Below are 225261 nucleotides of genomic sequence, written 5' to 3'. Positions count from 1 at the left end.
GCATGAGTCATACGATAACAAGGAGTTGCCATGGGCACCATCATTCTGATCATCTTGATCCTGGCCCTGGTCGGCGTCCTGCCTACCTGGCCGCATAGCCGCAACTGGGGTTACGGCCCCAGCGGCATCGCCGGCCTGGTCGTAGTGATACTGATCCTGCTATTACTGACGGGCAGGTTGTAAAAAAAGGCGCTGCGGCGCCTTTTTTATTTCAAGGAGGAACTATCATGACTATCCACAACACACTGCTGGCCACCCTGTTCGCCTGCAGCCTGGCGCCAATGGCACTGGCCCAGACGGCCACGCCGCAGCCGGGCGCCCCGCAACGCTGGTACCAGGAAGACAGCACGGCGCAAGCCCAGCTGCGCACCCTGCGCAAGGAAATCGCCGCCGCCCTGGCCGAGGCGAAAAAAGCCTGCCGTTCGGAACCATCCGCCGCGCGCGCCACCTGCCTGAAGGATGCGCAGGACACGTATCGGCAAGACATGGCCAACGCGGAAAAACTGCGCGAAGCGGCCCATCCGCAGTAGTGAAGCGTACTCTTGCGACGTCGCCTGATCAGGCGACTTCGCGCTCGTAAGGGGGTAATTCGTGCACCACGAGTGGCGTATCTTCCGTGACAAAGGCCAGCCAGCCGGCCGCCTTGATCGCGCGCAAGCCATCCTGGTAGCCCTGCTCCCAGCGCCACTCGATGGAGCCCCGGGAAAAATTGATATCCTTGGCCGCCATGTGCCAGTCGCGCCCCGCATACGGCAGGCGCACGATGTGCATGGTGCTGTCGCAACCGAGCGCCACCAGCTCTTCCGTCTGCTGACGGTTGTGCTTGGTATCGGGCAGGCCGGCGTACAGTTCGCGCAATTTGCGCTGCAAGGTATGCGTATTGACGTAATCGGCGATATGCCGCTTCGAGCGCGACGCGAAGGTCACGTCCTTTTGCCGAGTCTGCACTTCGTCGAGGGTGGTCGGTTCCGGTCCTTCCGAGCTCCACAGGTCGACCATGAAGACGAGGGTGTCGACGTGGGGCGTATCGTCGAGCACGGTTTCCAGCGGCGTGTTCGAGTACAGGCCACCGTCCCAATATAAATCGCCATCCACGCGCACGCCGGCAAAGCCGGGCGGCAAGGCGCCGCTGGCGCGGATATGGTCCGCCGTCAGGGGCTGCTGCTGGCTGTCGAAACTGGTGAGGCTGCCGCATTTGACGCGCAGGGCGTTGACCGTCAGGCGCATGCCGCCGGGCTGGTTCAGGTAATCGAAATCGACCAGTTCCTCGAGAGTGCTGGACAGCTCGCTGGTGTCATAAAAACTGGCCTCTTCCGGCTTGACGGCGATTCCGGCGGAAAACAGGCTGAAGGCGCGCGGCTTGAAGAAGCCGGGCACGCCGCGCAGCAGCGTATCGAGCGTGGCCAGCCAGATGTTCGAGCGGCGCTGCTGGTCCGATACCAGGTTCATGTCGATGCTGTCGCGGTGCGCCACGCGCTGCCAGAATTCCTTCAGACGCACGAGCCGGTCTTCGTGCTTGTTACCCGCCAGAATGGCGGCATTGATGGCGCCGATCGAGGTGCCCACCACCCAGTCGGGCGCCAGGCCATGTTCGTGCAGCGCGTGGTAGACGCCGGCCTGGTAGGCGCCCAGTGCGCCGCCGCCTTGCAGCACCAGCACGATGCGCAGGCGCGAAGGATTTAACTGATTGATCGGTGTCTTCGAATTCGTCATCAAGATAGCCCTCTGTCCGCCGCGCGGGTGCGGCGTGAATCATTGTAAGGGATTGCGCCTGCACGTGCCGGACGTTGGGTACGGGCAAAAAAAAACGCCGTCGATGACGGCGTTCAGGGCAATTGCAGCTTCAGCGCTTGCGGCGCAGCCAGCTGGCGGCAACGGCGGCCACGGCCACGAGGACCAGGGCCGGCTTGACCAGCTTCTTGCGTCCGATAAACGATAACGCCGTAAGCACGTAGGGCATGGCGCCTTGCAGGCGCATGCCGCCCGGCGCCAGCAGGGATTCGACACGGTGGCCGGCAAAGCCGACCGCCGTTTCGACCACGCCCTGCAGCATCGATTCCGGGCGCAGCGCATAGCCCACGTTGGCGCGCGCATGCACGATGCCCACGCGGTACATTTCGCCCTGGGCGATCAGCAGGCGCTTGCGGGCGGCTTGCGCCGCCAGTTTGTCGTTGTCCGACATGAATTCTCCTCGTAATGCAGCTTACATCAGCATGTCGCGGTCAGCCTTCAATTCCGCCATGGTGGCCGGCATGGACAGCTTTCCTTGACGCAGCATGGCGCGCGCATACATGACCAGGGCGATGGCCAGCAGTACGAACACGACCGTCATGATCGCCAGGATCTTCCAGCCCAGGCTATCCCAGGCCAGAAAGACGATCAGCACGCTGCCGTAAGCGATGGCAAACAAGCCCGCCACGGTCGCCAGCGCGAAAATGACAATCAGCTGCAGCATGTGATTGCGCACTTCCGACAGTTCGATGGTGGCCAGTTCCAGCCGCGACAACATCAGTCCGACGGCGTTTTTGGCCAGGCCGGCGACCGAGCCGATCAATCCCGGCCCCTGGTGAGACGAAGCAGACTTGTCCATATCGCTCCTGACAGTGGATTACTTGCGGCCCAGGATGAAGCCGACCAGTACGCCGACGCCAGCGGCGACGGCCACCGTGCGCCATGGGTTTTCCTTGACATAGCCGTCAGCCTGGGAGGCGAGCTGCTTGGTGGCAACGATGGCCGACGCTTGCGCTTCATGCGCCTTGGCCAGGGCGGCATCCAGGGTTTTCATGCCCTTGACGCGCACTTCATCGGCTTTTTCGCCGGTCAGGGCGGCAGCGGCGCTGAACAGGGCTTGCGCATCCTTGACCAAGGTTTTGACATCGTTATTGACGGTGGTGATATTGTTTTCCAACATGGTTTAGCTCCTTAGCTGTGGATGAATGTAGTTACTATACCTACTTTACTCAAAAACACTATTCCATTAGATCGCGCATATCATCGGCGTGCTCTTCCTCGACAGCCATGATCTTGATCAACAAATGGCGTGTGGTCGGGTCTTTGTCGCCGATTTTCACGATCATCTGGCGATACGACTCGATCGCTACCCGTTCCGCGATCAGATTGGCACGCACCATGCTCTGCACATCTTCGGAGTCATCATACTCGGCATGGCTACGCGCAAGCAATGTTGCAGGATTAAAATCTGGCTTGCCATTCAATTGCACGATGCGTTCAGCCAGCCAGTCGGCGTGCTCCTGCTCCTGCTGCGCATGTTCAAGGAACTCGGCCTTGATGGTGCCGTTGTCGCGTCCACTCACCGTGTAGTAATGGCGCTTGTAGCGCGCAATACACACCAGTTCGGTGGCCAGCGCCCCATTCAACAGGGTAATCAACTCCTGGCGGTCGGCCTGGTAGCCGGCCGTCACGGCGCCATCGTCCAGGTTTTTGGCGGCAGCGCGGATGGCTGCCGTATCGATGCCAGCTGGAATCTCAACAGATGTTTGGGTCATGATGTTTCCTTTCAAGTCTTGCATGGGTATCCACCGGCCAAGCTTTGGCCGGTGCTGCCTACTAACAAATCAAACACTAGGCAAAACCGTAGCGAGCGGCAGTGAATTGTGGCCGAGAAGCGGAGCTGTGCTAGAGCACAGTGAGCATCGGAGGCCGCAAGTCGCGACGCGCAGCAGGTTTGGCCTGGTGTTTTAGCGGCGGGCGGGAATCGCCGTGTTGTCCTCGGACAAGACGATTTCCACCCGGCGATTCAGCTGGCGGTTCGACGCCGTGTCGTTGCCGGCGGCCGGATAGGCGGCGCCATAGCCTTTCGTGGCGATGCGGTCACGGCTGATGCCTTGCTCCAGCAGCGCATTGCGCACGGATTCCGCGCGGCGTTGCGACAATTCCAGGTTGTGCGCGGAGCCGCCCGTGCTATCCGTAAAGCCTTCGATCAGCACGGTGCGCTGCGGGTTGTTTTTCAGCACATCAGCCAGCTTGCGCGCCGTATTCGCGCCATCGGCCGTCAGGTTCGCCTTGTCCGTGCCAAACAGCACGTCACCCAGGGTGATCACCATGCCGCGTTCCGTTTTCTTGGCGGCCAGGTCGGCCAGCTGCGCTTCGAGTCCGGCGGCGCGCGCTTGCGCATCGCGGGCCGACGCTTCGGCCGCTTGCGCCTGGGCCTTGGCCGCTTCCGCATCCGCCTGCGCCGACTGGGCGCGGGCCGTGGCCTGGTCCGCCTGCTGCGTGCGCGCATCGAGGCGCAACTGGTCGCGCTGCTTGCCGGCGTTGGCGATATCGGCTTCAGCGGCCTTCTGCTTGGCGACTTCTTGCGCCGTGGCTATCTTTTGCTTGGCCAGGTAGGCCAGCTTGTCGACTTTTTCACTATCTTCCTGGCGCGTGGCGGCCGCGTTTGCCGCTTCCAGCGCAGCGCTCGCTTCGCGGAATTCGCGTGGCGCATAGGTCGACACGATCGGGTTCGATTGCGCCGCCATGTAGTCGCCGCGGGTCTGGTCGAGCAGGCTGGTGGTGGTCGGTGCGGAGCTGCAGGCGGCAACCAGAGCGGCCATGGCCAGCAGGCCGGGAATGGTAGTGTAGGTAGCTTTTTTCATGATGGGGTCCTGTTGTCGGTTATTGTTGTTAGTTATTGTTTTGGGGCTTGCTGATTGGCACGGTCGAGCTCTTCGCGCATGACGCGGATGTTCTCGTTGATTTCATCGGCGGCGCTGGTGGCCTTGGCCGAGTTGGCCTTGCTTTGCGCCAGCTTGGCATCGGCTTGCGCCTGGTCCGCCAGGTCGCGCGCCGTCTTGTAGTCGCGGTCTTTCAAGGCCTGGTTAGCCATGCGCATTTTTTCGCGGGCCGAACGCATTTCATCGGGAGCCAGGTCGGCGGCACCGGCGCTGGCAGCGTTATCGACGGCGGCGCGCGACACGGCGACATCGGCCGTGGCAGGCGTTTTCAGGCTGGAGCAGCCCGTCATAAGAACGACGGCGGTGGCGCAGGCGGCCAAGGCGGCCAGTGGGGAAATCTTGAAATCTCGGTTTGTCATTTTTCTTCTCCTGGAGAATGTTAAGCAATAGGGTTTATACGTCGGTGGATCTGGAATCAGGAACTGCGTTTGATGTATGACGTTATAGGCTCCGGCTCCCCGCATATCCGTTCGGTGCCGCACATAGGGTAAGAAATCGACAATACTTGCATGGGCAACGTGCGCCAGCGCACGTGCCCGCCAGCAAAACCTGAAACAGGCCCGGCTTTGAAGCGATTCCTGTAGCATCGCAACTACTTGTCCAGAAAGAATCAGCTTATGCCGCTCTCCCGCCGTCAGAAAATCGCCCTCGCCAGCACCGCCGTGCTCATCGCCCTGCCCGTCACGGCTTCCATCATCGTGTTAAACATGGACTGGAACCGCGCCAAGCCCTGGCTCAATGCGCGCGTCAGCGATGCATTGGGAAGGCCGTTTGCCATCGAGGGCGACCTGGCGCTGACGTGGCAGCAGCCAACGGCTGGCGGGCAAAAAACCTGGCGCGACTATCTGCCCTGGCCGCACCTGCAGGCAAAGGACGTGCGCCTGGGCAACCCGAGCGCCATGACGGACACGGATGGCCAGGCGCAGCTGGCCAGCGTCAGCCAGCTGGCGTTCTCGCTCAATCCGCTGGCCCTGCTCGACAAGAAAATCATCATCCCGCAATTGCGCTTCGACACGCCGCAGGTGCGCTTGCTGCGCAACAAGGATGGCAAGAACAACTGGACCTTCGACAAGCAGGACCAGCCGTCGCCTTGGCAGCTGGAATTGCAAAGCGTGGTCTTCAGCAAGGGCACCGTGTACCTGGACGATGGCGTCAGCAAAACGGCGATGCGCGCCGATGTCGACACCATCGCGGACGATGCGCGCTACGGCATCGCCTGGACCTTGTCCGGCAAATACCATGGAGAAAGCATCAAGGGTGGCGGCAAGGCCGGCGGCGTACTGTCGCTGCAGCAGCAGGGCACGCCCTTCCCCATCCAGGCAGACATGCGCGCGGGCGGCAGCAGCGTGGCCATCGAAGGCACCCTGACGCGCCCGGCCAACCTGGCCGCGCTCGACGTGCGCCTGAAGCTATCCGGACCCAGCATGGCGCGCCTGTATCCATTGACGGGCGTGCTGTTGCCGGAGACGCCGCACTTCAGCACGGAAGGCCATTTGACGGCGATCCTGGCGCCCCGCGGCGGCGAGTGGGTGTACGACAAGTTCAGCGGCAAGGTGGGCTCCAGCGACGTCCAAGGCAAGCTGGCCTTTTCCGCCAGCACGCCGCGCAAGCGCCTGACGGGTGAAGTCCACTCGCGCCTGCTGCAATTTTCCGATTTGGGTCCGCTGGTGGGCGCCGATTCCAGCGCCAGCAAGAAGGAACGGGGCGTGCCATCGACGCAGCCGGCCGGCCGGGTCTTGCCGGTGGAAACCTTCAAGACGGAGCGCTGGACCAGCCTGGACGCCGACGTGCGCTACACGGCCGACAAGATCACGCGCGATGCCGAACTGCCGATCAGCAAGCTCGACACGCATGTGGTGCTGACGGACGGCGTGCTGTCCTTGACGCCGCTCAACTTCAACGTGGCGGGCGGCACCCTGACGTCGCAAATCAAGCTCGACGGCAGCGGCAAGGTCATCGCCAATGGCATCGCGGCAGAGCTCAAGGCCAGCGCCCGCCATCTGCACATCCAGCAGCTGTTTCCCCGCCTGCCGGCCCTGCAAGCGAGCGTGGGCGAAATCAATGGCGACGCCTCGCTGTCGGCGACGGGCAATTCCGTCGCCACCCTGCTGGGCAGCTCGAACGGCGAAGTGCGCGCGCTGATCAACCGTGGCAGCATCAGCAAACTGCTGCTGGAAGAAATGGGCTTGAATATCGGCAGTGTCGTGCTGGCCAAACTGGCGGGCGACAAACAGGTCAGGCTGAACTGCATGGCCGCCGATTTCGCCGTCACCAAGGGATTGATGCGCACGCGCCAGTTCATCGTGGACACAGATGACGCCGTCCTGAATATCGACGGCACGGTGAACCTGGCCGATGAACGGCTGGACCTGACCCTGCGGCCGGACAGCAAGGGCTTGCGCATCTTTTCGCTGCGCTCGCCCCTGTATGTGCACGGCACCTTCAGCAAGCCCGACGTGAGCGTCGACAAGGGCGTGCTGGCCCTGCGCGCCGGCGGCGCCCTGGCGCTGGCCGTGGTGGCGCCCGTGGCGGCGCTGCTGCCGCTGGTCAATACCGGCCCCGTCGAGGACAGCGAATGCGCGGCACTGCTGGCCCAGGCGCGCGTGAAACCGGTGGCGCCGAAACCTGGCAAGGCGCCGCGCAAAAACCGGTAAGTCACACGTAGCCGTGCACGATTACAATTGTTACACCCCTATGTGCGTTGCCGAACAGACCCTGCCTTGCCACAATCCTATTCTGTAATCGTGCCTGAAACACCCAAGACGTGGCGATACGAAGTCTCACCGGCCCATACCATGCCGGCGCCACGAGGTCCGAATTCATAGGAGAACTATCATGCAAATCATTAAAAAAATCGCCGCTACCACTTCCGTTGCCGCCCTGCTGCTGAGCTTGACCGCTTGCGCCAACATGTCCGGCCAGGATAAAAACACGGCCATCGGCGCTGGTGTCGGCGCCGTTGCCGGCTCCGTGCTGACGGGCGGCAGCGCCGTCGGCGCAGTCGGCGGCGCCGCAGTCGGCGGCGTGATCGGCAACCAAGTCAAGCCGAAGTAATTATTGATCGAGAAAGCGGGGTGGGTGCCCAGGCGCCCGCCCCGCTTTTTTGCGTCTGCTGCAGAAGGATGAACGCCAGCAGGAAGAATCAGACGAAGACGTTGGCCATGCCGATGGCGCCGCTATCTTTGACCAGCTCGTAGCAGCGGCAGGACACGGCTTCCAGCCCCGCCGAATCGAGGATCTCGATATTGCCGCGGCTGTAGGTGATGAGTTTTTGCTGTTGCAGCGCGCTGGCCGCCTTGGTCACGCCGACCCGCCGCACGCCCAGGGTGTGGGCAAGAAATTCATGCGTGAGGTGAAATTTTTCCGACTGCAGGCGGTCGCGCGTGATCAGCAGCGAACGGGCCAGGCGCGCCTCGAGCACGTGGAAGCGGCTGCACACGGCAATCTGGATGGCTTGCGCCAGCAGGGTGTCCGTGTAGCGGTACAGCAAACGCTGCAGAGACTCGAGCTGGGCGAACTCGGCGCAGAACTCGGCCCGCCCGATGCGGCTGGCCGTACCGGAACGCTGCACCACGGCACGCACTTGCGCCAGGTCATGACCGAGCGCGACGGACGCGCCCAGGACGCCCTCGCGGCCGACGGAGCCCACTTCCAAGGTCATACGGCCTTCCGCCACGGCCAGCAGCGAGATCAGGCAATCGCCAGGGAAATAGATGTGGCCGATAGGCTGGCCCGGTTCGTACAGCACCTCGCCCACCTCGACCGTGACGGTATCGAACAGCGCCGTCAGGTGCCGCAAGTCGTGCTCGGGCAGGCTGGCCAGCAGGCGGTTGCCGGCGTCAAGCGCGCCCGCGGGCGAACCCAGGCCGGATCGGCCTGTATCGCGGGACAGGGTCATGCTGGCAGTCGTTGGTGGCATTGCTTTTCCTTGGTGTCGTTACAACTCGACATAATTTTTACTTAGCCTACGGTGCAGTACCGGCCCTGTATGTACGGTGACGCACGGAAGCGGAGCAAGCGGCACAGCACACTGGCAATACACGCACAGAACAAGCATCAACAAACAGAACACGCAGCACCCTTTATTTAAAATAACCAAGGAGCCTTCCATGACTACCACCACCAAATCCCTCCATCCGCTGGTGCTTGCCGCCGCCGTCGCCGTCCTGCTGTTTTGCGGCGTCGGCACGGCTGCCCTGATGGGCTGGCTGCCTTCGTCCCAGGGCGATAGCCAGCCACTGGCGGCCAGCACCTCGGCCGAACAAATGGCCAACCTGCAGGCAAACCAGCCGCCAGCAAACTTGCAACCGGCCAGCGCGCAGCCGCTGGCCGCCCTGCCGCCACAGCAGCAGCAGCCAGTGCGCCAGCCGCAACCGCAGCAACCGCAGCAACAATACGCGGCAGCCCCGGCGCCGCAGGTGTGCGCTAATTGCGGCGTGATCGAAGCCATCCATGAAGTCAATACACGCGCCGAAGGCAGCGGCGTGGGCGCGGCTGGCGGCGCCGTCGTCGGCGGCTTGCTGGGCAACCAGGTGGGCGGCGGCCACGGCAAGCAACTGGCCACCGTGCTGGGCGCCGTCGGCGGCGCCGTGGCCGGCAACCAGATCGAAGGCAGCGTGCGCGCCACGCGCAGCTACAACATCGTCGTGCGCCTCGATAACGGCAAGACGCGCACCGTGCACCAGAGCGCCGCGCCAAACTGGCGCCAGGGCGACCGCGTGCGCGTCGTCAACGGCGGCTTGCGCGCCATCGGCTAAGGCATGGACCGCAGCGCTGCCGCCGCTGCAATAAGTTGCAAATTCAACACACGCCCGGCCTGTCCGGGCGTTTTCTTTTTAGCAATGTTCGTTGGCGTACAGATGAGCTTGCCGTCCCGCGAGATGATGCATTCAGGAAAGTTCAACGAAACGTCATCAAGGAGTAGCCATGCAAGACGACAAGGCAGGCAGCAACAGGATCTGGCTGGGCTTTATTGGCGGCGGCTTGCTGGCCACCGCGCTGGGCTTCTGCGCGCTGGACCTGGCGCCCGAAGCGGGCGGCCCCGTGTTCGGCGTCATGCTGCTGCTGACGGGCGGCATGGTCAGCTGCCTGGCCGGCGCCGTCGGCATGGCCGGCATGCTGGCATGGGTGCCGGGCATGGCCGATGAACACGCCGACCGCTCACGATAGTTGAGTCTTGTGTACGACAGCGTACAGAACGCAAGGGAAACAAAGTAGACACTTAGTCATGGCATCAGCGTTCAGCGACCCAGTCGCCGCGCAATGACAAGAACCGATGACGGCGCCACGCGCCAGCGCCTGCAAGGCCAAGGCCGTTGCCGTCATCCACACATTACTCTCGGAGGACACATCATGCTGTATACAATCGCCGTCGTACTCATCATTCTTTGGCTGCTGGGCCTGGTAACTTCCTATACCATTGGCGGCTTCATCCACATACTGCTGGTGGTCGCCGTGATCATGGTGCTGCTGCGCCTGATCAGCGGACGCGGTTTATAGAGGCCAATTTACTGGCCAGACGGGGCGGCGCGCGTGCGAACGGGCGCCGCCCTTTTGCCTGTAGTGCGCGCACACTGGCACGCCGCGCCATTTTGCAGTAACGTGTGCAGGTAATTCCTGGGTATGTCCCAATAACAAAACAAGGAGAAAATCCATGAAAGAAGCATTCAAAAAAGGCCCTGGTGCCAAATCCCTGATCGGCATGCTGGTGATCGCATTGGCCGCCAGCGGCTGCGCGGACATGTCCGCCACGCAACGTGGCACGGCCACGGGCGCCGGCGTCGGCGCGGGCCTGGGCGCCTTGATCGGCGGCACCACCGGTGGCGGCAGCAGCGGCCGCACGGCCGGCGGCGCCCTGATCGGCGCAGCGGCGGGCGCCGTGATCGGCAATATCTGGTCGAACCGCATGGAAAACCAGAAGCGCGCGATGGAACAAGCGACACAGGGTACTGGTGTGCAAGTGACGCAGACGGCCGATAACCGCCTGAAAATGGAAATCCCCAGCGATATTTCCTTCGACACCAACCGCGCCGACATCAAGGGCAATTTCCGCCCCATCCTCGACCGCTTTGCCGCCACCCTGAACGAAAACCCGAACACCACGGTCAGCATCATCGGCCATACGGACAGCACGGGCAGCGCTTCCATCAACGAGCCGCTGTCGGTGGAACGCGCGGCCCACACGCGCGACTACCTGTCCATGCGCGGCGTCTCGCCGACCCGCGTCGTCACGGAAGGCCGCGGCGCCCGCGAGCCGATCGCCTCGAATGCGGATGCATCGGGACGCGCACGCAACCGCCGCGTGGAAATCTACGTAGCAGAGCTCGCTCCCCGCTAAGGTCGGGAAATCGCCATAAAAAAAGCCCGCTGGCAAATAACTTGCCAGCGGGCTTCTTTATTTAAAACAGCTTACTTCGACGTCGTTGCCTTGGCGCCGCTTTCACCCTCTTTCGCCACCTTGGCAAAGTCGCCGGCCACCACCACCGAGACGGCCGATGGCTTCAGGTACTCGCGCAGGCCCTGGTTCACTTGCGCCAGGGTCAAGGCGGCCACTTTCGCTTCCAGGTCCTTGTCGTAAGCCATGGTACGCTCTTCGGCAAGGTAGCCGGCCAGTTCGCGCGCCAGGCCGCTGTCCTGCGTGCGGCCCACTTCCTGCGATTGCAGCCAGCCTTTCTTCGCTTCGGCCAATTCCTCTTGCGTGAAGCCGTCGGCCAGGGCCTTGGCGATTTCCTCGCGCAGGGCCGCTTCCACCTTGACCGTGTTTTGCGGCGCGCTGATGGCATACGCCATCCAGTAGCCGGCCGGTTCGCGCGACGGGATGCTCACTTGCGAACCGACGCCGTACGACAGGCCTTCCTTCTGGCGGATGCGGTCGGCCAGACGGCTGCGCAAGGCGCCGCCACCGAGCATATGATTGGCGATCAGCAAGGCGGGATAGTTGGCGGCGTCATCCCTGAGGGGAATCGGCTGGATGGCGAACAGCACGCTGTTCGCCTTGTCCGGCGTTTCCAGGGTGACTTTTTCGCCGCTGACAGGCTTGACGGCATCCAGTATGCGCGCATACGGCTGCTGCGCCTTCCAGTTGCCGTACAGGCCGGCCACTTGCGCCTTCAGCGCGGCCGGGTCGAAGTCGCCCACGGCAGCGAAAGTCGCGTTTGCCGCGCCATAATAGGCGCCATGGAAGGCTTTCACATCGGCCACCTTGATGGCTTTCCATTGCACCAGTTCGGCCGGCAAGGTGGCCACGTGGCGCACATGGCCTTCCGGCGTGGCGTCGAGCAGGCGGCGGAAGGCGTTCACGGCCAGCGGCTGCGGCTCAGGCAACTCCTGCTCCGCGCGGCCGACGCGCTCGCGCTGCAATTCCAGGAATTCCGTCTCGTTCAAGGCCGGCTTTTGCAGCACTTGCGCCAGCAGGTCCATGGCGGCCGGCAAGTTCTCGCGCTTGCCATTCAGCATGGCGGTGACGCCCTCGGCGCCGCCCGTGATGGCGACCTGCATGCCCAGCTGGTCGAACTTGTCCTTCACTTCCTGGCGCGACAGTTTATCCGTGCCGCGCGACAGCAGATTGGCCGTGTAGACGCCCACTTGCGCCTTGCCGCGCAAGTTTTCTTCGCTGCCGATCTGCAATTTCAACACAACGCTGACCGTGCTGCCCTTGGTTTTCTTCGGCAGCAAGGCTCCCTTCAAGCCATTCGGCAAGGTGAAACGCTGGGTGCGCGCTTCGATATTGTCGGGGCTCGGGTCGAACGCTTCGCCCTGCGCCACCACGGCGCGGCCCGTGTAGCCGGCCAGTTGCGGCGCCACGTCGGCATAGGCCGGCACGACGGTGCGGTCCGGCGCATCGGTAGGAATGAAGCGGCCCAGGGTGCGGTTCGAGCTCTTCAGGTATTTCTCGGCAGCCGCCTGCACCTGCGCCGTCGTCAGCTTGTCGAGCTGGTCGCGCTGCAGGAAGAACAGACGCCAGTCGCCGGCCGCCAGGGACTCCGTCAGGGCGATCGTCATGCGCGCCGTGTTCGAGGTGATCAGTTCCACCTGCTTGTTCAGCTGCTGTTTCACGCGCGCCACTTCCGCATCCGTGATGGGCTGCGATTTCAAGTCTTCCAGCACTTTCAGCATGGCCGTCTGCGCCGCATCGAGGTTGCCATCGAGCGGCACCAGCGCGCCGAACAGGTTGTAGCCCGGCTCCAGGTTGCTCACGGAGTTGTATTCGATCTTGCTGGCCAGCTTGGTTTCCACCAGCGCCTTGTGCAGGCGGCCGGCCGGCGCGTCCGTCAGCACGTGACCGAGCACCTCGATGGCGACGGCGTCCGGGTTGCCGGACGGCGCCACGTGGTAGCCGGCGCCGACGAACTGCGTGCCGCCGCTGCGGCGCACCGTCACGGCGCGCTCGCCATCCTGCACGGGTTCAGCCGTGTAGGTCGGCTCGATCACGCGCGTCGGTTTCGGGATCTTGCCGAACAGTTCATTGATCTGTTTCAAGACCTTGGCTTCGTCGAAGCGGCCCGCCACCATCAGCACGGCATTATCGGGCTGATAATATTTGTGGTAAAACGCGCGCAGACGGGGAATGTTCACCTGCTCGATGTCGGAACGGGCGCCGATGGTCGACTTGCCATAGTTGTGCCAGTCGTAGGCGATGGCCTGGATGCGCTCGCTGGTCACGCCGATCGGGTCGCTCTCGCCCATCTCGAACTCGTTGCGCACGACGGTCATTTCGCCCTTCTGCGTCTTCGGGTTCCACAGGTCGTTCTGGTCGATGGCCGCATTGACCATGCGGTCCGCTTCCATGGCCAGCATCTGGCGCAGGTTATCGTCGTTGGCGGGGAAGGTCGCATAGTAATTGGTGCGGTCGTACCACGTGGTGCCGTTGAAATCAGCGCCCGTCGAGTTCAATATCTCGACGGGGGTCTTGCTGCCCTTCTTGATGCCGAAGTTGGCGCTGGGCTTGAACAGCAAATGCTCGAGCAAGTGGGCCATGCCCGTTTCGCCATAGTTTTCATGGCGCGAACCGACCAGGTAGACGATATTGGTGGTCAGGGTCGGCTTGCTGGCGTCCGGGAACAGCAGCACGCGCAAGCCATTGGCCAGGCGGTATTCGGTGATGCCTTCGACGGACGTGACTTTGACGGCGGCGGCACGGCTGGGTGCAGCCTTGCCGGCTTTCTGGGTCGGCGCCGCTTCCACGGGGGTGGCGGCAAGGATGAACGATGGCGAGAGGATGCCGGCGGCAAGCAGGAGGGCGGTAATGGGTTTCAAGGCAGAGTCCTGGTAACACTACGTTATAGACGTGCGCAAGCAAACGGCGCAGGCGCAATGTGATACGAACGCAAGAATAGTCACGGGGCCCGCGCTGCGTCTTCGCCGCCACGTGAAATTATTGCTATTTCATAATTTACGGCATACGTATCACTATTGCAAGCCTCTGTCATCAAGCTGCCATACAGGCGTGTTATACTCGACCGTTCCAGAACTATCTGCCTGTATATGAGACGAGCTCTCGTCCTGCTCTGCCTTTTTGTTTTCATCGCGTTACCCCAGGCGTTTGCCAGCATGGCTTACGCCAGCCCTTCCCCATTCCAGCATGCAATCGCGGCCGGCGCTAGCGCCACGCCCGCCTTCAGCATCGATTGTGCCGATGCCGGCCTCCATGCGGGCCTGCCTGGCGACAGCTGCGATAGCTGCAGTAGCGAAGAATGCGACAACGACCCCATCACGCTGTACCCGAGCTCGCGCCAGGCCGTGCCGTTTTACGCCATCATTTGGCAAGCGGGACCGGGCGCACTTGCCGAAGCGGACGTGCGGCTGGCCACCCGGCCGCCGCGCGTCCGCCCCTGAAGACATGCATGCAGCACCCACGCGCCCGGGGCTTTAGCCGCCAGGCACGCTTTACACTGATCGACTTTACAAGGTTACACACATGGAATGGTTATTTGACCCGACAATCTGGGTCGGCCTGCTGACGCTGGTCGTACTGGAAATCGTACTGGGTATCGACAACCTGATTTTCATCGCCATCCTGGCCGAGAAACTGCCGCCGCACCAGCGCGACAAGGCTAGAGTGCTGGGCCTGACCCTGGCCCTCGTCATGCGCCTGGGCCTGCTTTCCCTGATTTCCTGGCTGGTCACCCTGACCACGCCATTGTTTTCCATATGGACATTCTCGTTTTCAGGGCGTGACCTGATCCTGCTCCTCGGCGGCCTGTTCCTGCTGTTCAAGGCAACCAGCGAGCTGCACGAGCGCCTCGAAGGCATCACGCACGCCCAGACGGGCCCGAAGGTCTATGCCGGCTTCGGCCTGGTGGTGGCGCAGATCGTCGTGCTCGACGCCGTCTTTTCGCTCGACGCCGTCATCACGGCCGTCGGCATGGTGGAAAACCTGTACGTGATGATGGCCGCCGTCGTCATTTCCATCGTCGTCATGATGCTGGCGTCGAAGGTGCTGACGCGCTTCGTCAACGCCCACCCCACCGTCGTGGTGCTGTGCCTGAGCTTCCTGCTGATGATCGGCCTCTCCCTGGTGGCCGAGGGCCTGGGCTTCCACATTCCGAAAGGATATCTGTACGCCGCTATCGGTTTCTCGATCGTCATCGAATTCTTCAATCAATTGGCGCGCCGTAACTTCCTCAAGCTGCAGTCGAACGCCCCCCTGCGTGACCGCACGGCGCAAGCCGTGCTGAGCCTGCTGGGCGGACGCAAGGGCCGCGAAGCCGTGGAAGAGCACGAAGTCAAGGAAATGCCCGATGTCTCCGCCTTCGGCGTGGAAGAGCGCAACATGGTCAGCGGCGTGCTGACCCTGGCCGAACGCTCGATCCGCTCCGTCATGACGCCGCGCGGCGACGTGTCGTGGGTCAACCTGAACGACAGCAGCGAAAAGATGCTGCAACTGCTGCGCGACACGCCGCACAGCATGATTCCTGTCTGCAATGATGACCTCGACAATGTGGTCGGCATCGCGCGCAGCAAGGACCTCATCGAGGATCTGGTCTCGCGCGGCAAGATCGACCCGGACAGCATGCGCGAAGCCGTCGTCGTGCCGGAAGCGGCCGGCGTGCTGAAAGCCATGGAAACGTTAAAGCGCTCGCGCGGCCAGCTGGTGCTGGTGGTCGACGAGTTCGGCACCGTGCAAGGCGTGCTGACGCCGATCGACATCCTAGAAGCCATCGCCGGCGAATTCCCCGACGAGGACGAGCAGCCCGACGTGGAAGTGCTGGGCCCCGGCCACTGGCGCATCGACGGCGCGACGGACCTGCATTATCTGGAGCAAGTGTTCGAAACGGAAACCCTGGTCAGCGAAGACGGCGAATACAACTCGCTGGCCGGCTTCCTGCTGGCGCATTTCGAAAACATGCCGGCCGTGGGCGAAGTACTGGAGCTCGATGACTTGCGCTATGAAATCATCGAGGCCGACGAGCGCCGCATCGCCTGCGTGGACGTGCGCCGCATCGAGCCCGATCACAGTTTGTAACACAATGGCAAGCGTGCCCCGCTTGCCATGCCGTATGCTGGGGTCTGCCCATACCGGAGACCCCACAATGAAAAAATCCCTGCTACGCCTGACCCTGCTGGCTTGCGCCGCCCTCGGCGCCCACGCCAATGCCATGGCCGCCTCGCAGTCCGCCACCATCAAGCCGGGCCTGTGGCAAGTCGACAGCAAGATGGCGTCGCCGGACGCCGCCACCGACAACGCCATGTCCATGGTGCTGCAGCAACTGGGCAACCTTCCTCCCGATCAACGCAAGCAGCTGGAAAGCATGGCGGCCAGCCGCGGCATGGCCATGCCCACCGTGGGCGCCGATGGCGCCGTGCGCGTGACGGCATGCGTGACGCCGGACATGGCGGCACGCAAGCAGATTCCCACGGGCCAGCCCGGTGACTGCAAATCGAAAAACACGGATATCGCGGGCGGCATGAATGTCTCGTTCACTTGCGCCAATCCGAAATCGAGCGGCGAAGGCAAGGTACTGTTTACGGGCGACCAGGCGTTCAGCATGCAACTGGCGGTGACCACCAGCGCGCGCGGCACGCCGGAACAGGTAAATGTGACGAGCAACGGCAAATGGCTGGGCGCAAGCTGCCCTGCCCCATCGGCGACCGCGGCTCAGAAACCGTGACGGAAGCCGAGATTAAACGCCGCATCGCCATGCCCCGAATCGCTGGCATTGCCCACCGTGTAGCGGGCGCCGTTCTTGTTGTGGATCTTCGCGTAGGACGCATAGAAATCGCTGCGCTTTGACAGCGAGTACGTGAGGCCGACGGCCATCTGGCTGGCGTCGCGGTTGGCCAGGTCGCGGTCATCCTTGCGCACCCAGGACGCCAGCAGCTTGAAGCCGCCTGCGGGCACCGATACGCCCAGCAAGGTGTCGCGGCTGTCAGACGACGACATCGACAGGGCCAGCGAGCTGTAGGCATTGTTCGGGTCCCATGGCGAGCTGCCATAGCCCTTGTTGATGCCCACGGCGGCAAAGGCGGTGGCCACCTTCAGGTCGATATTCGCCGCGATCAGGGTGTTGCGGGCAGACATGTCGATGGCGGGCAAGGTGCCGGAAGCGAGGATGAGGTTATTCTTGCGCTGGTGCGACACGCTGACATTCACGGCGCCGGCCGAATAGCCGAGGGTGGCGCCATACGCGCGGTTGTTGGCGTTGCTGTACGGCGACTCGCCAAAGCTGTAGATGGCGCTGGCAGTCACGCCGCGCAAGGCGGGCGTCACGTATTTGACGGTATTGTCGTAGCGTTTCACGCTGTAGCCGGCCAGGTTGCTGGCGCTGCCGGCCATGCCGCCCTTGAACGGGTCGGCCACATCGGTCAGGGTCAGGTATTGCAGGTTGTACTGGCGCCCCAGGGTCAGCGCGCCCAGGCGGCTGTCGAGGCCCACGTAGGCCTGGCGGCCGAACAGGCGGCCCTCTTCCGACTGGCCCGTGTCGTTCTGGATGCCCGCTTCCAGGGTAAACACGGCCGTGACATCATTACCCAGCGCCTCGCGGCCCTGCACGCCCAGACGCGAACCGGACGCGACACCGCCCGACACCTTGGCGCCGGCGCAATTGGCGGCACAGCCCCGCTCGGCCACGATGCCCGCGTCGAGCACGCCGTACACGGCAACGTTACTGGATGCGGCACTGCCTGCGCCATCGGCAGCCTGGGCCGTCGCGCCCAGCGCGAAAGGCCCCATCCCTATCACAGCAAGCGCAAAATACGAGGTCTTCATGATAAATATCTCGGTAACGTGAATTGAAACTTCCCGGTATTGATCAGGACATGCGCTGTGTGTCTGATCTCAGTGTTACCTTATCCCCGCTTTTTGTCCAGCGTCCGTGCGTTGTACAACAGAAACTTCAGCTTAGCCCAGGAAAAGAGTCGCACACTGACAACACGCAATATTGACCATGATTCAGCTAATTTGCGGCAAAATGGCGTTAAATGCAGGCCCTGCCGTAAAGCAATGTTCGGTGGCGAAAGTTGCGCGATTTGACGCAGGCGGTACACTACTGGTTTTACCGACAGCGGCTCGCCCGTTTTTTCTGCATGCTAGCTATCCTCGAACGCATTGACCCCAACTCCAGCAATATCGACTTGCTGGTGGAATTATTCAACTCACTGCGTCCCAAGCGCTCCCACGACAGCGCTACCGCGATTGCCAACGTGCGCACCCTGCGCCAGCTTCTCAAAGGTAACCCCGCGCAAGCGCGCGCCCTGCACGAATACGTGCTGCGCGTGCTGGCCGCGCGCCGCCACGCCAGCCTGTACACCGACATCGGCGTGCTGTCGAACAGCGGTTTCTTCACGGAATTGAAACGCCGCATCGCCTACCGCATGCTGCCGCCCGCCCTCGGCGACGAATATCTGAATGACGCGCTCGATCAGGTGCTGTACCTGAAGACCGATTATTTGTGGATCAGCAACGTGCCCGCCACGGACTGGCTGGAACTGTTCGACGTCCTGACCAGCGACGAGATCGAACTGGCCGTAGGCGATGGCAATATCATGCTGCCAGGCATGCTCGACGCCATCCGCACCCTGTCCTACCGCGTCTGCGCCATGGGCCTGGAGCCGGAACTGACGCGTTTCCACAGCGAAATCGAAGTGTTCCAGTCGCCGTTCATGGTGCAGAACACGGAAGTGAATGCCTACCTGGACGCCTACACGAATTTGCTGCACGGCGATCTCGAGCACATCGAGGACGCGCGCCACCTGCTGGTGATGCTGGACCAGTGCGATGCCGTCATCGCCAAGATCCGCAAGAAGGCGCTGTACCAGGGCACCAGCATTCCCCTCACCTACCTGCTGGTGGCCTTGGCGCAAAGCATCGACCGCCTGCGCAAGCTGCTGTTCCTCGTCGACACGAGCGGCGAGCTGCCTGCCTCCAACAACGTGGACATCGCCGCCATCACGGTCGACGCCACGCAAGACTTGCTGTACCCGCAGCCCGTCAGCCGCCGCCGCGCGGGCGCCGTCGGGCTGGCGCTGGAACTGATACGCGCGCACAACCACAAGTACAAGGTCAGCGACCTGTTTTCCGACAATATCAACTTGCTGGCGCGCAATGTGACGGAAAACGCCAGCCGCACGGGCGAGCACTACATCGCGGAAAACCGCCGCGAAATGGGCGCCATGTTCCTCTCGTCCGCGGGCGCGGGCGTGATCATCGGCTTCATGGCCCTGTTCAAGATATTGATGTCCTACCTGCGCTCGGCGCCGCTGGTCGAAGCCTTCATGTTCAGCATGAATTACTCGATCGGCTTCATGTTCATCCACTTGCTGCATTTCACGGTGGCCACCAAGCAGCCGGCCATGACGGCGTCGCGCATCGCCGCCGGCCTGCATAGCAAGGATGGCAGGAATATCGACCTCGACAGCATGGCGGAACTGATCAACAAGGTCTTCCGCACGCAAAACATGGCCGTGCTGGGCAACCTGGCGACCGCCATTCCCACGGCTTGGCTGATCGCGCTCGGCTACAAGGCGATTACAGGACACAACCTGGTGACGCCAGAGAAGGCCATGCATTTGCTGCACGATATCGACCCCATCGGCAGCCCCGCCATCTTCTACGCCATGATTGCCGGCGTATGCCTGTTCGTGGCCGGCCTGATTTCCGGCTACTATGACAACCAGGCCCTGTACACGCGCTGGGCGCAGCGCATCGCGCAATTGCGCGGCCTGGGCCGCGTGATCGGCCAGGAACGCCTGCAGCGGCTGGGCATGTACCTGGAAAACAACCTGGGCGGGCTGATGGGTAACTTCTATTTCGGTATCCTGCTGGGCTCCATCGGTACCCTGGGCTTTTTGATCGGCTTGCCCATCGATATCCGCCACATCACCTTCTCGGCCGCCAACTTCGCCACGGCCCTGGTGGGCCTGGACCACAACATGAGCTGGCAACTGGCCGTCAAGTCGCTGTCGGGCATCTTCGCCATCGGCACGGCCAACCTGCTGGTCAGCTTCGGCCTGGCCCTGTGGGTGGCCCTGCGTTCGCGCCAGGTGCGCTTCAAGCACGGCATGCAGTTGTTGAAGATACTGGGCAAGCGCTTCCTCCGGTCGCCCATCGTCTTCTTCTTTGGTTCAAAAAACCCGCCGCCACTGGCACTGGCCGATGATTCGGCAAACCTGTCACCCACCACCAAGGCTCAAAAATGACCGCTCGGCGCATGCAACCCTGCCTCACCGCCCTACTGCTGTGCTGGACCCTGGCTGCATGCGCCTCGCTGCCCAATGTCAAGAACCTCAACACCACCCTGGAGCCGGTGGCCAAGCCCAAGGTGATCACGGGCAAGGGTGCCGTGCTGAACGTCAACAGCCGCGCAGCCCTGCTCAACAAGCGCTGGGCCAAGTCCGGCATGGACTTGAAAACCCAGGCGGCGCTGGAAGAGGCGGCAACGGGCGTGCCTTTGATCAAGGGCAACAAGGTGACCCTGCTGTTTGACGGCCCGCAAACCATGGCCGCCATGTTCCAGGCCATCAGCGAAGCGAAGAACAGCATCAACCTGGAAACATATATCTTCGACCAGGATCCGCTGGGCCTCAAATTTGCCGACATGCTGATCGAAAAGCAGCAATCGGGCGTGACGGTCAACGTCATCTACGACAGCGTGGGCACCCTCGGCGTGCCGCAGGCGTTCTTTGACCGCATGCGCGCGGCCGGCGTGCACCTGGTGGCCTTCAACCCCGTCAATCCCGCCAAGCTCAAGGGCGACGACTGGAAGATCAATAACCGCGACCACCGCAAGGTGCTGATCGTCGACGGCAAGATGGCATTTACAGGCGGCATCAATATCAGCGATACCTATGCGAAAAGCTCGCTGTTCCGCTCGAAATCGAAACCCACCGACAAGAAGGACGTGGGCTGGCGCGATACCCATGTGAAGGTCGAAGGCCCGGCCGTGGCCGCCTTCCAGTGGCTGTTCATCCGCACCTGGGCCCAGCAAGACCAGGCCGACTTGCCGGACGCCAATTATTTCCCAACCTTGTCGGAAGTGGGCGACAAGCTGGTGCGCGTGGTGGCCAGCGAGCCGGAGGGCGGCTTCGAGATCTACAAGGCGTATATCCTGGCCATCCAGGAAGCCAAGAAATCCATCCACATCACGTCCGCCTATTTCGTGCCCGACCAGCAGACGGTCGACGCCCTGATCGCGGCCGCGAAACGGGGCGTGGACGTCACCGTCGTGCTACCGGGCGTGTCCGACAGCGGCCTCGTATTCCATGCGGGACACGCCCTGTACGACCAGCTGCTGGCCGGCGGCATCCGCATCTTCCACTTGAAACTGGCCGTGCTGCACGCCAAGACGGCCGTCATCGACGGCGCCTGGTCGACTGTGGGCTCGACCAACATCGACATGCGCAGCTTCCTGCATAACAGCGAGCTGAACGTGATCGTGCTGGGCGACAGCTTCGGCAGGGAGATGGAAAACGCCTTCCAGGAAGACTTGCGCGACTCGGAAGAAATCACCAGGGCGAAATGGGAAACGCGGCCGATTGCCGACCGCATGAAGGAGTGGGCGGCGCGCTTCATGAACTACTGGCTGTAGCGGAGTAGCCATCAAAAAGTCCAGGGCGTTGTTGCATTGCCTCGCCGTACTATTCGTACTGTCTTCGGCAACGCGCCTAGCCCTGGCCATTTTGCCGGCCACTCCGACGACAGGTGCAGGTCGGTGTAGGTTGGCGTAGGTCGGATTAGCGCAGCGTAATCCGACATCACCACAGCTATTACCAAAGCCAACAATAGCGTCGGATTACGCACGGCCTTGCCCCGCTCATCCGACCTACAGCGGCCGCAAGCTGGCCCACACCCCGCCCTGGCGCTCGAACGCTTCCGTGCTGACCTTTTCAAAGTCGCCGCTGTCCTCATTCCAGCTGTAGCGCTCGACGCGAATACAACTATTTTCCACGCGCAGCACGTTGAAGGAGTTCGACTCGCCCCGGCCCCGCGTGGACGTGGCCGTGCCCGCCTGCACCATCAGGGCAGCGTAGCCGGCGATCTTGTAGCGCTCGGCCGTGCTGCCCGCCACGCTGGCGTGCAAATGCCCGGCCAGCAGCAAATCCACACCGCATTCAGAAAACATTTGCAGCGCCTGCGGGGCGCGGTCCACCAGGTCATCCTCGTCGAAGTGCTCGGGCAAATCAAATGGATGGTGCGTGACGATGATGCGCGTCAAACCGGGCGGCAAACTGCGCAGGCGTTCACGCAGGAAATCGATCTGCTCGTGGCTGATGCGGCCATCCTTGAACGTCATCGAGCGGGCCGTATTGATGCCCAGCACGGCGATTTCCTCATCCACATATTCGGGCGACAAGTCGTCCGTCACATGGCGCCGGTACTTCACCAGCGGCGTCAGGAAGCGGGAAACGACGTTGTAGAGTGGCACGTCATGGTTGCCCGGCACGACGATCTGCGGCCCCGGCAAGCTGTCGAGAAAATGCCGTGCTTCCTGGAACTGGGCGCTGCGGGCGCGCTGCGTGAGGTCGCCCGAGACCACCACCACGTCCGGCTCCAGGCGCTCGACGAGCGCGCGCAGGGGCGCCAGCAGGGCCGCATCGACCCTGCCAAAATGCAAGTCGGACAAATGCACGATGGTACGCATGGCGTTCTCCTAGCTGGCTGCGGGTACGGGCGCCGGCACGATCACATCGAGCGCGGCCGTGCGGATGCGGTAATGCAGCGGCGTATTCATGACGGTCACTTCGCCATCGGTGGCCACGCGCAAACGGCGGTGTTGCGTGGCAATCTCCAGGTCGGTGGCCGTCAACACGTCGAAATCCTTGGCCTGCGACAACTTGCCAAACAGCGCATGCAGAGCCAGCTTCAGCAAGCCCAGGCGGCCCGGACGCTGCGCCACGTACAAGCTCAGCTGGCCGCCGTCGAGCCGCTCGCGCTCGCCGATATTCAAGCCTTCCATCAGGTATTCATTATTGCCGATGAAGACGAAAGGCGTGCGCCGCGCATGCACGGCGTCGTTGAGTTTCAATTGCACGCTGAGGAATGGGTAGCGGCGCAGAGCGGCCACCAGCGCCCAGCTGAAGGCCAGCCACTTGCCCCGTCCCAGCCGGCGCTGCTGCTTTTCGCGGTCGCGCACGATATCGGGATACAGGCCCAGGCTGGAATTGTTCAGGAAGATGCGGCCATTGACTTCGCCCACGTCGACCTGGTGCCGCACGCCCTGCGCTACATTGGCAATGGCCGCATCGAGGTCGAGCGGGATATTCAAATCCTTGGCGAAATGGTTCAGCGTGCCCAGCGGCAAGACACCAAACGGCGTGCCGCTGCCGACAACGACGGATGCGACGGCATTGATGGTGCCGTCGCCGCCGCCGGCCACGACGATGGGCGCGCCATCGCGCAGGGCTTGCTCGGCCGTGGCGATCATGTCGGCGCCGCTTTGCGCCAGGGTGATGGCGGCGTCGAGTCCCACGGCGGCAAAAGCCGCTTCGAGCTGCTGCGCCCAGTCGGGCGCATAGCCGCAACCGGCGCCCGCATTGATGATGACTGCAATCTTGCTCAGGATCGTACCCCTTATTTGGTTTGCCGGATATGCCGGCGGCGGCGCAGGGTCGACACGCCGGCGATGCAGATGGCCAGCCAGCCATAGCTTTCCGCCATGGCCGCCAGGACATCGCTCAGGTAATGCGCGCCCAGGTAAATGCGGCTGAAGCCCACGAGTGACGCCATCAGGAAAGCACCCAACGCGATGGCGATGCGCTTGCCCCACGCGCCCGGCGCCGTCTGGCAAATCAGGTAGGCGGCCAGCAAGCCGTACAGGGCTGTCGAGGTGGCCGTATGGCCACTGGGAAAGCTGTACGTGCTCAGGGCCGTCTGCAAGATGGGTTCGTCAAAGCTGGGCCGCGCGCGGACAAAAATGTACTTTAGCAGCAGGTTCAAAAACATGACGCCCGGCATGGTGATGACCAGGGTAAACAGCCAGTAATCGGCGCCCTTGCGGTGCAGATACCAGCCCAGCAAGACGGCCAGGGTGATGGCGCCGATCACGCCATGCATGTGCGTGACGACCAGCAGGCAGCTGGTGATCCACGGCACGGCATGCTGGTTGAACCACTGCGCCACCTGCAAGTCGATCACCGTGATCCGGGCCATGCCCATGACGGCTTCGGCGATTTCGTGAAACACCACGATGGCCACCAGCATCAGCGCCACGCCCACCGTCATATGCAGGCCCAGCTCGCCTTCCGGCGACAGGCGCGCCTCGACGAAGCGGCGCAGTTTCGTGGTCCAGCCCGTGGTCATGCCCATGTCATTTTTCTCTTGCAAACTCATCTCTCTTTCATGTTCCTGGTACTGATCAAAAAAACCACACCAGTAAAAAAATACTGTTTATTCATACAGTAGCTGTGTATTCATACAGTACTTATGCTATTCTGATGACTCGTTCAACACATCTCCCTCAAAGGAATTGTCATGGCAACATTGAATAGCGGTTTTGGCTCACGGTTCGGCCTGGAATACGCCCCAAGCTCTTTCCTCGTCCGCATGGGCAAGCGCGAAATCCTCGTCTGCCGCGACTTCCGCAAGCGCTACTACACCGTCAATCCCTTGATCGAGTGCGGTACGGGCATCGAGCCGGGCTATGTTGAAGTGCTGCTGATGCGCCGTTGGCTCCTCATTTTATCCAAGGCGCATTAAGAATGACTTTAAAACAAGGTGTTCGCACCCTGTTATCAAGTCAGCTCCGTCCGGCCACGCCGGGAACGCCTCAGTACCGGCCAGCGGCACGCTGACCGACCCCTCACTACTGTGTGCGTTCCGGCGCGGCCGGGCTGGCAGGTGTTGCAGCAGCTGTACCGGCAAGTGCGTCGGCACCTGCGTCGGCAGCTATGCTGGCAGGCATGTTGGCAGGCGGTACGCGGTCAGTCACATTCGCTTCGTACCACAAGGTAACGAACAGCACCATCACGACGGGGCCGATGAACAGGCCCACGAGACCCAGGGTTTCCACGCCGCCCAGGATGCCGAACAGCACGGCCAGGAAGGGCAAGCGGGTGGCGTTGCCGATCATGCCGGGGCGCACGAAGTGGTCGGCCACAAACAGCACCACGGTGCCCCACGCGGCCACGCCGATGGCGGCGCCCACATTGCCCTGGAAGACCAGCAAGGCGGCCGCGCACAGGTAAGCGAGCGGCGCGCCGAACGGGATGATGGCCAGGATGCCCGTGGCAAAGGCCCACAGGGCAGGCGACGGCAAACCGGCAATCGCATAGGCGATGCCGATCAGCACGCCTTCGGCCAGGCCCACCAGTACCAAGCCGTTGACGGTGGCGCGGATGGCCGTGGGGATCTTTTGCGCATACCGGCCCCACCGTTCGGGGCGCAGGAAATGGCTGCCGACGGCCGTGATCTGGCGCGTCAGCGCTTCGCCATCCTTGTAAAAGAAAAACAGGCATAAAAATGCCAGGCCGAAGTCGACCAGGCGATGGAACACGTCCGCCCCCAGCACCTTGAGCATGTCGCGCGCGGAATGAAAGCCGCCCACGGCGCTGCCCGCAAAGAAGTGGCCCAGGCCGTGCGGCTGGCTCAGGGTGGCCAGCCACCAGTCGCCGATGGCGCTGCCGGCCAGCGGAATATGCGCCACCCAGTGCGGCACGGGCAAGCCGTCGGCATTCGCATGCACGATGAAATTGGCCAGCACGGGTACTTCACGCGCCGCCTGCGCCACGCCGAACAGCACGGGAATGATGAAGATGCAGGCGAACGCCAGGGTCAGCGCGGCCGCCGCAATGATGGGACGCTGGCCCAGCGCCGCGCGCACGCGCAGGTACAAGGGCCAGGTGGCCACGCACAGGATGCCGGCCCACACGAGCGGCAAAAAGAAACGCTGCATGACGAAGGCCGTCACGGCGATCAAGGCCAGGGAAAAGCCTGCGCTGACAATATCGCGCTGGGTATCGTTCATGCCACTCCATTCGTGCCCGGCGCCACAAGCCGCCGGTTTTCGCTACGCGCCAGTTGCGCAGGCGTAGCGTAACACGGTGGCATTCCGATTTACACGAGCCCCAGCTCCGCCGGTTTCACGCCGGCAAACACGTGATCGAGCTGCGCCGGGGTCAAGCCAAACGTTCGGCGCAGCAAGCCGCCCAGCACGGCCCGGTATTCATTCAGCACGGGCATGTCGCGGTTCTGAAACAACGTCGCCTGCGCAATCGCCACTTGCTCGCCCGCCACCTGCTTGCCTTTGATGCCGCCGCCCAGCACCCAGAACACGCTGCCGTGGCCATGGTCCGTGCCGCGGTTGCCGTTTTCGCGGAAGGTGCGGCCAAATTCGCTGACCACCACCACCACGGTATGGCGCCAGGCGCCGCCCATTTCCTGCGAAAACGCTGACAGCCCCCGTCCCAGCTCATCGAAGCGTCCCGCCAGGTAGCCGCTGGCGCCGCCCTGCCCCACGTGCGTATCCCAGCCGCCCACATCGACGAAGCCGATGTTGTATTTATCCTTCATCAAACGGGCGATGCGCTGCGCTTCCAGTTCAAAGCCCTTGGTACTGATGGCGTTGCGGTTGGCCGCCTGCATCTCCCCCGTCAACTCCTTCGTCACATCGTCGCGCACGACAAAGCCCGCGCTGACGGGTTGCTGCAGGGGCGTGCCCCGGTACATGGCGGCGATGATCTGGCTTTGACGCGCATCAATGCCGGACTTGCCCACGGAGCGCAGCGCCATGTTCGGCACTTGCACGCCGCCCTGGAAGATCAGCGGCAGCTGGTCCGTGAAGGCGATGGCGGGATAGACCGGATTGGCCTTGCTGCCATTCAAGGTCTGCACCAGGCGGTTCAGGAAACCCGAGCGGAAGTCGCGGCGCGTGTTGATCTCTTGCCCCAGCTCGATCGTGTCCTGCGTTTCGAAATGGCTGCGCGTCAAATCCGTCGTGCCCGCGAACGGGATGAAGGCCGCCTCGCCGCCCGTGAACATGGGGTAGATGGTCTCGCGCAAGGCTGGATGCAAGGCCCAGTCAGCGTTCAAGGCCAGCGCGCCGTTTTCCTCACCGGGTTTCGCAATGGCGATATTCGGCCGCGCCGCATAGTAAAAATCGCTGCCGACCGGCACCAGCAAGTTGTTCGCATCATAGCCGCCGCGCAAAAAGACAAACAGCAGCTTCGCATCCGTGGCGGGCGCCGCCAGCAGACTGCCCGCATGGGTCAGCAAGGGCGCGGCGGCCAGGGCTTTTAACAAGTCACGACGATTCATGGCAATCCTCCGGTTTCAACTTATCGGTGCATCATTTCGGGTGACGAGAGCAGGAAGGTATTCCACTCCTGCGGCGAGGCGGCCTGCTCCAGGGCCAGGCGCGTGGCCGGACTCAAGGCTGGCTGCAGCGACTGGTAATACAGGGCGCTGGCCAGTTGCGGGAACGCCACTTTTTCCTGCGGCTGCGGGCCATCCGTCTTGAACAGGCCGGCGCTGCCCGAGCCGATGGTGCGGGCGATATCGAAACGCGTCGTCATCTGGCCGGGGCTGGCCCAGGAGGCGTCCGCCAGCGGATAGCCGTCCGGCGTCTGGCGTCCGTACAGGGGCTGGCCCATGCGCGAGAGCCAGCTCAGCATGGGGCCCGCGTTCAGGATGGGCTTGTCGTCATAGCTGAGGCGCACGGCCGACACCACATAATGCATGGGGTCCTTGAATTTCTTGCCCAGCGACTGCTTGAACTCCGGGCTGCTGAACATGGTTTGCAACACGTCGGCGATCATGCCATCGCTCTGCTGGAAGGTGGCGGCCATGCGCGCCACCAGCGGCGCGGGAGGATTGTCGCCGACGAAATACTGGGCCAGCTTGCCGCTGATGAAATGCGCGGTGGCCGGACTGCGGCTGAGGCGGTCCAGCGCTTCATCGAGTTCGGCCAATCCCCTGCCCTTCACCGTTTGCCCCAGGAATTGCTTGTCGCCGTAATCGTGGCGGTTCGGATTGAATTCAAACAAGCCCCGGCGCACGTATTGCGATTGCAGCGCCGGTTTCACCTTCGGCGTGTCCGCGCCCAAATTCACGCCCACGCCCGTCAGGATGCGCGCCAGTTCCTGCACATCCGCCTGGCTGTAGCCGCCGTTGACGCCCAGGGTGTGCAGCTCCATCAGCTCGCGCGCATAGTTTTCATTGATGCGCTTGGCGGCATTGGCTTCATTGTCCAGGTAGCGCAGCATGGCCGGATGGTGGACGGTGGCGCCCAGCAAGTCGCGAAATTTCCCCAGCGCGTGCGGCGCGATGGCGTTCGCCTCGTAATCGCCGACCATGGCGCGCAAGTTGTGCTTGCCCTGGTGCACGCTGAAATGGTTGAGCCAAAACCAGCTCAGCTGCTGCTGCAACTGGTTCGGCGAATACACGTCCAGCAACAGGGAGCGCGTGGCCGCTTCGCGCGCCAGGCGGTTCAGTTCCTGCTGGTACTCCTTTTGCGCCTGCTGCTTCGCCATGTCATCCATGACGCCGGCCGACTCCTTGCGCTTTTGCTCGATAGAAAACACCAACTGATCGAGCGGCACCTGGCTGATGGTCATGGCGTCGATTTGCGCGGCGATGGCCAGCGGCAAGGCCGCTTTTCCTGGATGCAACTGCGCCTGCAAGTAGGCATTCCAGCCTTGCACCTGCACCTGGCGCACGCTGCCCCCGCTCACGCCCCAGCTGACCCGTTCCAGCATGGCGATGTCCTGCGCGGAACTGGTTTGCGCGCGATGACCGGCCTGGACGGCAGGTTCGGTTGCGGCGCAGCCGGCCAGCAACAGCAGGGAAATCAAGGTCGTCGGCAACAGTCGGTTCGGAGTCATGGCAGTCCTTCAAGCGGTTTCATGCAGAATGCCTGAGGGTACGCCCAGGTTGACCTGCGCATGATTGCCATTTGCAACGAGTTGTAATCCAGCGCGATAGTTTTCAGGCCAACCTTTCGCCGGCAAGAGTGCCGCGCGTACCATTACGAATGAATAATCTCGGATAAAATATTATCGGGAGAATGGCGTATTGCAATGGCAGCTGCGTATTTTCTCTCGAACCAGACATTATCCATACAAAAGTCATATTAAAAATAGATGAAAATATTATTTATCGCTGCATTCGGAATGTTATCGCTGATTCAAACACCATCCTCCTTCGGGGAAAATCTCAACGGGAAAACGCTGTATGTGCAGAGATGCGCCGTGTGCCATGGAGCGGAGATCAAGGGAACCGGGCCATTGGCGAATAAAAGCAATCCTCCCACGCCGGACCTGACAACCGCCGCTTTCAAAAAACGCCTGAAGGATTATCCGGGCGTGATTGTATCGTCGGTCATACTGCGTCCGAATGGCGATTTGATTCCAAAGACCTTGAAAGAGAATGGCGTCAAGATCGCGCCATATGCCTGGCGGGTGAAGGATTTTCGCGATTTGAATCAATACATGAGTGACGTGATTTTAAAAAATCGATGAAATCAGGCTAAGTGGCGGGAACATCGCAAATAAGCAATCCACCGTCAATCATGCTGTTTCAATAGCTCCGCACATTGGTCGCGCAGGAAATCGCGCAGCTGCAGCACCAGCGGCGTCACCTGCGCCCGGTGCGTGCAGACCAGGTGCAAGGGCGTGGCTTCGCCCGCCACGCCGGGCAACAGCGCTTGCAGGCGGCCGGCGTCCAGGTCTCCCGCCACGTCGAGCCGCGATTTGTAGGCGATGCCCAGCCCCGCCACGGCCCAGCGCCGCACCAAGTCGGCGTCGTCGGCGCTGCGGTTGCCGCTCACGGACACCGTCACTTGCTCGCGCTGGGGCAGGCGGTAAAAGGTCCAGCGGTCGTGCAAGCCGTCTTCCAGCGCGAAGCGCAGACAATTGCGCTGCGACAAATCTTCCAGCGCCAGCAGGGGGCCATGTTCGCGCAGGTAGGCGGGCGACGCCACCAGCACCCGGTCGTTGGCGGGCGCGATCGGCATGGCGACCATGCTCGAATCGTCTTGCTGGCCATAGCGGATGGCCACGTCGACTTGCTGGCGCACCATGTCGGCCACCCGGTCGCTGACGCTGAGCTGATAGTGCAGTTTCGGATGGCGCGACTGGAATTCGTCCAGCCAGCCCAGCATCAGGTTGCGGCCCAAGTCGGAGGGCATGGCAATTTTCAAAGTTCCGCCGAAACTGTCCTTGCCGGCCAGCAGCGCATCGTGGCCTGCGCGCAGCAGGCGCAAGGCTTCCCGCGCGTGTTCCAGGTATTGCGTGCCTTCCGCCGTCAGGCTCAGCGAACGCGTCGTGCGGGCCAGCAAACGCAAGCCCAGCTCCCCTTCCAGGCGCTTGACGGCGGCGCTGGCCAGCGCGGGCGAAATGCCAATCTCGCGCGCGGCCGCCGACAAACTGCCCCGGTCGGCCGTGCGCACAAATACCTGCAAGTCATCGAGTCGCAGCAATTTTCAGCATTCCTTTGAAAGTGTTTCGGTACGTACCCCCTGTTTCCAGGGCGGCATTGCCACCATCATACGGTATCCACCCAACGAGGAAGCACATGAAAGCCATCGCCTACCACCACAGCCTGCCCATCACGGATGCCGACGCCCTGCTCGACATCGAGCTGCCCGTGCCCGTCGCCACGGGGCGCGACCTGCTCGTCGCCGTGCACGCCATTTCCGTCAATCCCGTCGACACCAAGGTGCGCAAGAACCGCGCCCCGAAAGAGGGCCAGCCGGAAGTGCTGGGCTGGGATGCAGCCGGCGTCGTCACCGCCGTCGGCCCCGACGTGACCCTGTTCCAGGTGGGAGATAAAGTCTGGTACGCGGGCGCCATCAACCGCCCCGGCAGCAACAGCGAATTCCAGCTGGTCGACGAGCGCATCGTCGGCCACATGCCCGCCAGCCTGGACTTTGCCCCGGCCGCCGCCCTGCCGCTGACGGCCATTACGGCCTGGGAACTGCTGTTCGACCGCCTGCAGCTCAGCCGCGACAGGAATCTGACAGGCAAGTCGCTGCTGGTAATCGGCGCGGCCGGCGGCGTCGGTTCCGTGCTGGTGCAACTGGCGCGGCAATTGACAGGTGTCACCATCATCGGCACGGCCTCGCGCGCGGAAACGGCCGCCTGGGTGAAGGAACTGGGCGCCCACCACGTGATCGACCACAGCCTGCCGCTGGCAGGGGAAATCACGCGCCTGGGCTTGCCGCCCGTCGATTATGTGATCAGCCTGAACCAGACCGACAAGCACTTCGAGCAGATCGTGGAACTGATCGCGCCGCAGGGCAAGTTCGCCCTGATCGACGACCCCGAGCACATCGACGTGCGCAAGTTCAAGGGCAAGAGCGTGTCCCTGCACTGGGAACTGATGTTTACCCGTTCGCTGTTCCAGACGGCCGACATGGTCAAGCAGCATGATCTACTGGAAGAGCTGGCGCAGCTGGTCGATGCGGGCATCATCAAGACGACCCTGGCCGAACGCTTCGGCACGATCAACGCGGCGAATTTGAAGCGCGCGCATGCCCTGCTGGAAAGCAATACTGCCAGAGGCAAGATCGTACTAGAGGGTTTCTAGACTCAGGTAATCAAAATGGCCCGGAAATCATTGACGTTCGTCAATGTCGGGCCCGTGACTACGGAGTCTCCCAGCGCCTGGAAAAAGCCGTGGCCATCGTTGTCGTCCAGGCTGTCGCGCGGTTTGATACCCTGGGCCCAGGCCCGTTGCAGGGTGTCGGGCGCCAGCACCGCGCCGGCGATGTCTTCCTGGCCGTCGACGCCATCCGTGTCGCCAGCCAGCGCGTGGATACCCTCGTGCCCATCGAGCGCGATGCCCAGCGCCAGCAGGAATTCCACGTTGCGCCCGCCACGGCCGTTGCCGCGCACGGTGACGGTCGTTTCGCCGCCCGACAGCAGCACGCACGGGGCGGGAAACGGCTGGCCCCGCACGGCCGTTTGCAGCGCGATGCCGGCCATCACCTTGCCCACGTCGCGCGCCTCGCCCTCCAGGCTGTCGCCCAATATATACGGCGTGACGCCGGCCGCGCACGCCACGGCGGCGGCCGCTTCGAGCGCCATCTGCGGCGTGGCGATCAGGGTGGTGTGCGTGCGCGCCAGACGGGGATCGTCGGGCTTCACGGATTCGCCGCGCCCGCTTTCCAGCACTTTGCGTATGCTTTCCGGCAAGTCCATGCCATAGCGGCGCACGATGGCCAGCGCGTCCTCGCACGTGGTGGCGTCGCCCACCGTGGGGCCGGACGCGATATCGCCCAGCTTGTCGCCAGGCACGTCGGAAATCGCCAAAGTGATGACTTGCGCCGGATGGCAGGCGGCCGCCAGGCGCCCGCCCTTGATGGCGGACAAATGGCGGCGCACGCAATTCATTTCGCCGATGGTGGCGCCCGACGCCAGCAGCGCGCGGTTCAGCGCCTGCTTGTCTTCCAGGCTGATGCCCTCCAGCGGCAAGGCCAGCAGCGACGAGCCGCCGCCCGAAATCAGGCACAGCACCGTGTCGTCGGCCTGCAAGTTGGCAACCAGGCCGAGCATGCGCCGGGCCGCCTCCATGCCGGCCTGGTCCGGCACCGGGTGCGACGCTTCGACGATCTCGATGCGCTCACACGGCACGGCATAGCCATAGCGCGTGACGACGAGGCCCGACAGCGGCCCCGGCCAGTGCCGTTCCACGGCTTGCGCCATGGCGGCCGACGCCTTGCCGGCGCCAATGACGATCAAACGCCCCTTGGGCGCGGGCGGCAGATGGGGCGGTATGCAGTGCGATGGCTGGGCCGCTTCGATGGCGGCCTGGAACATGGCTTGCAACAAGGCGCGTGGCGCTGGGGTGGTCGTCATTTTGTTTCCTCCGGGATCCGGTCCCGATCATAGCAGGGCCGGCAGCCTGGCAGCTACAATGGCTGCTCGACGGTAAAAACAGGAATGCAATGAACGAGGCAATTGAATGGACTGGACTGACCCGCACCTTCGGGCTGTTTACCGTCACGGCGGTGGCCGAACTGCTGGGCTGCTACCTGCCCATGCTGTGGCTGAGCAACAAGGGCAGCGCCTGGCTGCTGTTGCCGGCCGCCATCAGCCTCTTGATCTTCGTCTGGCTGCTGACCTTGCACCCGGCCGCCAGCGGCAGGGTGTACGCCACGTATGGCGCCATCTATATCGCCACGGCCCTGGGATGGCTGTGGCTGGTGGACGGCGTCACGCCGGCCTGGACGGACATCGCCGGCGTGGGCCTGGCCCTGGCCGGCGCCGCTGTCATTGCGATGGGACACAAGACGGCTTGATGCGCATCAGGCGGCGTGCGCGCGGAAGTTCGTTTCCGCCGACCATGCCGCGCTGGCGCGGGCCAGCAAGACGGCTTCGCCATCGGCCAGCCAGTCGTCCGCATCGGCGATCTTCCACATGGCTTGCAACAGCTTGCGGCGCAAGTCCGGGTCATCGATTTCATCGAGCAAGCTGTCGATCACGCCATTGGCCAGCTGCACGGCGCCATGCACGGTCGACGTCAGCATGTCGTCGCACAAGTCTTGCAGCAGTTGCTGGAAGGCGGCCGGCGCCAGGTCGATATGCTCGAGGATCTTGCTGCGGTGCATGGCTTGCAGCTCGGCGCTGGCCAGGTTACCGTCGACCACCATCATCAGGGCCAGGATACGTCCCGCTGCCTGGGGACTGTTTACTTCATACGTACGCATAATCTCTTTTCCATTGTGAGGTTAAAAAGCGCGCCACCGCCGTGCGGGGCGCGCCGTACTGCTGTTTTACTGTTTGTCGCTGCGGGTGATGAACACGCTGGCCACGCAGCTCGACACGATCAGGACTGCCACCACCAGCAACGATGCTTCCACCGGCACGTGGTACCACGGCATGATCAGCATCTTTGCGCCGATGAACACCAGCACCATCGCCAGGCCATACTTGAGCATGTGGAAGCGGTCAGCCACGTCCACCAGCAGGAAGTACAGGGCCCGCAATCCCATGATGGCGAACAGGTTCGACGTGAAGACGATGAACGGGTCCGTCGTGATGGCGAAAATCGCCGGGATCGAGTCGACCGCGAATACCAGGTCCGTCACCTCGATCAGGATCAGCACCAGGAACAGCGGCGTGACATAACGCAAGCCACCCTTTGCCACGAAGAAACGCTCGCCATGGTCGCCATCGGCCACCCGCAAGTGGCGGCGGGCAAAGCGCAGCACCGGGTTGTTCGCCACGTCCGGTTCCGCATCGGCCGCCACCAGCATGCGCATGCCTGTAATCAACAGGAAGGCGCCGAACAGATATAGCACCCAGCTGAATTCGCTCACCACCCATGCACCGGCCATGATCATCACGGCGCGCATGACGATCGCGCCCAGCACGCCATAGATCAGCACGCGGCGCTGGTACTGGATCGGCACCTGGAAGGCGCTGAATATCAGCAGGAAGACGAACACGTTATCGACCGACAGCGCTTTCTCGATCAGGTAGCCGGAGAAAAATTCCAGCGCCTTCTGGTTGGCGATCTCGGGTCCGGCCGTGCCGTTCAGATACCACCACAGGCCGCCGTTGAACAGCAGGGCCAGGCTGACCCACACGAGCGACCATGTCGCCGCTTCCTTGACACTGACCTTGTGCGCCTTGTTGCCGCCAAAGACGAACAAGTCCAGCGCCAGCATCACCAGGACAAAGGCGATGAAGCCGGCCCACATGGGGGCCGTAGCAATACTTTCCAGGCCGTTCATCGGCGGCCTCCGCAATGCTCTGTTTGTATCCTGAAGTCCATGGCACTCTCCTTGCATGAATTGAGCAGCCATCATAGTCCGAATATAAACATCGAACAAATCGAATATAATTTAAGAATACATCGAAAAATTCGATGTATTAATCTGCCGGGGAATACCATGTCGACACTCAACTTCAAGCACTTGCGCTATTTCTGGATGGTGGCCAAGACGGGCAGTATCGCCCGCGCGGCCGAGCAGCTGCACCTGACGCCGCAATCGATTTCCGGCCAGCTCAGCGAGTTTGCCGACACCCTGGGCGTGGAACTGTTCCGCCGCAGCGGGCGCCAGCTGGAATTGACGGACACGGGCAGGCGCATCCTCAGCCATGCCGAAAGCATTTTCAGCACGGGCGATGAATTGCTGGAAATCGTGCGCGACCAGTCGCGCACCACGACGACGACCTTCCGCGTCGGTTGCGCCGATTCCGTCTCGAAACTGATCGCCTGCCGCCTCGTCGCGCCGGCGCTGGGACTGGCTGAACCGCTGCGCATCATTTGCCGCGAAGGCCGGCTGGCCAGCCTGCTGGCGGACCTGGCCGTGCACCGGCTCGACCTGATCATGGCTGACCGTCCCATGCCGGCCCACTTGAGCGTGCGCGGCTTTAACCATTTGCTGGGCGAAAGCGGCATGACCCTGTTCGGCACGCCAGCGCTGGCCGCCACCCTGACGGGGAGCTTCCCGCAATGCCTCGATGGCGCGCCGCTGCTGCTGCCCGGCGAAGACTTCGCCATCTACGGACGCTTGCTGCAGTGGCTGGGCGACAATAACCTGCACCCGCGCATCGTCGGCGAGTTCGACGACAGCGCCATGATGAAAGCCTTCGGCCAGTCCGGCGCCGGCCTGTTCTTTGCGCCCACCGTCATCGCGCCCCAGGTCTGCGAACAGTACGCCGTGGTGGCGCTGGGCCGGGTCGACAGCCTCGTCGAGCAAGTCTACGCGATCACCACGGAACGGCGCCTGAGCCACCCGGCCACCATCGCCATCAGCCAGAGCGCGCGACACGAGCTGTTCGTGTAAGCCAGATTCAATCGCAGACGACGATCTTGCCCGGCTGCCCGCCCCCCTCCAGCAGCGCATGCGCGCGCAACACGGTGGCGGCATCCATCGGCGACAGGCGCTATCCTCTTGATCTGCAACACCATACTTGCCTGCACTACCGCTTCCGCCACAGCGGCAAGATCGAACAATGGCAGCTACGCCAGGAAGCCGAGGCGCCGGTACCGGACTTGCCTTTGTCGATGGTGTGCAACAACGTGGAAGCACGCCTGCACTTCGCCCGGCAAGGCCTGGGCATCGCCTGGCTGCCCGACTTTCATGTGCGCAGCGCGCTCGCCGACGGCAGCCTGGTCGAGGTGCTGAGGGACTACGCGATCGCCGGCCATCCAGCCCACAGTTGCTGGCTGCTGTGGCCGTCCGGACCACACCTGGCGCCGAAAGTACGGGCCCTCGTCGATTTCCTGGTCGAGGCGAAGCTGTTGTCGCCTCTTGCCCACAAATAAGGCACAGGAAATACATTTGAACAAATACATCTATATAATGGCAAGTCTCCCCGACGCCCTGCGCGCCCCTTCCTGGACTTGCCGCAATGAAGCACTTGCACGATATTCCCTCTGCCTTCAAGCATGAATTTGCCAACCCGCGCCTGTGGTGGTCGCGCGCCGTCGTCGTCGGCATGGCCGCCATCGCGGGCCTCGTCGTCGTCGGCTTTACGTGGCTGGCGGAAGAAGCGCTGGACTTGTTTCTGTTCTTTAACGGCAAGGCCTGGTGGTTCGCCCTGCTGTGGACGCCGGCCTGCGCCGCCGTGCTGGTCTGGCTGACGCGCCGCTACGCGATGGGCGCGGCCGGTTCCGGCATCCCGCAAGTGATGGCCACCCTGGACCCTGCCGTGGCGCCGGAACAGCGCTCCTTGTTTGTCTCGTTGAAACTCAGTGCCGCGAAAATCTGCCTGACGGCCGGCGGCTTGCTGGGGGGATTGTCCCTGGGGCGCGAAGGACCGTCCGTGCAGATCGCCGCTGGCGTGATGCTGGCCGCGCGCCGCTGGCTGCCCCGCCACTCGCAGGTGAGCGCCCATTCCCTGCTGGTGGCCGGTGGCGCGGCCGGCATCGCGGCCGCCTTCAACACGCCGCTGGCCGGCGTCATGTTTGCCATCGAGGAACTGTCACGCTCGCCGGAACAGCGCAACAGCGGCCTGATCGTCGCCGGCATCGTGCTGGCCGGCATGATGGCCGTGTCAATCCACGGCAACGCCACCCACTTCGGCATCATCCACCCCGGCCCCATCGGCCTGGCGCTGGCCTTGCCGGGCTTGCTCGTGACCCTGGTCGCGGGCGTGGCGGGCGGCCTGTTCGCCCGGCTGCTGCTGGCCTCCGCCCGGGGCAATCCGCTGGGAAAATTGTCTGCGTGGAGAAAGGGCCGTCCCGTGCTGTTCGCCGCCGTCTGCGGCGTGCTGGTGGCGGCCATCGGCATCGCCAGCCACGGCGCCACGTTCGGCAGCGGCACCGTGGCCACGCGCGCCATGCTGGAAGGCGCCAGTGACGCCTCCCCCGCCTTTGTTGCCTTCAAGTATGTGGCGACGTGGCTGACCGTCTGGTCGGGCGTGCCTGCCGGCATCTTCGCGCCGTCCCTGGCCATCGGCGCAGGCATTGGCCACGATATCGCCGTGCTGCTGCACTACCCGCACGCGCCGGCCCTGATCGCGCTGGGCATGGTGGGCTTCCTGGCCGCCGCCACGCAGGCGCCGCTGACAGCCTTCATCATTGTCATGGAAATGGTCGACGGCCACGGCATGGTGCTGAGCCTGATGGCCTGCGCCGTCGTCGCCAGCACCGTCTCGCGCGTACTCAGCGAACCGCTGTACGGAGCGCTGGCGCAGCTGCAATTGCAACGCTTGCCAGCGGCGACAAGCTAGAAATTGCGGCAGGCGCGCAGCAAGCGGCCATCCTGCCACTCGCAGATGGTGCGCGTGCCGTCGCCGGCCCAGGCCCGTTCCAGGCCCTGCTTGCGCCCGTGCACGTAATCCACGGCATGGCGGGGCGAGCCGTCCGCATGCCACTCCCGCCACGCGCCATGCGGCACGTCATCATGGTAGGAAGCGAGCCGGGCCAGCTTGCCGTTCGCATGCCATTGCCTGTCCTCGCCCTGCGCGCGGCCCTGCTCATCCTGCTGGCGCTGGCGCAGCGGCGTGCCATCGTCGCGCCAGCTTTGCGTGCTCAGCATGACGCCATCCTCGAACAGGTTTTTCTGGTCCAGCTGGCCATTCGCGAAATACAGCAGCGACCAGCCTTGCGGCTTGCCATGCAGGAAATTGAGGCGCGACATTTCACGGCCGTCCGGCCACCAGGCCTGGTGCAGGCCGTTGCGCTGGCCGTCCAGATACGGTCCCCGCTCGGCCAGCCTGCCATTCGGATGAAACGCCGTCACTTCACCGGTCAGCACGCCATCGACGAAATGCGCGCGGTTGCTGACCTGGTCATGCTCGTCAAAGCTCAGGAATTCGCCATCGGCGGGCTGGCCCGCGTGATACAGCAATGCATGCCTCAGCTGGCCATTCGCATGATAGTGGCTATGCAAGCCTTCGTACTCGCCTGCGCGGTAAGCCTTGCGGCTTTTCACCGTGCCGTCCGCATAGTACGCGACGGTCACGCCATCGAAGTTTCCCTCCCCATTGCGCTCTTCCAGCAAGCCCAGCTGGCCATCGGCGAAATACACGCTGCGCTGGTAGACGTAACCGGGCGACGCCAGGTCCGTGCTGCGCAGCCAGGCATCCATGTGCAGCTTGCCTGGCGGCTGCGCGAAATGCAGCTGCCAATGCCAGGCCTGGCGGGCCGCATCGTGATGCAACGGTGCGCGCTGCTCGTACATGGCCGCAGCGGGCGCAGCGGGCTGGTAATCCGCGTCGAAATAGAGGGAGGCCGGCGATTGCCCGGAAGGCAAGGCCGGGATGGCCAACTCATTGGCCATGCAAATGGTGGAAGAACCGGCCAGGATGGTGGCCAGCAAAACGGAAGTGAATATCTTCAATGCGTGCTTTCATCAACGGTGCGACAGCGCCGATGATAATGGCAAGCGCGGCGGTCCAGCCGCACGCTTGCCAGTGATTACATGGTGAACGGAAATGGTTGCATGCCCGCCTGCCTGTCATCGGGAGCGACGACGGCCAGCAAGGCGCTCAAGCCCTGGTTCAGGTGCGCCAGGCTGTCGGCATCGAGCTGGCTCAGCGCGCTGGGCAGCAAGCCGCGCGCCGGCTGCGGCGCGCCGGCGATCACGGCCTGCCCTTCCGCCGTCAGGGTCAGGGTCACCACGCGCTGGTCGGGCTGGTCGCGCGCCTTGCGCACATAGGCTTTTTTGACCAGCGCCTCAACCAGGTTGCTGGCCGTCGTCTGGTGGATCGACATCTTGCTGGCCAGCTCGCCCATGCGCAAGCCCGGCCGCTCCAGCAATTCCTGCATCACCCACAATTGCGCGCCCGATACGCCGCATTGCTTCTCGATCTGCGCCGAATGGCGCTGCGCCGCGCGCATCACGACGCGCATGTTTTGCAAGGCCATGCCTTGCGCCCTGGCCATCGCCGATACTTCCGCTTCCACCACCATTGCCTCCAGTTATCCCGCCGGCTTCACGCCTGCTGGCGGGCCGGAATCCCTGCATGATACCTGCAAAGGCGGACGACTCCTAGCGCATGGAAACTGGCTCTCCGGCTTGCCATGCCTGTTCCAGCACCAGCTTGCCGGCCTTGTCCCACTGGCGCTCGATGCCGTGCTTCTTGCCGTGTTCGTACGGCACGATCTGGCGCAGGCTGCCGTCGCTGTACCAGGTCTGCAGCAAGCCGTGGCGCTGGCCTTCGACAAACGGGGTCACGCTGGCGCGCGCGCCGTTGGCATGCCAATCCGTCGTGTCGCCGTGGTCGCGCCCCTGCGCGTCTTTTTGCCAGGCAAACACGGGCCGGCCACTCGGGGCCCACGTTTGCAAGCTGAGCACGGCGCCTTTCTGGTACAGCGTCTTGTTCGACACGACGCCATTGCCATGGCTTTCAAACGACCAGCCGTCGGGTTGGCCGTGCACCCAGACGGTCCGGGCCAGCACCTTGCCATTCTGCGCGTACATGACGAACTCGCCCTCGCGCTGGCCATTGACGTACCGCCCCTTCCGGAACAGCTTGCCATCGGCATAAAACGATTCCTCCACACCGTCCATCTGGCCATGGCGTCGATACGAGCGGTTGCTGACGGCCCCGTTCGCGCCATACGACACTTGCTCGCCATCGGCCATCTCGTCGCCGTGATACAGCGTGCGGCTCATCAGCTGGCCATTCTGGTGATACGTTTCCGATATGCTGTCGCGCCCGTTCGGCAAGGCGGTCACCCGCTGCTGGACCTGCCCACTCTCGAAGTACACGGAGCCGCCGAGCAGCTCCTCGCCCTGGGCATTGAAATAGGTTTCACGCAGCAGCTGGCCATTCTCGTGGTAGTACTTGCGAAACTTCACGAACTTGACCTGGCTCAGGTCCAGGTCCGTGGCATAGGTTTCAAAGGCGAGCACGCCCGGCGTGTCGGGAAATTCCAGCCGTACATGCCAGGCGCCCAGCGCCTCGTCGCGCACGGGTGGCGTGCGCAGCGCATACACGGCGCGGCGCTCGTTGCTGGGCATGAAATTTTCATCCAGATACATGGTCCTGTCCTCTTCTTGCGCGTGATGGGAAGCCGTTGCCGGCGACGGCGTATCTTCCTGTGCCGCCAGCGGCAAGGCCGTACTCATACCCAGCGCGGCGGCCAGCAGCCAGCGCATTGTCTGTTGATTCTTCATGTTGCTCCATTGTTCATGTTGCTTTGCGGCTGCCATCATAAAGGCAAGCGCCGGTCGCCACAGGCACGATTGCCGCCCCATGAAAAAAGGCCGGGACGGACCTGCTGGTCCGGCTCCGGCCTGGCGCATGGGCAGGCGCAGGATGGGCCAGGCGTCAGCCCAGGGCATCCTTGACGGGCGACAACTGGCTCGCATGCAGGCGCGCATACGCGCCGCCCTGCTGCAGCAAGTCCGCATGGCTGCCCGATTCCACCAGGCGCCCGCCCTGCATGACGACGATGCGGTCGGCGCTTTCGATGGTCGACAGCCTGTGGGCGATGACGATGGTGGTGCGGTTGCGCATCAGCACTTCCAGCGCGGCCTGCACGGAGCGCTCCGACTCCGTGTCCAGCGCGCTGGTCGCCTCGTCGAGCAGCAAAATCGGCGCATCCTTGTACAAGGCGCGGGCGATGGCCAGGCGCTGGCGTTGTCCGCCCGACAGGCGCGAACCATTCTGCCCCGCCTGGGTGTCGTAGCCTTGCGGCAACTGCATGATGAAGTCGTGGGCGTAGGCGGCGCGCGCCGATGCTTCGATCCTGTCCTGGTCCGGGGCCGGGTCGCCGTAGGCGATATTCGCCGCCATCGTGTCGTTGAACAGGATCACATCCTGGCTGACGAGGGCAAACTGGCGCCGCAGGGCCAGCAAGGCGTAGTCGCGCACGTCGACGCCGTCGAGCAGGATCTGGCCGCCGCTGACGTCATAGAAGCGCGGCAGCAAGCCCAGCAAGGTTGTCTTGCCGCCGCCGGAACCGCCCACCAGGGCCACCGTCTCGCCGGCGCGGATGTCGAGCGTGATATTGCTCAAGGCCGTGGGTGCATCGGAATCGTCGCTGTTGTAGCGGAAATGCACATTCTGCAAAGACAAATTGCCCTGCACCGCGGCCGGGGCCACTGTGCCCAGGTCCGGTTCCAGCGGCGTGTCGATCAAGCCGAAGACGGACTCGGCCGCCGCCAGGCCCCGCTGCAGCGGCTCATTGATCTTCGTCAAATTCTTGATCGGCGACTGCATGGCCATCAGCGCGCCCATGAACGCGACGAAGGCGCCCGGCGTGATGGCGCCGCTTTGCGCGCGCAGCATGGCGAAGTAAATCACGGACGACAGGGTAATACCGACAAGCATCATGATGAAGCCGGAATTCATGGCCGAGGTAGCCGCGTGCTTGACGGCCAGCTGGCGGTTGCGCTTGACCACGTCGACGAAGCGCGCCTGTTCATAATCTTGCCCGCCAAAGATTTTCACGACGCGCTGACCGGCTATGCTTTCGTCCAGCACGGACGTCAGCTCGCCCACGGCTTGCTGCGAACTCTTGCTCAGGTGGCGCATCCGGCGTCCCGCCAGGGTCACGACGATGGCCACGATGGGCATCGACGCCATGCAGAACAGGGCCAGTTTCACGTCGATGCTGAATAGCAGGATCAGGTAGCCGACGGTGGCGACGGAGTCGCGCACCATCACGTTGAGCACGTTCAAGCCCGCCTGCGACACCTGGCTGGCGTCGAACGCCACGCGCGACTGCGTCAGGCTGGTGGTGGTGGTATCGAAAAAGCGGCTGGGCAGACGCATGATGGTGGCGAACATCTTTTCGCGCAGGTCGGCCTGCACCCGGCTCGATAGCCAGACGGAACCATAATCGCCGGCAAAGCTCGACACCATGCGCAGCACAGCCAGGCCCAGGATAGTGGCGGGAATCACCCACAGGTCCACCTGCCCCGCCTGTGCCGGCAAGAAACGGTCGACCCAGCCCTGCAGCATGCCCATCACGCCGGACACGGGCGCGACCTGCGTGCTGGCCGTCGCGCGCATGGCGTCGACGACGTTTTGCAACTGGCGGATTAACAACACATCGGTGGCGGACGCCACGCCCACGGCCAGCAAGGTGGCGGCAACGATGGCGCCATAGCGGCGAAACTGGCCGGCCAGGCGGAAAAACAGGAGGCGACTTTGCTGCATGCAGGTGAGAAAAGTGAGGGTAAAGCGTGATTCTAACCGCTGCAACACTTACTTATGAGAAAGTCGCACCTTGCCGGTGCAGAACCGGCAAGGGAAATGCACGGGCAATCAGCTCTTCGCCACTTTCCACGCGGCCGTGCCGGCCTTGCAGACCTTCAGCTTGAGGGTCTGTTCCTGGCCCTTGGCGTTCAAGGCAACCTGCACCTTGCGGCATGTTTGCGCATCCGTCTTTTCCGTGTCGCTGGCCGTGATCTCGGCGGCGATGCGCACGGAATTGCGCAAGCCTTCATTGCTCCATTGCACGGTTTCGCCATCCTTCTTGTCATTGAGCACGTCGGTGACGGCCTTCACGAAGACGGGCTTGTCGTTCTTGTTCAGGTAAGCCATGGGCGTATCGGCCAGGAAACCCAGGCCGACGGCGGAAGCGGAAGCGCTGAAGACGACGCTGCCGAAGATCAGGGCGGACAGCAATGTGGCGGGACGAATACGCATGGAAAACTCCTTTAAAGTAAAAATAGGGACCGCCGGGACGGCCCTCAGCCGGGATCCGCCGGCGAAATACCCACGGCCAGCAAGGCATCGATGCTGGGCACAAAATAGATCGCCGACGACAGCGCCGTGGAAAAATCCAGCAGCCGGTCCGTCTTGGTGACGCCATCATAGCCTACGCCGTACATTTGCCGCAGCATGCCCATGGTCACCGTGATGTCCTTGCAGAAACCGACAAACATGACGCCCGCCTCGCTGGCATTGGCGTAATTGGCGTTGCGGCGCACGATATCGACTTCCTCGCCATCGCGGATGAACTGGTTACGGCCCACATGGGAATCGACGGGCAGCGGCGACAATTCATGGCTGCCGGCCTTGGTGCGGCCCCACACCTGCTCCGCCGCGTGCACGGGCAAGGCGCGCAGGCGTTCCACATCCATGCGCCATTTTTGCAGCAGCACGGTGGAGCCGCCCGCGCCCGCTTCACCGTCCGGAATGATGGCCACGCCGTTGGCGCGAAACGGATTCGGGTTGGCGACGCCGTCGGCAAAGCCGTCAAACGTCACGTTATTGTGATACGGAAAACACACCTGCTCGCTGGCCAGCTCGGCGAAAGGACTCAGCAAGGTGAGTGTCGTGCGCATGCTGTCGTACAGGGTGGCCGCGTTCGACTGCGTGATCCAGACCCAGAAATCGTGCTGGGTGGCCGGCGCCGTCTTGCCGTTGGCGCCCACCAGGTCTTGCCCGAACGACGCCATATTGTCCGGCACGCAACCCGGGCAAGCGGCGCGCCACAGCTCGGGCTTGAAACCCAGTACCACGTTGGCCGTGCCGCCCGTCAGCTGATGGTGGCGGTTCAGGGTGGGATCCAGAATGCCCGTGACCTCGGACTCCCACAGCTTGCCCAGCACCCTGAACAGCTGCCGCATGTCAACGCCGGCCTTCACATTGAACTGCAAATGCACTTCGTCGCGCGCGACGACGGACAGCATGCTTTGTGGAATTGCCATGACCAATATTCCTTTTTTCGTTTTCTATGTGGATGGTAAACCAGAAGTGCCGGATGGCAGTTTCATTTTGGCAACATGCGATAACTGTAACTATAGGTAGTCATGAATTGGACGATAATGCAATGACGTAGAGCAAGAATCAAAGAATGGATACCATTGCATGAAATTGTATGAAAAGCTCGTCAGCGACATCGAGCAACTGGTGGCCAAGGGCGTGCTCTTGCCCGGCGAACGCATTCCCTCCGTGCGCCAGACCAGCCAGCAGCACAAGCTGAGCATCACCACGGTGCTGCGCGCCTACGTCAAGCTGGAAAGCATGGGCGTGATAGAAAGCCGGCCCCAGTCCGGCTACTTCGTGCGCCCGCGCGCCAGCGACACGGCCGCGCCCGCCATGTGCATGCAGGCGTCGCATCCCAGCCCCGTGCCGGCGGAAGTGCACGTCAGCCGCCTGGTGCTGTCGACCCTGCGCTCGATCGGCTTGCACGACGCCATCCCGCTGGGCTCGCCCTACCCCGACCCGTCGCTGTTTCCCTGGGAACGCATCAACCAGTATGCGGGCGCCGTGGCGCGCCGCAACCGCGCGTGGAACGTGACGGACGACCTGCCGCCGGGTAACCCACAGCTGATCCGTGAAATCGCCCGCCGCTACATGGAGAACGGCCTGGCCGTCGATCCCGACGAAATCATCGTCACCGTGGGCGCCACGGAAGCGATCAACCTGTGCCTGCAAGCAGTGGCCAAGCCGGGCGACACCATCGCCGTCGAGTCGCCCACCTTCTATGCCATGCTGATGGCCGTCGAACGGCTGGGCATGAAGGTGGTGGAAGTATCCACCGATCCGTACGACGGCATCAGCATCGAGGCGCTGGCCGACATCATGGCCCGCCAGCCGATCGCCGCCGTCATGGTGATGCCGAACTTCCAGAATCCGCTGGGCTTTCAGATGTCCGACCAGCGCAAGCGGGCCTTGTACCAGCTGCTGGAGCAGCACGACGTGCCCGCCATCGAAAACGGCGTCTACAACGAACTGTATTACGGCGATGCCCATCCGTCCTCGCTCAAATCGTACGACCGCAAGGGCCTGGTGCTGCACTGCTCCTCGTTTTCCAAGAGCCTCAGTTCGGCGCAGCGCGTGGGCTGGGCTCTGGCCGGACGCTACCGGGGCAAGGTGGAAGAGCTCAAATTCCTCAATACCCTGGCCACGTCCTCGTTTCCGCAGCTGGCCATTGCCGAATACCTGCAAAACGACGGCTACGAACAGCATCTGCGCCGCACCCGCAAGGCTTATGCCCAGCAAGCGCGCATCATGGCCGCCGCCGTGCTGCGCTTCTTTCCTGCCGGCACGAAAATCTCGCACCCGCAGGGCGGCTACGTGCTGTGGGTGGAGCTGCCCGGCAATATAGATTCCATGCAGTTGTACCGGCGCGCGCTGGAATGCAAGATCACCGTGGGTCCGGGCCGCATGTTTTCCGTCAGCCAGGCCTACAAGCATTGCATCCGCCTCAACTACAGTTATCCGTGGAGCGTGGGCGTCGAGCAAGCCATTATTCTGCTCGGTAAGCTCATCACCGAATTCCTGTAGGCATTTCACGCAGTCCCGTCACCCTCCCACCAGCGACATGCGCACGGTGGGATACTGCTTGCGCCCGCCAACCTGGGCCAGCGCGCCGCGCACTTCCGAATAGCGGTCGCCACGTCGCTGCCAGTGCTGGCGCAGCAGGGCTTCCAGTCCTTGCACCGAGTCAAGCCGGGGCCGCAGGTCGAGGCCGTCGTGGGCAAACAGGCAGGTAAACAGTTTGCCGTCCGACGACACGCGCACGCGGCTGCAGTCGCCGCAGAACGGTTGCGACACGCTGGAAATGAAACCCACTTCGCCGCCGCCATCAAGGTAGCGGTAGCGGCTGGCCGTTTCGTGCAAGACAGGCTTGCCTTCGCCCAGCGGCACGAGGGGAAATTCGGCGGCGATCAGCGCGCGCGCCGCCTCGGACGTGACGACATGCGTGCGCGACCAGGCGCCGATGCCGCCCACGTCCATGAATTCGATCAAGCGCAGGATCACGCCCGTGTGGCGGAAATGGCGCGCCAGCGGCACGATCTGGCTATCGTTGACGCCTTTCTGCACGACCATGTTGACCTTCACTGGGTTCAAGCCCACGGCTTGCGCCACCTCGATACCGTGCAGCACTTTCTCGACGGGAAAATCGACGCCATTCATGCGCTGGAAAATACCGTTGTCGAGACTGTCGAGGCTGACGGTGACCCGCTCCAGGCCCGCATCCTTGAGCGAATGCGCCTTGGCCGCCAGCAAGCTGCCATTCGTCGTCAGCGCGATGCTCACGGCGCGCCCGTCCGGCGTGGTGAGACGCGCCAGCATTTCGATCAGCCGTTCGAGGTTCTTGCGCAGCAGCGGCTCGCCGCCAGTGATGCGGATTTTATCGACGCCGAGGCGCACGAAGGCGCGCGCCATGGTTTCGATCTGCGCGAAGGACAGGCGCTCGCTGGAGGGAAGAAACGGGTAATCGCTGGGGTACAGTTCGGCCGGCATGCAATAGGTACAGCGGAAATTGCACTGGTCGATGACGGAAATGCGCAAGTCCGTCAGGGGGCGGCCCAGCATATCCACGCATGGCTCACTATAGTCTGGCTGCCGGAGCGCTGGCTGCGGATACAGGATGGTGTTCATTGTGCTTCCCCTTGATGTGCATTCGTCTGTGTCCAGCATAGGACGAATGGAAGCAGGCAAAGAGGTACAGTCCGGCGCCAGCCGATAGAGTACAGACGCGATCTATTCCGCTGGCGGTGCAGTAAAGACGCTGGCGCACAGTTCCGCGCCCGCCGCGCTGAGTAGCGCGCTGCCGCCGCCGCTCTCCGCCGTGGCGACCACCACCAGTCCCGCGCTGGACAGCGCATTGAGCTGGCGCAGCAAAGTGCTCATCTGTACTCCCGCCCGCTTGGCCAGCTTGGCCAGCGACCATGGTCTCACCGGCGCCTCCTGGCGCGCTTGCCACAGCAGCGCCAGCAGCGCGATCAGCGCCGCATCGATTCCTTCTTCCTTTTGCATATTTTTTCTCCTTGTCCACATCATAGATCACGGCCGGCGCCGGCGCGACCGGCATCGTCGTCTTGCCATCTGTACTCTGTTTTTTTGTCCGGAACTGTGCGCCTACGGGGCAGGCCGCCGCCCCTACCATGTGATTGTCCCATCGCACATCACCAGGAGAGTCATCATGAGCAAGCCAAAGTCCGACGCGCGCATCGCGCCCTACACCCATGCCGCGGCCGGTTGGGGTGCCCTCAAGTATGTGGCCATCAATCTGTTCAAGGAAAAAGTCAGCGCAGGCAATTACCGCTCCCTGTTCGAGCAAAACCAGCCCGACGGTTTCGACTGTCCCGGCTGCGCCTGGCCCGACCGCGAACACGCGTCGACGTTCGAATTCTGCGAAAACGGCGTCAAGGCCGTGGCCGCCGAATCGACGAGCAAGCGCGTGCGCCCCGAGTTTTTCCAGGAACACACTGTCACCGAACTGATGGAGCAGTCGGACTATGATCTGGAGCAACATGGCCGCTTGACGGACCCCATGGTGTACGACGCCGCAAGCGACAAATACCAGGCCATTTCCTGGGACGACGCCTTCGCCCTCGTGGCGCACCACCTGCATGCGCTGGACGACCCGAACCAGGCCGCCTTCTATACGTCGGGCCGCGCCAGCAACGAAGCGGCTTTCCTGTACCAACTGTTCGTGCGCGCCTACGGCACCAATAACTTCCCCGATTGCTCCAACCTGTGCCACGAAGCCACCAGCCGCGGCTTGCCGGAAACCGTGGGCATCGGCAAGGGCACGGTGCTGCTGGACGACTTCGAGCATGCGGACACCCTGCTGCTGTTCGGCCAGAATCCGGCTACCAACCACCCGCGCATGCTGGGCGAATTGCGCGAAGCGTCGCGCCGCGGCGCCACCATCGTTTCCATCAACCCATTGCACGAACGGGGCCTGGAACGCTTCACCAGCCCGCAGCATCCGCTGGAAATGCTGACGGGCGGCAGCACGAACATCTGTTCGCTGTTCATCTGCCCGACATTGGGCGGCGACTTCGCACTGATCAAGGCCATGGCCAAGCGCGTCGTCGAACTCGATGACGAGGCCAGCGCCCACGGCCAGGAGCGCGTGCTCGACTGCGATTTCATCGCCGAACACACGACGGGCTTCGACGCCTTCGCGGCCGACCTGCGCGCGGAAAGCTGGGACTTGCTGCTGGCCGAATCGGGCGTGGCGCGCGACAAGATCGAAGAGCTCACGCAAATCTATGTGAAGGGCAAGGCCGTCATCTCTACCTGGGGCATGGGCGTGACGCAGCACAAGAATTCGCTGGCCACCGTGCAAATCCTGTCGAACTTGATGATGATGCGCGGCAATATCGGCAAGCGCGGCGCGGGACTGTGCCCCGTGCGCGGCCACTCGAACGTGCAGGGCGACCGCACCATGGGCATCGAGGAACAGCCGACCAAAGAATTCCTCGACCGCCTGGGCCTGGTCTTCAACTTCGAGCCGCCGCGCCACCACGGCTACGATGCCGTCGGCACCATAGCAGCGATGCTGGAGAAAAAGGTCAAAGTGTTTGTCGCGCTCGGCGGCAATTTCTCGATGGCCACGCCGGACACGCCGCGCACCTGGGACGCGCTGCGTTCGTGCGACCTGACCGTGCACATCGCCACCAAGCTCAACCGCAGCCACCTCGTGCACGGCAAGGATGCGCTGATCCTGCCCACCCTGGGACGCACGGAAATCGACGTGCAGGCGGGCGTGGCGCAAGGCGTGACGGTGGAGGATTCCATGAGCATGGTGCACATCTCGTTCGGCATGAACCAGCCCGCCTCACCCAATCTGCGTTCGGAAATCGCCATCGTGGCCGGCATGGCGCAGGCGACCCTGGGCAGCGAAAAGATCGACTGGCTGCGCTATGCCGGCAACTATGCGCTGTTGCGCGATTCCATCGAGCAAGTGTTCGATGATTTTTTCGACTACAACTTGCGCGTGGCCAAGCCCGGCGGTTTCCATCTGGAAATTGCCTCGCGCGAACGCGTGTGGAAGACGCAAAGCGGCAAGGCGCAATTCCTCGTCAATGCCATCGAACTCGATACGCCGATCCACCGTGCGCGCCAGCAATATGGCGAGCGCCTGATGGTGCTGATGACCACGCGTTCGCACGACCAGTACAACACGACGATCTACGCCATGGACGACCGCTACCGTGGCGTGTTCGGCCAGCGCCGGGTCGTCTTCATCAACAAGGACGACCTGGCCATGCTGGGCTTTGCGGCCGGCGACTGGGTCGACCTGATCGGCGTGTGGGATGACGGCATAGCCCGCCGCGCCGACCGTTTCCTGCTGGTCGAGTACGACATCCCGCGCGGCTGCATCGGCGCCTACTACCCGGAAACCAATCCGCTGGTGCCGCTCGACAGCGTGGGCGAAGGCTCGCGCACACCGACCTTCAAATCCATTCCCGTGCTGCTGTCGCCTTCGGCCGCAGTCAGCTGAACAGGAGAACGCCATGTTCGGTTTCGATACCCTGGACCTGTCGCGCGCGCAATTTGCGATGACGGCCATCTTCCACATCCTGTGGCCCATATTGACGATCAGCCTGTCGCTGTTCCTGTTTGTTGTCGAGGCGCTGTGGCTGCGCACCAGCGACCCCGTCTACTACCGTCACGCGCGCTTCTGGAGCAAGCTGCTGGTGCTGAACTTTGCCGTCGGCGTCGTCAGCGGGATTCCCCTGGAATTCCAGTTCGGCACCAACTGGGCGCCGTTTTCGCACCATTCCGGCCAGTTCATCGGCAACATCCTCGGCTTCGAGGGCGCCATGGCCTTCATGCTGGAAGCGGGCTTCATCGGCATCATGATGTTCGGCTGGGGCCGCGTACCGAAGGGCGTGCACCTGTTTGCCACCGGCATGGTGGCGCTCGGGTCGAGCATTTCCTCGTTCTGGATCATGGTCGCCAATTCCTGGATGCAGACGCCGGCCGGCGTGCGCGTGGTCGACGGCAAGATCATCGTCACCGATTACGTGGCTGCCATCTTCAATCCCGACATGGCCTGGGCCGTGGGCCACATGTGGGTGGCCGCCGTGGAAACGGGCTTGTTCGTCATCGCCGGCATTTCCGCCTGGTATATGTTCAAGCGCCGCGAACCGGCCTTCTTCGCCCGCTCGTTCAAGCTGGCGCTGATGTTGCTGCTGGTCATCGCACCCTTGCAAGTCTGGCTCGGCGATTCGAGCGGCGTCGACGTCTTCAAGACCCAGCCAGCCAAGGGCGCGGCCATCGAAGGCCACTGGCACACGAATCCTGATGGCGAGGGTGCGGCCTGGTCCCTGCTGGCCTGGCCTAACCAGGCGGAGCAAAAGAATGACTGGTCCATCGAAGTGCCCGGCATGCTCAGCGTGATTGCCACGCATAGCGCCACGGGCAAGATCACGGGCCTGGCCGACATCGCCCGCGAAGACCAGCCGCCCATGCTGCCGTTGCTGTACTACGCCTTCCGCACCATGGCCGGCATCGGCATGTGGTTCGTGCTGCTGTCGTTCTGGACCTTCATGGCCTGGCGCAAGGTAGGCGGGCGCGTGGAAGAGTTCGTGCGCAAGCGCACACTGCTGCTGGCCTGGGTGCTGACGATACCGCTGCCGTATATCGCCGTCGAGTGCGGCTGGATCGTGCGCGAAGTGGGACGCCAGCCGTGGGTCGTGTATGGCTTGCTGCGCACGCGCGACGCCGTCTCCGACGTGGCGGCACACGCTGTGGCCGGCAGCATGCTGATGTTCTTCGTGTTTTACATCGTGCTGTTCGTCACCTTCTTTGTGTTTGCCAAGAAATGGCTGCAACAAGGCCCGGACGTGGCGCTGCCGCTGCCGGACGCCGCCCATGCCGCGGGGGTATTGAAATGCGCCGCTATCTGACGAGGAGTGTGTAATGGATATGAATTCGCATGCCATGCTGGGCAATGCCTGGTTCGGCTTGATCGGCCTGATGCTGATCTTTTACGTGGTCACGGACGGCTTCGACCTGGGCGTGGGCATCCTCAGCCTGCTCACCCGCCGCGAGCAGGAACGCAACCTGATCTTCCAGTCCATCGCCCACGTGTGGGACGCCAACGAAACCTGGCTGGTAGTGGTGGGCGGCGCCCTGTTCGGCGCCTTTCCCAGCGCCTATGCCACCTTGCTGGAACAGCTGTATATTCCCATCATGCTGCTGATCGCCAGCCTGATCATGCGCGGCGCCTCGATCGAGTTCCGCCATGCGGCCGGCAACAAGCGCCTGTGGGACGTGGTCTTCGGCGTGGGCAGCCTGCTGGCCGCCGTGGCGCAAGGCGTGGTGCTGGGCGAGGTCATCACGGGCTTGCAGCCGGGCTGGCTAAGCGGTATTTTCACGGCCTGCACGGCGCTGGGCGTGGTGGCCGGTTATTGCCTCCTGGGTAGCACTTACCTGATCAAGAAGACGGGCGGCCAGCTGGAAGCGGCGGCGCGCCGCTATGCCACGGCCAGCGTGCTGGCAACTGTCGCGGCCGCCATCGTGCTGTCGGCCGGCACCATGGTCTTCAGCGCCATCGGCCACGACCGCTGGGCGCAGCCGGGCGTGTTCGGCGTGCTGCTGGCCCTGGCCGCCATCGCCGCCAGCGCCTTCATCTACATCCTGTGGGCCGTGCATGTGAACGGCGTGCGCGGACCGTTCCGCGGCGCCATCGTGCTGTTCCTGGCCTCGTTCGCGGGCCTGGCCATCAGCTTTTTCCCCGACCTCGTGCCGGGCAAGCTGAGCATCGCGGCGGCCGCATCCGATGAGCCGACCTTGATCTTCATGCTGATCGGCATGGGTTCCATGCTGCCAATCATGATCGGCTACAACCTGTTCCAATACTACGTCTTCGAGGGCAAAGTCGTGCCCCGGAAACATTAACCGGCATCACGGCATGCGCATTCCATCATGATTATCCGCCCCACCACCAACTGGTTTCGCATGCTGTTCGTCTGGGATGGCTCGGTGCTGCAAGCCATCATCCCGCAATTGCTGCTGATGCTGGTCGTCAGTTCCCTGGCCCTGCTGACGGATGGCCGTATCTTCGGCGTCAAGATTCCGCTCGATACGGCGCCGTTTCCCATGGTCGGCATCAGCCTGGCGATCTTTCTCGGCTTTCGCAATAACGCCAGCTATGCGCGCTTTGTCGAGGCGCGGCATATCTGGGGGCAATTGCTGATCGCCGCGCGCGCCCTGGCTTCGCAAGCGATCACGTATCTGCCACGGGAGACGAGCGGGCTCGACCATGAGTTGCTGATGAACCGGCTGATCGCCTTCGTCTACGCGCTCAAGCACCAGCTGCGCCAGACGGACCCGCAGGAAGACCTGGCGCGCTACCTGCCGGCCGAGGAAGTGCAGCGCTTGCAGGGCATCGCCTTCAAGCCCGTCGCCGTGCTGCACACGGTGCGCGCCATGCTGCATGACGCCGTGCAGCGCCAGCCGGGCCAGGCGCAGCTGCTGTGGATGCTAGACACCCAGCTCAACGACCTGGCCGCCACCGTGGCCGGTTGCGAGCGCATCAAGAACACGCCGATTCCATATCCGTACGGCGTGCTGGTGCACCGCACCGTCTACATGTACTGTTTTTTACTGCCGCTGGGCCTGGTGGACGCCATCGGCGTGGCCACGCCCCTCATTTCCGTCTTTGTCGCCTACACCCTGTTTGCGCTGGAAGCCATCGCGCAGCAGATCGCCGAACCGTTCGGCCTGGCGCCCAACTGCCTGGCCCTGAACGCTATGACGCGGGAAACGGAACGCTCGCTGCTGGAATTGCATGGCGACCCGCTGCCACCGTCGATACGGCCCTGCCCGCGCTATCAGATCAATTAACCGGAGGAAAAAATCATGGAATGCGATATCGGCATCACCACCATCGAACGCGACGGTTACCTGGACGTCCCCATGGTGCGCCACCAGGGGGACGTGGCCACGGCGGGCCGCGACATGGTGGCCGAGGAGTATCCCGTGGCCCTCGTCTACAACGGCATCGCCCACGCGGTGATGATGGCCACGCCGCGCGACCTGGAGGAATTCGCCGTCGGCTTTACCTTGACCGAAGGTATCGTCGGCAGCGTGCGCGACATCTACGACCTCGATGTGTGTTGCGGCGAGGATAGCGCGGAAGTGCGGCTGACCATCGCGCAGCCGGATTTGATCAAGCTCAAGGCCCGCCGCCGCGCGCTGACCGGGCGCACCGGTTGCGGCGTGTGCGGCATCGAAAGTCTGGCCCTGCTGGACCTGGTGCCGGAAAAGATCACGCGTCCGCTGCCGCCGCTGGTCGCCAGCAGCGCCATCCTCGGCCGCGCCGCGCGCGAACTGCTGCCCTACCAGGAATTGATGCACAAGACGGGCGGCGTGCACGCGGCCGCCTGGTGCACGGCCGAAGGCGCCATCGTGAAAGTGTTCGAGGATGTGGGCCGGCATAACGGCCTGGACAAGCTGATCGGCTACCTGGCCCTGCACCGCATCGCCATGCACGACGGCTTCGTCTTCCTCTCCAGCCGCGCCAGCTATGAACTGGTGCGCAAGTCGGCGCGCATGCATATCGGGCTCGTCGCCACCATCTCGGCACCCACCTCGCTGGCCATCCGCATCGCGCGCCAGGCCGGCATGCAGCTGGCCAGCTTTTGCCGCCGCGACGGCTTTGTCGACTACACGGCCGGTGACGGGGAAGATAGCGGCCAGCATGCACCTTAGCATGTACCTTTAACGGCAGATGCTGCATTCTTTGCTGTAAAGCAAGTGCACGCTTGACTTGCCGACGCTGCGGGTTTTCAATGGTCATTGTTTCCATTAATTAACTTTGTCCGCTTGCCAGCACACGGCGCGGCAACGATGAAAGGATGGCGTCGATGGCCCAGGCACAAGAGCAGCATCTGATGGATACATGGCAAACGGGCGGCTTGAAGCCGCGCGCCTGCGATTGCGGCGGCACCGTCTTCACCATCCTGCACCAGCGGGTGATGGCGGACATGCGGCGCCGGCAGTTTCTCGGCGGCGCGGCCGCCATGCTGGCGCCCTTCGTCGGCCTCGGCCTGTCCACCGGCAACGCCATCGCCCAGCAGCCGCAAACGCCCCAGCGCCCCCTGCTGCTGACCAATCTGCGCCTGTTCGACGGCACGGGCAAGGCGCCCCGTTCCGGCATCCACGTGCTGGTGACAGGCCCGACCATTACGGCCCTGCTGCCGGCCGGCGAAAAGGTGGACGGCGCGCAAGTGATCGATTGCCAGGGCAAGCTGGTGATGCCGGGCCTGATCGACGCCCACTGGCACACCATGCTCGCCGCCATCAACCAGGTGACGGCCATGACGTCCGACGTCGGCTATCTGTACCTGGTGGCGGCGCAGGAAGCGCAGCGCACCCTGCTGCGGGGCTTTACATCCGTGCGCGATCCTGGCGGCCCCGCCTTTGCATTGAAACGCGCCATCGATGAAGGCATCGTCGACGGCCCCCGCATCTTTCCTTCGGGCGCCATGATTTCGCAAACCTCGGGCCATGGCGACTTCCGTTTGCGTTCCGACATCCCGCGTGCGGCGAATGCCCCGCTGGGCATGGCGGAAACGGCGGGCATGGCCATGATCGCCGATGGCGAGGCGGAAGTGCTGCGCCGCGTGCGCGAACAATTGATGCTGGGCGCGACGCAAATCAAGATGATGGCTGGCGGCGGCGTCGCTTCGATGTACGACCCGCTCGACAGCACGCAATATTCGGAACGCGAACTGCGCGCCGGCGTGGAAGCGGCCGCCGACTGGGGCACGTATGTGATGACCCACGTCTACACGCCGAAAGGCATACAGCGGGCCATCCGCGCAGGCGTGCGCAGCATCGAGCATGGCCAGCTGGCGGACGACGACTCCGTGCGCATGATGCGCGACACGGGCACATGGTGGAGCCTGCAGCCTTTCCTGCAAGACGCGGATGCGAATGTGTATCCCGATGCGGCGCGCAAGGCCAGCCAGGCCATTGTCTCGGAGGGCACGGTGAAGGCATATGCGCTGGCGCAAAAGTACGGCATCAGGACGGGCTGGGGCACGGATATCCTGTTCAACGCGAAAAACACGCCCACGCAAGGCCGCCAGCTGGCGAAACTCACGCGCTTTTACGATCCCCTGACCTTGCTGGCGCAGGCGACGGGGCAAAATGGCGAACTGCTGGCCCTGTCCGGCCAGCGCTCGCCCTACCCGGGCACTTTGGGCCGCCTGGCCGCGGGCGCGCTGGCCGACTTGCTGGTGGCCGATGGCGACCCTGCGAAAAATCTCGATTTCCTCGCCCGGCCGGAAGAAAGCCTGCTGCTGATCATGAAGAACGGCCGCATCTACAAGGACAAATTGCGCGCGCCATTGGCAGGCTGAAGGCGGGCGCGTTGGCAACGGCGGTGGCTTGCCGCATAATGCGCCCATGTTCAAACTGACTTTTCTCGGCACGTCTTCCGGCGTGCCCACGCGCCACCGCAACGTCACGTCGCTGGCCCTGCAAACCACGCACAACCGCGACTGGTGGATGATCGATTGCGGCGAAGCCACGCAGCACCGGCTGCAGCGCCTGCCCCTGTCCGTGCACGACCTGGTGGGCATCTGCATCACCCACGTGCATGGCGACCACAGCTACGGGCTGCCGGGCTTGCTGGCCAGCGCCTCGATGACGGGGCGCAAGAAGCCCTTGCTGCTGATCGCCCCGGCCGCCATCAAGGCCTGGATCGACGCCACCCTGCTACACACGGAACTGTTCCTGACATATCCGCTGATCCACATCGACGTGGACAGCGCGCCAGTGGTCTACGAGGAAGCGGGCTTGACCGTTTCGCGCCATGCGCTGTCGCACCGCGCACCGAGCGTCGGTTATCGTTTCGCGCTGGAAACGAGCAGGTGGAAGCTGGACAAGGCGGCCCTGCAGGCAGCGGGCGTGCCGCCCGGCCCCGCGTGGGGACTCTTGCAAGCTGGCCAGGATGCGCTGCTCGACGATGGCACGGTACTGAACGCCGCCGCTTTCCGCCAGGTGGAAACGCAGCGCGCCACGGTGGTGATCGGCGGCGACAACGACACGCCGGCCTTGCTGGCCGACGCTTGCGCGGATGCGCAACTGCTCGTGCATGAAGCCACCTATACGGAAGCGATGCTGCAGAAAGTGGGGCCCGGCCCCACGCACAGTTCCGTGCAGCGCGTGGCGCAGTTCGCCGAAACGGTGCGCCTGCCGAACCTGATCCTCACCCACTTCAGCGCCCGCTACCACAATGCGGACGGCATGGCCGAGCTGGAAGCGGAAGCCCGGCTGCATTATTCAGGTGAACTGTTCCTGGCGCGCGATTTCGACAGCTATGAACTCGACGCGGCCGGCGTGCTGAGCAAACTACCTGGGAAATCCCAATAACAACGCCTAACAAAACCGTAGCGAGCGGAAGTAAGTTGTGGTTGAGAAGCGCAACTGTACGAAGGTACAGTGAGCATCGCAGACCGCAAATTACGACGCGCAGTAGGTTTTGTTAGGTGTTACTTTAGTGGGGATTGACGCCATACTGCGCCGCATACTCGGCAGCCAGCGCGCGCGCCGCCTGCTGCTGTGACGGCGTGAGGATTTCCAGCAACTGGTCGCGGTTCTTGATCGATTGCACGCTGCCTGCCTCGGCCGGCATGGCGATCCACGCATACGCCTGCACGTAGTCGAGCTCCACGCCCTGCCCTTGCGCGTACAGCAAGCCATATTCATTCTGCGCCGACAGGGAACCGGCTTCGGCCGCCTGCTTGTACCAGAACGCCGCTTCGGCATAGTCTTGCGGTACGCCATCGCCCTTGCGGTAAGCCTGCGCCAGGTTGAATTGCGACTGGCCATCGCCCGCCTCGGCTGCCTGGCGGCCATACGCGAGCGATTGCGCCATGTCTTGCGCGACGCCATCGCCGCTCGCATACATCAGGGCCAGATTGGCCAGCGACGGCGGAAAACCCGCCTGCGCTGCCGCAGTAAACAATTCCACCGCTTTCGGCAAATCTTGCGTCACGCCATGGCCCTGGTAATACAGGCTGGCCAATAAATGCTGGCCGGCCGGATCGCCGGTGCGCGCGGCCGCATCGAATTGCTTGAATGCCTCGGCGTAATTGACGTCGTTATAAGCGAGGATGCCTGCTTCATTCAAAGATTCGGGAGAGGATGTCATAAGAATTCCTTGTTCATGGATTTTTTGGCATTGTACACAGCACTGTTCCGCGCAGAATGCACGATAGGGAATGGTGTGGCGCACTGCCCAAATCCTGCAGTATGATCACTCTCCGCCTGATGCAATCGGGGTATTGTGCCCCAACGCCCGTCCACGAATATCGCCATGAAATTGATTGCTCTGCTTTTATCCCTGATTTCCACCTCGGCTTATTGCGGCACCTTGCACCTGGACAAAGCAGTAACAGGCAAAGTGTGGCAAGCGGCCGATATCCGTTATGCGAATCACGATGAAAAACAGACGTATCAGCTGAAAGTCGGGAAACAGTGGCTCAATGGCAGTTGCAGCAGCAGCGGCACGGGCAATTTGCACGCGCTGCTGCTGGACATGAATTTCGACGGCCATGCCGACCTGTGGGTCACCGGCTATACGGATAGCCAGGGGCGCATCCGCTGTTCCGATGTATGGCTATGGGATGCGCCGTCGAAGCAATACAGTTTCAACAAGCCATTATCAGCCATTCCAAATCTGGATATCGGCATGAACGATCAAAGAATCGAAGGCGGCATCGCCAATTGCGGCTGCGCGGCGCAATGCTTTTATGAAGACAGCTATGCGTGGCGGGCTGACACATTAATCGCCACCGCGCGGCGCGAACAGGATTGCGAGCGTTATCGGGAATATCGTCTGAATGACAAAAACGACTTGATCATCGTCAAGGATGAAATCATCGATAGCAGCAACCCCGGCCAGCAGGCCATCGAAAATACAAAAGTAGTTGACTGGCAGCGTCACGCGAAAATCATGCGCAAACCCTGGGAATGATTTTTATCCTGCCCTGCCCGCCATTCATCCCACACCATCGAGCAAATACATGACGACACACCCAACATCGATTACTTTCCATTCCGCCAAGGCGGAAGACACCCCCGCCTTCATCGACTTGCGCGGCAAGACGCGGCAAAATGCCATTCCCGCGGAACGCCTGGCGGAAGTGGGCATCACGGCCGACTCCTGGGCCGAAATGATGCGCTCGGGCAGCCTGCCTGGCCAGGTCTGCCATCACGACGGCCAGCTGGTCGGCTACTGCTTTGGCGAGCGCGACACAGGCGAAATCATCGTCCTGGCCCTGCTGCCGGAATTCGAAGGCTTAGGTATCGGCAAGACCTTGCTGGAATTGGTGATGACGGAACTGCGCGCGCAAGGCCACCAACGGCTGTTCCTCGGCTGCTCCAACGACCCCGCCTCGCGCTCCTACGGTTTTTACCGCTACCTGGGCTGGACCGCGACGGGCGAGACGGACAAGTATGGCGACGATGTGCTGGAGTTCCGCTTTACGGCCTAGGCTGCCAAGCGGTTGGCATCCCACACGCGCATGATTTGCGTGATGGCAGAGTCAAACACGGCGTAGCCCACGCCATCGCGGGCCTGGATAGCCACGCCCGACAGAAAGCTGTCGAAGACGGACGCCAGCGCCACGGCATCCATATCACCAGGCAGGTCGCCGCTGGCCATGCCCCGCTCGACGCAGCGCACGAAGCCGGCGCGCGTGCGGGCGCGCGATTGCGTGAGGGGCGCGGCCACGGCCGCGTGTTCGGCCGTCGGCGCGCTCATGCAGCCGAGCGCCACCATGCAGCCGGGCGGATGTCCCGGCTCGGACTGCATGCTGGCCGACTGGCGCAAGGCCAGCTCGATGGCGGCGCGCGGCGCCAGGCTATCATCCCACAGGCACTCCGTCACGCGGGCAAACGTGTCCAGATAGCATTGTGCCGCTTCGCGGAACAGCGCTTCCTTCGAACCGAACGCCGCATAAAAACTGGGCGCGGAAATGCCGCCGCCCAGGCTCGCCTTGAGCTGGCTCAAGGACGTCGATTCATACCCCTGCTGCCAGAATAAAAACATGGCCTGCTCGACCGCTGCCTGCCGGTCGAACGTGCGCGGCCGTCCCATTTGCGCCATCCTTCGCTCCTCCTCATTTACTTACATACTACTCGATACAGAAGTCGTTGACAACGCGGCACGTCATCACCTATATTTATACCGATCGATACATATGTACCGCAACGACGGTCAGGGGCGCTCCTGCGCCTGATCTCTTTACAATGATGTTTGCCGTGAATCTCGCCACTATCACCACCGGAACCAGCCCCGCGCTGGCCGACCGCCTCCCCGTCGCCGGCCTGCTGGCCCTGGCCATGACGGGTTTTATCTGCATCGTCACGGAAACCTTGCCCGCCGGCTTGCTGCCGCAGATCAGCTCTGGACTCGGCATCAGCGCCGCGCTGGCCGGGCAAATGGTCACGGCCTATGCCCTCGGCTCCCTGCTGGCAGCCATTCCGCTCACCATCGCCACGCGCGGCTGGCGCCGCCGCAACGTGCTGTTGCTGACCATCATCGGCTTTCTCGTGTTCAATACCGTCACGGCCCTGTCGTCGCACTACTGGCTGACCCTGGCGGCCCGCTTCTTTGCCGGCATGGCGGCCGGACTGGCGTGGAGCTTGCTGGCCGGCTATGCGCGGCGCATGGTGGCGCCACACCAGCAAGGCCGCGCCTTGGCGCTGGCCATGGTGGGCGCACCGGTCGCCCTGTCCCTGGGCGTGCCGCTGGGCACATTGCTCGGTTCGCTCGTCGGCTGGCGTGCCGCGTTCTGGATCATTTCCACACTGACATTGATCCTCATCGCCTGGGTGCTGGCGAAGGTGCCGGACTACCCGGGCCAGTCCGTCCATGAGCGCCTGCCCTTGCGCCGCGTCTTCACGACGCCGGGCGTGCGCCCCGTGCTGGCTGTCGTCATCGCCTGGATGCTGGCACACAATATTCTCTACACCTACATCGCCCCATTCGTGGCGCCGGCCGGATTGACGGAGCGGGTCGACCTGGTGCTGCTCGTCTTCGGCGCCGCCGCCATGGCTGGCATCTGGATCACGGGCAAGCTGGTCGAGCGCCACTTGCGCGCCACCGTGCTGGCCAGCCTGGCCGTGTTCGCCGCGACGTCCCTCGTGCTGGGCGTCGCATCGCACATTCCCGCTGTCATCTACCTGGGCATGGCTGTCTGGGGCTTGTCCTTTGGCGGCGCGGCAACGCTGTTGCAGACGGCGCTGGCCGACACGGCAGGCAGTGGCGCCGACGTGGCCTTGTCGATGAACGTCGTGGCGTGGAATGGCGCGATTGCGGCCGCGGGCGTGGTCGGCGGCGCCCTTCTGGAAACGTGGGGCGCGGACGCCTTCCCGTGGGCCATGGTCAGCTTGCTGGTACTGGCGCTCCTCGCCGCCTGGTCGGCCCGCGCGCACGGTTTCCGGCCGGGACGGCGCAGCGGCGGCGCGTCCGTGGCCGGGCATTGATACAACGCGTTTAATCAGCTGCCGGCACGCTCAGAATGCGGGGTACGTGTCCAGTATGGGCGAGGAAATCGACCAGGGTGGCATGCGACAGCGCCACCGTGGCCGTATTGCGCAAGGGATGGGCTTGCACAGAACCGGCTTCCCATACGGCCTGGTCCAGCACCAGTTCCACCGCCTGCGCACTGTCATGCAGCAAGGCAAACAGGCTGACGGAGCCGGGCGTGATGCCCAGATGCTGGAGCAGGCGTTCAGGCGAGGCCATGCTCAGCTTACTGGCCGGCAACAGCCGCCCCAGCGCCGCCAGGTCGATGCGCTTGTCGAAAGGCACGATGACGAGAAAATGCCGCCGGCCCTTTTCATCGCGCAAGAACAGATTCTTCACCATCAGGCCGGGCATGGCTGGCACGTGGATCAGCGCCTCGTCGATGGTGTGTACGGCCAGGTGTTCGGCCAGGGTGTAATCGCCGGCGCTGCTTGCCAGCCAGCGGGACAGGGTTTCTTGCATGGAGACTCCTCAGCTCGGACGCGATGAAGAGATTGTAGCGGCGCGCCGCGTGCTGCGCTGCCGTCAGGGCGGGTTCTCGTCCTTGTCGGCCTTGTCGGCCGCCGCCAACCCCCAGTCATTCCAGCCCTCGCCAAACAGCTCGATCGGATGCTGCGTGCGCTCGGAACCATTGCCGCAGCGCATGGCGTCCGGCGGACAATACTTGTCGCAGCCCCAGCAGATGCGTTCGGGATTCTTGGGGTTCAAGGGAAAAGGCTTGGCCATGGTGTGGGCGCCGGGGTCGGTTGGGTCTTGTTGATGACTCTAGACCTGGCGCGGTGGGCGGTCAAACCAATTTCAGCTAAAAACTTGTCCAATATCAACCTTATGCAGATAGTGGAGCATCTGCATGGCGCCGTCCCCTACTCTTTATCTTTTCTGACGGAGATGGCCACTTCCAGCACGATACGCGCCGCATTGACACCGCCGTCGGCGGCTGGCTGTGCCTTGAGCTCATCGAGCACGTAGACCATCGTCACCATGGCGCCAGGCACGAACAGCTTGATGTCCTGTTTGTCGTTCATGTAGATGCTCTCGTCCACTGCCGAGCCATCCGCCAGGCGCAAGGTGAAGCTGTTAACCTGATCGCCACGGCGGCTGTCCTGGCCCGCGAAATAGGTGTGTTCGATGCTGCCCGTCAAGGTTTGCGTCGGGAGGCGTTGGGCCTCGATGCTTTCCCACCAGGCTTCGGAAGCGAACAGGCCGTGCCTGCCTTTCAGGCCCATGTGGGGCCTGGCACTGTCGAGGGTGAGGGCCTGGGTTTTGGCGACGCGGCCGGGATCTTTTGCCAGGGCTTCGGCGAGGGTATAGACGGGTTTCATCAGGTGCGGGAATTGTTAAAAACGGTCGCTCAATGTTTGCGCCGAATGACGTAGGCATTGCCGGCAGGCTCAAAACCGAGCGTCGGATAATAGGACATCGCATCCGGCGCGGAGAGCAGTATCAACGACACTTCCTCGCCGATGATGGCCTGGGTGCGCTTGACAAGTTCCTTGCCGATTCCCAGGCCCTGGTAATCCTTGTTGACGGCCAGGTCCGACAGATAGCAGCAATAGGCATAGTCGGTCAACGACCGGGCCAATCCTACCAGCTCCCCATCCACCCACGCCGACAGCAAGAGACAAGGCGTGGCGAACATGCGCGCGATTCTCGGGAGATTGGCGGTGGGGCGCTTGATTCCGGACTGATCGAAAACACGGACGACATCGACCGGATCAAGGGGAAAATTGTGACGATATTCTACGGTAATGTTTTTCATGGTTTCAGAGGTGGAGGTAAGCGCGCTTGGGCGTGCCGTAGCCATGATATGGCCGCAGCCTGTTTCGACAAGTATCGCTCATGTCGGCGTATTCATAGTATGGCAGTTGCGGGAGATGAAGGCTGTTCCCGTCCCCGCCACGCACCTGTATTTCAGTCAATTGCCCGGAACTTTAAAAAACATTGTCCTTCATACTCCACTTCGCAATCCAATGCGAAGCCGATTCTTGCAAGCCCCCTGACGCGAGTGCGGCTGGGCGGCAGCAGGATACTGACCGGGCCAATACCCAGTTCCAGCCGGAGGTGCATGAACCGGCGAACCAGTGCAGGACCATGTCCCCAGAACGCGGGGAGCAATACCAGTGCCAAGTCAGCTTCGCTCCCTTCCTTCTGAAAACCGCCCCAGCCGGCAAACGCGCCATCAATCCGGATAGCCCACGGCCCATAGCCATTTGCTTGCCACTGCGCGTCCTTGCCTTTCGCCCATTCCATCACAGCGTGCTCATCCCAGCTTTTGGTGGCGAGCGGCATGTGGCGGATGACGTCCGGGTGATTCAACAGAACGAGCCATTCTTCATTGGCAATATCGGAGAGCGGGTGAAAAGTAAAAGCCATGTGCGTCTTGTCAGTTTAATGAGAACCCGATGAACTTCTCATCGTGCCACGAAAACTACGCACTCACCAGTGGAGAACAAAAACGCTGGAGCCGGGATTGTTGACTGTAGACGGGGCAGTTCCATCCTTCCTGCATTCGCAAGGGTGTGAAGGCAGAGTCAACATGCGTGAGGCAATCCTGCCAGCAAACGAACAAGCTGTCGGCAGCTTGTGTGACAATGCACGCACTGGAAATATGGAAGCTTCCATATCTCTATCTAATATCGAACAGACTTGGCAAGGATTGTAAATATGTTGGCACCGTTACGTTTGAATAGACGCATGTACGCTTCCTTTGTCGCCGCCGTTTTTCTTGTTGCTGGCGTCTCATCGGCGCGCGCGACCACGCTTGACGAGGACAGGACACGCGGTGACATACATGGCTTGTTTGAGATCAGGGATGCTGCAGTAAAGTTCATGGCAGCAGAGAATTCCAAAAACGGAACACGGTGGCGGGTCTTGGAGCCGAACCGGAAGATTCTGGTGACGAAATGCGCGATATCGTTGCGTGTGGAATGGGTTCCGAAGAGCCGTGGTCTGTCTGGATCAAATGTTGCGGTGAGCTGCGCCAAGACTGTAAAGCCCACGATACAACATAAATGGGAAGTGTTTGTGCCAATCGCCAAGGGTCCACAACACGTCACAGTTATTCCAGGAAACTCCTGAGTGACACCGCTTATTTTGAGCCGCGGATGCAAAAAATGGCCAAAGAATAATAATTGACACAAATATTTCATTTGGGCAGTATCGATTTGCATTTCTGAAAAGTCATACACTTATCAGGACTTCGTTTCACACTAGAACATTGACCGCATCAATTTAAAAGGGTTTACAATGCCATTTAAAAAGTCGATTTTTGCAACGTTTTCCGTAGGATTATTAGCTTTTTCAGCCTATGCTTATGCGGCAGCTGCGTACTCCATTTCATACGCATACTATTCCGATGCCAGCTACAGCGAGCAAGTGGGCGAAGGACAATTCAATTGCAATGGAAGAACCATTGTCCTCTGGGGGCAGTCGACCTCTTACAAATTGGAGCAAACACGCGAATCTTGCCGTTCAGGCGATCCGTATACTGATCCGTGGGGAAACTAAATCAATTCCTTGCATAGCCAAGAAACTGCATCTTCTTAATTCATTGCCCAACATTTTGTGCGATAAAAAAGCCAGTCAAATGACTGGCTTTTTTATTATGCAGGACTTTCCTGAAACTGTTTTGCACTATCACAAATTTCATACCATGCGGGCTTGGATCCTACATAAACATGAAATTGCATGCTGACCTCAGGGTCATCATCCAGGCAGTTAACTGATATCGGAAACGAATCATTTTCTGAGCCAATTTCCCCCAAAGAAGTCCCGCAGTTTTTACAAAAAGTTCTTGCATATTTAAAGGGGGCCTCTGGCTCATATCGCTGAATAAATTCTCGCCCCTCCAGCAAGGTAAATGAATTTTTATCAACGAAGGCCAAGGCACTCGCGCCGGCCTTCCGACAACGAGAACAGTGACACATGCCCATCATGCCCGGGGGCGACGCCAATTCAAACTTTACTGAGCCACAGCAGCAACTGCCTCTGATCATGAGATGTCCTTTTTGAAAGTTGACACTGTATTTTTACACAGTACTTTTGGACAGGCAAGTTACATATGGTGGAATTTTTCAGGACCGAAGCGAGGAAGGGGCAGCTCTGCCATTCAGGCACAGACTGATGCGTTGATTGCTGTGAAAGCTTGTTCAATCGAAAACTGATTAGAAGTTTGCGAACGGTAGCAGTGGATCTCTCCTGCTGTTGGAACAGGCCGGGAGATCGTGCTGGTGTTGATGATGAGCGTGCACTGGAGTCAAAAAAGCAAGGGGAGGATTCTGAGCGGGCTGGCCCCATAAGCCCAGCCTGTAGCCCAAGCTTTATTCTTCACCAGTGTACACGGAGTTCAACTGGAATATTTATCAATGGTTTCACTGAATAATCTGGCTTGCGATCCAGGAAACAAGCAACGTCGGGAATGGGAAGGATCTGTGCAAATATTCCTAGCTTTGTCTTGTATTCGATTTTATTGAGCAACACGGCATTCGCATGGGATAGAGCATGGATGTCCTCGCAAGCAAGATCGAGTGTCTCGTATCGCGCATAGTGATCGCCCGGCTGATTGGCCCAGTAGATGCACAGCGCTGTAGCAAATTCACACTTTGCTTGCGCTATGACCTGCGTTATAAACCATATGCCACTATCATAATTATGATGCTGGACGATGGCATGAAGCTGACATCCAGACAGAGTCGAGAGATCGTTTTCTACTTCTTTTTTGAACGCTTGAATACCTATCGTTCTCTGCCGAACATAGAAGTGATAAAAATCTTCCTCCTCGTTACCTTCCATAGCGCTGTCAAAAACCGACTGATCCATGTTGTGGTAATAAGTGTCGCCGGCACATTTTCCTTTCAGGGCCAGGATTAGGATATCTTGCTCGGCATCCGAGCCGTTCGGCTGTGTAAGTCCCAGCGCTTTTTTCAGTTTTGTTAAAATTTGCATTCCTTGGAGTAGACGGTTTGACAAAACTTCAGGATGAGTGAATGCGACAAATGGAAAAGAAATGTCGTTCCTCATGCAGCCTGCACAATATTGTCGTATCTATTTAGCTGGCGCGACTCGCACCACAGCGTACCAGCAATATGAAAGAGTTAATGGAAAACATCAATTGTAAAGGCATGCCACACATCCGCGTACTGGCAGACGAAGACACCGACGGCCCCACGTACGAAACTCTGCCGGCGCGCCAGATTGACGAGCACGTCTTCGAACTGCTGGCGTCACCCGGCTTGGCCCTGAACCTGGCGCGCGGCGACATCGTAAACATCGCCGACCCGCTCTCCCCTGCACTAGTATTAAAGCGCGGCGGCAACTTCTGCATCCAGATCTACGATGCCGACGCCGTGAGCCAGTCCGCAGTCGACCAGCTCGAGTACGACGTGCAAAAGCAGCTTGGCGGCACAATGGACGGCCAAATCTGACCTTCAGCGTGTCAGGCCACCACGGCATTTACAACGTCAACAGTCCCTTCGACGCCTTCCGCGAAGCAACGGGCGTGGAATGGTACTTCGCCAATATCTACGCCAACCTCGATGACGACAATGATGAAACCCTACTCAACTGGTGGGTGGATATGTAAGTTTACTGACTGCCTTAACGAGGCGCCGCAAGCCTTGGTCCAGCACGTCATCAAAGGCTACCTCATACCAACACCAAAACCGTAGAAAAGGTTTATAGCGCCTGGGCCACTTGGCGAGGCAAGTTCGGTCCCAGACGGCTCCACCACTGAATTTTAGAATCAACTAGGCAGCTAGAAGAAGGCTGTCATTCTTTGGGGTGTTTTTGCGGTTTTTAGCCTGGGAATGACAACAAAATGACAGCTTTTTTTCGTACGTTAGCGACTCAGCAACAACAGCCATCCCCTCATGTCGTAGCCTTGCGATGGGTTTGCGTCAAGACCCGGAGCGCTATGTGCATAGGAACGTTGTTTTTCGCCAAGTAGGCGGCCGCAGTCGCTGTGCCTAGCATTTCTTGAAAAATGACTCCGACATCGACTTTTTGCGCTGTTAGACCGTCATGCCTTAAACAGTCATAATTTTGGTTGGCTGCAATAGCAAATATGGGTTCATCAAGGTTGTTAACGTGCATTTTTGCCTCATCAATAAAAGAGAAAAATGTCTCCTTTTTTGTCTTAAAGATAACTTAAATTTCCATTTTTGAGTAAATATTTTCTTTAATCAAGTTATTGAAAAAGTAAAAAATTAACTATTAACAAGCAAAAATCATGCTGACAAGAACGTAAGGAAGCATGGGGGCAAAACACCTGTTATTGTAAGGGAGACTCTCCCACTTCCCCTGCAAATCCCTTGGCCAGGACACACCACGCGCACTGACGCGAGGGTCAGGTTTGGCGTTCAGACACGGACTGAGGCGTGGGGTTCTGTAACAGTTGGCTCAGTCGAACAACTGATTGGAAGCACGAGCGCGCGCCCACGGCGCGCGGGGCTGCCGCGCAGCGGCAGCGTCCACCTACGCACAAACATCGATATAAAAAAGCCTTTGCGTACCAGAAGCGCAATGACACCAAGCTGGCACACGCATGGATGCGTGCCACTGGCTTGGATGGTACTGCGCATGAAACGTAGCGACTGGGGGAGCCATTACGGAATCACCTAGGCGTTAACACTATGAAGCAGGCCGGATCACTTCCAGACTCCAGCCTTCCCCATCGCAGAAACAAAAGTGGAAAAATCGCGCGCCGGCTTGCCAAGCACAGCCTCGACGTCACCCGAGACTTGCGCCAGCTTATTGTTAGCGATGTCCTGATAGAGAACGCTGAAAGAGTAGGCCCACTCCTCCGGCACCTGTTGCGCGATTTGCTCGGCGACGTAGGTAGCAGGATCGACCGGCACATACGAGAGAGGGTGTTGCGCCCCCGAGGTAATTTCCTGCGCCACCTCTGCAAAGCTCAGCAGGCCAGGGCCAGTCAGATCATACTTGCAGCCGTTGTGGCGATCATCCGTCAAAGCGGCGACCGCCACTTCAGCGATGTCATCCGCATCGACAAACGCTTCCTTTCCGGACCCTGCTGGCAAACGCAGCTCGCCCGAGCGTACGGACTGGAGCAGAAAATCCTCGCTGAAATTCTGGAAAAACCAGCGCAGACGCAGACTGGTCAGGTTTAAGCCGGCGCTGACGATATGATGCTCTGCAGCGCGCATGGCCTGTGAAAACTCGCTACCGTCGTCCGGAGTCGAAGCCAGCACAGTCTTTTTCACGCCGGCAGCAGCGGCGGCACGGGCGAAATCTCCCACTTGCTCAGTCGCGCCGTCAAAGCCCAAACCGGGGTGCACGATGTACACAGCGCGTACGCCCTGCAGCGCCGGTTGCCAGGTCGAGGCATCGTCCCAGTCGAAGCGCACGGCCGATTTGCGCGAAACGGCGCGGACGGCGAACCCTCGTTGCCTGAGATTGGCGGCGACGCGGCTGCCGGTCTTACCGGTGGCGCCGATGACGAGAATTGGACTGTCAGACATGATGCTCTCCTGATGGTGTTGCGGTGGTTAAAAAAGTCATGGCTATCAAACGCGCTCTGATCGCTGGCAGGTCCAGAACCCTTGCCGAAGCGCCAACGCTCAGCGAAGTAAACCAAGCGCCATCGGCCGCCAGTCTGACGACCTCTAGAAGTTCTCCGGCGTCGGTGTCAGCATGGCGGCGCAATCGTTGCGCCAGCCAGGCGTGCCATTGGGCTGCCATCAACGTCTCCGCAGTCAGCGAACTAAAAAGAGCAGACCAAATGCGCGTGGTGTCGTCATCCATAGAGAGTGCGGCGTGAACATAGGCGCGGGTAAAGCTGCCGCGCGGCACCTGATCGGCGGCGATCAAGTCGTCAAGCGCCGCGTCCAACTCCTGCATCAGCTCATTGACCATCGCATCGACCATCGCCTGTTTATTAGCGAAATGGTGGAAGAGCGCGCCCTTGGTCACGCCTGCAGCTGCCGACACACCTGCAACTGTCACGGCAGCGAGACCCTCGCTACCAGCGATCAACGCTGCACAATTGAGCAAGGCACGACGCACCGCTTCGGGATCCTTTCGACGTTCGTAAGCAGATGCCATGTCAATGCCCGCTTGCTTTAGAGAAGCCGTTGACGATAATCACCCCGACCACGATGAAGCCGATGCCGACCATGGCAATCCAGTCGAGCCGTTGCTTAAACACCACGATGCTGACAATCGCGGTGAGAACGATGCCCAGGCCGCCCCATATCGCATATGCCACTCCAATTGGCAAAGTCCTAAGTGCCTGGGCCAGTAAATAGAATGAGACGCCATACAGCCCGAGGGAGATCAAGGTCGGCGCCAATTTGCTGAATTGCTCGGACTTGTTGAGAAACGCGGTGCCGGCCACCTCGCATGCAATGGCGCCGCCCAAAGCCGCCCACGATAATAAATTTGGATTCATTTGAAGAAAACTTTTCACAATTGAAGATGGGTGCAAAGATAACATACCGCTTGGTATCTTTCAATTGAAAGTGTGTACTATCACCATTATCAAAGTCCTTCACTACAACCTCTATCCGGCTGCGATACAGCCTCTTCAGCACACAAACATCATCCGTTTCACGTCATCACATCACCTGTACGAAAAACCGCTCACAGTGCGTCAAAATGCGTCAAATCGCATGCCCCCTCTTCGCCCCGCCGCGCCAGTCCTCATGCGCCTTCGGCCATGGCGCACATTTGAGTCAAAAGACCCCTACATAGCGGGCAGGTGTGGAAGGGGGCAACTGCGCGCGCCGGGCCGAAATGGGCTTTTTTCTTACATCCGATGCAACATCATTCGCTGGGGCGTGAAAAAGCCGCCTCGTGGGCGGCTTGCACGGTGTCTAGGGATCTCCAGCGTGCAGGGAACGTCCGGAACTCTGCCCTGCCGACTATAGCGGTGTGGCGGTCATCCTGTGCGTAAGCGCCCAGCCATCCCGTTTAAGAATTCCTGATCGTTATCTCCAAACTATTCCTCGACCAATACGGGAGGCAACGGTGTCAAACGTGGAGTGGCAGAAGGTGCGGAAGGAACGGGTAGCGGAGTGGCGGGCCAGCGTACAATCGGAGGCCAACAATGATAACCTCTCGATAACACCTCCTCGCTGACAGCGATATACCCTGAGACACCTTATGAAAAAGATGACGGCGACTGAAAAGAAGGCGATTACTCAAGACTGGAAAGAAGCGATTGGTGCGTATGAAATATATAAGCCACTTCACTTATTGAAGCGTAACGGCCCTCTGCTGACTGGCATTTATCTACAACCTATGTATGGCGAGGAACATTATGTTCCCGTGTTCCACACGCACTCACTGATGACGCCGTTTCCTGTGGTTTCGCTGGCCACACCGAGTCCTTTATTGAATGGTAAAGGCGTAGATGAGTCAATAAGTCCCTTGCGCCACTCAAGCAAGTTCGATGAGCTAGTTGAACGGTTTCGATTGCAGTGCCCTACTGCATTTCTCGACACACTGTCCTGCTCCACGCTGGACAGGCTGTATCAAAATGCTGTAGCAAGTACGCATAACTTCCCGATACAAGCCATGACCGACAATGTCTTGTTGCTGGCTTGGTGCAAAAAGGAGGCAAGGGTCGCCGAACGTATTGAGTATTACAAACTCATCTTGCAGGGATGGCCGGAAGGTGTAACCCATCACGTAGGGGGAGCTATAGGCTGGGAGCGTGAAATCAAGACGTTATTAGAGCCTCAACGTCTTGTAGAGTCCGTCACACAAGAATTGAAAAAATTCAAGTTGAGTCATTTCCCAGATCATTCACTGGCATGTGATTAATCCTGTGTGGCCGGCGCGCGCCTTTGCAAGCCAGTTCCTTGTCGTAGTCGTCCCGGCACTCCACGCTACAGAACAGCAACGCAGGTGCCTGCGCCTCGTCGCAGTAGTGGCAGCAGCCATGTGCCACGCACGGCGGCCAAGCCGCGCGCCACTTCCGCGAAAATGATCTTGCCGTTGTTGTCGATATGGTCGCTCATTGCGCTGTCTCTTGCCCAGGCCCACGACGCGAGGGTCAGGTGCGGCGTTCAGACACGGACTGAGGCGTTGCCGGCTGTGACAGCTGGGTCAGTTGAAAAGCTGATTGGAACCACGAACGCGCGCCCACGGCGCGCGGGGCTGCCGCGCAGCGGCAGCGGTTGGAGGATTCGGGGAGGGCTGGGCCGGTAGGCCCAGCCCTTCGAATCTCACACGCAGGGCGCCGCCCTGCTCGCTTCCGCCAAGAAAAAAAAGCCGCCCAAAGGGGGGGCTCTTCTTTTTATTTCTTGGCGGAAGCGGTGTAATGCGAATAGATAATCCTGATGCGGCTCACAGACCGACCACAACAACCGTACCTACTAAACTACCTACTAGCGGATATCGGTGCAAAAATACTTTGCGAAAATTATTGCCCCATTGGACTTGAATCAGCTCGTAGTCGTGCGCATTAAGCGTATGCGCTATGAACTCATGCCGCCAGTTACCTAAACTGTAGCCGTACTGGTGACTTCAGACACCCCTTCTCTACCCGAACTTCCCTGCCCCCTGCAACCGCCAAAATAATCCAGAAAAAACAAAAGCCACGCTTAGCATGGCTTTTGAGCAATCTGAGCAGTTTAGCTCTACTTCTTCGACTTAACTTGCTTTCCCGCAGGTACCGTCAACACGACCGTAGTCTTGGGGTGCGTCTTTGCGTATTGCGCTGTAACGATGCGGCCGGTGCCAGCGTCTATAGGCATTTGCTTGGTTCGGGTAGGCTTGGTTGCCATTGAATGACTCCTAACATTTCAAATTAACAATGCAACACTTAACAAATAAAGAAATAAATTAGATGAAAAATGTCGAATTTTTGCTTAGAATAGAGTCATGGTCGCTTCACAAGCGCCATGACTCGGTGTCAACCCGATCTCCTGATCATATGGGTTTTTGCCATATACGATCCCTGCCTTATTAGCTCTACATTGCTAATTATGTTCCGCGTGTCAGCGGCTGGGTTCAATTCCGGGGTGGCTAGCGTTCGACGCGCTAGCCCCCTACCTACACGGCCATCCATTGATGAATAACTACCACTACATCTAGTGGATGTGCGCATGAACAGATCTAATTGTAGTGACGCTAGGATACAGAAGCAATACTTTTCCCACGTTTAGCCCCGTAATTTTTTGTCATTTCTCGTACGATTTCGGTTGACTTTTCACAGTGCGCATAGACTGCCCAATGCCTGCGGAGTAAGCGCTAACGCACGCCAGTAACCAGTTGTGGTCTTAATCTTCCCGAATACCAAAATTTTCGAATATCCATCTAGCCATCATCGACAAATTTGTATTTTTCATATCCAACTTGTGATTTTTAAAATTTTTTAGCTCTAAGTACAGATTAACGTAGCAATCAGCTCTGTCCTTGGCCGTTATAGGTTCTTATCGCCCCTCGGGCACGGCTGGTGCATCGACTCCAACAAAACATAACCATGACTGTGCAAAATCGCAAAACTGCTGGTCGCTATTCTTGTGACGCTCAAAGCCAGAAAGCACCATCCGGCCGTCCCGAAACCAAAGCAGTTCGCCCCCAAACAGAGTGTCCATAACTTGATCACTACTCCCGTGAGTGAATCGAGCAAGTTTCACCATCCGGTGCAAGCCTTGATCGGTAGTATCAACGACCTCAAGTCGCCCTGGACGCGCCATATTGAAGCGATCATTTAAGCGGCGCTTGGGTATCTCAACTCCATTCAGGCGCATCTTCAGCATTTTCACCATCATACTCCCCTCCAAAAAATAACTGTATATACATACAGCATATCAAAACTAGAAACCAGCTATCATCTGCCCCATGTGTGGACGCGTCGACATGAGTGAAAATTCCCGGCTCTACCTGAATGCCATCGGGTGGACAGATGCGGCCATCGACAGCCAGGAGCAGATACGCTTCAACGTCATGCCCGGCACCTACGTGCCAGTGCTCCACCTCAAGGATGATCAACCGCGCCTGGATGACACCTTCTGGAGCTACCGACCAGCCTGGGCCGCCGCCGCTACACCCGCCACTGGCAAGCAGAAAATCCCCATCGCCATCAATGCCCGCGTGGAAAAGCTCGCGGGTGCCTACTGGAAACCGCTGCTGCGCGCCGGTCGCGGTATCGTCTGCGCGTCGGGCTGGTACGAATGGACGGGAGAAAAGGGACACAAGCAACCCTGGCACATTCATCGCAAAGATCGGGAGCCGCTGTTCTTGCTCGCGCTGGCCAACTTCGGGCCGTTCAAGGAAAACCGCGAGGAAGCGGGCTTCGTCCTGGTCACCGCGGATTCAGTCGGGGGCATGGTCGACATTCACGACCGCCGGCCCGTCACCGTCAGCGCCGACGACGCGCGCCGCTGGCTCGATCCCAGGCTGACAACCGACGAGGCCATGCACATCGCGCGCACGGCCATGCTCGACGCCGACCTGTTCGAATGGCATGCCGTAAGTACGGAATTGAACCGTGGCACGGACGGGCCGCAGGTTGCCGCGCCGCTGGCCAGCACCGAGTAAGCACGGGCTGTGCGGCTGTGATACAGCCCCACCAGCGCATGAAAGCCGCCCTTCCCAAGCCATCGCACCACCCAGCCGAAAAACCGCTAAAAGTGCGTCAAAATGCGTCAAATCGCATGTCCTCTCTTCACCCCGCCGCGCCAGTCCTCATGCGCCTTCAGCCATGGCGCAAATTTGAGTCAAAAGAGCCCTATATAGCGGGCAGGTGTGGAGGGGGGACAACTGCGCGCGCCGGGCCGAAATGGGGTTTTTTCTTGCTTCTGGTGCAACATCAATCGTCGGGACGTGAAAAAGCCGCCTCGTGGGCGGCTTGTGCGGTGGCTGCGGCGTGCTGGCGCGGCGAGTCGGTCGCGGCCCTGCCCTGCCGGCTATCGCGGCGTGACGCTCATCCTGTGCGGCCGGCGCGGGCCTTGGCCGCCTGCTCCTTGTCGTAGTCGTCGCGGCAGTCCACATCGCAGAAAAGCTGCGCGGGCGCCAGCGCCTCGTTGCAGTAGTGGCAGCAGCCATGCGCCACCAGGGCGGGCCGGCCACGCACGGCGGCAAGGCCGCGCGCCACATCCGCAAAGATGATCTTGTCGGTGTAGTCTACGTGGTCGCTCATTGCACGCCCTCCCCACCTGTGGCCAGGTCATACGGGGCGAACGTCACCACTTCCACGCCGGCCCACTCATTGATCGCTTCGAACTGCGCCTGCAGCGGCACCAGCTCGTTACGCGCGAAGACGCGCGCGGCCGGCTCGACGGCGCCGAAGCCGCCGGCATTGTTCGGCAGGATGCCCATCAGCTGCGGCGGCACGCGGTGCGCGGCCAGCTGGTCGTCGCGCGTCACGCTCTTGATGTTGAAAAACTCGTCCTTGGCGGCCACGTCCGATACCGGCAGAATCTGGATACCGTCCTTCTTGCCGTTTGGCGCGTACATGAACAGGTTGCGGAAGTTGCCCGGCCCCTTGCTGTCGCGCATGGCCTGACGCAGGTTATCCACGTCCTGGGTGTTGGCGGCGGCATCCGTCATGTAGAAGACGAAACCGGCGTGCGAACCGTTCTTGTAGTACTTGCGGCGGAACAGGGTCGCCGCTTCGTTGAGCCAGGCCGATTGCAAAGCACTCAAATACTGCGGCACGCCGTACAGCTCCTGGTTGACGTCCGGTTCCATCAGGTGAAACACGCGGCCCTTGTCGAATTCATGCACGGCCTGGTAGCCGTTCACGAAGAAATACGTGTCCAGATCGACGCCGCGCCGCATGTACTTGGCCAGGGCATGCTGATACGCCAGCGCCTTGCCGCTGCGGCTGGGGCGGTCCTCCAGGTAGGCATTGCCGAACGTCAAATAGTCCAGGGCCATGCGCTTGAAGCCATCGCGCGACAGGTATTTCGTCGGCATCAAGGTGGACGTCAGCACGTTGGCCTTGAAGTGGATGGCGCTGCTGTGGTGCACGCCGGCATTGAAGGACTTGGCCAGGCCGGCCAGGTTGACGGGCGGCTCATACCAGTGGCCATTTTTCCAGCATTCGAAGCAGTCGAGGATATCGGCGTGCTCGAGCACGGGCGTGGGGTCGCCGAACGAAAACGCCTCGATGCCGGCGGCGGCCGGCGCCGTGGCCGCTGGTGGTGCGCTCTCGGCCTGCCGGCCGCGCAAGTGTCGTGCTTTGCTCAAGAATAAATCTCCATGAAAGAATGGTGGTTGTCAGTCGTGCCTTCGAATGGCTCGTGATCGAGGGCATGCATGCAGGCCCACGCCAGATCAGCGTGGCCGGTTTCATCGCTGCGGCCGGCGATGTAGGTCACGTGCCGGCCGCTGGGGGTGAGGGTCTTGTGGATGGCCATGAAGGATTGCGCGATGTCCGTCCAGCCGGCGTCGAATTCCAGCCGGCCCTTGCTGATGATGTTTTTGGCCTTCAAGACCATGCGGGTTTTGACTTCGGGCGAGTAATTCAGCGCCGTGACAGCCGGGAAGAAGCCGCGCACGATGGGCAGTACGCCGATGCCCATGCCCGTGGTATCGATGCCGATGTATTCGACGTTGTAGCGCTGCGTCATCTGGCGGATGGCGTCGGCGTGGTCTTCGAAACTCTGCCCGCGCCACTGGTGGCGCTCCAGGATGCGGAACTTGCCGCCGGCCGTCATGGGCGGCGCCAGCACCACGCAGCCGGCGCTGTCGCCGTTCAAGGCCGGGTCGTAGCCGATCCACACGGGCCGGTTGCCGAACGGACGCAGGCCCAGCAACGGCTTATAGTCGTCCCACTCCACCCAGGAATCGACCATGCAGCGCTGCAGCTCGGCCAAGGGGAAGACCGAGGCCGAGTCGTCGATAAAGTTGCACATCAGCAGGTTGTCGAACTGGTCCGGGCTGTATTCGAAGTTACGCAGCTCGTCGATATCGAACAGGTTGCAGCCGCCGCGCTCGGCGTCCAGGATGGTGACGATCTGGCGCCAGATCTTGTCCTCGCCCGTGAAGCCCGACGAAAGGCGGCCATGGCTCACATCGATATTCACCTGGTCAGCCTTGGCGCGGCGTTTGTTGAACATCTCGCCCGTCCAGAACGGGTAAGCCTGGTGCGTGGTCGAGGATGGGGTTGAAAAGTAGGTCTTGCGCCACTTCTTATGGATGGCCATGCCCGAGGCCACCTTGTTCAACTCCTGGAAATTCTGCGTCCAAAAGAATTCATCGAAGTAGAAATTGCCGTGGTAGCCCTGCGCCGTGCGCGCGTTGGTGCCCAGAAAGTACAGATGCGCGCCGTTCGGCAGCACGATGGGGTCGCCCGTCAGCTCGATGCCGGCCGCCTCGCGCGCGAATTGCACGATGTATTGCTTGAAGACGTGGGCCTGGCTTTTTGACGCGGACAGGAAGATCTGATTGCGGCCCGTTGCCATGGCGTCGGCCAGCGCTTCGCGCGCGAAGTACCAGGTGGCGCCAATCTGGCGGCTCTTGAGGATGGCGCGCGTGCGCTGGTCGCCGTTGCGATACCAGACCTTTTGATAATCGAACAGCGAATCCTGGAAGGCGTCGAGCAGCTGGATTTTCTGCTCTTCGCTGAAATCGTTGCGCGTCGGCTTCTTCTTCGGGCCGGCATTCCGGTTCGCCAGCTTGGGATTGAGATCGACCTCGTTGCCGCCCGGCTGCTCGTAGCGGCGCACGCGCGCCATCTGCACGATGGTGCGCGCCAGCAGATCAATTTCCTTGTAGTCGCTGCCGCTCTTGACCTCTTTTTCAATCAATTTCACCAGGCGCAGCTCGGCCGACGCCTCGACGTGCTCGATGGCCTGTGCCTTGTCCCATTCGTCGCGCTCTTTCCAGCTATTGATGGTGCTGCGCTTGATTCCCAGGTGGCGGGCGATGGATGAAATGCGCCAGCCCTTCCAGTACAGGGCGCGCGCGGCACGGCGCGGCTCGGATTCGGGCACGGCCAGTTCGCCGATGATTCCATCGACGGTTTGTTCGCTTGTTTTCTCGATTGTCAGCATGCCGCCAGCGTAGGCCGCGCGCGCGCGGAGCGGGGGAAGGCAGAAGTCGCTATGGCCCATAGCAACCCGCACCGCATTGAATCGCGGCGCCAAGACGTTGACCATGGCGTTATCCGATCAACCGAGAACGCCCATCATGTCCAAATCGAAATTTTTCCGCGTCGCCACCGAAGGCGCCACCACGGACGGTCGCAACATCGACCGCGCCACCATCGAGCAGATCGCCGCCACCTACAACCCGAAAACCTACGGCGCACGCATCTGGCTGGAGCACATTCGCGGCATCCTCCCCGACAGCCAGTTCAAAGCCTACGGCGACGTGATCGCCGTGAAAGCCGAAGAAGTGGACACCGACAGCGGCAAGAAACTGGCCCTGTTCGCGCAGATCGAACCCACGCCGGAACTGATGGCCATCAACAAGGCGAAACAGAAGCTGTACACCAGTCTCGAAATTCAACCGGACTTTGCCGACTCGGCACAGCCCTACCTGGTCGGCCTGGGTGTGACCGACAGCCCGGCCAGCCTGGGCACCGAAGCGCTGAAATTCTCCGCCGGCCGCAAGCAGCAAAGCGCCAACCTGTTCACCTCCGCCATCGAGGTGACGCTGGAATTTGAGGAGCCGCAAGGCACCAAGCTGGCCGACGCCGTGAAAAACCTGTTGTCGCGCTTTTCGAATAAATCCGACGCCGACGCCGCGCAATTCGCCGACATCAGCGAAGCCGTGCAGGAACTGGCCGGCCACGTCGTCACCGCCAACGACAACTACACGGGCACCCTGGCGCGCCTGGAAAAGACCGAAACGGCATTGAAGGCCACGCAGGACGAGCTGGCCGCCTTCAAGGCGCAAATGGACGAAGCACCCGGCAACGGCCCGCGCCGCCCGGCCGCCACCGGCAACGACGGCGCCGTGCAGACCGAGTTTTAAGCGCCCGCGCCATCCACCAACACCCCATTCAACAACGGAGCACCAATACATGAAAAAGCAAACGCGCCAGGTCTTTGGCCAGTATGAAACCCGCCTGGGCCAACTGAACGACACGGACAACGTGGCCAAGACCTTCAGCGTCACGCCCAGCGTGCAGCAAAAGCTGGAAACGAAGATGCAGGAATCGAGCGAATTCCTGTCGAAAGTGAACATCATTGGCGTGACCGAGCAGGAAGGCGAAAAACTGGGCCTGGGCGTATCCGGCCCGATTGCCGGCCGCACCAATACCAAGGACAAGGAACGCAAGACGCGCGACCTGTCCACCCTGGACGGCACCAAGTACCGCTGCGAGCAAACCAACTTCGACACGCATCTGAACTATGCCAAGCTGGACGCCTGGGCCAAGTTCGCCGATTTTCAGTCGCGCGTGGCCAATGCCATCCTGACGCGCCAGGCGCTGGACCGCATCGTCATCGGCTTCAATGGCGTGAAAGCCATGGCCGACACCGATCTGGATGCCAATCCGCTGCTGCAGGACGTGAACAAAGGCTGGCTGCAGCACCTGCGCGAGCTGGCGCCCGAGCGCGTGCTGGGCCTGGTGGCCGCCGGCATGCCGGGCAAGGTCATCATCGGCGACGCGGCCGATGCGGATTACGCTAATCTGGACGCGGCCGTCACCGATGCCGTCAACCTGCTGGATCCGTGGTATCAGGAAGACACCAATCTGGTGGCCATCGTCGGGCGCAAGCTGTTGAACGACAAGTATTTCCCATTGGTCAACACCAAGCAGGCGCCCACGGAAACCCTGGCGGCCGACATCATCATCAGCCAGAAACGCATCGGCGGCTTGCCGGCCGCGCGCGTGCCCTACTTCCCGGATAACGCCATCCTCATCACCCGCTTCGACAATCTGTCGGTCTACTTCCAGGAAGGCGCGCGCCGCCGCCGCGTCGAGGACGTCCCGAAGCGCGACCGCATCGAGAACTACGAGTCGTCCAACGACGCCTACGTGATCGAAGACCTGGGCCTGGCCGCGCTGGTGGAAAACATCGAGCTGAAAGACAAATGATGGCGAACCAATCCCCCGCCCTGCGCCACCGCGCTCGCATGCTGGCCGAGCGCACGGCCGGCGCCGCCGCGCCGCAGGGCGTGACCACCGGCACGGCCTACGAAATGATGCTCTACAAGCTGACCGACGACCGGCGGCGCCTGAAATCCATCCAGTCGGTCGAACGCAAGATCGAGGTCAAGGCCACCTTGCTGCCCGACTATGCGCAATGGATCGACGGCGTGCTGGCCGGCGGCAAGGGTGCGCAGGATGACGTCTTCGCCACCCTGCTGGTGTGGCACATCGACACGGGCGAGTATGCGCGCGCCCTGGTCATGGCCGAATACGCGCTGGCGCACAAGTTCACCCTGCCCGACACCTACAGCCGCGACATCGCCACCCTGATGCTGGACGAGTTCGCCGAAGGCTATTTACACGGCAAGCTGGCCGCCGATCCGCAGCACGCCGCGCAGGTGCTGGGCCAAGTGGAACAGTTGACGGCCGCCAGCGACGCACCCGACCAGGCGCGCGCCAAGCTGCACAAGGCGATTGGCCTGGCCATGATCGCCGTGCTGGATCAGGCCGACGACACGGACATCGCCCCGGCGCTGGTGGCGCAGGCGGAAACGGCCATGGGCCAGTTGAGGCGCGCGCGCGCCCTGTCGGAGTCGTGCGGCGTCAAGAAAGATATGGAACGGCTGGAACGGCGCCTCAAGCGCGCGGCCGGTTCCACGTAAAGAGCATCCCCCGCAGCACGGCGGCACGGGGGGATTCTGGCCAACGCATTGGCAACAATCTCGGCCTGATGAACCCCGTCCACCGCCCCCTTTTGAAAGCGTCCCGTATGTCCTTCATGGCCCTGCCCCCGTCCATCCCACCCGGCGCCACCCCGGCGCCGCCAGCACCGGCCGCCGGCATCATCGAGAACGACGGCTGGTTTCCCGACATCCTTCTCACCGATATGCGCGACGCCATGCGTCTGGACGGCACCGTCACCGACGCGCGCCTGGTGCAAGCCGTGGTCGATGCCATCCTGCAGGTCAACCGCGAGCTGGCCGACTGGCAGGGCAAGCAGGCCGCTGCCGGCATCGCCACCCTGGTGGACGTGCCGGCCGCCCGCATCAACCGCGAATCCCGCCTGCTGGCGCAGTACCTGCGCGCCGTCTACAGCACGGCGAAAGCCGACCTGATCGAGCGATACCGCGACTACGACAGCACGGCCACCTCCGTCAGCGACAAGAAAAGCATGGAGTGGCTGGACGAAGCTCCCGGCGCGCAGCGGCGCAACGCGCAATGGGCCATCGCCGATATGGTCGGCCGTACGCACCTGACCGTGGAATTGATCTGATGCAGGTGCGCACGCGGCAGCACGACACGGTAGACGCCCTGGTGTGGCGCTACCTGGGCGATGGCGCGGGATACGTCGAGCAAACCCTGGAAATGAATCCCGCGCTGGCGCGCCACGGCGCCGTGCTGCCGGCCGGCCTGGTCGTCACGCTGCCCGAGCTGGCGCCCAGCACGGGCCAGGTGGCCGCAGCCGATCTTGTGCAGCTATGGGACTGATCCTGGCATTCACCCTTTTATTCATCATGAAAAATCTATCACCCCTCATCCCGGAGACTCAAGCAATGTCCGCAGAATCGTTTGGTGGTTTCGCCACCCTGGTCAAACTGTACGGCTTCAAGGCGGCGCTGGGCATGGTCGGCGCGGCCATGCTGTACATCGTGCTGCCGCCGTTGAATAGCGACGGCACCTTCAACAAGGGCGAATTCGTCGCCCGCCTGGCCTGCGCGGGCGTGTTCTCATGCCTGTTGGGCGGCACCGCGTACCAGTTGCTGTGCGCCCAGCTCCCCGCCATCGGCGCCATGGTCAACGCCTCCGCCATCGACTTGATCGTCGGCGCGCCCGGCTGGTGGGTATCGCGCGCCGTGGCCCTGTGGTTTCAGCGCCGCAGCGACAAGGACATCGCCGAGCTGGTCAAAGACGCGAAGGAGCATTGATGGCCACCATGGAAAACCCGCTGATCGCGCGCGTCATCGACGCCATCCTGCGCGCCGAAGGCGGCTACGTGAACGACCCGCAAGACAAGGGCGGCGAAACCAACTTCGGCATCACCGTGGCCGTGGCGCGCGCCAATGGCTACGCGGGGCCAATGCGCGATATGCCCGTGGCAGTAGCGCGCACCATCTACACGGCGCGCTACATCACGGAACCGAAGTTCGATCAGGTGCTGGCCCTGCATGCCGGCATCGGCGCCGAAGTCATCGACACGGGCGTCAACATGGGGCCGCACCGCGCGGCCGAGTTCCTGCAGCGCTGGCTGAACGGCTTCAATGACACGGGCGCCCGCTACCCCGCCCTGTTCGTCGATGACCGCCTGGGGGCGCAGTCGCTGGGCGCGCTAGCATCCTTCCTGACATGGCGCGGCCAGGATGGCGCAGCCGTGCTGCTGCGCGCCTTGAACGGCTTGCAGGCAGCGCGCTACCTGGAAATCACCGAGGCCAACAAGACCCAGCGCCGTTTTCTGTTCGGCTGGATCAAGGAACGGGTGACCATGTGACCACAACCACCTGGCGCCCGCTGACCGCTGTTCTCGTGTGCGGCGCCATCGCGGGCTGGACGACGCAGGGCTGGCGCAAGGATGCCGACATCGCCGAACTGCAACGGCGGACGGCCACCAGCAAGACCACCGCCGCCACCGCACTGGCTAAAGCCACCGCCCGCGTGCTCACCCTGGAGCGCGCGGCCGGCGCCGCCCTGGCGCAGCGCGCCGACCACCTCACCCAGGAGCAAACCCATGCGAAAACTGAACGTGACCGTTTTAACGATGACGTGCGCAGCGGCGCTGTGCGCCTGTCAATCCCCGTCGCCAGCGGCCAGTGCGCCGCAACTGCAAATACCACCACTGCCGCAGGCTATCGGATTGAAGCGCGCGCCGAACTTGACCCGGCGACTGCGGCAGCTCTTGACGCCATTGCCGGCGACGGAGACGACGCCACCCGCCAGCTAAACGCCTGCATTGACGCCTACAACCTAGTGCGAGACACCTACCATGTACAAACCGAATAGCTTGCGCCAGCACTTAGCCGCAGCCATCCCCGACCTGCAGCGCGACCCCGACCGCCTGCTGGTCTTCGCCGACGAAGGCAACGTAGTGGCCACCTCCACGGCCTCGCTGTCCTTCGAATACCGCTTCAAGCTCAACCTGATCGTGACCGATTACGCGGGCGACGCCGACGCCATCATGGTGGCCCTGATCGCCTGGCTGAAAGTCCACCAGCTCGATCTGCTGGCCAATGAAGAGCGGCGCAAGCACGGCATTGCCTTCGAGGTGGATTTTAATAACCATGAAACGGTCGACATTTCCATCAAGCTGGAGCTGACCGAGCGCGTGGCCGTGAAGGCCGGCGAGGCGGGCCGCCTGGACATCAAGCACCTGGCCGAGATACAGCACATGCCGGCCTACGCGGACGAATTCTGGAAACTGTATGACGGCGAGACGCTGCTGGCCGAATGGCGCACGCCGGAGGCGACAGCATGAGCGACGACCTGCACGCGCTGGAAACTTGGGTCGGCGCACTGCTGGGCAAGCTGCAGCCGGCCCAGCGCCGCGCCATCAATCACAAGGTGGCCATCGACCTGCGCCGCAGCCAGGCGCAGCGCATCAAGGCGCAGCAGGGGCCGGATGGTGCGGCGTATCCACCGCGCAAGAAACGCAAGGAATTGAAGGGGAAGAAGGGGCGGATCAAGCGGCAGAAGGCTGCGATGTTTGCGAAGCTTCGCACCACCAAGCACATGAAAGTGAAGGCAACCGGCGACCAGATCGAGGTCGGCTTCTTTGGCTGGGTAGTGCGAGTGGTGCACGTACACCAGTTTGGGCAACAAGACCGTGTCACCCAAAAAGGGCCCATCTACAAGTACCCGGAGCGGCCACTGCTTGGCATAAGTGAACTGGATCGGACGGTGATACGCGAATCGCTGTTGCGTCACGTAGGAAAAGACTAAGATACTTCAAAGCAATCTAAAACTGACAATGGTTATCAAATGCGTTACAGTCACATGATACTTAGCGATACTGGCCAAGAACAGCCGCTCAAGCCGAACTCATAGGGCAACTATTTTGTGAAAAAAGCACTGTGCCAGGTTCCATTCCCCAATTCGACCATACTCTCTATACATCTAGACGATGACGGCGAATACAATCCGGTAGGACAACTAAAATATTATCTATGACAGCTCCTAAACGTCCCAATGAGCCAATTACAAAAGCAGACCTTGAAAAATTTATTGCGACTCAGCATGATTTCGCTCTGGAATTATATGTCTACAATTTGACCAGAAAGCTCGGATTTGAAACAGCCCACGCTGGTTCATATACCGACCAAATTACAGGAAAGACGCGACAGTTCGACGTTCGTGCAAATCGATCTTGCGGTAGAGAATTTCACGTGCATTTTGCGATTGAATGCAAATCCCTACAACCATCATTTCCATTGCTCATTAGTCAGATTCCTCGTCTTCCTGCTGAAAGCTATATAAGTATTCTTCATTCATCATATATTAGCTTTGGTCCTCCACGAGTCGCGTCGTCGCCGAGAATTGAGCGTCTTGACGGATTTAAATCACTATACCCTCCTAATGATTATGTAGGGAAAGCGTCAACACAGGTAGGAATAAATGGCAAGGCTTTTATTTCAAACGACAGCGAGATTTTTGAAAAGTGGGGACAAGCTATTTCTTCGGCCAGCGACCTGATCGCTAACGCGATTTGGCTTGAACATAGAAAATCAATTATCATACCCGTATTAGTAGTTCCAGACGATACGCTTTGGGCTGCAAACTACGCCGAAGATGGCTCACCTGATGGAGGACCAACCCAAGTCAATGAAGTAAAGTTCTTTATTGGCGATGTAAAAAAATTTGACAATCCGGTTTTTTCTTACCCTATCTCGCATCTACATATTGTAACGAAGTTAGGCCTGAGTAAACTCTTAGAACGTTTTATAAATGATGGGCAAGACTCAACCCACTTGAATCCTCCATTGTTTGAATATGAATATGATTCGTTTGATTTACTCTGACCTGCAAGAAAAAATGGAAAAATTCTTTTTTTGATATTCCGACCGTCAGAAGCTTATTTAATTGTTCCGAGTTAAATAGCAAGTAGCCAAAGATGAAGGTCCACTTCAGCGCCAGACTGTGAAAACTCCAAATCTTGAAATATTCGCAGGTAGCATCGCCATTCCCGCGACAGAGAAAACGGCGTAGTGCGCGTTTTGAAAGGCCGACTTTTTGAACGCTCAGAATTTTTCTGCGTTTTCACACAGCCTGGGGAGAAAGCAGACACCCTCCATATCGCCAACTACAGCCAAAGTATAAGTTTATGTCCAACGGGCCGCCGTAGTCACTAAGCCACTTAACAACCCGCCCCCGCGTGCATCCGCACGCGGTCTTCGGCAACATGCACTGCATGAACGCCGACCTGTCCGACATCCTCCGATTGCTGCAAAACCTGATCCGCCTGGGCACCATTGCCCAGGTCGACGGCGCCATGGCGCGCGTACAGCTCGGGCCGCAACTGACCACTGAATGGCTAAACTGGATCACCCCGCGCGGCGGCACCACCCGAGCCTGGTCTGCGCCCACTGAAGGCGAGCAGGTCATGGTGCTGTCACCAGGCGGCGACCTGACGCGCGGCGTCATCGTGCCGGCGCTGTTCTCCAAGGCGTTTGACGCACCCGAGTCCAGCCACACCATCCACGCCACGCACTACCCTGACGGCGCCGTGGTGCAGTACGACCACGCAGCCCACGCCCTGACCGCCACGCTGCCGGGCGGCACCGCCACCATTACAGCCGATAAAGTCACCTCCAACGCGCCCAGCACCATCTGCATGGGTGATGTGACTATCATGGGTAACTTGGTCGTCAAGAAAAACGCGACCGTAGAAGGCGCCACCGCCCTGAATGGCGGCGTAAACGCCAAGGCCGGCGCTGCCGGTGGCGTGGCCATGTCCGTACAGGGCACCGTCAAAGCCAGCGAGGATGTACAGGCCGGCACGATCAGCCTGGCCAAGCATACGCATGGCGGCGTCAGGGCCGGCAGCGACCAGTCGGGCGGCCCACAATGAGCGGCTTGAACCTGACCACCGGCCGGGCCCTGTCCGGGCTGGCGCATATCCGCCAGTCCATCGCCGATATCCTGACCACGCCTATCGGTTCGCGCCTGATGCGCCGCCGCTATGGATCGGAAGTGCCCGAGCTGATGGATCAGCCCTTGAACAGCGCCACGGTGCTGCGCATCTATGCCGCCACCGCCTACGCCGTGCGGCTGTGGGAACCGCGCATTACCCTGACCGGCCTGCAGTTTGAAGCTGGCCAGCCCGGCGCCGCCGAACTGGTTCTGGACGGCATGGCCGATGGCCAGGCTGTGCAGCTGGCCGTCAATATCGGCCAGGACGGTGCGCCATGAGCAGCGCTATCGACCTGTCCATGCTGCCACCACCGTCCATTATCGAAGAGCTCGATTTTGAAACGCTGCTGGCCGCGCGCCGCGCCGACCTAGTCGAGCGCTATCCGGCTGCCGCTGATGTGATCGTGTTGGAATCGGAACCGCTGAACAAGTTGCTGGAAGAGTCGGCCTATCGTGAGCTGATCCTGCGCCAGCGTATCAACGAGGCCGCGCGCGGCGTCATGCTGGCATTTGCCGGTGGCGCCGACCTGCAGCACCTCGCCGCGCTGTTCGGCGTGCAGCAGCAAGAAGGCGAAGCCGACGAGGCGCTGCGCCTGCGCACGCAGCAATCGCTCTATCGCCTGTCCGTGGCCGGCCCGACTGAGGCATACGCAAGCCATGCCCGCGCTGCCGCGTCCTATATCAAGGACGTTGCCGTCACCAGCCCCACGCCGGGCACCGTGCTGCTGACGCTGTTAAGCGCCATCGGCAACGGCACGGCCAGCAGCGACCAGATTGCCGCTGTTAATGCCGCTCTGTCGGCCGATACCGTGCGCCCGATCTGCGACACCGTGCTGGTACAAAGCGCTGCCATCATCGACTATGGCGTCGAGACCGTGCTGGAAACGCTGGGCGGCCCATCGGGCGAGGCTGTGCGCGCCGCCGCCCAGGCAGCGGCTGAACGCTATGTACGCGACGCGCACCAGATCGGCAATGCCGTCACGCGCAGCGGCCTGTATGCCGCTCTGCGCCAGCCTGGCGTCACGCGCGTCACCCTGATAACGCCGGCCCAGCCGACAGACGACAGCGATATCCTGGTGCAGCCTGCTGCGCTGGGCGCCGCCTGGTGCGCCAGCGTCATCGTGCGCCTGGCCGACAAGCGAGTAGCGCCATGATTCACTTGCTACCGCCAAACGCCAGCCCGCTGGAGCGTGCCCTTGCCGCCACCGGCGCCGGCATCGATACCCTGCCGGTGGCCCTGCGCGATCTGTGGAACCCGGCGACCTGCCCTGTCCCCCTGCTGCCTTGGCTGGCCTGGTCGCTGGCAGTGGACGAATGGGACGAAGCCTGGACTGAAAGCGTCCAGCGCGCCGTGGTGGCCGACGCCATCGAAGTGCACCGCCATCGCGGCACCGTCTGGTCGCTCAAGCGCTCGCTGGCGCCGTTGGGCATGGCCATCGACGTGATCGACCAGGCCACCCAGCGCGCCAACTATGCGCAGCTCGATGCGGCGCAGCTGGACGGCTCGTGGCAGCTCGACAGCACACACACAATCAGGCCCATCGAGCTGTACGCCAACCTGCCGCAAATCCAGCATTGGGCGCAATTTATCGTGCGCGCCAACCTGGCCGATGCGATCCGCGCCGAGAACTTCGCCATGCTGCGCCACTTGGTGCAGAAATGGAAGCCGGCGCGCAGCTGGCCGATCTTCATGTTCTGGCTGTCGTTCATGCTCGACGTGCGCGCCCAGGCCAGCGCAGCTCTGCAGCTGCAAACGCAGGCCGACGCACGCTATCCGTGGGCGGGCCGCACCATCGGCAACGCGGCCCGCTGGTCGCTGGGCCGCGATGGCGTGCTGGTCACGCTGCCGCAGCCCATACGCAGCTTCCGGCTGGGTGAGCAGCGCGGCGCGCGCAGCAGCTGGCGCCTGCAGGGTGGCCGGGTGGCCAGCACAGTGCTGCTGCAAAGCTCTGCAGCGGCCAGTGCCTATCGCCTGCCGGCGCTGGCCGAACGCAGGCGCCGCCTGGATGGCGCATGGGGCATTGGCCGCGCGCGCATCAGCACCATGAGCGAGGCCAGTGTCCAGGCCCATGGCGTGATCGCGGCGCCGTCGCAGCTGACCACCACGCACCACATCGCGCTGCGCCTGGACTATCCGGCCACGCCGGCCAGGCTTGGCGCGCGCGCCAGGCTGGCGCCGTGGCGCCGCCTGGATGGCCGCTGGGCGGTCGGCTCAAGCAGCACGCCCTGCAAGTTCGGCTTTGCGCTGCGGCGCGATAGCGCTATCCAGGTACAGGCATCCGTGGGCCTGGCATGCGCGGCCGATGCTTACGCCAGTCCTGAGCGGCTGGCCAGGCGCGCGCCGGTCAGCCTGGGCGCCACCGCCAGGCGGCTCGATGGCAGCTGGCGCCCCGGTGCTGAAAACCGGCTGGGACAGTTCCAGCTCGACGGCCGCCGGCTCCGGGCGCAGCGGCTCGTCACGCGACCGCGCATCGGCCAGTTTTCGATCCTGCGGGAAGCTGCCGGCGGAACAGGTTCACACCGGCGCCTGGTCCTCAATGGCCAGTGGCGTATCGGCACCAGCACGGCGCCGCAATTCAATCTCAACATCATCAGGGAGGTACAACATGGCTGAGGCCATCACGGTCGATGCATACCGCAAGCGGCTGGCAAAACACATGGCAGACAACACGGCGCTGCCGCCGATTGCCTATATGGCATTTGGCGATGGCGGCCACAACGCCGACCTGACACCCAAGCCGCCATCTGCCGGCGCCGTGGCACTGGTTCACGAAGTGCTGCGCAAGCCGCTGGCCATGATCGTCCAGGAAGACGCATTCAGCACCACCGGCAAGGGCGTGATCGAGGCGGCCGAACTGGTCGGCGCCCGTATTTCCGAAGCGGCTTTGCTGGACGCTAATGGCCAGCTGATCGGCCTGAAAAACTTCGCGCCCAAGCTCAAGGAAGCCGACGAACGCTATGAAATCAGCATCAAGCTGCGATTCTAAAGGATAGAAAAATGGCACTGCCAAACATTACCCCCATCCCCAACAACGAGCCGGACGCCGTGCCGGCGCTGTGGAACACGCGCTACGAGGAAATCGACCGTAATTTCGCGGCTGTCAATGGCGGCGTAGAAGCGGCCGCCGTTGAAATTGCGCGCGCACGCGGTGGCGCCGCCAGCCTGGGCGACCGTATGGACACCATAGCGGCCAATGTCTCGACGGTATCCGTCGAGATGCAGAACGCCATCACTGCAGGGCTGAAATACGCACTCGACCAGTCGGCGCTGGCGAACTACAGCATCCGCGCGCTCAAGAAACAGCTGCAGCAGGAAGGCGAAATCACCATCCAGAACAGAGGTATCGTTTCTGGCTGCGCCGCCACGAAGTCAAGCACTGCTGCGCGCAACCTCTCGCTGTCCCGCGGCGTGTGCTTCGCCAATGGCCGAGCATACTCGGTAGCGGGCGGCGTGAATACGGCCAGCGTGCCGAGCAACACCACTACAGGTAGCGTCACTGTGTCCGCCTATCTGTATCAAGATGCCACGGGCGCCTGGCGCGTGGCCGTGACGCCAATCGGCCAAACCGTCCCTGCAGCGGGCATTCGCATCTACATCATTACGGTGCCAGCCGGTAATACCGATGTGACCGATCCCAATCTGACAGCCGTGACCTTGACCGATATCCGCCGTATCGAAGCGGCGTTTCCGGCGCGCTTCAATGCGCCGGCCATGGCGTCGGCTGTCCTTAATGACCTGTCGGCCAACGACTATCACCTGACCATCGACGTGATTGCAACCACGGGCGCGCCGTGTGATGCCGCCGCCATTGTGGTTTACAGCCGCGCAACCAACGGCTTCACCCTGGCGCTGGCCAGCGCTGCCGATAACGTCGTCCTGCGCTGGCGCGCAAGCAAACTCAACAACTAAACGAACGGAGCTTTACATGCCACAAATTGTCTTGAAACAGCCTGGCCAGCCTGTCGCTGAATTTGCCTTCACCGGCGCCATTGTCACCGTGGCCGGGGTCGTGATCGATTGCGCCGCACGCCAGCTCGATACGGATGTCGCCATTGAAATTCGCAACAACCGCGGCGATCCAGGCGAAGGCGGCAATGGCGCCTATCTGGCGCAGATCAGCATTCCGGCCCGCCGCTTCATGGCGATGGCCCGGCCAGCGCTGCGCCCGATGCCGGTGTCGAGCTGCCACCGACCCGGGCCGCGCTGCCGCTGGACCCCAATGCCGTGCAAGTGACCTTATGGCCAGCTGCCTGACTTGAACCCCAATCCACCATTACAAAGATCAAACCATGACCACAATTTTCAGCAAAGACAGCCTGCGCGCCAGCGTTGAGGCGGCCAGCGGCGGCCGTCAAACCGTGCTCTACACCTCGCTTGGCCAGCCCACCTACATGACCGTGATCCCGCAGTTTGACGCTCAATCGCTGGACCCCGGCCTGCCGGCAGGCCCGCATGATATGTTCCTGGTCAACGGCGTTGCCAAGAGCGAATACTTTGTCGGCACCTACCAGGGGCAGGTCGTCAACGGCGAACTGCTGAGTTTGCCAGGCGTCGCGCCCAATGCATCGCTCAGTGCGGATCAGGCGGTGGCCTATGCCCGCGCCTGTGGCGCCGGCCACCATGTCATGACCAACGCGGCATTTGCCGGCCTGGCGCTGTGGTGCCGTGCCAACGGCTTCCAGCCGCGTGGCAACACCAACTATGGCCAGTCCAATGACGCGCCATGGGAAACCGGTCGCCGCATTGACGGCCTGAGTATCGGCAACACTGCCGGCGAGCCGCGCACGCTCACGGGGTCCGGGCCAGTCGCCTGGCGCCACGACAACACCCATGCAGGCATCGCTGATCTGAACGGCAACGTGTGGGAGTAGACGCCCGGCATGCGTTTGCTGGCCGGCGAAATTCAGATCATTGCGGGCAATAACGCGGCATCGCCGACCAGTGACCTTTCCGCCACGTCGACAGAATGGCGGGCGATCAACGGCGCTACCGGTGCGCTGGTGGTGCCGACCTTTACCGGCTCGATTGCAGGCGGCGATTATGTCGCCACCACGGAAAACTCGGTCCGCCTCGCTGGCACGGGCACGGCAAATTACACGCTGGTGCGCACCAGCAGCCAAAGCTTTGAAGGCATGACCAATCCTGGTGCGAAACCGGTCGCGGCGGCGGCACTGGCGTTGTTGAAGTCGCTGGGCCTGTTCCCGGTATCGCTGCAGTTGGGTGGCACGATTGCCATGCCTGCAGAAAATGGCGACGGCATCTGGGCCACCTTGACCGGCGAGCGCCTGCCTATCCGTGGCGGCAGCTGGGGTAATGCTGGCATGGCCGGGGTATTCGCGGTCATCCTGGACTATGCCCGTGGCTACTCCGGCGCCAACTTCGGCGCGCGTCCCGCATTCGTCCTCTAATCCACGCCAGAATCAAGGGAAACACTATGCCTACCGATTACCACCATGGCGTACGCGTCATTGAAATCAACGAGGGTTCGCGCCCCATCCGCACCGTCTCCACGGCCGTACTGGGCCTGATCGCCACGGCCGACGACGCCGACCCGGCGGCCTTCCCGCTCGACACGCCCGTGCTTGTCACCAATGTGCTGGCCGCCATGGGCAAGGCCGGCAAGACCGGCACCTTGTACCGCAGCCTGCAGGCCATCGCCGCGCAGACCAAGCCCCTGACCATTGTGGTGCGCGTGGCCCAGGGCGAAACCGAAGCGGAAGCCACCAGCAACGCCGTGGGCGGCGTCTCGCCGGACGGCAAGTACCTGGGCGCCCAGGCGCTGCTGGCCGCGCAAAGCAAACTGGGCGTGAAACCGCGCATCCTGGGCGCGCCGGGACTGGACACCCAGGCCGTCACCAATGCCCTGGCCAGCGTGGCACAGCGCCTGCGCGGCTTCGTGTACGCGTCGGCCTATGGCTGCGCCACGGTCACGGCGGCCACTACCTATCGCGGCCAGTTCGGCCAGCGCGAGGTAATGATGATCTGGCCGGATTTTGTGAACTGGGATACCGCCACCAACGAAGAGGCCAACATTTCGGCTGTCGCCTACGCCATGGGGCTACGCGCCAAGATCGACGAGGAAACGGGCTGGCACAAAACGCTGTCCAACGTGGTCGTGAATGGCCCGACCGGCATTAGCAAGGATGTGTTTTTCGACTTACAAGACCCGGCCACCGATGCCGGCGTGCTCAACGCCAAGGAAGTCACGACCCTGATTAACATGAGCGGCTACCGCTTCTGGGGTTCGCGTACCTGCGAGGAACCGGGCGGCTTCTTCTATTTCGAGAGCTACACACGCACGGCCCAAGTGCTGGCCGACACCATCGCCGAAGCGCATTTCGCCTTTGTCGATCTACCCTTGCATCCGTCCCTGGTGCGCGACCTGCTTGAAAGCATTAATGCCAAGTTCCGCGACTTGAAACTGCAGGGCTACATCATCGACGGCCATGCCTGGTATGACGAGCAGTACAACGACAAGACAGGGCTGAAAGACGGCAAGCTGGCCATCGATTACGACTACACGCCCGTGCCGCCGCTGGAAAACCTGAAATTCCAGCAGCGTATTACCGACCGTTACCTAGCCGACTTCGCCTCGCGCATCGCGGCCTAACCATTCCCGTGCCCGCCGCGAGCGGGCGCAACTGACTACTGGAGAACACTATGGGCCTGCCCCGCAAACTGAAAAACTTCAACCTGTTCCAGAACGGCGTGTCCTTCATGGGCATGGTGCCCGAAGTCACCTTGCCGAAACTCAGCCGCAAGATGGAAGAATACCGCGCCGGCGGCATGAGCGGCCCCGTGTCCGTGGACTTCGGCAACGAGGCGCTGTCGCTGGAATGGAGCGGCGGCGGCCTGATCGCCGAAGCCCTGAAACAGTACGGCGCGCACACGCATGGCGCCGTGCAACTGCGCTTTGCCGGCGCCTACCAGGAAGACGATGACGGCACGGTCGCCGCCGTCGAGGTCGTCGTGCGCGGCCGTTACAAGGAAATCGACATGGGCGGCGCCAAGATGGGCGACGACACCACGCATAAATACACGACGGCCTGCAGCTACTACAAGCTGATGATCGACGGCGCCACCGTCATCGAACTGGACTTCATGAGCGGCACCGAGAACTTCGGCGGCGGCGACACGAATGCTGACATCCGCAAGGCCATCGGCCTGTAACCCCTTTTCTATTCACCACCACCCTACAAGGACAACACCATGCACAACGATACCCAAAACAGCGCCGTCATCGAACTGGACGAGCCGATCAAACGCGGCGACACCTTCATCACCTCGCTGACGGTGCGCAAGCCCAAGGCAGGCGCCCTGCGCGGCATTTCCCTGATCGAACTGGCCAACCTGAACGTGTCGGCCCTGCAGATCGTGCTGCCGCGCATCACCGAGCCGACCTTGACCGCGCACGACATCGCCAACATGGACCCGGCCGACCTGCTGGCCGTGGGCGCCGAGGTTGCCGGTTTTTTGGCGAGCAAAGCCGATCGCCTTTCGGTATCCCCGGCGAAGTAGAAGACGCCATGGCCGACATTGCCGGCGTCTTCCACTGGACGCCGGCAGCGATGGACGGCTTTACGATTGATGAACTGATGGCCTGGCGCGAACGCGCCCGGCAGCGAAGCGGAGCGAAATAGATGGCTGGTCGGGATTTGAGGTTACAGGTAGTGTTTGCAGCGCTGGACAAAATCACTGGCCCGCTGAAAAAAATCATGGGCGGGTCCAGCGAGACGGCGAAGGCGCTGAAAGCGACCAGCGACCGCTTGCGCGACCTGAATGCCCAGCAAAAGAACATCAGCAAGTTCCGCGAGTTGCACGGCGGCCTGGACGCCACCCGCAGCAAGCTGGAAGCGGCCCAGCAGAAGGTCGCCAGCCTGGCCACCAAAATGAAACAGACGGAGGCACCCACGCGCGCCATGACGCGCGAATTTAATGCCGCCGTCAAAGCGGCTGGCGCCTTGAAGACGGCCGGCCAGCAGCAAGCCCAGCAACTGCAGGTCATGCGCGAGCGCCTGGCCGGCGCCGGCATCGGCACCAAAGACCTGGCCAACCACGAGCGCACCTTGCGCCGCGAGATCGAGGCCACCAACAAAACCATGACGCTGCAGCAGCAGAAACTGGCCAACGCGGCCGCCAAGCAACAGCGCGTCGCCAATGCCACCCAGCATGCGGACAAGCTGCGCAGCAAGGCGGGCAACCTGGCCATGGCCGGCGCAGGCGCCACCGCCACGGGCGCCGTCATCGGCGCGCCCGTGGTCAAGGGGCTGAACGAGGCCAAGCACTATCAAACGGAAGTGGGCCGCGTCAACGCGCTGGGCCTGGGCGACAAGGTGTCAGCCGAGGCCGTCGCCTTCGCGCGCAATATGAAGACCTACGGCACCAGCCAGCTCGACAACCTGCAACTCATGCGCGACGGCATGAGCGCCTTTGCCGACGTGCACCACGCGGAAATGGTCGCCCCTACCCTGGCCAAAATGAAGTTTGCCAATCACGCCTTCTTTGGTGAGGAAGAAGGCGCCGACAACGAACGCAAGTTCATGGATATGCTCAAGGTGATCGAGCTGCGCGGCGGCCTGGAGAGCAAGGAAAAGTTCGAAGCCCAGGCAAATATCGTGCAGCAGGTCATCACCGCCACGGGCGGGCGCGTCGGCCCGAATGAATGGCTGAACATGATCAAAACGGGCGGCATCGCCGCCAAGGGCTTGAAGGATGACGCCTTCTACTACCAGATGGAACCGCTGGTGCAGGAAATGAGCGGCAACCGAGTCGGCACGTCCCTCATGAGCGCCTATCAGAACTTGTACCAGGGCCGCACGACGAAGCGCTCTGCCAGGAAGCTGGAAGAGTTCGGCCTGATCGGCGACAAGAGCAAGGTCAAGCACGACAAGGCCGGGCAAGTCTCGTTCCTCGATCCCGGCGCGCTGCTGGGCGCGGAACTGTTCCGCGAGAACCAGTTCGAATGGCTGGAAAAGGTGCTGTTGCCGCAACTCGCCAAGAAGGGCATCACGGAAAAGAAACAGGTGCTCGACGCCATCGGCAGCATCTTTTCGAACCGCACCGCGTCGAACCTGTATTCACAGATGTACTTGCAGCGCGTGCAGATCCACAAGAACGAAAAGCTCAACCGTGGCGCCGCCGATATCGGCAAGCTGGAAAAGCTGGGCCGCGACTCGGCCGCCGGCAAGGAACTGGAAGCACAATCCAAGCTGGCCAACCTCAAGCTCACCATGGGCGAGAAAATCCTGCCGCTGTATGCGCAGGGGCTGGAGCTGGCCATCAGTGCCGTGCAGCGCCTGAACGGCTTCATGGAACGCAACCCGACCGTGGCCAAGATCATGATTACCGCCTTTGCCGTGCTGGCCGGCCTGCTGCTGGTGCTTGGGCCGCTGATGCTGGGCATTGCCGCCATGATCGGCCCGTATGCCATGCTGCACGTCATGTTCGCCAAGATGGGCGTGACGGGCGGCGTGCTCACGCCCATCTTGCGCAACCTGGGCGGCGCCTTCATGTGGGCGGGCCGCGCCGTGTTGTGGTTGGGCCGCGCTCTTCTGATGAACCCGATTGGCATCGCCATCACGGTCATCGCCGGCGCCGCCTTCCTGATCTACAAATACTGGGAACCGATCAAGGGTTTCTTTGGCGGTCTGTGGTCGGATGTCAAGACAGCGTTTGCCGGCGGCTTTACCGGCATCAACAGCCTGATCGCCAACTGGTCGCCGCTGGGCCTCTTCTATCGCGCCTTCGCGGGCGTGCTGGGCTGGTTCGGTATCGCACTGCCGGCCCAGTTCACCGACTTCGGCGCCAGCATCCTGCAGCGCATCACCGCATCTTGGGCGCCTATTTCCGCCTTCTTTGCCGACATCTGGTCGCGCCTGCGCACGGTCTGTGCCGGCGGCATGGGCAGTATCACGGCCCTGATTATCAACTGGTCGCCCGTGGGCGTGTTTTACCAAGCGTTCGCGGGTGTCATGAGCTGGTTCGGCATCGAACTGCCGGCCCAGTTCACCGAATTCGGCGCCAACATCCTGCGCGGGCTGGTCAACGGCATCACCGGTTCCATGGGCGCCGTCAAGGACGCCATCAGCAATGCCGGTTCCAGCACCATTGCCTGGTTCAAGGAAAAGCTGGGCATCCACAGCCCGAGCCGCGTCTTCGCCCAGCTCGGCGACTACACCATGCAGGGCCTGGCCGTGGGCCTGGACCGCAGCGAGGGCGCGCCCATTGCCAAGGTTTCCGGACTAGCGCAGCGCCTGACGCAACTGGGCGCCGGTATTGCCATCGGCACGGCCACCGCACTGCCCGCCAGCGCCTTCGACACGCGCGCGCCGCTGGCCCAGGGCGGGTTCGGCGCCGGCATGACGATTCAGGGCGACAAGATCGAAATCACCTTCCACGTGCAGGCCGGCACCGATCCCCAGGCCATCGCGCGCGCGGTGAGCGTGGCGTTAGAACAGCGCGACCGTGAAAAGGCGGCACGCATCCGCTCTTCCCTGCGCGACCACGATTAAGAAAGAAGCACCACCATGATGATGATTTTAGGAATGTTCGTCTTCAGCCTGCCCACCCTGGCCTATCACGAGCTGCAGCGGCAAACGGAATGGAAGCACGCCAGCACGGCCCGCGTGGGCCTGCGCGATGCGCACCAGTACGTGGGGCCAGGCGACGACACCATCACCCTGTCTGGTTGGGTGGCGCCGGAACTGACCGGCTCCCTGTATTCGCTCGATGCGCTGCGCATGATGGCCGATACCGGTAAATCGTGGATACTGATCCAGGGCACGGGCCGCATTCTCGGCTCCTACCGCATCACCAGCATGACCGAGGGCCGCACCATCCTCGACGGCAGCGGCGGCGCGCGCCGTGTCGAGTTTTCGATTGCGCTCAAACGCGACGACGACGGCGTGCTGGCCATGCTTGGCCTGGGCGACATCGGCGACCTGAAAAACATGCTCAGCATCGACGGCATGACCAGCAGCATTGCCGGCGCGGCCAAGAATGCCGTGGGCAGCGTGGTGGGCAATGTGGTCGGCGGCATCACGTCGAAATATGGCGGCGTGGTCAGCGAGATGAAAGACAAGATCGGCGGCGGCATCAGCGGCGCCATCGGCAGCGCGGCGGACAAGTTCAAATGAGCGAGCATATCCCCGCCTTCAAGGTCAGCATCGAGGACAAGGATTTGACGGCCATCGTGTCGCCGCGGCTGATCAATCTGACCTTGACCCTGTGCCGTGGCGACGAGAGCGACCAGCTCGATATTTCCCTGGACGACAGCGACGGCAAGCTGGCCCTGCCGCCGCGTGGCGCGCAGATCGCCCTGGCGCTGGGCTGGCAAGCCACCGGTCTGGTGGACATGGGCAAGTTCACCGTCGACGAGGTGGAGCACAGCGGCGCGCCCGACACCATCACCCTGCGTGCCAGGTCGGCCAACCTGATCGACACCTTCAAGCAGCAGCAGGAACACAGCTTTCACAAGACCACCCTGGGCGCCATCATCGAAGCCATCGCCTTTCGCAACGAGCTGGCGTCGGGCGTATCGGCGCGCCTGCGCGATACCGCCATCGAGCACATCGACCAGACCCACGAAAGCGATGCGGCCTTCCTGCGCCGGCTGGGCAGGAAATACGATGCGGTGGCCACCGTCAAGAATGACACATTGCTCTTCATCCCCATCAACCAGAGCCGCACCGCCAGCGGCAAGGCGCTGCCCGTCATCCCCATCACGCGCGCCTTGGGCGACGGCCACCGCTACCACAGCGCAGAGAGCGACGCCTACACGGGCGTGCGCGCCTTCTGGCACGACGAACGCTACGCGCGCCGCCGCAGCGTCGTGGCCGGCGTACCCGGCAACAGCAAGCGCCTGCGCACCACCTTCGCCAACGAGACGGACGCGCGCGCGGCGGCCGTGGCCGAATGGCAACGCATCCTGCGCGGCCTGGCCACCTTTGAAATGAACCTGGCCTTGGGCAACCCGGCCGTATTCCCGCAATCGCCCGTGACGGTGAAAGGTTTCAAGCCCGAGATCGACGCCACCGAGTGGCTATCGGTCAAGGTCACGCACAGCCTGGGCGGCAACGGCTTTACCACGCGGGTGGAGTTTGAGACGAAAACGGAAGCGGTCGAGGCCGAACGCGAGGACGAGAAAGACCCGGATGAAGGCATCACGGGCGTGGTGGCGAAGTGGAAGGATGTGGCGGCGAAGAAGAAAAAGGCAGGCCAGGAACAGGCCGGGGTCAAGAGTACGCTTAAGACGCTGGAGCATCTTTACAAGAGCAAGCAGGCCGCCAAGCGGGCGGCAAAACTGGAGTGGGAGCACATCAAGGAGGTGCGCGAAATCATTCGGGAGAACAGCGAGGAGCCATGGAAGCCGGCGGAAACGGATTCCAAAGCGCAGACGTAACGAACTACGGGAGGGTCACAGACTTTATCAGGACGCTCAATACTTCATTTGTTACACCCTTGAGTGTCTCCATAGTTCCGGCCTTCACTGATTGCACCAACCTCTCGCCCAAGGTAGCGCGGCTAACCAGACTATCGGGGACAGCTTTGAGGGCAGTCAAACCTTTTTCGGAAAGTACCGCATCCGAGAAGCCTGTGCCTGTCTTGCTATTGGGGCGTACGGAAATGTATCCCTCTTGCACCAACCATGTGGCGGTGTTGATAAATGCATCTGCCGGAGGAGTCACTTCGGCACCTGTGAAGCTGTCAGCATTGAAGCATGCAGCTTCGCCACCTTCAACAAATTTTCTCGCGTCCAGGAAGATTGGTTTCGGGAAATTTTCATACAGTTTTGCAAAAATTCGGCCAGTTAATTCATCAAAAGCATCAATATTGGAGAGTGTCATGATCACCAGAAATTTGGAAGAAGTAGAACGCCAGGAAAACGAAATTCGGCACCATATCCATCGGCAGATACTGGGGCTATCTGATCAAGTACGCTCCAAAGAAATATGGCTTAGGATTCTGGCGACAGCAAATCACGAAACCATTGCAACTGCTCTGAGCACACAGCTCACACATTTCAATTACCATCAGGTGATGCCATATAAAGACTGCAGTTGCTGTCGCTGACATCTTTGATTTCAGACAAAAATCGAAGATGCCAGCAGGAAAATCGTCTAGTTAGAAATTCAGAAACATACGTCAGCTATACTGGACCAGTGTTTTGCGAATCGGGAGAATCTTCTCTGTTTGCACTGGCCTTAAAGAGTTGAAACCAATATTCGAGCGAGTTTAGTTTGATCAGGTGCTGGCTTACAGCGATAGGTAATTGCCGCTCAATCTCGGGCACAAGCACACTGAAGTACGAGCGTCGCTGTTCGCCGCCATCGCGAAGTAGCCCCATATATGAGGGCAAAATCTCTGGATTTTTGCGCCTTTCGATGCGGTGCGCACGAAACAAACCCGTCATAAGAGAGGCTCGAACGCTGAGATAGGCCATCGGCATACTGGCATCGCCTCTATTCTCAATGTTCTTGCTCGCCACAAGAAAATCGGCAACCCAATTGTTACCCAGCAAGTGGCTGGACTCGTCGCGAATTACAGGATGAGGATGACGCCCAGAAGAAATATCCAGATTGTCCGGGTAGTGGGAATAGAAGCGCTGAAACATACATCCAATGGAACAGACCAACAGGTACAATACTTTGAAATTGAGCCTACGGTCTTTTACGAGATATTTCAATGTGAGATCCATCGCCTCAGCATCGGCCATCAATTCCCGTGCCTGTGCAGGAAGATCGGGCGGCACCGACTTAGCCGCATCTTGGGGAACAGAGCTCATGTTAGCAGAGTTGTTCAGATCCACGGCGACCTCGTCAATTTCCAAGAAACTATAATCATGGACTTTTGACTTGCCACCCGAGTGCATCAGATGATGTCCCTGCGCGACATGGCCTAGCTCGTGAAAAAATGTCCACACAAGCATCAGCTCAAACATTATGAACCGGCACCGAACGTCATTAGCTTGAATTTGATGATCGCGCTCTCTCTGCTCTCCGAGAACCTCGATCATGGTACTACATTGGAGTCTAAATATCTCCGCCACATACGACTCATTTAGCTGCGGTATTGGATCGGTAAACCGAACCTGGCAATCGAGAAACCCTTCTATGTCATTGAAATTTTTTAACGTATCGGTCTCCATCCCGATACGTCGACACACAAGAGGAAATGAGAACGCATCTGCATAGATTTCTGAGATGAGAGAGGTGCGGAACTCCACGCGGGGGAAAAGAGGGCGGCTCGGGCTGATGGCGACGCCGGCGTTGGGTGGTCCCAGTGTCATTTCGAAGCTTAGTTTACCGCCCTTAGGCTCGAAAATTTCTTCGTTGGACCATTTAACGAGGCTGTCGATTAGCTGTTGTGCTAGCGCTTCAATGAACTCATTGTTGATAAACCTCTTTTCTTCCTGTAGCCGCAACTGTTTAAGATCGTCAATCTCGTTCATGGTACCCCTTACTTGAAAACTTCCGTGGTCTATACGGTCTCACGCGAAAATCGCCCTCCACCGCCTTGGTCTGCTGATATTGTATTCGTATCCATGCAACCTACTGGAAAACCGTCAACGGCAATCCGATCACTGGGGCACATTCGGACAAAGACGCCATTTTAGGCGAATCAATTCGCTCTTCAACAACGAATACTTTCTAACTTTACTATAAGATCTCCATCGTTAAATGTGATGCCGCGACGAAAACCATACGATTCGCCTGTTTCAAGTGCTCACTGCCGATGATTCAAACAACTAAAAATTATGCAGAGCAAAGAAGTAACAATTACAATAAGCATAAGAAGGTGAATCACTTGCAGACTATTTTTCCTTTTTTCGTCCGCTGCCGGCCACATTAAAAGTCTGCGGCCCAATGATATTTCCCACGAAATTTTGCCCAATCTTGCCGTGGGTTTCAACGTGTGGGGCATTCCCTGCTTGGGATGCTGGGGGCGTTGGCGAGCGCATGCCGCCAATCATCCCAAGTACGCCTGCTTTCCCTCGAACGTCCATACTTCTATAGCCATCCAACAATTCTCGCTCATCCGAGGTAACGGCTGATTGCAATCTCTCACCCGTAAGTATGTAGTGGACATCGACCCCGATGCCAGCCAGCGCTCGTAAGTAAAGCGCATCCGGGGCACGCTCGTCTTGTTCATACAGCGTTTGTGCGCGTCGCTTCAGCCCGGCGACGGCAGCAAAATCTTCCTGGTTCATGCCCAGCCGTTGACGCTCTTCTTTTAGTATTTCACCAATTGATCTCATTTGTGCGCAAATTCTTCTTTACAATGCTCTCATTTGAGAGCTATAGTTATGCCATACCATAGCGATTACAGATCATAACATTATGAAAAACGTATCCATAGCGAGGCGCACTGCCAAGGGCGTCACGACTAAGCCTCTTGGCGTTCGTCTGACGTCTGATGAGGTAGACGAAGTCGAAGGCTACGCAGAGAAACTTGAGCGCTCCCGTGCCTGGTTTCTACGTTTCCTGATCCTGCGCGGCCTCGCCGACTACAAGCGTGAACTCGCTTCCAAATCCATTCACTAAGGACAACGTCATGTACCCCGATGCAAAACGTATCCGCAGCCACCGCGTCATGCTGCGCCTGGACGATTACGAGCACCAGCTCGTTTCCTCGATCGCCAACTACCAGGGCGAAGAGCTTGCGGTGCTGGTGCGCCAGATCGTGATGCGTGAAGCCTTGGCCGTGATCGCCTTGGATGACGCCACCATCGACAGCGTACAGCGTCGCAGCGTTTAAACCGAGTCACTTTTGAGCAACTCTAAAGTTACAGAAAATGCCAGACCATCAAATTCACCTCAATGACGAAGAGCGCGCGGTGCTGGAACTCGTGCGCCAACGCCAGGGGCTGGCAAGTATCGACCAGGCGGCTGAATGGCTCGTCAAGTCGCGCTTACGCATACAGTCGAAAAACATGACAGGTCGCGGTCGCGCCCTGTACCAAGTGGAAAGAAAGCTGAAATGAGAGTCATCGGCCTGCCCTGCCCGCATTGCGAAAACACCGTCCGCGCCGTCAAAAGCCGCACGATGTCCGCCATGTTCAAGGAAATCACCTACATGTGCCAAAACCCCGAATGCGGGCACTCCTTCGTGGCAGGCCTGGAAGTGCTGCGCACCCTCTCGCTGTCCGCCATGCCCAAGCCGGATATCCGCATCCCGATGTCCCAGCATGCGCGCGCGGCAGCCACCAGCCAGCTGGCCCTGGACCTGACGGCGGGCTGCTGATGACTATCGCTATCCTCGCGCCGCCGTAACCCGGCCGCCGTAACTCCCCTCTTTTGCTGTGCCCTGCAGCGCTCCCTTTTGAGCGTGCGGGATTCGTTCAACCTGAAATAAGGAAAACCGATGGAAACCACGCTGCACGTCACCAGTCATGCCCGCCATAGCCCGGCACCAGGTACACCCCGCCCGGCACTACAGCAATGCGTCGTGCCAGTGGCGCCGACGTGCTTCCTGCTGCATGCCGGCGCTGGCGCCGACATCGGCGCGCTGTCCGCCTACATTCATGAAATTGCCAAGACCTACCAAGCCTATGGCGCGGCCAATCTCACCTTCATCATCAGCGATGCGCAAGCGCTGCAGCTTGGCGGTTTTTTCACATCGGAAAATCAACGCGCAGTAGTCGGCAGCCTGCCCTTGGAAATGCGTTATCTGTTTGCCAGCGAAGAGGGAACAACTGCGCTTTCGTACTGGGGCGAAGGTATGGCCAAGGCAGGCGCACGCTGATGCAGCGCCTGGCCAAAGCCTGCGGCATCTGGCTGCTGTCGCTCCTGATCGTCATCGCCCCTGACGTGCTGCGGGCCATCGGCGTCATCAAGGACTGAACCATGCCGGCGTCCCTTATCGACAATCACCTGTCCTTCCAGCCTGCCGCCGAGATTCTGGCCGCGCGCGACAAGGACATGCCGACGCCACCAGGCGCCGGGCATGCGCTGGCCGCCATCGCCGAAGCCAAGGCCCAGCTGCGCAGCATCAAGCCGCGCAACCTGGCGCCCTTCATGGCCCAGGCCTGGGGATTGTCGCCGCGTGGCGCGCGCCGTTCCGTGCTGATCGCCGCCGGCCTGGACGCCGACCGCTGGGAATCGCCGATTCACTCCTTTACCGAGGAAGAGCGCATCGAGCTACGCGCCGCCACTTCCGCCGCTATCCGTGTGTACGAAAGACTGTTGAATGCAATCTAAACAAATCCTGCTGCCTGACGCGCAGCGTCACGAAGCTTTCTTGCGCTCCGCCCAGTTCGCGCCCGAGCTGGCCCGCATCCCCTACAAATGGCGCAACCGCGTCATCACGGCCGCCCTGGCCAAGATGGCCTGGTCGTCCTGGCACAAAGTCTATGAATCCGTCGCCACCGGCTTTGTGCGCGAGTTCGCCGAACAGTACGTGCCAGCCGGCGTCGACCTGTCGCAAAGCGACGCCGACATCGTGGCCACCGCCGAACGCGCGGCGGCCGGCGTCACCAAAATGCTGTGGATGGCCGTGTCCGACACGCACGCCCTGCAGATCATGGAAGACGAATGCGCCTCCTATGGCATCGATCTGCCCGAATTCGACGCGCTGACCGACACCATCGCCCGTCTGGTGGACGCCCGCTGGTGGCGCCGCCAACTGCGCAAGCGCGTCAAGCGCGCCTTCGAGGCCGGCAATATCCGCCTGGGCTACGTGAACTATCGCGGCGAACCTTACGCCAGCAACGACGCCGTGCTGTCGCGCCTGGCGCAAAACCGCCGCAACGCGGCGGCGCTGGCCGCCACGCTGGTGCAAAACGAGAGCGGCCAGCAATTCAGCATCGCCGAGCTGGCCGAGAAAACTACCGCCAACAAGGCCATCCGCCGGGGCGAACTGATGTTGCGCATCAACGGCTTTGAGCAGATCGCCCGCGAGTGCGGCGATCAAGGCATTTTCATCACCTGGACGTGCCCATCGCGCTTTCACGCCATGCAGCACAGCGGCAAGCCAAACGACAAGTTTGACGGCTCCACGCCGCGCGAGGCGAACGCATACCTGGGAAAAATGACGTCGCTGTGCCGCTCCGCGCTGGCACGCCGGGGCATCGGCCTGTACGGCTTTCGCATCGCCGAGCCGCACCACGATGGCTGCCCGCATTGGCATCTACTGCTGTTCGTCCGCCCCACCGCGAAATACAAGACGACCCACCTGCAGGACGTGGCCGGCCGCGCCATCCGCATCATGAAGCGCTACGCCTGGCGCGTGGACCGTGGCGAACCGGGCGCCTTCGCGCGCCGCCTGGACGTCAAACGCATCGACTGGGCGAAGGGCAGCGCCGCCGGCTACATCGCCAAGTACGTGGCCAAGAACATCGACGGCGTGGCCGAGCACAAGACGAAAGAAGGCTATGTCGTCACGGCCGACACCGAAGGCGATGTCGAGCTGACGCCATCGGCGCGCGTCGAGTCCTGGGCCGCGTGCTGGGGCATCCGCCAATTCCAGCAATGGGGCGGCGCACCGGTCACCGTGTGGCGCGAACTGCGCCGCATCGAGGAAAGCATGCTCAACGAGGCGCCGGCCGCCATGCGCCGCGCCTGGGACGCCGTGCAAAAGATCGACGGCGAAAAGCGCGCCTGCTGGGCCGAATACCTGCGCGCCCAGGGCGGCGCCCTGGTGCCGCGCAAGGAGCTGGTCGTCACCCTGGCCAAGGACGAAAAAACCGTCATCGGCCGCTACGGCGAAACGCTGCGCACCACGCCCTACGGCGTGCGCTGCAGCGACCTCATCGGCGTGGTCTTCAAGTCCGTACGCCATACGTGGACGCCAGTACAGGCCACAGGCGGGCGCGCGGTGGCTGTTGGGGTCGCCGTTCCTCGGACTCGTGTAAATAACTGTACGCACCCCGACCGCCCTTCCCCGGCCACGCCGCCAGCGGCGCCCATGCCTGACCTGCCTGACGAGGCAAAAACCGCATTGATTGCAGCCTGGGCGGCCGTCAACGCCTGCCCGTATCCCCGGCTGATCGTCCCCGACAACCCACCCAATGAAGGAAATGGCACATGAGCACATATGCCGTGATCGTTCGCACGCAAACCGAACGCTTTGAATACGCCGCGATTGCCGCTTCCAGCGGCGACGCGATCCAGGCCGCCCTCGACCACTTCGGCGTGTGCGGCGTTACAGCCAAACTGAAAGGAGCACCGCAATGCTGAACACTTCGACCAATTCGCCGCGGCAAATCGCCCTGGGCGACCGCGTGACCTTCGATACCGACGAAGGCTACCAGGCCGGCACCGTCAACGACCTGCGCCGCGACGTGGGCAATGGCGAGCTGCATGCGTGGGTGGAGCTAGACCACCAGTGGCCCGGCATGTTCCGCGCGGTGCCGCTGGCCGCCATCGAAGCGATCAAGAAGGCTGTCGCGCCTGTCGGGTACCCAGCATGACGGCGGAACGCTCATTACCTGCCGTGGCGGCCTTGATCGAGGACGCCGACTATAAAGAATTTTGCAGGCTAAGAGACTTCCGCAAGATCGGCGCCGAAGTTCCCCAATATACCGAGGCCGAAGCGTTCGCCTTGGCAACGAGCAAAAGCAAGGCATGCAACCCCGCAATAACGAGAGCGGCATCCAATGAATAACCTTTTTGACAATTCCATCCAGTCCGAAACCCTGACTGCGGAAGAGCTGGAAACCATTTCAGGCTGCTGCCGGAAAGTGGATCAGATCAAATGGCTGCAGCAAAACGGCTGGACCTTCATCAAGAACCGCGCCGGCGCGCCCATCATCGGGCGACTGTACGCCAGGCTGCGCTTGAGCGGCATCAATCCCGCCAGCCTGGTGAGCACGCCGGCCTGGGCGCCGGACCTGTCCAAAGTACGTTAAAAGAAAGAAAACTATGCGACCTAAGAGCACTGGCTACAAACTCCCCCCGCGCATGCTGCGGCGCGTGCGCAAGCTCAAGTCCGGCGATACATGGACCGGCTACTACTACAACGGCCGGGACGATGCCGGGAACAGGAAGGAATACCCGCTGGGCACGGATCTGGTCGAGGCCAAGCGCCTGTGGGCAGAATACGAGTGCAAGCCTGTCCCGACCGACGCCACGCTGATGGAGTATGTGTTTGCGCAATACGTCCGGGACATACTGCCCGGCAAAGCGCCAAGCACGCAACGCGAGAACTCAAGCTCGTTGAGCCAGCTGCGCCCGGTCTTCGACAGCGCGCCCATCGATGCCATCACGCCGCAGGACATTGCCCGCTACCGCGACGCGCGCAGCGCCAAGGTGCGCGCCAACCGCGAAATCGCGTTGCTGTCGCATGTGTTCAATATGGCACGGGAATGGGGCTACACCAAGCGCGAGAACCCATGCCGGGGCGTGCGCAAAAATAAGGAGGTGCCGCGCGACTTCTATGCCGACAAAGCCGTGTGGGATGCGGTGCGAAACGCTGGCTGTGAAGAGCTGCAGGACGCCATGGACCTGAACTACCTGACCGGCCAGCGGCCTGCGGACGTGCTCAAGATGCGCGACGGCGATTTGAAGAATGGGGCATTGCAGGTGCGCCAGGGCAAGAGCAACAAGCTGCTGCGCATCGTGCTCGAGCACGACGGCATCAAGTCCGAACTGGCGAAGGTCATCGAGCGCATCCACGCGCGCCCGCACCGGCCGCGCACTACCTTCATCGTCGCGCTGCCGAATGGTTGCCAAGTCAAGAAGTGGCATTTGCGCCTGCGCTTCGATGGCGCCCGGAAAGCTGCGGCGGAACTGGCGCTAAAGGCTGGCGACGAAGAGCTGGCCAGCCGCATCAAGGCCTTCCAGTTCCGCGATATCCGAGCACGCTCTGCCAGCGACATTGCCGACCTTGGCGCCGCCAGCTCCCTGCTGGGACATAGCGAAAAAGTCATCACGGAAAAGGTATATCGACGAATTGGCCAAGCAGTTCGGCCGACACGCTAAGGACCGAATTCGATCCAGCCAATCATGGCTGGATCGTAATTATGCTAAGTAACCAATAGCTTTGCCATAGTTAAAAAGCTTCGTAAGGACATAGTTAGATATATCGGCACGACCAGTTTTTTTGCGCCACATAAGCTCAAGTCGAACCATTGAACCAGCTACCTTTACGACGATATCAGTCCGTCTCGTTAAGCCGAGTCCAAAATCTTGCTCCACTTCGTAACTTTCAATAACGCCCATATTTTTAAGCGCCTCTGCAATCGCCCTGTTTAACGCAATATCATTTGCTGCGGCAATCGCGGTAAGCTTTTCAAATGCAGTTATCGAGTTTGACCCAGTCTTACCGCCTACCTTCCGCACACCAATTGGTTGATTTTTAAACGAGGATACTAAATTGGTGCCTCCAAGACGTTCATGAACTTTTTTATCAGAAGCTACTGTCATGCCATTCGCCTTCATGGTTGCCTTAAGTTCAGGGGACGCGTACGTCCTTACGGCCGCTAGCGCCGCCAATACCGGAATATGCAAAACACGAGCATCAAAAAAAGTTCCCAACAAACCAAGTTTTTCTGGAAACTGTTTTAGTTCCTCAACAATATTGGCTTGTGTAACAGAGAGCATTCGATCAATATCTGCCGAATACATCGTACCCCTTGTTATTCCATCAATATCACTATCTGGTTCGTTTCCTGCCAGAACTACAATCCAAATACGGCACACATCCTTTTGAGCGAGTACAGTAAGTGCACCTCTATTAGCAATGAGGTCCCTCCTGATCATTCCCAGATATGTCCCTATTGTTGATGTTAATTCAATCAGCTCTTCTGCACGAGTGGTCGATATACCAAGATCATGTATAGTTTCACCTTGATTCAAGAGTGCAATAGTTTTATTCGCAATATTTATAAAATCGGACTTATCCGGCCCAGGAAACCTGTATATAGGATCACCAAGCCCTACAAGCGCTTCGGCTCCAATTTCGCTCGCCAACCTCGCCAGCTGGTTAGCTAAGTCATCTCTATTAACGGGCCAAGCGATCAAAGTTCGTTCACCTTCGGCCGTTCTGACGAAGGAATTAATCGCATGTATTGATTTTTCGAGCAATTCTTTCGAAACATCTGTCAGCGCTTCTCTGCCTTCAAAAACTACGATTCGAAGATCCCCAGTTGCCAAAGGCAATTTTGAAAGCGTGTCACTTATATCCTCATTTTTTCCAACCGTTAGCGTCTCAACATTATTTCTAAATAAACCTACGGTATGGATAAAAGTTGACTTACCTGTCCCAGAATCACCCCTTAAAATCAGAAACGCTCCTCTAGACGAGGCTCTCATATCAGAATGAACCGCGTCGACGTGGTCAAGTGCTGTTTTCACTGGGGAAATAATTTGGGCAAGCTGCCCAGGTACTTTGCGTTGCAAAACATCGTAGCGATCTGGAACACTTATATCAAACTGGGCACTCATACGCTTCTCCTAAGAACCGCTACTTCATTGAAAAGTGACTAGTTGCGGAAATCACTTCCGTAACTAGTCACTTTAAGAAAAGAAAAGAAATATTGTCTTTTTGATAAAAAATAGATCGAAAAAAATAAGTCCTTTAAAAACAAGGACTTATTCTGCAATTCTGGCGGAAGCGGTGAGATTCGAACTCACGAACAGTTTAACCCGTCGCTAGTTTTCAAGACTAGTGCCTTCAACCACTCGGCCACGCTTCCAGATGGCAGCATTATACATAAAGGTCCGTGGCTTACCAATGACTAGAACTGTCGCGGCTCTTTTCCCTCATAGCAAGGAGGCGGCACGCCTGGGCTACACGCCCCAGTTCTCGCGCAGCGCCTTCTCGAACTCCCCCGCCGGCAACGGCCGCGAGAACAGGTAGCCCTGTACTTCGTCGCAGCCAGAACTCTTCAGGAAGGCCAGCTGCTCCGCCGTTTCCACGCCTTCCGCGATGACTTTATGGTGCAGCTGCTGGGCGATGCTGATGATGGTGCTGGCGATGGCGCAGTCACTGGCATCTGTCGGAATGCCGGTGGTGAACGAGCGGTCGATCTTTAATGTGTCGATGGGGAAACGCTTGAGGTAGGACAAGCTTGAGTAACCAGTGCCGAAATCGTCCAGCGACAGGGCCACGCCCAGCGCCGTGATGCGGTCCATGATGCCGATGACCCTCTCGATGTTGTGCATCAGGGTGCTTTCCGTGATTTCCAGCTCCAGCCAGGCCGCTTCCAGGCCGTAGCGGGCCAGGGTCGCGGCCACCCTGGCGGGCAGGGCTGCCGTGAATTCGCGCGCGGACACGTTGACGGCCAGGCGGATCGGCGGCAGGCCGGCCAGTTTCCACGCTTGCGCCTGGGCGCAGGCCGCTTCCAGCACCCATTCGCCCACTTGCACCACCAGCCCCGTCGATTCGGCCAAAGGAATAAACTCGGCGGGCGGGATCATGCCGTGCTGCGGGTGGTGCCAGCGCACCAGGGCTTCGGCGCCGATGATGCGCCCGCTGGCCAAGGCATACTTTGGCTGGTAATGCAGCAACAGTTGCTGCTCAGACAGGGCCTGGCGCAAGCCTGTTTCCAGCCGCATGCGCGCCTGCATGCCCAGGTTCATGTCCTGGCTGTAGAAGGCCACGCTTTCCGCTTCGCCGCCGCTGTCCTGCTTGGCCCGGTACATGGCGATATCGGCCAGGCGCAGCAGGGTTTCCGCGTCCTGCCCGTCTTGCGGATACACGCTGATGCCGATGCTGGCGCCCACGCGCAAGTCGTGGCCTTCGATCAAAAACGGTTCCACCAGCGAGGCCAGCAGCTTTTGCGCCACCATGCTGGCCTCGAAATGCTGGCCGATGTCGAACAGGCCGACGGCGAACTCGTCGCCACCCAGGCGCGCCACCAGGTCCTGGTCGCGCAAGGCGTGGCGGAAACGCAGCGAGACTTGCCGCAGCAATTCGTCGCCGATGCGCCGGCCCAGGGTGTCGTTGATCAGTTTAAAACGGTTCAAGTCGATGAACAGCACGCAGCCGAGCATCTTGCTGCGCTGCGCCACGCTGAGGGCCTGGTCGACCAGCTTGGCCAGCAAGGTACGGTTAGGCAGGCTGGTCAGGGGGTCGTAATAGGCCAGGTGGTGCAGGCGCTCTTCGGCCAGCTTGCGCTCCGTGATGTCCGTCAGGTAGGCGATGAGTCCGATGGGCTTGTCGTCCAGGTCTTGCAGCGGCGACAAGGACAGGCTGGCCCAGAAGATCTCGCCCGACTTCTTTCGGCGGCGCACCTCCATCAGGCGCCCTCCCTGCTCCAGGAAGGCGTCGTGGAAACCCGTGTCTTCGTCGTCGTACAGGAACAGGATGTTGCGCCCCACGGCTTCCACCGAGGTGTAGCCGAACAGGCGCTCGGCGCCCTTGTTCCAGCTGGTGATGTAGCCGGTCAAGTCCATCGTCAGCACGGATTCGTGCAACTGGTCGAGGATTTGCGTCTGCTGCGCCAGCAAGGCTTCGACTTGCGCGTAGGCATGGGTCGAGCGTTGCGCCAGCGAATGCACTTGCAAGACGCCGGCCGTCAACGATGCCAGGCTGGCCAGGTGGCGGCGGTCAGCGTCGTTATACAGCGGGCGCCCCGCCACGCTGTAATGGCCGAAGCAGTGGCCGTCGAAACTGATTTCCTGCAGCAAGGCGGGCGTATCGTCGGGAAACAGCGCGGCCGGCGCAGCGGCGTCCATGCTGGCCGCAGGCAGGAAGCGGCCATGCGGGCTGACCATCACGGCGCTGGCGATACGGCCCAGCTCGGCCACCAGCGCAGGGCCGCGCAAACGCACGACGGCGTCGCACAGGGCGGCGCTGTCACCGAGGAAATCCGACACCGGAAACAGGGTCATGCTAGAGGTTCCGGCTGACCTGGATGGCCCATTGGTAGGCCTGCAGCAGGCTGCGCCAATAGGTTTCTCCATCGATGCCGGCGCGGCGCAGGCCCTCGGGCGGCGGCGCGGCGCTTTCGACCAGCGCCAGCAAGGTGCCCAGTTCGCCATTGCGTTCGAGCAAGGCGGCGCTCACTTCCGGCGCCAGATTCAGGGTGGCGATGATTTCCTGCATCGGCATGCCCAGCAGGACGTCGAGCAGCGAAAACACGCCCGCCATGAAGGCCAGGTCCTGCGCGTCGCGGTCGCCGCCGCGCAGCTGGCACAGCGCTTCCATCTGCGCCGCGCGCACGGCCGCCAGCGGCAGCAGCGCGTGAATCTTGCCATCGTCCTGTTGCCGCGCATACAACAGCAGTTGCAGCCAGCGCTGCAGCTGGCGCCGGCCCAGCAGGGTGATGGCCTGGCTGAAGCTGGTAATCGGCGCCGTGAAGCCGAAGGCGGCTGAGTTGACCAGTTTCAATAAATGATAGCTGAGCGACGGATCTTGCTTGAGCGGCACTTCCAGCTCGTGCGCGTCGGCATCGCGGGCCAGTAAACCCAGCAGCGCCAGCAGGCGGCGCCGCGACGTGGCGTCTTCCGGCTCGCTTTGCTGACGCGCATGGTGCAGGGCGTAGTCGCCAGCAAACCAGCTCACGCCGAGTTCTTGCAAGACAGCAAGCTGCTCCGCGTCGGCGATGTTGTAGGCCAAGTGCGGCCCAGCCAAGGGCAGCAACTGGTGCAGGGCCGGGCGCGCGCCGGACGCGTCAAAGCTCAGCGCGCGCGCGTCGACTTGCGCCGCCGCCACGGGACCGGCATCGGCGCCATCGAGGATGAGGCGGTAGCCGGCGTCGCGCCATTGCTGGCATTTTTTCTGGATCTGCTTGTCGCCGGCAAGATGGGCCGGCAAACGGAAGATGGTGCGTTGCGGCGCCAGTTGCGCCAGCACGGCCTCGTCCACGCCATGCGGATCGGCCAGGGGAATGATGCAGTCGAGCGGCGCCAGGAAGGCATACGCATCGGCAGCGGCCAGCGCTGCCAGCAGCGGCGCCGTCGAGGCCTGCGGTACATGCAGGGTGACAGCGACCCACTCGTTATGAGCATTGGCCACTGCTTGTAATCCCACCAACGGAAACAGGTTTGATTCAGACGCTGACATCGGTATCTCAGTGTGGGTAGGGCGCCATAGTAAATAAACTGACCAGCATTGGCAACCCTGGCCCGACAGGGATGCCATTTCGACAGCGAGAATCATTCTATCCGAATCTCACCCATGAAACAGTTTAATTTTGGCAATAAATATTCAAAAAGAACATTCCCCCGCGAGACCCGCCTGCCATGCGGGTTTGACAAAAACACGGCACGGCGCGCGCATTCTCAGGCGCTGCCGCCATGCGCGTGCTCGACCGCATATTTGATCAATTCGGCCTGCCCTTCGATGCCCAGCTTGCGCTTGATGTTCAGCCGGTGCGTCTCCACCGTGCGCACGCTCAGGTCCAGGTCGCGGGCGATCTGCTTGTTCGACTGGCCCGCCGCGATGTGCTGCAGCACTTGCTGTTCGCGCGTGGTGAGGAAGGAATCGTGCACCTGCGGCCGGGATAGCTGCCGCGCCAGGGCCGCGCTGTAATAAATACCGCCGGACATCACCGTCTCGATGGCGAACACAATATCTTTCCCTGGTGCATCTTTAAGCACATAGCCGCGCGCGCCGGCGGCGATGGCTTGCGACACATACTCGAGCTTGTCGTGCATGGACAGGATCAGCACGGCAATCTGCGGAAACGCCTGCTTGAACAGCGCCGTCGCTTCGATGCCGTTGATGCCGCGCATATTGATATCCATCAACACGAGATCCACCTGGTGCGCGCGCGCCTGAAGCAACGCCTCGTCGGCGCCGCCCGCCTCGGCCACCACGTCGAAATGCGCCACCGCTTCCAGGCGCGCGCGCAAGCCGTCGCGTACGAGGGGATGGTCGTCCACCAGCAGGATGTTGATCTTCTCGGTCATGTGTATCTATCAGTGTGAGGGTGGAAGGGCGAGCCGCGCCAGCACCAGGGTACCGGCCGCAGACGAGGTGATGTGCAGGCTGCCGCCGATGGCTTCCATGCGTTCCGTCATGTTGCGCAGACCGATGCCGCGCTGCGGATGCAGGGCGATGCCATCGAAATCGAAGCCGCCGCCATTATCCTGGATGCGCAATTCCACGGCCTTGCCCGCCTCGTGCAAGCTCACTTCCACGCCGCGGGCGTGGGCATGGCGCTCGCAATTGGTCAGCGCTTCCTGGGCGATGCGGAACAATACGGTATTGACCATGTCGGGCAAGCCCTCGCCCGCCGCCGCCGGGCTGGCCGTGAAACTGGCTTGCGCGCTGCTGCTGTCGTTAAATTCATGCACGAGGTGGTCGAGCGCGGCGGCCAGGCCCAGGTCGTCGAGGATGGCCGGGCGCAGGTTGTGCGAAATGCGCCGCACCTCGCCCAGCACCTTGTTCAACTGCTCGGCGGCCCGCTCGAAGGTGGCGGGCGCCTTGTCTTTCTGTTCTGCATTGCCGGCCAGGCGCGCGATGCCCGCCTCGATCTGCAGCTTGATGGACACCAGCCACTGGCTGATGCCGTCATGCAAGTCGCGCGACAGCCGCGCCCGCTCTTCTTCCTGCGATTCCACCACGCGCTGCGCCAGCACTTTCAGCTTGGCGTCGGCCACCCGCAATTCGCGCAGGTTCAGCACGAGGCCGCAGGCGGCCACCAGCAGGGAGCCGAGGATGGCGATGGCGGCGATCAGTTCCATGGTCGAGCGGATATTGCGCGACTGCTGGGCGTCAACCTTGGCCAGCGCCTGGTCCACGTCATCCATATAAATGCCGGTGCCCATCATCCAGCCCCATTCCGGCATCAAGATCACATAGCCGAGCTTGGGGGCGGACTTGTTCGTCGACGGCTTGATCCAGTTGTAGCGCTCGAAGCCGCCGCCGCTCTTCGCCCGCTGCATCAGGCGCTGGATGGTCAGATTGCCCTCGGCGTCGCGCAATTGCCACAGATTCTGCCCCACCAGTTCGGGCTGGCGCGGATGCATCAGCGACTTGCCCTGCAAATCATAGATGAAGAAATAGCCGTCGTCGCCATAGCTGAGGGCGGACAGGATGCGCTTGGCCTCCTCTTGCGTAGCGGCATCCTTGCGCCCCGACTGGTACAGGGAAGCGATGGAATGGCTGGCCAGGGTCACGTAATGCTTGAGTTCAGCTTCCTTGCTGGCCAAATACGCCTGCTGGATGGTGGCGCGCTGCTGCTCGGCCAGGGTGATGGCCTGGTGCCGCACGGCAAATGCGATGGCGCACAGGGCGAGGATCAGCGGCGTGATGGCCAGGAAGATGACTTTCTGTCTGAGTTTCATGGCCTGGCGCTCCGGCGGCGTCGATGCTGGTGGGAATGCGTGATTTTACGTCGCGGCACGGCGATCGGTCTGCGTAGTAATACTGAGCGTTACTGCGTAGTCGTGCGCTTGCGGCAATTATACGATTCCTGAATACTCGCCATAAGCTGCAAACAACCAATTCACACCCAAACTGGCGACGACCAGGCTCGGCAGCACACATCATCGCACGGCACAGCGCCCGTCAATCTCTGGAGGAAGCATGAACCGCATTTTCAAACAACTGGGCTGGGCAGCGCTTGCGCTGGCAGGCGCCGGGTCTCTGGGCGTCGTCGCCCTGCAACGTGGCGAACCGATCAGCGCGATCTGGATCGTCATCGCCGCCGTCTGCGTGTATCTGATCGCCTACCGTTTCTACAGCCTGTTCATCGCCGACAAGGTGCTGGGCCTGGACGCGCGCCGCATGACGCCGGCTTTCAAGCACAACGATGGCCTCGATCACGTGCCGACGAATAAATATGTGTTGTTCGGCCACCATTTCGCGGCGATCGCCGGCGCCGGCCCCCTGGTCGGCCCCGTGCTGGCCGCGCAGATGGGCTATCTGCCCGGCATGCTGTGGATCTTGGCGGGCGTGGTGTTTGCGGGCGCCGTGCAGGATTTCATCGTGCTGTTCATTTCCATGCGCCGCGATGGCCGCTCGCTGGGCGACCTGATCAAGGCTGAACTGGGCGAAATTCCCGGCATGATTGCGCTTCTGGGCTGCTTCATGATCATGGTCATCATCCTGGCCGTACTGGCATTGATCGTCGTCAAGGCGCTGACCGGTTCCCCATGGGGCAGCTTCACCGTGATGGCAACGATCCCCATCGCGCTGTTCATGGGCGTGTATTCGCGCTTCATCCGCGTGGGCCGCATCGGCGAAATTTCCATCATCGGTTTTGTCTTGCTGATGCTGGCCATCATCGGCGGCCAGTACGTGCAGGAACACGCCGTGCTGGGCCCGATGTTCACGTTCACGGGCACGGAACTGACGTGGATGCTGATCGGCTACGGCTTCATCGCTTCCGTGCTGCCCGTGTGGCTGCTGCTGGCACCGCGCGACTACCTGTCTACTTTTCTCAAAATCGGCACCATCCTGGGCCTGGCCATCGGCATCATCGTCGTTGCGCCGTACCTGAAAATGCCGGCCATGACCAAGTTCATCGACGGCTCCGGCCCCGTCTGGTCGGGCAATCTGTTCCCCTTCCTGTTCATCACGATCGCCTGCGGCGCCGTCTCCGGCTTCCACGCCTTGATTTCCTCGGGCACCACGCCGAAGATGATTGAGAACGAAAGCCACGCCCGCTTCATCGGCTATGGCGCCATGCTGATGGAATCGTTTGTGGCCATCATGGCCCTGGTGGCCGCCTCGACCATCGAGCCGGGCATCTATTTCGCCATGAACAGCCCGGCCGCCCTGATCGGCACGACAGCCGAGTCCGCCGCACAGGCGATCTCGCAGTGGGGCTTCTATGTGACGCCGGACATGCTGACGCAAACGGCCAAGGACGTGGGCGAGCACAGCATCATCTCGCGCGCCGGCGGCGCACCGACCCTGGCCGTCGGCATGGCGCAGATTCTGTCCGGCGCCATCGGCGGCAAGGCCATGATGGCCTTCTGGTACCACTTCGCCATCCTGTTCGAAGCGCTGTTCATCCTGACGGCCGTCGATGCGGGTACGCGTGCCGGCCGCTTCATGCTGCAAGATTTGCTGGGCAGCTTCGTGCCAGCTTTGAAACAGACGGAAAACGTCATCGCCAACCTGCTGGCCACGGGCCTGTGCGTGGCGGCCTGGGGCTACTTCCTGTACCAGGGCGTGGTCGATCCATTGGGCGGCATCAACACCCTGTGGCCGCTGTTCGGCATCGCCAACCAGATGCTGGCGGCCATCGCGCTGATCCTCGGCACCTGCGTGCTGTTCAAGATGAAGCGTGGCCAGTATGCGTGGGTGACCATCACGCCGACGATCTGGCTGCTGCTGTGTACCCTGACGGCCGGCTGGCAAAAGATTTTCGACGCCAACCCGCGCGTCGGCTTCCTCGCGCACGCCAAGAAATATTCGGCGGCACTCGATGAAGGCACCCTGCTGGCGCCGGCCAAGTCGGTGGCACAGATGCAACAGATCATCTTCAACGATTACCTGGACGCCGGCCTGGCCGCCTTCTTCGTCATCGTCGTGATCAGCGTGCTGTTCTTCGGCATCCGCACCATCATGAAGGCGCGCGCCGACAGCCGTCCGAGCACCAAGGAAACGCCGTTCCAGGCCATGCCCACGGTGCAATGATGATAGACGAAATCATCAAGGCGGGTCGGTATCTGGGGCAAAGCATGCGGCTGATGTGCGGCTTGCCCGAGTACGACACCTACGTGGCCCACCGGGAAGTCACCCATCCCGGCGAGCCGATGATGACGTATGAAGAGTTCTTCCGCGAACGGCAGGAAGCCCGCTATGGTGGCGCCGGCAAGCGTGGCGGTTGCTGTTAGCGGACACCTGACCCAGCCTACTGCGCGTCGGTATAGGCGGCTTGCGATGCTCACCGTACTAAAGTACGGTTGCGCTTCTCGGCCACCTCTCCCTTCCGCTCGCTACGGCTGAGTCAGGTGTTGTTGCTCAGCAATAATTTGAGGGCGGTCTTGTGAGACCGCCCCATTCATTTCCTCTCGTATAAGTTCCCCTCCCCTCTCTTCCCTTAGACCCACATCAACATCTGGGTGTGTCTTCGCGTCTATATTTTTCCAATAGGAATTAAATAACAGTCAACGGGCGACCGGGGAAGCAGCGACGCATGTTCAATTTCCAACGCTCCAGCATCAGCCAGAAGCTGACCATGATTTCGGTACTGTCATCGGGCTGCGCGCTGCTGCTGGTGTTCGTGGCGTTTGCGCTGACGTCCGTGCTCAGCCACAAGAACGATGAAGGCAAGCAATTGCTGTCGCTGGCGGGCGTGATCGGTGCGGCCGGCGCGGTGCCTTTGCTGGCGGGTAAATCGGCGCAGGGGCAGGCGGAACAGGTGCTGGCGGCCTTGTCCGCGCGCGACGAGGTGGCCCAGGCGGCCCTGTTCGACAAGGGCGGGCGTTTGTTCGCCCTGTACCGCGCGCCGCAGCATGCGGACGGCCTGCCGGCGCCGGAAGACATGGACCCGGCCTTGCTGGCCGACATGGCCGTGCAGCCCGTCACGCAAGGCTCGGGCACGACCCTGGCGCCCGGCATGCGCCTGTACCGTCCCGTCTACCGGCCAGGCGAGCCGCAACAGATCATCGGTGCCGTGCTGATCGAGGCGGACCTGAACCACATGTGGCGCGACATCGGCCGCAACGTAGGCGCCATTGGCGGCGCCACCGTGCTGTCCTTCCTGATCGCCGTGTTCCTCGCGCGGCGCTTCAAGAGCGTGATCGCCGAACCGATCACCAAGCTGATCGATACCGCGCAAAAAGTGTCGAGCAGCCAGACCTACAGCCACCGCATCGCGCACCAGCGCAGCGACGAGCTGGGCGTGCTGATCGACAGTTTCAACGACATGCTGGCGCAGATCGACAGCCGCGACAGCACCCTGGCCAATTACCGCGACCAGCTCGAACGCCAGGTGGGCGTGCGCACGGCGCAGCTGGAAAAGGCCAAGGATGCGGCCGAGGCGGCCAGTCACGCGAAAAGCGCCTTCCTCGCCACCATGAGCCATGAAATCCGCACGCCGATGAATGGCGTGCTGGGCATGACGGAACTGCTGCTGGCCAGCCCTTTGAGCCCGCAGCAGCGCCACTACACGAGCATGGTGCAGCGCTCGGGACAGAATCTGCTGGTGATCATCAACGACATCCTCGACTTTTCCAAGATCGAGGCGGGCAAGCTGAGCGTGGAATACATCCGCTTCAATTTCCGCGAATTGCTCGACGACATAGAACACGTGTTCGCGCCGCAGGCGGAAGCGAAAAACATCAGCCTGGAATTCGATATCGCCTACGACATCCCGATCGCCATCTGCGGCGACCCTAACCGTTTGCGCCAGATCATCGTCAATCTGCTGGGCAACGCCATCAAGTTCACGGAAACGGGCAAGGTCACGGTGAAAGTGACCGTGTGCAGCGAAGACGCGCCCAGCGTGGGCCTGCGTTTCGAGGTGCACGACACGGGCATCGGCGTGTCGAACGAGGCGCAGACGCGCATCTTCGAATCGTTCTCGCAGGCGGACGGTTCGACCACGCGCAAGCACGGCGGCACGGGCCTGGGGCTGACGATCTCGAAACAGCTGGTGGAGCTGATGGGCGGCACTATCGGCGTTGATAATGCTTTAACGCAAGGCTCGATCTTCTGGTTCGAAGTAAATTTCGATAAGCGGCGGGTCGACAGCGACGACCCGTCCTTCAACCTGAAAACCACGCGAGGGTTACGCGCCTTGATCGTCGACCACACACCCGCCACGCGCGCCGTGCTGGAGCGGCAACTGGCCAGCTGGCACATCGTCAGCGACAGCGCCGGCACGGCCAGCGACTGCCTGGGCAAGCTGCGCGCGGCGGCCCAGGCGGGCACGCCGTATGCCGTAGCCCTGCTGGACATGGAATTGCCGCGCACCAGCGGCCTGGCCCTGGCCGCCAACATCAAGAGCGATCCGCTGCTGGCCGACCTCAAATTACTGCTGCTGAGCACGGAACAGGCGGCGGCCGATCCCGTGCAGCGGCGCGAGGCGGGCGTGGCCTTCCAGCTGATCAAGCCGGCCCGCGAATGCGACCTGTTCGACTGCATCGTCACGCCGCCACGCGCCAGCGACAGCCTGCGCATCCATCCGCCGCACACGGCGCGCCAGGTGGGCCGGCGCCAGCGCCGCCGCGTACTGCTGGCCGAGGACAATGCCGTCAACGTGGAAGTGGCGCTGGCCATGCTCGACAGCCTGGGCCTGGACGTCGTCTGCGCGCGCAACGGCGAAGAAGCCTTGCAGGCGGCGCAGGCCGAGGATTTCGATTTGATCTTGATGGATTGCCAGATGCCGGTGATGGATGGCTTTGCCGCCACGGCGGAAATCCGCCGCCACGAACAGCAGTGCGGCCACGCGCGCGTGCTGCCCATCGTCGCCATCACGGCCAATGCGCTGCAGGGCGACCGCGAAGCATGCCTGGCGGCCGGCATGGACGATTACCTGAGCAAACCGTTCACGCAGCAAGACCTGGGCCACACGATCGCCCGCTGGATCACCCTGCCGCGCGCGGCCACCGTGCACCACAGCGAAGCGCTTCAGTCACACACGCCGCAGGAGGCGCCGCCCGCAGTGCCGCCGCCTGCGCCTGCCTCCGCGACATCGGCCCAGCCGCTGAACCGGCAGGCGCTGGAAAACATCCGCGCCCTGTCCGGCACGGATGGCGATGCGCTGCTCGAACGGGTCATCCTCGCCTTTACCGGCGAGACGCCGCGCCAATTGAGCGCCATGCGCGAAGCGATTGCCGGCGCGGATGCGGAAGCGCTGCGCAAGGTGGCGCACAGCCTCAAGTCGGGCAGCGCCAACGTGGGCGCCGACGGCCTGGCGCAGCTGTGCAAGGAGATGGAAAAACTGGGCCGCGCCGGCAGAACCGAGGGCGCAGCTCCCCTGCTGCAAGAAATGCAGCAGGCCTTCCTGGCCGTACGCGAATCGCTGAACGCCATCCTCGTGAAGGAACACTGACATGACAGCGCCCCTCTCCCCTCCCCGCGGCCTGGTGCTGGTGGCCGACGACGATCCCGTGATGCGCTTGCTGATGCGGCAAATGCTCACGCAGGTGGGCCTGGACGTGATCGAGGCCGAAGACGGCGTGCAGGCCCTGGCCAGCTACAAGCACAGCGGGCCGGACCTGGTCATGCTCGACGTCGACATGCCGGCCATGGACGGCTTTGCCGTATGCCGCGAAATCCGCCACCAGGAAGTGGGCGGCACGGTGCCCATCATCATGGTCACGGGCGGCGACGAACTGGAAGCCGTCACGCGCGCCTACGAGGTGGGCGCCACGGATTTCATTTCCAAGCCCATCAACTGGCCCATCCTCGGCCACCGCGTGCTGTACGTGCTGCGCGCCAGCGACGCCATCGCCCGCCTGCGCATCGCCGACGCGCACAACCGCGCCGTGCTGGCCGCCATCCCCGACACCTTCTTCCGCCTGAACCGCGAAGGCTTTTATCTCGACTACGAACAGGGGCACGACGCCAGCGCCGGCTTTTCCCTCAGCGACTGCGTGGGCAGCCATATCCGCGACGTGCTGCCGCCCGAAATCGCCGCGCGCCTGCTGGACCAGGCGCACGCCGTGCTGGCCACGCAGCATATCGGCTCGGTCGACTACACGCTCACGCACGAAGACAGCACGCGCCATTTCGAGGCGCGCCTGGTGGCGACGGGGGCCGATGAAGTGCTGGGCCTGGTGCGCGACATCAGCGAGCGCAAGCGCACGGAGGAGCAGATCCGCCGCCTCGCCTATTGCGACAGCCTGACGGGCATCCCCAACCGCCAAGCGTTCCTGGAAACGCTGGAGCGCGAACTGGTGCGCTCGAAGGAACACGACAAGAAATTCGCCGTGCTGTTCATGGACCTCGACGCTTTCAAGCGCATCAACGACACCCTGGGACACGACGTGGGCGACCATTTGCTCAAGGTGGTGTCCGAACGCCTGCGCGAAACCATCCGCCCCAGCGACCTGGTGCTGCGCGCAGAGTATGAACTCGACGGCATCTCCGGCGGCAGCAACCTGGCGCGCCTGGGCGGCGACGAATTCACGATCCTGATTCCCGACCTGGAGCGGGTGGAGGACGCGCTCAACGTGGCGCATCGCGTGAAAGAAGCCATGCGCCGGCCCTTCATGATCGAAGGACACGAGATTTTCGTCACGGCCAGCATCGGCATCTCGCTGTATCCGGAAGATGGCGAGGACTGCAACTCGCTGCTCAAATATGCGGACACGGCCATGTACCACGCGAAGAACTGCGGCAAGAACAACGCCAAGCTGTACAGCTCTTCGCTGACGATGGAAATCATGAGCCACGTCAAGATGGAAGTGGGCCTGCGCAAAGCCTTGCAGAACAACGAGCTGTATCTGCTGTACCAGCCGCAGATCGACGTGCCGAGCACGCAGATCGTCGGCGTGGAAGCGCTGGTGCGCTGGCGCCATCCCGAACGGGGCATCATCTCGCCCACGGAATTCATCCCGCTGGCCGAAGAGACGGGGTTGATCGTGCCGATCGGCGAATGGGTGCTGCGCACGGCGTGCAACCAGGCCAAGGCGTGGCAAAGCGACGGCGGACGCGCCATCCGCATGGCCGTGAACCTGTCGGCCAAGCAATTCAAGGATGAAAACCTGATGCAGATCGTGCTCTCGGCCCTGGCCGACACGGGCCTCGACGCGCGCCTGCTGGAACTGGAATTGACGGAAGGGACGTTGATGGACGATGCGCGCGCCACCATGGTAACCCTGGAGCAATTGCGCGGCATCGGCGTGTACCTGTCGATCGACGACTTCGGCACGGGATATTCTTCAATGAATTACCTGAAACGCTTCGACGTGCGGGCCTTGAAGATCGACAAGAGTTTTATTGCCGGCTTGCCGCAGGATACGGAAAACGCGGCCATCACGCGCGCCATCATCGCCATGGCGCATGGCTTGAAGATGGTGGTGGTGGCCGAGGGCGTGGAAACGGACGAGCAACTGCTGATGCTGGAAGAATACGGCTGCGACATGGCGCAGGGATACTTCCTGGGCCACCCGTCGCCGCACGACACGATCACGGCCATGCTGGCCAGGCAGAGAGGCCAGTTGGCCAGCGTGGAAACTAGAGCACTTCGAAGGCAAGGATTTGCGTGACTTGCTGGGCGTTGAAATTGTCGTCGGAAATCATCACCAGGCTGCGGCGGCCGTTTTCCAGACGCGGCCCCCAGCTGATGCCTTCGATATTGTCGACTCTTTCAAGGCCGGTCTTTTCCAGGTCCAGCAGCAATCGCTTGCGCGCCGGCACATAGCTGGCGCCCGCCAGCGCCGGAATGGCCTGGATATCGGTGGCGCCCTGCGTTTCCATCTCGTAGATGCGCACGTGGTTCGTGTAGAGGCCATCGGCGTGTTCCACGCCGGCCCGCTCCACCACCAGCAGCTGGTGATCGTTGACGGCGAGGATTTCCGACACGCCATTGTCCGCTTCCTTCCCCGGCGCGGGCCGCGACGCCACGGGCTCAATCGGATACGCGTACTGGCCCAGCACGGTGCCGGCGCGGTCCAGGCGCGTGATGCGCACGACGGAGCCGTGGTCCGGCGTGGCCAGCGGAGCATCCTGGTACAGGGCCGCTTCCATGCCCAGCCACAGGCTCTTGCCATCCGACGAAAACGACAGCGCTTCAAAGCTCATGTTATTGCGCGAACCGATTTCATCCTTCGCAACCTTGAACATGGCCGGCGTGGGCAAGGTGGCCAGGTAGTGGCCGCCACTATCGGCATGGCGCACGAACGGGTCCAAGCCCACCTTGCGGTTGCCTTCGCTGCCGTACCACAGGCTGCCGTCCTGGGGATCGACGCGGATGGTTTCGATGTCGGGTACCTGGTCGCCCTGCTCCAGCTTTGCATGCGCCAGGTTCGGATAGCGGCTGCCGTCGAGCTGCGTGAAGAAATGCACGCTGGCCAGGGTCACGCCCGTAAACGCCTTGCTGTCGTAGGCCAAGGTGGCGCGGTAGAAGCGAGCCGGATTGATTGCCGAGCGATCATCGCTTTCCATCACCCAGCTCTTGTTGGCCGCATCGTAATCGATGCCGGACAAGCCGCCCACCGTGGTGCCCTCGAACGGGTATTTCAAGGCGATGCGCTGCTCGCCGATCAGGCGCAAGCCCGTGACCGGTGCGTCGTGGGGGAAGCTGGCGCAGGCGGAAAGGAGGATGGAGATGGCCAGCGCGGGGATCAGACGCGCACGGGGGGCGCGGAGGGACGACTGCTTCACGATATTCCTTAATAAAACCCAAAGGACAGAATCCGGGGTCGGACCCTGAGGGTCCGACCCCAGCCCTTGCCTGGGGTCAAGATGATTTACCAAGCTAAACCTACACCACCCCATCGGCCTTCAGCCGCGCGATGGCGGCCGCGTCAAACCCCAGCGACGCCAGCACCTCGTCGTTGTGCTGACCCAGGGTCGGCCCCAGCCACTGCGTCTTGCCCGGCGTGGCGGACAGTTTCGGGCTGATCGCCGGCAATTTCACGGGCGTGCCGTCGGCGAAATGGTGTTGTTCAAACATGTCGCGGGCGAGGAATTGCGGGTCGCTCAGCATGTCGCGCACCGAGTAGATTTTACCGGCCGGTACGTCGGCTGCCTTCAGCACGGCCAGCGCGCTGTCTATCGTGTGCGTGGCGCACCAGGCGCCGATGGCGTCGTCGATTTCCTGCGTGCGCGCCACCCGGCCGTCGTTGCGCGCCAGTTGCGGGTCGCCCGCCATGTCGATGCGGCCCATGGCCAGCATCAAGCGCTTGAAGATGGCGTCGCCATTGCCCGCGATGACGATGTTTTCGCCGTCGCCCGTCGTGTAGGTATTCGAGGGTACGATGCCGGGCAGCGAGCCGCCCGTGCGCTCGCGCACCACGCCCGCCTGGTCGTATTCGGGCACCAGGGACTCCATCAGGTTGAACACGGATTCGTACAGTGCCACGTCGACCATCTGTCCTTCGCCGCCATCCCGGCCACCCGTCACGTCGCGGTGGCGCAGGGCCATCATGGCGCCGATCACGCCGTGCAGGGCCGCCACGGAGTCGCCGATGGACACGCCCACGCGCACGGGCGGGCGGTCGGCAAAGCCGGACACGTAGCGCAAGCCGCCCATGGATTCGCCGATGGCGCCGAAACCGGGCAAGTCCTTCATCGGCCCCGTCTGGCCAAAACCGGACAGGCGCACCATGATGAGCGACGGTTTCTCTTTCCTGAGCTGCTCGTAGCCGAGATCCCACTTTTCCAGCACGCCGGGGCGGTAATTCTCGATGATGATGTCCGCTTCCAGGGCCAGCTGGCGCGCGATGGCGCGGCCCTCGGGCGACTTCAGGTTCAAGGTGATGCTTTTCTTGTTGCGTGCCTGCACCGACCACCACAGCGAGGTGCCGTCTTTCAGCACGCGCCAGGTACGGATGGGGTCGCCGCCATCGGGCGACTCGATCTTGATCACGTCGGCGCCGAATTCGGCCAGCATGCGGGCGCAGAACGGCCCCGCGATCAGGGTGCCCAGTTCCAGCACTTTAATGCCTTGCAATGGACCAGTGGTCGCGGAGGATGTTGTCATGTTGTGCTCAGGTTGCCCTGCGGTCGAGCATCGCGCGGGCAATCGTGCCCGCGTCGACGTATTCCAGTTCGCCGCCCACGGGCACGCCGCGGGCCAGGCGGCTCACGCGCAAGCCCCGCGCCTTCAGCATTTCGCTGATGTAGTGGGCGGTGGCTTCGCCTTCATTCGTGAAATTGGTGGCCAGCACCACTTCGCCGACCACGCCATCGTTGGCGCGGTTCAGCAATTTTTCGAGGTGGATATCTTTCGGGCCGATGCCGTCCAGCGGAGAGAGTCGCCCCATGAGGACGAAATACAAGCCCTTGTAGGTGAGCGTCTGCTCGATCATCAGCTGGTCGGCGGGCGTTTCCACCACGCACAGCAAGCGCTTGTCGCGCTCTTCGTCGAGACAGGTCTCGCATACTTCGTGTTCGGTAAACGTATTGCACAGGCCGCAGTGATGCACGGCATCGACGGCCTGGAACAGGGCGCGCGACAGCATGGCCGCGCCTTCCCTATCGTGCTGCAACAAATGAAACGCCATCCGCTGCGCCGACTTGGGGCCGACGCCGGGCAGGCGCCGCAGCGCCTCGGTCAGGAATTCAAGCGACTTGGACATGGATCAACCTTGTCCCGTGCCATAGATCGAGCGCATGCGGTCTTGCATCAGAATGGCATTTTGAAGCCGGCTGGCAAATTCATGCCGCCAGTCAAGCCCGCCATTTTTTCAGCGGACGTCGCTTCCGCCTTGCGCACGGCGTCGTTGAAGGCGGCAGCTACCAGGTCTTCCAGCATGTCCTTGTCGTCGGCCAGCAGCGACGGGTCGATGGAGACGCGCTTGACGTCGTTCTTGCACGTCATGACGATTTTGACGAGGCCGGCACCGGACTGGCCTTCCACTTCCACCAGCGCCAGTTGTTCCTGGGCCTTTTTCATGTTGTCTTGCATTGCTTGCGCCTGCTTCATCAGGCCAGCCAGTTGATTTTTCATCATGAGAATGCTCCGTTCAATTCAGTTTGTGAGTGTGTTAATCATCAATGCAGGGTCGGCGCGGCGGAGCCGGCCGGTGCAGGGGTAATCGTTCCCGGCACGACAAAAGCGTCGAATGCACGCTTCATGTCGAGCACGAAGGGATCGCTGGCGATGGTTTCTTCCGCTTGCAGCTGGCACGCCTCGCGGTGGGCCTGCGCTTCCGCGCTGGCCGTATACCAGACAGCGCCCAGTTCCGTATCGACATTGACCTTGCGGCCGAAGCGCTCGCTCAGCACGGCAGCCAGTTTTTCCACGTTGGCCGGACTGCGCCACGTGTCGATCGGCACGCGCAGGCGGAACGTGGTGCTGTGACCGTCGTGCAGGCACTCGATCAGCTCGGCCTGCACGGCCAATTGCTGGGCTATGCCGCGCAGGGGCAGCACGGCGGCGACGGCCGGCCAGTTGCCATCCCAGTCCAGGCCAGGCACGGGCGTGATCACATACGGTCCGCTGGGGGCGGCTTGCTTGGCGGCACGCTGCGGCATGATGACGGCCGGCTGCTCGCTGCTCTGCGCGGCGGGCGCCGACACGGCCGCGGAGGCGCTGTCGTCGGAAAATTCGGTGACCCACGGCGGCAAGTCGTCGGCGGCGGGCGCCTGCTGCTGTGGCGGCGCCTGGCGTACCGGTGCCGCCGCCGGTACGGATACCGGTGCTTCCATCACGGCCACGGGTGGCGCGTCGTCCCACGGCGCCGGCGCTTTCGCGGCGGCGGGCGGTGGCGGCGGAGCTGCCTGGACTGGCGCGGCCGGGGCAGCGGCGACAGGCGCCACTGCTGGTACCGGTGCGGCTGGCTTGGGCGCCGACGATGGCGCCGACGGCGCGCTGCCCGGACGGCCTTTCGAGGCGGCGCGGGCCGCTTCCAGCGCCGCATTGATGGCGGCGCGCGCGGAACTGATCGGGGCGCCCGATGCGGCCGGGGCAGCCGCAGCAGGAGCAGCCGCTGGCGGCGTAGCGAGCGGCGGCGCCATTGGTGCCGGCGCCGGTGCAGCGGCTGGCGCCGGCGCAGCCGCGCGCGGCGGCGACGCTTCGCTGCGCGCCATGCTGGCGGCAGCGGCGGCGACCACGGCGGGCGGTGTCACGGCGGCGTGGCTGGCCACGCTGTTCGTGGCGGCGCGGGCGGCGGGAGCCGAAGCCCCAGCCGCGGCGCGCGCGGCGGCCACGGCGGCCGGACGGTTGCCCGTGGCAGCGGCCGGTGCAGCCGGCACGCCATCGGCGCCGCCTATGCCGGGCCGAAAGGCCAGCATGCGCAGCAGGGTCATGGTAAAGCCCGCGTATTCATCGGGCGCCAGGCCCAGTTCATTACGGCCATGCACGGCGATCTGGTAAAACAGCTGCACTTCTTCCGCGTCAAACGCGGAAGCCAGGCGCACGATGTCCGCGTATTCGGGCAAATCCTGCGGCAAGGCGGCGGGCACGGTTTGCGCCAGCGCAATGCGGTGCAACAAGGTGCCCAGGTCCTGCAGGGCGCCGTTGTAGGACAGGCTGCGCGAAGCCATCTCGTCGGCCACGGCCAGGAGATCGGCGCCATCCTGCTGCGCCAGTGCATCGAGCAGGCGCACCAGATACGACTGGTCGAGCGCGCCCAGCATGCCTTGCACGGCATCCAGCGTGACTTCGCCGGCCGCATAGGCGATGGCCTGGTCCGTCAAGGACAGCGCGTCGCGCATGGAACCGTGGGCGCCCTGGGCCAGCAGGCGCAAGGCTGGCTGTTCGAAGGCGATGCCTTCCTGTCCCAGGATATTGTCCAGGTGGCTGATGATGTGGCCGGGCGGCATCTGCTTGAGGTTGAACTGCAGGCAGCGCGACAGCACGGTCACGGGAATCTTTTGCGGGTCCGTCGTGGCCAGGATGAACTTCACGTGCTCGGGCGGCTCTTCCAGCGTCTTCAGCATGGAGTTGAACGCGTGGTTCGTCAGCATGTGCACCTCATCGATCATATAGACCTTGAAGCGCGCATTGCTTGGCGCATACACGGCTTGCTCGAGCAGCTGCGCCATTTCATCGACGCCACGGTTCGATGCCGCATCCATCTCTATATAGTCGACAAAGCGCCCCGCATCGATCGCCGTGCACGCTTCGCACACGCCGCAAGGCTGGGCCGTGATGCCGCCCGTGCCATCGGGGCCGATGCAATTGAGCGACTTGGCCAGGATGCGCGACAGGGTCGTCTTGCCGACGCCGCGCGTGCCCGTGAACAGGTAGGCGTGATGCAATCGGCCGCTGTGCAAGGCATGCGTGAGCGCGCGCACGACGTGCTCCTGGCCGACGAGCGTCTCGAAATTCTTGGGGCGGTATTTACGGGCGAGGACTTGATAGGACATGCTGAGATTTTACCATGCGATTTTGCGGGTGATCCTGCGCGGCGGGCGCAAGCCTCATGGCCGGGCCATTCAAAATGGCAAACGCGGCAAAGCAGCAATTGTATAACATGGCCAGCTGGAAATATGGAAAACACGGCAAGCCTGGCAATGCTGCGGGCCGGCAAGAAAATATGGCCGTAAAAGCAAAAAAGCTGCCCATGGCAGCTTGATTGTCGATCCTGATAAAACATTCCCGAAGGAGGCGAGCCTGATCTGCGGCACTCATGGTTAATAGCCGTGGCTGCTTCGTTCCCGACCTGACCAGGTTAGCCATGCCACGATGCGCAGGGGCCCGCCAGGGACAATTATAACCGACCTGCGCAAGATTGGGAAATTGCCGTACTGCACGCGATCATTTTATGCGTAGGTCGGCTTAGGCCGCAGGCCGTAAGCCGACACTGCTGACTACGCAGGCCCTGAACATGCAAGCGCCGCAACGTCGGGTTACGCGCAAGCGCTAACCCGACCTACTTAGCGCCTACAAACCCAGCTCTTGCCAGATGCCATCCACCCTCGCCTTCACTTCCGGCGTCATGGCGATCACCGTGCCCCACTCGCGCGTCGTTTCGCCCGGCCATTTATTCGTCGCGTCGATCCCCATCTTGCTGCCCAGGCCGCTGACCGGCGAGGCGAAGTCCAGGTAATCGATGGGCGTGTTGTCGACCAGCGTGGTGTCGCGGATGGGGTCGACCCGCGTCGTGATGGCCCAGATGACTTCTTTCCAGTCGCGGATATTCACGTCTTCGTCGACCACCACGATGAACTTGGTATACATGAACTGGCGCAGGAAACTCCACACGCCGAACATCACGCGCTTGGCGTGGCCCGCGTACTGCTTCTTGATCTGCACCACGGCCATGCGGTAGCTGCAGCCTTCGGGCGGCAGATAGAAGTCCGTGATTTCACTGAACTGCTTTTGCAGCAGCGGCACGAACACTTCGTTCAGCGCCAGGCCCAGCACGGCCGGCTCGTCCGGCGGCTTGCCTGTATACGTGGAGTGGTAGATCGGGTCGCGGCGCATGGTGATGCGGTCGATGGTAAACACGGGGAAACTGTCCTGCTCATTATAGTAGCCCGTGTGATCGCCATACGGCCCTTCCAGCGCGTGCTCGTAGCCGCTCGGATGGTTTTCATCCGGGTAGATATGGCCTTCGAGCACGATTTCGGCGGAAGCGGGCACGCGCAGCTCGCTGCCGATGGCTTTCACCAGCTCCGAGCGGCTGCCGCGCAGCAAGCCGGCGAACTGGTATTCGGACAGGCTGTCCGGCACCGGCGTGACGGCCCCTAATATAGTAGCGGGATCGGCGCCAAGCGCGACGGCGATCGGGTACGGCTTGCCCTTGCTCTGGATCGCGTGCTCGCGGAAGTCCAGCGCCCCGCCCCGGTGCGCCAGCCAGCGCATGATGACCTTGTTACGCCCCAGCACTTGCTGGCGGTAGATGCCCAGGTTTTGCCGCTTCTTGTTCGGGCCCTTGGTGATCACCAGGCCCCAGGTGATCAGGGGAGCGACGTCGCCAGGCCAGCAATGCTGGATCGGCAGGCGCGCCAGGTCGACGTCGTTGCCTTCCCAGACGATTTCCTGGCACTTCGCGCCGCGCAACTCCTTCGGCGACATGTCCCACACGGATTTCACCAGTGAACCGAGTCCCAGCAAGTCCTTGAAATCCTTCGGCGGCTCCGGCTCCTTCAGGCGCGCCAGCACATGGCCGATCTTGCGCAACTCGCTGACGTCTTCCGCGCCCATGCCCAGCGCCACGCGGCGCGTGGTGCCGAACAGATTGCCCAGCACCGGCATGTCGTATCCCGTCGGATGATTGAACAGCAAGGCCGGCCCGCCCGCGCGCAAGGTGCGGTCGCACACTTCCGTCATCTCCAAAATCGGTGAAATGGGGGTCGAAATGGGCTTAAGTTCACCCATTTGTTGCAGTTGAGAAATAAAATCTCGCAAATCTGAATATTTCATGTGTTTTTAATTTTTTTTGACGTCGGACGCCGTTGCTGAAGGATCTATGCCAAGTAATTGATTTTATTGGCTTTTGGCACAATGCAAGACAAAAAGTAAGACATAAAAGTAATAAAGAAACGATTCGTTAGTATTGACTTGATATAAAACGGCTTCTACAATTCGCCCAACTTGAAAGAGCACGCCGGCCCAGAGCTTGATTTTAGCGTTTCTCTTTCATTCACGGAGTCGGGGCTCCACATGACATTTTAAGGAGTGTTTTCAAAAGGCGTCTGCCTTACCCCCGGTAAAAGTTGTATTGCGACTGATCCAATACCAAAAACGGGACCGATCAGCTCAAGCAAGCAATGACGGCGTTTCTCGCACGCATCCATACGCGGCGGAAACGATGATATTTCTGATGCACGGCATTGGCAGTACCCACAACACCGCGAGACCGCGGAGGGACTGCCTGTTGACGCGACATTTCGGGGAACTCTATGACTCATCGTAGCACTGAAGCAGCTTTGCCTGCTTCAACCGTGGCTGGCCAGCCAGCGTTGGCGCGTTTGCGCGCCCGCGCACAAGCCATTTCGGCACGTGGCGTATTGACCACGGCACAACACACACTGACAGTCTTCGGCATTTCCGCCCTGGCACTGATCGCCCTGCTGATGTTCCGCCCTGACCTGGGCAAGCAACTGACGCACAGCCTGTTCCCGCTGCCGATGGCAGAGGCGCAAGCCGTTGAAGCACCGGCCCTGTCGGCACTGATGGATGCGCCTGCTTCCGTGCAAACGGCCGCCAGCGACGCACCGCTGAGCAAGGAAGAAAAAGCCTTGCTGGGCACGCAAAAGCAGCAGCAATGGGTCACCAACTGGCTTTCCAAGCGCTACCGCGTAGCCAACGATGCGACCAATATGCTCGTCTCGACGGCCTACCTGACAGCCCGTGAAATCAAGCTGGACCCGCTGCTGATCCTGGCCGTGATGGCCATCGAATCGGGCTTGAACCCGTTCGCGGAAAGCCCCGTCGGCGCGCAAGGCTTGATGCAGGTCATGTCGAAAGTGCACCATGAGCGCTTCCAGGAAATGGGCGGCGTGCAGGCAGCGCTGAATCCCGTCGCCAACATCCGTGTCGGCTCGCTGATCCTGAAAGACTACGTCACGCGTGGCGGTTCCGTCGAAGCGGGCCTCAAAACCTACGTCGGCGCCGCCAACTTCGCCACCGACTCGGGCTATGGCTCGCGCGTGCTGGCCGAATACCGCCGCCTGAAACAAGTGTCGGCCGGCCAGCGCGTGCCGACCACGACGCCGGTGATGGCATCGAACACGCCAGCGCCAGCCAAGGCCCCGGCAGCGGAAAGCGGCATCACCATCAAAGTATTGCCCCATAACGAGATCGCCGGCCTGTGACCCTTTAAAAGCCCTCACAGGGGCATCCAAAAAGCGGCACCCAGTAAAAAAGCCACCGCACGCAAGTGCCGGTGGCTTTTTTATTGCCCTGAAGCATCAGCCGCAGGAACTGCTGTATATATTACTTGCGCTTGTTGGCGCCCACTTCTTCCTCTCGGAATTTCACTGCCAGCTTGTCCAGCACGCCGTTCACATACTTGTGGCCGTCGATACCGCCAAACGACTTGGCCAGCTCGACCGCTTCGTTGATGACGACGCGGTACGGGATTTCCATGTTGTTCTTCAGCTCGAAAGCGCCGATCAGCAGGATGCCGTGTTCGATCGGCGACAGCTCCGCGATATTGCGGTCGATCAAAGGTGCCATGCTTTCGCGCAGCGCCAGCGAATCCTTGATGGCGCCGTACAGCAGCACCGTGAAATGATCGCCATCGGCCTTGTCGAAACCATGCGCGGCGCGAATATTGTTCACGACGGTGGTCGCGTCTTCATTGTTCAGCAGCCACTGGTACAAGCCTTGCAGCGCAAACTCGCGCGCGCGGTGACGCGGCGTGCGGTTTTTGCTGGGATTGGCGAGCAAATTTTTCTCAGTCATGATTGTTACCTGTTCTTAAATACGTGTTCACTACAAATTCCGGCGAGACACTGCGGCGCGCTTTTAGGTAGCGCAGCCGCAATTCAAGCGTGCGTGAGAAGGATGTCAGGGCAAGGCGCGGGGCCGAAGGCAGTACGATAGTACGGCGAGGCCTTGCAACGCAGCCATGGCATTCTTATCACACGCGCTTAGTCTTCGTCGGTGTCTTGCAACTCTTCTAGCGCTTGCGCCAGATTGGCCATTTCCACTGCCACGCGTGCCGCTTCGGCTCCCTTGACCAGCATGCGCACTTCCGCTTGCTCGTCGTTTTCGGTCGTCAACACTGCGTTGGCGATGGGGATGCCGTAATCGAGACCGACGCGCGTGATGCCCGCGCCCGATTCGTTCGATACCAGCTCGAAGTGGTAGGTTTCACCGCGAATCACGGCGCCCAGTGCGATCAGGGCATCGAATTGCTCGGTTTCCGCCATTTTTTGCAGAATCAGTGGGATTTCCAGGGCGCCCGGCACGGTCACGTGCAGGATATCTTCATCGGCCACGCCCAGCTTGCTCAACTCTTCCAGGCATGCCGACAGCAAGCCACCACCGACGATTTCATTGAATCGTGCCTGGACGATACCGACGCGCAAACCTTCGCCGGCAAAATTGGTTTCATATGTTCCTACGCTCATCATAAGCCTCTTTAATCTGGTGGTTCAGGGCGACATGCACATGTCGCCATCATTTACTCTACATCGACGCCTGACAAAATCGTAGCGAGCGGCAGCGAGTTGTGGTCGAGAAGCGCAACTGTACGAAGGTACAGTGAGCATCACAGGCCGCAAATCGCGACGCGCAGTAGATTTAGTTAGGCGTCCTGGCCTGGATGGCACTGAAAACCCGTTACTTCCAGGTCGAACCCGGCCATCGACGGCATCTTGCGGGGGCTGGCCAGCAATTGCATCTTGCTCACGCCCAGATCGCGCAGGATTTGCGCGCCGATGCCGTAACTGCGCAAGTCCATGCTGGCGGCGCGGCCTTTCGGCTTCGCTTGCGGCGTATCGAGCGCGGCGAACTGGGCAAACAGCTCGCCCGACGTCTCGCCGCAGTTCAGCAAGACCATCACGCCCCGCTCGGCCTGCTTGATGGCGGCCATCGAAGCGGCTACCGTCCACGAGTGGGTAGTCGCTTCGCTTTCCAGCACGTCCAGCAAGGAAACGGGCTGGTGCACGCGCACCAGGGCTTCCAGACCGGGCGCCAGGTCGCCATGCACGAGGGCCAAATGGGCCGATGCGCTGGGCTTGTCGCGGAAGGCGATCAGGCGGAATTCGCCGTGCGCCGTGTGCAAGGTGCGCTCGGCAACGCGCTCGACCAGCGATTCCGTCTGGCTGCGGTAATGGATCAGGTCGGCAATCGTGCCGATTTTCAAGCCATGCTGCTCAGCAAAGACCAGCAAGTCCGGCAGGCGTGCCATGGTGCCGTCGTCCTTCATGATTTCGCAAATCACGGAGGCGGGCGTCAGGCCGGCCATGGCCGTCAGGTCGCAACCGGCTTCCGTATGGCCTGCGCGCATCAGCACGCCGCCTTTTTGCGCTTTCAGCGGGAAGATATGGCCAGGCTGGACGATATCGCTGGGCTGCGTGCCCTTGGCTACGGCCACCTGGATGGTCTTGGCGCGGTCGGCGGCGGAAATGCCCGTCGTCACGCCTTCGGCCGCTTCGATGGACACGGTAAAATTGGTGCCGTAGGCGGTGCCGTTGCGCGACGTCATCATCGACAAGTTCAGCTCGTCGCAACGCTCTTCCGTCAGGGTCAGGCAGACCAGGCCACGCGCATGCGTGATCATGAAATTGATGGCTTCAGGCGTCACGAAATCGGCGGCAAGCACCAGATCGCCTTCATTTTCCCGGTCTTCTTCATCGACCAGTATCACCATGCGGCCGGCGCGCAATTCAGCGACGATCTCTTCGGTGCTGGATATTGACATTATTCATCCTCTGAAGACACCTGGCAAAACCTGCTGCGCGTCGGTTTTGCCTGGCGTTGTTAATGAAACTAAAAACTGAAATATCGAGCGCGAAAATTCCGCGAATTTCCGGGAATTTTCTTATAACCTGCTATTTTAAAGGATTTAGCGCTTGCAGACCTGAAATAAGACAGCTTTGCGGCACGGATGCCACCGCCTGCCCCGCAAAGCGCCCATTCCCTGATCCAGCGCATACGGCGACGGCAAGGCGCGCGCCGCCGGCCTTGCAAAGAGCATAAGATCAGCCAGTCACCGCCACGGCGCTGACGCCCCACTCGCAGCTACACCCCACACAGGAGCGGCACTATGAAAACCAATGGATCGGCCATCTGGTCAGGCGGCATCAAGGATGGCAAGGGCGCCATCAGCACGCGCAGCGGCGCCTTGCAGGAATATCCCTACGGCTTTGCCAGCCGCTTCGAAGGCAAGCCCGGCACGAATCCCGAGGAATTGATCGGCGCCGCGCACGCGGGCTGCTTCACCATGGCCCTGTCGCTGATCCTTGGCGAAGCGGGCCTGACGGCGGAAAAGATGGAGACGACGGCCGAAGTCACCCTCGACAAGGTCGACGACGGTTTTGCCATCACGGCCGTCCATTTGATCCTGAAGGCAAAGATCCCCGGCGCCAGCCAGGCTCAATTCGAGGAATTGACGGGCAAGGCCAAGGCCGGCTGCCCCGTGTCGAAGCTGCTTAAAGCCAACATTACCCTGGACGCTACCCTGCAGCCCTAGATTTTCGTCACGGGCTTGACGGGTTCCACAGGGGCCACCGGCGCCACCAGCGGCAGGCGCGAGTCGCTGGCCGGCAATGGCCGGTTCATCAAACCGGGATTCAGGGCTGCATTGTTCAGGTTATAGGCGGCGATGGCCGCCGCCACGGACGGGTCTTGCGATGAAGGCGGCGGCACGGCCTGGCCCGCGTTTTGCGCGGCCAGCTCTTGCGCCTGCGCATTTTGCTGGGCCAGCCGGGCTTGCGCCGTCGCGAGGCCGGCATCGGCCTGCCCCTGCGCCGCGCGCGCCAGCGACTGCGCCCGGTCGGATGCCGCCTGGGCCGCCATCTGCGCGTCGCTGGCGGCCAGCTGCGCCCGCGCCGCATCGTCCGCCGCTGCTTGCGCCTGCTGCTGCAATCCCTGCTGCTGCACTTGCCCCTGCCGCAGCTCATCCACCCGCGCCGCTTCCTGCTGCTGCGCCTGCTGATCGGTATTGATGCGTTCGCTCTCCAGGCGTTCGGCGTCCAGGCGCTGGGCATCGACGCGCTGGTTGTCGGTGCGCTGCGTCTGCAGCAATTGCGCCGCATCAGCCGCTGCTTGCGCCTGCGGCTGGGGCCGCAGTTCCTGCAAGTCCAGGTTCAGCTCCTCCGCTTCCAGTTGCTGCTGCAGTTCCAGCTGCCGCTGCGCAATAGCGGCCGTCTGCGACGGCGCTTCGTCGACGGCCTGCATCTGCTCGGCCTGCGGAGCCTGCGCGGCGCTGGACGGCAGTGCTTCGCCCGTCAAATCCGCTTCGACCACGACAGCCAGCGGCGCGCCCTGCTGCTGGGCTAGCACGGCGCCCACCTGCGCCAGCACGTCCGTTCCCTGTTGCAAGGCATCCAGGGTGGCATTGCTGTCGGCCGCATACGCGGCCTGCAAAATGACCGCATCGACATCTTCATTGCGCAAGTCGATGCCGATGCGGGCCAGTTGCGCTTGCGTGAGCAAGCTGCCGTCCTGCGCCAGCGCGGCGGCCGCATCCGTCGTGCCGTCGCCCGACAGCAAATCGTAGCGCTGCGCCAGGCTGCCCGGCGCATCGCCGGCCGTCGCCAGCTGGCTAGCATCGATGCCGCTCGTTTGCAGCTGGGCGAACGATTCCGTCAACTGCCGCGCCAGCACCAGCAAGTCGTCATTGACATTCACTGGGGTATTTGCCGCCCTGGCCTCTTCCGTGGCGCCCTGCAAGGCCAGCAATTGCCGGCGCGACAAGGCCACGCCGGACAGGAACTGGCCCAGCGGGGAGATGTCGACCTGGGTCGATGACAGGATGGCAAGAGCAGCCGCCGCGCTGGAAGGCGGCACGGGCAGTGCAGGCGGCAGCGGCGCCGTTGCGCCCACGCGGGACGTGGCCGGGATGGTGTTGGGCACGGTTGCGCGCGAAATCGGGTCCATGGCTAGCCTCCACTGCGGAAAGCTTCATAGTATGCGCGTCTGAAAGAAAAGCAACACACGCTTGGCAAGGCAGCAAGTGTGTTGCTTCAAGCTGTGGTGTTAAGCGGCAGCCTTGTCCAGCGACAACATGCGCTCGACATAGCGGGCGATCAGGTCGATTTCCAGGTTGACCTTGCCATCGACCGTCAAGTGTTTCAGGGTCGTCATGGCGATCGTGTGCGGGATCAGGTTGATCGAGAAGCGGCAGCCGTTGACGGCGCCCGCGCCCAGGTCTTCCACGCGGTTGACGGTCAGGGACACGCCATTGACAACGACGGAACCCTTGAAGGCCAGGTATTTCGCCAGCTCGTGCGGCGCCTCGATCACCAGTTCCCACGATTCGCCCACGGCTTCGAACTTGCGCACGATACCCAGGCCGTCGACATGGCCGGACACCAAGTGGCCGCCCAGGCGCTCGGCCAGGGTCAGGGCTTTTTCCAGGTTCACTTCCGTGGTGGTATCGAGGCCCACGGTGCAATTGAGGCTTTCGCGCGAGACATCGACTGCAAAACCCGTGTCCGACTTTTCCACCACCGTCATGCAGGCGCCATTGATGGCGATCGAGTCGCCCAGGGCCACGTCAGCCAGCGGCAAGCCGCCCGCGTGGATGTTCAGGCGCACGCCTGCATCGAGGCCGCCGTCGAGCGGTTGCACGGTTTCAATCTTGCCGATGGCGGCAACAATTCCTGTAAACATGAACTAACCCTATAAAAGTATGAAAGTATTAATTGCGCTGGGCGAATCTTGCAAGGATACGCAAATCTTCGCCCACTTGCTGAACCTGGTGAAATTGCAAAGTGTGCTGCTGCTTGATATCCGTCAAAGGGGGCAAGGTAAACATGCCTTGCGCATCGCCCAGCAAAGTGGGCGCCAGATAGACCAGCAGCTCGTCGACGCAGCCTTCGCGGATCAGCGAGCCGTTCAGTTTGGAACCGGCCTCGACGTGGACTTCATTGCATTGCCGGCGTCCCAGTTCCAGCATCAGCGCGGCCAGGTCGACCTTGCCGGCCGCGTTCGGCAGCATGATGACTTCCGCGCCGAGCGCCTGCAACTGCGCTTCCTTTTCCGGGTTGGCCACGGCCGCCACGATCCACGTGCCGCCCCCTTGCAGGATGCGCGCGTCGGGGCTGATGTCGAGCCGGCTGTCGACGACGATGCGGCGGGGCTGGCGCGGCGTCTCGACGGCGCGCACGTTCAATTGCGGGTCGTCCGCCTTGACGGTGCCGATGCCCGTCAGGATGGCGCAGGCGCGCGCGCGCCAGGCGTGGCCGTCGGCGCGCGCTTGCGGCCCGGTGATCCACTGGCTTTGCCCGTTGTGCAAGGCTGTCATGCCGTCCAGGCTGGCCGCCGTTTTCATGCGCACCCACGGCTTGCCGCGCTGCATGCGTGAGAAAAAGCCGATATTCATTTCATATGCCTCGTCGGCCAGCACGCCCGTGGTGACGGCGATGCCGGCCGCCTCCAGCTTGGCCAGTCCCTGCCCCGCCACCAGCGGGTTCGGGTCCGTCATGGCGGCCACGACGCGCCCCAGCCCTGCGCGCACGAGCGCATCGGAGCATGGCGGCGTGCGGCCGTGGTGGTTGCATGGTTCCAGGGTGACATAGGCGGTGGCGCCGCGCACATCGTTGCCACGCGCCGCCGCATTGGCCAGCGCTTGCACTTCGGCATGATCCTGCCCGGCCGCCTGCGTCACGCCGGCGCCGATCACCTGGCCATCCCTGACGATCACGCAGCCGATGCGGGGATTGGGCGAGGTCGTGTACAAACCGCGCGCCGCCCATTCCAGCGCCAGGCGCATGCCATCGATATCGTTGAGTATTTCCACGGGCTTCTTTGATAGTGAGTGATAGGTGAGTCGGGTTACGAACTGTCGGCCACGCCGCTGCAATTGGCCGCCTGCTGCTGCGGGTCGCACACGCGCACCCTGCCCAGCATATTGATTTTAATATGCCGTACCTGCTTTCCCAAAGCCAGGGACAAGGTACCCCAGCGCGCCGCCAGGCTATTGGTCGCGCTGCAACTGCGTCCTGCGCCATTGTAGGCGATATAAAACGGCGCCGTGGCCGACGAAAACGCGAACTGGGCCGTGATGCCCGCCGGCAGCGGCCCCTGGCGGAACAGCAATTCGTCATCGCCATCGAACGCCAGGTTGGCATTGCGGTCGATGAATATCAGCCAGCCCGTACGCCAGTCCACGCCACCGGCTCCGGCCGGCATCAGCAGCACGCGCTGTCCCCGCGCCATCGCCTGTGCCCGCGTCAATTCGATGGCCGAAAACAAGTCCGTGGCCGCCGCACGCACCTGCTGGTGTGCCAGCACCTGCTGCAGGCTGGGCATGGCAGCGGCAGCCAGCAACGCGGCAATCGCCAACACGGCCAGCAATTCGGGCAGGGTATGCCCGACGGTGTGCCCAATCCGCGGTGAGCGATTGTGCATGGCCATGGCCTAGGGCCAGCAATGGCTGGACGGGCCGCTGCTGCCGCGCTGACCCGTGCTGCTCAAGGACAACACGCCGCAATCGGCATCCTGGAAGTGCGCATCGACCTTGGACGTGCCCGGCATCGCGCGCAACAGCACGCATTGCCCGATCGCCAGGCCGGGACAAGCCAGCGCCTCGATTTCATACGCGCTGCCGGCCGCGCCCCCGTCGCCAGACCACCATGGAAACAGCTGTACTTGCGACGACGGCGACGCGGAGGAAAATGCCAGATAGCGGTTGTTTTGCGAATAATAGCGCTCCTGCTGCTGCATCAGCCGCAGCAGGGCCGCCTGCCCCTGCACCCGCTTGGCGCGCACGACATGACCGTGATAAGCGGGCACGGCCAGCGCCAGCAGCAGGCTCAGGATCGCCAGCGCGGACAGCAGTTCGATCAGGCTGAAGCCCCGTGTGGCAGCAGGAGCACCACCGTTTGCAGCGGGACCGTGCCGGCTTGCCACCACGCCCATATAAGCTCCCGTCGTTCCTGAAATCGCCGCCGATGCTATGTGCCAGCCTCACTGGGCCTTATTTTTTCTTGGCCGCCTCGTGCAATTCGCGCCAGTTCGCCACTTCGCGCCAACTGAGGCGCCGGGCCGGCAGCGGTGCGCTGACGACCTTGAGTCCCGTTCCGCTGGCCGCGCCAGGCAAGCCAGGCTGCAACACCGCCAGTTCCTTGCGCCCCTCGGCCCGCCCCGCCGCCGTCGCGGCACCCACCGTGCTGTTCAATTCCAGCGCCAGCGGCGGTGCGCGCGCCAGGCCGTCGAACAAGCGCCCCGTCTGCGCACCCGCCTGCACGACCCCGGCGCCATCGGCGGCAAAGCCGCTCAGCACATCAAGCACGTACAGGCGCGTGGCCGGCTTGGCGCAAGAATCGCGCCCGGGCAGCACGGTGTTGAACAGCACCTTGCCGGCGGCCAGTACGGGACTGCCGATGCTGCGTTCGCCCGTTTGCGCGGTATTGAGGAAATCGAGGTACCAGCCGCGCATGGCGTCGCCGCCTGTATAGCGCAGCTCGGCGCCATCGACGCGCACGCCGCCCACCGCCTCGCCCAGGCTGCGCTGTTCCAAATCAGCCCGGCTGCGCGTGGGAGACGACTCCCGCAAATCGTCGTGCACGGCATAAAACGATTGCGACAAAAAGGCGGAAGGCCAGGTATCGGCCGCTTCGACCAGTTTGCCCGTGCCGAACAGCAGCAGATAGCCGCCACCGGGTGCGTAGGCCACGTTCAGCTGTTGCGTCACGGGCTGGCGCCTGCCCTGCGCATCGCGCGCGACAAAGACGAGCTTGCGTCCCGCCCCCTCTTTCCACGGCGGCCCGCCAGCCATGTCGAGGCGCCAGATATTGCCCTGCAAATCGCCCGCATATAGATAAGCCAGCGCGCCGTCGCCGCCCGGCACCACGACGGGCGGACCGAGCGCGTGGCGCATGGCGTCAGCGCCCGTGTTCGCGCCCGCATCAGTGTCATGGCCGCCATCGCCGCCACCACCACCGCTGGCCACAGGCACCTTGAGGCGGAAGTAATTACTTCCCAACACCCAGGACGTGCCGGGCGCCTTGTCCAGCGCCAGCAGGAAAATGGCGGCGGCCGATGCGGGCGCCGTCGTGTCCTTGCCATCATCCACATGGTTGTTGTAGCCGCTGGCGACGATGGCAAAATCGCGGTAGGCTGGCGCGCCCTCCTTGCCGCCCATGTTGATGCGGGCAAAGCTGGGCGGCCCGCGCACGTTGCCCATCAGCCTGTCATCACGGTCCGTAAACTCCCACAGCGCTCCGTCTTGCGCGAAGCGGGCCGGATCTGTGATGTCGAGCGCAAACATGCCTTGCGCCCCGCCGCCCATGCCCGATACCAGTACCGTCTTCCAATGCCCCAGCGCTAGCACTTCCGCCGTGGCCGCCGCGCCATCGAGCAGCGGGCCGGGGCTGTAGTGAGTACTCGCAGCGGCTGGCGCAAGGTGCAGCAGCGCTTGCGGCAGATAGGCAAACAATTCGCTGCCCGTGCGCGCATCGAAGGCATGCAGCAAGCCATCGTTGGCGCCCAGGTACAGCATTTTGCGCCGCTGCAGCAGCGCCTTGCGGTGCAAGCCATAGCCTGCCCCCGGCATGCCCAGCCCCGGCGCGCCCACGTACAGCAAATTGCCATGCGGCGCGGCGCCCAGGCTGCCTGTGCGGCGGCGCAGGAAGCCGCCCGGCTGGCCCACCTCATGCGTGCGCTGGCCCAGCAGATACGCCAGGCGCGCTTCCCCTCGTCCATCGCCGCCGTCGAATGCGCCGCGCTGCTCCGTATCGAGCCGCTTCCAGGCCAGCGGCATCAGGGTGCCCTTGGCATCGAGCGTGTAGACGGGACGCAAAACCGCTGGCGTTCCATCTGGCGCGACCTGCTCCTGCCCGCCCGTGCTCCACCATGGCTTGCCGGAAAGCAGTACGCCATCGGCCCCCAAGGCAAATGCGGTGCGCGACAAGGTCATGCTGCCATCGACCAGGCGCATCTGCGTCTGGAACCAGTATGCCTCTTCCGTGCCGCTGGCCAGCGCCATCAGGGCAGGCCCGGCGAGCGTCGCCGGCAAGCTGCCCTTGTCGGCAGCCGCAAAGGCTGCGCGCAGTCCCCCGATCAGGGCGGCCGGGTCGCTGCCGGGCAGGTAATGGGCGGGCCAGCGGCCATCCAGGCTCCACTCGCTCAGCGCGCTGCCAGTCGCGCTTTTGAAGGGATTGGCATCGCCATTGGCATCGAGAAAACCGCCATACTTGGCCGCCAATAACAAGGGCGTAGCGACGGGAGTGGCGGCCGATTCGCCGGCCGGGTCGCCCTGGCGCAAGTCGCCCGCATAGTGCTCGACCTTCGCCATGCCGTCGCTCTTGCCGCCGGGACGCAGGGCCTGCACATGCGACCAGTAGGCCAGTCCTGCCGCATGGTAGCTGGCGCCGCCCGCCCCCTCGGCCAGCAATTCCAGTGCCGCCAGTTCGGGCCGTGGCGCGGGATTGCCTTGCACGCCACCGCTTTCCAGGCTGCCCACCGCATGCGTCCAGGCCATGGCATCGAACGGGGGCGGCGCAAAACTGTCCGGCGCGCGGGCGCGGTCGCCGTTTGATGCGGGAGTCGCCGGAACGTTGCCGGGCACGTAGCGGTCGCCCGCCATGCCCGCATCGCCGAAACTGACAACGATGTGACGCTGGCAACTGGCCGTTTGCGGGTCGCTCCATTGCGTCACGACCGGCAAGCCGTCGTCGATGGCAGGCGGTGCCGTAGCGGGTGGCACGACGGCGCTCGCTTGCCGCCCCTGCAGATAGCGCAGCGATTCGTACAGCAATTCAGCCAGCGGCGCCGCGCTGGCGTACGCGCCGGGATGCCCGGCGTTGCCGCGGCCCAGGCCATTGATGTAAGCGGTCACCCCGCCGCCAGGGCTCGCGCCTTGGGCCCCAGCTTGAGCCGCATAGACGCCAGTGGCGGGATGCCACTCGGCGCCGGTATTGTCTTGCGGCATAAAGTCGGGCGCCATCCAGCGCTGCTGTCCCACGTGGGCCAGCGGCGCGCGCAGCACACCGCCATACACGGCGCCAGCGCTTGCAGGCAGGCCATTCAAATGGCCAAACACGCCCACGCGCACCCTGCCGCCATGGCGCTGCATGGCGCCCACCGGCTTGTAGTTCTTGCCATACGCCAGGCACAAGTCGTCGCGCAGCGGCCCCTCATCAGCGTCGCACACGCGCACGCGCGCGAGGAACACGCCGTGCGTGGCGGCGGCCCCAGGCGCGTCGCAATTGCCGCCCGGAGGCAAACTGGCGTCGCCGAACAACAGGCGATTACGGCAAGAAACGATGGCCAGTTGCGCCAACGCAAACGGCGTCGCCGCCGCCACGCCAGTCTGCAAGACCTTGCGCGGGAAAAAAACGGGGTGGGCAAAAAAGTCGATGGGGCTGTCGGCATCGGGCAAATAGGTGCGCTGCAGCACCGTCTTGCGCACCTCGTCGATGACGCGGTCGCCGCCCGTCAGCGCATAGCGCACGATGTCGAGCATGCTGGCACTGGCCCAGTTGAGAAAGTTGCCGCTGAAACTGTCTCCGCCGCAGCCGTGCAGCGCATCGGCCGGTTTCAGCACGGAGAAGTAAGCGGTCGCTACGCGCAAGTCCGGCAGCATGACGCCGTCCTTGCTGCGATACGGATAGCTGTAGCACATGCGGGCATGGAAGTAACCGAGGTACTCGCGCTGCGGCGCATAGTCGCCGCCATGTGCGGCAGCGGCAGCAGCGTGGGTGAGGGACAGGTTGAGCAGCAGATTCGGCGGCACCCTGGCGCCGTGCAAGCCCGCGTCGGCCCGCGCCAAGGTCACCGGGGGAGCGGCGGCAAGGACACTACTGCAAATCAGGCCAGCCCCCAGCAGCCAGGCCCAGCCGGAGCAGCGCAGCGCGGACGAGAAAGCGGACGGCAAAGCCCTCATGGCCCCGCTCCAGCCGCCTGCTTGCGGTAATAGCTTTGCAGCACGACTTGCGTGCTTTCCTGCGCGCCAAAACCGATGGCCGTGATGCGGTACACATAGCTTTCCGTGGCCAGACCACTGGCCACTGCAGTGGCCTGCGCGCCGGGCGGGTGAAACGGCAGCAGTTCGATAAGGTAGCGGGGCCGGCGCGACGGCAGGAAACCCTGCCCTGTCTGCATGACGGCGCCCGTAAACTGGCCGTACGGCACGGTGCGGCTGCCCCCTGCGTCACCATCGAGGTCCGTGCTCAGCCAGAGTGCCGGCGCACCCGGGGCTGCCGGCAGGCACAGGCCCAGTGCTCCCCCTTCGCCGCAGCCGTCCGCAAACCCTGCCGCACTGCATGGTGCGAAGAGGCTGCTGCGCCCCGGTGCGCCGGGCAAGCCTTCGATATCGTTCTGCGCATCCACCAATGCCTCCTCCGCCGCCTGAAACGCGATCTGCCTGTCGCGCTCGCCCCGTGCCGCCTTTTCGCCCTGCAAGGCCATCTGCGCCGCCGATATGCCCAGCAACAAGATGATCACCAGCAGGCACAGCACATACACGAGGGTGGCGCCGCCGCAGCGCTCACGAAGTGCACGACAAGATAAGCAACAGCGGACGCCCGCGCCAGCCATCGCGCCGCCCGCCTAGGCCGGCCCGTTGCGCAGCATGATGCTCGTCTGCACCAGTTGCCGCAGCCGAGAGCGCGTCGCGGCGGGCAAGGACGCGCGCGCGATGCGCACGCCTGTGTCGCCGGCGCCGTGCGCCTCGGCATACGCCTTGCCGAACAGATCGAACTGCGCCGGTCCCAGTTCCGCCATCTTGTCCGCCTGGCCCGCCTCGCCATGCAACAGTAAGGCCACGCGCACGCTGGCCACGCGCTTCCAGTGCGTGCGCCGGTGAAAATCGCGCTGGCGCGCGGCCGCGTCCGCGCCAACCAGCACCAGCGCCGCATCGTAGGCGTCGAGCGCGCTGGCGTTGACATAGCGGTTCGCCACGCCGTCGGCAGGCGTATCCGTGTCGAGGCCATACAGCACCTGGAAGCCGTCGACGCGGCGGATGATGGCGTCCGCGCCCCAGCCGTTCGCGCCACGGTATTTGCAGCGCAGCTCGCCCTCACCATCGGCGCCCTGCGCTACATAGAAAATGCTCCAGCCCCGCTGCGCCTCCGTTTGCGCGGCGCCCACGCCAAAACCGGCGCAATTGAGCACGGAACCGTCGCCGCCCTCTTCCTTGCCGGCGCCGTAATAGCGTAAGGCCAGCACATCGCTGCCATGCAAGGCGCCGGGCAGCGCGCCGCTGATGCCTTCGCTGTTCTTGCCCAGGCTGCGCGCGTCGAGCCCGGCCACATTGGCGCTGTCGTCATCGGCATGGGCGACGGGCGCGGCGCTGCTATCCCAGTTCACGTACGCCGTCTGGCGCACGGCGCGGGCGATGGTATCGAGCGCATAGCGGCCGTTGTCATCCAGCCGCGCGCTGGAGGACTGGTCGCCATAGCTGCCGCTGGCCGCCAGCAACACGCTACTGGCCGCCAACATCAACAGCGAACCGAGCGACAGGGCCACCAGCAATTCCACCAGGCTCATGCCACGATGCCGGCGGTTCATGCGCCGCCTCCGCCCAGCTGGAATGCCAGCCTGGGCAGCGACTCGCCTGCCGCATTCTCTGCGGACGAGCCATCGGGCAGGCGGGCGCGCCAGCCCAGCTTGATGACGATGGGCGCCCCCTTGCCGCCGCTGCAAGCCCAATGCAAACCCTGGGCGGCGGCGTCCCACGCGGCGAGGTCGCGGCAAATGTGCAGACGCGCGCCTGGCAAGGCCGCATGCAGCCCTTGCTTCCATTCGGCGATATCGAATTGCGCCAGTTCAGCCGCACCGCAGGCGGCGGCACCGAAGCAGTCCGGCGCACCGCCGCCAGCGTCGGCGCCGTCCGCCGCCGCGTACGCCACGTTCAGGTAGGGATTGCCCGCATCGGGTCCATTCATGAGCACGCTGTTTGCGCGCATGCGCTCGGCCATGCCGGCGGCCAGTTGCACGCCCGCCGACAACAACGCCGACTCATGGCGCGCGCGCAGGGAGTTCAGTTGCAGGATACTGGCACCGAGCAGGCCCAGCGCCAACAGCAGCAGCGACACGAGCACCTCGACGAGGCTGCTGCCACCCGCAGGAAACATAGTGCGACCGCCATTGCGCATGCGCTACTCCCTTCCGCAGAAAGAGTCGCAAGAACAGGCGGCCCAGCTACAAGATAGGCGCGCGCAAAAAACCGGATCTGCGCTAGCGCAAACAGGACGGCGATAAGGTGAGAAGAACAGCGTTGAATTGATCAGGCCGCTTGCCAGGCGAACGCTTGTGTGGTGAAAACGGGGCGCATGAGCAGCCCCGTTGTCGGCGAAGTGAACGTCAGGGCTTGCGTGCCTGTCCCACTTCGGCAATCGCATCCTGGAACTCGGCCAGGTCTTCGAAGTTCTTGTAGACGGAGGCGAAGCGGATGTAGGCGATCTTGTCCAGGCGCTTCAATTCTTGCATGACGAGTTCGCCGATATAGCCGGAATCGACTTCGCGCAAGCCGCTGGTCAAGAGTTTTTCCTGGATGGACACGATGGCCGTATCCACGGAGGCGGCCGCGACGGGACGCTTGCGCAAGGCCAGCATCAAACTGCCGCGCAACTTATCCGCAGCGAACTCCGTCCGGCTGCCATTCTTTTTGACGACGGCCGGCATGATAAGTTCAATGCGCTCGTACGTGGTAAAACGCTTGTCGCATTTGCCGCAGCGGCGGCGGCGCCGAATGGCATCCCCTTCCTCCGATACGCGCGTATCGAGAACCTGGGTGTCGCCGTGCTGGCAAAATGGACATTTCATGGGCTGGCTACAACTTTATAGTAATAATTACGGGAAATCGCCGCCCTTGTACAAAGGGCGCCCGAATCACTCCGGGCGCCCTTGGGCACGACTGGAATGTGTCATACAGAATCTTACTCCGTATGACACATTCTGGACAAATAATTAGCGACTATTCCGGTAAGGAGCGTCTGCAGCAGATTGCTCATCGGTCGCGCGGACAAGGCGCGAGGAGGACGCATGGCTAGCCATGCTACGACGAGCAACGCAGTACCCGCTTCCGAGGGGCTGTCTGCTGTAGATGTATTCCTTCACCGGAACAGGCTCTTAAGCTGCGTACACCGGGTGCGCGTCGGCCAGCACTTTCACGGCCGCTTTCACGCGCTCGATGGTGGCGGCGTCATGCGGATTGTCCAGCACGTCGGCGATCAGGTTGCCCACTTCTTCCGCTTGCGCTTCCTTGAAACCGCGCGTCGTCATCGCCGGGCTGCCCAGGCGGATGCCCGAGGTGACGAATGGCTTTTGCGGGTCGTTCGGGATGCCGTTCTTGTTGCAGGTGATGTGCGCGGAACCGAGGATGGCTTCGGCTTCCTTGCCCGTCAGGTTCTTGGCGCGCAGGTCGACCAGCATGACGTGCGATTCGGTGCCGCCGGACACGATGCGCAGGCCGCGCTTGATCAGGGTTTTCGCCAGCACGTCGGCGTTCTTGATCACTTGCTTCTGGTATTCGACGAATTCAGGGCTCAGCGCTTCCTTGAAGGCGACGGCCTTGCCGGCGATCACGTGCATCAGCGGGCCGCCCTGGATGCCAGGGAAGATGGCCGAGTTGATGGCTTTTTCGTGTTCGGCCTTCATCAGGATGATGCCGCCGCGCGGGCCGCGCAGGGATTTGTGCGTAGTCGAGGTGACGAAGTCGGCGAACGGCACCGGGTTCGGGTACAGGCCGGCGGCGATCAGGCCGGCGTAGTGGGCCATGTCGACCATGAAATACGCGCCAACTTCCTTGGCGATCTTGCTGAAGCGTTCGAAGTCGATCTTTTTCGAGAACGCGGACGCGCCAGCGATGATCAGTTTCGGTTTGCGTTCGCGAGCCAGGCGCTCCATTGCCTCGTAGTCGATGTCTTCTTCCGCCGTCAAGCCGTAGGAGACGACGTCAAACCATTTGCCGGACATGTTCAGCGGCATGCCGTGGGTCAGGTGGCCGCCTTCGGCCAGCGACATACCCATGATCAGGTCGCCTGGTTTCAGCATGGCGAAGAACACGCCCTGGTTCGCCTGCGAGCCGGAATTCGGCTGCACGTTCGCGCATTCGGCGCCGAACAGCTGTTTCACGCGGTCGATGGCCAGTTGCTCGGCCACGTCGACGTATTCGCAGCCACCGTAGTAGCGCTTGCCTGGGTAGCCTTCGGCATATTTATTCGTCAGCTGCGAGCCTTGCGCTTCCATTACGGCTGGCGACGTGTAGTTCTCCGACGCGATCAGTTCGATGTGGTCGTGCTGGCGCGTGTTCTCTTTTTGGATGACGGCGAACAATTCAGGATCGACGTTGGCGAGGTTGTGATCTTTTGCAAACATGTAAAAACTCCAAGTATGAGGGTGCTTGTACTGGCAGGTTGGATCGAATGAGGGGAGCCGGCGTTAAGTGAATAACAACATTGGACAGGCAGCCTCTTCGTGCTTTTCCATAGTGGCTACCCAGGCGAACGGCTGATGAAAAATCTCACGTTTCCCGGTGGATGCCCACCTTTCGCCGGTTTGCCGATCGCCATTCATGGAGATCGCCCGACTTTTCGCCAGTCACGTGAGACGTAATGGAAGCCAAATTGTAAGTTAAGTGCCCAAATTGAGCAAGGAATGCAACCGTGAGGCTATAATCGCCGCGCGCCACCCCAGCCAGGGTGTGGCCACAAGCTGCCCCGGGGCATGACTGCGGCTTTTAAGCTGGACTTAAACCTGGCCATGGCATGTAAGCGTATGTTACGAAGCTTGCCATTGCACACGCCGGATTTACAATGCTGCGGTGCAACTTATATGCAGCTTTTGCATGGCTTTCCAGCAAGCGCCCACAGTCACAAGAAGAAAAATCGCGTAAAATGTTGCTCAATCTCACTACTGGCGCAATAAACATGCCTTCAGTCTTTACCTGGAACGTACGTGTCTACTATGAAGACACCGACGCCGGCGGCATCGTCTATTACGCAAATTACCTGAAATTCTTCGAACGCGCGCGTACCGAATGGCTGCGCGCCATCGACGTGGGCCAGCAGGCATTGCTGGAGCAGCACGATGCAATGTTCGTTGTCAAAAGCGTCAACGCCGACTATCATGCGCCAGCCAGGCTCGATGACACGGTAAGATTAACCTTAAGCATAGAAAAAATGGGGCGCGCCTCCATCGTTTTCCTGCAACAAGCCTGGTGCGGCGACCGCCTGCTCAATACGGCCCGCGTCAAGATCGGCTGCGTCGATTCGGCACTGCGCCCGCGCGCCGTGCCTGATGCAGTCGCGGCCCGCATGCGCGCCGCCTGAGCCCTACCCGCCACTCCCGGACAATTCACCCAACAGACTGCCAGCCAATGAACGTTACACAAGATCTTTCTTTCCTCGCGCTCATCTCCAATGCCCATTTGATCGTGCAACTGATCATGGCCCTGCTGCTGCTGATTTCCCTGACCAGCTGGACCTATATTTTCCGCAAGATGTTTGCCGTGCGCCAGGCGCGCAAGCAAACCATCGAATTCGAACGCAGCTTCTGGGCCGGCGGCAACCTGCATGCGCTGCACCAGAACGCCAGCGGCAACCGCGACCAGAGCGGCGCGCTGGCCCGCATCTTCGATGCCGGCATGGGCGAATTCATCAAGGGCAAGGCTTCCTACGGTTCGCGCGAAGCCCTGGACGTGGGCGCCGTGCTCGACGGCGCCCGCCGCGCCATGCGCGCCGCGTTTCAGCGTGAAATGGACGTGCTCGAATCGCACCTGGCCTTCCTCGCTTCCGTCGGCTCCGTCTCGCCGTACATCGGCCTGCTCGGCACCGTCTGGGGCATCATGAACGCCTTCCGCGGCCTGGCGAACGTGCAGCAAGCCACCCTGGCCGCCGTCGCGCCCGGCATTGCCGAAGCGCTGATCGCCACCGCCATCGGCCTGTTCGCGGCCATTCCCGCCGTCGTCGCCTACAACCGTTTTTCGCATGACATCGACCGTCTGGCGATCCGCTTCGAAAGCTTCGTCGAGGAATTCTCCAACATCCTGCAGCGCCAGTCGCGCTAAGAGGGAGCAGCGTCCATGGGTTCCTCATTCAATAGCGGCGGCATGCGCGGTGGCCGTGGCCGCAAGTTCAAGTCCGAGATCAACGTCGTGCCGTATATCGACGTGATGCTGGTACTGCTGATCATTTTCATGGTGATGCCGTCGTCGAACAATCCCAGCGTGGTGAACTTGCCCAACGCGGAAAAGTCGGCCAAACCGCCCGATGACTATATTCAGATCGTGCTGAAACCGAATGGTTCGCTGTCGATCGGCGTCATCGGCAAGGAACAACTGTCGCCGGAAACGGAACCGAACCGCGACGCCCTGCTGCGCAAGCTGCGCGGTTTGCATGAAAGTAATCCCGACTATCCCGTGATGATCGCGGGCGACAAGGAAAGCAAGTACGACGATGTGATCCAGCTCATTTCGGAAGCGAAAAAGATGGGCATTACCCGCGTCGGCCTGGCCACCAAGTAAGCGCAGCACCCTGTTTCCAGACTTGACCGTTTTTAGATAGACTAGACTTTGCAGAACAAACAAATCGACCATGTACTCGGCAAGCCCTACAGCGTGCCGCGCGAACGCAGCCGCTGGCCCTCGCTGGGCCTGGCGCTGGCGATGCACCTTGGGCTGCTGTTTTTCCTGTGGGTGGGCGTACACTGGCAAAATACGGAACCTGTCGCCGTCGAAGCGGAAGTGTGGGATATGAAAGTGCAGACGGCCGCGCCGCCGCCTGAAGTGGCGACGGAACCGGAGCCGACACCGGCGCCGCCGCCGGAACCGCAAGTGGAACAGCCGGCTCCGCCGCCACCGCCGCCCGTGGCAGCGCCCGAGCCGAAGGTCGATCTGCGCGAGGCGGAGATCGCCCTCGAGCGCAAGAAGGCCAAGCTGAAGGAAGAAAAAGACAAAGCGGCAGCGGAAGAACGCCGCAAGCAGGAATTGAAGGAACGCGAGGAAGAAAAGCGCGAACTGGAAAAACAGAAGCAGAAAGAAAAAGACAAGGCTGAAAAGCTGGAAAAAGAAAAGGCCGACAAGCTGGAGAAAGCCAAGGAAGCCAAAGAGAAAGAAAAAGCGGCGGAAGAAAAAGCCGAGAAAGAACTGTCCGAGAAAAAAGCGGCGGCGGAAAAGGCCGCCAAGGCGAAAAAAGCGGCGGAAGAGAAAAAAGCCGCCGACAAGGCGCGCGCCGCGGAAATGAGCCGCATCACGGGTGCGGCGGGCGCCGGCACGACGGGCACGGCCGCGAAAGCGACCGCGCCACGCAAGGACAGCGGCTATGTCGCTGCCCTGACGAGCAAGATCAAGAGCAATATCGCGTACAGCGGTAGCACGGACGTGCCGGGCAACCCGCGCGCCGTGTTCAAGATCGAGCAACTGCCAACTGGGGAAATTATTTCGGTCCGAAAGATTAAAAGTAGCGGCCTGCCGGCGTATGACAGCTCGGTGGAAAACGCCATTAATAAATCGTCGCCACTGCCGAAGAAAAAAGACGGCACCGTGGAACGCGAGATTGAACTCATATTCGAGATGAAGGATTTGCCTAAATGATGACCATGAAAAAAATGAGCTATGTCGTGCTCTGCGCCAGCCTGGTGCTGGGAGCGTCAAGCGCCCAGGCGCAGCTGCGCGTGGAGATTACGGGGATCGGCAGCAACCAGATCCCGGTGGCTGTCGCCAGCTTCGTCAATGAATCGGCGGCGCCGCAATCGCTGTCGGGCATTATCAAGGCCGACCTGGCGCGCAGCGGCGTGTTCAAGCTGATCGACGCCGATGCGCCCGTATCGGAAACGGCGCCCGTCAGCTACGAGCAGTGGAAATCGCGCGGCGCCGACGCGCTGGCGGCCGGCACCGTGCAAAGCATGGCCGATGGCCGCCTGGACGTGCGCTACAAGCTGTTCGACACCATCAAGGGCGCCCAGATCTCCAGCATGAACAATGCGGCCGCGCCGCAGTTCAACCGCTTGCTGGCGCACAAGATCGCCGACGACATCTATGAAAAACTGACAGGCGTCAAGGGCGCGTTCGCCACGCGCATCGCCTACGTCACGCAATCGGGCCGCGAATACCGCCTGGAAGTGGCCGACGCCGATGGCGAAGGCATCCAGGTCGCCCTGCGCTCGAACGAACCGATCATTTCGCCGTCGTGGTCGCCGGATGGCACCAAGGTCGCGTATGTGTCGTTTGAAAAGAAAAAGCCGATTGTCTACGTGCAAAATCTGGTGACGCGCCAGCGCACCATCGTGTCGAATGAAAAAGGCAGCAATTCGGCGCCGAGCTGGAGCCCGGACGGCTCGCGCCTGGCCGTGGCCCTGTCGCGCGATGGCCATACCCAGGTCTACACCGTCAATGCCGACGGCAGCGGCTTGCGCCGCGTCAGCAGCAGCAGCGGCATCGATACGGAACCTCAATTCTCGGCCGATGGCCAAAGCATTTACTTCACCAGCGATCGCAGCGGCGGACCACAAATCTACCGCATGTCGGTCAGCGGCGGCGAAGCCAAGCGCGTGACGTTTGGCGGCTCCTACAACATCAGCCCGCGGATTTCATCCGACGGGAAGACACTCGCTTATATTTCCCGTCGCGACGGCAATTTCCAGCTCTACGCGCTCGACCTGGCTAGTGGCCAGGAACTGCGCCTGTCGGACACCGCCAACGACGAATCACCGAGCTTTTCGCCCAACGGGAAATATATCATGTACGCGACCGAATCCGGACGACGCAAGTCGCTGGCAGTGGTATCGGTGGATGGCCGCGTCAAACAGCGTTTGACTACGCAAGCTGGCAATATCAAGGAGCCCACCTGGGGTCCTTTTATGAAGTAAATGCTGTACAGTTTCACCTTTAACCATGACCCGGAGAATAAAAATGAGTAACTTTAAAAGTTTGGCTTTCATCGCCGCTACCGCAGCCCTGCTGTCCGCCTGCAGCACCCCAGTCAAAGTCGCAGAAACCCCAGTGGTTGAGCGCGCTCCTGAAAAAGTCGTTGCTCCAGTTGACACCCGTCAAGTTCAGCCAGTGACGACCGCATCGGTCGATCCACTGGACGATCCAAAAGGCGTGCTGGCTAACCGCAGCATCTACTTCGACTTCGACAAATACGTCGTGCGCGAAGCGGACACCCCAGTCGTGCAAAACCACGCTGGCTACCTGGTGAAAACGCCTAGCCGCAAGATCCTGATCCAAGGTAACACCGATGAACGCGGTGGCGCTGAGTACAATCTGGCCCTGGGCCAGAAACGTGCTGAAGCCGTGCGCAAGTCGATGGCCGCCCTGGGCGTGCCAGAAGGCCAAATGGAAGCCGTGTCGCTGGGCAAAGAAAAGCCTAAAGCTCAAGGCAGCAACGAAGCAGCATGGGCAGAAAACCGCCGCGCTGACATCGTTTATTGATGTTCAGGGGTGAGCGCCGCAGCATTGACGCTTACCTAACTGGCCAGTCATAGGCATAATAATGGGGCGCAGCGCGGTGATTCACCGCCCGGCGCCCCGTTTGCATGTTTTGCGTAACCTTTGAAAGCCCGACCCATGATGACATTCTCGAAAGCCGGCGTCGCCGCCGCCTTGATGGCCGCGTTTGCCTACCTGCCCCTGCACGCCAACGCCGCCCTGTTCGACGACGACGAAGCACGCAAGGCCATCCTCGAGCTGCGCGCCAAGGTCGACGCCATGGCGCGCGACCTGAACAGCCGCATCGACACCAAGGCGGACAAGACCAGCACCTTGAGCCTGATCAACCAGCACGACCAGACCATGCAAGAGATCGCTCGCCTGCGCGGCCAGATCGAAGTGCTGGGCAACGACCTGGCGAATGTGCAAAAGCGCCAGAAGGATTTCTACACCGACATCGACGCGCGCCTGCGCAAGCTCGAGCCGCGCCAGGTCACCATCGACGGCCAGGAAGCGGCCGTGGGCGTATCCGAGCAAAGCGCGTACGAATCCGCGTTCGGCCTGTTCAAGTCGGGCGACTACAAGGGCGCCGTCACGGCGCTGGACGGCTTCGTGAAACGCTATCCGGAATCGGCCTACGCGGCCAACGCGCAATACTGGCTGGGCAACGCCTATTACGCCCAGCGCGACTGCAAGAGCGCCATCACGGCCCAGCAGGCAGTGCTGAAGAACTACCCGGACAGCCCGAAGGCGGCCGATGCCATGCTCAACATCGCCAGCTGCTACACGGAGCTGAAAGACAAGCCGAACGCGACCAAGACGCTGAACGCGCTGATCTCGCGCTACCCGGACTCCAGCGCGGCCCAGGCGGCCAAGGAACGGGGCGGCAAAAAGTAAAAGCGGGGAAAAAGTTGCCCGTTAGGTTTGACAGAATCCCGGGCACCCCCTATAATCTTTCTTCTTCGGGTCGTTAGCTCAGCTGGTAGAGCAGCGGACTTTTAATCCGTTGGTCGCAGGTTCGAATCCCGCACGGCCTACCACGAATACGCAGTACTGATCTGCTTGCGAGTTGTTATAGCAAGCATTTTTTTACGGCACAGTGTTACCGAAGTTGTTGTAAAAAGTTTTTGGGTCGTTAGCTCAGCTGGTAGAGCAGCGGACTTTTAATCCGTTGGTCGCAGGTTCGAATCCCGCACGGCCTACCAAATACTACAGAGAAGCCAACCGTTCGCGGTTGGCTTTTTTTGTTTTCTAGGCTTGCCTGGATCGCAGCCACTCCTTCAGCACATCATTCATGCGCGTTTGCCACCCATCTCCGGTGGCCTTGAAGGCGTCGAGAATCTCTGCATCGAAGCGTATGGTCGTGCTGACCTTGCCGCCAGTGCCAGCGGGTCTGCCGCGGCGGCGTGCCGCCTCCTGCCGCGCGTCGGGACGGGAAACGGGCTTGTCGCCCACTTGCCAGACACCCTTCTCCAAAAAACCGTCCGTCAATTCAGGCGCATCGTCGGGATCAACCCAGGCTTTGCTTGTATTTGTCGATTTCGCGTTCATTTGCCTTCCTCATGCTGATGATTCTGCGCGCCCGGCCACGTGGCGTCCAGACCAGTACAACTAGGCGCTCGTCGAGCCAGCCTGCAGTGATGAAGCGGGGTTCGCCGTAATCCTGGCGCTGGTCCGGCAGCGTAATGGTGAGCCCGCCAAACACTATACGCGCACGCGCAAAGTCGAGACCACGCCCCCTGAGCGTCTTTTCACGCTTGACAGCATCAAAAGTGATTCTCATTATTTATTGTAGTAACAAATAATAGAAACAGCCAGCCCTGTTTCGCGAGCAAGGGCGCCATCGGGACTGCTACATCGCCACCCTTAACGTGACGCCAACGCCGGCCTCCCCGCCAGATGCGCCAGCACACTACCCATCACCCGCCCCAGCGGCACCTCCACCCAGCGGTAAAACGCGGCGCCGGCCGCCAGGCTGGCGCCCCAGGCTGTCAGCATACCCAGCGCTTGCCATTCCGGCTCGAGCGGCACATACGTGATGAACAAGGCATTCACCAGCAGGCTGACGGGGAAGTGGACGAGAAACACGGCATACGAGATCCGGCCCAGCGCATTGATGATGTTCCAGGCGCCGCCTTGGGATGGCGTGCGGGCGCGGCCGAACAGGAACAGGGCGCAGGCGACGATCAGGGCCAGGGCGATGCGGCTGCGGTAGTCGACAGCCAGGGCCAGCAGCACGGGCACGGCGGCCATGGCCATGAGCGCGGTCATGGCGCCGGGTTTGCGGGCCGGATCGCTGGCCCACCAGGCCAGCATGCCAAGGCCATAGCTGCCGAAGAAATACGGCGCCCAATTGTCCCAGTCCGCGTCGAGATTGAAATACAGCAGGGAAAAGGTAATACCCACGGTGACGGCCAGCGGCATCAGCCAGTGCCCGCGCCGCTGGCCCGCCAGGCGGCCGCCCAGCCACAGCAGCGACACCGTCAGCAGGTACAGCTGGAAATCGATGGCCACATACCAGGCGCCGGCGGACAGCGACTCATAACCGAGCACGCCATGCAGCAGCAAGGCATGAGCGCTCAGCTGGCCCAGGGTGACGGCGGCCGACATGGAGTCGTGCTGCATCCAGATGCCGGCAACCGGCGTAATCACGGCAGCGAGCAAGGTGGCAGCCAGGAAAGGCGGCGCCAGCTTGGCATAACGGCGCCAGATCGCCTGTAGCGGGGTGGCGATGCCGGGACGGCCGGCAGGTGACAGGGATTTGGCGACGAGAAAGCCGCCGATGACGAGGAACACTTGCACGGCGATGCGCGCACTGCCGCCCAGCCAGTCCAGCAATGCGGGCCACAGGGGTTGCACGTAATCGGACATGGGGCCGTAAAACGCCAGGTGATGCAACACGATCAACTGCGCCGCGCCTGCCTTCAAACCATTGATCCAGCCAAACTGCGGACGATTTGCCAGGTCCGCCTGTGATACCACTGCTGCTGCCGTCATTCCCATCCCTTGCCGTGCCAGGTAGCGTCGCCAGCCCATCGCGCAACAGGCGCGCGGCCGGGGACTTACCGAAAGGCCGATATCATAGCCGAGCCTGGAAGATGGCGGGGCACGGCAGGCCGCTACGCGCCCTGCCCGCCCGCGTCCGGCGCCTCGGGCGCCAATGGCTGTTGCGCCAGGATGGCGTCCAGCAAGCCGGGGAAGCGGCTTTCGATATCGGCGCGGCGCAAGGTATTCATGTGCGTCGTGCCCGCGTTTTCCGTATAGACGAGGCCCGCTTCGCGCAAGACCTTGAAATGATGGGAAACGGTCGACTTCGGCCGTCCGCCGTCGAGGTCGCCGCAAGCGGCCGCGTCGACTCTGGCCAGATGGCGCACGATGTCGAGGCGAATGGAGTCGCTCAAGGCGTAGAGCACGCGTTCGAGCACGAATTCGCTGGCGGGAGGATGTTTGTGTGGGCGCATGAGCAGAATCATACAGCATGCGCTATACTAATTCCATTCTTCGAATATTTACGAACTACCGAATCAGCATTCCCCAATACTTCCACCAACAAACACAAAGGCCACCATGTCCGCCCTCTTCCAGCCCTACACCCTCAAAGACATCACCCTGCGCAACCGCATCGCCGTGCCGCCGATGTGCCAGTACATGGCCGTCGATGGCCAGGCCAACGACTGGCATCTGTCGCACTATGCTGGCATGGCGCGTGGCGGCGCCGGCCTGGTGATCGTCGAAGCGACGGCCGTGGCGCCCGAAGGCCGCATCACGCCAGGCTGCACGGGCATCTGGAACGATGACCTGGCGCAAGCCTTCGTGCCTGTCGTGAAGGCCATCAAGGCGGCCGGTTCCGTGCCCGGCATCCAGATCGCCCACGCGGGCCGCAAGGCCAGCGCCAACCGCCCATGGGAAGGCGACGACCATATCGCTGAGGGCGACGCGCGCGGCTGGCAAACCATCGCCCCATCCGCCATCGCCTTTGGCGGCGGCCTGCCGAAAGTGCCGCGCGCCATGGACCTCGACGATATCGCCCGCGTGAAGCAGAACTTCGTCGACGCGGCCGTGCGCGCCCGCGAAGTTGGCTTCGAATGGCTGGAACTGCACTTCGCCCACGGCTACCTGGCACAAAGCTTCTTTTCCGCCCACTCGAATCAGCGCAACGACATCTATGGCGGCAGCGTGGAAAACCGCAGCCGCTTCCTGCTGGAAACCTTGAAAGCCGTACGCGAAGTGTGGCCCGAGCACCTGCCGCTGACGATCCGCTTCGGCGTGCTGGAATTCGATGGCCGCGACGAGCAAACCCTGCTCGAATCGATAGCCCTCGTGCGCCAGTTCAAGGATGCCGGCATGGATATGCTCAGTGTCAGCATGGGCTTCACCATTCCCGACGTGGCGATTCCGTGGGGTCCGGCCTTCATGGGTCCGATTGCCGAGCGAGTCCGCCGCGAAGCGGGCGTACCCGTCTCGTCCGCCTGGGGCTTCGGCACGCCAGCCATCGCCGAGCGCGTCGTCAAGGATGAACAGCTGGACGTGGTGATGGTCGGCAAGGCGCACCTGGCCAACCCGCACTGGGCATATTTTGCCGCCAAGGAGCTCGGCGTCGAGCGCGCCTCGTGGACCCTACCGGCGCCCTACGCGCACTGGCTGGAACGCTACTGATCGTCCTTCGTCTGCGCTGCCGGATGCCCTTCCAGGGGCAATTCCGGCAGGAATAACAGCCCCAATAGCAGCAGTGGCATGCAGCAGACGCCTGGACGCCGTGCACAATTCGTCGGACAGCGCCAGCGCTCGCTCGGGGATGGGAAGGTCTTCGTTGCAGGCATGGGATCCGATATAGGCAGGCTATCTACCAATATGAGACCGCGCATGAGGGCTACACGAGGCTTTTTTCCGCCCATATCCCGCACGGCCCTTCCCAAAACCGCTGTTGGCCGTCATAATAGCCGCCCTTGGGTCGTTAGCTCAGCTGGTAGAGCAGCGGACTTTTAATCCGTTGGTCGCAGGTTCGAATCCCGCACGGCCTACCAAGAATATGCAGTTCGATTGCATGCCGCCATGGCAAGCATCACCGCACAGCGTTACCGCAGCAAGTAGTCAAAGTTTTTGGGTCGTTAGCTCAGCTGGTAGAGCAGCGGACTTTTAATCCGTTGGTCGCAGGTTCGAATCCCGCACGGCCTACCAAATACTTCAGAGAAGCCAACCGTTCGCGGTTGGCTTTTTTGTTTTGCTCCATTTCGGGTCCTGAACATCAAGAAATGCCTAAATCCACACTCAAACAAGCGGATGGTTGCTCTTTTTGTCGCAAGTTCGAGCGCCGCATAGTCTGCCAATGTTCGCAGAAAGCCAGTCTCGGACTGGCTTTTTTTTGGGGGTACCCCTATCATGGCGCCACTTTGATCGTGCGCACGTTGGGTGCGCTTCGCGGCTTATTCGCCTGCGCCATGTACTAGACGCTAAGGGAAATATGAAAGTGCTTCTATCAATAAAGCCCGAGTTTGCTGAAAAAATACTCTCGGGGGAAAAGAAGTATGAATTTCGAAAGATTCTCCCCAAAGCACAGAACATCAAAACTATCGTCATTTACGCCTCTCGACCAACTGGCAAGGTTGTTGGTGAATTCGAAATTGCCCAAATTATTTCCGATACCCCAAAAAAAATTTGGAGCCAAACCAAAGAAAGTGCAGGGATTAGCCGACGCTATTTTGATGAGTATTTTTCCGGAAAAGCACTCGCACATGCCATCCAGATAAAGGCCGTGAAACGGTATGCTCGACCTCGCGCGCTCGATACCATACTACCAAGTGGGATCGCTCCGCAATCTTTTTGCTACATAAAAAAATAGCAAATCATTGTCACTATACTCACCAGAATTTCCAATAATCAACGGTAGTGCACTATAATTATCATGGATCAACTTCCAGGATAAAGCTGTGAGCAACGACCTGTCTTTCCATATCTTAACTTCCTATTCGGAAGTATCCACGCATCTTCCTGCGGTCGTGGCGGCAGCCGACAATAATAAGCATGCTTTAGGCTTTTTCCCAAAAAGCGTCTTTACGGATTTCGCTCGTCGCGAACTGTTATTCGTAATTGCGACAAGGGATGGACAATCAGATGAGTACGCGGGTCACTTGCTCTTCGATGTGACATTTCCCAAGGCGCATGTCAGACAGATTTATGTCAGAAACATATACCGAGGCCATGGACTTGGGCGACTCATATTGGACGCTCTCAAAGCTCAGCTAACGTCACTGCAATACATTTCCATCCAAGCCCGGGTAGCTGAGGATCTACAAGATGCTAACGCGTTTTGGGAGGCACAAGGATTCTACCCTCAACGTGTATCGACTGGAGGGCAGACCAAGAAGCGAATGATTGTGGTCAGAGCCCATGAACTGGAAACGCCTCAACTCTTCCAGCCGAGTGGCATTTCAGTAACCAATCCATTAGGGTTTGAAAATAAGCTAGAGGACATTCGACCATTGCTGCTTCTTGATTTGAACGTACTGTTCGATCTTGGCCCACGCCGCACACGGCATGAGCAGGCGATAGCTGTATTCAGGGCTGAGAGAGGTCAAACCTGCAGTCTTGCAATTAGTTCAGAAATAGATGCCGAGCTTAAGCGCACAGCTCATAAGGGAAAAACTGATCCAATGCAAGCCCTTGCACGTGCATTACCAAGATTTCCAATTCCCCCTGTTGAATACACTGATGTGTTGTGCCCGCAATTGGCGAAAATTGTATTTCCCGAACGAGCGACGGCAAACTCACTAACAGCTAATGATATATCGGATCTCCGCCATTTAGCCACTTCCATCTTCCATGGTTTACATGGTCTCATAACATCGGACTCATCCATACTTAATTGTTCTGCGCAACTTCGTAAGGAATTTTCTATTGAGGTAATTTCCCCGGAGTCCTTTCAAAATGACACTGCCGAACGCAGGCCTGTCGAAAGCCAACCTTCTACTGCAGAGGATACCCTTACCCTTTTGACGGCCCAACCTGACGATGAGCCAAGCATCCGTGCCATTCTAAATGCACTCGATGTGACACCTGCGGCAATGGCTAGCCAATGGGCGGCCTTCGATGGTGGAGGACATCCTTCACAGCGAGTGGTCGTACGCGCGGGAACCGATGTAACCGGATATTTGGTTCTCGCAAAGACTCTTTTGAAGAATACGCTGATCGGCAGCATCGCGGTTTCAGAGAGCAGTGCGGCGGCGTCTGACACCGCTCGCCTCTTGCTTAATTTTGTAGACGAACAGAATGATTTTTCAGCAGTCAATCGAATAAGATTGCACTCACCCTCCAAGCAAGCGTTAGTACGAGAAATTGCCGCAGGCTATGGTTACAGTCGTCAGTTGGCCAATAACGAGCTGCAGAAAGTACGCATCGGCGACGTAATTACAGTAAAAAATTGGAGCATCGTTCGAAGAAAACTCATTGAATGTTGTGATATCACGCTGCCGTCATCACCAGTACAATTTAGCCATATTGACCAGCAAATCTCCGTAGGACGCGCAGATGGTGAGCTTGCACTTCTAAGCATCTTTCGGCTCGAAAGCTTATTCAGTCCCGGACTATTTGGCCTGCAAGGTCGTAAAGGTGTCTTGGTACCCGTGCAACCTCAATATGCGGAGCCACTTCTAAATCATTCGCCTCAATTATCATTGCTTCCGAGGTCTCGTGCTCAACTATCTCGTCAGCGTCATTATATTGGTGGGCCAGCCACAATTCGATCATTCACTCGTGGCGACATAATCTTCTTCTATGAGTCAGGACGGCATTCCGCTCAAGTTGTGGCGCTAGCTCGCGTAGCGGGTGCATATCAACGGGATATGAACCTAATCGACCACGAAGACTTAGCCCCATCCGTTCTCGAGGAAAAACTTCTGACGGAAATAGGAAAGGCAAAATTTAAAACGATCGTAATTTTTGAAAATATAATCAGATTTCGGCGTCCAGTGCCAATGGAAACTTTGCAAAAGCTAAAATGTGGGGAACCCCATCAACTCTTGACCGCCCAACGTTTATCAGCAGAGCAAGTACAAGGCATTCTCCAACTCGGATTCAACGTCTAACAAGTCTTCATGTAGAACCAGCAAAGAAAATGATCGTTCACGGTTATCCCTCAGCAGAGATCGCTGATCGTTTAAGTGTATATTGACGGCATTCGGCGAACCGATTAAACATCTGGCTGTAATAGATCCGGGCTTTCTTCTGGTCGCCGGGCGCGGATTTTTAATCCGTTGGTCGCAGGTTCGAATCCCGCACGGCCTACCAAATACTTCAGAGAAGCCAACCGTTCGCGGTTGGCTTTTTTGTTTTCCGCGCCAGCTATTCCCCTTCCCCATACCTGCCCGGCGTCACCCCCATCACCCGCTTGAACATGGCGATGAAGGCGCTGACGGTCTCGTAGCCCAGGTCGAGCGCAATCGTCGTGACGGGCTGGCCGGTGGCCAGCAGCTCCAGGGCGCGCAGGATGCGGGCGCGCTGGCGCCAGGCCGAGGGCGTAAAGCCGGTCTCGATCGTGAAACGGCGCGCCAGCGTGCGCGGCGATACGCCGGCCCAGGCGGCCAGCGCTTCCACGCCCCGCTGGTCGGCCAGGTCATCGAGCACGGCGCGCGCCACGCGCAGCAGGCGCGGGTCCGTGGGCAGAGGCAATCCGAAGGACTCGTGCGGCGCGGCGGCGATCTCGTCGAGGATCACGCCCGCCACCCGGGCCTGCCGCGCATCGAGCGCACCCTCGTCCCAGGCGCTGGCGCGGCCCACCGCCTCGCGCAGCAAGCCCGAGACGCGCATCACGCAAGGCACGGCGGGCAAGTTGCCGCAACTGGCCTCGTCCACATACACGCTCCAGCCCGCAAACGGACCATGCGAACGCAGCCCATGGACATGATGGGGCGGCATCCACACGCAGTGGCTGGCCGGCACCACCCATTGCCCGCTGTCGGCGACAACGGAAAGCAAGCCCCGCATGGCTCCAAACAGCTGGCCGCTGGCATGACGGTGCGGCGGCGTCACCCGTTCCCGCGACTGGGACATGCGCATGGCGCGCAGCGGTGACGGCGGCGACGCTGGAAAAATTGGCGGATTTGACGTATCGAATGACATAAACAACGCAGGCAAGACAATCCCGTCATCATACAGTGGAGTCTTTCCATCGTTCAGGAGTGCATCATGCGTGCAGAAGACGTATTACCCGATCAACAAAACCAGGGCCAGTTCAATGGCGTCACCGTGCGCAAGGGAACGGTGGGGGCCTTCCTGGCCAACGCCCGGCTATGGCTGGACGAGACCAGCAGCGACGCCGACCGGAGCATGGCCGAGCGCGACATTATTGAAGCGCTGCCCGCCCTGCACGCGCTGGGACTGTTCGACATCGTGCAAGTGCGCGATGCGGCGCTGCGCGAACTGGTATCGCCATCGGGCGCCTAGGCGGCACCGGCTCGTCGCGGGCGCGCATTTCCTCTATCATGCTGCTTTGCCCGCCTTCGCACCCGCCATGCCGTTTACCATTGCCACCCCCGTCCACAGCGAACTGATCATCAAGAAAAGCCGTTTCATCGGTTGCGTGCAGCCGATGACGGACCGTGCCAGCGCGCAGCAGGTGGTCAACGATTTGAAGGCGCAGCATCCGGGCGCCTGCCATGTGTGCTGGGCCCTGCTGGCGGGCGGGCAGTCGGCGGCCGTCGATGATGGCGAACCGAGCGGCACGGCCGGGCGGCCCATGCTCGACGTGCTGCGCCACCAGGACCTGGAAGGCGTGCTGGCGACGGTCGTGCGCTACTTTGGCGGGATCAAGCTGGGCGCGGGCGGTCTCGTGCGGGCCTACACGGATAGCGTGGCGCAAGCGTTGTTGCAAGCGGAAAAGACGGCCATCGTACGCCAGCGTACCCTGCGTTGCACGGTGCCGTATGCGATGGAAGGCATGCTGCGCCGCGAACTCGACGGCGCCGGCGCCACCTTGCTCAACGTGGAACACGGCGCAGACGTACTGTTCGACTTCAGCCTGGCGGAGGCGGCGGCCACCGCCCTGCTGGCCCATCTGGATGAGGCAGGCAATGGACGGATAGCCTGGCTGAAAGCAGAAGCCGAAGAGGAAGAATAAAACTTACAAGTTGCCCGGTCGCTTGATCTGCAACAAGATGAAATGCGTCCACGCCAGCGCCGGCAGCACCATCAACAGCAGCATCAGTCCGGCCGGCATGTCCGGCACGAAACGCACGAAGCAACCGAGAAAACCGGCGATGGCCAGCCAGAAGCGCCAGTTGAACGCATACGCCTTGCGCGCCACGGTTGCCAGGGCGATGCGCCAGAATTCCAGCAAGGCCCACAAGCCGCCCGTCAGCAGCAACGCGGCCAGCGCATTGGCGCCGGGTGCGTCGGCCCAGGTGCGCACCAGGTTGTACAACAGCACGGGATAGCCGGCCGTGATGGCCAGGGTGGCCGGGCCGGCGGCGATGACAGCTTCCAACAGCTGCCCTTTGGAACGATGATCCACTAACTCTTGCTCCTCAAGCCACGACGCCGGAATGGGCGGCGATCACTTGCAGCGCGCCGGCCGCATCCTGCGCCCAGACGCGCGTAAAACGGAAGTCGCCATGCGTTTCCACGTCGTGATAGCTGCCTGTCAAGTGCATGCGCACGGAGACGACGGCCACGTTCCCAGTGACACGCACATGGCGCTCGGACGCGCGCAAGTCCGTGATGGTCAGCAGCCGCTGCTCGTGCGCTGCCAGGTCCGCATGTTTGCTCAGCAGATGACCCAGGTGATTGGTAAACAACAAGTCATCGGCCAGCAACACATTCAGTACAGCCACATCGGAGGCCATCATGGCCAGGCGCAAGCGTTCTTCCGCATCGAGTACCTGTACTTCCGTTAAAGCATTCATCTTTTTCCTTGAAATAATTGGGACGACATTAATAAATAAGCAAAACATGCTTGCATGAAATCTTCTTTTTCACAATCCACCGGAAGACTTATGCCTGTGGAGCATATTTATATAGCGTAATATTCGCAGCGGTATTGCGCAAAACGCCACCATAGTACTGTACAGTGCTTGCCCTTCCGCCCCGGGCTGGGGCAGCTGTCAGTTGCAGTACTGTTTTATGTGCTCCGTGCAGTCTCGAATAAAACCAAGATAAGGCCCCTTCATGGCAATTAACATCATCCTGAACCTGCTCGTTGCGTTGCTCGTCTTCGCTTTCATGTTCCACCAGCAACGCAAACACGCGACATTTACCGTGCGCGTCTTTACAGGCCTGGGCCTGGGCGTGCTGCTCGGTGCGGCCGTGCAGTGGCTGTACGGCGCCGGCTCGCCCATCATCGCCGGCACCAATGAATACATCGACATCGTCGGCAGCGGCTACGTCAAACTGCTGCAGATGATCATCATGCCGCTGATCATGGTCTCGATTATTTCCGCCATTCTAAAGCTCAAGGATGCGAGTTCCCTGGGCAAGATCAGTGCGCTGACCATCGGCACCCTGCTCATCACCACGACCATCGCCGCCGCGCTGGGCATCCTGATGGCCAAGCTGTTCGGCCTGACGGCTGTCGGCCTGACGTCAAGCGCCGCCGAAGTGGCGCGCGGCGTGCAGCTGCAAGGCTCGCTGGAAACGGCGAAGGCCCTGTCGCTGCCGAAACTGCTGGTCAGCTTCGTGCCGACCAACCCCTTCCTCGACATGACGGGCGCGCGCAAGACGTCGACCATCGCCGTGGTCGTGTTCTCCATCTTCATCGGCATCTCGGCCACGGGCATCGCGGCGAAAAAGCCGGAAATCTTCGCGTCCTTCGAAAACTTCATGAAAGTGGCGCACGCCATCGTCATGCGCATGGTCACCCTGGTGCTGCGCCTGACGCCGTACGGCGTATTCGCGCTGATGTTTGAAGTGGTGGCGTCGTCGAGCTACACGGACATCTTGAAACTGATCAACTTCGTCGTCGCCTCATACAGCGCGCTGATATTGATGTTCCTCGTGCACCTGGCCATCATCGCCGGTGTGGGTCTCAATCCGCTGCGCTTCGTGAAAAAAGTCTTCCCCGTGCTGGCCTTCGCGTTTACCTCGCGCACCAGCGCCGGTTCGATCCCGATGAGCGTGCAGACGCAGACGCAGCGCCTGGGCACGCCGGAAGGCATCGCCAACTTCGCCGCCTCGTTCGGTTCGACCATCGGCCAGAACGGCTGCGCCGGCATCTATCCCGCCATGCTGGCCGTCATGATCGCCCCCACCGTCGGCGTCGACCCGTTCACGATCAGCTTCCTGCTGCCCTTGCTGGCCATCATCACCATCGGTTCCGTCGGCGTGGCCGGCGTGGGCGGCGGCGCCACGTTTGCCGCCCTGATCGTGCTGTCGGCGATGGACTTGCCCGTCGCGCTGGCCGGCTTGCTGATCTCCGTCGAACCGCTGATCGACATGGGCCGCACGGCCCTGAACGTGAGCGGCTCGATCACGGCCGGCACCGTCACCAGCCGGGTCATGGGACAAACCGACCTGGCCGTCTACAACAGCGACGACGCGCCCGACTTGGACGAAGCGGAACATACCGCCTAGAACGCATAACCAAACCTACTGCGCGTCGCGGGTCGCGGTTTCCGATGCTCACTGGCTCGGCGCCCCCGTACATTCGCACAGTTCCGCTTCTCAAGCCAACGGGGGCGCCGAGCCTCGCTTCCGCTCGCTACGGTTTTGTTAGGCGTTCTTAAGCGCGTCCAGCCACACCACCGGCGCGCCGCGCCTTGCCGCTTTCGTCTATATTTATTAACAATAAATACAGAGGAAGGCGCAAGGCGATGGAACAGAAATGGCCGCAACAAATCTGGATCGTGCGTCACGGCCAAAGTGCCGGCAACGTGGCGCGCGATGCCGCAGAAGCGGAAAAACAGTTATTGATCGCCATCGCCGAGCGCGATGTCGACGTTCCCCTCTCCGAGCTGGGCGCGCGCCAGGCGCAAGCCCTGGGCGACTGGTTCGCCACCCTCCCCCCTGAACAACAACCGACCGTGGTGCTCTACTCGCCGTATGTGCGGGCCCAGCAGACGGCACAAGCCGTGCTGGCGCGCATCGATGCGGACAGCCTCGCCTCCGTGGTGGCCGACGAGCGTCTGCGCGAAAAGGAATTCGGCATCCTCGACCGCCTGACCGTGCACGGCATCGCCAGCAAGTACCCGGAACTGCACGAACAGCGCCAGCACGTCGGTAAATTTTACTTCCGTCCGCCGGGCGGCGAAAGCTGGTGCGACGTCATCCTGCGCCTGCGCAGCGTGCTCGACACCATCACCCGCGAATACCGGGGAGAACGGGTGCTGATCGTCGGCCACCAGGTGATCGTCAACTGCTTCCGCTACCTGCTGGAACGCTGCGACGAGCACGCCATCCTGGCCATCGACAAGGCCGCCGACGTGCCCAACTGCGGCGTCACTTCCTACGCCTTCAACCCCGCCCTGGGCAAGCACGGCAAGCTGCAGCTGGACCTGTGCAACTTCGTCGCGCCGCTGGAAGCGGCCGGCACACCCGTTACGGCCCAGCCCGACATGCCGGCCGCGCCCAAGTCCTAGTTTTTTCGGAGTCACGCATGGACATCACCGACATCACCCCATCCCTGCTGCGCTCCTGGCCCCTGCCCATGCCGCAGCCCGACGGCGACAAGGAAGTGCGCGGCCACCTGCTGATCGTTGCCGGCTCGGCGGAAATGCCGGGCGCCATCCTGCTGGCGGCCACGGCAGCGCTGCGCGCGGGCGCCGGCAAGCTGACCCTGGCGACGGGCGCATCGGTGGCGGCGTAGGTAGCCATCGCCATGCCCGAGGCGCGGGTCATTGGCCTGGACGAGACGGCGCTGGGCGGCTTCCGGCATGAGGCGCAACACCAGCTGGCGCCGCTGGCCGGCAAGGTGGATGCCGTCCTCGTCGGGCCAGGCATGTGCGACACGGCCGCCAGCTGCGAGCTGATGCGCCACCTGCTGCCCCTGTTTGCCGGCAGCCGCCTCATTCTCGACGCCTGCGCCATGCAGGTCGTGCGCAAGCCCGCGCACTTCCGTTTTGAGCAAGCCGTGCTGCTGACGCCGCACGCGGGCGAACTGGCCCAGTTGCTGGGCCTGTCGAAAGACGCCGTGCTGGCCGACCCGCATGCCTGTGCCGTGGACGCGGCGCGGCGCTGGAACGCCATCGTCGCCCTGAAAGGTGCACTGACCGTCATCGCCATGCCCGACGGCACCAGCTGGACGCATGCAGGCGGCAATATCGGCCTGGCCATTTCCGGTTCCGGCGACACCCTGGCCGGCATCATCACGGGCCTGGCCGCGCGCGGGGCGCCGTTGGAGCAAGCGTGCGCCTGGGGCATCGCCCTGCATGCGCTGGCAGGCGAACAGCTGGCCCTGCGCTTCGGCAGCCTCGGCTACCTGGCGCGCGAAATCCCGGCCGAGATTCCCGCCCTGCTACGCCATCTGGCCGCATGAACGGCGCGGCGTGGAAACAACAGCATAAGCATATCCAGAAAGAATCGTTAGCGCCGGCGGGCGCCTCCCTTAAGCTCATTGCAACTGTTTCCATACGAACACCAATCGAGCCCAAAGGACACCGCCTTGCATCCGCACCACTCATCCACCCCTGCCTCCCGTCCCGCCACGCCCCTGCGCGCCATCGTGCTGGCCTGCGCCATGCTGGGCACCGTGCCCGCCTGGGCCCAGGACGCGCAAGCCACCGCCAGCACAGGCACCACCGCTGAAACGGCCGGCGCCAGCATCGACCAGGTCACCGTCGTCGGCTCGCGCGCGCGCAACCGCACAGTGTTCGACAGCAGCGTGCCCATCGACCGTTTCGGCGCGCGCGAAGTGAGCAATGCGCTGGCGACGGGCGACGTGGGCGCGGCCCTGCAAAACCTGTCGCCGTCGATCAACTTCCCCCGCATCGAGTCGAGCGGCGCGTCGGACTCCGTGCGCGGCATCCAGTTGCGCGGGCTGGCGCCCGACCAGGTGCTGGTGCTGATCAACGGCAAGCGCCGCCACACGAGCGCCGTGCTCGACACGGAAAGCAGCTTTGCCGGCACCGTGCCAGTGGACATCAACGCCATTCCACCGAATGCCATCGACCACATCGAAATCCTGCGCGATGGCGCCGGCGCCCAGTACGGCAGCGATGCCGTGGCGGGCGTCATCAACATCGTGCTGAAAAAAGCGCGCACGGGTGGCGCCGCTTCCGTCAGCTATGGCGCCAACCACACGCATTTCGACCCGACCGACCAAACCCTGACGGATGGCCAGACCGTCATCGTCAACGCCGACTATGGCGTGCCGCTGGGCGAGGCGGGCTTCTTCCGCTTCGGCGCAGAAACGCGGCGCCGCTCGCCCACGGAACGGGCCGGCCCCAGCGACGCGGGCTGGACTTCCTACAACTTCACGCCGGCCGACCAGGCGCTCGACGGCAAGGTGGTGTTCAAGTCGGGCGACTCGCGCCAGCGCAACAACTATTTGTTCTACAACACCCAGCTCACCCTGGACAGCGGCCTGGACCTGTACTCGTTTGCCACCCTCAACGAACGCACATCGGACGGCAGCGCCTACTTCCGCTATCCGGGCGACCCGTCGAACGTAGCGACCCTGTATCCGAACGGCTACCGCCCCGTCACCAACGGCGACAAGCGCGACCTCAGCATCGTGGCCGGCGTGCGCGGCAGCGCTGGCGAATGGAACTGGGATGCCAGCGCGCGCCACGGCAGCGACCGCTTTGACTATGGCGTGAGCCACTCCGTCAACGCTTCGCTGGGTGCGGCCAGTCCCACGCGTTTTAATCTGGCCGGATTCGACTTCCGCCAGAATGCCTTGAATATCGATGCCACGCGCAGCATCGACATCGGCTTGCCCGCCCCTTTGAGCCTGGCAGTGGGCGCCGAATGGATGCGCGAAACCTACACCAGCTCGGCCGGCGATCCTGCCTCGTATGCGGCCGGCAGCTTCACGGACGCTCCGCCGGGCGCGCAGGCGGGGCCGGGCTTGCGCCCCTCGGACGCCTACGACGGCAGCCGCCAGATCCGCTCCGTGTATGCGGACGTGGAAAGCGACCTCACGCCGCGCCTGCTGGTGGGCGCCGCCGCCCGCTATTCCCACTACAGCGACTTCGGCAGCGCCAGCACGGGCAAGCTGTCCACGCGCTATAAAGTGACGGATAACTTCCTCGTGCGCGGCTCGCTGTCGAACAGCTTCCGCGCGCCGGCCCTCGTGCAGACGGGTTTCCGCTTCGCCACACTGAACTTCAACGCCGATGGCACGGCACTGCAAACGGCGGCCCTGCTGCCGGCCAGCGATCCGCTGGCGCGCAGCTTCGGCGCGCAACAGCTGAAACCGGAAAAATCGACCAACGTATCGCTGGGCCTGGCCTGGAAACCGGCCACCGCCACCAGCGTGACGGTGGACGCCTACGTGATCCGCATCCGTGACCGCATCACGCGCTCGAGCGACCTGCAAAGCGACGCCGTCACGGCCTACCTGGCCGCCAATGGCCGCAACGATATCCAGTCCGTGGCCTATCTGGCCAACCTGCTCGACACGCGCACAAAAGGCCTGGACGTGGTGCTGAACCATGACCTGGCGTTCACCTCAGGCAAGCTGAACCTGAATGCGGCGCTGAACCTGAACAAGACCAGCCTCGACAAGGTGCATCAGAGTTCCGCCGCGCTGGCCAACATCGATCCGAGTCTGACCCTGCTGACGGAAACGAGTTTGTTCCGCATCAAACATGCGTCACCCTCCAGCAAATTAATCCTCGGCGCCGACTGGCAGGCAGCCGGCTGGGGCGTGCAGGCGCGCGCCACGCGCTTTGGCGAGCTGAAAGATTTTTCCTACGACAGCGATGCACCCTTGATCGACGGCATCCCGGCCCAGCGCTTCGGCGCCGTCTGGTCGCTGGACCTGGAAGGCCAATTGAAACTGAGCAAGCAACTGACTTTGAGCGTGGGCGGCAACAACATCCTCGACCGCTATCCGCAGCGCGTACGGGAAACGAATAACGCCACGTATGGCGGTGCCCTGCCCTACAATTTCATCAACCCCATCGGCGTCAATGGCGCGTACTTCTACGCCAAGCTGAACTACATCTTCTAACGCCACGGAAAGAACCCATGATCATCAAGAAAATCTCCCACCTCGTCGCCGGCGCCTGCCTGAGCGCCCTCCTGCTGTCGTCCGCCCAGGCCGCCGCGCCGCTGGTACTGATGACGGACTTCGGCACGGCCGATGGCGCCGTATCGGCCATGCATGGCGTGGCCTATGGCGTCGATCCCCAGCTGACCATTTCGGACCTGACGCACCAGATTCCCGACTACGACATCTGGCTGGGCGCCTATCGTTTGTACCAGACGGCCAATTACTGGCCGCAAGGCACGGTGTTCGTGTCCGTCATCGACCCGGGCGTGGGCACGGCGCGCAAGTCGGTGGTGCTGAAAACCAAGGGTGGACGCTATTTCGTGGGGCCGGACAATGGCCTGTTCACCCTGATCGCCGAGCGCGACGGCGTGGCCGAACTGCGTGAAATCGATGAAAAGGTCAATCGCCTGGCGGGTTCCGCCGAATCGTACACCTTCCATGGCCGCGACGTGTACGCGTATGTCGGTGCGCGCCTGGCGTCGGGCGCCATCACGTATGAACAGGTGGGTCCGCAATTGCCGAGCGAATCCGTGGTGAAGATCGCGTATCAAAAACCTGTACGCGACGGCAACACCATCCGCGGCATCGTGCCCGTGCTGGACGTCAAGTATGGCAATGTGTGGACGAATATCCCGAAATCCCTGCTCGACGAGTTGCAGGTAAAGCTGCACGATCCACTGCAAGTGCGCATCTTGCACAAGGGCAAGCAAGTGGCCAAGGTCACGGCGCCATTCGAACACACGTTTGGCGGCGTCGCCAAAGGCAAGCCGCTCGTCTACCTGAACAGCCTGCTCGACGTGGCCGTCGCCATCAGCCAGGGCGACTTTGCCGCCAAGCATCACGTCGAATCGGGCGTGGATTGGGAAGTGGAAGTGAGCAAGGCCCCTGCCGCCAAATAAACGCTCCTTACGCGGCCGGGACAACCTGTCCTGGCCCAACTGATCATATCCCTTGCAGGTTTGCGCTGCGTCAAACGCAGCGCGCTCCCCTCCCCCGCCAGCACGGTGCCTGCGCAAGTCCGGTGAACCTGTGCCGGCCCGCCTACTCTAAACCTTGCAAGCGATGCCAGCCTTGTTCCAGATACGCAATCTGGCGAGGCATGCGTTTCCATGACAGTCTTACACTGAAAAGGAACAATCATGACGGCTCCACTCCTGACCACCAGCAAGCTCGTCCTCGGCAGCGCCATCGTCTGTGCGCTGCTGGGCGGTTGCAACAAGCGCAACGATACCAGCACCACCGCCACGCCCGCCGCCACCGCGCCGGCAACGCCGCCCGCCACCAGCGGCACGTCCGGCACCACGGGCACGACCAACCCGGACGCCACCACGCCAGCCACGCCTGGCATGGCACCGGGCGCCACCACCAACCCCGATGGCACGACCACGCCGCCATCCACCACGCCGCCCCCCAACGGCACGACACCGGGAACAGGCACGGGCACAGGGACCACGCCGCCGCCACGCAACAGTTAGCCCTCTGGCCAGACGGACGGGCAAAAAAAAGAGCCTTCCGCGGAAGGCTCTTGAAATACCACGGCGCAGCGCAAGCTGGCCTTGGCCCGGTATTACTTTTGCAGGCCGACCGATGTCGCCTTCGGCGTGCGGCGTCCCATCAGGAACAGCACGGCCTTTTTCAGCATGCGGTAGATGAAGCGCACCAGCAGCAAGGTCAGCACGCATTCGAGCAAGGTCAATATCATGGCCACGGCTACGGGCATGCGCGCGGCGCGGCGGTGGAACTTGGCCACGGCGCCATCGCGGGCGATCTCGATGCTGTCATAGAAGGTCGGCACGACCAGCAGGGTCAAAATCGTCGAGGTGATGGTGCCGCCGATGATGGCGATCGCCAATGGACGGTAGAACTCGCCACCCTCGCCCAGGCCCAGCGCCACGGGGAACATGCCGGCGATCAGCGCGAACGTCGTCATCAGGATGGGACGCAGACGCATGCGGCCCGCATACATCAGCGCGTCTTCGCGGCCATGGCCCTCTTCCTCGCGCTTGCGCGCCGCGTCCAGCAGCAGGATGGCGTTCTTGGCGACCAGGCCCATCAGCATGATGATGCCGATAAAGCTCATCAGGTTGAGGGTATTGTTCGTGATCACCAGCGCCACCACCACGCCGATCAGACTCAGCGGCAAGGACATCATCACGGCCACTGGCGCCGTAAATGAACCAAACTGCATCACCAGGATCAAATACATCAGGCCGATACCCATCACCAGCGCGATCAGCATTTCCGTGAACAGCTCTTGCTGATCCTGGCCAGCGCCACCGAGCGCCAGGCCGTAGCCGGGCGGGAAGTCGATGGAGTTGGCCAGCTTCATGGCATCGCTCGTCACTTCACCGTTCGAGCGGCCTTGCGCATTGGCCGACACGGTGATCGTGCGCTTGCCATTCTTGTGCTCGATGCCGGACGGGCCCTTGCCCATGGTAATGGTGGCGATCTGGTCGAGCGGCACCATTTGCGACGTGCCCGTCACGCTGATCGGCAGGCGCTCGATGTTTTCCGATGCCACGCGGTCATCGGGATGCAGGCGCACGGCCACGTCGCGCGTCTCGCCCGTCGGATCGACCCAGTCGCCCACTTCCACGCCGGCGAATGCCACGCGCAACGATTGCGCCGCGTCATTGACGGAAATGCCCATCGAGTTGGCCAGGCCGCGATTGAGCTCGATCTGCAGCTCGTTCTTCGGATCTTGCTCGGACAGGCCCACGTCGACGGCGCCGGGAATCGCACGCAGCTTGTCCATGTAGGCGTTCGTGATCTCCATGAGTTTACGCGAATCCGGACCCGTGAATTCCACCTGGATCGGCTTTTGCGAACCATTGCTCAAGTCATCCTGCACCACGTACTCGGCGCCCACCAGGCGCGACATCTTCTCGCGCAGCTCGACGGCGATTTCCTTGGCCGAACGCTTGCGGGTGTTGCGCTTGCCGATGTCGACATATACCCGTCCGCCGCCGGCATTGATGGAGCTGTTGGTATCCTTGGTCTCAGGCAGGGTACGCGCCAGCACGGCAGCCGCTTCCAGTTTCAAGCGCGAATACTCGATGCTGCTCGACGATGGCGTGCGCACATTGATCATCAGGTTGCCTGAATCGGATGCTGGCAAGAAACTCGTGCCACCATGCGTGGAGTGCAGGACGATGGCGCCCACCAGGCTGCCGAAGGCGATGACAGCCATCCAGCGGCGGTGATGCAGTGCCCAGGCGATCACGCGGCCATAGCGGTCGGCCTGATGGTCGAACCAGTGGTTGAATTTTTCCAGCACGCGGCCGATGCCCTTTTTCGGTGCCGAGTGTTCCTCGACCGGGTCGCCCCAGTAGGCCGACAGCATCGGGTCGAGCGTAAACGAGATGCCCAGGCTGACGAGCACCGAGCACGTCACCGTCAAGGCAAACGGGCGGAACCATTCGCCAGAGATGCCTGGCATGAAGGCCACGGGAATGAAGACGGCGATGATGGAGAAGGTCGTGGCAGCCACGGCCATGCCGATCTCGGCCGTGCCTTCCAGCGCGGCCGTGCGGCGGTCCTTGCCCATCTGCATGTGGCGCACGATGTTTTCACGCACGACGATGGCGTCATCGATCAGCACGCCGATGGCCAGCGACAGACCCAGCAAGGTCATGAAGTTCAGGGTAAAGCCGCACAGCCACACGGCAATGAAGGCGGCAATCACGGACGTCGGCAGGCTCAGCGCCGTGATCAGGGTCGAACGCCACGAGTTCAGGAAGGCGTAGACGACGAAAATCGTCAGCACGGCGCCCAGCACCAGCGATTCGATCACGTTGTTCAGGCTATGCTGGGCGTTTTCGCCGCCGTCCCGCGTCACTTGCAGGATCGTGCCTTTCGGCAAGGTTTTGTTGATTTCCGCCACCATGTCGCGGATCTTGTTGGCCACGCTGACGGTGGACGCGTCGCGCACGCGGGTGATCGAAATGCCCACGTTCGGCTTGCCGCTGCGCATGCTCAGGCTGTTAACTTCGGCAAAGCCATCTTCGATGGTGGCCACTTGCGCCAGGCGCACGATTTCCTCGCCGCGCCGCTTGATCACCACTTTCTCGAAGTCGCTTGGCGATTCGATGCGGCCCACCAGACGGATGCTTTTCTCGTCCAGGGTGCCGCGCACCTTGCCCACGGGCGCATTCGTGTTCTGGTTACGCAAGGCGGTGACGACATCGCTGACGGACACATTGTATTCACGCAATTTTTCCGCCCGCAGCAGCACGGACAGCTCGCGTTTCAGCGAACCGCCCACGTTGACCAGCGCCACGCCATCGACAGTGCGGAAGCGGTCCGACAGCACGTCTTCGGCCAGGCGCGAAATTTCCGCATGGCTTTGCGTATTCGACGACAGCGCCAGTTGCATGATCGGTTCGGCAGCCGGGTCGATGCGCTGCAAGATAGGCTCGCGCATTTCTGTCGGCAACTTGTAGCGCACGGCGGCAATCGCATTGCGGATATTGTCGGACGCTTCGATCAGGTTGGTATTGAAGGAAAACTTCAGGAAGATGCTGGCCGAACCTTCATTCGAATCGCTATTGACTTCGGTCACGCCGGAAATACTTTGCAAGGACTTTTCCAGGCGGTTCACCACTTCGCGCTCGACCGTGTCGGGCGACGCGCCAGGGTAAGGAATGCTGACGACGATGAAGGGTACTTCGACGTCCGGGTTCTGGTTGACGCGCAGTTTCTTGAGCGCCAGCAAGCCGACGCACATCATGGCCAGGATCAGGACGATGGTGGCGGTGGGCCGCTTGATACTGAAATCGGAAAGGAACATGGCTTAGTTTCCTTTACCAGCAACGGCGGTGCTGCTGCTGGCCACGGCGGCGGCAGGCACGGCCTTGGCGGCCGTCAATTCCACTTTCTGACCATCCTTGAAGGTCGAGCCCGGCGTGCGCAGCACGGTGTCGCCGCTGGCCAGGCCGCTTTGTACTTCCCACTGGCCCGTGCGCACGTCGCGCGCGCCGATGCGCAAGTTGACTTTATGCAAAGCCTTGTCCTTGACCTTCCACGTGTAGGTCACGTCGCCCGCCTTCACCAGGGCCGAATCGGGGATCATCAGCGCGCTGACGGTTTCCGTCTCGATGCGCCCTTCCGCGTACAGGCCGGCCACGCGCGGTTGTTCCTTGTCATTGAAATCGACCAGCACGGCCACCTGGCGCGTGACGGCATTGGCCGCAGGATCGACGCGGCGCACCTTGCCCGCGAAATCCTGGCCCGGATACCCATTGATGCGGAACAGCACGGGCTGGCCCACCTTGACGACGCCAATCTTGTCGGCCGACACCAAGCCTTCGAGGCGCATGCTGGTTGGATCGATGACCTTGATCAATTCCTTGCCGATTTGCGCCGTATCGCCATTCGAGACCTTGCGCTCGCTCACGATGCCGTCGAACGGCGCGCGCACGAGAGTGCGCTGCAGCTGCTGGCGGGCTTGCACGGCGCGGCTTTTCGCGGCGGACAGGTCGCTTTGCGCATTGTTGCGGCGGATTTCCGCGTCTTCCAGCGCCTGCGTCGACGTCATGCCCGAGGCGCGCAGGGTTTTCATGCGCTGGAACATGCGTTCGGACTGCTCCAGCACCTGGCTGGCGGCGCGGCTGGCTTCCTCGGCCGAATTGAGGCCGTCGCGGATGGACGTTTCGTCCAGGCGCACCAGCACGTCGCCCCGTTTGACGACTTCGCCATTTTCCTTCATGACCTGGATCACCACGGCCGACACTTCGGCGCGCAAGTCCGCATTGCGCTCAGGCTGCACGGAACCGGTGATGACAGGCCCCGATGCCAGCGCATTGCTCTGGATGGTCAGCAGGTCTTCCGGGGATACCAGCAGATTGACGGCAGCGCCCGCCTGTTCCTTGCCATTCTTGCCGCCCTTGCCGGGATCTTTGGACTCTTTGCCGCAGGCGGCCAGGGCGGAAGCGATTGCCAGAACAAACAGGGTTTTGCGCAACATGGGTAATTCTCCGGATAGATAGCACCACTACCGTTGCTGCGGCCCGGATAGGGCTGCAAGCGATAGCAAGCATAATATTTTTATTAAAACCACAAGCGCCAAAGTATCCATGAGCGTGTCCGGGCATGTCAATCAGCGGCTTCCTGTAATGCTTTAATGAATGGATGAAACGTAGTTTTTACGCCCTGAAACGCAAAACCCCGCCTTCAGGCGGGGTTTTGCGTTTCAGGGAAAGCGAACTTAGCGGGCAAAAACGGTGTTGATCAGGAAACCGATCGCCACGCCTGTGCACAGGCCGCCGGCGATTTCCACCAGGGTATGCCCCATGCGCTCGCGCAACCAGGTGTGCGCCGGGCTGGCCGCTTCCTTGGCCAGGCGGTTGATGGCCGCCGCCTGCTTGCCCACGTGCTGGCGCAGGCTGTTGGCGTCGATGATGACGATGAAGGCCAAGGTCACTGCCACGCCGAAGGCGGGATGGCCGATGCCTTCGCGCAAGGCGATCAGGGTGGCCATGCTGGAAACGACGGCGCTATGGTTGCTGGGAAAGCCGCCATTGCCGACCAGACCGAACGCCCATTGCCGCGTGCGGACACTGTTGATCAGGAATTTGATCGGTCCGACCAGGATCCAGGTGATCAGGGGCGTGACGAGGTAAGCGATATCCACGGGGTATTCCTTCTTATATATATATGTCTGTCAAGTGTGTGAGGGGCTGCGGCAGCCCGATGGGCGCGCCGCAATTATCGCAGATCATCCGCGCCAGCAGAACTGTCCATCGTCAGCCTATAAAACGCCGCCCCCGGCGGCAACTAATATAAAATCATGGCATATACAACAATTGACGTATATCAACACTGAGTGCGGCGCGCACAGCGGCGCGGATAATCAAACGTCTTTCACACTTGCAACGGGGTCCTCATGCGGCATTTCAGAATTTCCTTTTTAGTCACTTTTATCCTGATGGCAGTGTCAGGCTGGTGGGGGTACAGCCATGGCGGCATGTCTGGCATGATCCAGGCGCTGTGGATCACGGGCGTGCTGGGCATCATGGAAGTGTCGCTGTCGTTCGACAATGCCGTGGTGAATGCCTCGGTCTTGCGTCACTGGAATGAGTTCTGGCAAAAACTGTTCTTGACGGTCGGTATCCTCGTGGCCGTCTTCGGCATGCGGCTGCTGTTTCCGTTGGTCATCGTTTCCGTCGCCACGGGCCTGGGCCTGGTCGACGTGTGGACCATGGCCACCACGACGCCGGACGTGTATGCCAAGCACCTGACGGACAACCATGCGCAAGTGGCGGCCTTCGGCGGCGCCTTCCTGCTGCTGGTGTTCCTGAACTTCCTGTTCGACGATGAGAAGGAGTTGCACTGGCTGGGCTGGGCCGAGGAAAAAGTCAACGCGCTGGGCACCGAAAGCCTGGCCGTGCTGATCACCATGGGCGCCGTGGCCGCCTGCGTGGCGATGGGCCCTGTGGATGAAAAATACAGCGTGCTCGCTTCGGGCATCGTCGGTATCGCCGTCTACATCGGCGTAAACTGGATCAGCGGCTTGCTGGAAGAAGGCGAACCGGACTTGCAGGATGACGCAGAAGAAGGCGCCGCGCCAGCCAGGAACGGCAATGGCGACCTGGTAAAAACGGTGGCGCGCGGCAGTATCGGCGGCTTCCTGTACCTGGAAGTGCTGGACGCCTCGTTCAGCTTTGATGGCGTGATCGGCGCGTTCGCCATCACCAACGACGTTGTCATCATCATGCTGGGCCTGGCCATCGGCGCCATGTTCGTGCGCTCGATGACGGTGTACCTGGTGCACAAGGGTACCCTGGACGAATTCGTCTATCTGGAGCACGGCGCCCATTATGCGATCGGCATCCTGGCCTTGATCATGCTGGCGTCCGTCAAGTACCATATTCCGGAGTGGTTCACGGGCCTGTCGGGCGTGGCCTTCATCCTGGTCTCGCTGTGGTCATCCTTGCGCTATCGCAAACGGCACGCGGCACAAGCTTGAAATCGGGGGTTCCGCCCCCAATTGAGAGAGTAATGGCACGAGCGCTTTGCGCTCATCCCATGAAGGCATGACAACCGGCCAGCAGGCAAAACACGCCACCGGCCGGTTATTTAAGCTAAATTACTAAACAAGGAGCACCACATGGCAATCAGTTTGCAAAAAGGCGGCAACGTCAACCTGAGCAAGGAAGCACCGAACCTGAAGAAGATCATCGTCGGCCTCGGCTGGGATCCTCGTTCGACGGACGGCGCCACCTTCGACCTTGACGGCAGCGCTTTCCTCCTGAAAAGCGACGGCAAAGTCCGTGGCGACTCTGACTTCATCTTCTACAACAACCTGAAGTCGACCGACGGTTCCGTCGTCCACACGGGCGACAACACCACGGGCGAAGGCGAAGGCGACGATGAGCGCATCGAAATCGACCTGTCGCGCGTGCCGGCCGACATCGACCGCATCAGCATCACCGTCACCATTCACGATGCCGACGCGCGCCGCCAGAACTTCGGCATGGTCTCGAAAGCCTTCATCCGCTGCCTGAACGCGGAAGGCGAAAAAGAAATCGCCCGCTACGATCTGTCCGAAGACAGCTCGACGGAAACGGCGATGATCTTTGGCGAAATCTACCGCTACAACGGCGAATGGAAGTTCAAGGCTATCGGCCAGGGCTTCAACGGCGGCCTGGGCCCACTGGCCCGCTCGTTCGGCGTCAATGCCTAAAATTCACACGCAGAAAGCCTGCCTGGCTTTCTGCGGTGAATTGGACTAGTGTCGTATCATCACTGCCGCCTGCACAGTTCAGGCGGCTTTTTTTTGGAGATTTATCATGCCAGTATTTAGTGTCACGGGCGACGTCGATCCTTTCCTCCACGTCAGCATGAAACAGGGCGAAACCATCTATTGCGAATCCGACGCGATGGTGATGATGGAAACGGCGCTGGACTTGAAAGGCAAGATGACGGGCGGCCTGGGCAGCGCCATCATGCGCCGCTTCGCGAATGGCGAATCGTTCTTCCAGCAGCATATCGAAGCGGTGCGCGGCAGCGGCGATTGCCTGCTCTCGCCCACCCTGCCGGGCGCCATCGAAGTGGTCGACGTGGGCGCGCGCCAGTACCTGCTCAACGACGGCGCCTTTGTCGCCGCCACCTCGGGCACGGAAATGAAGGTACGCACGCAAAGCATCGGCAACGCGCTGTTCGCCCAGTCGGGCGGCTTCTTCGTCATGGAGACGGCCGGCACGGGGCAAGTGGTGGTATCGGGCTTCGGCTCCATGTTCCAGCTCGACGTCGAGCCGGGCAAGGATGTCGTGATCGACAATTCCCACGTCGTGTGCTGGGACAACAGCCTGAAATACGAGATTTCCGTGACCACGGGCGGCGGTGCCAGCGGCGGCGGCATCGGCGGCTTCCTCGGCAATATCGTCAATAGCGTCACCAGCGGCGAAGGCATCGTGCTGCGCTTTTCCGGCTCGGGCAAGGTGTTCATCTGCTCGCGCAACCGCGACGCCTTCCTCAAATGGACAGCCAGCGGCAAAGCTGGCTGACCCTCAAACGCCCGCCAAAACCGTTGCGAGCGGAAGGGGACGTGGCCGAGAAGCGCAGCTGTGCGTATGCACAGTGAGCATCGCAGGCCGCGTCCACGACGCGCAGCAGGTTTGGGCGGGCGTTTTTCTAAGGCCAGGTTAAGTCTGGCTGGTTAGACTCCCCGCGCGCGCACCTGCGCGCGGCTTTCCCTTTCTTTACCCGGTCCCCGTACATGCAAAGAGTCTGGTTCAACAAAACATTTTCCTCGGTCGGCACGGCCATGCGCCTGATCCGCGAGGCCGATATGGCCGCGACAAGCGGTGCGCCCCGCTATCACATCGTGTGCAGCAATACGAATGCGCACGCGGCCGCCTTCCTGTCGGCCCACGAATACGCGGTCGAACCGTCGGGCCTGACGGGCCTCAATTATGTCGAGTGGTGCCTGGAATTCTGCCGCGACCGGGGCATCACGATTTTCTGGCCGGGCAAGGAAGCGGGCCTGATCGGCAGCGCCAGCGCGCGCTTCGCCGCCATCGGCACGCGCGTGCTCAGCGTAGCCAGCGAAGACACCCTGAATTTAATGCACGACAAGGCGCGCTTCTGCGACGGACTCGATCTGCCCATGGCGCGCCCGGCCGACTACCGCGCCGTCACCACGATCGCAGAATACGACGCCGCCTACGCCGAACTACGCCCGCTGCATCGCAAGCTGTGCATCAAGCCGTCCGAATCCGTGTATGCCCTGGGCTTTGCCATTCTCGATGAAGAGCGCACCAGCGCCCAGCTGCTGCTGGCCGGCGCCGCCTACCAGATCAATGCGCAAGAGCTGCGCAGCGGCCTGGCGCAGATGGCATCGTTCAAGACCCTGCTGCTGATGGAATACCTCGATGGCCACGAATACAGCGCCGACTGCGTCGCCGACCAGGGCAAGCTCGTTTGCGCCGTGCCGCGCAAGAAGCTGCAAGGGGGCGGCAGCGGCCAGCTGATCGAACTGCGCGACGACTTGCTGGCCGCCTGCGACAAACTCGCGCGCGACTACCGCCTGAATGGCGTCTTCAACATCCAGTTCCGCGAAGGCGCGAATGGCCTGGCGCTGCTGGAAATCAACCCGCGCATGTCGGGCGGCATCGGCATGGCGTGCGCTGCCGGCCCGAACCTGCCCTACCTGGCGCTGGCCGGTTTCGACCAGGGCTTTGACAAGCTCACCGTGCCCGCCATCCACGAAGGCATGCGCGTGGGCGAAGCCGCCTACGCCGTGGAGCTGCCATGAACATCGTCAAGCAGCAGATGCCCACGGGCGAGCTGACCCTGAAGGTGGACGAGGCGCGCTTTCCGCTGGACTGGCTGATCGGCTTTGCCGCGCGCGCCAACGCCAAGCGGGGCTTTTTGTTTCTGTCCAAGGTGCTGGGCAAGCACTGGCCCGTCACGCCGCGCGCCATGCAAGCCATCCACGACGACCTGGCCGCGCAGATCCCCCCCAGCCTGCCCGGCCCCGTGGTCTTCATCGCCATGGCGGAAACGGCCGTCGGCCTGGGCCAGGGCGTGTTCGAGGCATGGCTGCGCGCCAACCCGCATGGAAAAGCCCTGTTTTTGCACAGCTCGCGCTACCGCGTGGGCACGGTGCCCTTCTTCGAATTCGAGGAGTCGCACAGCCACGCGCCGCGCCAGTTCCTGCATTTATCGGACGCCGCCAGCGCGCTGTTTTCCACGGCCCGCAGCCTGGTGCTGATCGACGATGAAGCGTCGACCGGCAACACCTTCGCCAACCTGGTGCAAGTGTGCCGCGCGCGCTATCCGCAGCTGGAAAAGCTGCACCTGGGCGTGATCACCAATTTCATGGGCCAGGCCGCCAATGCGGGCTTGAGTGAGCGTTTCGGCCTGCCCACCAGCATCGGCGCGGCGCTCTCCGGCCAGTACGCCTTCCAGGCAGGCGATGCGCCTGCTCCGGTAGCGGCCAGCGCGCAGCGCTTCGAGGCGAATGCGGAACGGGGCGCCAGCCCCGCGTTTGGCCGCATCGGCGTAGGCCGCGCCCTGGCGCCGCCGCAAGGCCTGGCGGTGCAGCTGGCGCAGGAAATCGGCGCCGGCGACTCCGTACTGGTGCTGGGCACGGGCGAATTCATGCACCCGTCGTTCTTGCTGGCGCGCGAACTGGAAGCGCTGGGCAAGAACGTGGTGGTGCAATCGACCACGCGCTCGCCCATCCTGTCGTGGGGCTCCGTCGGCCACATCGTCAACTGCGACGACAACTACGGCGAAGGCATCGCCAATTACCTGTACAACGTGGCGCCTGGCCAGTACCAGCACGTTTTCATCTGCCATGAAACCCCGGCCAGCCCGGCCCTCATGCAACTCGCCGGCCAGTTGAATGGCCGCCTGTTCCACTTTCAGTCAGAGACCAAAATTGAAGAAATTCCTGTTTGTTGATCTGGACGACACACTGTTCCAGACCCCGAAAAAATGCCCGGGCGAGACCGACCTGCAGCCGGCCGCCTATCTGAAAAATGGCGACGCCTGTTCGTTTACGACGGCGCGCCAGCGCGCCTTCTTTGAATTCGCGCACAGCGGCATGACCCTGATTCCCGCCACGGCGAGAAATGGCGACGCCTTCCGCCGGGTCGACCTGCCGTTTACCAGCTACAGCGTGCTCGATTACGGCGGCATCGTGCTGCAGCCGGGCGGCGCGCTCGACGCGGGCTGGCTGGCACTGATGCAGGACGACATGCAGACGGCCTTGCCCGGCCTGCGGGAAGCCATGCGCATCATCGACGATTTCCAGGCCAAGACGGGCATGCCTTCGCGCGCGCGCCTGATCGAGGACTACAACACGCCGTTCTACATCGTCGTCAAGGACCACGAAGCGCGCGGCGAACGCCTGGCCGATATCGAAGAGCAGGTGCTGCAGCAGTGGATCGCCACCGAAGGCAGCGACTACTTCATCCACCGCAACGGCAACAACCTGGCCGTGCTGCCAAAAACCCTGAACAAGGCACGCGCCGTCGCTTACCTGCGCGCGGAGCTGGAAGCCGAACATGGCCCCATCGTCAGCTTCGGCATGGGCGACAGCCGTTCGGACGCCCGCTTCATGGCCGCCTGCGACTACGCCATCATCCCCAACGGCACCCAGCTGGCGGCACTCACGGTGGCGGCGCTATGACCGACGGCACGCAGCATTTCAGCGGCAGCTACCGCCAGGAAGACGTGGAGTTTCTGCTCACGCCGATGGCGCTCGAACCCATCCTCGACCTGGCCGAAAAAGAGCGCTTGATCCAGTCCGGCCAACGCCACTACAGCGAAATGCTGTCGCCCGAATCCCTGCCCTCGCCCGCCTACCTGGCCCTGTTCCGGAGCGCGTTTGCGGCCAACCGCCTGCAGATGGCGCGCGACTGCCTGCGCCTGGCCGCCCTGATCGCCGCGCGGCGCACGGGCCCCATCACGCTGGTCTCGCTGGCGCGCGCCGGCACGCCCGTGGGCGTCATCCTGGGCCACTTGCTGCGCCAGGTGTTCCAGCGCGAATGCAGCCACTATTCCGTCTCCATCATCCGCGACCGCGGCATCGACGCCAATGCCCTGCAGCACATCCTGGCGCACGGCCATGCGGCCGAATCCCTCGTCTTCATCGACGGCTGGACGGGCAAGGGCGTGATTTCGCGCGAACTGCGCCAGACGGTGAACGACTTCAACGCGGCGCATGGCACGGCCATCGACGGCGGCCTGTTCGTGCTGTCCGACCTGGCCGGCACGGCCGCCTGCGCCGCATCGGCCAGCGACTACCTGATCCCGTCGAGCATTCTGAATGCCACGGTCTCGGGCCTGGTCAGCCGCTCCGTGTTGAATGATGCCATCGGCCCGGACGACTTCCATGGCTGCGTGTACTACGCGCAGTTCGAAGCGCACGACCAGTCGCGCGATTTCGCCGACGGCCTGGTGGCCGACGCCATGGCGATTGCCGCCAGCAGCGGTATCCCGCTGGCCGAAGCGAGCGACGCGCCAGCCATGGCGGCCCGCTCGCAAGCCTACATGGCCGCGGCGCAGCAGGAATACGGCATCAGCGACATCAACCTGATCAAGCCAGGCATCGGCGAAGCGACGCGCGTGCTGCTGCGCCGCGTGCCCGAGCGCCTGATCGTGCGCGACACGAATGCGCCGGACGTGGCACATTTGCTGCTTCTGGCGCAGGAAAAAGCCATACCCGTCACAGTAGAACCGGCGCTGCCCTACCAGGCGGTTGCCCTTATCAGGAGCGCAGTCGATGGATAACAACTCCCTACACCCGCAAAGCGAGCATAAAGCGGCGCTGGGCGCCTCCATGTATGTACCGACCACGCACAAGGACTTGCTGGCGATCGCCAATGGCGACAAATTCAGCCATTTGCGTTCGGTCATACTTTGCACCGAAGACGCCATCGCGGAACGCGATCTCAGTTACGCGATGTTCAACCTGTCGCTGGCGCTGCAAAACATGTGCGACGAATCGGATACCCTGCGCTTCGTGCGCGTGCGCAATCTCGACGTGCTGGCGCGCGTGCTGGCCATGCCCGGCGCCGACAAATTGAGCGGCTTCGTGCTGCCGAAATCCACGCGCCACAACTTTGCCGCGTATTTCGAACTGGTGCGCCACACGCACCATCTGCTGATGCCGACCCTGGAAACGGCGGAAGTGTTCGACGACGAGGAAATGAAGCAGTTCCGCATCATCCTGTCGGCGCCGGAAGTGCGGCGCCGCATCCTGGCCCTGCGCATCGGCGGCAACGATCTGCTGGCATTACTCGGCTTGCGCCGCCCCACCAGCGGCACCATCTATTCAACGCCGCTGGGCCAGGTCATCGGCCGCCTGGTCACCATCTTCAAGCCGCACGGCTTCCAGCTGACGGCGCCCGTCTTCGAGCACCTGTCGCAGGGCAGCTGGCTCGATGCCGAAGTGGCGCAGGACATGGCGCACGGTATGATCGCCAAGACGGCCATCCACCCGGACCAGGTGCCGCAGATCGAACGCCACTACCAGGTGGCACAGTCGGACATCGAACTGGCGCTGCGCATCATCGATCCGGACAGCCCGGCCGTGTTCCGCATGCAGGAATCGATGTGCGAAGTGGCCACGCACAGCAGCTGGGCACTGCGCATCATCGAGCAGGCGCGCCTGTTCGGCATCCGCCATGCGGCCGACGGCGCCGCGGCGCCCGCCCCCCATTTGCACCACTCCTTGAATACTCAACTCTCCAGCGACGAAGGGACTGCACGACCATGACCAATTTCACACGCGGACAAAAAGGCAAACTGGCTGACCTGGGCTTAAATGGCCCGTTTGCCGTCACGCTCGATATCGTTTCGGGCTCGATGGAAGTGGACGTCAGCTGCTTCGGCGTCGATGCGGCCGGCAAGCTGTCGGACGACCGCTACATGGTGTTCTTCAACCAGAAAAGCGCGCCGGACAACGCCATCACTGTGGACTTGAACGGCCCCCGCTCCACCTTCCAGGTCGACCTTTCCCGCCTGCCCGCCTCGATCGACAAGCTGGTGTTCACGGCGGCGACGGAACAGGGCAGCATGCGCGCGCTGGGCAATTCCAGCATGGCGCTGGGCCAGGCGGCCACGTTTGCCTTCACGGGCAATGACTTCCAGGATGAAAAAGCCGTCATCATCGGCGAACTGTATCGCCGCGACGGCAGTTGGCGCTTCGGCGCCGTGGGCCAGGGTTTCGCCGGCGGCCTGGCGGCCCTGCTGAAGCACTTTGGCGGCAGCGAAGCGGGGGCATCCTCCCCGGCGCCAGCGCCGGCTTCCGTGCCCACGCCGGCGGCCCCGCCGCCGGCGAATAAAATCTCGCTGTCGAAAATCCGCCTGGAAAAACGCGGCGACAAGATTTCGCTCGACAAGCGCGACAGCGGCGGCTATGGCCGCATCCGGGTCAACCTGAACTGGAACCAGAACGCGTCGCAAGGCCAGGCGCCCGCTTCGAAGCTGGACACGGGCTTCCTGGGCAAGCTGTTCAACAAACCGGCCGGCCGTTCGGGCGGCATCGACCTCGACATCGGCTGCCTGTTCGAAATGAGCAATGGCAGCAAAAGCGCCGTGCAGGCGCTGGGCAACAGCTGGGGCGCCTACGACCGTCCGCCGTACATCCACCTGGAAGGCGACGACCGCACGGGCAGCATCAGCAGCGGCGAAAACATCTTCATCAACGGCACCCATTTCGACCAGATCAAGCGCGTGCTCGTGTACGCCTTCATCTACGAAGGCGTGCCGAACTGGGCCGCCACCGATGGCGTCGTGACGATCGAGATTCCCGGCCAGCCGACGGTGGAAGTGCGCCTCGACAGCGACAGCCAGCACGCCATGTGCGCCATCGCCATGCTGGAAAACCACGGCGGCAACCTGCAGGTGACAAAGTTGGTGGAATACTTCGGCGGCCAAGGTAAAATCACGGCGCACCAGGCCATGGACGAGCGATACAATTTCGGACTGAACTGGAAAGCCGGCCGCAAGGACTGATCCTTTTACCTAAACAACCCTACCATGACCCCTACGACCAAAAAAGTCACCTTCGCCTTCGCCATCTTCCTCGTGACCGGCTTCCTGCTGCTGGCCGCCTACACGTGGATGGCCCTCAGCTTCTCGTACTCGGAAGGCGAACGGGCGGGCTACCTGCAAAAGTTCTCCAAGCGGGGCTGGATCTGCAAGACATGGGAAGGTGAATTGCTGTTGACGGCACTGCCCGGCACCATCCCGGAAAAATTCCAGTTCAGCGTGCGCGATGAAGACGTGGCGAAGCAATTGTCGGCGGCCGCCGGCAAGCGCATCCTCGTCACCTACAGCCAGCACAAGGGTGTGCCCACGCAATGCTTCGGCGAGACGGAATATTTTGCCGATAAAGTCGTATTGAGCCAGTAATAAGACAGCAATACGACCGCAAGTCCAGCAGTCCCGCGCCGGCCATCCCCTTCAGGCCGGCGCCTCCCCTCCCGCCAGCACATTCAATAACTCATTAGCAACAAATTACCGGTGCGCTTCGCGCATTCCCATCTTCTGCAATCGTGACGAGTTCCGGCTGAAAACGCCGGCATGCGCAAGCCCAGGTCAACCGCCGCTGGGTGGCGCAAGCGGCGTGGAACCGGGAGGTGACGGATTACCACCGCGATGCGGATGTGCTGCTGGTGGGGGTGGGACGGAAGTTTTGAGCGAGATGCAGACGTAACCCAAACCTAGGACTGGGGTCGGTCGCTGCGCGATTGGAACGCAGTCCATTGGACTGCGTTTCCCCATTAAGGTCCGACCCCGGGTGTTATCGGGTTTTCAGGCCTTCAACGTGAGCGCCAGACAGCGCCTGCGGATTCATTCGGCTGCGTCAGGCGCTCGATCACCTCACGCGTCAAACTGGCCGAGCTGACCTGTTCCGCTTTCGCGCGGGCGGCGGTCAGGGAACTGGAAAACGCGCTTTGCGGCTGCTCCAGGCTGGCGCGCAAGGCGGCCAGTTCGCGCTCTTGCTGCTGCGCGCGCGCCGTTTCCAGGTCCAGCAATTGCTGCTTGGCGGCGGCCATCGCGCGTGTCGTCTCGGCCGCCTTGCGCTGCAGGGCGGCGTGGGCCTGGGCACTGGCCAGCAAGGCTTGCTGCGCGGCGAGCTTCTCGCTGGCCGCCTGCTGCGCGGCCAGTTCCAGCTGCTCGCGCTGGCGCATGGCTTCCAGCGCCTGCTGTTCCATGGCAGCGCGCGCTTCGGCAGCCGCCGTCGCCTGCTTTTCCGCTTCCAGGCGGCCGGCAATGGCTTGCGAGGCGCGCTCTTCGGCACTGCTGGTCTGGCGCTGCTGCACCAGCTTCTGCGCGATCAGGGCCAGCGACTCGCGTTCGGCCGCGACGAAATCGCGCTCGGACGCCAGCAGCGCATCGGCCGCTTGCGCCTTGGATTCTTCCACGCGGGCGCGCTCGGCATGCACTTGTCCCAGTTCCACGGCCAGGCGCGCCTGTGCCTGTACGGCTTGCGCGGCAGCGGCTTTCTGTTCGCCTTCGACCAGGGCCTGATCCATCAAAATACGGATGGCGTCCGCTTCTTTTTGCGCCGCTTCCGTCAAGGCCTGTTCGGCCGCATGCTGGCCGCGCAGCAGTTCCGCTTGCGCGCCTTCGGCGGCGATGCGTTCCTGTGCCGCGTTGAACGCCAGCGCTTCCGCTTCCAGTTTCTCTTTCAAGGCGGCGATGGCGGCTTGTTCGGCGGCCAGGCGCTCCTGCTCCGCCTGCAGCAGCTGCTCTGCCTGCTGCGCTTTTTCCTGTGCCAGTTGCGACGCCTGTTCCTGCGCGGCCAATGTCGCCCGGCCGGCATCGACCTCGGCCTGCTCGGCTTCGTTCTGGCTGGCGGCCAGTTCCGCGGCCTGGCGCGCCAGTTCGGCCCGTTCGTGCGCCAGGCTGGCGGCGCGCTGCTGCTCTTCCAGTTCGTGGGCTGCCGCCACGGCGGCGGCCTGCTCGGCCGCTTCGCGTGCCTTGGTTTCTTCGAGGGCCGCCGTTTCCGCTTCCAGCTTGGCGTGGCCGGCGATTTCCGCATCCTGTTCGGCGGCGACGCGGGCCAGCGCCACGGCGCGCAGCTGGCGGTCCACCTCGATGCGCGCTTCGGTGGCGGCCAGGATGCGCACGTCCGCATCACGGCGCGCCTGCGCGCTGGCCACGGCGACCATTTCCAGACGCTCGCGGTGGATGGCCGCGTCGCGCAATTCCTTTTCCGTCTGCAGGCGCAAACGCAGCGATTGCGCCGCATGGCGTTCCGATTCCGCCTGCGCCAGGGCGATGGCTTCGCGTTCCTGTTCCAGGTGCGCCAGCGCGCGCGCTTCTTCCAGGGCGCGCACTTCGGCGGCGGCCCGGTTGAAGGCCGATTCCAGCGCGATCTGGTCGGCGCGCTCGCGCTGCACCGTCAAGTCCAGCGCTTCGCTTTCCGCTTCGGCCAGCATCTGCGCCGTCTGGCGCGCACCGTGCGCATGGCGCTCGCGTTCACGCGCCAGCACGGCGACTCTTGCATCGGCCGAGGCGATGCCCACCATTTCTTCCTTGGCCGCCTGCACGGCGGCGACGCGCTCGACGGCCTGCAGGCGCGCCTGCTCCGTCTGCACCTGCAATTCTTCGGCGGCGCGGGCGGCCTGTTCGGCCAGTTCCGACTGCACGGCCACCTGCTCGCTGGCGCGCAAGCGGCTTTCCTGTTCCGCGCGCGAACGCTGTTCGGCGGCCAGGCGGATTTCATTGTCCGACTCCACGCGGGCGCGCAGTTCCGCCGTCTCCTGCTTGACGGCTTCCAGGCGGGCCACGCTGGCTTGCGCGGCAGCGCGCATGGTGTCGAGACGTTCGCGGTTGGCGGCAATCGCTTCTTCGGCTGCCTGTGCATTTTGCTGTGCGGCGGCGGCGGCGGCGGCGTCGATGGCGGCGCGGTCCTCGGCCAGCGAGCGCACGCGCGCCTCGGCCAGCGCGCGGCTTTCGGCGGCGCAGGTGGCCTTCGCTTCCGCTTCCACGCGGGCGATCGCCTCGTGGATGGCTTTCAATTCCATTTTCTGGCGTTCGGCGGCCGGTGCCTTGCCATCAACTTCGGCTGCCGGCTCGGCTTGCGGCTCGGGCATCGCGGCGACAGGAGCGGCAGGGACAGGCGCTGGCGCATCGGCCTTGCGCTCCAGGTCCTTGAAATCATGCAGCGAGACCATGCTGTCCTGGTCGAACTCGTCGTCGGCGGAATACGCGACGGTGAGGGAGGCGGCCTGGCGCTGATTTTGCTGTGCTTGCATGATTTCTCGCTTATTCGGGTGAATTCCGTTGCTTATGGGAATTTATTACCACCATTATCGAACAGGCATGCGCAAATCAGCGCGGCAAGAAGAGGGGCGTTTACCGCCCTTTTCCCGCGTTTAGGTCAAATGGGCCAGAGCGGCGCCTCATCCATCAGGGCCACCTGCTCCCTGAGTTCCAGGATGCGGTCCTGCCAGTAGCGCTGCGTGTTAAACCACGGGAAGGCGACGGGGAAGGCGGGATCGTCCCAGCGGCGCGCCAGCCAGGCCGAATAATGGATCAGGCGCAGGGTGCGCAGCGCTTCGACCAGGTACAGCTGGCGCGGGTCGAAGTCGCAAAAGTCTTCGTAGCCGGCCAGGATGTCGCTCATCTGGCGCACCATGTCGCCCCGCTCGCCCGACAGCATCATCCACAGGTCCTGGATGGCCGGACCCATGCGGCTATCGTCGAAATCGACGAAATGGGGGCCGGCATCCGTCCACAGCACGTTGCCGCCATGGCAATCGCCATGCGTGCGCAGCATGGCCACGTCGCCCGCGCGGTCATAGCAGCGCTTGACGCCATCGAGCGCCTGCTGCGCCACGCTGGAATAGGCGGCCAGCAGTTCGGGCGGCAGGAAATTGCCCTCCAGCAGGAACTCGCGCGGCTCGACGCCGAACGTCTGGTGGTCGAGCGCCGGACGCTCCTTGTACGTGGACAGCGCACCGACGGCGTGGATGCGGCCGATGAAGCGCCCTATCCATTCCAGCGTCGCCGGGTCGTCCAGCTCGGGCGCGCGGCCGCCGTGGCGGGGAAAGACGGCAAAGCGGAAGCCCTGGTACTGGTGCAGGGTGCTGCCATGGATTTCCAGCGCCGGCACCACCTGGATTTCGCGCTCGACCAGCTCGGACACGAACGCGTGCTCTTCCAGGATGGCCGTATCGCTCCAGCGCTCGGGACGGTAGAACTTGGCCACCAGGGGCGCGCTGTCTTCGATGCCCACCTGGTAGACGCGGTTTTCATAGCTGTTCAGGGCCAGCAGACGGCCATCGCCGCGCAGCCCCACGCTGTCGAGGGCGTCGAGCACGCAATCGGGGCTCAGGGCGGAAAAGGGATGGACGGGCCGGTCGTCCTCGTGCGGCTGGTTTTCATTGTGCATAAGCGACATTGTAAGGCGCGCGCGGGCCGCCGGTGCAAACACTTAGGTGAGGAAGCGCCGCTAGGCGTATACTGTCTGCTTACATTCAATAAAGAGCAAGCCATGCAACTCGAACAGCCATTATCAGAAAAAGAATTCGACGAATTAGACCAATTCCTGTTGTCGGAGCGCTGCTCCGAAGACGCGATGACCATGGATATGCTGCACGGCTATCTGACGGCCGTCGCCATCGGCCCGGAACCGATCATGCCGGCCGAGTGGTTGCCGCGCGTGTGGGGCGAAGATGCCGAAGATGCGCCGAAATTCAAGAACAGCAAGGAAGAAGAGCGCATCGTCAACCTGATCATGCGCTTCATGAACGAAGTGCTGGTGACGTTTGAAGTGGCGCCGAAGGAATTCGAAGCCCTGTTCGTCGAACACGACTACGAAGGCCAGACCCTGATCGACGCCGAAGCCTGGTGCTGGGGCTTTTGGGACGGCATGGAGCTGCGTCCTGGCTCGTGGAACGAAATCTGGGATTCCGAAGTGGCCGAGCTGATGCAGCCGATCTACCTGCTGGGCGCCGACGAAATCAAGGAAGAAGAGCTGAAACTGGTGGAAGACCCGGTCAAGGCGCACAAACTGGCGCAGGAACTGGAAGCGAACCTGCCGGCCATCCACCGTTTCTGGGTCCCGCGCCGCAAGGCTCCCGTGCAGACCATGAAACGCGAAGAGCCGAAAGTGGGCCGCAACGACGACTGCCCATGCGGCAGCGGCAAGAAGTTCAAGAAATGTTGCGGCGCCGAGCCGGCAGCCGAGTAATCCCGCAGTAGCATCACTGTCTGCGCCGGCGTCCTGCCGGCGCAACGCTGGCGCTGGCCCCCGGGCTATAATCGCCGCATGAAACTCCCTGACCTGAACCTGCTCGTCGCCCTCGACATCCTGCTCGAGGAAGGCAGCGCCGTGGCCGCCGCGCGGCGCATGCATTTGAGCGCGCCGGCCATGAGCCGCACCCTGGCGCGCATCCGCGACGCCATCGGCGACCCCGTCTTCGTGCGCTCCGGGCGCGGCCTGGCGCCCACCCCGCGCGCGCTGGAATTGCGCGAGCAGGTACGCGGCGTGGTGGAACAGGCGCACGCCATCTTCACGTCGGGCCGCGAAGTGGACTTGCGCACGCTGGAACGCACGTTCAGCCTGTGCGCCAACGACGTGTTTGTCGGTTCCTACGGCGGCAAGCTGCGCGACCTGCTGGCCCGCCATGCGCCGCACACGGTGCTGCGCTTCGTGCCAGAGGGCGACGGCGCCACGGAAAACGACGCCCTGCACGCGGGCCGCATCGACCTGTACATCAGCGCGCGGCGCGCCTTCGCGCCCGACATCAAGCTGCAGCAGCTGTTTACCACCGGCTTTGTCGGCATCGCCCGCAGCGACCACCCGATCTTCGACGGCCCCATCAACCTCGACAGCTTTACCGAATACGAACATATCAGCGTCTCGCGGCGCGGCCTGGCGCGCGGTCCCTTCGACACCATCCTGGCCGAGCGTGGCTACACGCGCCGGGTCTCGCTGATCAGCCCCAACTTCCAGTCCGCCATCTTCGCCGTGGCCGATTCGCGCCTGCTGCTGCCGCTGATGCCCACGCCCCTGCTGGCCATCGTCGAGCGCCTGGGCTTGAAGCTGCGCACCTTCCAGCTGCCCATCCCCGTCGACAGCGTGGAAGTCTTCCAGGCCTGGCACCCGCGCCTCGACCACGACCATGCGCACCGCTGGCTGCGCCGCATGATCAAGGAGCTGTGCGACGGCACGCCACCCGACGCTTAGGGTCTGAGCCCACAATCATTGCACCAGACGCAATTCAGAATTCATTAATTATCAATTTTCACAAGATTAACGGCTACCTATACTGCGTGGACTGATCCTCATCCACGGAGTTCCCTGTGCCTGCTGTACCCCTTCCTGGCGCCGCCCCCGCGGCCGCGCCGCCCGCGCCTCCCATCTTCGGACTGCGCCTGGCCACGGGCCTGGCTGGCGTGCTGCTGGCCGTGCTGGTATCCGGCCTGAATGAAAACATCACCAAGGTCGCGCTGGCCGACATCCGCGGCGCCATGGGCATCGCGCGCGACGACGCCAGCTGGCTCGTCGCCCTGTATGCGGCCGCCTCGGTCTCGGCCATGGCGTTCGCGCCGTGGTGCTCCGTCACCTTTTCACTGCGCCGGCTGACGGCCACCGCCATCATCGTCTGCATGGCCGCCGGTGTGCTGTGCCCGTTCGCGCCGAACCTGTCCGTGCTGATGCTCCTGCGCGTGGTGCAGGGCGCGGCCGGCGGCGCCCTGCCGCCCATGCTGATGACGGTGGCGCTGCGCTTCCTGCCGCCGAACATCAAGCTGTATGGCCTGGGCGGCTATGCGCTGAGCGCCACCTTCGGTCCCAGCCTGGGCACGCCGCTGGCCGCCTTCTGGACCGAGTACCTGGGCTGGCAATGGGCCTTCTGGCAAGTCGTCCCTGGCAGCATCGTCGCCCTGCTGATGGTGTCCTGGGGCTTGCCGCAAGACCCGCTGCGCCTGGAGCGCTTGCGCCAGTTCGACTGGCGCGGCCTGCTGCTTGGCCTGCCCGCCATCAGCATGCTGGTGGTGGGATTGCTGCAGGGCGAGCGCCTGGCGTGGTTTGCCTCGCCGCTGATCTGCGTGCTGCTGGGCGGCGGTCTGTTGCTGCTGGTGCTGTTCTTCATCAACGAGTGGTCGCATCCGCTGCCGTTCTTCAAGCTGCAGCTGCTGTCGCGGCGCAATCTCAGCCATGCCCTGCTGACCCTGGGCGGCGTGCTGTTCGTGCTGCTGGCCGTGATCCTGATTCCCTCGTCCTACCTGGCGCAGGTGCACGCTTACCGCCCGCTGCAAACGGCGCCCGTGATGCTGATGGTGGCGCTGCCGCAGTTGATCGCCCTGCCGCTGGTGGCCGCCCTGTGCAACATCCGCGCCGTCGACTGCCGCTGGGTGCTGGCTATCGGCCTGGCCCTGCTGGCCCTGTCCTGCGTGCTGGGCGCGCGCATGTCGCCGGACTGGATCCGCACGCATTTCTACCTGCTGCAAGCGGTGCAGATCTTCGCGCAACCGATGGCCGTGATTCCCTTGCTGCTGCTGGCCACCACGGGCCTGGCGCCGCAGGATGGCCCGTTCGCCTCGGCCTGGTTCAACACCATCAAGGGCATGTCGGCCGTCGTCGCCACCGGCGTGCTCGATGCGCTGATCACGCGCCGCAACCATTTTCATTCGACGGTGCTCAGCGAACGCCTGGGCAACCTGCCGGCCGGCGTGGACATGGCGGGAATTGCGCAGCGCATGCATGCGCAAGTCGTCACCCTGACCTCGTCCGACCTGTACCTCACCGTGGCCGCCATCGCGCTGGCCATGATTGTGATCATTCCCATCCTGCCGACGCGCGTATTCCCTCCGCGCGCCGCCTGATTTCTATTGTTACGAAAGAGCTTCACCATGCAAACACCCATACTGCGCTCGCGCGCATTTCTTCTCGGCCTGGCCCTGCTGGCCTGCGCCCTCGCCTTTTGCGCCTGGCAACTGCTGTTCGCCCGTGGCGACGAACAAGCCACCGACGACGCCTTTGTCAGCGCCGACTACACCGTGCTTTCCCCCAAGGTGGGCGGCATCGTGCGGGAAGTGCTGGTGGAAGACAACCAGACTGTCAAGGCGGGTCAGCTGCTGGCGCGCATCGACGACCGCGACTACCAGGCCGCCGCCGCCTCGGCCCGTGCCGAGGTAGCCGGCGCCGAAGCGCAACTGGCGAATGCCCGCGCCACCTTGCAGCGCCAGCAATCGGTGATCGAACAAGCCAGCACCCTGGTCGACGCCAACCAGGCGGAAGACAAACTGGCGCAGCAGGAACTGGCCCGCTCGCAGCACCTGGCTGGCCAGGGCGCGGGCAGCGTGCAGAACGCGCAGCAGGCGCAATCGCGCTTCGACGTGAGCCGCGCGCGCCTGGCGCAAAACCGCGCCGCCCTCGTCGCCACCCGCAAGCAGACGGAAATTTTGCAAGCGCAGCAAGGCGCGGCCGAAGCGGCCTTGCTGCGCGCCAGCGCCAGCCTGCAACGGGCCGAACTGGATCTGTCGCATACGCAGCTGCGCGCCCCCATCGACGGCATCGTCGGACGCCGCATCGTGCGCGTCGGCGCCCTGGTGGCTCCCGGCGCCAGCCTGATGGCCGTGGTGCCCCTGAACCGCAGCTTTGTCGTCGCCAACCTGCAGGAAACCCAGCTGACCCACGTGCGCCAGGGCCAGCGCGCCAGCATCGCCGTCGACGCCTATCCGGGCGTGCTCCTGCACGGCACGGTACACAGTATCGCGCCGGCCACGGGCGTGACGTTCGCCGCCATCGCGCCGGAAAACGCCACCGGCAACTTCACCAAGGTGGTGCAGCGCATCCCCGTCAGGATCGCGCTCGATCCGGGCCAGGATGGCGACGCCCGCCTGCGCGTGGGCATGTCGGCCGAAGTGCGCATCGATACGGCCATGCGCCGTCAACATCTGCAACAGGTGAGCGCGCGATGAAAGCATGGATACTCTTCACGGCCCTGGGCCTGGCCGGCTGCGGCAGCGTCGGCAGCGATTTCCAGCGCCCGCACCATGATCTGGGACAGCAATGGCGCCAGGTGCAGGATGCCCGTTTCGCCGCACAGCAGGATGGCGCGATCGAGCAGCGCTGGTGGGACAGCTTTGGCGATACCACCCTGTCGTCACTGCTGCAGCGCGCCGCCGGCGCCAACCTCGACGTGCTGGCGGCCGCCAGCCGGCTGGAGCAAAGCCGCGCCGCGCGCGGAGTCATCGGCGCCGCGCAAGGCCCGTCGCTGGGTGCGAATGGCGGCTACAGCCGCGCGCGCAACAGCGAACAGGGCTTGAGCGACCCGTCGCGCAACAATGGCCAGTCCGCCTACAACCTGTGGCAAAGCAACCTTGACGCAGCCTGGGAACTGGACCTGTGGGGCCGCGTGCGGCGCGAAGTGGAAGCGGCCGATGCGCGCGTCGACGTGGCAGTGGAAACGCAGCGTGGCGTGCTGCTGGCCGTGCTGGCAGAAACGGCGCGCGACTACATCGAGCTGCGCGGCGCGCAGCAGACGCTGGCCATCACGCAGCAGCTGCTCGATATCGCCCGCCATACCTTGAACCTGACCCGCATCCGCCTGCGCGAAGGCGCGGCGACGCAGCTCGACGAAGCCGAGGCGGCGGCCCATGTCGCCACCATCGAAGCGCGCCTGCCGCCGCTGCAGCAGCGCGAAGCGCGCCTGGGCAATGCCCTCGCCCTCCTGCTGGCGCTACCGCCGCAAGGCTTGCGGGCGGAGCTGGCGGCGGCCAAGGACATTCCCGCCATGACCATGCAGGTGCAGCTGGGCGTGCCGAGCAGCCTGGCCGAACGGCGGCCCGACATCCGCCGCTCGGAAGCGCAGCTGCACGCGGCGACGGCCGCCATCGGCGTGGCGCAGGGCGATTTTTATCCACGCATTACGCTCTCGGGCAGCATCGGCCTGCAAGCGATGCAGCTGTCCGACATCGGCTGGGACGCCAGGCGCTTCGCTTTCGGCCCCGGTTTCAGCATGCCCCTGTTCGATGGCGGCCGCCTGCGCGGCAACCTGCAATTGCGCGAGGCGCAGCAGCAGGAAGCGGCCATCGCCTACCGCCAGACGGTGCTGGCCGCCTGGCACGAGGTGGAAGATGCACTCTCGGGCTACCAGGCCAACGCCCGCCGCCAGGCCAGCCTCGATGAAGCCGTCAAGCAGGGACGGCGGGCGCTGGGCAGCGCGGAACTGCAGTACCGCCAGGGCGGCACGGACCTGATCAACGTGCTGCATGTGCAAAACACCTTATTGAACAACGAAGCGGCGCTGGTCGACAGCCGTGCCACCGCGTCGCTGTCGCTGGTCCAGGTCTACAAGGCGCTGGGCGGCGGCTGGCAAGCATTTTCAACCACCTCGCAAGGAGGCACGCCATGAAACCGAATCCCGCACATTTCTCCATCCACGACGTCAGCGACTTTCCCGTCGTGCGCTTTCGCCCTGAAACGGCCGTTACCGGCTATGCCCCGCTGTGGGAAAACGACATGGACGCTCTGCTGCGCCATGGCGAACCGTTCGTCATGCTGTTCGAAGAGGAACGCAGCGATGAAGCGCACATCGACCGCAAGCGGCGCGGCCTTTGGCTCAAGCACAACAAGGTAGCGCTGGCCGCCATTTGCCGGGGCCTCGTATCGGTCGAGGCGGACGCGGAACAGCGCGCGCGCCTGCAGGCGATGGCGGCCGGCGCCACGAAAGCCTTCGGTATCCTGCAGGAGGTGGCGGCCACGCGCGAACAGGCCGAGGCCCTGATGGTATGGCTGCTGGGCAGCGGCCAGATGGCGCGGCCGCGCACGGCGGACGTGTGGTGAGTGAATGAGTCAGGCGACCCTGCGGACGGCGCTTCTGGCAGGGATGACGCACACGTCGCCATCGCTGCTGGTCGCCGTCGTCAGGGCGATGCCGTACAGCGCGGCCAGGGCCGGCACGGCGCCGGCATCGCTGGCGATATCGGCCACCAGCTGGCCCGAACGCACCAGCAGCAATCGCTCGAAGCCCAGCAAGGCGTGATTGATGTCGTGCAGGATGGCGATGACGGCGTGGCCGCGCGCGGCGCAAAACTGCTGCAGGCTATCGAGCAAATCGAACTGCAGGCCGGGATCGAGCGCCGCCAGCGGTTCGTCGACCAGTATCAAGCCATCCTGTACGTCCCACATCTGCGCGAAGATGCGCGCCAGCTGCACCCTGGCCTGCTCGCCGCCGGACAGGGTATCCAGGCGGCGGCCCAGCAAATGCCCGGCGTGCGCCAGGGTAGCCGCGTCCTGCACGATCCGCCCCAGCTGCGGGTCGACCAGGCGCGCCACCCGTCCCAGGCCGATCACCAGCTCGCACTGCAGTCCGAAGGCCACGTTCGAGCCCTGCGGCAGGACGGCGCGGCGCCGCGCCAGGTCGGCCAGCGGCCACTGCGCCAGCGGCCTGCCCGCGAACGCCACCTGGCCCGCCTGCGGGTGCAGTTCGCGCGCCATCAATTTGAGCAGGGTCGACTTGCCCGCGCCGCTGGGGCCCAGGATGGCGACGCGCTCGCCGGCCGCGATCCGCAGATTGAACGGGCCGAAATACTGCTGGCCCAGTTGTGTGGTGGCGAAGGAGAGTTCCAGCAGGGGCGTCATGTTCACCTCTAGGCTGTGCCGTGGCGGAAGCGCCGCAACAGCATCAGGAAAAATGGCCCGCCCAGCAAGGCCGTGAAAATGCCGACGGGGACTTCCGCCGGAATGGCGACCGTGCGCGCCAGCGTGTCGGCCAACAGCAGCAGCAAGCCGCCGGCCAGCATCGCCAGGGGCAGGACGCGGCGCTGGTCGGCGCCCAGCCAGGTGCGCACCAGGTGCGGCGCGATCAGGCCGATGAAGCCGATGCCGCCGCACCAGGCGACGGCAAAGCCCGTCAGCACGGCCACCAGCACGATGACCTGCGTGCGCAGCCGGCCCACATCGATACCCACGTGCAGCGCCTGCGCCTCGCCCAGCGCCAGCGCATTCAATGAGCGCATCAGGAAGCGCGTGGCCCACAGCGCGCCAGCCAGCACAATCAGCAAAGCCGCCACCTGGCGCCAGCTGCCGGCCGACAGCGAGCCGAGGGTCCAGAAAGTCAGGGTGCGCAACTGGTCGTCGCTGGCCAGGTAGATGCACAAGCCCATGACGGCCACCGTGATGGCGTTCAGCGCCACGCCCGTCAGCAGCAAGCCGACGATGGAGCCGGGGGTGGCCCAGCGCGCGACCCGGTCGAGCAGCACGCAGATCAGCATGGCGCCGGCAAACGCGGCGGCCGGCAGCAGCCACACGCGCAGCTCGGGCGCCACGTGCAGGCTGGCCGCGAAGACGATGGTGGCCACGCCCGCGCAGGCGGCGCCGCTGCTCACGCCCAGCAGCCCCGGATCGGCCAGCGGATTGCGGAACAGGCCTTGCGTCAGGCCGCCGGCCAGCGCCAGCGCGGCGCCGATCAGGATGGCAAACAGGGCACGCGGCAAACGGATATGCCACAGCACATACGCGCCGCCGGACAGCGTCTCCTCGCCAGATTGAAACGGTGCCAGCCAGTCGGCCAAGGTCACCGGCACGGCGCCCGCCTGCACGGCGATAACCATGCCGACAAACAGCGCCACGGCCATCAGCCCGCCAGCGCCCCAGCGTGGCCAGCGCCACGGGGCGACAGACGCCAGGGAAGCCACGTTCATGCTGTCATGGCTTTGGCGAAGGCGGCGTCGAGTTCGCCCAGCGCCTGCGGCATGCGCGGGCCAAAGCCCAGCAGCAGCATGGTTTCCAGCGACACGATGCGGTGCTTGCGCCCGGCCGGCGTCTGCGCCAGGCCTGGCAGTTTCAAGATGCCGTCCACGCCGCCCGAGGCCTTCAGCCCCTGGTCCGTGACGAGCACGATGTCGGGGCGCGCGGCGATCACGGCTTCCGGCGTGAGCGGCTTGTAGCCGGCAAAACCGGCCGGTCCCCCCATCACGTTGACGGCGCCCGCATACGCGAGCATGGCGTCGGCGCCCGTCTCGCGCCCGCCCACCATCACCTGGTTGGGCGCATGGGCGAGGATGAACAGCACGCGCACAGGCGCGTGGCTGCGCTGGCGCACTTTGCCCAGGGCGCCGTCCCACTGCTGCTGCAAGGCTTGCGCCAGGCGCGCGGCGGGGTCGGCACGTCCCGTGATCTGGCCCACCTGTTTCACCCGTTCGAGCAAGCCTTCGAATTTGTTATTCGCGTTCAGCACCGCCACCGGCACGCCCGCGTCGCGCACCTGGCGCAGCACCGTTTGCGGCCCCGCTTCCTCGGTGGCGATCAGCTGCGTGGGCGCCAGCGACAGCACGCCCTCGGCCGACAAGGTGCGCGCATAACCCACCTGCGGCAGCTGTTGCGCCACGGCCGGATACAGCGAGGTGGTATCGACGCCCACCAGTTCCCCCTGCGCTTCCAGCGCATAGACGATTTCCGTCAACGCGCCGCCCACGCTGACGATGCGCCGCGCCTTGACCATCGGCTTGGCCGCGTCGCTGACGGCGGCCAGCACCTGCATCGGCGCGGCCAGCGCCAGCGCTCCCGCCCCCATTTTTTTCAGCGCGATGCGGCGCGCCACGCTGGCGGCGATCATGCGGCGCATAGTTCGCCCTCCTGCAGCACGCGCTCGACGACATTGCGCCATTCGCACAATTCGTGCACGCCCGGCTTGCGTTCGCCAAAGAACATGACGATGGTGTCGCCCTTGGCGTCGAACAGCTCCACCGATGTCACCAGGCCATCGACGGTCGGTTTTTTGACCACCCAGGCGCTGGCGATATGGTCTTCGCGCAAATGCAGGTTGAAGCGCTGGTCCAGGACATTGATCCACGGCCCCATCACGGCGATCTTGTGCACGGGTCCCGAATGGATCTGGATCATGCCGGCATTGCCGACGAAGGCCATGATGGCCACCTTTTCGAGGGCGGCATTATTGAGCAGGTCGAGCACGCAGGATTTGTCGAGCTGCTGCACGAAACGCGCCTCGGCCAGGCGCAGGCCTTGCAGGCGCGAGACCGAATATTTTTTCAGCACGGTGAAAAATTCATGCGTATCGCGCAAGTCGGCCCAGGCGGCGCGAAAGCCGGCCACGTCGATCTGCGCGTCGGGCAGTTCCGCCGGCGGCGGCGCCGGCGCCGTCACGGCAATGCCGGCCGCCTGATCCGCATCGGTGAAGCGCGCCACCAGCGCGTCGTAGGCGGCCAGGTCGCTTTGCGGCTTGAGGAAAATCTTGTGCACGGCATGGCCGGCGGCATCGAAAAATTGCAGGCTGCGCTGCACTTCCTTCTCGCCCATCTCGCGAACGGCAAAACCATGCGCCCACTGGCGGTAAAACACGCGCAGGTCGATATCGCCACCGAGCACCAGGCCCACGTGGTGGTTGTGGCTGGCTTTTCGATACACGCCCGTCTTTTCATGCACGCACGAGGCGTTGCGCGTCAGCGCCATGACTTCGCCCAGCGGTTCCAGGGCGGCAATGATGGCGGGCCAGTCGGCCTGCAGGCGCTCGGCGCCCAGCAAGGCGCCATCGGCCAGCGACAGGCCGGCGTGTGCGGCGATCAGCTCGCCTTCGGAAATGGCCAGTTCCTCGGCGATATCGCGGTGGCGGGCTTTCTTTTCGCGACGCAGGCGGGCAAATTCGCCGGCGACCAGCTCGGTATTGCAAATAGGGGGCATGCTCGTCACGGTGTCTCCTTTCAAGGCGAACACTGGCTGGCATGGGCTGGCTGGTGGTGGGGGAATCTTGAAATCAATTATAAATGAGAATCATTCGCAATCAAGTGTTATTTGCGCGCGGCCAAAAAAAAGCGCCGCGGCAGGAAACCCGTCGCGGCGCAAAGGAGACCGATCGGTATTGCCGATCAGTTCAGGAAAAAAGTTCAGGCGCTGGCTTGCACGCCTGGCATGGAAACCGGCTTGGCACTGGGCCGCTGTGCCAGCAAGACCACGGCGGCCAGCACCATGGCACCGCCCAGCAATTGCGTGCCGCTGACGGATTCCTTCAGCAAGGTCACGCCGAACGCCATCGTGATGACGGGTTCAAACGTGGAAATGATGGATGCCTTGGCCGCGCCGATCTGCGCCACGCCGGCAAAGAAGGCGGCAATCGCGATGGCCGTCGAGAACAGGGCGATGGCGCTGACGGCCAGCCAGCCCGTCGCCGTGCCCGGCAAGGACACGCCTTGCCACAAGGCAATCGCGCTGTTCGACAGGCCGGCCGTGCCCAGGATCACCACACAGGCGGCCAATGGGTGAATATTCTCGCGGCTTTTCGACAGGCTGTTGCCAAACAGGATGTACACGGCATACACGCCGGCGGCCATCAATGCCAGCGCGATGCCGATGGGCTGGCCCTGCAGCTTGCCACCCAGGGTGATGGCCATGCCGGCAATGGCCAGCGCCATCAGCACCAGCATGCGCCGGTCCAGCTTTTCCCAGCCCAGCGCCAGCGCGAGGATGGTGACCAGCACGGGATACACGTACAGCAGCATGCCGCACAGGCCGCTGCTGGCATACATGAGCGCATTGAAATAGCCTTGCGACTGGGCCGTGTACATCAGGCCCATCAGCATGTAGCCGGCCAGCAGGCGGCCGCGCGGCAAGCGCCAGCCGCCAAGCCACACGAGCGGTAGCAACAGCATGGCGGCGATGACGAAACGCAAGGCCAGCATGGTCGACGGGTTGACCCCGGACGCATATGCCGCCTTGGCAAACACTGCGGAACTGCCGAATCCGGCGGCCGACAGCAACACCAGCGCAACAGCGCGGCGATCAGACATGACTAACCTCTTTGAGTACACCCGGGCAAACCTGCTGCGCATCGCGACGGTTTTCCCAGGCGTTGTAAATATAAATGCCAAGCAAGGCTGGTAGATGATTCATGCGTGAATCCTATTGCGGGTCACTTCACGCATAGCCGGCATCATATTCGCTTGCGCAAAATGAAACAAACCAATATTCTTCACGGATAGGCCAAATAATACTGAGGCTCAATTCTCTTGAGAATGCCATGTCACGTCCCCTGCCCCCACTTGCCGCCCTGCACGCCTTCGAGGCGGCCGCCCGCCACGAAGGCTTCCAGCGCGCGGGCGAGGAATTGCACGTCTCGGCCGGCGCCATCGGCCATCATGTGAAACAGCTGGAAGCGTGGCTCGGCATCGTGCTGTTCCAGCGCCTGCCGCGCGGCGTGGTGCTCACCAGCGCCGGCCAGCGCTATGCGGCCTCGCTGGGGCCGATACTCAACCAGCTGGCCGATGTATCCGAGCAGGCGCGGCGCCAAGGCGATGACAAGGTGGTGACGGTGACGGCCACCAGCTCGCTCGTCTCGCGCTGGCTGATGCCGCGCCTGGGACGCTTGCGCGACCGCTATCCGCAGATTGAACTGCGCGTGCTGGCCTCGATGCACCCGGTCGACCTGGCGCGCGATGGCGTGGACGTGGCCATCCGCCTGGGACCGGGCCGCTATCCTGGCCTGAAAGTGGATTTATTGATGGAAGAATGGTTTTCCGCCGTCTGCAGCCCCGATTTCCGCGCCAACGCGGCCAGCCTGCGCCAGCCCGCCGACCTGCTGCGCTACCCGCTGCTGCACGACGAGCCGGAAGTGCACCTGCCCGGCGAAATCGACTGGACGCGCTGGTTGCACAGCTGCGGTGTGCATTACAGCGGCAATAGCGGCAACAGCGGCGCGCGCTTTTCGCACACGTATCTGTGCCTGGACGCGGCCGCCAGCGGCCAGGGCGTGGCCATCGCCGCCAGCCCCCTGATCGGCGACGACCTGCGCTCGGGCCGCCTGGTGCGCGTGTTCGAACATGCCGTGCGCGGCCCCCACTGCTATTATCTGCTGCGTTCGCCCCAGGCGGAAACGCGCCCCCTCGTGCACGCCTTCTGCGAATGGCTGATCGCCGAGGCGCGCGCCGACCAGGAAACCGTCTGGCCCACCGTGGAGACAGCATGACGAGCAGGGAACTGGCGCGCAGCGCCCAATATATTGTCCAGCATGAATATGAACACGCCAAGGTGACGGCGGCCGATGGCCGGCAAGCCAGCCTGGGCGAGTTCTATGGCGACCCGGCCGTGGGCTTGATCGATGTCCATGAGCAATGGTGCGCCGTGGCGGGCGAGGGATTGGTACTGTGCCGGCTGGAGCGACCGTTCGGGCAGTGCGTAGCGTATTTTCGCGAACCTGGCGAGACAGTGTGGATCACGGGCTTGCGGCAAACGGGACAGTTTGCGCTGGAGTGGCAGGATGAAGACGGCGTTTGGCACACCCTCGATTTTGACTTTGATACGATGTAACAGAACCTTCGCGACGCCTCACAAAACCGTCGCGAGCGGAAGGGAGAGGTGGCTAAGAAGCGCAACCGTACTCTAGTACGGTGAGCATCGCAGGCCGCCTATACCGACGCGCAGTAGGTTTTGTGAGGCGTTTTCAACTTACAATTTGATGAAGTGCTCGCGGTAGTACTTCAGCTCTTCGATCGACTCGAGGATATCGGCCAGCGCAGTGTGCTTCTGGTGCTTCTTGAAACCGGTGGCGATTTCCGGCTTCCAGCGCTTGCACAGCTCTTTCAGTGTCGACACGTCAACATTGCGGTAATGGAAGAATGCTTCCAGCTTCGGCATGCCGCGTACCATGAAGCGGCGGTCCTGGCCGATGGTGTTGCCGCACATGGGCGACTTGCCTGCCGGTACGTATTTCTTCAGGAAGGCGATCAGCTCCGCTTCCGCCTGGGCTTCCGTCACGGTCGACGCCTTGACCTTGTCGATCAGGCCCGAGCGGCCGTGCGTGCCCTTGTTCCAGGCATCCATCTTGTTCAGGGTTTCATCCGACTGGTGAATCACGAACACGGGGCCTTCGGCCAGCAGGTTCAAGTGCATGTCCGTCACCACTACCGCCACCTCGATGATGCGGTCGGTATCGGGCTCCAGACCCGTCATTTCCATGTCGACCCAGACCAGGTTCATCTCATTTGGACGTGCGGGCACCGCGGGTGCGGGGGTGGATGCAGTTAAGTCGGTCGCTTGTGACATAATTCTCTCTTGGCCTAATCAAACTAAATAATCAGCCATTTTCTCACAGGCACAGAATGTATTCACTCGCGTTTTCGATTTTGTTTGTATCCGTCCTCGTTTTGACCCTCGCCGTGCGCTTCTGGCTCGCTTCGCGGCAGATTCGCCACGTGCTGGCCCACCGCGCCGTTGTCCCGCCCGAATTCGCGGAAAAAATCCCGCTGGCCGCGCACCAGAAGGCGGCCGACTACACGGTGGCCAAGACCAAGTTCGGCTTGCTGACCCTGCTGATCAACTATGCCGTGCTGATCGGTTTTACCTTGCTGGGCGGCCTGCAATGGCTGGCGCTGCACCTGAATGAATGGATGGGTCCCGGCTCGCCCATGTTGTATCAGATCGGCCTGATCGCCGCCTTTGCCGCCATTTCCGGCCTGATCGACCTGCCCTTCGACTATTACCGCCAGTTCGTGCTGGAGCAGCGCTTCGGCTTCAACACCATGGCGCGCAAGCTGTTTTTCACGGACATGCTCAAGGGCGTGGGCCTGGGCGCCGTCATCGGCTTGCCGCTGATCTGGGTCGTGCTGACCCTGATGGCCAAGTCGGGCGACCTGTGGTGGCTGTACGCGTGGTTCGTCTGGAGCGGCTTCCAGCTGCTGATGATGGTGCTGTTCCCAACCGTCATTGCCCCGCTGTTCAACAAATTCACGCCGCTGGCCGACGAAGCGCTGAAAAGCCGCATCGAAGGCTTGATGCAGCGCGTCGGCTTCGCCTCGAAAGGCTTGTTCGTCATGGATGGCTCGAAGCGCAGCGCCCACGGCAATGCGTATTTCTCGGGCTTTGGCGCCAACAAGCGCATCGTCTTCTTCGACACCCTGCTGTCGCGCCTGGCGCCGCAGGAAATCGAAGCCGTGCTGGCGCATGAACTGGGCCACTTCAAGCTCAAGCACATCGTCAAGCGCATCGCCATGATGTTCATCATCTCGCTGGGTTTCCTCGCGCTGCTGGGCTTCCTGAAGACGCAGCCGTGGTTTTACGCGGGCCTGGGCGTCGACCCGGTCGCGCTGGCGCTGACGGGCCAGCCGACGGACGCGCTGGCCCTGCTGCTGTTCATGCTGGCCTTGCCCGTCTTCACTTTCCTGCTGGGGCCGTTGACGTCGCTCAGCTCGCGCAAGCACGAATTCGAAGCCGACGCCTTTGCCGCCACGCACACGCAGGCGGACGACCTGGTGTCGGCGCTCGTCAAAATGTATGAAGACAATGCGTCGACCCTGACGCCCGACCCGCTGCACTCGGCCTTCTATGACTCGCATCCGCCGGCCAGCGTGCGCATCCGCCACCTGAAAGGGGCTTCCGCATGAATACGCCATCAACTTCGCAAGACCTCGCCCAACTGAGCTGCACGCCGCGCCAGCAGGCGCTGGGCGACACGGATATCGCCACCCTGCACGCCCTGCTGCCCCTGTGGACCGTGCAAAACGGCAAGCTATGCCGCGACTTCGGCTTCAAGAATTACTACCAGACCCTGGCGTTCGTGAACGCCCTGGCCTATATGACCCATACGCAAGACCACCATCCGGAGCTCATCATTACTTACAAAACCTGCGCCGTGCGCTACGACACGCACTCGGTCAACCAGGGTGCCGGCGGCCTGTCCGAAAACGACTTCATCTGCGCCGCCAAGGCCGACCTTATCTACCAGAGCAGCCAGGTGGCCCCATGAGCGAAGGCAAGTTGACGGGCATCATCATCGCCGCCCACGGCCGCCATTACCTGGCCGACGTGGACGGCGCCAAGCTGCAATGCGTAACGCGCGGCAAGAAAACCAATGTGGCCGTGGGCGACATCGTGCACCTGACGCGCACTTCCAACGACCAGGCCGTCATCGACCGCATCGAGGAACGCAAGACCTTGCTGTACCGCTCGGACCAATACAAGTCGAAATTGCTGGCCGCCAACCTGACGCAGCTGTTCATCGTCGTGGCGACGGAACCGGGCTTTGCCGACGACCTGATCTCGCGCTCGCTGGTGGCGGCCGACGCGGCCGGCATCGAAGCGCGCATCATCCTCAACAAGACTGATGTGACCGCTTCGCTGGAGCGTGCCCGGGAACGCCTGCTGCCGTATTCCTCGATGGGCTATCCCGTCGATGAAGTGTCGGCGCGCGCCGAACCGGAGCACGCCGTGGCCACCCTGGCGCCCCTGCTGGCGGGCCAGTCGTCGATCCTCATCGGCCAGTCGGGCATGGGCAAGTCGTCATTGATCAACCTGCTGGTGCCGGACGCGGACATCGCCGTGCGCGAAATCTCGGCCGCGCTCGACACGGGCAAGCACACGACCACCTTTACGCGCCTGTACAAGCTCGACGAACTGGGCGCGAACAGCTCCATCATCGATTCGCCCGGCTTCCAGGAGTTCGGTCTGTACCACTTATCCGAGGGCATGCTGGAACGGGCCTTCCGCGAATTCCAGCCCTACCTGGGCGGCTGCAAGTTCTATAACTGCCGCCACCTGATCGAGCCGCAGTGCGCCATCCTGCAAGCCTTGTCCGAAGGTAAGATCGCCAAGATGCGCCACACACTGTATGGCCAGCTGCTGCACGAGTCGGCGCAAACGCTGTATTGAGAAATATTTCTCTCATTCAAATATAGCGCCGCAAAACACCCGGCAGGCGAAATTTAATTTCGCCTCCGAAGCCGCCTTCCGACTTTAATCCCAAAACCATTCATCCGCCGTTTTATGCGCTTCATCGCGTAAAACCTGCCTTCCATCGCCTGCCGCTGGCGCTGGCCAGGCACGTTTGCTAACTTGACACCAGTCCCTGCCGGAAACCTGCCAGCGACCACACGATCTAACTCTAACCAATCCCGTCATCCTGATCGAAGGTGAATGTCATGCATACCAAACGCTTCCTCCCTCTTGTCGCCGCCCTGTTCGCACTTGTCGCCGGCGCCTCTCACGCGCAAACTGTTGCGGCTCCACAAACGACTGGCAGCGTTAGAGTCAGCAGCAACGCTTACTACCATGTCACTGCGCAGGAAGCGTCCGAGATCGAACGGCAATACCGCCTGTCGAACGGGCAACGCCTGGAAGTGCTCCAGCAGGGCAGCCACTTCTATGGCCGTCTGATCGACGACCGCGAAATGCAGCCAAAACCCAGTGTCAGAATCACTCCCGTCGGATCTGGCCAGTTTGCCACCCAGAAAGGTGCAATGTTCGCCTTCAGCAATGCGGGCGAACATGTGACCATCGACAACGCCCAGCTGCTGTCGGGCCTGCGTCTGCCGGCCGACGTGCGCAGCATCAGCGGCGTCAGCGTCAACAGCGTTCGCCTGGTTTCACGCTAAGCGCACGGCAGAGCGTACGCGGCGCGGGGCAAATCGCCCCCGCCGGTGGCACCATGCCGGATGAATAATCCTGACTGGCGTACTGAACAATTCCCCTGAATGCAGCTTACAATGCGATGACGCATGGCCTGTGCGGTCGCAGGCTGGCGCCACCGTTTGCAGGGAGAATGCTTGAATGGAAATGTTCGCGCTCGAACACGACGTAGCGCAGTGGGAAAGCGCATTGCTGCCGTTGCACGGCGCCGGGCGCGTACCGCTGCTGTTGTTGCTGTCCTGGCATTTGCGCCAGCGTGATTGCAACAGAGCAATTGAGCTGAGCAAGGAAGCGCATCGGCTGCTGCCGCTGGCCGGCCTGGAAGCGGCCGCACTGGAACAGGCGCAGGCGCGCCTGCAACTGGTGCAGGCGGAAGTGGCCTGGCTGCAAGGCGCGCTCGATGCGGCCGAAAGCCTGGCCATGGCGGCGCACGCCATCCTGTGCGCGCATGGCGATGGCGCCGCTTGCGCCGACGCACACTGGCTGCTGTCCTCGATTGCCGTCGACCGGGGCGACCATGCCCGCTGCGATGCCGAACTGCTGGCCGCTGCCGAACAGGCGCGCAGCGCCGGCGATGCGATGCGCGCCAGCCTGGCCGACGCGGCCACGGCGCGCTGGGCCGTGCTGCGCGATGCGCCGGCAGCCCAGGCCCGCTGGAGCGGCCACTTCCAGGCCGATGGCGCCAGCGGCAAGCTGCCCGCGCCGCTGGCTGCCTGGGTGCATGATTTCCGCGGCTTGCTGGCGCACACTTCGCGCGACCTGGGCACGGCCGCCGGCCACTACATGCAAAGCTACGAAGCGGCGCTGGAAAGCGGCCAGCTGCGCGGCGCCATCACGGCCGCCATCAATATCGGCGACTGCTTCGCCAGTCTCAACGACAACGAATCGGCCCTCGAATGGATGCAGTGCGCGCTGGACCTGGCGCGCCCCACCGGCTGGCCGCGCAGCATCGGCGCCTGCCAGACGCATACGGCCGAAACCATGCGCAAGCTGGGGCGGCTGGCCGCGGCCGAAGACTTGCTGCGCCAGGCGCTGCTCATCCTGGCCCCCGTGGCAGGCGCGCGCACCTATGCCAACGCCCTATTCCACCTGGGTGAACTGAGCCTGGACAAGGGCGACTACGACACGGCGCTCGACGCTTTCAGCCGGCTGGCGCAGCGCGCCGAAGCGCTGGGCCAGGCCGATTTCCGCAGCATGGCGCAGCGCGGCAGCGCGCACGCGCTGTCCTATCTGGATCGCCCCGATGAAGCGCTGCAGGCGGCCGAACGGGCTTGCCAGCTGGCCACCGCGCAAGGCGACGCCATGCACCAGGTGGCGGCGCTGCGCGTCTTGTCCATGCTGCATGCGCGCCACGAGCTGCCGCCGCCCGCAGGCATGCTGGAACGCAATCCCGCCCTGCATTTCCTGCACCAGGCGCTGCAGGTGGCCGCCTCCATCGAAGGCTATTCGCCGCCCGGCGAACTGCTCGATGCGCTGGCGCGCGAATACGCGCATGCGGGCGACTATGCGCGCGCCTACGATATCGCCCTCGATGCGGGCATGGCGCGTGAAAAAAGCCACACCCAGCAGGCGAGCAACCGCGCCACGGCCATGCAGGTCTACCACCAGACGGAACATGCGCGTTCGGAAGGCTATCACCACCGCGAACTGGCCGCCTCCGAAGCGCGCCGCGCCGAAGTGCTGCAACAGACCAGCGACACCCTGGAACGGCTGTCGGCCATCGGCCAGGAAATCACCACCCACCTCGATGCCAGCGCCGTATTCCAGGTGCTGGACCGCCATGTGCACGCCTTGCTGCCAGTCAACACCTTCGCCGTCTACATGCTCGATCCGGCTGGCACGGCGCTACGCCGCGCGCACGGCATGGAAGCGGGCCGTCCCCTGCCCGACAACGCCATTCCACTGAGCAATCCACGCGCCTACTCCGTGCGCTGCCTGCTGGGCCGGCGCGAAGTGTATATCGACCAGGTACCGCCGCGCCGCCATGCCTACACGGTGCCCGGCACCCTGCATAACCAGAGCGTGCTGTACGTGCCGCTGATGGTGGGCGAACGCGTGCTGGGCGTGATGACGGTGCAAGCTTGCCATGCCAACGCGTATGGCGAACGGGAGCGGCTGATCTTCCGTACCCTGTGCGCGTATGGCGCCATCGCGCTCGACAACGCCAGCGCCTACCGGCAATTGCAAGATGCCCAGGCGCAACTGGTATCGCAGGAAAAACTGGCTGCCCTCGGTTCGCTGATGGCCGGCGTGGCGCATGAACTGAATACCCCGATCGGCAACAGTTTATTGATCGCCAGTACCATGCAGCAAAAGACGGAAGACGTGGAACGCCTGATGAACGGCCCCGGCCTGCGCCGCTCGGACCTGGCCGCCTTCATCGACGATGCGAACAAGGCGTCGGCGCTGGTGATGCGCGGCCTGCGCAGCGCGGCCGACCTGGTCAACAGTTTCAAGCAGGTGGCCGTCGACCGCACCACCGAGCAACGGCGCCGGTTTGACTTGCAACAAGTAAGCAATGAAATCATCGCCACCGTCATGAACCGCATCCGCAGTTCGGGCCACCGCATCGAAGTGGAGATAGCCTTCGGCATCGCCATGGACAGCTATCCTGGCCCGTTCGGCCAGGTGATCACCAACCTGATCAACAATGCCCTGCTGCACGCCTTCCCCCCCGCGCCCAACGATGGCGGCGCCGGCGCGGGCTGCATGCGTTTGTCCGCCACGATGGAGGCGGCGCGCGTGCAGATCGTCTTCGAGGACAATGGCGGCGGCATCGCCGAACAGCACTTGTCGCGCATCTTCGACCCCTTCTTTACCACCAAGCTGGGCCAGGGTGGCAGCGGCCTGGGTTTGTCGATCAGCTACAACATCGTCACGGCCCTACTGGGCGGCACCATCCAGGTGGCCAGCAGCCCTGCCGGCACCCGCTTCACCCTGGACTTGCCCCTGGTGGCGCCCCAGCTGGACGGCGCTGCGCCCGCCAGCATCTATTAATCCACCGCCCCGTTGCCCGGGCGCAGGCTTGCCTATACAAGTACGCGCCCGGCCAGTCTTTCCAATCTAAAAGCAAAACCCTTATAATTGAACGGCTGAAGTACTTGCCATTGCATTATTTTCAACTTGGCAAACCGCATCGTACCGCGCGACAGGCGTCGCGCTGGCACCGATCAACACAGCAGCGCGCCGGGCGAGGCAGTCATCAGACGAGATGTTTTACGCTGATGCAACCCGGCGGGAAAGGCACGCCGCCGGCGGCCTGCGCATCTTCAAGTGGTCATTATGTCGACAAAAAAACCGATCAAGCACTACCTCCAGTTCTCCGATTTCACGTTGGAAGAGTACGAATATGTGATCGAACGCGCCCATCTGATCAAGCGCAAGTTCAAGAACTACGAAATCTACCATCCCCTGATCGACCGCACCCTGGTGATGGTCTTTGAAAAGAACTCGACCCGCACGCGATTGTCGTTCGAAGCCGGCATGCACCAGCTGGGCGGCGCCGCCATCTACCTGAACACGCGCGACTCCCAATTGGGCCGCGGCGAGCCGGTGGAAGACGCGGGCCAGGTCATGTCGCGCATGTGCGACATCATCATGGTGCGCACCTTCGGCCAGGAAATCATCGAGCGTTTCGCCGCCAATTCGCGCGTGCCGGTGATCAATGGCCTGACCAATGAACACCACCCGTGCCAGGTCTTTGCCGACATCTTCACCTACATCGAACACCGCGGCTCGATCGCCGGCAAGGTCGTCGCCTGGATCGGCGACGCCAACAACATGCTGTACTCGTGGCTGCAGGCGGCCGAAGTGTTCGGCTTCCACGTCAACGTGTCGACGCCGAAGGGCTACGACATCGACCTGTCGCAAGTCAAGACCGAGCGCTACACCTTCTTTGCCAACCCATCCGACGCCTGCGAAGGCGCGCACCTGGTCAACACGGACGTGTGGACCAGCATGGGCTACGAAGCGGAAAACGCGGCCCGCATCGCCGCCTTCGACGGCTGGATCGTCGATGGCGCGAAGATGGCCCGCGCGGCGCCCGACGCGCTGTTCATGCACTGCCTGCCCGCCCACCGCGGCGAGGAAGTAGCCGCCGAAGTGATCGACGGCCCGCAATCGGTGGTGTGGGATGAAGCGGAAAACCGTTTGCACGTGCAAAAAGCGCTGATCGAATACCTGTTACTGGGTAAAATCCAATAATTCGCCTGGAACTGCAGAACTCCCGGCAGCATCGCAACACATATATCGACAACGACAACTGGAAGCAATATGAGCGACATTAAAAAAGTAGTCCTGGCCTATTCCGGCGGACTCGACACCTCCGTCATCCTGAAATGGCTGCAAGATAACTACCAGTGCGAAATCGTCACCTTCACGGCCGACCTGGGCCAGGGCGAAGAACTGGAACCGGCGCGCGCCAAGGCCATCAAGTTCGGCATCAAGCCGGAAAACATCCATATCGAAGACGTACGCGAAGAATTCGTGCGCGATTTCGTCTTCCCGATGTTCCGCGCCAATACCGTCTATGAAGGCGAATACCTGCTGGGCACCTCGATCGCCCGTCCTTTGATCGCCAAGCGCCTGATCGAAATCGCCAACGCCACCGGCGCCGACGCCATCTCGCACGGCGCGACCGGCAAGGGCAACGATCAGGTGCGTTTCGAACTGGGCGCCTACGCGCTGAAGCCAGGCGTGAAAATCATCGCTCCATGGCGCGAGTGGGATCTGCTGTCGCGCGAAAAACTGCTGAAGTACGCGGAAGACGCCGGCATCGAAATCGACATGAAGCACAAGAACGGCGGCGCGCCGTACTCGATGGACGCCAACTTGCTGCACATCAGCTTTGAAGGCCGCCACCTGGAAAACCCGAGCGCCGAAGCGGAAGAAACGATGTGGCGCTGGACCGTCAGCCCTGAAAAGGCCCCGGACGAAGCGGAATACCTGGACATCGAATACGAAAAAGGCGACATCGTCGCCATCAACGGCGTGCGCATGTCGCCTGCCACCGTGCTGGCCGAACTGAACAAGGTTGGCGGCAAGCATGGCGTGGGTCGCCTGGACCTGGTGGAAAACCGCTACGTCGGCATGAAATCGCGCGGCTGCTATGAAACCCCGGGCGGCACTATCATGCTGAAAGCCCACCGCGCCATCGAATCGATCACCCTGGACCGCGAAGTGGCCCACCTGAAAGATGACCTGATGCCGCGCTACGCATCGATGATCTACAACGGCTACTGGTGGGCGCCTGAGCGCGTTGCCCTGCAAACCCTGATCGACCACACGCAGGAAACCGTGAACGGCTGGGTACGCATCAAGCTGTACAAAGGCAATGTCATCGTCGTCTCGCGCGATTCGAAGACGGATTCGCTGTTCGACATGAACATCGCCACCTTCGACGAAGACGGCGGCGCCTACAACCAGGCCGACGCAGGCGGCTTCATCAAGCTGAATGCCTTGCGCATGCGCATCGCCGCCATCGCCCGCGAAAAGCGCGGCCAGAAGTAATTAGTTGCCGGGAGGCACTGCCTCCCGCAGCTGCCTGAGCCGCCCACGGGCGGCTTTTTTGCGTCTGGAGCGCACTCTGCCGCAAATTACGCCCCGCCACGTCCCGAGATCGCCCCCATTTTGCTGTCCGCATGGCAAAATGCTACAGTGCAATTGTGCTGACCTTCCCGCTTCCGGAGCCCTCCCATGTTCAAAGACCTGAGTATCAAGAATAAACTGTACCTGGGCTTCGGCTCCATCGTGGCCATCATCCTGATCCTGCTGGGCGTGGCCTACAACAGCTTTTCGCGCCTGTCGGAAGCTAATGCATGGGACCGCCACACGATGGAAGTGCTGGTCGAGATCGACAGGATTCACAATTCCATCCTGCAAATCCAGGTGGAAGCACGCGGTTTCATCCTCACAGGCAACGAAGCCTCGCTGAACCCTGGAACGGACGAGATGGCGGTGCTGAGCCAGCACACGCAAAAAGCCATCGCCATGACGGTCGACAACAAGGTACAGTCGGAACGCTTCCGCAAGATCGACCAGCTGACCACCACCTGGGTGAAGGAGTGGATCAATCCCCTGATCGAGAAGCGCCGCGCGCTGGGCAACGCGCCGGGCGCCACGGAAGCGGTGGCGCGCACCATGCCGCCGACCGGCTACCCGGCCGTCGCGCAAGCGAACAAGCTGCTTGACGAAGTCGCCGCCGAAGAATCCCGCTTGCTGGTCGAACGCACGGCCACCACGACAAAATTGCAGGAAACCATGATGCTGACCCTGGCGCTGGGCGGCCTGCTGTGCGTGGTGCTGGCGCTGGGCATTTCCTACCTGCTGGGCCGTTCCATCCTCGGCCCGCTGAACAGCCTGACGGACGCCGTCGGACGCATCGCCGGCGGCGAGCAAAACGCGCGCGCCGCCATCCTCTCGCGCGACGAGCTGGGCAAGGTCACGGAGGAGTTCAACCGCATGGCGCAAACCATCCAGGACAACCAGGCCAACGAACTGGCCGCGACGAACAGCTTGCGGGCCAAGGTCGATTCCCTGCTGGAAGTGGTGTCGAAGGCGGCCTCGGGCGACCTGACGGGCAAGGTCGGCATCACGGGCAGCGATGCCATCGGCCAGCTGGGCAACGGCCTGGCGAAGATGTTCGAAAACCTGCGCAGCCTGCTCAACAACGTGCAAAAGGCCGGCATCCAGGTGACGACCTCGGCTACGGAAATCGCCGCCTCGGCACGCCAGCAGGAAGCCACGGGCATCGAACAGGCACAAACCAGCGTGGAAATTCTCAGCACCACCAAGGAAATCTCGGCCAACACGAGCCAGTTGCTGAAAACCATGGAAGACGCCACCGCCGTAGCCGACTACACGACGAATGCCACGGCCGAAGCACAAAACAACCTCAAGCGCATGGACTCGACCATGCAGCACATGGTCTCGGCCACCGATTCCATCAACGCCAAGCTGGCCGCCCTGTCGGAAAAAGCCAGCAATATCAATAGCGTGCTGATCACCATCACCAAGGTGGCCGACCAGACCAACATCCTGTCGCTGAACGCCGCCATCGAGGCGGAAAAAGCGGGCGAGGCGGGCCGCGGCTTCTCCGTGGTGGCGACGGAAATCCGCCGCCTGGCCGACCAGACGTCCGTCTCCACGTGGGATATCGAGCAAATGCTCAAGGAAATGCAGTCGGCCGTGTCCGCCAGCGTGATGGGCATGGATAAATTCTCGGAAGAAATTCGCCGCAGCGTGGGCGAGGTGCGGCAAGTGGCGGAACAATTGTCGTCCGTGATGGATCAAGTGCAAAAACTCACGCCGCAATTCGATGCCGTGCTGCAAGGCATGCAGTCGCAGGCCATCGGCGCCTCGCAAATTTCCGACACCATGATGCAGCTCAACGATGCCACGCAGCAGACGGTGGAATCGCTGAAAGCCACCAGCGAAGCGGTGCACCAGCTGCAATATGCGGCGGGCGACCTGCAGTCGAGCGTGTCGACCTTCGCCGTCACCATCTGATCCCATGAAAGTACTGCTCTTTCACATCGGACGCGACCGCTATGGCCTGCCCCTGGCCGGCATCGTGCGCGTTCTGCCGCTGCTGGAGCTGAAACAGTTGCCGCTCACGCCAGACTACGTGGCCGGCCTGATGGACTTGCACGGCACGCCCGTGCCCGTGATCGACCTGTCGCGCCTGGCCGGGCTGCCTGCCGCCGCCGCGCAGTTCGACACGCGCATCGTCATCGTCGACTACCGCGCGCCTGGCGGCGCCACGCATACGCTGGGCTTGCTGGCCTCGCAGGTGCGCGGCATCGCCGACATTGATGCGGAAAAGCTCGACGACAGCGGCGTGACGACGGCGCCCTTCCTGGGCCAGGTGGCCAGCGACGCCGACGGCATCGTGCAGCTGGTGGAACTGGAGCACCTGCTGCCGCCCGACGTGCGCGCGCTGCTGTTTCAAGACGCGGGCGCGGCATGACGGCACAAGCCCTGCTGCGCCGCGCGACCGGCCTGTCCGTCTCCAAAGCCGTGGCCGAACGGGCCGTCGGCCAGCGCATGGAGCAAACGGGCTTCAGCGATAGCGAAGCCTACCTGCAAGCGCTCACGCCGGCCGAAATGACGCAATTGATCGAACTGGTGGTGGTGCCGGAATCGTGGCTGTTCCGCGACCCGCAGGCGTTCTACGCCACCGTCGAACTGGTACAGGAACGCTGGGCACGGGGGCGCGCCACGCGCATCCTGTCGATTCCCTGCGCGGGCGGCGAGGAACCGTATTCGATGGCCATGGCGCTGCGCGACGGCGGCGTGCCGAAACAGGCGTTCAGCATCGACGCGTATGACCTGAGTCCCGGCTGCATCGAGCGTGCGCAGGCCGGCGTATATGGCCGCAATGCCTTCCGCGCGCAGGATGTGGCCTTCCGCGAGCGCTATTTCACGCACGTGGCCGACGACGCCTACCGCATCATCGACTCCTTGCGCGAGCAAGTCACCTTCAGGCAGGGCAATCTGCTGCAGTTCGATACCGCCACCTACAGCCGCCATTACGACGTCATCTTTTGCCGCAACCTCTTGATTTACTTCGACAAGCCGACCACGCGCGCGGCCATCCACAACCTGTCCGCCCTGCTGGCCGACGACGGCATGCTGCTGGCCGGCTATGCGGAAGTGCCATCGTTCTGCCAGAACGGCTTTGCGCCGCTGCAGTTCCGCCAGGCCTTCGCCCTGAAGAAGGAGACGGCGGCGCCGGCCAGCCCCGTGCAAGTGGCGCCGCTGCCGGCCTTGCGCACTTTGCGCAGCGTGCCGCCCGCGCCAAGGCGCGCCGCCGCAGCCGCCCCTGCCGCCGCGACAGCGCCGCGCACGCGCCCCGTGTCCGTGCCATCGCCGGCGCCGGCCGCGCAAGCCGCGCAGGCCGATTTGCTGGCCGAGGCGCGTCTGCTGGCCGACCGTGGCCAGCTGCGCGAAGCGGGCGAAAAATGCCACGCCCACCTGGCCAGAGTGCCCGAGGCGGCGGAAGCGTATTTCATGCTGGGCATTATCAATGAACTGGCCGGCAAGATGGACCTGGCCGACGATTACTGGCGCCGCTGCATCTACCTGCAGCCGGACCACTACGAAGCGCTGTGCCACCTGTCCCTGCTGGCCGAACGCAATGGCAACCACACGGCCGCCGCCACCCTGAAGGCGCGTGCGGCGCGCATCTACCAGCGCCGCCAGGCGTCCAACTAAGGGGCAAGCATGACCAACCTCATCGCCACCGAGTCCCCCGCCGCCATCGACGACTGCTGGAACCATATCGGCGTGGTCGGCGACCAGAGCTGCCCCAAGCTGCCGGCCAATGTGCATTGCCGCAACTGCGACGTGTATGCGGGCGCCGCCCAGCGCAACCTGCAGCGGCCCGTGGATGAACACTACCAGCGCGACTGGGCCAGCCACTTCCGCCAGATCGATGCGGGCGGCGAAGTGCGCGACAGCTCGGTGCTGGTGTTTCGCATCGGCCGCGAATGGCTGGCGCTGCCCACGCGCGTGTTCGACTCCGTGGCACCGCAGGCCAAGCCGCACGTGCTGCCGCACCGCGGCGGGCGCGGCCTGGCGGGCATCGTCAATATCGGCGGCAAGCTGTATCCATGCATGTCGCTGGCCAGTTTGCTGGGTATCGACGAACAGGGCGCGCCACCGGCCAAGGGCCGCCACACGTTCGCGCGCCTGCTGCTGATGCGCTGGGAAGAGCAGGCCTACGCCCTGCCCGTGGCCGACCTGCACGGCATCGTGCGCTATGCATCAAGCACCGTGCAGGCGCCGGCGGCCACCATCAACAAGGGCCTGTCGCGCTATCTGTCCTGTGTCATCACCGAAGGCGACATGCGCATCGGCTGCCTCGACACGGCGCTGATCGGCTTTCAACTTGCGAGACTATTACGATGAGCCAGGACCAGCACGGCGACCTGAGTGCCTTCTCCATGCTGGACCTGTTCCGCATGGAGGCGGACAGCCAGACCCAGATTCTCACCGACGGCTTGCTGGCGATGGAGCGCCATGCGGGCGACGCGGCCGCCGTCGAAGCGATGATGCGCGCGGCGCACTCGATCAAGGGCGCGGCCGCCATCGTCGGCCTGCAGGTGGTGGTGCAGCTGGCGCACGGGATGGAGGACAGCTTTGTCGCCGCCCAGCATGGCCGACTGAAGCTCACGCCGGAACGGGTCGACGTGCTGCTGTCGGGCGTCGACCTGATCGTGCAGCTGTCGCGCCTGGACGACGCGGGCGCCGAAGCATGGCTGGCCGCGAATGCGGCGCAGATCGACCAGACCCTGAACGCCATCGCAGGCATCGCCGAGCTGCCCGAATTGCCGGCCCTGCCCTCGGCGCCTGCGCCCATGCCGGCGCCGGCAGCGGCCACACCACAGCTTCCCGTGGCCAGCGGCCTGGCGATAGAGGAGCCGGAAGCGGCCGCGCCTGCGCCACGCACGGGAGCCGCACCAGCCAAGGCCCCGGCGCAAAACTTCGACAAATTGCTGTCGCTGGCCAGCGAGTCGCGCATCAACGCGCACCAGATGCACCCGTTCATCGGCGCGCTGCAGCGCTTCAAGCGCAACCAAAGCAGCCTGTTTTCCGCCATCGAGCACCTGCACGAAGCCATTGCCCGCGCGGGCGACGCGGGCCTGATGGAAAAGTCGCTGCTGGCGCTGCAAAAGACGCAGCCCCTGAAGCAGTTCATGCTCGAGCACATCGCCGACATCGAAACCTATGAACGGCGCCTGCTGGCCGTCTCGCAAGGCATGGTCGACGAAGTGCTGGCCCTGCGCATGCGCCCCTTCCGCGACGGCATCCATGCATTTCCCCGCATGGTGCGCGACCTGGCGCGCAGCCTGGGCAAGGAAGTGCAGCTGGAGATCGAGGGCGAAGACACCCTGGTCGACCGCGACATCCTGGCGAAGATCGAAAGCCCGCTGAACCACATGCTGAGGAATGCCATCGACCATGGCATGGAAGGCCCGTACGAACGCATCGACGCGGGCAAGGAAGCGCTGGGCACGATACGCATGGAGGCGCGCCACCGCGCCGGCATGCTGAGCATCGAAATCAGCGACGACGGCCGTGGCGTCGACCTGGAAAGAATCCGCCAGTCCGTCATCGAGCGCAAGATGGCCAGCCCCGTCATGGCCGCCGCGCTGTCGCCGGGCGAGCTGCTGGAATTCTTGTTCCTGCCCGCCTTCAGCCTGAAGGAAAAGGCGAACCAATTGTCCGGGCGCGGCGTGGGCCTGGACATCGTGCACGAGACGATACGCCAGCAAAACGGCACGGTGCGCCTGGAATCGGAACCCGGCCGGGGCTTTCGTGCCCTGATCACCCTGCCGCTGACGCAATCGATCGTACGCGCGCTGGTGATCGACATCCAGGGCGAAGCCTACGCCATCCCCATCGTCAAGGTGGAAAGCGTGGTGCGCGTGCCACAGGCGGCCATCCATACCCTGGAAAACAAGCAGTTCTTTGAACTCAAAGGCGAGCATCTGGGCCTGGTCTCAGCGGCGCAGGTGCTGGAACTGGGCGAGGCGGCCAACCAGGCAGAGGACTTGCCGGTGGTGGTGATCGGGCGCGGCAAGCAAAGCTATGCCCTGGTGGTCGACGCCATCCGCGGCGAGCAAAGCCTGGCGGTGCAGGCCATCGATCCGATTTTCGGCAAGATGCGCGACATTTCCGCCGCTGCCCTGCTGGACGACGGCGAGCCGGTGCTGATCCTCGACGTGCCCGATTTGCTGCTGTCGATCGATAAGCTGCTGCACGAGGGCGGCCTGCACCAGCTGGCGCAGGCGGGCCACACGCAGCAGCGCCGCGCCAAGCGCATCCTCGTCGTCGACGATTCGCTGACGGTGCGCGAAATGGAGCGCAAGCTGCTGCTGGCGCGCGGCTTCGAAGTCGACGTGGCCATCGACGGCATCGACGGCTGGAACGTGGTGCGCAGCGGCGAGTACGACCTGGTGATCACCGACGTCGACATGCCGCGCATGGATGGCATCGAACTGGTATCGCTGATCAAGAAGGACCTGCACCTGCACAAGCTGCCGGTGATGATCGTCTCGTACAAGGACCGTCCGGAAGACCGCGCGCGCGGCCTGTCCGCCGGAGCCGACTATTATCTGACCAAAGGCAGCTTCCACGACGAGACCTTGCTCGACGCGGTGGCCGACCTGATAGGAGATGCCCGCTTATGAGTTGTACTTCATGAAAATTGCCATTGCCAACGATGTCCCCATGGCCGCCGAGGCCCTGCGCCGCGTGGTGGCCAGCACGCAGGAGCACCAGGTGCTGTGGATCGCCCGCACGGGACTCGAAGCCGTGCGCATGTGCGAAGGCAACCGCCCCGACCTGATCCTGATGGACCTGAACATGCCGGAGATGGATGGCGTCGAGGCGACGCGCCTGATCATGGAGCAAAGCCCGTGCGCCATCCTGGTGGTCACGGGCCGCCCGCAAGACAATGTCAACCAGGTCTTCCGCGCGCTGGGCGCGGGCGCGCTCGACGTCACCGCCACCCCCGTGCTCCAGGGACAAGTGGGCGGCGACAGCGAACTGCTGGCCAAGATCAAGACCATCGGCAAGCTGATACGCCACAGCGCCGAAACGCCGCCGCCGCGCCAGGCGAACGGCAATGGCGGCGAACGGGGCGATGGCCAAGTATCGACCCTGGTGGCCATCGGCGCCTCGACGGGTGGCCCTTCGGCCGTGGCCAGGGTGCTGTCCGGCTGGACGGCGCCGCCCGGCTGCGCCATCGTGGTGGTGCAGCACATCGATGAAACCTTTGCCTCGCACTTCGCGAAATGGCTCGATGACCAGCTCAGCATGCCTGTGCGCGTGATTGCCGAAGGCGACGAACTGGTGTCCGGCACGGTACTGATCGCCAAGACCAATGATCACCTGCTGCTAGATCAAAATTATCGTTTGGGTTACGATGCAGCACCACGCGAGTATGTTTACCGTCCTTCCGTCGATGTCTTCTTCAACTGCGTGGCGGAGCACTGGCGCGGCGACGCCATCGGTGTATTGCTCACAGGCATGGGGCGCGACGGCGGCGATGGCTTGCTGGCCATGCGTCGCGCCGGCAAGACGACCATCGCGCAAGACCAGGCCAGCAGCGCCGTGTACGGCATGCCGCGCGCGGCGGCCGAACTCGATGCGGCGCAGCACATCCTGCCATTGGATAGAATTGGTGCCAGCCTGCGCAGCCGCCTGGGCGCCAAACTCAACAATGGGTGGGAGCCCTCCCCTAACATCTGAAAAGAATGCAATGCCAGAATTTTCCTCCAGCTTCATCCAGCAAGAACCCGCATTGACCGAATTCAAGGTCAGCGTCCTGCTGGTGGACGACCAGTTGATTATTGCTGAGGCAATCCGGCGCATGCTGAGCGATCAGCAGGATATCGAGTTTCACTATATGACCGACGCCACCCAGGCGCTGGACACGGCGCTGCGTTTGCAACCGACCGTCATCCTGCAGGATCTGGTGATGCCGGGCATCGACGGCTTCGCCTTGATCAAGCTGTACCGCGAAAACGAGGCGCTGGCGCATGTGCCGGTGATCGTGATGTCGGCCAAGGATGACCCGAAACTGAAGGCGCACAGCTTTGCCGTCGGCGCCAACGATTACGTGGTGAAACTGCCAGACCGACTGGAGTTGCTGGCGCGCATACGCTATCACTCGGCGGCCCACATCAGCCGCTTGCAGCGCGACCAGGCTTTTCGTTTCCTGCGAGAAAGTCAAAAAAACCTGGCCGACGCGAATATCGAGCTGCAAAAACTGGCCGCCCTCGATGGCTTGACGGGCATCGCCAACCGCCGCCGCTTCGATGAAACCCTGCAATTCGAATGGCAGCGTGGCCAGCGCGACAAAACACCGCTGAGCTTGCTGTTCTGCGATATCGACCATTTTAAAAGCTATAACGATCACTTTGGCCACCTGGCGGGCGACCTGGGCCTGAAAAAAGTCGCCGCCGTGCTGACGGAACATTTGAAACGCCCGGCCGACCTGGCCGCCCGTTACGGCGGCGAAGAATTCGCCTTGATCCTGCCGGAAACGAATCCGGCCGGCGCGCTGCTGATCGCCGAAGCGTGCCGGCGCCACCTGGAAGGCTTGCAGATCGAGAATCCGGCGGCAAGCACGGGCATCGTCACCATCTCGATCGGCGTGGCCACCATCGTGCCGTCACCGGACTCGACGGTGGAGCAACTGATCAACCGCGCCGACCAGGCCCTGTACGCGGCCAAGCGCGGCGGACGCAACAGCGTGCTGAGCGCCGATGACGTCCAGGACTGATTTTTAACAGCAAGGAAAGTGAAGCATGAGCACACAACTGGACAATGTCAGCGTCGTCAAGAAGTCGAATATCTACTTTGACGGCAAATGCGTCTCGCATAACGTCATCCTGGCCGATGGCACGAAGAAAAGCGTGGGCGTGATTTTCGCGTCATCGCTGCGCTTCAATACGGGTGCGCCGGAAATCATGGAAATCGTCAGCGGCCTGTGCAAGGTGCGCCTGGCCGACGCGACAGAATGGAACAGCTATGCCGCGGGCACGCAATTCAAGGTGCCGGGCAATAGCTATTTTGATATTGAAACGGTCGAGACCGTCGACTACGTCTGCCACTTCGGCTAATCCACGCAGAAAAAACGTCCATGGCTGCGTTGCACTGCCTTGCCCTGAGCATTTTTTCAAGCGCGGATTGACTATTTAGACAAACACAGGCTCGGGCGACAGGCGCACGCCATATTTCGCCTCTACATCATCCTGTATCGCTGCCGCCAACCGGGTAATGTCCGCGCCACGAGCGCCGCCATTATTCACCAGAACCAGTGCCTGCTTGGGATACACTCCCGCGGGCCCCAGGTTTTTCCCCTTCCAGCCGCACTGATCGATCAGCCAGCCGGCCGCCAGCTTTTCCGTGCCATCGGGCTGCGCATGGTGCACGAGGTTCGGGAAACGTTCCAGCAAGGCAAGACATTGCTCTCGCGACACCACGGGATTCTTGAAGAAGCTGCCCGCATTGCCGATCACGGCCGGATCGGGCAATTTTCTCCGGCGGATCGCCATCACCGTCTCGGCTACCTGTTGTGCTGTCGGCTCGACAAGATTGCGCTCGGCCACGGCCTGCGCCAGTTCCGCATAGCGCAAGTTCGGCTGCCACACGGCCGGCAAGGCAAACGTAACCTCCAGCACGATCAGCTCGCGCCCGTCCGCCTGCTTGAAGATGCTGTCGCGGTAAGCGAAGCGGCAAGCATCGCGGTCCATGTCGAAGACGATGCCGCTGGCGCTGTGCATGACGCTCACGCTATGCAGATAATCCTTGATTTCAACGCCATACGCGCCAATATTCTGGATAGGCGCCGCGCCCACCGTACCGGGGATCAAGGACAGGTTTTCCAGCCCGCCCACGCCTTGCGCCAGGGTCCACTGCACGAAATCGTGCCAGTTTTCGCCGGCCGCGGCCGTGACGAGTACCGTCTCGAAATCCGCCTGTGCCAGACGCATGCCGCGCGTGGCCATGTGCAGCACGGCGCCGGGAAAGTCGCCCGTCAGCACGATGTTGCTGCCGCCGCCCAGTATCAGGCGCGGCATGGCGGACAGGGCGGGATCTTGCAGCGCGGCGTGCAATTCGGCCTGCGAAGTAATGCGTACGTAGGCGGCCGCGTTGGCCGTGATGCCGAAGGTATTCAGGCGCTGGAGGGGGTAATTGTGTTCGATGGTGAGCTCTGCAGACATGGGATAGGGAAATTTTGCTCGATTATAGAGCGAAAGCGACAAAAAACCACCTCAGGACAAGGGCGACTTGCCCGTTGTCCGTTAAAATGTCGCATCTTTAACAGGGCCGTCCCATGGCGCAGAATCAGCCGCCAAGGCCCAGCGCGCCGAGCGTGCGCTCGCTTTAACAAGAAAAGGAACAGACCATGCCGTCATTTGATGTAGTCTCCGAAGCCGATATGATCGAAGTCAAGAATGCAGTCGAGCAATCCAACAAGGAAATCACGACCCGCTTCGACTTCAAGGGCAGCGACGCCCGCGTCGAGCACAAGGAAAACGAATTGACCGCGTTTGCGGACTCGGAATTCCAGCTCAGCCAGGTGCGCGACGTGCTGACCAACAAATTGACCAAACGCAAGGTCGATGTGCGCTTCCTCGACGAAGGTGACATCAAGAAGATCGGCGGCGACAAGGTCAAGCAGATCATCAAGATCAAGAATGGCATCGAATCGGATGATGCGAAGAAAATCGTGCGTGTCATCAAGGACAGCAAGATGAAGGTGCAAGCGAGCATCCAGGGCGAAGCCGTGCGCGTCACGGGCGCCAAGCGCGACGACCTGCAGGCGGCCATGGCCATGCTGCGCAAGGACGTGCCCGACATGCCGCTGGAATTTAACAATTTCCGCGATTAATTTCGATGATGCGCACGCTCCGGCCTGCGCTTGCACCGGCATGGCGGCAAGCTGCCTCGGAGCGCCTGCCCGCTTGGGGTAGAATTGAAGCTGCGCGCAGCTACATGCGCCCGCGCGCCTGACCGGCGGCGGGCTTGACCGTACATCTGGCTCAGTGATAACCACGGTAGTCTAAGGATAGCAATGAAACGTGTTGATGATTTCCGCCTGCGATTTGGCAAAAAAGAATATGTGCCCATCATGATAGGCGGAATGGGTGTGGATATTTCCACGTCGGAGCTGGCCCTGGAAGCGGCCCGGCTGAACGGTATCGGGCATATCTCCGATGCCATGGTGGAAGACGTGTCGGATCGCCGTTTCGACACCACCTTCGTCAAAGACAAGACGAAACTGTACAAGTTCAACATCAATAACAGCGACAAGGCCGTGGTGCAATTCGACCTGGGCCGTCTGGCGGAAGCGCAGCGCCTGCATATCGGCCGCACCATGGAAGCAAAAAAAGGCGATGGTTTGATCTTCGTCAATTGCATGGAAAAGCTGACCATGAATGGCCCGCGTGAAACCTTGCGTGTGCGTCTGAATGCGGCGCTGGACGCCGGCATCGACGGCATCACCCTGTCCGCCGGTTTGCACTTCGGCTCGTTCGCCCTGATGGCCGACCATCCGCGTTTCCGTGATGCCAAGCTGGGGATCATCGTCTCGTCCGTACGCGCCCTGCAGATTTTCCTGCGCAAGAACGCCAAGCTCGACCGTTTGCCCGACTTCATCATCGTCGAGGGGCCATTGGCCGGCGGCCACCTGGGTTTCGGCATGGACTGGGCCAATTACGACCTGCACACGATCACGGCGGAACTGCTGGCCTACCTGAAGGCCGAACAGCTGGATATCCCGCTGATCGCCGCTGGCGGCATTTTCACGGGCAGCGACGCCGTTTCCTTCCTGGAAGCGGGCGCGGCTGGCGTGCAAGTGGCGACGCGCTTTACCGTCACCAAGGAATGCGGCTTGCCAAACAAGGTCAAGCAGGAATACTACAAGGCCTCGGAAGAAGACATCATCGTCAATGGCGTCTCGCCGACGGGCTACCCGATGCGCATGCTGAAGAACACGCCCGCCATCGGCGCCGGCATCCGCCCAGGCTGCGAATCGTATGGCTACCTGCTTGATGCGACGGGCAACTGCGCGTACATCAACTCGTACAACCGCGAAGTGGCGGCCCATCCGGAGCAAAAAACCGTCGTCGTGATGGACAAGACGTGCCTGTGTACCCACATGCGCAACTTCAACTGCTGGACCTGCGGCCATTACACGTATCGCCTGAAGGACACCACGCATAAGCTCGACAACGGCGAATACCAGATCCTGACGGCCGAACACGTCTTCAAGGATTACCAGTTCAGTGTCGACAACCAGATCGCCCTGCCGGAAAAAGAAATCTTGGTGGCAAGCTGAATCTTGCCACCCTGAAGTAGAAATGGCGCAGCCCGCGAAGGCTGCGCCATTTTTTTATGCGGGGAGCATGTCCCGCAAGGCCAGTTCGATCGCCTCGAACCTTGGCCGCCGTAATACTTCTTCCTGCAGGCAAGTTTCTTGCAAGGTATGCAAGGCGGGCACAGGCGCCGCACAATGCGCGATCAACTCGCCCAGCAGCACGCCAAAGGCGCGTGCCTCCAGGCCCTGCAACAAGTCCCCTTGCGGCGAGCCCGGCGCAAACATGGACGCCGCACCAAAGTCGCCCAGCAGAGAGGTACCAGCGTCCGCATGCAGGATATTGTGTGCATACAAGTCGCCATGCACGATGCCGCGCGCGTGCAGCTGGCACACGGCCGAGGCGATGCCATGGGCAATCGCCAGCGCTTGCGGAATATCAAAGCGCGCGTCATCGGCATACACGTCGCGCGTGCACGATTCCAGGCTCGGTGGTCCCGCCAGGTTGCGAAAGGCCGCGTCGATGAGCGGCATGACGAGTCCCATTGCCCCTTGCGGATGCGCATCGAGCGTCCCGAGGATGGGAATCAGGCCCGGGTGCGCACCGGCGCCGATGCAGGCGGCCATTTCACTGCGCGGCAAGCCATCGCTGGTCATGGCTCCCTTGAACACTTTGACGGCGACATCATCCACGCCATCCAGACAGGCACGGTAAATCACCCCCGATGCGCCCTCGCCCAGCTGCTGCGCCAGTTCCAGGCGCTGCCATGCCACGCCTGCCGCAGCCGTACCGGCCAAGGCCGCCAGTTCCCGCGCTTCCGTGCAGGGATTGCCCGCATACGCGAGCCAGCTCAGGCGTGGCAGGGACAGCAGGCAGTCGGGCAGCGCCGTAAAACGGTTGGCGGCGATACGTACCAGTTCCAGACGGCGGCAGTTCGTCAACGAAGCGGGCAAACTGTCCAGGCAATTTCCCGCCAACATGAGTTTCTGCAGCTCACTGCACTTGCCCAGTTCGTCCGGCAAGGCTTCGATGGCATTGTCGGTCAGGGTCAGCCAGCGCAGCCTGGCTGGCAAGGCGGCAGCAGGTACCTGGCGGATCCGGTTCGCCTTGAAACCGATCATTTCCAACGCAGGACAGGAACCAAGCACAGCCGGCAAGGTGGTGAACAGGTTATCCGAGCAAAAAATGATGCGCAGCTTGTGCAGGCGCGGCAAGTCGTCGGGTAAAGTGGACAGCGCGTTGCCCGAGAGGTCGAGGATTTCCAGGCTGTCGGCCAGGTCGAAAATCTCGCGGGGAAAGTCGGTCAAGCCGCAGGACAGCTTCAGGCGGCGCAGGCCGGCCAGTTGGCCAGCCCGTAATTGCTCCAGTGTATGCACAGCAGACAAGATATCCCTTTCAAAAACCCGGCAATCGCTGGCGCACTTAAAACCAGCGGACGTAAAAAAACCCCAACCGGATCACCGGAAGGGGTTTTTTCGAATAACAAGCCTGACGATAACCTACTTTCACACTGGTTGCAGCACTATCATCGGCGCAAAGTTGTTTCACGGTCCTGTTCGGGATGGGAAGGGGTGGGACCAACTTGCTATGGTCATCAGGCATAACTTGTACTGGCGTTTGTCTCCTGTGGGACGACAAAGCCATGAATCTGGAAGAAGCAAAGATTGGGGTAATGACTGGTAGTATCAACACACACGCAACGTTGTACCGTCTTATCCTCTGTACCTGCTAAGGTTATAGGGACAAGCCGTACGGGCAATTA

General features: G+C 62.2%; 229 protein-coding genes, 5 tRNA genes, 1 rRNA gene, 1 other RNA gene and 1 riboswitch. Of the genes, 139 read left to right on the top strand and 97 right to left on the bottom strand.

What is annotated here, in order from left to right:
- The first annotated feature begins 30 nt into the window (after positions 1 to 30).
- Both O3297_RS01175 and O3297_RS01170 read left to right on the top strand, forming a co-directional pair.
- Positions 31 to 183, top strand: coding sequence for a DUF3309 family protein (locus tag O3297_RS01175; protein ID WP_010396415.1), 153 nt, complete (start codon positions 31 to 33; stop codon positions 181 to 183).
- 44 nt (positions 184 to 227) lie between these two features.
- Positions 228 to 530 (top strand): hypothetical protein, encoded by a 303-nt coding sequence (locus O3297_RS01170; RefSeq protein ID WP_305047525.1) that lies wholly within the window; start codon positions 228 to 230, stop codon positions 528 to 530.
- A 28-nt stretch (positions 531 to 558) separates the two neighbouring features.
- Here O3297_RS01170 and O3297_RS01165 read toward each other — a convergent pair whose 3' ends face one another.
- The 7 genes from O3297_RS01165 to O3297_RS01135 all read right to left on the bottom strand — a co-directional run bounded on the left by O3297_RS01165 (position 559) and on the right by O3297_RS01135 (position 5035).
- Positions 559 to 1713: a patatin-like phospholipase family protein gene (locus O3297_RS01165; RefSeq protein ID WP_305047524.1), complete on the bottom strand. Its 1155-nt coding sequence runs from the start codon at positions 1711 to 1713 to the stop codon at positions 559 to 561.
- 130 nt (positions 1714 to 1843) lie between these two features.
- Positions 1844 to 2182 (bottom strand): hypothetical protein, encoded by a 339-nt coding sequence (locus tag O3297_RS01160; RefSeq protein ID WP_034786335.1) that lies wholly within the window; start codon positions 2180 to 2182, stop codon positions 1844 to 1846.
- Positions 2183 to 2203: 21 nt separating this feature from the next.
- Positions 2204 to 2590 (bottom strand): phage holin family protein, encoded by a 387-nt coding sequence (locus O3297_RS01155; RefSeq protein ID WP_034758936.1) that lies wholly within the window; start codon positions 2588 to 2590, stop codon positions 2204 to 2206.
- 18 nt (positions 2591 to 2608) lie between these two features.
- A complete protein-coding gene (locus O3297_RS01150) occupies positions 2609 to 2911 on the bottom strand; it encodes a YqjD family protein (protein ID WP_034786336.1) in 303 nt (100 codons plus the stop codon).
- 58 nt (positions 2912 to 2969) lie between these two features.
- A complete protein-coding gene (locus tag O3297_RS01145) occupies positions 2970 to 3530 on the bottom strand; it encodes a ferritin-like domain-containing protein (protein WP_370385375.1) in 561 nt (186 codons plus the stop codon).
- 168 nt (positions 3531 to 3698) lie between these two features.
- A complete protein-coding gene (locus O3297_RS01140) occupies positions 3699 to 4598 on the bottom strand; it encodes an OmpA family protein (RefSeq protein ID WP_034786341.1) in 900 nt (299 codons plus the stop codon).
- Positions 4599 to 4630: 32 nt separating this feature from the next.
- Positions 4631 to 5035, bottom strand: a complete 405-nt coding sequence (locus O3297_RS01135) for a DUF4398 domain-containing protein (RefSeq protein WP_070224911.1) — start codon at positions 5033 to 5035, stop codon at positions 4631 to 4633.
- 258 nt (positions 5036 to 5293) lie between these two features.
- Between O3297_RS01135 and O3297_RS01130 the strand changes: the two genes are divergently transcribed.
- Positions 5294 to 7330 carry an AsmA family protein gene (locus O3297_RS01130; protein WP_305047523.1) on the top strand — a complete coding sequence of 679 codons (2037 nt, stop codon included), beginning with the start codon at positions 5294 to 5296 and terminating at the stop codon, positions 7328 to 7330.
- A gap of 181 nt (positions 7331 to 7511) precedes the next feature.
- Positions 7512 to 7730 carry a glycine zipper 2TM domain-containing protein gene (locus O3297_RS01125; RefSeq protein WP_034758955.1) on the top strand — a complete coding sequence of 73 codons (219 nt, stop codon included), beginning with the start codon at positions 7512 to 7514 and terminating at the stop codon, positions 7728 to 7730.
- 88 nt (positions 7731 to 7818) lie between these two features.
- On the opposite strand, the gene O3297_RS01120 is transcribed toward O3297_RS01125, so the two are convergent.
- The gene (locus O3297_RS01120; protein WP_305047522.1) at positions 7819 to 8595 is read right to left on the bottom strand and encodes a Crp/Fnr family transcriptional regulator; all 777 of its coding nucleotides are present in this window, start codon (positions 8593 to 8595) and stop codon (positions 7819 to 7821) included.
- A 190-nt stretch (positions 8596 to 8785) separates the two neighbouring features.
- Here O3297_RS01120 and O3297_RS01115 point away from each other — a divergent pair, with 190 nt between their 5' ends.
- The 4 genes from O3297_RS01115 (at position 8786) to O3297_RS01100 (ending at position 11013) form a co-directional block, all read left to right on the top strand.
- Positions 8786 to 9433, top strand: a complete 648-nt coding sequence (locus O3297_RS01115; RefSeq protein ID WP_305047521.1) for a glycine zipper 2TM domain-containing protein — start codon at positions 8786 to 8788, stop codon at positions 9431 to 9433.
- A 169-nt stretch (positions 9434 to 9602) separates the two neighbouring features.
- Positions 9603 to 9845, top strand: coding sequence for a hypothetical protein (locus O3297_RS01110; RefSeq protein ID WP_034786348.1), 243 nt, complete (start codon positions 9603 to 9605; stop codon positions 9843 to 9845).
- A 183-nt stretch (positions 9846 to 10028) separates the two neighbouring features.
- Entirely contained in the window at positions 10029 to 10175 is a 147-nt protein-coding gene (locus tag O3297_RS01105; protein WP_010396376.1) for a lmo0937 family membrane protein, read from the top strand.
- A gap of 202 nt (positions 10176 to 10377) precedes the next feature.
- The gene (locus O3297_RS01100; protein ID WP_034786394.1) at positions 10378 to 11013 is read left to right on the top strand and encodes an OmpA family protein; all 636 of its coding nucleotides are present in this window, start codon (positions 10378 to 10380) and stop codon (positions 11011 to 11013) included.
- 71 nt (positions 11014 to 11084) lie between these two features.
- Here the strand turns inward: O3297_RS01100 and O3297_RS01095 are convergent, their stop codons facing one another.
- Positions 11085 to 13931 (bottom strand): pitrilysin family protein, encoded by a 2847-nt coding sequence (locus tag O3297_RS01095; protein WP_305047520.1) that lies wholly within the window; start codon positions 13929 to 13931, stop codon positions 11085 to 11087.
- Between the two features lie 294 nt (positions 13932 to 14225).
- Here O3297_RS01095 and O3297_RS01090 point away from each other — a divergent pair, with 294 nt between their 5' ends.
- From O3297_RS01090 to O3297_RS01080, 3 genes are all read left to right on the top strand, one after another.
- Entirely contained in the window at positions 14226 to 14510 is a 285-nt protein-coding gene (locus O3297_RS01090) for a hypothetical protein (protein ID WP_305047519.1), read from the top strand.
- Between the two features lie 82 nt (positions 14511 to 14592).
- Positions 14593 to 16140: a TerC family protein gene (locus tag O3297_RS01085; RefSeq protein ID WP_034786355.1), complete on the top strand. Its 1548-nt coding sequence runs from the start codon at positions 14593 to 14595 to the stop codon at positions 16138 to 16140.
- A 67-nt stretch (positions 16141 to 16207) separates the two neighbouring features.
- Complete coding sequence (locus O3297_RS01080) at positions 16208 to 16786, top strand: DUF3617 domain-containing protein (RefSeq protein WP_034786358.1); 579 nt, start codon at positions 16208 to 16210, stop codon at positions 16784 to 16786.
- On the opposite strand, the gene O3297_RS01075 is transcribed toward O3297_RS01080, so the two are convergent.
- Positions 16774 to 17883: a porin gene (locus tag O3297_RS01075; protein WP_305047518.1), complete on the bottom strand. Its 1110-nt coding sequence runs from the start codon at positions 17881 to 17883 to the stop codon at positions 16774 to 16776. The two genes, O3297_RS01080 and O3297_RS01075, sit on opposite strands and share 13 nt — an antisense overlap.
- Before the next feature lie 317 nt (positions 17884 to 18200).
- Here O3297_RS01075 and O3297_RS01070 point away from each other — a divergent pair, with 317 nt between their 5' ends.
- Together O3297_RS01070 and cls are read left to right on the top strand one after the other, a co-directional pair.
- Complete coding sequence (locus O3297_RS01070; RefSeq protein WP_305047517.1) at positions 18201 to 20312, top strand: site-specific recombinase; 2112 nt, start codon at positions 18201 to 18203, stop codon at positions 20310 to 20312.
- Positions 20313 to 20323: 11 nt separating this feature from the next.
- Positions 20324 to 21700 (top strand): cardiolipin synthase, encoded by a 1377-nt coding sequence (cls, locus tag O3297_RS01065; protein WP_370385374.1) that lies wholly within the window; start codon positions 20324 to 20326, stop codon positions 21698 to 21700.
- 234 nt (positions 21701 to 21934) lie between these two features.
- Here the strand turns inward: cls and O3297_RS01060 are convergent, their stop codons facing one another.
- From O3297_RS01060 to O3297_RS01050, 3 genes are read right to left on the bottom strand one after another with little or no spacing between them, the layout of a single operon-like run.
- Positions 21935 to 22753 carry a metallophosphoesterase gene (locus O3297_RS01060; RefSeq protein ID WP_305047516.1) on the bottom strand — a complete coding sequence of 273 codons (819 nt, stop codon included), beginning with the start codon at positions 22751 to 22753 and terminating at the stop codon, positions 21935 to 21937.
- Positions 22754 to 22762: 9 nt separating this feature from the next.
- Complete coding sequence (locus tag O3297_RS01055; protein WP_092612656.1) at positions 22763 to 23671, bottom strand: diacylglycerol kinase family protein; 909 nt, start codon at positions 23669 to 23671, stop codon at positions 22763 to 22765.
- Positions 23672 to 23682: 11 nt separating this feature from the next.
- Positions 23683 to 24441: a phosphatase PAP2 family protein gene (locus O3297_RS01050; protein ID WP_305047515.1), complete on the bottom strand. Its 759-nt coding sequence runs from the start codon at positions 24439 to 24441 to the stop codon at positions 23683 to 23685.
- Positions 24442 to 24582: 141 nt separating this feature from the next.
- Between O3297_RS01050 and O3297_RS01045 the strand changes: the two genes are divergently transcribed.
- Positions 24583 to 24807 (top strand): hypothetical protein, encoded by a 225-nt coding sequence (locus O3297_RS01045; RefSeq protein WP_010396348.1) that lies wholly within the window; start codon positions 24583 to 24585, stop codon positions 24805 to 24807.
- Between the two features lie 106 nt (positions 24808 to 24913).
- On the opposite strand, the gene O3297_RS01040 is transcribed toward O3297_RS01045, so the two are convergent.
- The 3 genes from O3297_RS01040 to O3297_RS01030 form a co-directional block, all read right to left on the bottom strand.
- Positions 24914 to 26074 (bottom strand): AI-2E family transporter, encoded by a 1161-nt coding sequence (locus O3297_RS01040; RefSeq protein WP_305047514.1) that lies wholly within the window; start codon positions 26072 to 26074, stop codon positions 24914 to 24916.
- Between the two features lie 89 nt (positions 26075 to 26163).
- A complete protein-coding gene (locus O3297_RS01035; protein ID WP_305047513.1) occupies positions 26164 to 27363 on the bottom strand; it encodes a DUF1501 domain-containing protein in 1200 nt (399 codons plus the stop codon).
- Between the two features lie 20 nt (positions 27364 to 27383).
- Complete coding sequence (locus tag O3297_RS01030; protein WP_305047512.1) at positions 27384 to 28928, bottom strand: DUF1800 domain-containing protein; 1545 nt, start codon at positions 28926 to 28928, stop codon at positions 27384 to 27386.
- A gap of 258 nt (positions 28929 to 29186) precedes the next feature.
- Between O3297_RS01030 and O3297_RS01025 the strand changes: the two genes are divergently transcribed.
- On the top strand, positions 29187 to 29564 hold the full coding sequence (locus O3297_RS01025; RefSeq protein ID WP_034786364.1) for a cytochrome c: 378 nt from the start codon (positions 29187 to 29189) through the stop codon (positions 29562 to 29564).
- A 44-nt stretch (positions 29565 to 29608) separates the two neighbouring features.
- On the opposite strand, the gene O3297_RS01020 is transcribed toward O3297_RS01025, so the two are convergent.
- Entirely contained in the window at positions 29609 to 30523 is a 915-nt protein-coding gene (locus O3297_RS01020; RefSeq protein WP_305047511.1) for a LysR family transcriptional regulator, read from the bottom strand.
- A gap of 95 nt (positions 30524 to 30618) precedes the next feature.
- Between O3297_RS01020 and O3297_RS01015 the strand changes: the two genes are divergently transcribed.
- The gene (locus O3297_RS01015) at positions 30619 to 31632 is read left to right on the top strand and encodes a zinc-binding alcohol dehydrogenase family protein (RefSeq protein ID WP_305047510.1); all 1014 of its coding nucleotides are present in this window, start codon (positions 30619 to 30621) and stop codon (positions 31630 to 31632) included.
- 2 nt (positions 31633 to 31634) lie between these two features.
- Here the strand turns inward: O3297_RS01015 and O3297_RS01010 are convergent, their stop codons facing one another.
- A complete protein-coding gene (locus O3297_RS01010) occupies positions 31635 to 32903 on the bottom strand; it encodes a glycerate kinase (RefSeq protein WP_305047509.1) in 1269 nt (422 codons plus the stop codon).
- Between the two features lie 89 nt (positions 32904 to 32992).
- On the opposite strand from O3297_RS01010, the gene O3297_RS01005 reads away from it, so the two are divergent.
- Positions 32993 to 33346, top strand: coding sequence for a YnfA family protein (locus O3297_RS01005; RefSeq protein WP_305047508.1), 354 nt, complete (start codon positions 32993 to 32995; stop codon positions 33344 to 33346).
- A 6-nt stretch (positions 33347 to 33352) separates the two neighbouring features.
- Here the strand turns inward: O3297_RS01005 and O3297_RS01000 are convergent, their stop codons facing one another.
- Positions 33353 to 33754 (bottom strand): TerB family tellurite resistance protein, encoded by a 402-nt coding sequence (locus tag O3297_RS01000; RefSeq protein WP_034786369.1) that lies wholly within the window; start codon positions 33752 to 33754, stop codon positions 33353 to 33355.
- A 66-nt stretch (positions 33755 to 33820) separates the two neighbouring features.
- Positions 33821 to 34783, bottom strand: a complete 963-nt coding sequence (locus tag O3297_RS00995) for a TerC family protein (RefSeq protein ID WP_034786370.1) — start codon at positions 34781 to 34783, stop codon at positions 33821 to 33823.
- 159 nt (positions 34784 to 34942) lie between these two features.
- On the opposite strand from O3297_RS00995, the gene nhaR reads away from it, so the two are divergent.
- From nhaR to O3297_RS00980, 3 genes are all read left to right on the top strand, one after another.
- Positions 34943 to 35842, top strand: a complete 900-nt coding sequence (gene nhaR / locus O3297_RS00990) for a transcriptional activator NhaR (RefSeq protein WP_034786371.1) — start codon at positions 34943 to 34945, stop codon at positions 35840 to 35842.
- A 26-nt stretch (positions 35843 to 35868) separates the two neighbouring features.
- Positions 35869 to 36324, top strand: a complete 456-nt coding sequence (locus O3297_RS00985; RefSeq protein ID WP_305047507.1) for a LysR substrate-binding domain-containing protein — start codon at positions 35869 to 35871, stop codon at positions 36322 to 36324.
- An 86-nt stretch (positions 36325 to 36410) separates the two neighbouring features.
- Entirely contained in the window at positions 36411 to 37733 is a 1323-nt protein-coding gene (locus O3297_RS00980) for a chloride channel protein (RefSeq protein ID WP_305047506.1), read from the top strand.
- Here the strand turns inward: O3297_RS00980 and O3297_RS00975 are convergent.
- The 6 genes from O3297_RS00975 to O3297_RS00950 form a co-directional block, all read right to left on the bottom strand.
- Positions 37730 to 38845 carry a toxin-antitoxin system YwqK family antitoxin gene (locus O3297_RS00975; RefSeq protein ID WP_305047505.1) on the bottom strand — a complete coding sequence of 372 codons (1116 nt, stop codon included), beginning with the start codon at positions 38843 to 38845 and terminating at the stop codon, positions 37730 to 37732. The genes O3297_RS00980 and O3297_RS00975 overlap by 4 nt on opposite strands.
- A 77-nt stretch (positions 38846 to 38922) precedes the next feature.
- On the bottom strand, positions 38923 to 39417 hold the full coding sequence (locus O3297_RS00970; RefSeq protein WP_034786664.1) for a MarR family winged helix-turn-helix transcriptional regulator: 495 nt from the start codon (positions 39415 to 39417) through the stop codon (positions 38923 to 38925).
- 79 nt (positions 39418 to 39496) lie between these two features.
- Complete coding sequence (locus O3297_RS00965) at positions 39497 to 40627, bottom strand: toxin-antitoxin system YwqK family antitoxin (RefSeq protein ID WP_305047504.1); 1131 nt, start codon at positions 40625 to 40627, stop codon at positions 39497 to 39499.
- 154 nt (positions 40628 to 40781) lie between these two features.
- Positions 40782 to 42617: a lipid A export permease/ATP-binding protein MsbA gene (msbA, locus tag O3297_RS00960; protein WP_305047503.1), complete on the bottom strand. Its 1836-nt coding sequence runs from the start codon at positions 42615 to 42617 to the stop codon at positions 40782 to 40784.
- 108 nt (positions 42618 to 42725) lie between these two features.
- The gene (locus O3297_RS00955; RefSeq protein WP_070255181.1) at positions 42726 to 43109 is read right to left on the bottom strand and encodes a hypothetical protein; all 384 of its coding nucleotides are present in this window, start codon (positions 43107 to 43109) and stop codon (positions 42726 to 42728) included.
- Between the two features lie 44 nt (positions 43110 to 43153).
- Positions 43154 to 44116: a Dyp-type peroxidase gene (locus O3297_RS00950; protein ID WP_305047502.1), complete on the bottom strand. Its 963-nt coding sequence runs from the start codon at positions 44114 to 44116 to the stop codon at positions 43154 to 43156.
- Between the two features lie 160 nt (positions 44117 to 44276).
- Here O3297_RS00950 and O3297_RS00945 point away from each other — a divergent pair, with 160 nt between their 5' ends.
- Entirely contained in the window at positions 44277 to 45698 is a 1422-nt protein-coding gene (locus O3297_RS00945) for a PLP-dependent aminotransferase family protein (protein WP_070278540.1), read from the top strand.
- Between the two features lie 18 nt (positions 45699 to 45716).
- On the opposite strand, the gene moaA is transcribed toward O3297_RS00945, so the two are convergent.
- On the bottom strand, positions 45717 to 46799 hold the full coding sequence (gene moaA / locus O3297_RS00940; RefSeq protein WP_305047501.1) for a GTP 3',8-cyclase MoaA: 1083 nt from the start codon (positions 46797 to 46799) through the stop codon (positions 45717 to 45719).
- A gap of 102 nt (positions 46800 to 46901) precedes the next feature.
- Positions 46902 to 47177: an Rrf2 family transcriptional regulator gene (locus tag O3297_RS00935; RefSeq protein WP_099388509.1), complete on the bottom strand. Its 276-nt coding sequence runs from the start codon at positions 47175 to 47177 to the stop codon at positions 46902 to 46904.
- A gap of 166 nt (positions 47178 to 47343) precedes the next feature.
- On the opposite strand from O3297_RS00935, the gene O3297_RS00930 reads away from it, so the two are divergent.
- From O3297_RS00930 to O3297_RS00900, 7 genes are all read left to right on the top strand, one after another.
- On the top strand, positions 47344 to 49656 hold the full coding sequence (locus O3297_RS00930) for an FdhF/YdeP family oxidoreductase (protein ID WP_151093574.1): 2313 nt from the start codon (positions 47344 to 47346) through the stop codon (positions 49654 to 49656).
- 13 nt (positions 49657 to 49669) lie between these two features.
- Positions 49670 to 51067 (top strand): cytochrome ubiquinol oxidase subunit I, encoded by a 1398-nt coding sequence (locus O3297_RS00925; protein WP_305047500.1) that lies wholly within the window; start codon positions 49670 to 49672, stop codon positions 51065 to 51067.
- Between the two features lie 13 nt (positions 51068 to 51080).
- Positions 51081 to 52061 (top strand): cytochrome d ubiquinol oxidase subunit II, encoded by a 981-nt coding sequence (locus O3297_RS00920; protein WP_305047499.1) that lies wholly within the window; start codon positions 51081 to 51083, stop codon positions 52059 to 52061.
- A gap of 27 nt (positions 52062 to 52088) precedes the next feature.
- Complete coding sequence (locus O3297_RS00915; protein WP_070278533.1) at positions 52089 to 53009, top strand: bestrophin family protein; 921 nt, start codon at positions 52089 to 52091, stop codon at positions 53007 to 53009.
- A gap of 15 nt (positions 53010 to 53024) precedes the next feature.
- Complete coding sequence (fdhD, locus tag O3297_RS00910; RefSeq protein WP_370385373.1) at positions 53025 to 53876, top strand: formate dehydrogenase accessory sulfurtransferase FdhD; 852 nt, start codon at positions 53025 to 53027, stop codon at positions 53874 to 53876.
- A gap of 182 nt (positions 53877 to 54058) precedes the next feature.
- Positions 54059 to 55531 carry an amidohydrolase family protein gene (locus O3297_RS00905; protein WP_305047498.1) on the top strand — a complete coding sequence of 491 codons (1473 nt, stop codon included), beginning with the start codon at positions 54059 to 54061 and terminating at the stop codon, positions 55529 to 55531.
- 46 nt (positions 55532 to 55577) lie between these two features.
- A complete protein-coding gene (locus O3297_RS00900; RefSeq protein ID WP_305047497.1) occupies positions 55578 to 56546 on the top strand; it encodes a ribonuclease Z in 969 nt (322 codons plus the stop codon).
- Between the two features lie 124 nt (positions 56547 to 56670).
- On the opposite strand, the gene O3297_RS00895 is transcribed toward O3297_RS00900, so the two are convergent.
- Positions 56671 to 57327: a tetratricopeptide repeat protein gene (locus tag O3297_RS00895; protein WP_305047496.1), complete on the bottom strand. Its 657-nt coding sequence runs from the start codon at positions 57325 to 57327 to the stop codon at positions 56671 to 56673.
- 165 nt (positions 57328 to 57492) lie between these two features.
- Here O3297_RS00895 and O3297_RS00890 point away from each other — a divergent pair, with 165 nt between their 5' ends.
- On the top strand, positions 57493 to 58152 hold the full coding sequence (locus tag O3297_RS00890) for a hypothetical protein (RefSeq protein ID WP_305047495.1): 660 nt from the start codon (positions 57493 to 57495) through the stop codon (positions 58150 to 58152).
- Positions 58153 to 58201: 49 nt separating this feature from the next.
- Complete coding sequence (locus O3297_RS00885; RefSeq protein ID WP_305047494.1) at positions 58202 to 58672, top strand: GNAT family N-acetyltransferase; 471 nt, start codon at positions 58202 to 58204, stop codon at positions 58670 to 58672.
- On the opposite strand, the gene O3297_RS00880 is transcribed toward O3297_RS00885, so the two are convergent.
- Positions 58669 to 59277: a TetR/AcrR family transcriptional regulator gene (locus O3297_RS00880; protein WP_306508422.1), complete on the bottom strand. Its 609-nt coding sequence runs from the start codon at positions 59275 to 59277 to the stop codon at positions 58669 to 58671. The genes O3297_RS00885 and O3297_RS00880 overlap by 4 nt on opposite strands.
- A 245-nt stretch (positions 59278 to 59522) precedes the next feature.
- Here O3297_RS00880 and O3297_RS00875 point away from each other — a divergent pair, with 245 nt between their 5' ends.
- Positions 59523 to 60668: an MFS transporter gene (locus O3297_RS00875; RefSeq protein WP_305049578.1), complete on the top strand. Its 1146-nt coding sequence runs from the start codon at positions 59523 to 59525 to the stop codon at positions 60666 to 60668.
- A 10-nt stretch (positions 60669 to 60678) separates the two neighbouring features.
- Here O3297_RS00875 and O3297_RS00870 read toward each other — a convergent pair whose 3' ends face one another.
- The 8 genes from O3297_RS00870 to O3297_RS00835 form a co-directional block, all read right to left on the bottom strand.
- Entirely contained in the window at positions 60679 to 61173 is a 495-nt protein-coding gene (locus O3297_RS00870; RefSeq protein WP_305047493.1) for a prolyl-tRNA synthetase associated domain-containing protein, read from the bottom strand.
- Between the two features lie 63 nt (positions 61174 to 61236).
- Complete coding sequence (locus O3297_RS00865) at positions 61237 to 61437, bottom strand: DUF3079 domain-containing protein (RefSeq protein WP_070255230.1); 201 nt, start codon at positions 61435 to 61437, stop codon at positions 61237 to 61239.
- Positions 61438 to 61574: 137 nt separating this feature from the next.
- Entirely contained in the window at positions 61575 to 62033 is a 459-nt protein-coding gene (locus O3297_RS00860) for a hypothetical protein (protein WP_305047492.1), read from the bottom strand.
- Positions 62034 to 62062: 29 nt separating this feature from the next.
- Positions 62063 to 62470 carry a GNAT family N-acetyltransferase gene (locus O3297_RS00855; protein WP_176382495.1) on the bottom strand — a complete coding sequence of 136 codons (408 nt, stop codon included), beginning with the start codon at positions 62468 to 62470 and terminating at the stop codon, positions 62063 to 62065.
- Between the two features lie 152 nt (positions 62471 to 62622).
- The gene (locus O3297_RS00850; RefSeq protein ID WP_305047491.1) at positions 62623 to 63084 is read right to left on the bottom strand and encodes a GNAT family N-acetyltransferase; all 462 of its coding nucleotides are present in this window, start codon (positions 63082 to 63084) and stop codon (positions 62623 to 62625) included.
- A 257-nt stretch (positions 63085 to 63341) separates the two neighbouring features.
- Positions 63342 to 63881: a hypothetical protein gene (locus tag O3297_RS00845; RefSeq protein ID WP_305047490.1), complete on the bottom strand. Its 540-nt coding sequence runs from the start codon at positions 63879 to 63881 to the stop codon at positions 63342 to 63344.
- Between the two features lie 432 nt (positions 63882 to 64313).
- A complete protein-coding gene (locus O3297_RS00840) occupies positions 64314 to 64706 on the bottom strand; it encodes a GFA family protein (RefSeq protein WP_305047489.1) in 393 nt (130 codons plus the stop codon).
- Between the two features lie 331 nt (positions 64707 to 65037).
- Positions 65038 to 65730 (bottom strand): DUF4274 domain-containing protein, encoded by a 693-nt coding sequence (locus O3297_RS00835; RefSeq protein WP_305047488.1) that lies wholly within the window; start codon positions 65728 to 65730, stop codon positions 65038 to 65040.
- A 77-nt stretch (positions 65731 to 65807) separates the two neighbouring features.
- On the opposite strand from O3297_RS00835, the gene O3297_RS00830 reads away from it, so the two are divergent.
- Positions 65808 to 66134 (top strand): DUF4265 domain-containing protein, encoded by a 327-nt coding sequence (locus tag O3297_RS00830; RefSeq protein ID WP_305047487.1) that lies wholly within the window; start codon positions 65808 to 65810, stop codon positions 66132 to 66134.
- A gap of 8 nt (positions 66135 to 66142) precedes the next feature.
- Positions 66143 to 66292 (top strand): hypothetical protein, encoded by a 150-nt coding sequence (locus tag O3297_RS00825; RefSeq protein ID WP_225317232.1) that lies wholly within the window; start codon positions 66143 to 66145, stop codon positions 66290 to 66292.
- Positions 66293 to 67355: 1063 nt separating this feature from the next.
- Here O3297_RS00825 and O3297_RS00820 read toward each other — a convergent pair.
- From O3297_RS00820 to O3297_RS00810, 3 genes are read right to left on the bottom strand one after another with little or no spacing between them, the layout of a single operon-like run.
- Positions 67356 to 68189: an NmrA family NAD(P)-binding protein gene (locus O3297_RS00820; protein WP_305047486.1), complete on the bottom strand. Its 834-nt coding sequence runs from the start codon at positions 68187 to 68189 to the stop codon at positions 67356 to 67358.
- The gene (locus tag O3297_RS00815) at positions 68182 to 68772 is read right to left on the bottom strand and encodes a TetR/AcrR family transcriptional regulator (protein WP_034786618.1); all 591 of its coding nucleotides are present in this window, start codon (positions 68770 to 68772) and stop codon (positions 68182 to 68184) included. The genes O3297_RS00820 and O3297_RS00815 overlap by 8 nt, the downstream gene beginning before the upstream one ends.
- Before the next feature lies 1 nt (position 68773).
- Positions 68774 to 69163: a multidrug efflux SMR transporter gene (locus tag O3297_RS00810; RefSeq protein WP_305047485.1), complete on the bottom strand. Its 390-nt coding sequence runs from the start codon at positions 69161 to 69163 to the stop codon at positions 68774 to 68776.
- Between the two features lie 668 nt (positions 69164 to 69831).
- Here O3297_RS00810 and O3297_RS00805 point away from each other — a divergent pair.
- On the top strand, positions 69832 to 70494 hold the full coding sequence (locus O3297_RS00805) for a hypothetical protein (RefSeq protein ID WP_305047484.1): 663 nt from the start codon (positions 69832 to 69834) through the stop codon (positions 70492 to 70494).
- Between the two features lie 65 nt (positions 70495 to 70559).
- On the opposite strand, the gene O3297_RS00800 is transcribed toward O3297_RS00805, so the two are convergent.
- Both O3297_RS00800 and O3297_RS00795 read right to left on the bottom strand, forming a co-directional pair.
- A complete protein-coding gene (locus O3297_RS00800; RefSeq protein WP_305047483.1) occupies positions 70560 to 70691 on the bottom strand; it encodes a hypothetical protein in 132 nt (43 codons plus the stop codon).
- Between the two features lie 1416 nt (positions 70692 to 72107).
- Positions 72108 to 72449 (bottom strand): hypothetical protein, encoded by a 342-nt coding sequence (locus O3297_RS00795; RefSeq protein ID WP_305047482.1) that lies wholly within the window; start codon positions 72447 to 72449, stop codon positions 72108 to 72110.
- A 70-nt stretch (positions 72450 to 72519) separates the two neighbouring features.
- Between O3297_RS00795 and O3297_RS00790 the strand changes: the two genes are divergently transcribed.
- The gene (locus tag O3297_RS00790) at positions 72520 to 73218 is read left to right on the top strand and encodes an SOS response-associated peptidase family protein (RefSeq protein ID WP_305047481.1); all 699 of its coding nucleotides are present in this window, start codon (positions 72520 to 72522) and stop codon (positions 73216 to 73218) included.
- A gap of 385 nt (positions 73219 to 73603) precedes the next feature.
- On the opposite strand, the gene O3297_RS00785 is transcribed toward O3297_RS00790, so the two are convergent.
- Genes O3297_RS00785 through O3297_RS00775 form a run of 3 tightly spaced genes read right to left on the bottom strand, consistent with a single transcriptional unit; the run spans position 73604 to position 76679 of the window.
- Complete coding sequence (locus O3297_RS00785; protein ID WP_305047480.1) at positions 73604 to 73819, bottom strand: hypothetical protein; 216 nt, start codon at positions 73817 to 73819, stop codon at positions 73604 to 73606.
- Positions 73816 to 74871 (bottom strand): phage portal protein, encoded by a 1056-nt coding sequence (locus tag O3297_RS00780; protein ID WP_305047479.1) that lies wholly within the window; start codon positions 74869 to 74871, stop codon positions 73816 to 73818. The genes O3297_RS00785 and O3297_RS00780 overlap by 4 nt, the downstream gene beginning before the upstream one ends.
- A complete protein-coding gene (locus O3297_RS00775; RefSeq protein ID WP_305047478.1) occupies positions 74868 to 76679 on the bottom strand; it encodes a terminase ATPase subunit family protein in 1812 nt (603 codons plus the stop codon). Before O3297_RS00775 ends, O3297_RS00780 begins: the two co-directional genes overlap by 4 nt.
- A 136-nt stretch (positions 76680 to 76815) precedes the next feature.
- Here O3297_RS00775 and O3297_RS00770 point away from each other — a divergent pair, with 136 nt between their 5' ends.
- The 27 genes from O3297_RS00770 (at position 76816) to O3297_RS00640 (ending at position 97245) form a co-directional block, all read left to right on the top strand.
- The gene (locus tag O3297_RS00770; protein WP_370385372.1) at positions 76816 to 77604 is read left to right on the top strand and encodes a GPO family capsid scaffolding protein; all 789 of its coding nucleotides are present in this window, start codon (positions 76816 to 76818) and stop codon (positions 77602 to 77604) included.
- A 49-nt stretch (positions 77605 to 77653) separates the two neighbouring features.
- Complete coding sequence (locus O3297_RS00765; protein WP_305047477.1) at positions 77654 to 78673, top strand: phage major capsid protein, P2 family; 1020 nt, start codon at positions 77654 to 77656, stop codon at positions 78671 to 78673.
- Positions 78670 to 79389: a phage terminase small subunit gene (gene gpM / locus O3297_RS00760; protein WP_305047476.1), complete on the top strand. Its 720-nt coding sequence runs from the start codon at positions 78670 to 78672 to the stop codon at positions 79387 to 79389. Before O3297_RS00765 ends, gpM begins: the two co-directional genes overlap by 4 nt.
- Before the next feature lie 107 nt (positions 79390 to 79496).
- Positions 79497 to 80000, top strand: coding sequence for a head completion/stabilization protein (locus O3297_RS00755; protein ID WP_370385371.1), 504 nt, complete (start codon positions 79497 to 79499; stop codon positions 79998 to 80000).
- Complete coding sequence (locus O3297_RS00750) at positions 80000 to 80215, top strand: tail protein X (RefSeq protein WP_305047475.1); 216 nt, start codon at positions 80000 to 80002, stop codon at positions 80213 to 80215. Before O3297_RS00755 ends, O3297_RS00750 begins: the two co-directional genes overlap by 1 nt.
- 65 nt (positions 80216 to 80280) lie before the next feature.
- Positions 80281 to 80652: a hypothetical protein gene (locus O3297_RS00745; protein ID WP_099388137.1), complete on the top strand. Its 372-nt coding sequence runs from the start codon at positions 80281 to 80283 to the stop codon at positions 80650 to 80652.
- Entirely contained in the window at positions 80652 to 81212 is a 561-nt protein-coding gene (locus O3297_RS00740) for a glycoside hydrolase family 108 protein (protein WP_305047474.1), read from the top strand. The genes O3297_RS00745 and O3297_RS00740 overlap by 1 nt, the downstream gene beginning before the upstream one ends.
- Positions 81209 to 81721 carry a lysis system i-spanin subunit Rz gene (locus O3297_RS00735; RefSeq protein WP_305047473.1) on the top strand — a complete coding sequence of 171 codons (513 nt, stop codon included), beginning with the start codon at positions 81209 to 81211 and terminating at the stop codon, positions 81719 to 81721. The genes O3297_RS00740 and O3297_RS00735 overlap by 4 nt, the downstream gene beginning before the upstream one ends.
- Complete coding sequence (locus O3297_RS00730) at positions 81705 to 82193, top strand: phage tail protein (protein ID WP_305047472.1); 489 nt, start codon at positions 81705 to 81707, stop codon at positions 82191 to 82193. Before O3297_RS00735 ends, O3297_RS00730 begins: the two co-directional genes overlap by 17 nt.
- On the top strand, positions 82190 to 82657 hold the full coding sequence (locus O3297_RS00725) for a phage virion morphogenesis protein (RefSeq protein WP_305047471.1): 468 nt from the start codon (positions 82190 to 82192) through the stop codon (positions 82655 to 82657). The genes O3297_RS00730 and O3297_RS00725 overlap by 4 nt, the downstream gene beginning before the upstream one ends.
- A 224-nt stretch (positions 82658 to 82881) precedes the next feature.
- The gene (locus O3297_RS00720; RefSeq protein WP_305047470.1) at positions 82882 to 83733 is read left to right on the top strand and encodes a hypothetical protein; all 852 of its coding nucleotides are present in this window, start codon (positions 82882 to 82884) and stop codon (positions 83731 to 83733) included.
- A 389-nt stretch (positions 83734 to 84122) separates the two neighbouring features.
- The gene (locus tag O3297_RS00715) at positions 84123 to 84782 is read left to right on the top strand and encodes a phage baseplate assembly protein V (protein WP_305047469.1); all 660 of its coding nucleotides are present in this window, start codon (positions 84123 to 84125) and stop codon (positions 84780 to 84782) included.
- Positions 84779 to 85123, top strand: coding sequence for a GPW/gp25 family protein (locus tag O3297_RS00710; RefSeq protein ID WP_305047468.1), 345 nt, complete (start codon positions 84779 to 84781; stop codon positions 85121 to 85123). The genes O3297_RS00715 and O3297_RS00710 overlap by 4 nt, the downstream gene beginning before the upstream one ends.
- Positions 85120 to 85998 (top strand): baseplate J/gp47 family protein, encoded by an 879-nt coding sequence (locus O3297_RS00705; RefSeq protein WP_305047467.1) that lies wholly within the window; start codon positions 85120 to 85122, stop codon positions 85996 to 85998. The genes O3297_RS00710 and O3297_RS00705 overlap by 4 nt, the downstream gene beginning before the upstream one ends.
- Entirely contained in the window at positions 85995 to 87458 is a 1464-nt protein-coding gene (locus O3297_RS00700; RefSeq protein ID WP_305047466.1) for a phage tail protein I, read from the top strand. Before O3297_RS00705 ends, O3297_RS00700 begins: the two co-directional genes overlap by 4 nt.
- The gene (locus O3297_RS00695; RefSeq protein ID WP_305047465.1) at positions 87451 to 87831 is read left to right on the top strand and encodes a hypothetical protein; all 381 of its coding nucleotides are present in this window, start codon (positions 87451 to 87453) and stop codon (positions 87829 to 87831) included. The genes O3297_RS00700 and O3297_RS00695 overlap by 8 nt, the downstream gene beginning before the upstream one ends.
- An 11-nt stretch (positions 87832 to 87842) precedes the next feature.
- On the top strand, positions 87843 to 88754 hold the full coding sequence (locus O3297_RS00690; protein WP_305047464.1) for a hypothetical protein: 912 nt from the start codon (positions 87843 to 87845) through the stop codon (positions 88752 to 88754).
- 16 nt (positions 88755 to 88770) lie between these two features.
- Positions 88771 to 89079 carry a hypothetical protein gene (locus O3297_RS00685; RefSeq protein ID WP_305047463.1) on the top strand — a complete coding sequence of 103 codons (309 nt, stop codon included), beginning with the start codon at positions 88771 to 88773 and terminating at the stop codon, positions 89077 to 89079.
- A gap of 55 nt (positions 89080 to 89134) precedes the next feature.
- Positions 89135 to 89716 (top strand): hypothetical protein, encoded by a 582-nt coding sequence (locus O3297_RS00680; RefSeq protein ID WP_305047462.1) that lies wholly within the window; start codon positions 89135 to 89137, stop codon positions 89714 to 89716.
- Positions 89717 to 89725: 9 nt separating this feature from the next.
- The gene (locus tag O3297_RS00675) at positions 89726 to 90253 is read left to right on the top strand and encodes a hypothetical protein (RefSeq protein WP_305047461.1); all 528 of its coding nucleotides are present in this window, start codon (positions 89726 to 89728) and stop codon (positions 90251 to 90253) included.
- A gap of 26 nt (positions 90254 to 90279) precedes the next feature.
- Positions 90280 to 91455, top strand: a complete 1176-nt coding sequence (locus O3297_RS00670; RefSeq protein ID WP_305047460.1) for a phage tail sheath protein — start codon at positions 90280 to 90282, stop codon at positions 91453 to 91455.
- A gap of 50 nt (positions 91456 to 91505) precedes the next feature.
- Entirely contained in the window at positions 91506 to 92015 is a 510-nt protein-coding gene (locus O3297_RS00665) for a phage major tail tube protein (protein WP_305047459.1), read from the top strand.
- Positions 92016 to 92054: 39 nt separating this feature from the next.
- Positions 92055 to 92363, top strand: coding sequence for a phage tail assembly protein (locus O3297_RS00660; RefSeq protein ID WP_305047458.1), 309 nt, complete (start codon positions 92055 to 92057; stop codon positions 92361 to 92363).
- An 8-nt stretch (positions 92364 to 92371) separates the two neighbouring features.
- Positions 92372 to 92485, top strand: a complete 114-nt coding sequence (locus tag O3297_RS00655) for a GpE family phage tail protein (RefSeq protein ID WP_305047457.1) — start codon at positions 92372 to 92374, stop codon at positions 92483 to 92485.
- Positions 92486 to 95356, top strand: a complete 2871-nt coding sequence (locus O3297_RS00650; RefSeq protein WP_370385370.1) for a phage tail protein — start codon at positions 92486 to 92488, stop codon at positions 95354 to 95356.
- Positions 95357 to 95371: 15 nt separating this feature from the next.
- Positions 95372 to 95980 carry a phage tail protein gene (locus tag O3297_RS00645; protein ID WP_305047455.1) on the top strand — a complete coding sequence of 203 codons (609 nt, stop codon included), beginning with the start codon at positions 95372 to 95374 and terminating at the stop codon, positions 95978 to 95980.
- Entirely contained in the window at positions 95977 to 97245 is a 1269-nt protein-coding gene (locus O3297_RS00640; RefSeq protein ID WP_305047454.1) for a phage late control D family protein, read from the top strand. The genes O3297_RS00645 and O3297_RS00640 overlap by 4 nt, the downstream gene beginning before the upstream one ends.
- Before the next feature lie 4 nt (positions 97246 to 97249).
- Here O3297_RS00640 and O3297_RS00635 read toward each other — a convergent pair whose 3' ends face one another.
- The 3 genes from O3297_RS00635 to O3297_RS00625 all read right to left on the bottom strand — a co-directional run bounded on the left by O3297_RS00635 (position 97250) and on the right by O3297_RS00625 (position 100101).
- Complete coding sequence (locus tag O3297_RS00635; RefSeq protein WP_305047453.1) at positions 97250 to 97690, bottom strand: hypothetical protein; 441 nt, start codon at positions 97688 to 97690, stop codon at positions 97250 to 97252.
- Positions 97691 to 97992: 302 nt separating this feature from the next.
- Complete coding sequence (locus tag O3297_RS00630; RefSeq protein ID WP_305047452.1) at positions 97993 to 99294, bottom strand: hypothetical protein; 1302 nt, start codon at positions 99292 to 99294, stop codon at positions 97993 to 97995.
- Between the two features lie 363 nt (positions 99295 to 99657).
- Positions 99658 to 100101, bottom strand: a complete 444-nt coding sequence (locus O3297_RS00625) for a helix-turn-helix domain-containing protein (RefSeq protein ID WP_305047451.1) — start codon at positions 100099 to 100101, stop codon at positions 99658 to 99660.
- Between the two features lie 82 nt (positions 100102 to 100183).
- Between O3297_RS00625 and O3297_RS00620 the strand changes: the two genes are divergently transcribed.
- From O3297_RS00620 to O3297_RS00565, 12 genes are all read left to right on the top strand, one after another.
- Entirely contained in the window at positions 100184 to 100387 is a 204-nt protein-coding gene (locus O3297_RS00620; protein WP_139178462.1) for a ribbon-helix-helix protein, CopG family, read from the top strand.
- A gap of 10 nt (positions 100388 to 100397) precedes the next feature.
- Complete coding sequence (locus O3297_RS00615) at positions 100398 to 100601, top strand: hypothetical protein (protein WP_035820909.1); 204 nt, start codon at positions 100398 to 100400, stop codon at positions 100599 to 100601.
- Between the two features lie 37 nt (positions 100602 to 100638).
- Positions 100639 to 100827, top strand: coding sequence for a hypothetical protein (locus tag O3297_RS00610; protein ID WP_035825591.1), 189 nt, complete (start codon positions 100639 to 100641; stop codon positions 100825 to 100827).
- Positions 100824 to 101087: an ogr/Delta-like zinc finger family protein gene (locus O3297_RS00605; protein WP_133992923.1), complete on the top strand. Its 264-nt coding sequence runs from the start codon at positions 100824 to 100826 to the stop codon at positions 101085 to 101087. Before O3297_RS00610 ends, O3297_RS00605 begins: the two co-directional genes overlap by 4 nt.
- 120 nt (positions 101088 to 101207) lie before the next feature.
- A complete protein-coding gene (locus tag O3297_RS00600; RefSeq protein ID WP_305047450.1) occupies positions 101208 to 101588 on the top strand; it encodes a hypothetical protein in 381 nt (126 codons plus the stop codon).
- A 101-nt stretch (positions 101589 to 101689) separates the two neighbouring features.
- A complete protein-coding gene (locus O3297_RS00595; protein WP_035820917.1) occupies positions 101690 to 102043 on the top strand; it encodes a hypothetical protein in 354 nt (117 codons plus the stop codon).
- Positions 102033 to 103871, top strand: coding sequence for a replication endonuclease (locus O3297_RS00590; RefSeq protein ID WP_305047449.1), 1839 nt, complete (start codon positions 102033 to 102035; stop codon positions 103869 to 103871). The genes O3297_RS00595 and O3297_RS00590 overlap by 11 nt, the downstream gene beginning before the upstream one ends.
- Positions 103868 to 104020 carry a hypothetical protein gene (locus O3297_RS00585; RefSeq protein WP_162995787.1) on the top strand — a complete coding sequence of 51 codons (153 nt, stop codon included), beginning with the start codon at positions 103868 to 103870 and terminating at the stop codon, positions 104018 to 104020. Before O3297_RS00590 ends, O3297_RS00585 begins: the two co-directional genes overlap by 4 nt.
- Positions 104014 to 104253, top strand: a complete 240-nt coding sequence (locus O3297_RS00580) for a hypothetical protein (RefSeq protein ID WP_305047448.1) — start codon at positions 104014 to 104016, stop codon at positions 104251 to 104253. Before O3297_RS00585 ends, O3297_RS00580 begins: the two co-directional genes overlap by 7 nt.
- Positions 104250 to 104447 (top strand): hypothetical protein, encoded by a 198-nt coding sequence (locus O3297_RS00575; protein WP_305047447.1) that lies wholly within the window; start codon positions 104250 to 104252, stop codon positions 104445 to 104447. Before O3297_RS00580 ends, O3297_RS00575 begins: the two co-directional genes overlap by 4 nt.
- A complete protein-coding gene (locus O3297_RS00570) occupies positions 104440 to 104691 on the top strand; it encodes a DUF4224 domain-containing protein (protein WP_046682344.1) in 252 nt (83 codons plus the stop codon). Before O3297_RS00575 ends, O3297_RS00570 begins: the two co-directional genes overlap by 8 nt.
- Before the next feature lie 13 nt (positions 104692 to 104704).
- Positions 104705 to 105763, top strand: a complete 1059-nt coding sequence (locus O3297_RS00565) for a tyrosine-type recombinase/integrase (RefSeq protein WP_305047446.1) — start codon at positions 104705 to 104707, stop codon at positions 105761 to 105763.
- A gap of 39 nt (positions 105764 to 105802) precedes the next feature.
- Here the strand turns inward: O3297_RS00565 and O3297_RS00560 are convergent, their stop codons facing one another.
- The 6 genes from O3297_RS00560 to O3297_RS00535 all read right to left on the bottom strand — a co-directional run bounded on the left by O3297_RS00560 (position 105803) and on the right by O3297_RS00535 (position 113020).
- On the bottom strand, positions 105803 to 107227 hold the full coding sequence (locus tag O3297_RS00560; RefSeq protein WP_305047445.1) for a hypothetical protein: 1425 nt from the start codon (positions 107225 to 107227) through the stop codon (positions 105803 to 105805).
- A gap of 161 nt (positions 107228 to 107388) precedes the next feature.
- Positions 107389 to 107478, bottom strand: a tRNA-Ser gene (locus tag O3297_RS00555).
- 94 nt (positions 107479 to 107572) lie between these two features.
- Entirely contained in the window at positions 107573 to 109618 is a 2046-nt protein-coding gene (locus O3297_RS00550) for a bifunctional diguanylate cyclase/phosphodiesterase (protein WP_305047444.1), read from the bottom strand.
- A gap of 1 nt (position 109619) precedes the next feature.
- On the bottom strand, positions 109620 to 110744 hold the full coding sequence (locus O3297_RS00545; protein ID WP_370385369.1) for an EAL and HDOD domain-containing protein: 1125 nt from the start codon (positions 110742 to 110744) through the stop codon (positions 109620 to 109622).
- A 266-nt stretch (positions 110745 to 111010) separates the two neighbouring features.
- Positions 111011 to 111640 carry a response regulator transcription factor gene (locus tag O3297_RS00540; protein ID WP_070278050.1) on the bottom strand — a complete coding sequence of 210 codons (630 nt, stop codon included), beginning with the start codon at positions 111638 to 111640 and terminating at the stop codon, positions 111011 to 111013.
- A 9-nt stretch (positions 111641 to 111649) separates the two neighbouring features.
- A complete protein-coding gene (locus O3297_RS00535; RefSeq protein WP_305047442.1) occupies positions 111650 to 113020 on the bottom strand; it encodes a cache domain-containing protein in 1371 nt (456 codons plus the stop codon).
- A 241-nt stretch (positions 113021 to 113261) separates the two neighbouring features.
- Here O3297_RS00535 and O3297_RS00530 point away from each other — a divergent pair, with 241 nt between their 5' ends.
- From O3297_RS00530 to O3297_RS00515, 4 genes are all read left to right on the top strand, one after another.
- Positions 113262 to 115322, top strand: a complete 2061-nt coding sequence (locus O3297_RS00530) for a carbon starvation CstA family protein (RefSeq protein ID WP_099392943.1) — start codon at positions 113262 to 113264, stop codon at positions 115320 to 115322.
- Positions 115322 to 115522 carry a YbdD/YjiX family protein gene (locus O3297_RS00525; protein WP_010396213.1) on the top strand — a complete coding sequence of 67 codons (201 nt, stop codon included), beginning with the start codon at positions 115322 to 115324 and terminating at the stop codon, positions 115520 to 115522. Before O3297_RS00530 ends, O3297_RS00525 begins: the two co-directional genes overlap by 1 nt.
- Before the next feature lie 302 nt (positions 115523 to 115824).
- Complete coding sequence (locus O3297_RS00520) at positions 115825 to 118686, top strand: response regulator (protein ID WP_305047441.1); 2862 nt, start codon at positions 115825 to 115827, stop codon at positions 118684 to 118686.
- Position 118687: 1 nt separating this feature from the next.
- Positions 118688 to 120847 (top strand): bifunctional diguanylate cyclase/phosphodiesterase, encoded by a 2160-nt coding sequence (locus tag O3297_RS00515; protein ID WP_034786602.1) that lies wholly within the window; start codon positions 118688 to 118690, stop codon positions 120845 to 120847.
- Here O3297_RS00515 and O3297_RS00510 read toward each other — a convergent pair.
- The 5 genes from O3297_RS00510 to dnaX form a co-directional block, all read right to left on the bottom strand.
- Positions 120816 to 121964, bottom strand: a complete 1149-nt coding sequence (locus tag O3297_RS00510; RefSeq protein ID WP_305047440.1) for an esterase-like activity of phytase family protein — start codon at positions 121962 to 121964, stop codon at positions 120816 to 120818. The genes O3297_RS00515 and O3297_RS00510 overlap by 32 nt on opposite strands.
- A 100-nt stretch (positions 121965 to 122064) precedes the next feature.
- Positions 122065 to 123285: a CaiB/BaiF CoA-transferase family protein gene (locus O3297_RS00505; RefSeq protein ID WP_305047439.1), complete on the bottom strand. Its 1221-nt coding sequence runs from the start codon at positions 123283 to 123285 to the stop codon at positions 122065 to 122067.
- Between the two features lie 7 nt (positions 123286 to 123292).
- Complete coding sequence (recR, locus tag O3297_RS00500) at positions 123293 to 123883, bottom strand: recombination mediator RecR (RefSeq protein ID WP_034786598.1); 591 nt, start codon at positions 123881 to 123883, stop codon at positions 123293 to 123295.
- A gap of 47 nt (positions 123884 to 123930) precedes the next feature.
- Positions 123931 to 124257 carry a YbaB/EbfC family nucleoid-associated protein gene (locus O3297_RS00495; protein WP_034759121.1) on the bottom strand — a complete coding sequence of 109 codons (327 nt, stop codon included), beginning with the start codon at positions 124255 to 124257 and terminating at the stop codon, positions 123931 to 123933.
- 41 nt (positions 124258 to 124298) lie between these two features.
- A complete protein-coding gene (gene dnaX, locus O3297_RS00490) occupies positions 124299 to 126617 on the bottom strand; it encodes a DNA polymerase III subunit gamma/tau (protein WP_305047438.1) in 2319 nt (772 codons plus the stop codon).
- 56 nt (positions 126618 to 126673) lie between these two features.
- Between dnaX and O3297_RS00485 the strand changes: the two genes are divergently transcribed.
- Positions 126674 to 126826 carry a hypothetical protein gene (locus O3297_RS00485; RefSeq protein ID WP_180278305.1) on the top strand — a complete coding sequence of 51 codons (153 nt, stop codon included), beginning with the start codon at positions 126674 to 126676 and terminating at the stop codon, positions 126824 to 126826.
- A 28-nt stretch (positions 126827 to 126854) separates the two neighbouring features.
- Here O3297_RS00485 and ffs read toward each other — a convergent pair.
- An RNA gene (gene ffs / locus O3297_RS00480) (signal recognition particle sRNA small type) lies at positions 126855 to 126953 on the bottom strand.
- A 181-nt stretch (positions 126954 to 127134) separates the two neighbouring features.
- On the bottom strand, positions 127135 to 128619 hold the full coding sequence (ubiD, locus tag O3297_RS00475; RefSeq protein ID WP_305047437.1) for a 4-hydroxy-3-polyprenylbenzoate decarboxylase: 1485 nt from the start codon (positions 128617 to 128619) through the stop codon (positions 127135 to 127137).
- A gap of 479 nt (positions 128620 to 129098) precedes the next feature.
- Here ubiD and O3297_RS00470 point away from each other — a divergent pair, with 479 nt between their 5' ends.
- Positions 129099 to 130013: a lytic transglycosylase domain-containing protein gene (locus tag O3297_RS00470; protein WP_305047436.1), complete on the top strand. Its 915-nt coding sequence runs from the start codon at positions 129099 to 129101 to the stop codon at positions 130011 to 130013.
- A 121-nt stretch (positions 130014 to 130134) separates the two neighbouring features.
- On the opposite strand, the gene nusB is transcribed toward O3297_RS00470, so the two are convergent.
- The 3 genes from nusB to ribBA all read right to left on the bottom strand — a co-directional run bounded on the left by nusB (position 130135) and on the right by ribBA (position 132571).
- Complete coding sequence (gene nusB, locus O3297_RS00465; protein WP_034786595.1) at positions 130135 to 130605, bottom strand: transcription antitermination factor NusB; 471 nt, start codon at positions 130603 to 130605, stop codon at positions 130135 to 130137.
- A gap of 188 nt (positions 130606 to 130793) precedes the next feature.
- A complete protein-coding gene (gene ribH, locus O3297_RS00460) occupies positions 130794 to 131276 on the bottom strand; it encodes a 6,7-dimethyl-8-ribityllumazine synthase (RefSeq protein ID WP_034786791.1) in 483 nt (160 codons plus the stop codon).
- A gap of 176 nt (positions 131277 to 131452) precedes the next feature.
- The gene (ribBA, locus tag O3297_RS00455; RefSeq protein ID WP_034786594.1) at positions 131453 to 132571 is read right to left on the bottom strand and encodes a bifunctional 3,4-dihydroxy-2-butanone-4-phosphate synthase/GTP cyclohydrolase II; all 1119 of its coding nucleotides are present in this window, start codon (positions 132569 to 132571) and stop codon (positions 131453 to 131455) included.
- Between the two features lie 345 nt (positions 132572 to 132916).
- Here ribBA and O3297_RS00450 point away from each other — a divergent pair, with 345 nt between their 5' ends.
- Positions 132917 to 133342, top strand: a complete 426-nt coding sequence (locus tag O3297_RS00450; protein WP_034786592.1) for an OsmC family protein — start codon at positions 132917 to 132919, stop codon at positions 133340 to 133342.
- Here the strand turns inward: O3297_RS00450 and O3297_RS00445 are convergent.
- The 11 genes from O3297_RS00445 to glyA form a co-directional block, all read right to left on the bottom strand.
- Positions 133339 to 134751: a hypothetical protein gene (locus O3297_RS00445; RefSeq protein ID WP_305047435.1), complete on the bottom strand. Its 1413-nt coding sequence runs from the start codon at positions 134749 to 134751 to the stop codon at positions 133339 to 133341. The two genes, O3297_RS00450 and O3297_RS00445, sit on opposite strands and share 4 nt — an antisense overlap.
- A 99-nt stretch (positions 134752 to 134850) precedes the next feature.
- A complete protein-coding gene (locus O3297_RS00440) occupies positions 134851 to 135486 on the bottom strand; it encodes a riboflavin synthase (RefSeq protein ID WP_034786589.1) in 636 nt (211 codons plus the stop codon).
- Between the two features lie 28 nt (positions 135487 to 135514).
- Positions 135515 to 136588 carry a bifunctional diaminohydroxyphosphoribosylaminopyrimidine deaminase/5-amino-6-(5-phosphoribosylamino)uracil reductase RibD gene (ribD, locus tag O3297_RS00435; RefSeq protein ID WP_370385419.1) on the bottom strand — a complete coding sequence of 358 codons (1074 nt, stop codon included), beginning with the start codon at positions 136586 to 136588 and terminating at the stop codon, positions 135515 to 135517.
- Positions 136589 to 136650: 62 nt separating this feature from the next.
- Positions 136651 to 137226 carry a GspH/FimT family protein gene (locus O3297_RS00430; RefSeq protein ID WP_305047433.1) on the bottom strand — a complete coding sequence of 192 codons (576 nt, stop codon included), beginning with the start codon at positions 137224 to 137226 and terminating at the stop codon, positions 136651 to 136653.
- Positions 137227 to 137235: 9 nt separating this feature from the next.
- Positions 137236 to 137736: a type IV pilin protein gene (locus O3297_RS00425; protein ID WP_305047432.1), complete on the bottom strand. Its 501-nt coding sequence runs from the start codon at positions 137734 to 137736 to the stop codon at positions 137236 to 137238.
- A 58-nt stretch (positions 137737 to 137794) separates the two neighbouring features.
- Positions 137795 to 141703 (bottom strand): pilus assembly protein, encoded by a 3909-nt coding sequence (locus O3297_RS00420; RefSeq protein ID WP_305047431.1) that lies wholly within the window; start codon positions 141701 to 141703, stop codon positions 137795 to 137797.
- Positions 141700 to 142284 (bottom strand): PilX N-terminal domain-containing pilus assembly protein, encoded by a 585-nt coding sequence (locus O3297_RS00415; RefSeq protein ID WP_305047430.1) that lies wholly within the window; start codon positions 142282 to 142284, stop codon positions 141700 to 141702. Before O3297_RS00415 ends, O3297_RS00420 begins: the two co-directional genes overlap by 4 nt.
- Positions 142285 to 142368: 84 nt before the next feature.
- A complete protein-coding gene (locus O3297_RS00410; RefSeq protein ID WP_305047429.1) occupies positions 142369 to 143328 on the bottom strand; it encodes a PilW family protein in 960 nt (319 codons plus the stop codon).
- Positions 143325 to 143894 (bottom strand): type IV pilus modification protein PilV, encoded by a 570-nt coding sequence (gene pilV, locus O3297_RS00405; protein WP_305047428.1) that lies wholly within the window; start codon positions 143892 to 143894, stop codon positions 143325 to 143327. Before pilV ends, O3297_RS00410 begins: the two co-directional genes overlap by 4 nt.
- A 229-nt stretch (positions 143895 to 144123) precedes the next feature.
- On the bottom strand, positions 144124 to 144585 hold the full coding sequence (gene nrdR / locus O3297_RS00400) for a transcriptional regulator NrdR (RefSeq protein ID WP_305047427.1): 462 nt from the start codon (positions 144583 to 144585) through the stop codon (positions 144124 to 144126).
- Between the two features lie 306 nt (positions 144586 to 144891).
- Positions 144892 to 146139 (bottom strand): serine hydroxymethyltransferase, encoded by a 1248-nt coding sequence (gene glyA, locus O3297_RS00395; protein WP_034786580.1) that lies wholly within the window; start codon positions 146137 to 146139, stop codon positions 144892 to 144894.
- Positions 146140 to 146250: 111 nt separating this feature from the next.
- Positions 146251 to 146375: riboswitch (ZMP/ZTP riboswitch) on the bottom strand.
- A 315-nt stretch (positions 146376 to 146690) separates the two neighbouring features.
- Here glyA and ybgC point away from each other — a divergent pair.
- The 9 genes from ybgC (at position 146691) to O3297_RS00350 (ending at position 152394) form a co-directional block, all read left to right on the top strand.
- Complete coding sequence (ybgC, locus tag O3297_RS00390; RefSeq protein ID WP_099387060.1) at positions 146691 to 147092, top strand: tol-pal system-associated acyl-CoA thioesterase; 402 nt, start codon at positions 146691 to 146693, stop codon at positions 147090 to 147092.
- Between the two features lie 47 nt (positions 147093 to 147139).
- Positions 147140 to 147829 (top strand): protein TolQ, encoded by a 690-nt coding sequence (tolQ, locus tag O3297_RS00385; RefSeq protein WP_034759183.1) that lies wholly within the window; start codon positions 147140 to 147142, stop codon positions 147827 to 147829.
- Positions 147830 to 147844: 15 nt separating this feature from the next.
- Positions 147845 to 148285: an ExbD/TolR family protein gene (locus O3297_RS00380; RefSeq protein WP_223278896.1), complete on the top strand. Its 441-nt coding sequence runs from the start codon at positions 147845 to 147847 to the stop codon at positions 148283 to 148285.
- Positions 148286 to 148333: 48 nt separating this feature from the next.
- Positions 148334 to 149353, top strand: a complete 1020-nt coding sequence (tolA, locus tag O3297_RS00375) for a cell envelope integrity protein TolA (protein ID WP_083299501.1) — start codon at positions 148334 to 148336, stop codon at positions 149351 to 149353.
- A gap of 5 nt (positions 149354 to 149358) precedes the next feature.
- Positions 149359 to 150627, top strand: coding sequence for a Tol-Pal system beta propeller repeat protein TolB (gene tolB, locus O3297_RS00370; protein WP_034786777.1), 1269 nt, complete (start codon positions 149359 to 149361; stop codon positions 150625 to 150627).
- A 43-nt stretch (positions 150628 to 150670) separates the two neighbouring features.
- A complete protein-coding gene (gene pal, locus O3297_RS00365; protein ID WP_034786578.1) occupies positions 150671 to 151192 on the top strand; it encodes a peptidoglycan-associated lipoprotein Pal in 522 nt (173 codons plus the stop codon).
- Between the two features lie 135 nt (positions 151193 to 151327).
- Positions 151328 to 152086 (top strand): tol-pal system protein YbgF, encoded by a 759-nt coding sequence (ybgF, locus tag O3297_RS00360; protein WP_034786577.1) that lies wholly within the window; start codon positions 151328 to 151330, stop codon positions 152084 to 152086.
- Between the two features lie 67 nt (positions 152087 to 152153).
- Positions 152154 to 152229: transfer RNA gene (locus O3297_RS00355), tRNA-Lys, on the top strand.
- 89 nt (positions 152230 to 152318) lie between these two features.
- Positions 152319 to 152394: transfer RNA gene (locus tag O3297_RS00350), tRNA-Lys, on the top strand.
- A gap of 46 nt (positions 152395 to 152440) precedes the next feature.
- Here O3297_RS00350 and O3297_RS00345 read toward each other — a convergent pair.
- From O3297_RS00345 to O3297_RS00330, 4 genes are all read right to left on the bottom strand, one after another.
- Complete coding sequence (locus tag O3297_RS00345) at positions 152441 to 152740, bottom strand: BrnA antitoxin family protein (RefSeq protein ID WP_305047424.1); 300 nt, start codon at positions 152738 to 152740, stop codon at positions 152441 to 152443.
- Positions 152700 to 152972, bottom strand: coding sequence for a BrnT family toxin (locus O3297_RS00340; protein WP_305047423.1), 273 nt, complete (start codon positions 152970 to 152972; stop codon positions 152700 to 152702). Before O3297_RS00340 ends, O3297_RS00345 begins: the two co-directional genes overlap by 41 nt.
- 83 nt (positions 152973 to 153055) lie before the next feature.
- On the bottom strand, positions 153056 to 154186 hold the full coding sequence (locus O3297_RS00335; protein WP_305047422.1) for an acyltransferase: 1131 nt from the start codon (positions 154184 to 154186) through the stop codon (positions 153056 to 153058).
- A 122-nt stretch (positions 154187 to 154308) separates the two neighbouring features.
- Positions 154309 to 154650 (bottom strand): helix-turn-helix transcriptional regulator, encoded by a 342-nt coding sequence (locus O3297_RS00330; RefSeq protein WP_052140607.1) that lies wholly within the window; start codon positions 154648 to 154650, stop codon positions 154309 to 154311.
- A gap of 106 nt (positions 154651 to 154756) precedes the next feature.
- Between O3297_RS00330 and O3297_RS00325 the strand changes: the two genes are divergently transcribed.
- The 5 genes from O3297_RS00325 to O3297_RS00305 all read left to right on the top strand — a co-directional run bounded on the left by O3297_RS00325 (position 154757) and on the right by O3297_RS00305 (position 159270).
- Entirely contained in the window at positions 154757 to 155845 is a 1089-nt protein-coding gene (locus O3297_RS00325; protein WP_305047421.1) for an NADH:flavin oxidoreductase/NADH oxidase, read from the top strand.
- Between the two features lie 292 nt (positions 155846 to 156137).
- Positions 156138 to 156213: transfer RNA gene (locus O3297_RS00320), tRNA-Lys, on the top strand.
- Positions 156214 to 156291: 78 nt separating this feature from the next.
- A tRNA-Lys gene (locus tag O3297_RS00315) sits at positions 156292 to 156367 on the top strand.
- Positions 156368 to 156650: 283 nt separating this feature from the next.
- Positions 156651 to 157028 carry an ASCH domain-containing protein gene (locus O3297_RS00310; RefSeq protein ID WP_305047420.1) on the top strand — a complete coding sequence of 126 codons (378 nt, stop codon included), beginning with the start codon at positions 156651 to 156653 and terminating at the stop codon, positions 157026 to 157028.
- Between the two features lie 88 nt (positions 157029 to 157116).
- Entirely contained in the window at positions 157117 to 159270 is a 2154-nt protein-coding gene (locus O3297_RS00305; RefSeq protein ID WP_305047419.1) for a GNAT family N-acetyltransferase, read from the top strand.
- 256 nt (positions 159271 to 159526) lie between these two features.
- Here O3297_RS00305 and O3297_RS00300 read toward each other — a convergent pair whose 3' ends face one another.
- Positions 159527 to 160234 carry a helix-turn-helix domain-containing protein gene (locus tag O3297_RS00300; RefSeq protein WP_305047418.1) on the bottom strand — a complete coding sequence of 236 codons (708 nt, stop codon included), beginning with the start codon at positions 160232 to 160234 and terminating at the stop codon, positions 159527 to 159529.
- A 135-nt stretch (positions 160235 to 160369) separates the two neighbouring features.
- Here O3297_RS00300 and O3297_RS00295 point away from each other — a divergent pair, with 135 nt between their 5' ends.
- The gene (locus O3297_RS00295) at positions 160370 to 160627 is read left to right on the top strand and encodes a hypothetical protein (RefSeq protein WP_070278009.1); all 258 of its coding nucleotides are present in this window, start codon (positions 160370 to 160372) and stop codon (positions 160625 to 160627) included.
- Positions 160628 to 160694: 67 nt separating this feature from the next.
- On the top strand, positions 160695 to 161300 hold the full coding sequence (locus tag O3297_RS00290; RefSeq protein ID WP_305047417.1) for a YigZ family protein: 606 nt from the start codon (positions 160695 to 160697) through the stop codon (positions 161298 to 161300).
- 3 nt (positions 161301 to 161303) lie between these two features.
- Here O3297_RS00290 and O3297_RS00285 read toward each other — a convergent pair whose 3' ends face one another.
- Together O3297_RS00285 and O3297_RS00280 are read right to left on the bottom strand one after the other, a co-directional pair.
- Positions 161304 to 161693, bottom strand: coding sequence for a hypothetical protein (locus O3297_RS00285; RefSeq protein ID WP_070278007.1), 390 nt, complete (start codon positions 161691 to 161693; stop codon positions 161304 to 161306).
- Positions 161694 to 161706: 13 nt separating this feature from the next.
- The gene (locus O3297_RS00280) at positions 161707 to 162084 is read right to left on the bottom strand and encodes a nuclear transport factor 2 family protein (RefSeq protein ID WP_034785122.1); all 378 of its coding nucleotides are present in this window, start codon (positions 162082 to 162084) and stop codon (positions 161707 to 161709) included.
- A gap of 262 nt (positions 162085 to 162346) precedes the next feature.
- Here O3297_RS00280 and O3297_RS00275 point away from each other — a divergent pair, with 262 nt between their 5' ends.
- The 7 genes from O3297_RS00275 to O3297_RS00250 all read left to right on the top strand — a co-directional run bounded on the left by O3297_RS00275 (position 162347) and on the right by O3297_RS00250 (position 169804).
- Positions 162347 to 163747, top strand: a complete 1401-nt coding sequence (locus O3297_RS00275) for an L-cystine transporter (RefSeq protein WP_099392921.1) — start codon at positions 162347 to 162349, stop codon at positions 163745 to 163747.
- Positions 163748 to 163986: 239 nt separating this feature from the next.
- Positions 163987 to 164751, top strand: a complete 765-nt coding sequence (locus O3297_RS00270; protein WP_034785117.1) for a histidine phosphatase family protein — start codon at positions 163987 to 163989, stop codon at positions 164749 to 164751.
- 17 nt (positions 164752 to 164768) lie between these two features.
- A complete protein-coding gene (locus O3297_RS28760; RefSeq protein ID WP_370385368.1) occupies positions 164769 to 164978 on the top strand; it encodes a hypothetical protein in 210 nt (69 codons plus the stop codon).
- 12 nt (positions 164979 to 164990) lie between these two features.
- The gene (locus O3297_RS00265) at positions 164991 to 165647 is read left to right on the top strand and encodes an NAD(P)H-hydrate dehydratase (RefSeq protein ID WP_370385367.1); all 657 of its coding nucleotides are present in this window, start codon (positions 164991 to 164993) and stop codon (positions 165645 to 165647) included.
- Positions 165648 to 165773: 126 nt separating this feature from the next.
- Positions 165774 to 168287: a TonB-dependent siderophore receptor gene (locus tag O3297_RS00260; protein ID WP_305047416.1), complete on the top strand. Its 2514-nt coding sequence runs from the start codon at positions 165774 to 165776 to the stop codon at positions 168285 to 168287.
- 17 nt (positions 168288 to 168304) lie between these two features.
- Complete coding sequence (locus tag O3297_RS00255) at positions 168305 to 169228, top strand: S-adenosyl-l-methionine hydroxide adenosyltransferase family protein (protein WP_083299500.1); 924 nt, start codon at positions 168305 to 168307, stop codon at positions 169226 to 169228.
- A gap of 240 nt (positions 169229 to 169468) precedes the next feature.
- The gene (locus O3297_RS00250) at positions 169469 to 169804 is read left to right on the top strand and encodes a hypothetical protein (RefSeq protein ID WP_305047415.1); all 336 of its coding nucleotides are present in this window, start codon (positions 169469 to 169471) and stop codon (positions 169802 to 169804) included.
- A 92-nt stretch (positions 169805 to 169896) separates the two neighbouring features.
- Here the strand turns inward: O3297_RS00250 and O3297_RS00245 are convergent, their stop codons facing one another.
- The 3 genes from O3297_RS00245 to O3297_RS00235 all read right to left on the bottom strand — a co-directional run bounded on the left by O3297_RS00245 (position 169897) and on the right by O3297_RS00235 (position 174960).
- Positions 169897 to 173118 (bottom strand): efflux RND transporter permease subunit, encoded by a 3222-nt coding sequence (locus O3297_RS00245; protein ID WP_305047414.1) that lies wholly within the window; start codon positions 173116 to 173118, stop codon positions 169897 to 169899.
- 3 nt (positions 173119 to 173121) lie between these two features.
- Positions 173122 to 174294 (bottom strand): efflux RND transporter periplasmic adaptor subunit, encoded by a 1173-nt coding sequence (locus O3297_RS00240; protein ID WP_099392917.1) that lies wholly within the window; start codon positions 174292 to 174294, stop codon positions 173122 to 173124.
- A gap of 240 nt (positions 174295 to 174534) precedes the next feature.
- Complete coding sequence (locus O3297_RS00235; RefSeq protein WP_092612170.1) at positions 174535 to 174960, bottom strand: divergent PAP2 family protein; 426 nt, start codon at positions 174958 to 174960, stop codon at positions 174535 to 174537.
- A gap of 252 nt (positions 174961 to 175212) precedes the next feature.
- Here O3297_RS00235 and O3297_RS00230 point away from each other — a divergent pair, with 252 nt between their 5' ends.
- From O3297_RS00230 to O3297_RS00185, 10 genes are all read left to right on the top strand, one after another.
- On the top strand, positions 175213 to 176295 hold the full coding sequence (locus tag O3297_RS00230) for a DUF475 domain-containing protein (RefSeq protein ID WP_034785106.1): 1083 nt from the start codon (positions 175213 to 175215) through the stop codon (positions 176293 to 176295).
- 141 nt (positions 176296 to 176436) lie between these two features.
- Positions 176437 to 177012: a TerD family protein gene (locus O3297_RS00225; protein WP_034785104.1), complete on the top strand. Its 576-nt coding sequence runs from the start codon at positions 176437 to 176439 to the stop codon at positions 177010 to 177012.
- A gap of 106 nt (positions 177013 to 177118) precedes the next feature.
- Entirely contained in the window at positions 177119 to 177835 is a 717-nt protein-coding gene (locus O3297_RS00220) for a TIGR00266 family protein (protein ID WP_035826041.1), read from the top strand.
- A gap of 212 nt (positions 177836 to 178047) precedes the next feature.
- On the top strand, positions 178048 to 179085 hold the full coding sequence (locus O3297_RS00215) for an ATP-grasp domain-containing protein (RefSeq protein WP_305047413.1): 1038 nt from the start codon (positions 178048 to 178050) through the stop codon (positions 179083 to 179085).
- A complete protein-coding gene (locus O3297_RS00210) occupies positions 179082 to 180239 on the top strand; it encodes a phosphoribosyltransferase domain-containing protein (protein ID WP_070259731.1) in 1158 nt (385 codons plus the stop codon). The genes O3297_RS00215 and O3297_RS00210 overlap by 4 nt, the downstream gene beginning before the upstream one ends.
- On the top strand, positions 180217 to 180969 hold the full coding sequence (locus O3297_RS00205; RefSeq protein ID WP_070259729.1) for an HAD family hydrolase: 753 nt from the start codon (positions 180217 to 180219) through the stop codon (positions 180967 to 180969). Before O3297_RS00210 ends, O3297_RS00205 begins: the two co-directional genes overlap by 23 nt.
- A complete protein-coding gene (locus tag O3297_RS00200; protein WP_305047412.1) occupies positions 180966 to 182072 on the top strand; it encodes a cysteine protease StiP family protein in 1107 nt (368 codons plus the stop codon). Before O3297_RS00205 ends, O3297_RS00200 begins: the two co-directional genes overlap by 4 nt.
- A complete protein-coding gene (locus O3297_RS00195) occupies positions 182065 to 183060 on the top strand; it encodes an HpcH/HpaI aldolase/citrate lyase family protein (RefSeq protein ID WP_034785095.1) in 996 nt (331 codons plus the stop codon). Before O3297_RS00200 ends, O3297_RS00195 begins: the two co-directional genes overlap by 8 nt.
- Positions 183057 to 184301, top strand: coding sequence for a TerD family protein (locus O3297_RS00190; protein ID WP_092612155.1), 1245 nt, complete (start codon positions 183057 to 183059; stop codon positions 184299 to 184301). Before O3297_RS00195 ends, O3297_RS00190 begins: the two co-directional genes overlap by 4 nt.
- A 24-nt stretch (positions 184302 to 184325) precedes the next feature.
- Complete coding sequence (locus tag O3297_RS00185; RefSeq protein WP_305047411.1) at positions 184326 to 184700, top strand: hypothetical protein; 375 nt, start codon at positions 184326 to 184328, stop codon at positions 184698 to 184700.
- A 410-nt stretch (positions 184701 to 185110) separates the two neighbouring features.
- Here O3297_RS00185 and O3297_RS00180 read toward each other — a convergent pair whose 3' ends face one another.
- Positions 185111 to 187555: a hypothetical protein gene (locus tag O3297_RS00180; protein WP_305047410.1), complete on the bottom strand. Its 2445-nt coding sequence runs from the start codon at positions 187553 to 187555 to the stop codon at positions 185111 to 185113.
- 125 nt (positions 187556 to 187680) lie between these two features.
- A complete protein-coding gene (locus O3297_RS00175) occupies positions 187681 to 188694 on the bottom strand; it encodes a serine/threonine protein kinase (RefSeq protein ID WP_305047409.1) in 1014 nt (337 codons plus the stop codon).
- Between the two features lie 102 nt (positions 188695 to 188796).
- Between O3297_RS00175 and O3297_RS00170 the strand changes: the two genes are divergently transcribed.
- The 6 genes from O3297_RS00170 (at position 188797) to O3297_RS00145 (ending at position 195099) form a co-directional block, all read left to right on the top strand.
- The gene (locus O3297_RS00170; protein WP_034785080.1) at positions 188797 to 189495 is read left to right on the top strand and encodes a UPF0149 family protein; all 699 of its coding nucleotides are present in this window, start codon (positions 188797 to 188799) and stop codon (positions 189493 to 189495) included.
- A 78-nt stretch (positions 189496 to 189573) separates the two neighbouring features.
- Positions 189574 to 190494: a LysR family transcriptional regulator gene (locus tag O3297_RS00165; RefSeq protein ID WP_211549062.1), complete on the top strand. Its 921-nt coding sequence runs from the start codon at positions 189574 to 189576 to the stop codon at positions 190492 to 190494.
- A 116-nt stretch (positions 190495 to 190610) separates the two neighbouring features.
- Positions 190611 to 192134, top strand: coding sequence for an MFS transporter (locus O3297_RS00160; protein ID WP_305047408.1), 1524 nt, complete (start codon positions 190611 to 190613; stop codon positions 192132 to 192134).
- 27 nt (positions 192135 to 192161) lie between these two features.
- The gene (locus tag O3297_RS00155) at positions 192162 to 193232 is read left to right on the top strand and encodes an HlyD family secretion protein (protein ID WP_034785075.1); all 1071 of its coding nucleotides are present in this window, start codon (positions 192162 to 192164) and stop codon (positions 193230 to 193232) included.
- Positions 193229 to 194668 carry an efflux transporter outer membrane subunit gene (locus tag O3297_RS00150; RefSeq protein WP_305047407.1) on the top strand — a complete coding sequence of 480 codons (1440 nt, stop codon included), beginning with the start codon at positions 193229 to 193231 and terminating at the stop codon, positions 194666 to 194668. The genes O3297_RS00155 and O3297_RS00150 overlap by 4 nt, the downstream gene beginning before the upstream one ends.
- The gene (locus O3297_RS00145; protein WP_176374955.1) at positions 194665 to 195099 is read left to right on the top strand and encodes a hypothetical protein; all 435 of its coding nucleotides are present in this window, start codon (positions 194665 to 194667) and stop codon (positions 195097 to 195099) included. Before O3297_RS00150 ends, O3297_RS00145 begins: the two co-directional genes overlap by 4 nt.
- A 9-nt stretch (positions 195100 to 195108) precedes the next feature.
- Here the strand turns inward: O3297_RS00145 and O3297_RS00140 are convergent, their stop codons facing one another.
- From O3297_RS00140 to O3297_RS00120, 5 genes are all read right to left on the bottom strand, one after another.
- A complete protein-coding gene (locus tag O3297_RS00140) occupies positions 195109 to 195897 on the bottom strand; it encodes an ATP-binding cassette domain-containing protein (protein ID WP_305047406.1) in 789 nt (262 codons plus the stop codon).
- Positions 195898 to 195905: 8 nt separating this feature from the next.
- Positions 195906 to 196958, bottom strand: coding sequence for an iron ABC transporter permease (locus O3297_RS00135; RefSeq protein ID WP_305047405.1), 1053 nt, complete (start codon positions 196956 to 196958; stop codon positions 195906 to 195908).
- Positions 196955 to 197881, bottom strand: coding sequence for a hemin ABC transporter substrate-binding protein (locus O3297_RS00130; RefSeq protein WP_305047404.1), 927 nt, complete (start codon positions 197879 to 197881; stop codon positions 196955 to 196957). Before O3297_RS00130 ends, O3297_RS00135 begins: the two co-directional genes overlap by 4 nt.
- Complete coding sequence (locus O3297_RS00125) at positions 197869 to 198954, bottom strand: hemin-degrading factor (RefSeq protein ID WP_305049575.1); 1086 nt, start codon at positions 198952 to 198954, stop codon at positions 197869 to 197871. The genes O3297_RS00130 and O3297_RS00125 overlap by 13 nt, the downstream gene beginning before the upstream one ends.
- A gap of 203 nt (positions 198955 to 199157) precedes the next feature.
- The gene (locus tag O3297_RS00120; protein ID WP_034785067.1) at positions 199158 to 200057 is read right to left on the bottom strand and encodes a DMT family transporter; all 900 of its coding nucleotides are present in this window, start codon (positions 200055 to 200057) and stop codon (positions 199158 to 199160) included.
- A gap of 230 nt (positions 200058 to 200287) precedes the next feature.
- Here O3297_RS00120 and gcvA point away from each other — a divergent pair, with 230 nt between their 5' ends.
- The gene (gcvA, locus tag O3297_RS00115; protein ID WP_034759349.1) at positions 200288 to 201232 is read left to right on the top strand and encodes a transcriptional regulator GcvA; all 945 of its coding nucleotides are present in this window, start codon (positions 200288 to 200290) and stop codon (positions 201230 to 201232) included.
- Entirely contained in the window at positions 201229 to 201573 is a 345-nt protein-coding gene (locus O3297_RS00110) for a hypothetical protein (RefSeq protein ID WP_305047403.1), read from the top strand. Before gcvA ends, O3297_RS00110 begins: the two co-directional genes overlap by 4 nt.
- 138 nt (positions 201574 to 201711) lie before the next feature.
- Here the strand turns inward: O3297_RS00110 and orn are convergent, their stop codons facing one another.
- Entirely contained in the window at positions 201712 to 202308 is a 597-nt protein-coding gene (gene orn / locus O3297_RS00105) for an oligoribonuclease (protein ID WP_170846480.1), read from the bottom strand.
- Between the two features lie 56 nt (positions 202309 to 202364).
- Here orn and O3297_RS00100 point away from each other — a divergent pair, with 56 nt between their 5' ends.
- The 15 genes from O3297_RS00100 (at position 202365) to O3297_RS00030 (ending at position 220298) form a co-directional block, all read left to right on the top strand.
- Positions 202365 to 203645, top strand: a complete 1281-nt coding sequence (locus tag O3297_RS00100) for a M48 family metallopeptidase (RefSeq protein ID WP_305047402.1) — start codon at positions 202365 to 202367, stop codon at positions 203643 to 203645.
- Positions 203642 to 204007, top strand: coding sequence for a 4a-hydroxytetrahydrobiopterin dehydratase (locus O3297_RS00095; RefSeq protein WP_052140377.1), 366 nt, complete (start codon positions 203642 to 203644; stop codon positions 204005 to 204007). The genes O3297_RS00100 and O3297_RS00095 overlap by 4 nt, the downstream gene beginning before the upstream one ends.
- Positions 204004 to 204909 carry a ribosome small subunit-dependent GTPase A gene (gene rsgA / locus O3297_RS00090; protein WP_099665016.1) on the top strand — a complete coding sequence of 302 codons (906 nt, stop codon included), beginning with the start codon at positions 204004 to 204006 and terminating at the stop codon, positions 204907 to 204909. The genes O3297_RS00095 and rsgA overlap by 4 nt, the downstream gene beginning before the upstream one ends.
- A 269-nt stretch (positions 204910 to 205178) precedes the next feature.
- A complete protein-coding gene (locus tag O3297_RS00085; RefSeq protein WP_305047401.1) occupies positions 205179 to 205631 on the top strand; it encodes a hypothetical protein in 453 nt (150 codons plus the stop codon).
- 175 nt (positions 205632 to 205806) lie between these two features.
- On the top strand, positions 205807 to 208662 hold the full coding sequence (locus O3297_RS00080) for an ATP-binding protein (RefSeq protein ID WP_305047400.1): 2856 nt from the start codon (positions 205807 to 205809) through the stop codon (positions 208660 to 208662).
- 285 nt (positions 208663 to 208947) lie between these two features.
- Entirely contained in the window at positions 208948 to 209868 is a 921-nt protein-coding gene (argF, locus tag O3297_RS00075) for an ornithine carbamoyltransferase (RefSeq protein ID WP_070290636.1), read from the top strand.
- 69 nt (positions 209869 to 209937) lie between these two features.
- Complete coding sequence (locus O3297_RS00070; RefSeq protein WP_034759383.1) at positions 209938 to 211173, top strand: argininosuccinate synthase; 1236 nt, start codon at positions 209938 to 209940, stop codon at positions 211171 to 211173.
- A gap of 186 nt (positions 211174 to 211359) precedes the next feature.
- Complete coding sequence (locus tag O3297_RS00065; protein WP_305047399.1) at positions 211360 to 213171, top strand: methyl-accepting chemotaxis protein; 1812 nt, start codon at positions 211360 to 211362, stop codon at positions 213169 to 213171.
- 4 nt (positions 213172 to 213175) lie between these two features.
- Positions 213176 to 213631, top strand: coding sequence for a chemotaxis protein CheW (locus O3297_RS00060; RefSeq protein WP_305047398.1), 456 nt, complete (start codon positions 213176 to 213178; stop codon positions 213629 to 213631).
- The gene (locus tag O3297_RS00055; protein WP_305047397.1) at positions 213628 to 214878 is read left to right on the top strand and encodes a protein-glutamate O-methyltransferase CheR; all 1251 of its coding nucleotides are present in this window, start codon (positions 213628 to 213630) and stop codon (positions 214876 to 214878) included. The genes O3297_RS00060 and O3297_RS00055 overlap by 4 nt, the downstream gene beginning before the upstream one ends.
- A gap of 9 nt (positions 214879 to 214887) precedes the next feature.
- Positions 214888 to 215574: a chemotaxis protein CheW gene (locus tag O3297_RS00050; RefSeq protein ID WP_070259679.1), complete on the top strand. Its 687-nt coding sequence runs from the start codon at positions 214888 to 214890 to the stop codon at positions 215572 to 215574.
- Entirely contained in the window at positions 215571 to 217859 is a 2289-nt protein-coding gene (locus tag O3297_RS00045) for a hybrid sensor histidine kinase/response regulator (protein WP_305047396.1), read from the top strand. The genes O3297_RS00050 and O3297_RS00045 overlap by 4 nt, the downstream gene beginning before the upstream one ends.
- A 10-nt stretch (positions 217860 to 217869) precedes the next feature.
- Positions 217870 to 218922 (top strand): chemotaxis-specific protein-glutamate methyltransferase CheB, encoded by a 1053-nt coding sequence (cheB, locus tag O3297_RS00040; protein WP_305047395.1) that lies wholly within the window; start codon positions 217870 to 217872, stop codon positions 218920 to 218922.
- Between the two features lie 10 nt (positions 218923 to 218932).
- Positions 218933 to 219958, top strand: a complete 1026-nt coding sequence (locus O3297_RS00035) for a diguanylate cyclase (protein ID WP_070277941.1) — start codon at positions 218933 to 218935, stop codon at positions 219956 to 219958.
- A gap of 25 nt (positions 219959 to 219983) precedes the next feature.
- Complete coding sequence (locus tag O3297_RS00030; RefSeq protein ID WP_099390254.1) at positions 219984 to 220298, top strand: pyrimidine/purine nucleoside phosphorylase; 315 nt, start codon at positions 219984 to 219986, stop codon at positions 220296 to 220298.
- A 75-nt stretch (positions 220299 to 220373) separates the two neighbouring features.
- On the opposite strand, the gene murB is transcribed toward O3297_RS00030, so the two are convergent.
- On the bottom strand, positions 220374 to 221402 hold the full coding sequence (gene murB / locus O3297_RS00025) for a UDP-N-acetylmuramate dehydrogenase (RefSeq protein WP_305047394.1): 1029 nt from the start codon (positions 221400 to 221402) through the stop codon (positions 220374 to 220376).
- 185 nt (positions 221403 to 221587) lie between these two features.
- Between murB and O3297_RS00020 the strand changes: the two genes are divergently transcribed.
- Both O3297_RS00020 and O3297_RS00015 read left to right on the top strand, forming a co-directional pair.
- Positions 221588 to 222073 (top strand): YajQ family cyclic di-GMP-binding protein, encoded by a 486-nt coding sequence (locus tag O3297_RS00020; RefSeq protein ID WP_034759416.1) that lies wholly within the window; start codon positions 221588 to 221590, stop codon positions 222071 to 222073.
- Between the two features lie 183 nt (positions 222074 to 222256).
- A complete protein-coding gene (locus tag O3297_RS00015) occupies positions 222257 to 223522 on the top strand; it encodes a nitronate monooxygenase (RefSeq protein ID WP_070277935.1) in 1266 nt (421 codons plus the stop codon).
- A gap of 54 nt (positions 223523 to 223576) precedes the next feature.
- Here the strand turns inward: O3297_RS00015 and O3297_RS00010 are convergent, their stop codons facing one another.
- Together O3297_RS00010 and rrf are read right to left on the bottom strand one after the other, a co-directional pair.
- Positions 223577 to 224875: a leucine-rich repeat-containing protein kinase family protein gene (locus O3297_RS00010; RefSeq protein WP_305049574.1), complete on the bottom strand. Its 1299-nt coding sequence runs from the start codon at positions 224873 to 224875 to the stop codon at positions 223577 to 223579.
- 110 nt (positions 224876 to 224985) lie between these two features.
- Positions 224986 to 225098 (bottom strand): 5S ribosomal RNA (gene rrf, locus O3297_RS00005).
- Between the last annotated feature and the right edge of the window lie 163 nt (positions 225099 to 225261).

Source organism: Janthinobacterium sp. SUN128, from assembly GCF_030587275.1.
Classification (GTDB): Bacteria; Pseudomonadota; Gammaproteobacteria; order Burkholderiales; family Burkholderiaceae_D; genus Janthinobacterium; species Janthinobacterium lividum.
The sequence above is the reverse complement of the archived record's forward strand: the minus strand, read 5'-3'. Positions and strand labels throughout refer to the sequence as shown.

Bases quoted from the DNA above. Each gene is read 5' to 3' on its own strand.
- ribH (WP_034786791.1), bottom strand. From the start codon at position 131,276: ATGAGCGTAGGAACATATGAAACCAATTTTGCCGGCGAAGGTTTGCGC.
- O3297_RS00185 (WP_305047411.1), top strand. From the start codon at position 184,326: ATGACCCCTACGACCAAAAAAGTCACCTTCGCCTTCGCCATCTTCCTC.
- O3297_RS00590 (WP_305047449.1), top strand. From the start codon at position 102,033: ATGCAATCTAAACAAATCCTGCTGCCTGACGCGCAGCGTCACGAAGCT.
- O3297_RS00695 (WP_305047465.1), top strand. From the start codon at position 87,451: ATGGCTGAGGCCATCACGGTCGATGCATACCGCAAGCGGCTGGCAAAA.
- O3297_RS00930 (WP_151093574.1), top strand. From the start codon at position 47,344: ATGAGCAAGCCAAAGTCCGACGCGCGCATCGCGCCCTACACCCATGCC.
- recR (WP_034786598.1), bottom strand. From the start codon at position 123,883: ATGTCCAAGTCGCTTGAATTCCTGACCGAGGCGCTGCGGCGCCTGCCC.
- O3297_RS01050 (WP_305047515.1), bottom strand. From the start codon at position 24,441: ATGAGTTTGCAAGAGAAAAATGACATGGGCATGACCACGGGCTGGACC.
- O3297_RS00295 (WP_070278009.1), top strand. From the start codon at position 160,370: ATGCGTGCAGAAGACGTATTACCCGATCAACAAAACCAGGGCCAGTTC.
- O3297_RS00420 (WP_305047431.1), bottom strand. From the start codon at position 141,703: ATGAGGGCTTTGCCGTCCGCTTTCTCGTCCGCGCTGCGCTGCTCCGGC.
- O3297_RS00225 (WP_034785104.1), top strand. From the start codon at position 176,437: ATGGCAATCAGTTTGCAAAAAGGCGGCAACGTCAACCTGAGCAAGGAA.
- O3297_RS00810 (WP_305047485.1), bottom strand. From the start codon at position 69,163: ATGTTATCTTTGCACCCATCTTCAATTGTGAAAAGTTTTCTTCAAATG.
- O3297_RS00995 (WP_034786370.1), bottom strand. From the start codon at position 34,783: ATGAACGGCCTGGAAAGTATTGCTACGGCCCCCATGTGGGCCGGCTTC.
- O3297_RS01140 (WP_034786341.1), bottom strand. From the start codon at position 4,598: ATGAAAAAAGCTACCTACACTACCATTCCCGGCCTGCTGGCCATGGCC.
- O3297_RS00345 (WP_305047424.1), bottom strand. From the start codon at position 152,740: ATGAACGCGAAATCGACAAATACAAGCAAAGCCTGGGTTGATCCCGAC.
- O3297_RS00705 (WP_305047467.1), top strand. From the start codon at position 85,120: ATGAGCAGCGCTATCGACCTGTCCATGCTGCCACCACCGTCCATTATC.
- gpM (WP_305047476.1), top strand. From the start codon at position 78,670: ATGATGGCGAACCAATCCCCCGCCCTGCGCCACCGCGCTCGCATGCTG.
- O3297_RS00830 (WP_305047487.1), top strand. From the start codon at position 65,808: ATGGAAAACATCAATTGTAAAGGCATGCCACACATCCGCGTACTGGCA.
- O3297_RS00640 (WP_305047454.1), top strand. From the start codon at position 95,977: ATGAGCGAGCATATCCCCGCCTTCAAGGTCAGCATCGAGGACAAGGAT.
- O3297_RS00755 (WP_370385371.1), top strand. From the start codon at position 79,497: ATGTCCTTCATGGCCCTGCCCCCGTCCATCCCACCCGGCGCCACCCCG.
- nusB (WP_034786595.1), bottom strand. From the start codon at position 130,605: ATGACTGAGAAAAATTTGCTCGCCAATCCCAGCAAAAACCGCACGCCG.
- O3297_RS00790 (WP_305047481.1), top strand. From the start codon at position 72,520: ATGTGTGGACGCGTCGACATGAGTGAAAATTCCCGGCTCTACCTGAAT.
- O3297_RS00715 (WP_305047469.1), top strand. From the start codon at position 84,123: ATGAACGCCGACCTGTCCGACATCCTCCGATTGCTGCAAAACCTGATC.
- O3297_RS01130 (WP_305047523.1), top strand. From the start codon at position 5,294: ATGCCGCTCTCCCGCCGTCAGAAAATCGCCCTCGCCAGCACCGCCGTG.
- tolQ (WP_034759183.1), top strand. From the start codon at position 147,140: ATGAACGTTACACAAGATCTTTCTTTCCTCGCGCTCATCTCCAATGCC.
- O3297_RS00095 (WP_052140377.1), top strand. From the start codon at position 203,642: ATGAATACGCCATCAACTTCGCAAGACCTCGCCCAACTGAGCTGCACG.
- O3297_RS00020 (WP_034759416.1), top strand. From the start codon at position 221,588: ATGCCGTCATTTGATGTAGTCTCCGAAGCCGATATGATCGAAGTCAAG.
- ybgF (WP_034786577.1), top strand. From the start codon at position 151,328: ATGATGACATTCTCGAAAGCCGGCGTCGCCGCCGCCTTGATGGCCGCG.
- O3297_RS00665 (WP_305047459.1), top strand. From the start codon at position 91,506: ATGGGCCTGCCCCGCAAACTGAAAAACTTCAACCTGTTCCAGAACGGC.
- O3297_RS01150 (WP_034786336.1), bottom strand. From the start codon at position 2,911: ATGTTGGAAAACAATATCACCACCGTCAATAACGATGTCAAAACCTTG.
- O3297_RS01125 (WP_034758955.1), top strand. From the start codon at position 7,512: ATGCAAATCATTAAAAAAATCGCCGCTACCACTTCCGTTGCCGCCCTG.
- O3297_RS00680 (WP_305047462.1), top strand. From the start codon at position 89,135: ATGACCACAATTTTCAGCAAAGACAGCCTGCGCGCCAGCGTTGAGGCG.
- gcvA (WP_034759349.1), top strand. From the start codon at position 200,288: ATGTCACGTCCCCTGCCCCCACTTGCCGCCCTGCACGCCTTCGAGGCG.
- O3297_RS00820 (WP_305047486.1), bottom strand. From the start codon at position 68,189: ATGTCTGACAGTCCAATTCTCGTCATCGGCGCCACCGGTAAGACCGGC.
- O3297_RS01075 (WP_305047518.1), bottom strand. From the start codon at position 17,883: ATGAAGACCTCGTATTTTGCGCTTGCTGTGATAGGGATGGGGCCTTTC.
- murB (WP_305047394.1), bottom strand. From the start codon at position 221,402: ATGTCTGCAGAGCTCACCATCGAACACAATTACCCCCTCCAGCGCCTG.
- O3297_RS01160 (WP_034786335.1), bottom strand. From the start codon at position 2,182: ATGTCGGACAACGACAAACTGGCGGCGCAAGCCGCCCGCAAGCGCCTG.
- O3297_RS00380 (WP_223278896.1), top strand. From the start codon at position 147,845: ATGGGTTCCTCATTCAATAGCGGCGGCATGCGCGGTGGCCGTGGCCGC.
- O3297_RS00885 (WP_305047494.1), top strand. From the start codon at position 58,202: ATGACGACACACCCAACATCGATTACTTTCCATTCCGCCAAGGCGGAA.
- O3297_RS00140 (WP_305047406.1), bottom strand. From the start codon at position 195,897: ATGACGCCCCTGCTGGAACTCTCCTTCGCCACCACACAACTGGGCCAG.
- O3297_RS01080 (WP_034786358.1), top strand. From the start codon at position 16,208: ATGAAAAAATCCCTGCTACGCCTGACCCTGCTGGCTTGCGCCGCCCTC.
- O3297_RS00050 (WP_070259679.1), top strand. From the start codon at position 214,888: ATGACCAACCTCATCGCCACCGAGTCCCCCGCCGCCATCGACGACTGC.
- O3297_RS00265 (WP_370385367.1), top strand. From the start codon at position 164,991: ATGCCCGAGGCGCGGGTCATTGGCCTGGACGAGACGGCGCTGGGCGGC.
- cheB (WP_305047395.1), top strand. From the start codon at position 217,870: ATGAAAATTGCCATTGCCAACGATGTCCCCATGGCCGCCGAGGCCCTG.
- O3297_RS00135 (WP_305047405.1), bottom strand. From the start codon at position 196,958: ATGAACGTGGCTTCCCTGGCGTCTGTCGCCCCGTGGCGCTGGCCACGC.
- O3297_RS01040 (WP_305047514.1), bottom strand. From the start codon at position 26,074: ATGAACGATACCCAGCGCGATATTGTCAGCGCAGGCTTTTCCCTGGCC.
- O3297_RS00065 (WP_305047399.1), top strand. From the start codon at position 211,360: ATGTTCAAAGACCTGAGTATCAAGAATAAACTGTACCTGGGCTTCGGC.
- O3297_RS00015 (WP_070277935.1), top strand. From the start codon at position 222,257: ATGAAACGTGTTGATGATTTCCGCCTGCGATTTGGCAAAAAAGAATAT.
- O3297_RS00125 (WP_305049575.1), bottom strand. From the start codon at position 198,954: ATGCCCCCTATTTGCAATACCGAGCTGGTCGCCGGCGAATTTGCCCGC.
- ubiD (WP_305047437.1), bottom strand. From the start codon at position 128,619: ATGAAATATTCAGATTTGCGAGATTTTATTTCTCAACTGCAACAAATG.
- O3297_RS00485 (WP_180278305.1), top strand. From the start codon at position 126,674: ATGGCCGGGCCATTCAAAATGGCAAACGCGGCAAAGCAGCAATTGTAT.
- O3297_RS00605 (WP_133992923.1), top strand. From the start codon at position 100,824: ATGAGAGTCATCGGCCTGCCCTGCCCGCATTGCGAAAACACCGTCCGC.
- O3297_RS00645 (WP_305047455.1), top strand. From the start codon at position 95,372: ATGATGATGATTTTAGGAATGTTCGTCTTCAGCCTGCCCACCCTGGCC.
- O3297_RS00195 (WP_034785095.1), top strand. From the start codon at position 182,065: ATGGATAACAACTCCCTACACCCGCAAAGCGAGCATAAAGCGGCGCTG.
- O3297_RS28760 (WP_370385368.1), top strand. From the start codon at position 164,769: ATGGACATCACCGACATCACCCCATCCCTGCTGCGCTCCTGGCCCCTG.
- O3297_RS00600 (WP_305047450.1), top strand. From the start codon at position 101,208: ATGGAAACCACGCTGCACGTCACCAGTCATGCCCGCCATAGCCCGGCA.
- O3297_RS00945 (WP_070278540.1), top strand. From the start codon at position 44,277: ATGAAATTGTATGAAAAGCTCGTCAGCGACATCGAGCAACTGGTGGCC.
- pilV (WP_305047428.1), bottom strand. From the start codon at position 143,894: ATGTTTCCTGCGGGTGGCAGCAGCCTCGTCGAGGTGCTCGTGTCGCTG.
- O3297_RS01145 (WP_370385375.1), bottom strand. From the start codon at position 3,530: ATGCAAGACTTGAAAGGAAACATCATGACCCAAACATCTGTTGAGATT.
- nhaR (WP_034786371.1), top strand. From the start codon at position 34,943: ATGTCGACACTCAACTTCAAGCACTTGCGCTATTTCTGGATGGTGGCC.
- O3297_RS01030 (WP_305047512.1), bottom strand. From the start codon at position 28,928: ATGACTCCGAACCGACTGTTGCCGACGACCTTGATTTCCCTGCTGTTG.
- O3297_RS00035 (WP_070277941.1), top strand. From the start codon at position 218,933: ATGCCAGAATTTTCCTCCAGCTTCATCCAGCAAGAACCCGCATTGACC.
- O3297_RS00980 (WP_305047506.1), top strand. From the start codon at position 36,411: ATGAAGCACTTGCACGATATTCCCTCTGCCTTCAAGCATGAATTTGCC.
- O3297_RS00200 (WP_305047412.1), top strand. From the start codon at position 180,966: ATGACCGACGGCACGCAGCATTTCAGCGGCAGCTACCGCCAGGAAGAC.
- O3297_RS00290 (WP_305047417.1), top strand. From the start codon at position 160,695: ATGCCGTTTACCATTGCCACCCCCGTCCACAGCGAACTGATCATCAAG.
- O3297_RS00430 (WP_305047433.1), bottom strand. From the start codon at position 137,226: ATGCACAATCGCTCACCGCGGATTGGGCACACCGTCGGGCATACCCTG.
- O3297_RS00795 (WP_305047482.1), bottom strand. From the start codon at position 72,449: ATGATGGTGAAAATGCTGAAGATGCGCCTGAATGGAGTTGAGATACCC.
- O3297_RS00870 (WP_305047493.1), bottom strand. From the start codon at position 61,173: ATGCAAGAAACCCTGTCCCGCTGGCTGGCAAGCAGCGCCGGCGATTAC.
- O3297_RS00915 (WP_070278533.1), top strand. From the start codon at position 52,089: ATGATTATCCGCCCCACCACCAACTGGTTTCGCATGCTGTTCGTCTGG.
- O3297_RS01015 (WP_305047510.1), top strand. From the start codon at position 30,619: ATGAAAGCCATCGCCTACCACCACAGCCTGCCCATCACGGATGCCGAC.
- O3297_RS00845 (WP_305047490.1), bottom strand. From the start codon at position 63,881: ATGCAAATCGATACTGCCCAAATGAAATATTTGTGTCAATTATTATTC.
- O3297_RS00515 (WP_034786602.1), top strand. From the start codon at position 118,688: ATGACAGCGCCCCTCTCCCCTCCCCGCGGCCTGGTGCTGGTGGCCGAC.
- O3297_RS01005 (WP_305047508.1), top strand. From the start codon at position 32,993: ATGAACGAGGCAATTGAATGGACTGGACTGACCCGCACCTTCGGGCTG.
- O3297_RS00805 (WP_305047484.1), top strand. From the start codon at position 69,832: ATGAAAAAGATGACGGCGACTGAAAAGAAGGCGATTACTCAAGACTGG.
- O3297_RS00130 (WP_305047404.1), bottom strand. From the start codon at position 197,881: ATGCGCCGCATGATCGCCGCCAGCGTGGCGCGCCGCATCGCGCTGAAA.
- O3297_RS01000 (WP_034786369.1), bottom strand. From the start codon at position 33,754: ATGCGTACGTATGAAGTAAACAGTCCCCAGGCAGCGGGACGTATCCTG.
- O3297_RS00220 (WP_035826041.1), top strand. From the start codon at position 177,119: ATGCCAGTATTTAGTGTCACGGGCGACGTCGATCCTTTCCTCCACGTC.
- O3297_RS01045 (WP_010396348.1), top strand. From the start codon at position 24,583: ATGGCAACATTGAATAGCGGTTTTGGCTCACGGTTCGGCCTGGAATAC.
- O3297_RS00310 (WP_305047420.1), top strand. From the start codon at position 156,651: ATGAAAGTGCTTCTATCAATAAAGCCCGAGTTTGCTGAAAAAATACTC.
- ribBA (WP_034786594.1), bottom strand. From the start codon at position 132,571: ATGTCAATATCCAGCACCGAAGAGATCGTCGCTGAATTGCGCGCCGGC.
- O3297_RS00045 (WP_305047396.1), top strand. From the start codon at position 215,571: ATGAGCCAGGACCAGCACGGCGACCTGAGTGCCTTCTCCATGCTGGAC.
- O3297_RS00720 (WP_305047470.1), top strand. From the start codon at position 82,882: ATGACAGCTCCTAAACGTCCCAATGAGCCAATTACAAAAGCAGACCTT.
- O3297_RS00655 (WP_305047457.1), top strand. From the start codon at position 92,372: ATGGCCGACATTGCCGGCGTCTTCCACTGGACGCCGGCAGCGATGGAC.
- O3297_RS00120 (WP_034785067.1), bottom strand. From the start codon at position 200,057: ATGTCTGATCGCCGCGCTGTTGCGCTGGTGTTGCTGTCGGCCGCCGGA.
- O3297_RS00880 (WP_306508422.1), bottom strand. From the start codon at position 59,277: ATGGGACGGCCGCGCACGTTCGACCGGCAGGCAGCGGTCGAGCAGGCC.
- O3297_RS00740 (WP_305047474.1), top strand. From the start codon at position 80,652: ATGGCCACCATGGAAAACCCGCTGATCGCGCGCGTCATCGACGCCATC.
- O3297_RS00925 (WP_305047500.1), top strand. From the start codon at position 49,670: ATGTTCGGTTTCGATACCCTGGACCTGTCGCGCGCGCAATTTGCGATG.
- O3297_RS00750 (WP_305047475.1), top strand. From the start codon at position 80,000: ATGCAGGTGCGCACGCGGCAGCACGACACGGTAGACGCCCTGGTGTGG.
- O3297_RS01110 (WP_034786348.1), top strand. From the start codon at position 9,603: ATGCAAGACGACAAGGCAGGCAGCAACAGGATCTGGCTGGGCTTTATT.
- O3297_RS00800 (WP_305047483.1), bottom strand. From the start codon at position 70,691: ATGAGCGACCATATCGACAACAACGGCAAGATCATTTTCGCGGAAGTG.
- O3297_RS00525 (WP_010396213.1), top strand. From the start codon at position 115,322: ATGATAGACGAAATCATCAAGGCGGGTCGGTATCTGGGGCAAAGCATG.
- O3297_RS00215 (WP_305047413.1), top strand. From the start codon at position 178,048: ATGCAAAGAGTCTGGTTCAACAAAACATTTTCCTCGGTCGGCACGGCC.
- O3297_RS00770 (WP_370385372.1), top strand. From the start codon at position 76,816: ATGTCCAAATCGAAATTTTTCCGCGTCGCCACCGAAGGCGCCACCACG.
- O3297_RS00055 (WP_305047397.1), top strand. From the start codon at position 213,628: ATGACGGCACAAGCCCTGCTGCGCCGCGCGACCGGCCTGTCCGTCTCC.
- O3297_RS00155 (WP_034785075.1), top strand. From the start codon at position 192,162: ATGCAAACACCCATACTGCGCTCGCGCGCATTTCTTCTCGGCCTGGCC.
- O3297_RS00470 (WP_305047436.1), top strand. From the start codon at position 129,099: ATGACTCATCGTAGCACTGAAGCAGCTTTGCCTGCTTCAACCGTGGCT.
- O3297_RS00170 (WP_034785080.1), top strand. From the start codon at position 188,797: ATGCAACTCGAACAGCCATTATCAGAAAAAGAATTCGACGAATTAGAC.
- O3297_RS01010 (WP_305047509.1), bottom strand. From the start codon at position 32,903: ATGACGACCACCCCAGCGCCACGCGCCTTGTTGCAAGCCATGTTCCAG.
- O3297_RS01155 (WP_034758936.1), bottom strand. From the start codon at position 2,590: ATGGACAAGTCTGCTTCGTCTCACCAGGGGCCGGGATTGATCGGCTCG.
- O3297_RS01135 (WP_070224911.1), bottom strand. From the start codon at position 5,035: ATGACAAACCGAGATTTCAAGATTTCCCCACTGGCCGCCTTGGCCGCC.
- O3297_RS00520 (WP_305047441.1), top strand. From the start codon at position 115,825: ATGTTCAATTTCCAACGCTCCAGCATCAGCCAGAAGCTGACCATGATT.
- O3297_RS00580 (WP_305047448.1), top strand. From the start codon at position 104,014: ATGCTGAACACTTCGACCAATTCGCCGCGGCAAATCGCCCTGGGCGAC.
- O3297_RS00210 (WP_070259731.1), top strand. From the start codon at position 179,082: ATGAACATCGTCAAGCAGCAGATGCCCACGGGCGAGCTGACCCTGAAG.
- O3297_RS00280 (WP_034785122.1), bottom strand. From the start codon at position 162,084: ATGAATGCTTTAACGGAAGTACAGGTACTCGATGCGGAAGAACGCTTG.
- glyA (WP_034786580.1), bottom strand. From the start codon at position 146,139: ATGTTTGCAAAAGATCACAACCTCGCCAACGTCGATCCTGAATTGTTC.
- O3297_RS00495 (WP_034759121.1), bottom strand. From the start codon at position 124,257: ATGATGAAAAATCAACTGGCTGGCCTGATGAAGCAGGCGCAAGCAATG.
- O3297_RS00340 (WP_305047423.1), bottom strand. From the start codon at position 152,972: ATGAGAATCACTTTTGATGCTGTCAAGCGTGAAAAGACGCTCAGGGGG.
- O3297_RS00150 (WP_305047407.1), top strand. From the start codon at position 193,229: ATGAAAGCATGGATACTCTTCACGGCCCTGGGCCTGGCCGGCTGCGGC.
- O3297_RS00505 (WP_305047439.1), bottom strand. From the start codon at position 123,285: ATGACAACATCCTCCGCGACCACTGGTCCATTGCAAGGCATTAAAGTG.
- ribD (WP_370385419.1), bottom strand. From the start codon at position 136,588: ATGCGCCTGGCGCTGGAATGGGCGGCGCGCGGTTTGTACACGACCTCG.
- O3297_RS00840 (WP_305047489.1), bottom strand. From the start codon at position 64,706: ATGATCAGAGGCAGTTGCTGCTGTGGCTCAGTAAAGTTTGAATTGGCG.
- O3297_RS01025 (WP_034786364.1), top strand. From the start codon at position 29,187: ATGAAAATATTATTTATCGCTGCATTCGGAATGTTATCGCTGATTCAA.
- O3297_RS00425 (WP_305047432.1), bottom strand. From the start codon at position 137,736: ATGGGCGTGGTGGCAAGCCGGCACGGTCCCGCTGCAAACGGTGGTGCT.
- O3297_RS00540 (WP_070278050.1), bottom strand. From the start codon at position 111,640: ATGACCGAGAAGATCAACATCCTGCTGGTGGACGACCATCCCCTCGTA.
- O3297_RS00865 (WP_070255230.1), bottom strand. From the start codon at position 61,437: ATGGCCAAGCCTTTTCCCTTGAACCCCAAGAATCCCGAACGCATCTGC.
- O3297_RS00970 (WP_034786664.1), bottom strand. From the start codon at position 39,417: ATGGTGGTGGAAGCGGAAGTATCGGCGATGGCCAGGGCGCAAGGCATG.
- O3297_RS00450 (WP_034786592.1), top strand. From the start codon at position 132,917: ATGAAAACCAATGGATCGGCCATCTGGTCAGGCGGCATCAAGGATGGC.
- O3297_RS00550 (WP_305047444.1), bottom strand. From the start codon at position 109,618: ATGACCCTGTTTCCGGTGTCGGATTTCCTCGGTGACAGCGCCGCCCTG.
- O3297_RS00685 (WP_305047463.1), top strand. From the start codon at position 88,771: ATGCCACAAATTGTCTTGAAACAGCCTGGCCAGCCTGTCGCTGAATTT.
- O3297_RS00085 (WP_305047401.1), top strand. From the start codon at position 205,179: ATGCATACCAAACGCTTCCTCCCTCTTGTCGCCGCCCTGTTCGCACTT.
- O3297_RS00080 (WP_305047400.1), top strand. From the start codon at position 205,807: ATGGAAATGTTCGCGCTCGAACACGACGTAGCGCAGTGGGAAAGCGCA.
- O3297_RS00835 (WP_305047488.1), bottom strand. From the start codon at position 65,730: ATGAGGAACGACATTTCTTTTCCATTTGTCGCATTCACTCATCCTGAA.
- O3297_RS01105 (WP_010396376.1), top strand. From the start codon at position 10,029: ATGCTGTATACAATCGCCGTCGTACTCATCATTCTTTGGCTGCTGGGC.
- O3297_RS00785 (WP_305047480.1), bottom strand. From the start codon at position 73,819: ATGAGCGACCACGTAGACTACACCGACAAGATCATCTTTGCGGATGTG.
- O3297_RS00660 (WP_305047458.1), top strand. From the start codon at position 92,055: ATGCACAACGATACCCAAAACAGCGCCGTCATCGAACTGGACGAGCCG.
- O3297_RS00100 (WP_305047402.1), top strand. From the start codon at position 202,365: ATGTATTCACTCGCGTTTTCGATTTTGTTTGTATCCGTCCTCGTTTTG.
- O3297_RS00270 (WP_034785117.1), top strand. From the start codon at position 163,987: ATGGAACAGAAATGGCCGCAACAAATCTGGATCGTGCGTCACGGCCAA.
- O3297_RS00765 (WP_305047477.1), top strand. From the start codon at position 77,654: ATGAAAAAGCAAACGCGCCAGGTCTTTGGCCAGTATGAAACCCGCCTG.
- dnaX (WP_305047438.1), bottom strand. From the start codon at position 126,617: ATGTCCTATCAAGTCCTCGCCCGTAAATACCGCCCCAAGAATTTCGAG.
- tolB (WP_034786777.1), top strand. From the start codon at position 149,359: ATGAAAAAAATGAGCTATGTCGTGCTCTGCGCCAGCCTGGTGCTGGGA.
- O3297_RS00630 (WP_305047452.1), bottom strand. From the start codon at position 99,294: ATGAACGAGATTGACGATCTTAAACAGTTGCGGCTACAGGAAGAAAAG.
- O3297_RS00935 (WP_099388509.1), bottom strand. From the start codon at position 47,177: ATGCAAAAGGAAGAAGGAATCGATGCGGCGCTGATCGCGCTGCTGGCG.
- O3297_RS01090 (WP_305047519.1), top strand. From the start codon at position 14,226: ATGGCTTACGCCAGCCCTTCCCCATTCCAGCATGCAATCGCGGCCGGC.
- O3297_RS00330 (WP_052140607.1), bottom strand. From the start codon at position 154,650: ATGCGCCCACACAAACATCCTCCCGCCAGCGAATTCGTGCTCGAACGC.
- O3297_RS00575 (WP_305047447.1), top strand. From the start codon at position 104,250: ATGACGGCGGAACGCTCATTACCTGCCGTGGCGGCCTTGATCGAGGAC.
- O3297_RS00145 (WP_176374955.1), top strand. From the start codon at position 194,665: ATGAAACCGAATCCCGCACATTTCTCCATCCACGACGTCAGCGACTTT.
- O3297_RS00165 (WP_211549062.1), top strand. From the start codon at position 189,574: ATGAAACTCCCTGACCTGAACCTGCTCGTCGCCCTCGACATCCTGCTC.
- O3297_RS01115 (WP_305047521.1), top strand. From the start codon at position 8,786: ATGACTACCACCACCAAATCCCTCCATCCGCTGGTGCTTGCCGCCGCC.
- O3297_RS00325 (WP_305047421.1), top strand. From the start codon at position 154,757: ATGTCCGCCCTCTTCCAGCCCTACACCCTCAAAGACATCACCCTGCGC.
- O3297_RS00650 (WP_370385370.1), top strand. From the start codon at position 92,486: ATGGCTGGTCGGGATTTGAGGTTACAGGTAGTGTTTGCAGCGCTGGAC.
- O3297_RS00255 (WP_083299500.1), top strand. From the start codon at position 168,305: ATGATCATCAAGAAAATCTCCCACCTCGTCGCCGGCGCCTGCCTGAGC.
- O3297_RS01170 (WP_305047525.1), top strand. From the start codon at position 228: ATGACTATCCACAACACACTGCTGGCCACCCTGTTCGCCTGCAGCCTG.
- O3297_RS00725 (WP_305047471.1), top strand. From the start codon at position 82,190: ATGAGCGACGACCTGCACGCGCTGGAAACTTGGGTCGGCGCACTGCTG.
- O3297_RS00560 (WP_305047445.1), bottom strand. From the start codon at position 107,227: ATGAGTGCCCAGTTTGATATAAGTGTTCCAGATCGCTACGATGTTTTG.
- O3297_RS00965 (WP_305047504.1), bottom strand. From the start codon at position 40,627: ATGAAGAATCAACAGACAATGCGCTGGCTGCTGGCCGCCGCGCTGGGT.
- O3297_RS01070 (WP_305047517.1), top strand. From the start codon at position 18,201: ATGCTAGCTATCCTCGAACGCATTGACCCCAACTCCAGCAATATCGAC.
- O3297_RS00275 (WP_099392921.1), top strand. From the start codon at position 162,347: ATGGCAATTAACATCATCCTGAACCTGCTCGTTGCGTTGCTCGTCTTC.
- O3297_RS00900 (WP_305047497.1), top strand. From the start codon at position 55,578: ATGTTCAAACTGACTTTTCTCGGCACGTCTTCCGGCGTGCCCACGCGC.
- O3297_RS00245 (WP_305047414.1), bottom strand. From the start codon at position 173,118: ATGTTCCTTTCCGATTTCAGTATCAAGCGGCCCACCGCCACCATCGTC.
- O3297_RS00890 (WP_305047495.1), top strand. From the start codon at position 57,493: ATGAAATTGATTGCTCTGCTTTTATCCCTGATTTCCACCTCGGCTTAT.
- O3297_RS00180 (WP_305047410.1), bottom strand. From the start codon at position 187,555: ATGCAAGCACAGCAAAATCAGCGCCAGGCCGCCTCCCTCACCGTCGCG.
- O3297_RS00060 (WP_305047398.1), top strand. From the start codon at position 213,176: ATGAAAGTACTGCTCTTTCACATCGGACGCGACCGCTATGGCCTGCCC.
- O3297_RS00920 (WP_305047499.1), top strand. From the start codon at position 51,081: ATGGATATGAATTCGCATGCCATGCTGGGCAATGCCTGGTTCGGCTTG.
- O3297_RS01060 (WP_305047516.1), bottom strand. From the start codon at position 22,753: ATGCGTACCATCGTGCATTTGTCCGACTTGCATTTTGGCAGGGTCGAT.
- O3297_RS00875 (WP_305049578.1), top strand. From the start codon at position 59,523: ATGACGGGTTTTATCTGCATCGTCACGGAAACCTTGCCCGCCGGCTTG.
- ybgC (WP_099387060.1), top strand. From the start codon at position 146,691: ATGCCTTCAGTCTTTACCTGGAACGTACGTGTCTACTATGAAGACACC.
- O3297_RS00030 (WP_099390254.1), top strand. From the start codon at position 219,984: ATGAGCACACAACTGGACAATGTCAGCGTCGTCAAGAAGTCGAATATC.
- O3297_RS01035 (WP_305047513.1), bottom strand. From the start codon at position 27,363: ATGAATCGTCGTGACTTGTTAAAAGCCCTGGCCGCCGCGCCCTTGCTG.
- O3297_RS00530 (WP_099392943.1), top strand. From the start codon at position 113,262: ATGAACCGCATTTTCAAACAACTGGGCTGGGCAGCGCTTGCGCTGGCA.
- O3297_RS00690 (WP_305047464.1), top strand. From the start codon at position 87,843: ATGGCACTGCCAAACATTACCCCCATCCCCAACAACGAGCCGGACGCC.
- nrdR (WP_305047427.1), bottom strand. From the start codon at position 144,585: ATGAAATGTCCATTTTGCCAGCACGGCGACACCCAGGTTCTCGATACG.
- O3297_RS00240 (WP_099392917.1), bottom strand. From the start codon at position 174,294: ATGTTGCGCAAAACCCTGTTTGTTCTGGCAATCGCTTCCGCCCTGGCC.
- O3297_RS00860 (WP_305047492.1), bottom strand. From the start codon at position 62,033: ATGAAACCCGTCTATACCCTCGCCGAAGCCCTGGCAAAAGATCCCGGC.
- O3297_RS00955 (WP_070255181.1), bottom strand. From the start codon at position 43,109: ATGCGTATTCGTCCCGCCACATTGCTGTCCGCCCTGATCTTCGGCAGC.
- O3297_RS00700 (WP_305047466.1), top strand. From the start codon at position 85,995: ATGATTCACTTGCTACCGCCAAACGCCAGCCCGCTGGAGCGTGCCCTT.
- moaA (WP_305047501.1), bottom strand. From the start codon at position 46,799: ATGAACACCATCCTGTATCCGCAGCCAGCGCTCCGGCAGCCAGACTAT.
- O3297_RS00855 (WP_176382495.1), bottom strand. From the start codon at position 62,470: ATGAAAAACATTACCGTAGAATATCGTCACAATTTTCCCCTTGATCCG.
- O3297_RS00565 (WP_305047446.1), top strand. From the start codon at position 104,705: ATGCGACCTAAGAGCACTGGCTACAAACTCCCCCCGCGCATGCTGCGG.
- O3297_RS00175 (WP_305047409.1), bottom strand. From the start codon at position 188,694: ATGCACAATGAAAACCAGCCGCACGAGGACGACCGGCCCGTCCATCCC.
- O3297_RS00670 (WP_305047460.1), top strand. From the start codon at position 90,280: ATGCCTACCGATTACCACCATGGCGTACGCGTCATTGAAATCAACGAG.
- msbA (WP_305047503.1), bottom strand. From the start codon at position 42,617: ATGCAGCAAAGTCGCCTCCTGTTTTTCCGCCTGGCCGGCCAGTTTCGC.
- O3297_RS00440 (WP_034786589.1), bottom strand. From the start codon at position 135,486: ATGTTTACAGGAATTGTTGCCGCCATCGGCAAGATTGAAACCGTGCAA.
- O3297_RS00710 (WP_305047468.1), top strand. From the start codon at position 84,779: ATGAGCGGCTTGAACCTGACCACCGGCCGGGCCCTGTCCGGGCTGGCG.
- cls (WP_370385374.1), top strand. From the start codon at position 20,324: ATGCAACCCTGCCTCACCGCCCTACTGCTGTGCTGGACCCTGGCTGCA.
- orn (WP_170846480.1), bottom strand. From the start codon at position 202,308: ATGTCACAAGCGACCGACTTAACTGCATCCACCCCCGCACCCGCGGTG.
- O3297_RS00110 (WP_305047403.1), top strand. From the start codon at position 201,229: ATGACGAGCAGGGAACTGGCGCGCAGCGCCCAATATATTGTCCAGCAT.
- O3297_RS00535 (WP_305047442.1), bottom strand. From the start codon at position 113,020: ATGAAACTCAGACAGAAAGTCATCTTCCTGGCCATCACGCCGCTGATC.
- O3297_RS00595 (WP_035820917.1), top strand. From the start codon at position 101,690: ATGCCGGCGTCCCTTATCGACAATCACCTGTCCTTCCAGCCTGCCGCC.
- O3297_RS01165 (WP_305047524.1), bottom strand. From the start codon at position 1,713: ATGACGAATTCGAAGACACCGATCAATCAGTTAAATCCTTCGCGCCTG.
- O3297_RS00335 (WP_305047422.1), bottom strand. From the start codon at position 154,186: ATGACGGCAGCAGCAGTGGTATCACAGGCGGACCTGGCAAATCGTCCG.
- O3297_RS00950 (WP_305047502.1), bottom strand. From the start codon at position 44,116: ATGGCAATTCCACAAAGCATGCTGTCCGTCGTCGCGCGCGACGAAGTG.
- O3297_RS01175 (WP_010396415.1), top strand. From the start codon at position 31: ATGGGCACCATCATTCTGATCATCTTGATCCTGGCCCTGGTCGGCGTC.
- O3297_RS00300 (WP_305047418.1), bottom strand. From the start codon at position 160,234: ATGTCCCAGTCGCGGGAACGGGTGACGCCGCCGCACCGTCATGCCAGC.
- O3297_RS00895 (WP_305047496.1), bottom strand. From the start codon at position 57,327: ATGACATCCTCTCCCGAATCTTTGAATGAAGCAGGCATCCTCGCTTAT.
- O3297_RS01085 (WP_034786355.1), top strand. From the start codon at position 14,593: ATGGAATGGTTATTTGACCCGACAATCTGGGTCGGCCTGCTGACGCTG.
- argF (WP_070290636.1), top strand. From the start codon at position 208,948: ATGTCGACAAAAAAACCGATCAAGCACTACCTCCAGTTCTCCGATTTC.
- O3297_RS01100 (WP_034786394.1), top strand. From the start codon at position 10,378: ATGCTGGTGATCGCATTGGCCGCCAGCGGCTGCGCGGACATGTCCGCC.
- O3297_RS00585 (WP_162995787.1), top strand. From the start codon at position 103,868: ATGAGCACATATGCCGTGATCGTTCGCACGCAAACCGAACGCTTTGAA.
- fdhD (WP_370385373.1), top strand. From the start codon at position 53,025: ATGGAATGCGATATCGGCATCACCACCATCGAACGCGACGGTTACCTG.
- O3297_RS00775 (WP_305047478.1), bottom strand. From the start codon at position 76,679: ATGCTGACAATCGAGAAAACAAGCGAACAAACCGTCGATGGAATCATC.
- O3297_RS00230 (WP_034785106.1), top strand. From the start codon at position 175,213: ATGCGGCATTTCAGAATTTCCTTTTTAGTCACTTTTATCCTGATGGCA.
- O3297_RS00625 (WP_305047451.1), bottom strand. From the start codon at position 100,101: ATGAGATCAATTGGTGAAATACTAAAAGAAGAGCGTCAACGGCTGGGC.
- O3297_RS00570 (WP_046682344.1), top strand. From the start codon at position 104,440: ATGAATAACCTTTTTGACAATTCCATCCAGTCCGAAACCCTGACTGCG.
- O3297_RS00850 (WP_305047491.1), bottom strand. From the start codon at position 63,084: ATGGCTTTTACTTTTCACCCGCTCTCCGATATTGCCAATGAAGAATGG.
- O3297_RS00620 (WP_139178462.1), top strand. From the start codon at position 100,184: ATGAAAAACGTATCCATAGCGAGGCGCACTGCCAAGGGCGTCACGACT.
- O3297_RS00615 (WP_035820909.1), top strand. From the start codon at position 100,398: ATGTACCCCGATGCAAAACGTATCCGCAGCCACCGCGTCATGCTGCGC.
- O3297_RS00905 (WP_305047498.1), top strand. From the start codon at position 54,059: ATGGATACATGGCAAACGGGCGGCTTGAAGCCGCGCGCCTGCGATTGC.
- O3297_RS00815 (WP_034786618.1), bottom strand. From the start codon at position 68,772: ATGGCATCTGCTTACGAACGTCGAAAGGATCCCGAAGCGGTGCGTCGT.
- O3297_RS00445 (WP_305047435.1), bottom strand. From the start codon at position 134,751: ATGGACCCGATTTCGCGCGCAACCGTGCCCAACACCATCCCGGCCACG.
- pal (WP_034786578.1), top strand. From the start codon at position 150,671: ATGAGTAACTTTAAAAGTTTGGCTTTCATCGCCGCTACCGCAGCCCTG.
- O3297_RS00730 (WP_305047472.1), top strand. From the start codon at position 81,705: ATGTACAAACCGAATAGCTTGCGCCAGCACTTAGCCGCAGCCATCCCC.
- O3297_RS01120 (WP_305047522.1), bottom strand. From the start codon at position 8,595: ATGCCACCAACGACTGCCAGCATGACCCTGTCCCGCGATACAGGCCGA.
- O3297_RS00250 (WP_305047415.1), top strand. From the start codon at position 169,469: ATGACGGCTCCACTCCTGACCACCAGCAAGCTCGTCCTCGGCAGCGCC.
- O3297_RS00410 (WP_305047429.1), bottom strand. From the start codon at position 143,328: ATGAACCGCCGGCATCGTGGCATGAGCCTGGTGGAATTGCTGGTGGCC.
- O3297_RS00675 (WP_305047461.1), top strand. From the start codon at position 89,726: ATGCGTTTGCTGGCCGGCGAAATTCAGATCATTGCGGGCAATAACGCG.
- O3297_RS00635 (WP_305047453.1), bottom strand. From the start codon at position 97,690: ATGACACTCTCCAATATTGATGCTTTTGATGAATTAACTGGCCGAATT.
- rsgA (WP_099665016.1), top strand. From the start codon at position 204,004: ATGAGCGAAGGCAAGTTGACGGGCATCATCATCGCCGCCCACGGCCGC.
- O3297_RS00190 (WP_092612155.1), top strand. From the start codon at position 183,057: ATGACCAATTTCACACGCGGACAAAAAGGCAAACTGGCTGACCTGGGC.
- O3297_RS00745 (WP_099388137.1), top strand. From the start codon at position 80,281: ATGTCCGCAGAATCGTTTGGTGGTTTCGCCACCCTGGTCAAACTGTAC.
- O3297_RS00610 (WP_035825591.1), top strand. From the start codon at position 100,639: ATGCCAGACCATCAAATTCACCTCAATGACGAAGAGCGCGCGGTGCTG.
- O3297_RS00070 (WP_034759383.1), top strand. From the start codon at position 209,938: ATGAGCGACATTAAAAAAGTAGTCCTGGCCTATTCCGGCGGACTCGAC.